Here is a 230,686-nt window from a genome sequence, read left to right as displayed (position 1 = left end):
GGCCCTGAGAAGCTTTTCGCTCATCCCGGTGGTGTCCTGTCCCGTGGTGTCCGCGCCGAAGAGGACGCCTGTGAGACGGAGCCGGGCTTTTTCTGAATCTTGATTCATTGGGAAGAATGCGGCTGAGGATGACACGGGCCTGCGGTTCACACAGTAAAACCGCTTCAGTAAATCCGGGAAGTTAAAATGTCAGGGGGGCGTGCGGGGAGACTCCTGTTCAAACCCTCCCGGCCTTGCGGGGGAGCCTGACGAGAAACACGGTTTCCTCCTCCCCTGAACCGACCGAGATGGTACCGCCGTGGGCGGTGGCAACCTCACGGGCGATGTAGAGCCCGAGCCCGATGCTGCCGACGGGTCTGGAGAGGTTTTCATCCCCGCTGCGGCGCATGGGGTCGAAGATGATGGTGAAGGAGTCCCGTGGGATGGGATTTCCCTGGTTGCGGACATGGAAGACGACTTCGTCAGCGCTGCCGTCGATGTACAGCCCGATCGGGGTGTCCGGGGAGCCGTGCTGCACGGCGTTGCCCAGCAGGTTCGAGATGAGCTGCCTCAGACGGGATGGGTCCCACTCGCCCTCGCAGGAGCCTTTGGTTTCAAAGTCGAAAACACGCGTGGGATGGATGGTCCTGAGTTCCTCGATGACCTCCCGGCCGAGTTGCCCGAGGTCCATCGGCTGGCGTTGGAGGGTCATCTTCGCGCCGAGTCTTGTACTGGTGAAATCGAGCAGATCCTTGGTCATCCGCTCCATCGCCTTCACGGAGACAGTGATCTGGGATGCCATCTGCAGGGCCATGCCGTTGAGGTCTCCGTGCTCCTCCAGCATTCCGGCCAACATGGACACCGCGCTCAGCGGCGATCTCAGATCGTGACCAAGGATGCCGAGGAACACATCCCGCGAATGATTGATGCGACCGGTGTAACTGAGAACGGATTCGGCCAGAAGCTGGTCGATCGCTTCGTTGAACCTCGTCATGTCTTCGAGTTTTTCCCCGACGTCCACGGCGGGCTCCAAGCTCCACAGATGGAGGACGCTCGCACGCAGAGCGCGGAATTCAGAAACCAGCGCCCGCAGGTCGAAGCCGGACTCCACCCGGCTCAACGCATGGCGGGTGGAGGAGAGGTCCACCGAAGCGCTGCCAGCGGAAGCATCTCCGTCACCCAGGGATTTTTTCCGCCGCTGGAGTTCGGACTGCGGCGTCTGGATGTCCGCCGCCACGGCGCGGAGCATTTCATCCGCATGGTCTCTCAGGATTTCGATCTCCGGCACGTCACCCGGCCAGATTTCACGGGCGAAATCCTCCCATTCCTGAAGAATGCGCTCCATGTTCCGGGGTATGAATTCAAACAGTCGCATTATCTGGGATTAGCACAATTTATCCGGAAATGCGACGGAAAATCGATGGGGCGAGAAGGGAAGTTAAGCGTTGTCCCGGGATAAATTGGCGGTATTTTTTGCGAATGGAAACGCTCCGCCGGTTGAGACATCATTCCACGAAAAATCCCGCAGCCGGACGAGCCAGCGGCGGGATTTGAAGAATCGCATCAACCGGGGATCTCAGTATTTCTGAGCGCGGCTGTGTTGGAAGTAACCCTCGGCACCGAGTTCAGGCGGGAACTCGGAGAGTCCGTCGCTTGGGTTCATTTCGATACGGTTGTCTTCACCGCAACGCTCATAAGGTGGCTTGAAGGTACCACGATAGGTTGGGCAGGTGAAGGTGAAGAGTTCGTAGAAACCATAACCGAGACGGCGGAGCGCGCGGCTTGTTCCATCAACCGTTCCGTAGGTGGCACCGGCCTTGCGACCGTATTGCTCGTCCTTGCGCACCATTTGTTCCGGGATTTCCATGAATCCGTAAACAATGTTGCTGAAGGCACGGCCAAGCTTGCGAGTGGACGTGTAGGTGGAACCAGGAGGTGCTTGGATGTCGGCGACAACGACGCCGCTGAGGAGGGCGAAGGTGCTAGCGATGACGAGGAGTTTTTTCATGCTGCGAGGAGGGTATGTAATCAGGATCGGGGTTGGCAACGGTTTTTTCAGGAATCGTCGCTATTTTATAGTTCGAAACTGAGCACCCGGATGATGCCCGGCGTGGCTCTCAGGGTTTCAAGGAGTTCCGCCGATGGCTCGGTGTCCACTTCGATGACGGTGACAGCCTTCTTGTTCGGAAGGTCGCGGCTGAGGGCCATGTTCGCGATGTTGACCGACGCGCCGCCGAGCGAGGTGCCGATCGTGCCGACGATGCCGGGGCGGTCGTCGTTTTCCACGAAGAGGAATTTTCCGGTGGGGTTCACTTCCACGTAGTGTCCGGCGATGTGGACGATACGGGCGGATTTTCCGAAGAAGGTGCCGGCGACGGTGCAGACCTCTTCACCCTTGATGGCGGAAACCTCGATGAGTTCGGTGCAGTTGGTGGCGAGGGCGGCGGTGGACTCGCTGACGCGGAGACCATGGGCTTTCGCGATGGCCGGGGCGTTCACGAGGTTCACCTGTGCCTCGTGGTGGGCGGCGGCGAGGTAGCCGGTGAGCACCTTGCGGGTGATGAGTTCGGTATCCAGTTCGGAAACGGGGCCGAGGTAGGAGACGCGGATGGCGTCGCACTGCGCGGGAGCGATCTTCGAGAGAAGCTTGCCGAGGGAGTCGGCGAGGTCGAGGTAGGGGCCGACGCTTTCGAGGGTGCGGCTGTCGAGGTTCGGCATGTTCACCGCGTTCACGATGGCGCCGGTGGTGAGGAAGTTCTTCACCTGGTGGGCGACTTCGATGCCGACGTTTTCCTGGGCTTCCGCGGTGGAGGCTCCGAGGTGTGGGGTGAAGACGGCTTTTTTCGCGCCGAAGAGAGGGAAGTCGGCGGGTGGCGGCTCGACCTCGTAAACATCCAGCGCGATGCCGCCGAGGTGGCCGGCGTCGAGGGACTCCTTGACGGCAACCTCATCGACGAGGCCGCCGCGGGCGCAGTTCACGACGAGCGCGCCCTTGTTGAGAAGCTTGATGCGGTCCGCGTTGATGATGTGCTGGGTCTCCGGGGTGAGCGGGACGTGGAGGGTGACCAGGTCCGCGCCGGCGAGGGCGATGTCCGGAGTTTCCGCGAGCTCGACCTTGAGCGACTGGGCGCGGGCGGCGGTGAGGAAGGGGTCATAGGCGACGACGGTGATGCCGAAGGCCTGCGCGCGCTTGGCGAACTCGGTGCCGATGCGGCCCATGCCGAGGATGGCGAGGCGCTTGCCGAACATTTCCACGCCTTGCAGGGTCTTGCGGTCCCAGCGGCCGGAGATCATCGAGGTGTGCGCCTGGCCGACGTTGCGGGCGAGGGCGAGCATGAGGGCGAAGGCGTGCTCGGCGGTGGAGATGGTGTTGCCGCTGGGCGTGTTCATCACGACCACACCGTGGTCGGTGGCGGCGGAGCGGTCGATGTTGTCCACGCCGACACCGGCGCGACCGATCGCTTTCAGGTTTTTCGCCGCGGCGAAGACGGCGGGAGTCACCTTCGTTTCGGAACGGACGACGAGACCATGATAGTCGCCGATGATTTTAAGAAGTTCGTCCGGTTTGAGACCGGTGTTTACGTCCACAGAAATTTCGGGAGAGGAACGGAGTGCTTCCACACCTTTTTCCGAAATGGGGTCAGAAACCAACACGCGATAGGTTGACATAGGAGGGGGGAGTTACCTCAGCGTTTGCAAGCTGGCAAGGGTTTGCGTCTTAAAAAACGGATGAGCGTCATTTTTTCGCAAAATGACGCTCACGCTGGCGGCCGCGATCTCTGCGGCCGTTCATGCTCAGGTGTTTTACTTGATCTCCATGCCGCTGGTCGGCCAGATCCAGCGCTGGACCTTGCCGCCCTTGATCAGGGCCTTGGCCTTGATGACCTTGTTGCCGAAAATGGTCTCAGCCTGGTAGGAGGCGGTGCCTGTCTGGAACTTGTCGCCGTCCACGGTTTCCTCGGCTTCCTCCTTCCATTCCTGGACCTGCTCGAAAGTGAACTCCTTGATCTGACCGGCCTTGATGCTTTCCTGCATCGCGATGACGACGGGGCCTGCTTCGGCGGAGCCGGCGGGAGCCATGTCGCCACCCGGGGCGGCGCTGGGTTCCGGAAGGGGTAGGGGAGCCGGTTCGGCGGCGGGAGCGGGTTCTGGTTCGGCTGCCGGAGCGGGTTCCGGCGCAGCCTCGGGAGCCGGGGCCGGTTCCTCCTTGGTCACCGCGGGTTCCGCCTCGGGAGCGGGGGGGGGCGGTTGTGGCGCGGTGGTTGGCGGGTTCGCCGCGAGTTGTTGGAAAAGGTCGGTCTCAAGTGCGGGAATCTGTCCGGTATAAGGACCCTCGCCTGGGCTGACGACGACATTGCCGCCTTCGATGCGGACCAGCTTCACACGGTTTCCGGCCTGCATGAGCATCTTCATGCCGGAGGCGGAGTCGATCACGCTCACGTCGCTCTTGATCAACACGGTTTGTGGCAGTTGCTCGGGTTTCAGGCTGGCGAGATCGATCTGCGGTGCGTCCGAAATCTGCAGGACCACCTTCTTGTCGCGGGCTTGCTCCGCCGCGCTGGGTTCATGGCCAGTGAGTTGGAGTCGCAGATTGGGCTCCACCATGTAGCCGAGGTAACCGGCAGCAGCCAAGCCGAAGATGTTGAAGAGCAATTTCATGTGTCGGGGAATACGTAACGACGGGCCGTTTCCTTGAAAAGAAATTTCAGAACCGCATTTATTCCGCCGACAGACCTTCCAGATGGGCGAGAGCCTTCTGGTAGCTGGCGTTCGCGAGGTAGTGCCGCATCCGGGCATCGACCTCCGTCCGGTGGGCCAGCGTCCAAGCGGAAATTTCCTCGGAGACGTGTTTCCACGCGTCCAGATGCCCCGCCGCATCCCGGTCCCGCCAGGCATGGTCGGCGATGATGGCGACGCGGCGGCGGAGGAGGGCGGTGAGTTCGGAGATCATGTCGGCGGGAATGAATCACATTTTCCGCCGCAGCGGGGTATTTTTCAATGGGTCCATTTTTCTCGATCTCATGACCATTCCATGACAATCGCTGTATGAATTCCGGCTTCACTCCTCCTCATGCAGCTCAAAACCATTTCCGCTTTCCGGGCAGGGCTTCTCACCACCGGGTTCTGCCTGATTGTTTCCTCCACCATCGGTTATGCCGGGGAGGCTCCCCTCCGCGACCTCCTGCGTGACGGGCTCTTCGCCGAGGAGGTGTCGCGCGATCCGGATGCCGCGGCGAAGCAATATGAGGAACTCCTCGCCCGCTATTCCGAGGAAGGTAATTTCGCCGCCTCGGCGCTTTTCCGTCTCGCCGAGGTGCGGCGGAAACAGGACCGCAAGGATGATGCGATCAAGCTCTACCAGCGCCTGCTTCTGGAATTCCCCACGGCGGCGAACGAGACGAAGCTCGCGCGGGAAAACCTTCTGGCCCTCGGTGCCAAGCCGGCCGAGGCGAAAGCGGATGTGAAGCCCCGGACGGTGGACCTCGAAGCGCAGGAAATGACCCGGCTGCAGACGCTGGCGAAAACATCGCCGGACTCCCTCGTGGACCCGCTGAATTTCCGGAGCGCATGTGGTTCTGGATGGACCAGGGTGATGAGGCTGATGCTGGATGCCGGATGCGATCCCTTCACTGGCGATGTGTTGCAGGACGCCGCACGGTCGGGGAATCTGGAAGTCGTCCGGATGCTGCTGGCGGAAAACAAGCCGGTTCCCGGTTCCGTCGCCAGGGCGGCGTTTGAAAGCGCGATTGATTCGAGCCGTCTTGCGGTGCTCAAATACCTGCTGGAAAAAGGCCTGAGGCCGGAAGCCCTGCAAGGCCCTGGCGGTGAGATCCCGCCGCTGTTGTATGCGTTGAGAACTGGGAACCTGAAGGCCGCCGAAGTGCTTGTGGAGGGAGGAGAGGAACTGGACGCTGTTTCCGAATTCCGCATCCCGAACAGGGAGGGGGTGGTGCGAGGCCGCGCCCTGCATTTCGCGATCCTGAGCCAAAAATACGAGTCGGCGGCGTGGTTGTTGAAAAAGGGAGCGAAGCCCGAGGTTCCCGGGACGGGAGAGACATTGACTCCCTTGCTCTGCGCCCTCGACGGTTCCGAGGAAGATTGCCTGCCTCTGATCGAAGCGCTCCTGGCCGCGGGTGCCGATGCGAACGCGGAAGAGCGGGAGAAGGGGAAATCCGCGCTGGCCATTGCGATCTCGTCTAAATTCAAACCAGAGGAAAAAACGGATTTGTTGCTTAAGCATGGGGCGAAGCCTGCCGGGCTCGAGAAACAGCTTCAGGGTGCGGTCACGAGGGTCATAAAGGAGGGAAAAAGGAACATGTTCGGCATCGTTGGCAAACTGATCGCCGCAGGAGCGTCGGCGAGAGAGTTGAACCTGCTCCCGATATCGGCCTATCTGACGGATCTTTCGCTGGCGAAGCTTCTGCTCGACCATGGTGCCGACCCCCAGGGTGGGGATGAGGTGGAAGGTTTCGATCCTCCATTGGCGGTTGCCTGCGAGAAGGTGAGGCCCGATCTGTTGAAGTTGTTGCTGGATGCCGGCGTGGATCCCCGTGGGAAAATCCACAAGGGCCAGGGCCTTATCCAACTTGTGTCACAAAACGAACTCCAGGACCGCGCGGTGGAATGTCTGACCCTGCTTGCCGATGCGGGCGTGTTACCGGAAGCGAGATGGGCGAACGAGGGTTATCAACAAGCCAAAGCCGGGGTCATGCCCGTGCTGATCGAACGTTTTGCCATTCCGGATCTGGCGGCACGGGGCGGGGTCGGTTTCGTCCTGCAGACGGCGGGAAATTTGGACATCCAGCGCATCTCGGACGGGTCATCCGTTGGGAAACCGCCGCAGTTGGAAAGGTGGCTGCTGGCCCAGGGGCCGAGGCTCGCATTCGTCAAGACGGACGAGTCCATCCTTTCTGCGAAGTATCGGTGGCAGCTCTGGCGGAGGGGGGATGGAGGGAAATTCCTTGCGAGGGAGCTGGATTTCTCCGGCGGCGAATCATTTCCGGACCTGCTGGCCGGTGATGTGGTCCTGTGCCGCCTGCGTCTGGAAGGTGCGGGAGCGTATGAGTATGTCAGGGGGCTCCCGCCTGATATGGAACTTGCCCTGCGGAAGCGGATCTCCTTCCCCATCACCATCGAGCATCAGGGCAAAAACCGCGGGATGACCATGCGTGGGGATCGCGTGATATTCGATCCGACAAAGGACGAACTGCCCTTGGCAAGCGCGCAGGACGTCGTGGCGATGTTATGGCAGACCGCCGATTATCCGGAGGTGAAGCCCGGGATGATGAACCAGACGGCGATTGTGGTGGAGAATCCGAGCCATATCGTGATCCATCGGAAGGATTGGCCGGAAGTCCGCTTGCAATACGGCTCCCGAGAGGCGGATGGGTTTCAACTGGAAGCCGGAGATCATTTGAAGGTGGAATTTTCCGAAGACTTTCTCCAAGGCATGGAACGTTTCCGGGAAGATGTGGTGACGCTCCGGCTGGAAGGCCACCCGCTGACGCGGAGGTATGGCGTCGGTGATCGCAGGGCACCGGGAATCCTGGCACCGACATTGATCCAGGCGCTGGTGGACATGCAGGTGCCGCGTGATCTCCGGTGGAGGGAGTGGGCCGGGCGGGACAAGCTTGATGCGCTGGATCTCGCCGGGGTTCCCCGTGTTTTCCGGGATTTCACCTTGTTGCCCCACCCGGACCTGTCCCGTATCTCGATCCGGCGTTTGCAGGAGGGAGGCACGGAAAAGGTGATTGATGTGGATCTGACGAAAGCGATCTCCTCCATGACGGACGGGATGACCGCCGGGGAGGCCCGCAAGCTGGACGTGGATCTCCAGGCAGGGGACATCGTGGACATCCGCTTGAAGGAGGAGAAGCTTGGGGAGCCATGGAAGGGCTTTGACGAGCGGGAGATCCGGTTCTTCAACCTGGTGCTTTCCGGGCAGGTGCAGGTGGTGGACGGGCAGGGGGGCGTGAGCTTTTCCGCGATCGATATCCGGCCCTTGAACTATGTGGCGACCGATCTCGGCCTGTTGCCCGTTCCGTCGGAAAAGGGGCAGCCCAGTCCGCGGGCCTGGTGGTTTTTGAACGGGGGGACGAGTGAGGCCGTCACCCGGGGCGGGATCAGGGATGATTCGAATCCCCAGATGGTATTCCTGCGCGGCGGGGACGAGCTTCGCTTGATGGATGCCCCCAGTCATCCTTCCGTGCCACCTGTCAGAAGGATTGTCCCGCCGACATCGAAGTGAATCCGGTATCTTGCCCCATGCCGTCCGCCATTTCATCATGACCCGCCGTCCCTCATCCCTGCGCTGGCTCACGCTGGCCGTACTCCTGCCCCTGCTCCTTCTCGGAGGACTGGCATGGCTCGGCACGCGCTCGCAGGTGCGGGCGGCGTGGTCGTCCGCGAGGGAGGAGGCGGAGTCCGCGGCGGAACTCAGGGCGGGTTACCTCGCCGGCGTGCTTTTTGAAAACATCCAATCCGTTGGGCTTTTCCCAAATCCTCCCGTTCCAACCGTTTTCTCCGGACGCGATGCGGTGCTTGACGGGACGGAGACGGACGCGCTGGGGAAGCTGCGTGACGACCCGGCGGCCGGGCATTCCGCCAGCGGTCTGCCGCGGCGGGTGCTCGCGGGATTCCGTTTGTATGAGCTGACCCGGGCGAAGGAGGATGCTGAAGCGCTCGCTGCCTTGGCGGTCCGTGAGGAACCTTCCGTGCTGACAGCGGTGGTGCTTTCCAAGATCCCGTATTTGGACGGCAAGTGGTCGGAGGAATGGGCGGCAGGCGAAGTGGCGCGCGGTGTTTCCCGCAGGCATCCGGAAATCGCCGGGACCGGGATATGGCTGGAGGACCGGGGCGGAATGTGGTGGATGGCGGAGGCGGGGGCGCTGCTGCGGTATCTCGATCCGGAGTCCGTCGCTCGGATGCTCCGGTCATCACGTGTGCCCCATCCGCCGTGGGCGGAGTTTCGCTTGTCGGATAACGGACGCATGATCGCAGGGACTGTTGGCGGAGAAGTAATCGCGAGCATGCCGGTGGATTTTTCCGGCAGTCCTCGGGATAAGGTGTTTGTTTCCCGATCCTCCGCTCCGGTCATCCGGAGCCTGCGCCTGGAGGTGGTGGTCACCCGTCCCGACCTCATCGAAGCCTCCGCACGCCAGCAGGCAAGGTGGACGCTGGCCCTGCTCGCCTCCGCCGTGGTGGTTTCGGGCGGGGCCTTATTCCTGATCCACCGCGCGGTCGAACGCGAACGGCGGTTGAACGCGATGAAGAGCGATTTCGTCGCCAGCGTGTCCCATGAGCTCCGCGCTCCGGTGGCCTCCATCCGGCTGATGGCGGACGCGTTGGTGGCCGGGAAAATCGAACCCGCCACCGCGGGCGAATTCCACGGCCTGATTTCCCGCGAGGGAGCCAGGCTTTCGAACCTGATCGAGAACGTGCTCGACTTCGCCCGCATCGAACAAGGCCGCAAGCGCTGGCATTTCGAGACCATCGATCCCGCTGCGTTGCTCGCGGAAACCGTCAATTTGATGGGTCGGTTGGCCGCCGAGAAATCCATCGAACTGGTCCCGGCCGAACCGCCTCCGCCTTTTGAGGTTCGCGCCGATCCCGCCGCCATCCAGCAGGCGCTGGTGAACCTGCTCGACAACGCCATCAAGTTTTCCCCACCCGGCGGTCGGATCGAAATCATCCTCAAAGCCGGCGACACGCAACCCACCTGGAGCATCGAAGTCGCCGACCAAGGCCCGGGCATTCCCGCATCCGAGCACCAGAGGATTTTCGAGAAATTCCACCGCCTCGGCAACGAACTCCGCCGTGAGACCCAAGGCACCGGCATCGGCCTAAGCCTGGTGAAAGCAATCGCCGAAGCACATGGCGGGCAGGTGATGGTGGAAAGCGTCGGGCAGGGGAGCACCTTCGTCCTCACTTTTCCGCGTTCGCCTCCAGTTCCTGATCTTTAACCAGGCATCCGACACATGAACCGTTTTTCAATGGATTCCCGAAACCGGAACAGCGCGGTGCGTTCCTCGGTGCTGCCGGAGTTCAAGCTTCAGCTTGCTCTCTCTCAGGCCCCTACTGTTCCTTTCGGAGACTGGTGAAAGAGCAAGCTGAAGCTTGAACTCCGGGCGACATTTCCGCGGATGACGATTTCACGCATTTTAACATCGAAATTAAGAATCCACACCTCCCGCGCCTTGGTTTTTCCCTGAAAACCGAACACTGGAAACCAGCAAACTTTCCTCCGGCAGTTCTCGACTCCCGGGCCCGTCTTTCACTATCAAACATCAACGTTCTCCCATGCGCCTCCTCATCATCGAAGACGAAGTCCCCATGCGCACCGCGCTTGTGGAGACACTCGCTGCCGAGGGATACCGTGTGCGGGCCGCGGCGGACGGCGTCACCGGATTGGAAATGGCCTGTACCGAGGCCTACGATCTTGTTCTGCTAGACGTGATGATGCCCGGTCTCGACGGCTTCGCCGTCTGTCGTTCCCTCCGCCAGCGCGGTCGTGACATGCCCGTGCTGATGTTGACTGCGAAGGGGCAGATTGATGACCGGGTGGAAGGCTTGGACAGCGGTGCGGACGACTATTTGCTGAAACCTTTCAGTCTGAAGGAACTGCTCGCCCGCATCCGCGCCTTGCTCCGCCGCCAGGAACGCGGGCAGGGCGTGCCGGAGGTGTTGGAGATCGGCGCCGCCACCATCGACTTCCTCCGGGGGCACATCCTGCGTGCCGGGCGGGAGCATCCATTGTCCGAAAAGGAATCCGGCATGCTCCGCCTCCTTGCCTCTCATGCAGGTGAGGCCGTGAGCCGCGAGAAATTTTTAGATGTCGTCTGGGGCTACCATGCCTACCCGAGCACCCGGACCATCGATAATTTCGTCACCACCCTGCGGCAGAAACTGGAACCTGATCCGGCGGATCCCCGGCATCTTGTCACGGTGCGGGGGGTGGGTTACCGGCTGGACGTTGGGTGTATGGAATCGGATTCCCCCTCACGCATACCGGTTGAAAACCGGCGGGCGTAGGAAACCAATGAGCGCTTGACCGGAGTTTTTCGCGAAGTCCACGGCAAGCGAACTGGGGGCGGAAATCGCGGCGACGACGGGGATGCGGGCGGCAAGCGACTTCTGCATGATTTCGAATGACAGCCTGCCGGAGACGAGCAGGAAGGAGGTTTCGGGATCAATGTCATTCAACAGGGCGTGGCCGATGACCTTGTCCACGGCATTGTGGCGGCCGATGTCCTCGCGGCAGACGAGGAGATCGCCGCCTGCCGAAAAAAGTGCCGCAGCGTGCAGGCCGCCGGTGGTTTGGAAGGTATCTTGGGCGGCGCGGAGTTTCGCGGGGGCGCTGAGGATGACGTTGTCAGGGATTATCAATTTTCCGCCGATGGGTGGGAATTCGCAGAGGATGGCGTCGAGCGTCGCCTTGCCACAGAGGCCGCAGGAGGAGCCGGTGAAGAAGTGGCGGGTGAGCTTCGCGAGATCCACGCCGACGCCATCGTGCAGGAACAACAGGATGCGGTTTTCGTCCGGTCGCGGCTCGGTTTTGCGCAGGGTGCCCTTGTTCGGAATAATGCCTTCGGAGATGAGGAATCCGAGGGCGAGTTCTCCGTCGTGGCCAGGCGTGCGCATGACGACTGCCACGGGGTGGCCGTCCAGCCGGATTTCCAACGGCTCTTCCACAGCGACCTCATCGGCGACCTCCCTGCAGCCTTCGGGATGGTGGTGGGTCAGGAAGATGGTCCGCGAGCTTGGCATGGAGGAAGAGTGCCATGCCCCGGCGCGTCGGCAACCTTCCAATGGGCCGGTCAGGGAGATCGCGGAGAGATCCGTGGAGTCAGGTGGAGACGGCTTGTTTTCTGATCCGTGAACCGGTGGTCATCCCGCTTGGCCCCGGAATCCATCGGTCGTAGAGGTCCCATGAGACCCATAGACGACCGGCCGCAGGCGACCCTCCCGCCACCGGCAACCTCACTTCTTCGCTTTACCCGGAAGGGATTCGCGGATACTTCCCTCGCGCGATGCACGGATTTTCCTACAAAAACGGTTCACTTTTCTGCGAAGACGTCGATCTCTCCACGCTGGCCGCCGAGCACGGCACACCGCTCTACGTCTACTCGGCGGGCACGATCATCGACCACTACACCCGGCTGGACGCCGCGCTGGACGGCGTGGACCATGAGGTGGCCTACGCGGTGAAGGCGAATTCCAATCTCTCTGTGCTGCGCCTGCTCGCCACGAAGGGCGCGGGCTTCGACATCGTTTCCGGCGGCGAGCTTTTCCGCGTGATCAAGGCGGGCGGAGACCCGGCCCACTGCACCTTCGCAGGAGTCGGCAAGACCCGCGACGAGATCGTTTATGCGCTGGAGCAGGGGATCTACTCGTTCAACGTCGAGAGCGAGGAGGAACTGCGCTATCTGGACAAGGTGGCCGGCGAACTGGGCATGATCGCACCCGCCGCCGTGCGCGTGAACCCGAACGTGGACGCGAAGACCCACAAATACATTTCCACCGGCAAGTCCGAGAACAAGTTCGGCGTGGATTTCACCGCCATCGAGGAGCTTTACGAGCGTGCTTCGAAGGAGCTGCCAAACATCAGGCTGCGCGGCCTGCAGATGCACATCGGCTCGCAGCTTACCTCCATTTCCCCTTTCATCGAGGCGGTGGAAAAGGTGACACCGCTGGTGCTCACCCTCAAGGAGAAGCACGGCATCGAGTTCTGGTCCATCGGCGGCGGCATCGGCATCATCTACAAGGAGTCGCTGGAATCCGGCGCGGTCGATTGGTGGGAAAGCCAGCCTCTGGAAGAGCGTCCGCTGACCATCTCGCGCTACGGTGAGGAACTGGTCCCACGCCTCAAGGGCCTCGGGCTGAAAATCCTGCTGGAGCCCGGTCGCCTGATCGTGGGGAACTCCGGCGTGCTGCTGACCAAGTGCCTTTTCGAAAAGCGCGGCTCGGCGAAGACCTTCAAGATCGTGGACGCCGGCATGAACGACCTCATCCGCCCGGCGCTTTATGAAGGCCACCACGAAATCGTGCCGCTGTCGGAGCCCCCGACAGGCGAGCGCTTCAAGGTGGACGTCGTGGGGCCCATCTGCGAGAGCGGCGACTTCTTCTGCCAGGACCGCCTGCTGCCGGATTTCCAACCCGGCGACTACATCGCGCTGATGTCCGCCGGTGCCTACGGTTTCGCGATGGCGTCGAACTACAATTCACGCCCGCTGCCTGCGGAAATCCTCGTGGAGGGTGGGACGGCGACGGTCATCCGCAAGCGTCAGACGCTGGATGACGTCATCGCCGGGGAACTGTGAGCCCTTCCCAGCCACAGCGGGTCTTCGTGCAGCTCCACCTCCTGGTGGCGCTGCTCGCCACCACGGCGGTGCTCGGGCATCTGATCTCGCTTCCGGCGCTCCAACTCGTCGTATGGCGCACGTTCCTGGCATCGCTGGGAGCGGCGTTCTGTGTCGTGGTTTTCGCACGGAAACGCCTGCGTCTTCCCATGCGGCAGGCGGCGACGCTGTTGGGGATCGGCGGGATTGTCGGCGTGCACTGGCTGTGCTTTTTCGGCTCCATCAAGGTCTCGAACATCTCCATCTGCCTTGCCGGGCTGGCCACGGTTTCGTTCTTCACCGCCTTTACCGAGCCATTGTTGGAAAAGCGTCCGGTGCGGACGCTGGAGGTCGCGCTGGGGATGCTGGTTTTCCTCGGTATCGTTGTCATCGCGGGGTATGAAAACGGCCACTGGGCGGGACTGGGGCTGGCATTGCTGAGCGCGCTGCTGGCGTCTGTTTTCCCCGTGCTGAACCGCCGGCTGGTGAACCAGGGAAATCATGATCCCGCGTTGATGGTGGCATGGGAGATGGCGGGAGCCTGTCTGACCTGCCTGCTCGGACTTCTCGTTTTCGAAGGGCGGACGGGTCTTGAAAACCTGATGAAATGGCAGCGTCTCGACTGGCTCTGGCTGTTGTTCCTCGCCTGGGTCTGCACCGTCTTCGCCCACGGATTCCACATCCACCTGCTGCGCAAGTTCAGTGCCTACACGGTGAATCTCGCGCTGAATCTGGAACCCGTCTACGGAATCGCGGCGGCGGCGGTGTTGTTCGGTGAGCACAGGCAACTGCACGTCGGTTTCTTTATCGGCACGGCCACCATCCTGCTGGCGAACCTGCTGCATCCGCTGGTTTTACGGAGGGTCGGGAGGTCCTCGCGGGCGACCTGAATGCCATGTCGGATGAAATTCTAACGAATTGCCCGCGTTTCTGTCGAAGGTTTGCTAGTCCCGGGGGGCAAAAATTCGCTCCACCCGTATCCATGGAGGAATTTTCATTTGCCGGAACCCCCTCTTTGTTTTTTCAAAAGTCGCAGAATTCCTTGTATGAACGCGCCGAGAGGGGTCTGCGGTGTCACGCCTGGCGCGATACCCCATGGGTCGGGTGGTGGGATGTTGTTGGAAGCCGGGTTTTCCTTATGGTTTTCCATAGCGGCGGGTTTATCACCCATATTCCTCGTTCACAGTAAAATCCACCGGACGCGGAAAAAGAAACGCGGGAAACATGCCGGAAATCAACCCATCGCAAATACGATATCCGGGTGATGAAAATGACGAATTTTCTTCGAATAAATACCGGAGGGCGGACGTCATCTGGAAATGAGAAAATTCCTACTCTCGATGGTCGGGGTGTTTGCGATGTCATCGCTCACCGGAATGGCGGCGGAACCTACCAAGGAACTCCTGCCGAAAGACGCGGTGCGTTTGATTTCCATGAAATCGAACGTCCAGGACAACACCATCCAGATCTCCTTCATCGTCGAGGGCAGCGAGCGCAGTGGCGACGGGTTCGAGGTGAAGCACGTACGCCGGGTGGCGGCGATCCTGCCTGTCCGGGACGGGGCCTCGCAGGCAAGGAAGATGGTTTTCTACAACCTTTTCTGGAACGAGTCGCTCGGCTGGTTCATGTGGGAAAGTCGCCAGGAACGCACCGGGGAGGCGGTCTACATCTGGAGCGAACTCAAGGGTGAGATCGTGAACCGCTGAGGAGTGCGGGCGGGAGGATTTTTCTCAGACCGCTAAGAATTCGATCGGTCTGAGAAAACGCCGGGATCCGGAGGTTCTGCCGAATGTCCGGAAAACATCCGTTGTTTTTCGGATGCCTGCTTTTGGAATATTCCCTTGACCCGGATCTCACACCAGCGTGACTTCTTTTCTTGTGAGACAATTTCTGGCAATGTTGTTGCTGGTCTGCTTCGGAGCGATGCTTCCGACGGCGGCGTCTCCCATCCGTGTCTGTTTGCTGGAGACAGGAGTTCCCGAAGAGGCCCCTTCCAATAAAAAGGCCGGGAAATCGGAATGCTGCGACGAGTGCGAGACGCACCAGCATGAGGAATGCTGCGCGGAGCTGAAGAGCGTGCCGGATTCGACCCTGCCGGACTGGCATGTCGAGATGCCGGACATGGCGGTGGTGGATCTGCCACCGCTTGTTTCCGCAGGACCGGCTGTCTGGTTCGTGGCGGGCGCGGTTTTCCATCCTTCGGCCCCCATCCGTGGGCCGGATCCGCAGGGATGCCGTCGCGCCCTGCTGGCGGTTTGGAGGATTTGAGGTGGTGCAGCCGCACCACTGGTGGCTGCCTGTTCCCGGTGGTCATTTGTGGCATGTCTTTTTCCAAAGGCATGCCTTTTTCCTCTGATTTCCGCATGATAAACAATGAATTCCACTTTAGAATCGCTGGCGCGTCCGAATGACCCGCGCGCACCCTCCCGACGGTCCCCGGCATGGCTGCTGCCCCTGGCCATCGCCTTCGGCTTCCTTCTCATTTTCCTCGCCCTGTTCCGGGACCGGTTGCTGCCGGCCAGGGATGTGGATGTGGCGATTGTCCTCACCACACCGGGGGGGGCCGAGGCACCCGCCGCCGTGCGGACGCAAGCCGCCCCATCCGCGTCCGGACCGATGCTTTTCCAAGCGAGCGGCTGGATCGAGCCCGATCCGCTCCCGACCAAGGCCACCGCCCTTATCGACGGGGTGGTGGATTCGGTGAACGTGCTGGAGGGGCAGACCGTGAAGAAAGGTGATTTGCTTGCGACCCTGGTCGCGGACGACGCGCGGCTCGCGCTCAGGGCTGCGGAGCAGAACCACCGGATGGCGGTTTCCTCCCATGCCAGCCATTTGGGGATCATCCTCACCGTCCGGAAAAAACTGGCTTCCGCGCGGGCCGCGATCGAGGCGGCCCGGACTTTGGAGGACGAGGCCGCCGACCAGTTCGGGAGGGTGGAACGGCTGCCGGAAGGGGCGGTGAGCCGGAGTGATGTGGTTTCCGCCAGACTCCGGCTCGCCCGTGAGCAGGCGCAGAGGTCGATGGTGGAGACGGGGGCGGACGAAATTGCCGCCGACATCGCCCGCCTGGAGATGGAGACGCAGGTCAAGGATGACGGGATCGCCGCGGCGGCCATCGAGGTGGAAAAGGCTCGTCTGGCGCTGGACCGGACCCGCATTGCCGCACCCATTTCCGGACGGGTGCTGCGGCTGGCCGTCGCTCCGGGTGACAAACGCATGCTGTCGATGGACGAGGCGGACAGCTCGACCGTCGCCATCTTATACGACCCCGGGAAGCTCCAGGTGAGGGTGGATGTGCCATTGGCCGACGCCGCCGGGCTTCAGGTGGGCCAGCCCGCGAAGATCCACTGCAGCCTGCTTCCCGAACGCGTGTTCCGTGGAGAAGTGACCGTCATCACGGGGCAGGCGGACCTGCAGCGGAACACCCTGCAGGCGAAGGTCAGGATCCTCGACCCCGTGGATATCCTCAGGCCGGAAATGCTTTGCCGGGCCGAGTTTCTCGCACCGCCTGTGGTGGCGGCTTCTTCTTCTTCTTCCGCTCCTGTCGCCGGTGGCACGCTGTCGATGTGGGTTCCTGAAAAATCCATCAGCGGCGGCAAGGTCTGGATCTGCGACCCCCGCACCAAACGGGTGGAGGGCCGGACCGCTGCCACCACGTCCGACACACGGGAAGGTTACCGCCGGGTTTCGGAAGGAATCAAACCCGGAGAGTGGGTCGTGATGGCCGCGCAGGGCCTGCGCGACGGCCAGAGAGTGAACCCCAACCTGATCCAACCATGAGTGAAACAATGATCCAATGCCGTGGAGTCTCCAAGAGCTACCGCAAGGGCAGCACCGTGGTGACTCCTCTCGAAGCCCTTGATCTGGACGTGCCGAAGGGCGAGTTCCTCGCCCTGATGGGGCCTTCCGGTTCGGGAAAAACAACCCTGCTGAACCTGCTTTCCGGCATTGATTCGCCGACGGCGGGATCGCTGGTGATCGCCGGAAGCGAACTGGCGAAACTCTCGCAGCGCGACCTGACCCGGTGGCGGGCCGGGCACGTGGGCTACATTTTCCAATTGTATCACCTGGTTCCGGTGTTGACCGCGTTTGAAAATGTCGAACTGCCGCTGCTGCTCGGCACGCTCTCGAAAAAAGAGCGCCGGGAGCGGGTGGAAACCGCGCTCACGCTCGTCGGCCTCGAGGACCGCATGCACCACACGCCGGGCGAACTGTCCGGCGGGCAGGAGCAACGCGTGGCCATCGCGCGCGCCCTGGTCGCGGATCCGCCGCTGCTGGTCGCGGACGAACCCACCGGCGACCTGGACCGCGATTCCGCGACGAAAATCCTCGATCTGCTGCGCGCGCTCACCCGCGACCTTGGCAAGACCATCGTCATGGTCACCCACGACCCGCGAGCCGCCGCCGCCGCGGACCGCACGCTCCACCTTGAGAAAGGCCAACTCCTCGAACAGTCATGAGAGCGTTCCTGAATCTGTTGCGCCTGTCGTGGATCCAACTGACCCGCCACCGGGTGCGTTCTGTGCTCACCGTCCTCGGGGTGGCGTCCGGCATGTTTTTGTTCACGGCCGTGGAAACCCTCCAGCGATCGCTTGCAAAGGCCACGGAGGCGACGGCGGCGGATACCACTCTGGTGGTCTACCGCCAGAACCGCTACTGCCCCTCGACCAGCCGCCTGCCGGAACATTACGCGGATGAGATCCGCCGCATCCCGGGGGTGCGGGAGGTGGTGCCGGTGCAGATCGTCGTCAACAATTGCGGCGCATCCCTCGACGTCATCACCTTCCGTGGTGTGCCGGACGGCCTGCTGAAAAAATTCGCTCCGGAAATCAAAATCGTCGGCGGCAGCGAGGAGGCATGGAGTGACCGGGATGACGGCGCCCTGTTGGGCGAGGTTTTCGCCGCCCGGAGGGGATTGAAACCCGGTGATCGTTTCGATGCCGCGGGGGTGGCCGTCACGGTGTCCGGCATCATCCGCTCTCCCTTCGCCCAGGACAACAACGTGGCGTATGTGAAACTGCCGTTTCTCCAGCAGGCGTCGAAGACGGGGCTCGGAGTGGTCACGCAGTTCAATGTCCGCGTGGATTCCTCGAAGGACCTGAAACCCGTTTCAAAAGCCATCGACGAGCGGTTCCATTCCGACCAGGCGCCAACCGACACGCGGCCAGAGAAGGCTTTCTTCGCGGAAACGGCCGCCGAGTTGATCGAGCTGATCGGTTTCACCCGCTGGCTCGGCTTCGGTGCCGTCGTGGCCGTGGGTGCCCTTGTCGCCAATTCCCTGCTCCTCATCGTGCGGGGACGGGTGAAGGAAAACGCGGTGCTCCGCACATTGGGTTATCCGGGCAGGGCCATCGGCACCCTGGTTTTGGGGGAGGGCGGGATGCTGGGACTCATCGGCGGATTCGCCGGCGTCGGTCTGGCCTCGGGATTCCTCAAGTGGCAGAGCTTCACGCTCGGGAATGAAGGGCAGACGCTGGCCATCCAGCCGGACGCCTTTGTCGTCGTCGCCGGCATCTCCGCCGCACTGGCATTGGGGATCTTCGCATCCCTCTGGCCCGCGTGGCAGGCCATGAGCCAGCCCATTGTCAAAAACCTACGCAACTGACCGGAATGCTACCATTCACCTATGCCATCCGGAATCTTTTCCGATCAAAGACGCGCCTCGCGCAAACCATCGGCGGAAGCGCGCTGGTCGTCCTGCTCGTCATGACCGCCGTCGCGGTGAACACGGGCATGAAGCGGGTGCTCTCCGCTTCCGGCTCGCCGCACAATGTCATCCTCATCGGGGCCGGTTCCGAGGAAAGCATCCAGCGCAGCGAGGTGGCGGACAGGACCGCCGGCATCGCGGAGGCCGGGGTGCCCGGCATTTCCCAACATCTGGGAGTGCGCGCGGTTTCCAGCGAAATCCATTACATGAACTACCTGACTTTGGATGATGGCCGCCGGGGCCAGGCCTTGTTCCGTGGTGTGACCCACCAGGCGCTGCGCGTCCACCCGGAGGTGCGGGTGATCGAGGGAAATTTCCCCGCCGCAGGGGAGATCATGGTGGGAGAGCTCGCCTGGCGGAAACTCGGGATGCCGGAGGAGGCCCTGAAAACCGGCACCGGGGTGGAGCTCGACGGCCAGAAGATGAGGGTCTCGGGCATATTCGCCGCACCGGGCACCGTGCTGGAATCCGAAGTGTGGGCCACCCTCGGGGATCTGCGGGTGCTTGCCAAACGCGATACCGTCTCCTGCATCGCCATCCGTTTGGACAACCCGGCGGATTTCGAGGAAGCGGAGCTTTTCACCAAGCAGCGGCTGGATCTGGAACTCAGCGCTCTCAAGGAAAGCGACTACTATGCCCGGTTGACGGCATTTTTCAAACCGTTGCGGGCCATGACATGGATCACCGCCGGCCTGATCGCGGCGGGGGCGTTGTTCGGGGGAATCAACACGCTTTACGCCGCCTTCGCCTCGCGGGTGCGGGAGATGGCGACCCTCCAGGCCATCGGGTTCGGGAAAGGGTCCCTGCTCCTGAGCCTGATCCAGGAGAGCACGCTGGCATGTCTGATCGGCACGCTGGTGGCTTCCGTCATCGCCCTGCTGCTGCTGGATGGCCTGACGATTCCTTTTTCCATCGGTGCCTTCACTTTGGAAATCAGTCCAGCGGTCGCACTGACGGGCATTGCCACCGGAGTCCTCCTCGGTTTGGTCGGCACGCTTCCTCCGGCCATCCGCTGCCTGAAACCAGCGCTTCCCACCGCTCTCCGTTCTTCCTGAAAATCACACGAACCAAACCGTAACCAACACCATGAAACCGCTCCATCTCATCCTCGCCGCATCCTGCCTGCTCGTCTCCTGCGGGGAGAAGGAAACCACCACCCCGGCCACGACAGCCTCCGCCAGCGCCCCAAGCTCCGAACTTCAAGCGGTTTTCGCCGCCAGTCCGAAAGGGGAGGCGAAGCTGATCCACATCGCCCGCACCACCGCGAAACCGGGCGACGAGGTCACGTTGTCAGGCCGTGTCATCGGCACGGAATCCCCTTTCGTCGGCGGGCGGGCCGCATTCACCTTGGGTGACCCAACCATCCTGAAGGCTTGCAACGAGAATCCCGATGACAAGTGTGAAACACCTTGGGACAGCTGTTGCAACACGAAGGAGGAAAAACTCGTGGCGCTCGCGACGGTCCAGGTGGTCGGTGCGGATGGCCGCGTCCTGAAGCAGGAGATCGAAGGGGTGAACGGCTTGAAAAAGCTCGGAACCGTCACGGTGACCGGCAAGGTCGCCGAAGGATCCTCTCCGGATTCGCTCGTCGTGAACGCCACCGCGATCCAGGTCCAATAATGAACGGCCCACCCGCACGGGGCCGGTGCGACCGCCATTCCTTGACCTTGGGCCGGATCGGGGGACACTCCGCCCGCAATGATCGCGTGGACGGAAGAAATACTGAGGAAGGCGGCCGCCTGGCAGGCGTTCAAGGAAGGAAAATCCCTGCTCGACAGCGGGATGGTGGTGGACGTGAAGGCCGGCGGCAACGGCTGGCAGGGGACGGTCCGCATGGGCAAGCGGCTGATGAAGGTCAGCGTCATCGTGAAATCCCCGACCTATCTCGACACGACATGCCCGTGCTCGGACAACCAGCGCTCCGGTTCCTTCTGTGCGCACGCCGTCGCCACCGGTCTGGCGACCCTGAAGCCTGCCGCTCCGGTCAAGCCGGTTCAAACGAGTGTTCAAAAGTCAGCGGCCTCGCCACCCGCAGCCTCCGTGCCTTGGCAGATCCTGCTACCTCTCAACTGGCGGGAAGCCCTGGCTCGTGGAAAATTCGCCGCCACCCTCGCCACCGCGGCAGGCGAGGAAATTTCTCCGGCGGACGACCGGCTGAACGCATGGTTAGGCAAGGAAGGCGTCGCTCAGAAACCGATCCTCAGCCTGAACCTGGACGGCCCGCGTGTGCCGGCTTTCCTCGAATCCATCGCAGAGCATCCCCGCCTGGCGGCAGGGAAGGACAGGCTTGTCATCCAGATTCGTTCCGGTGAACGGCTCCAACTCATCTCCGCCGACCATCGGGGGGATCAGATCCATCTCGTGCCGGACCCGGCGGCGGGCACTTGGACCGAGATCGGAGGCTCCTTCTGGCAGATCACGGAAAGCTCCGTGACGAGAGTGGGCGAGGGAAGCCTGCCGTCGGATCTCGCCACAGCCTTCTCCGATCTGGCTCGCGGAAAATCAGTGGAAATCCCCATTCAACGGTTTTTCAACCACCTCGACTCATGGCAGGAGTGGCTTCATTTTCCGGAAGGATCTTGGTTGAACCAGCTCCATTTCATTCCCGCTAACGCTCATTTCAATCTTTTGTTGGAGGGGTCGCTCCAGCATTTGGAGGCTCAGTTATCCGTAGGTTATGGCAATGCGGAACCGGTGCCGCCGGGTTTGGGAAAAGTGAATGGGCTGCCCAGACTCATCGCCGATCAGTGCGAAGTCCGCGATCTGGTGAAGGAAGAGCAAGCGGCCAGCCGCATGATGAAAGCCGGATTCGCGGTGGAGAATTTTTCAAGCGGTCGTTGGGTGATGAAGGGGGAGCCTGCGATTCTCGACTTTCTCACCAAGACACTTCCCCGCCTGCGGAGCGAGTGGACGGTCACGGAAGGGGAGCGTTTCAATCACGTGCAGAAGCAGGTGGCCATCGTTTCACCGAAGATCGAGATCCTGGGCTCAGGTGAGGATTGGCTGAGTTTTGATTTGTCGTTTCAAACAACTGATGGCGTTTCGATTCCCGCTGGGGAGGTGCGCCGTTTGCTGCGTGCGGGCGCGGGAACAAAGCAGGCGGGCGAACGTCGTCTGATCGTTTCAGACGATATTGCGAATGTAATCGACCCTCTGTTTTCTGACATGGATTTGCGGCAGGAAAACGGTCGTTTCATCGCGTCGGCGCGCTCCGGTGAGCTGATTCGTGAAATCCGTAATAAAATCAACAAGGCTCAGAATGATAATAATGGAGGGGACAATTTTTCATTCGATTTTCCTGCGACATTGCGGGCTGAATTACGGGCGTATCAAACGCATGGAGCCGGTTGGATGCACGATCGCGTCCGGCGCTTCGGTGGCGCGCTCCTCGCGGATGACATGGGGTTGGGAAAGACGGTTCAAACAATCGCTTTAATTGAGCGATTGTTTCAGGATGGAACGAATGATTCAGGTGTTGTAATGGTGGTCGCGACGGCCTCGCTGCTTGGCAACTGGCGTGCGGAATTTGGGAAGTTTGCTCCGGCGAGGAAGGTGAGAATCCTGCATGGGGCGGGTCGGGATGCGGAGCGTGAGCGGGTTCAATCCGGCGATGTGATCCTTACCAGCTACGGTACGCTGCCGAGGGATCTGGCTTATCATTTGAAACGGGAGTATCGTGCCGTGGTGGTGGATGAAGCCAGCTTGATGAGAAATCCGGACACGGATCACGCCAAGGCGATCTCAAAACTCAGCGCCACCAGCAGGGTCGCTTTGACAGGGACGCCGATCGAAAACGGCGTCAAAGACCTGTGGTCCATCTTCCGCTTCGTACAGCCGGGTTGGCTGGGGAGCCGCGAGGATTTCAAGGATCGTTACGAGCAGCCGCTTCTTGTTGGTGAATCTTCTGGTGCGGTCATCGAGCGGCTCCGGCTGAAGATTTCACCCTTCCTGCTACGTCGGACGAAGGAGGAGGTCGCTCCCGAACTGCCTTCGAAGCTCTTCATTGACGAGTTCTGCGATCTGAGCCCGGACCAACAGGGGGTTTACAAAGAGTTGCTGGTCGAGGGGCGCAAGCGTGTCGATGCCGTCGCGGATTCGGGCAACAAGGGGGCCGCTCGGATGCAGATGCTCACCGCGTTGCTCCGCCTGCGGCAGACGTGCTGCGATCTGGCGCTGCTCAAAAACGATCGATTCAACCAGTTGCTGGTTCCCCGGCGTTCGGCCAAGCTCAGCCGTTTGCTGGAACTGATCGAAGAAGCTGTTAACGGCAACCACCGGATGCTCGTCTTCAGCCAATTCCAGACCCAACTGCAGGAGATAGAAAAATGCGTTTCCGAGCGAGGTTGGGACTGCCTGCGGCTCGACGGCCGGACCCGGAACCGCCAGCAACTGGTCGACCGGTTCCAGCAGCCGGATGGCCCGCCTGTCTTCCTCATCAGTCTCAAGGCCGGCGGGTATGGCTTGAATCTTACGGCGGCGGATACGGTCGTTCACTTCGACCCATGGTGGAATCCGGCTGCGGAAGCCCAGGCGACCGATCGTGCCCACCGGATCGGGCAGACCCGCCCGGTGACGGTTTACCGCTTGCTCACCCGGGGTACGGTCGAGGAGAAGGTTGTCCGCCTCCAGGCGAAGAAACGCGAGCTTGCCTCGGCCATCGATGAAAATGGCACGGGCGACGCCGCAGGATGGAGTATGGACGAACTGGAATCGATGCTCGGGTGACGGGCACCTCCGGAATATTCATTCACTCCGTTCCTTCGGGAGAGTTCGTCAGGCTGCCACGCGACCGTCGTTGCTTTCGCCGCACAAAAAATCGGGCGATCGTGAGCCACTTGGACAGCAGGCCATTCGACTTGCCGCAATGAGGGCACTTTGTAACGCCTTGGACGATACCGCGTCCGCAGCGGAGGCATGGCCTGAAATAAGAAGACATTGAACTAAGGGGAGAGATGCGGGCATCCCATATCATGCCGATTTTGATCGGTCAATGACGGGTGGGCGGGAAAGGACGGTATTGCCACATTGTCACATGACCCTTTGCGTGCCGCTCCGCCGATCTCTGGAAAGCACGCTGCGGCCGGATCCCATTCAGGCAGAAAGCCTCCCATCCTGTGATGGAAGGCTTCCTGTGTTTTGAGGATCCCGACAGCGGTTTTCAGCGGCGGGGGCGGCGGAGAAGGAGGAGGCATCCGATTCCTCCCAGCAGGGCCGATGCTGGTTCTGGAATCGGCATGTAGTTGTAGGTTACCGTGACCTCTCCGGACACGTTCGCCACGGTGATCGCCTGTTGGAGACCTCCCAAGCCCGTCACGTTGACGCTTTGCAGCGCGTTCGCCCTCAGAACGAAGGTTCCCGTGCCTTCGAACGCGGACTGTGCGAAGGAGGCGATCGTTCCCGAGTCGCTGACCGAAGCGTCCGCGGGGTTGAAGCGGACGTAGTCGCTTTGTCCGGTGGCGTCGAAGGTGTCGGTATCGTCACCTGAGGTGCCGAACACCTCGCGGGCCGGCATCACGCTGGATGCCGTGAGCGATCCGTTCGATCCGATGGCCGTCAGGTCGTCGCGGAGCAACCCGACATCGCCGGAAACGACCGAGAGGCCGCCGATCACGTTGTGCTCGAGCGTGATGGTTCCCGCGGTGGTGGAGTCGTTGTCGACTTCGAACTGTCCCCCCGTCTTGTTCAGGGTGACGCTCACGGACACGCTGATGAGGCTTCCGAGAGAAGTGTCGAACTTGTTGTAGGTCAGATCCTGGCTGTCGTCCGGCAGGAAGGCGAAGCTTTTTGTCTGGATCAGGGTGGCCGCGGGGGCGGCGCTGATCAATGCGGCTGTCAATATCAGGGGATAGGCGATGTTTTTCACGTTTGTTTCAGGGGTGTTTACTCTAGTTGCATGGGGGGGCTCTCACCAGGGCACGTGACGTGTTTCCAACGAGGTTGGCATTATGGTTTTCGAGGATTCGAAAACCGCAATGAAAACGTTTTTTTACTAACAGTTTGACAGCATGTGAGGTTGTCCAAATGACATTTAAGTCCTGTGCATCATGCACTGTTGTCGTGCGATTTGCTCTAACAAATGACCCTCCCCGCGCCGGGCCTGCTCAGGATGCGATCCTATGGAGTGATACGACTGGATGAATGGCCTGATCGCCTTCCAAATATGGCGGTAATGTTGTTAAAGTGGCTGATTCATGGCTTCGTGTCGGTATGACAGGATGTTCCGGCTGAAGTGTGTGGTCGGCGATGGTCCGATGAAAAAATCGCCTGTTGGAGGAGCGGTGGCAGACTTCGTCCTTGTTTTTGCCGAAGATGTGATCTTGCCGGGAATCTGGTTTTCGAAGTGATGTGTTCATCATGAATACATATGATTTCTTGTTAGATTGGAAGATATGGGTGTGGTGTCATGCACTTTATGTGCGCCGCGGTATTCTGATGGGATGGTGGGATCCGGTGATATGATCATGCGGTGATCTCCAAATGAAATGAATTGTCATATGACTATTTTCTGTTGCCTGATACGGTCGTCGGGTTGGCACGGGATTGAACGCCGCGCTCCTCATCGGGTGCGCGGCCTTGGAAAGGCGTCTGAAATTTTTTTCAAAATGTCCCCAAAACCTTGCGTCGTATTGCCGGAAGGTGCTCCATGGGCAGCGCCATCAGGGTGAATCAAAGGGGGCATGCCAACAGGTAGCGAGTTGGACGCGATGAATTCGATCAGAATGGCACACTCAAGACGGTGTCGTTATCGGAAGGAAGAACAGTTCTCACAATGAAGCTCTGAGGGTCTGATTCAAACGCCGTTCTCCGAATCGAGGCGGATCGCGTACCACCGTTTTTGAATCATCAGGCGGTGGGTTTGATGAAGGAAGTACGAGGACTGGGACTCGAACCCAGGACCAATTGATTAAAAGCCAACTGCTCTACCAACTGAGCTATCCTCGCCTTCATTCCCCTGTGCGGGGGCGCGCTTTGTATGGACGGAGCCCCCCGTTGGCAAGCTGTTTTTTACGAGAATCTTGAATTTCTCCGTTACCCGGACGAAATGGTGGACGCGCCGAAATCGAGGGAGTGGACCGCATGAAAACGGCGGGAGGGACATGGCGCGGATCCCTTGACGCCAGGGAGGCTGCTTTGGTAGCTATTCAGGATGATCCTTCGTCTCCTGGTTTCCCTATCGCTGTGTTTCGGAAGTCTGGGGACTTCCGCGGCACGCGAGTGGGCGTCCAATGATGGCAGGAAACTGGAAGCGGAATTTGTTTCGTCGGATGGCCGCGTGGTGACCCTGAAGCGTAAGGATGGTTCCACCTTCACGGTTCCCTTGGATCGCCTGTCGGTGCTGGATCAGAGCTGGGTGTCGCTCCAGCCGTCTTCCGGTGCGGTGGCTCCGGCGGCTCCTTCTTCGCCAGCGGCGAAGCCTGTCGAGGGGCCTTTCGGGAAACTTCTGACCGGAAGCTGGGCGCTGGATGAAAGGGACGGCTTGAAATACGCCCTGTATGGGGCGAAGGATCTTGATGCGGCGAAAAAATACCCGCTTGTGCTGGCCCTGCACGGCAAGAGCAAGAATGAGGAGAACGGCAGGCAGGTGGCCGGGTGGATGAACAGTTTCACGAAGACGGGGAATTATTCGTCAAATCCCTGCATCCTCGTCGCACCGTTGTCCGCGCAACCGGAGGCGGGCGAGGGAAGGGGCTGGAATGACGGGCAGGTGGAGCAGGTGATCAAGCTCGTGAAAGCGCTGGTGAAGGATCTGCCGATCGATCCCAAGCGGATTTATATCATCGGGCATTCGATGGGTGGCTACGGCACCTGTCACGTCATGGGCAGCGAGCCCCGCCTGTTCGCCGCCGCCATCCCGGTGGCCGGAGTTTCAACGGGCGACGCCGGGGAGCTTTCCCGCAAGCCGATGTGGATGTTTCATGCGGTGGATGACGATCTGGTGCCGGTGGCGGGGGCGCGGGAATTCGCGGAACTTTTGAAGTCGAACAAGCAGTTCAAATACACGGAATCCGCCACGGGTGGACATGGCGTGGTGGGGAGGGTTTTCGATGATCCGGAAACCCACAAATGGCTCTTCGAGCAGCATTTGAAATGAAGTATCCTTCATTCCTTGAGGGAAATATCAGACCGTTTGCCAAAAGTAATTACCGATACGACGAAGGGCGGGTGCGTTCTTGAAAATGTCCGGAGTTCGGGCTTCAGCGTGCTTTTCCTGGCGTCCGGGCGAGGTGAAAGAGCAAGCTGGCGCTGTCAGCTGAAGCTTGAACTCCGGGCGGCGTTTGGAAGGAGGGTCAACGCACACGTTCCGGAGATTATTTTATCAAACGGTCTGATGGGCTTGCTGTGCGACGCTATCCACGACTCCACCATGGCGTGCGCGGAAAAGCCCGGAACAAGCGGCTGACTGCGATTGTTCCGGGCTTTCAGGGCATGTCACTACGCAATCACATCCGCTGGCGGCGCGCGAGGAATCCCAACGTTCCTCCGAGGCACAGAATCACTGCGGAAGGTTCCGGGATCGATGTGGGGAGAATGTTCGTAGAACGAACGCCTTCGCCCTGGTCGAGCCGCATGCCGTAGATCTGTGCGTGCTGGACCGGATTGATGCTTACCCAGAGAGAAGTGATTTCCTCGTCCTCCTCGCTGAGATCCCACTGAAAGCCGAAGGTTCTCACGCCGATGTCGAAACCTTCGAATCCCGGCGATTGGACAAACCCGAAATAAGACTCGAATGAAGCCGCCACATTGCTGACGGTGCCGGAGGAGGTGGTGTAACTCAACGTGGGCATCTTGTCCTGGTGGAACGTCCAGGCGATCGCATCTCCGATCTGGATCTGGAAGGCCACGGTCGCCAGATCCAACGTCGGAGTCGCATCAAATACCCTGACGACTCCGCCGCTGATGTCACCCAGGGATTGGCCGCCGAAATAGATGGAGGCGTTGGAGGGATACGCCCCTCCGCCCGGGCCGTTGGAGACTTTTTCCAGCACGGCTGAAGAGTTTCCGCTGTTGGGATTCATCGGAGCCGGCCACGGAGCGTAACCGGGAAAAGAGCCGTAGCCGGAATGATCGTTGCTGCCCACTCCGTCCCACAGTGCGGTCGTGCCGGTGGAGCCCAGGTTCAAGGAGACAAAAGGATTTCCGGTGATGGCTCGATCCTCGGAGTCATATCCCACAACCGTGGTCGCCGAGCGGGCCACGTCGATCGGAAGGAGTCCGGCGATCATGCCGGCGAAAATGATGGTTTTCATAAACTCGTGTTGGGAGACGATATCAGGCCTTGTGGCTGCGACGGCGGATTCCGAGGCCGGCCAGTCCCGCCAGTGCGACGAGGAGGGTCGAGGCGGGTTCGGGCACCTGTGTCAGGGTGAGTGTGGGGTTGGTCCTTTGGGCGTTGTTTCCTCCCTCGATTCCGATCCTGAAGACATTCGGTGAGACAAGAAGCAGGCCCATGCCCTTGTTCTCCACCCGCCCGCTGATCCAATCGTTCACCATGCTGGTGATGTCCGCCGTTCCGAAATTGCCGACGTCATTTCCCGAGAACGTGAACGTGGCGGCCGACTGCACCGGAACCGTTGTTGTGCCGAACTGGCTTTCATACCATGCGGTCGCCTTGTCGGGAACTCCGTAGATTTCCCAGTAGTTCGGGGCCGCGCCGCCGATGGAGTGGGCCGCACCACCCGGGAGGGTGTCATAATCACCGAAGTCTCCATCATCCGTTCCGTCCGTGTCGTGGAAGGAGGAGGTCAGGTTGTAGATCTCGAAGCTCGCGGCGGTGGCGGTGTTGCCGCCGGACCCGGCCGCACCCATGATCTCCATCGTCAGGATGGCTTGGTCCACCTCTTCGGTCTGGCCGCTCACATCGAAGTAAAGGTAGCCGAAGCTCCAGCCATAGCCTTGGTAGCTTTTACGGACAATCATATCCCCGCCGAAACCACCCACCACGCGGCTGCCTCCGAGTCCGGGAATGCTCGTGACGAGGTAGTCTCCCGTCCCCACGTTTTCATCCTTGGCGGTGATGACCACGGCGGCATGGGAAACGCATGGCTGTATCATCATGGATGTGGCCGCCGCGAAACATGTGGTGAGGAATCGGCGCCGGAAGGGCGTGCCATGGAGAGGAGTGTTTGGTTTCATCGGATATTGATATGGAAATGGTTGAATTTGATATGAATGAGGGAATGCACTTATGTCATGGTGATCCTATGTATTCCGGATGAGCGGTCGCTAGCGGCGTGTTGCGTAATCCTGCCGCAAGTTTGCCATCATTCATATGTTATCATGAAATGAACTGCCACATCCGCCTGGATGCGAAGCACGGCGGGAACGCAGGAAGCTGTTTCCTGCGGAAACCATCCGATAGGGCTGCCACCCGGGGTTATGGCAGCCCCCGACAATGGGGGGATTCCGGTTGACGATCAGTCCTTCTGGTCAACCTGGAAGCCGTAGAGCTGGGAGTGCATGACCTGGCTCCACTCGATCTTGAAGCTGGTGATGGCTCCGTTGGCTCCGCTCAGGTTCCAGACGAACTTGTGCTCGTTCACGATCACGGTCTCATCGACATCATATTCACCATTGCTGTAGGTCCCGTTCTCGAACGAGTCCACCTGTGCTCCGCTGGCCAGCGTGGCGGTATGGGGGCCGGTGGTTGCGGTGTAGTAGGTGAGGACCGGCGCTGTGGACGGTGTGAAGTCCTTGCTGTTCGCTTCTCCCAGTTGCGCCTGGAAGACGACCTGGGCGAGATTCGCAACCGGATCCACCTCATCGACCTTCAGTACGCCGCCGGTATCATCCGAGAGGAGCAGTCCACCGAAGTAGATCGTGTCGTCCGATGGATACGGACCGCCGCCCAGCAGGCCTCCGCCGGAACCGGTGACCCTCGCGAGCTCGATGTCCGTGGTGGTGCCGGAAGCGCTGTTCGGAGCGAGGGTCACGCCCCAGCTCGAGCTGCCCGGCCAGCCCGGGAGGCCGCTGTGGACGGTCTCGGAAACATCGCTCCAGACGCTTGTGGCGTCGGCTCCGGTAATGGTTTCGAATGGGTTTCCATAGACACCTTCGCTGACATAGGTTCCTGCGGCTGCGGTAGCGATGGCGGCTGCGGAAACAAGCCCGAGGGCCAATACATGTTTATTATGTTTCATTGTTGTTTTTATTGGGTTGGATTCCGGATGAGACATTCATCGGGAATGATGGATGATGTATCATCCGGGCTTGTTTCCGCTAACGATGGATTGTTGCAAATTGTCGTTCAATTGCATTTTTGTTAGATTTGATTTTGATATGATGGTGGAAAGGCGGTGGATCCATGCGGGCCGGCAGATGGAGCGGAAGGGGCTGCGCCGCTTTGGAGTAAGCGGGACACCGGAGCGAGCCGCCAGCGACAAATCAAACATCAACGATGAACCATCCCAAGAGGTGTGTCGCTGGCGCGTGATGTTGGAGCGTGATGCAGGCGCTTGCCTCCGTGCTTCAAAGGCTCCGCTCCGGAAATAGAGTCATGGCATTTGGATAAGACGGAATCTCCGGCTTGTCAGGACGGGAACTTTCGAATCCAAACGCATCACGTACGATCCGGTATCTCCACGCGTTCGGGCTATCTTTCCGTCAATGCCGAATGATCGGCGGAGGGGAGCGAAGCCCTCCATGCGTCGGCGGCCAGGGGATCCTTCATCCTCCAGCGGTTGTAGAGTTTCCGATAGGCCTTCTGCCGCGCCGCGTCGTCCCGCACCTGGGACTGCCACTGGGCGGCACGGGCGGGGTTCTGATGTTGGAGCACCTCGCCCGCCCTCTGGAAAACCAGGTCGGTCTGGAATTCGGGGCCTTGGGCACGGAGCCAGTCGCTGGCTGCGGCCTCATCCTTGCCGACCCAGTTGCGGAAGCTGTCCGCGATCTGATCGCCCGCACGTTCCTGCCCGGCGAGGCGTTTCTGCTGCCACAGGATGGCCGCCTGCGGATCGCTGCCGGACCATTGGTTGAGCGAGTCTTTTTCCAATTCGGCACGACGCGCGTCGTCAAGTCCGAGGCCGGCGATCACGTTCATCGCCTCGACGGGATCCTTGATGGCCAGATGATCGATCATCTCTCTTTCCACTATCTTTACCAGCGCCTCATCGTTTCTGCCTTTGAGGAAACCGAGAAGCGCCTCGCGTTGCGACGGATCCGCGGCACCCTGTTCCGCCAATTGTTTGAAGGCCGCGTTTTTGCCGGATGGATCGAGAGCGGAGGCCTCCCTGAGGGCACCGGAATAGTCCTCTCTTGACTTGATGGAAAAATAAAATGCCGTCAGTTCCCCCCGGTCGATCCCCTGATCGAGCTTCTCCTGATTCTGCCGCAACCATGCGTAAGCCTCGTCGGGATTTCCGCGCATCCAGCCAACCATCGCGCCGCTGAAGCCGGCGTTCCGCTCATGCGGGTCATCAAGAGTGAGGAAATATTCAAGCGCCCCTACCCCTTCTTTTTCGCCGAATTGGTTTGCGAGAATCGCCTTCGCCATCAGGGTTTCTTTTCCCCCTTTGGTGGCGTCCAAATCGGCAAGGAGGTCCCGGATCTGACCGGCGTCCATATCTCCGGCCATGCGCCATATCCGGAACATGGAATCGAAATCCAGCGAGGACAGGGACGATGTGCCAAGCCTGCCCATCGCGTTGAAGAGATCCTGCGGGGTTTGTGGAATGCGTTGGACAGGCCGGATGCGGCGATCCGTCCTGTCACCGGCGGGGTGTTCCAATCCGGTTTTTTCCCGTTGAATACGGCCGGGGGAACCGCCGCCAGCCGCAATCTCCCGTTGCGGAGCTTCTCCGTTCTTTCCCAGACCATAGCCGAGGATTCCGGAGGTGATCGCAGTGATCGCCGCGATCATTGATAAGCCACGACCTGAAAATCTGAGTTCTTTGGAATGCATGGAACCAACTGTTCCGAATATCTTCTGTGAACAGATGAGAATCCGCTGCCGCTTGCTTGCGTTTGATTAGCGGTCTCTCGACCGACCCCGGGGGGGAATGCGGAACGACACCGGCTTGCCGGCAAAATGGCTTTCCCAACGCCATCACCAATGAGAGGGTTCAGATGGTCAAACCCATCACCCGATGTCTTCCTCGATCATTTTCTCACTGTTCCAGCTCTCCTTTGTGTTGAGCACGGCGATTCAACTCATCGCCTCCGTTTTCTTAGCCAAGGAAAAGGCAGGAGGCACGGCGGTCATGATCGGAGGAGGGGTGGTTTCGATGCTGGGGCAGGTGGGATATTGGGTGGTTCCCCTCTATCTCAGGTATGTGGGCGTCGGATCCCAACTCCGGTTTTTCTATCTCGCGTCAGCCGTGATCGCGCTTGGTTCCTTGATTTTCGCCATCGGACTGCTGCTGTATGGCCTTCACCGCCGTGGCCAGGCAAGTCGTGTCGAGGAGCTTGAGGCGATTCTTGAGTCGATCCACAAAAGCTGAATTCACGGATTTATTTCCCGCTCCATCCCCCTCCCAGAGCCTTGGCGAGAGCGGCCAAGGTGATGCGTTGCTGGGCTTCGATCTGGCTGAGGGCAAGGCGGGTCTGCAACACGGTGCGGTCCGCATCCACAATGTCGAGGTAGCTGGTCAGTCCCTTGTCAAAACGTTCCTGCGAAAGGGTGCGGGTGTCGCGGGAGCTGGCCAGCGCCGCTTCAAGAGAGGAACGGGACTTCGCCAGGCCCCTGAGATCGATGAGCGCGTCCTCCACCTCGCGCAACGCGATGAGAAGTGTCTGGCGGTAGGTGGCGAGGGCTTCGTCGTAGCGGCTGCGGGCTGCCTGATAGTTGGACTTGTTCGTCCCTCCGTCGATAAGCGGCGCGGCGACTCCGGCACCGAGCGAGAGGATGCGGTTTTCCCAGTTGAGGAAGTCCTTCGCATCCACCGCCTGGAAGCCACCGCTGGCGGTGAGGCTGAAGTTCGGATAGAACGCGGCTTCCGCCACGCCGATGCGGGCGTTCGCGGCACGGAGTTCCTGCTCGGCGGCACGCACGTCCGGGCGGCGGTTCAAAACGGAGGCGGGCAATCCTGCCCGGATGTCCGGCAGCGAGCCGCTTGGCGGGCGGGAGGAAACGGAAAAGTCCGAGGGACGGGCGCCGCAGAGTACCGCGAGGGCGTGTTCGGCAGCGCCGCGCTGGCGTTGCACGGAGCCGAGATCGCTGTTAGCGAGTTCGACTTCGGTCTTCGCACGGCTGGAAGAGAGCCCGTCGATGAGTCCGGCGTCGGCTTTCGATTTTTGGATATCCAACGCGTCCTGGCGGCTTTTCACCGTGTCATTCAGCACGCTCTCCTGTGCGTCCAAGCCGCGCAGCAGGAAATACTGGCGGGCGACTTCGGCGGCGACTCCGAGGCGTTGCGAGTCCAGCAACGCCTCACTTGCGGCGGCGGCTGCGGATGAGGCTTCGATCTGCCGCTTGTTCCGGCCCCACAGGTCCGGGTCATAGGCGAGGTCGAAGGTGCTCCGGTAGTTCTGCGATTCCAGATCGACATTCGCGCCCGGTGGCAGGTTCCCTTGCAAGGATGCTGCCGAGGCGCGGCTGATTCCGGCGGAACCTGCGAGATCCAGTGTCGGGAAAAGTCTCGCGCGGTCCAGGCCTACGAGAGCACGTGAGGTATTGACGCGTGCCCGGGCGGCGGCCAGGTCGTTGTTCGCCTCAAGCGCCCGGCTGACGAGGCGGTTCAGCTCGCGGTCGTTGAAGAGCCGCCACCAGTCGTCGGGCAGCCGGGTGGCTGGCGTGGCGCCGCCCTCCTTCCACTTCGTCCCGCCGGACAAATCGGGGAGTTGGAAATCCGGACCGACCTGGCAGGAGGCGAGGGCGAAGGTCGCGGGGAGGAGGAGATGGCAAAATTTCATGTCTCAGTCGAATTCGGTGGGAAGGGATGGGGATGCGCTGTGTTTCCAGGCAAGGTCGATGTAGTGCCTTGCCGCACGGTGCGGACAGAGCGGCGGAAGGTTGTCGATGCTGAAAAAATCCGCGCCGGTGGTCTCATGGCTGGTCGCTAGTTTTCCACCCGTGATCTGGCACAGGAAAACCAGTTTGTAAACATGCTCCGGTTGACGCGGGTGGCCTTGCTTGTCCTTGTCCCAGCAGGCGATGAGTTTCACCACCTCCACTTCGATCCCGGATTCCTCGCGGACTTCCTTCACCGCGTTTTCTCCGGGGCTGACATTGAGGTCCGCCCAACCGCCCGGCAGGGTCCACTCGCCGGTGGACGCTTCCTGGACGAGGAGAATCCTGTCCTGTTCATCAAAAACCGCGGCGCGGACATCCACCTTCGGAGTGGCGTAGCCGAATTCCTGCGGCCACTTGAAATCCGGAACCGCCGCCTGCATCGGCAGCGATGCGAGCTCGTGGATGCGTGCGTAGCGTTCGCGATCGTAAGCGTTTTCGCCGTACCGCAGCCCCGCCTCGGCGATGGACTTGAGTTCCCGGCTCAGGGCGATCCAGTCGGGAGAAGCGGGAGTGGATGGTATCATTTTCTTTCGGGTGCTTCGATGAAGACGTCGACTTGCTGGCCGACGTATAGCGGCAGATCCGCAGGGCGGGCGAGGGAGTAAATCACCTGCAGCACCCGCGTGTCCACCCGTTCGGTGCTGGAACCCGTCAGGGAGACTTTCGGAATGACGTATGGCTCGATGCGGATGAATTCCAGCGGGAAGGTGATGGTGGGATCGCCCTTGAGATAGCCGTAGGCCTTCTGTCCCGCACGGATGCGGGTGGCGTTCTGTTCGTCGATGTCGGCACGGAGCTGGAGCTTGTCCGTTTCGCCGAGGATCATGGCGGGGGATCTCGGCGATGTGGCGGCGTATTCCCCGGCCCGCACGTTGAGCTGGATGATGCTGCCGTCGCGCGGAGCACGGACGGTTAGACGGTCGATCAGCAACGCGATGCGGTCGAGCGATGTCTCGGCGGAAACGAGTTGCGCCTTGGCGGCGGTGAGCTGGGCCCGGGCTACCACGACGTCCTGTTTCCGGTTGTCCAGGTCCTCGCGGCTCACGGCCCGGGTGTCGGTGATGGTGGTCAGCCGGTTGAGCTGGGATTCGATTTTCGCGAGCTGCGCCTCGCTGACGCTGATCTGCGCGCGGGCGATCTCCTGCTGGGCCTGCGTGGAAAGCCGTTCCGCCACCAGGTCCCGGTCGTCCAGCTTGAGCAGCGGCTGGTCTTTTTTCACCGCGTCGTTCACCTTGACGAAAACTTCGGTGACCAGGCCGGGAAGGGGAACACCGATGGCCACATTCTCACTGAGAGCTTCAAGGATGCCGGTGGCGGCCACCGCATGCTCGAAGGGTTTCCTGGGTGGCGGGACCGGCGGATCTCCCGGGGCGGGCATTTCCAGCTCCGCCTGGGTTTGCGAGACCATGACAATCATGACCACGCCGAAAATGGCGGCGGCGATGGTGCCGTATCGGATGATTTTTGAGAGGAGGTTCATGAAGAAAGTTTGCGGGTTCGGTTTCCGGTTTTCAGGGAAAAGCGTGCGGAGCGTGTTCTTGTCGTCTCTGTCTCCTAGACGTGCACCGGGTGCTCGAAATGGGGTTGTCCGCCGGTATCCTGTTCTTTCACTTCGACGATCTCCCCATCATCCATGCGCGCGATGCGGTCGGCATAGGAGAAGATGCGGTTGTCATGGGTGACGATGATGACGGAGCGGTCCGCCGAGCGGGCTACCTGACGGAACAGGTCCATGACGATCTCGCCATTCTGCGCGTCCAATGCGGCGGTGGGTTCGTCACAGATGACGAGCGGCGGCTCGTGCACGAGGGCGCGGGCGATGGCGACGCGTTGTTGCTGGCCTCCCGAGAGTTTGTTCGGACGTTCCTTCCATCGATCGCCGAGGCCGACCTTTTCGAGGATGTCACGTGACCGCTTCAAGGCTTTCCCGTTGGAAAGTCCCTGGATGAGGAGCGGCACGCCGACGTTTTCCGCGACGGTGAGAGTGGGGATGAGATTGAACTGTTGGAAAATGAAGCCGATCTTTTGCGCGCGGAAACGGGTGAGCGCCGGGCCGGACATTTTTTCCAGCGAGTGGCCGAAAACCCGGATTTCTCCCGAATCCACCCGCATGGTCCCGGCGATGGCGCTGAGAAGGGTGGTCTTGCCGCAGCCGGACGGACCGACAAGCATGGTGATCTCGCCGGTCTGTGCCTGGAAATCGACCCGTTTGAGCACATGGATGCGGTTCGACCCGTCGCCGAAACTCTTTTCGACGTGGCGGACATCAATGACGATGTTGTCGGATGGTGGTGGGGAATCAGGCACGGAAGACCATTGCGGGTTCGTAGAGGCTGAGACGGATGATGCCCATGAGCGCGGCGATCATGCAGATGAGCTGGATGACGCAGAACGCCGCGACGGGAATCTGCCAGGGCATGTAGAAGGGTGGCTGGCCGTTTTTCAACGCGCCCATGGCGAAACCCGAGGTCGCCAACAGGCCGATACCGAAGCCGATGATACCGACCGTGAGCGCCTGGAGCAGCAGCATCATGCTGAGGCGGAAGTTCGACATCCCCATGGCCTTGAGGGCTCCGAGGTGTTTGAGGTTATCCAGGACAAACGAATAGAATGTCTGGCAGGCGATGGCCACCCCGACGATGAAGCCGATGACCACGGTGGTGCCGAAGGAAATGGGGATTCCCGTGTTTTTGACATACCACCAGACGGTGGCGGTATTGAAATCGTTGTCATTGTCGCCGAAGTCACGGTTCACGTAGGCCCGGAGGCTGGTCGCCTTGTGGATTTCCCGGGCCGCCTGGTCGGGATCCATTCCGTCGACGGGGGCGGCGATGACGGCGGTGAGCATTTTCCGCTGTGGCGGGGTATATTGAAGGGCCCGCTCATAGGTGGTCCAGATGTAAGGCCCGCCGGTGAAGGAGCGCATGGCTTCGCAGATCCCCACGACGCGGGCTTCGACGTCATTGATCTCAAAGCGGTCGCCGATCTTGATGCGTTTGGCCGGGTCCTTGGGATCGGAAGAAAGGCGCTCGGTGGCGAGTTCGTCGATGACGACGGTGTTGGGCAGGCGGAGGTCCGACAGATTTCCTTTGATCATCCGGGCGGGCGCACCCGCGAGAGACGCCGCGTCGATGCCGATGAGCTGCACTGTCTTGAAACTACCGTCCGTGAGACGGACGCGCTGGATGCCGGAGTAGAGCGGCATGGCCCATTTCACGGCAGACACGGAACGTACGCGCGAGACATCGGTGTCGCGCAGTGCGTTGGTTTCATTCACCTGTTCCACCCGTTCCTCCACGACGAAGATGGGAGCGCCGACGTTTTTCAGGGTCGCAGTCGTCCAGCGCATCAGGCCGCAGAAAACGGAGGCCTGCTGGACGATGAGAAAGGTGGCGAAGAACAGGCCTGCCACGAGCATGAGATATTTGGCGGTATCGCCGAAGAGCATTTTGAGAGCGAGGCCGATCATGCAGGTGGGAGGATGGTAACTGGTGGCGGCGCGGGTGCAACACGCGACACGAAAGTGCGTGAAATCATGTTGCAGTCGTTTGAAACGTGGAATTTGGGTTTCTCATCCGCCTGCCGATCATTCATGATGCTCTTCGAATCAAGCGGATTCCATTCCAACAACCATCATGCCAGCTCCACACAAAGGGTTTAAGATCATCAACCATCGCGACGTGCAATATCGTTGGATCATGCAGAACCGCCGTGGGACGAATGAGATCGTCATCGAGGCGAGCGCGCCGGTGAACGGCCAGTCGTTGATCGGAGAGCTGCCGCGCATCGTGAGCTACGACATGGTGACGGCGGCGATCGACTTCGGAAACGCGAACGGTTGGAAGCCGAACGAGTCCGGAGCGCCTTTTCGTTGCAAGTGGTTGCGTAAGGGATTCGTGGTTGCCGAAGTCTGATCATCGGTTTTTTGAAAAATGTCCAAGCGTGTGAAATCCTGCGGTAGATGGCTTTTGCCGGTGGCGGGCACCTTCTCCTGCCTCGGGCTGGGGATCGCTTCAGGGCTTTCCACCGTGGGTGGTGAGGGTGGCTGGTACCAGGCGCTTGCGAAGCCCCCGGGGACTCCTCCCGCCTGGGTCTTCGGTCCGGTATGGACGGTGCTCTACCTGATGATGGGAGTGGCCGCGGGCCGTCTGATCCATCGCCGGGCGTGGCAGTCGGTGGCGGTTTTCTGCATCCAATTCGTGCTGAATCTCGCGTGGACTCCCGTCTTTTTCGGCATGCAGGACAGCGTCATCGCGCTGGCGATCATCGCCGCGATGTGGTTGGGGCTGTTCTCGACGGTCCTGTCAGCATGGAAAATCGACAAGGTGTCCGCCTGGCTGCTGATCCCGTATCTGGCCTGGGTAAGCTATGCTGGCTACCTGAATACCGGATTTTTGTGGCTGAACGGTCGATAGGCGTGCTTGCGGACGGGTGCGCCGGTGGCTTAACTCCACCCCATGGTTGGCCTGAAAACGATCGCCCTTCTCACTATTTCCAACGTCTTCATGACGTTCGCGTGGTATGCCCACCTGCGTGATCTGAAGGACAAGCCGTGGATCATCGCGGCGTTCATCTCATGGGGAATCGCGTTTTTCGAGTATATGATCCAGGTTCCGGCGAACCGGATGGGCAACCAGGTATTCAATCTGGGGCAGTTGAAGATCCTGCAGGAGATCATCACCCTGGCGGTGTTCGTGCCGTTCGCGGTGTTTTTCATGAAGGAGAAAATCACCTGGAACTATCTGGGGGCGGGCATCTGTCTGGCAGGCGCGGCGTTTTTCATTTTCAGGAAATAGATTCATGGTGATCGCCTTTCACAAACCCTACGGCGTGCTGTGCCAGTTCACGCCGGACCAGCCGGGGCAGAAAACCCTCGCGGACTTCGGTTTTCCGCCCGGAGTCTATCCGGTCGGGCGGCTGGACATGGATTCGGAGGGACTTCTCTTGTTGAGCGACGAGGCGGGGTTCAACAACAGGTTGCTGGATCCGAAAACCGCCCACCCGAGAACCTACCTTGCCCAAGTGGAGGGCATTCCCACACCGGATGCGGTCGCACGCCTCGCCCGAGGCGGCATCGCCATCCAAGATTACAGGACAAGACCCTGCAAGGCACGCCTGCTGGATCCCGGCCCGGACGTCCCTCCACGGGATCCGCCAGTCAGATTCCGCCAATCCATTCCCACCTCCTGGCTTGAGCTGCAATTGATTGAAGGGAAGAACCGCCAGGTCCGCCGCATGACGGCAGCGGTGGGTTTCCCCACATTGAGGCTCATCCGTGTGAGAATCGGCCAGTTGGACGGCGGGCACCTGCCGGCCGGAGCATGGGAAAAACTCGGCCCTGCGGAAATAGCCGGTATTTGGAGAAAGTGAGGCCCGTCTCCACGCTGCCCCGCTCACGGGCAGCAAGCGGGGCAGCTGGACACACACTATGTTAAGGGGGACTCTCGGACCGGGTCTCAGAAACCACGGGACGGGAGTTGTAAGGGTGGCGACGCTATTCAACACAAGGATCCGCCATCTAACAACCTACGCGATCGCGTATGATTCTTCTTACTCGGACGTAACCCGGATTTTGGAATGGAACGCGAATGCTGCGGATGCCATCGCCCTCTGGAGGAGGGTGGGAACGGGATTTCATGCTGAAAGTCCCAAAGTTGAGCGGCATGGGAGGGGACCGTGCTTCTGCGACCTCTACTCGCCCTGTCGCGTCACATCCTCCTGAAATCTCGAAAGCAGTTCGCGCAACTCGTCCGCCGCTTCTGCGGAGGCGGACTTCGCGACGACCGTGAGGGCGGCTTCGTTGAGGAAATCCCGGCGACGCTTGTCGGAGGCGAAAAGGTCGGTTTCGATGAGAAGCCGTGTGCCTTGGGAAGTACGGGCCAGGGGGTAAAGTGGGAAGCTGGGCTTGCCGGAGAGCTCCGATTTCATTCCCACCGCAGTCCAGGTCCTGCCTTCATAGATCCCGACGATTGTCGGCTTGGCCGATGTTTTCCGGGCGTTGGCGATTTCGTATCGGATGTTTTTGAGAACGTTCTCACCACTTTTCGGCCCGTCAAACCTGGCAACGAACCCCAGCGCCGCGGTCATGTCCGCCCGTTGGATGGTGTCGAGCCACGCCTGCACGCACTTTTCCGCTTCCTCCTTGCTGACGGTGGAATCTCCTTGAATCTCCGTGAGCAGGGGAGTCTTGGAAAAGACTGTCCGCAGCCACTCCTTCGGCAATCGCCCGGATGCCGAGGCCACCCGCTCCTTGTATTGCTCCAAGGTTCCGGTCTTGGGGTAGGGGGCCCAGCACCAGCCGGAGTCCGTTTTTTCATAATAGGCCACCAACGGGTCCCATCGATCCGGATTGCGTACTGAGAAATTTTGGAAAAAACCCACGGCGGTCGTTTCGTCCGAGATCAGATCGAGCGGTAACGGTTGCTTGACCATCGCAGGATCATGGATGCTCCACCACATTTGGGCGGCGCGGAGGGAATTCGCCCTGGCCTGCGTCGCATCTTCCGCCGAGATCACCGTATCCAACACCGCTCCCAAGTTTTCTCCGGCGAGTGCCTTGCACAATGCCTCGTGAGCGAGTTCCGGCGTCGGTTGGGGGGGCGGGGGATGTGCTTCCCGCCATTTTGGGAAAAACAGATCAGCCGTTTCCGGTTCCGCCTCCTCGGGTTCGCGGCCGGAGTCATAGAGGAATTCCTGCGGGGGATTGACCTGCCAGAGGTCATCCGCCGTTTTTTTCAAATTCAGACGCAGCTCGAGGATGCGGGGGGCCGCCGGTTTTTCCTTTTCCGCCGCCGGATCCAGACAGGCGATCGTGATATCACCGTCCCGCACGGTTTGTTCCACCCGCACCATCACCCGTGCCACTCCCGGAGCGGTAAGCAGGTGCCACGCATTTCGCCCATCCGGTTCGTTGGTGAGCGCACGTTCGGCGGCCTTCAGTCTTGCTGCCCAATCGTCCGGCTGCTCCGCCGAGAGTCCACCCAGCAATCCCAGGGCCGTGGGGAGATCCTTTGTCACGCAAGCGGCGAGGAACCGCTCTCCGACCTCGCGGGCGTCCATTTTCCGAAGGGCGGACGCGGTCAATCCCGCCTCGATCCGCTGCCGCATTCTCTCCGCCGAAAGGGCCCGCAATTTTTCCAAGTCAACGACCTGTTCCCGCAGCATCCATGTTTCGAGCGCTTCAAGCCGTTTTCTCAAATCCCGCGCATAACCGGCTCCGGCGTTTTCAAACGACGCCGGGACAGGAGCCGCCAGCCATCCGGCACCGCGCTTCACCAGGGCCACGGGAAAAACCTGCAGGCGTCCGGGATCGAATGCTCCGGTTTTCCTCACCAATACAGCGGCATAATCCGCATCCTCCCTCACCGCGCCGACCTCCAGCGCGTCAGTTCCCATGTCCCGTGCCATCCGGTCAAGGCGTCGGGAAATCTCCCGTCGCTTTTCATCCGCTGTTCCTTGAAAGAGCGCCGTATCCCCGCCCGGTGCCAGATCCACCTTCCGCTGCCGGACCTTTTCCAGGAAATCCAAGGCCGCCGCGCCGGGATCACCTGGTGACGCGCGCGCGACCAAGCTCAGTACCAGGAGAACGAATGCGATCTTCACTTTTGGAATAGTAGTCCATCCATCCGCAGACGAAAGCCTGGAACCCGCTATTCCGAGTCCGGCCTTCAGCAGGAATTGGAATGGGGAATTCGCTTGTCACCGCCTCAGTGCGTCATCGGGCTTTCGCCAGAGGCTTCGCCGAGGGCGGCGAGGTGTTCCGGAAGGAATTTTTTGAAACGCGTCTTGTCGATGGCCTTCATGTAGGCTTCCTCCGGGGAGATCATGCCCTCGCGGAGCTTGGACCAGATGGACTCGTCCATGAACTGCATGCCCTCGCTCTTGCCGCCGGTGATGACGTCGTAGAGTTTCTGGGTGGCACCTTCACGGATGATCGCGGAGACGGCGGGCGTGGCGAACATGATTTCGTGCACCGCGGTCCGGCCGGGTTTGTCGATGCGTTTGCAAAGAAGCTGGGCGACGACGCCGCGCAGCGAGGCGGCGAGCATGGTGCGGACCTGCGACTGCTGGTTCGCGGGAAAAACGTCGATGATACGGTCAACGGTCTTGCGGGCGTTGTTGGTGTGGAGCGTTCCGAAGACCAGAAGGCCGGTTTCCGCGGCGGTGAGGGCGAGCGAAATGGTTTCCAGGTCCCGCATTTCCCCGACGAGCACGATGTCCGCGTCCTGACGCAGCGCGGCGCGCAGACCGTCGGCGAAGGATGGCGTCTGGATGGGGACCTCGCGCTGGGTGATGATGGAGTTCTTGTTGCGGTGAACGAACTCGATCGGCTCCTCCACGGTGATGATGTGGCGGTTGAAGTTGATGTTGATGTAGTCGAGCAGCGCCGCGAGCGTGGTGGATTTGCCGGAACCGGTCGGTCCCGTGACAAGCACCAGTCCGGAACGCATGTGGCCGAATTCCTTGACCACATTCGGCACTCCGAGGCTTTCGAGCGAAGCGATTTCCGTGGGGATGATCCGGAACACCGCGCCAAGGCCGTTCTGTTGCTTCAGGTAGTTGCAGCGGAAACGGGAATGGACGTCCATTTCATAGGCGAAGTCGAGATCGCCTCCCGCAAGGTATTTCTGGAACGACGCCGGATCGCAGATTTCTCCAAGCAGATCCCGGAAGCTGTCGCCTTCGAGCACCGCGTAGTCGGGAACGATGACGACCGCGCCGTGGACGCGGATTTTCGGCACCTGTCCTTCCGATAGGTGGAGGTCGGAACCTTTGTTATCGATGAGATAGCGGAAAAGAGTGTCGATCTGGGCCATTTGAAAAAATGAAAAGGAGAGAAGTGGATTTTAAGGGATTTCCGGGAGCGCGTGACGTGAGGTCAGGATTCGAAGAAGGCCTTCATCTGGGACTTGTCCTCGGAGCGGTAGAGGGCTTCCTCGCGGGTGATGATGCCCTTCACGTAGAGCTGGCGCAGAGACTCGTCCATGGTGACCATGCCGATGTTCTTACCGGTCTGCATGACGCCGGGGAGCATGAAGGTCTTGCCCTCGCGGATACAGTTGCCGACGGCGGGGGAGTTCACGAGCAGTTCGAGCGCGAGCACGCGGCCCTGGCCATCCGCACGCGGGACGAGCTGCTGGGAAAGGATGCCGCGCAGGGACTCGGAGACCATGATGCGGATCTGTTCGCGTTGGTCGGTCGGGAAAACGTCGAGCACCCGGTCCAGCGTCCGGGGAGCGTTGCCAGTGTGAAGCGTTCCGAGCACCAAGTGACCGGTTTCCGCGGCGGTGAGGGCGAGCTGGATGGTCTCGAGGTCACGCATTTCTCCGACCATGATGACATCCGGATCTTCCCGCAGCGCGCCCCGCAGCGCACGACCGAAGGACTCGGTATGCTTGTGGACCTCGCGTTGGTTGACGTGGCAGCCCTTGGAATCGAAAACGTATTCGATGGGATCTTCCAGGGTGAGGATGTGGTCCTCGCGATCGCGGTTGATGAAGTCCACCAGCGCGGCGAGGGTGGTGGATTTGCCGGAGCCGACGGCACCGGTTACAAGCACGAGACCGTTCTGGTAACGGGTGAGGGGAAGGATGTGCTCCAGCGGCAGACCGATTTCCTCGATGGTCTTGATGTGCTCGCTGATGATCCGGAAAGTCATGTCGAGGCCGAGGCGCTGCTTGACGACGGAAGCGCGGTAGCGGCCGGTGGGTGAGGAATAGGCGAAGTCGATGTCACCGTGCACCTGCAGGCGGTCCCATTCCTTCTGGCTGAGGAAGGACCGTGCGAGCCGTTCAGTTTCCTCAGCGGTGAGCGGTTGGTGGTCCGGCCAGATGGGCGAGAGCTGGCCGAAGCGTCTCCATGCGGGTGGATAGGCGGTGGCGAGGTGAAGATCCGAGCAATCATACTCGCGCCCCAACTGGAGGTATTGATCAACGTGATCTAGAACCTGGTGTACAACATCAGACATGGAATGGAATTCGAATGGTTTTTATGGTTGGCGCTGCCCCGGATAGGCCCGACCGGCCCCTGATCTTCCCAACTGACCAAGCACTTGCTTCTTCAATTGATCGGTGAGCCAGACCTTTGCGAAAGGACGGACGGCGGTCAAGGTGAGACCGAGCAATATGTGATAGAATTTGCGCGGTTTTGGCTCTTTTTTCACCCTTTTGCGGCTGGAAAATCCCTTTGTAAATACACTTGCGAGCAAGCCGGCACCCAAGGAGCCCAGCAGCCATTGGGTGGGATGGGATTTCAGGGATGCGCGGATCCGCATGGGAACATCGAGCCGCTGTCTGAGCGCGGCGGCTTCCTCTCCCAGTTGCGAACGTGCGGCGGCGGCCGTGAAGATCAGCTGTTCGAGCTCTTGGTCTTTTGAAAGTTTTCGATCCATTCGCGGTCCTTTTGGAATTCTGAGCGGGTGACAGGAAACGCCGGCGTGCCCTTGGGTTTCGCCAGCCGGACGAGAATGAAGGCCGCCAGCAGATGGAGCGCCGCCGCCGAAAGGGCCACCAGGCTCCAGGGCCAGCGGGTCAGCTCGGAAACCAGTGCGATGCCTCCGGCGAGGAAAAGCGCCCAGGTGGACAGCACGCACACGAAGGTCGCCGCCAGGTAGATGGCACTGCGGATGCCTGCCTTCGCGACATCTTTCGATTCCAGTTGGATCAGCGCCACGCGGCTGGCGATCAGCGCCATGAGGGCCTCGCGCCAGTTCGCGGGAGGCTGCGGAAATTTGCCCGTGCCGGAAGCTCCTGTGAAAGAGGCTCCACCGGTGTCAGATGACGGATTCATGAGGCTATGAGGAAACTCACCTGACACGAAAGCTGCTTTTAGCGGCGGACGATCAGGCCGATGAGGAAGCCGACGCCCAGCGCGCCGAGCACGGATTTGGTTGGATTCTGGCGGATGTAGTCCTCCGCGGTGACGTGGAGTTCCTTGGCTCTCACCCGGGTATCCTGCCATTGTTCGTTGGCGGTCTCGCGGAAGTGCTCGGCCTTGTCCGCGGCGGCATGCTTGAACGCGGAGGCCTTTTCCGTAGCGGCTGCCTTGAACTGCGTGGCGCGTTCGGCGGCGGTCTCGCGGAAATATTGTGCGGATTCAACGGCGCGCTCCTTCAATGCGGCGGCCTTGTCCTCGGCCGTGTGAACAAGCTCGCGGGCTTTCTCACCGGCGGCGTTGCGCAGGTCGTTCGCAGCTTGGGCGATGGCGGAAGCTGGGGTGAAACCGGCTTCCGGTTCGAGGTTGTCAGGTGTGGAAAATGAATTGGACATGGCGTTTGGCTTTCTTGTCTGGACGGATCCGGACGATCCGTCGCGTTGGAAAGAGTAGTGGCACTTCCCGCAGGTGGGCGCAAGGAGTGACTTTCAGAAAACTCATTCGATCGCCCTGGCCTTCGGGGCCTCCAGAAGGAGTTCCCGCTGGCCTTCGGGCGGCTCGGTGAACTTCATGCTTTCCCACTTCGTCTCCTTCAACGGGCCTGTGCCGTGGAATTGGAAAAGGCCTGAAAAGGGGCGAAGCGGCATGGTGATGAGTCCCAGCAGGACACCCCGCGCGTTCATCCTGACAATCATGTCCACGGTGCGGTCCACCATGTTCACGGATCCGTCACCGGCGAAGTTGAGTGAGTTGGTGGAGGTCTGGAAATCATTCGTGCTGATGACGCCGTTCCTGATGATATAGGTGCAGAACGCGTTTTTCGCTTTTTGGACCCCGGCACCCTCATGGTTCAGCACGCTCCCCACGAGAGGAGTCAGCGGGCCGAACATGGGGACGGAGAAGAGCTCGGTGTTTTCCAGCGCGAGCAGGCCCTGGCCATCCATCGTCTCCACCTTGCCGCCCGACAGGGAGAACTCGATGCGTCCGGTGGCGTCTCCGCCGCCTTTCATTTCAAAATCATAGGCGGACGCGATTTCCGAGATGGAGGCCTTCGTCCAGCTCAGCTCCCCCGCGAGCCTGCCTCCGCCGAGGTAGTTGATCTCGCCGTTGACCGGTCCGCCGAAGGCCGTGAGCTTGAGATTCGCGATCTCCACCTTTTCCCCGCGCAGGTTCACGCCTCCGCTCGGACTGCCGAGCGTGAGGTTTTCTCCCAGGAAGACGTAATCCGCCGGATGTTCCGAGGCGAAGGTGATGTCCAGCGCGGTGCGCCCCTGCGGCGTCACATCCACCACTCCGGAGGCCTTCATGTCGGGAGGCTGGTGGAACCGGTATTGTTCGAGGGAATCCGCCACCTTCGCGGCAAAAAGCCGGACCACGGGGGCCGCCCAGATCGCGCCGCGCACGTCCTCCACCTCGACCCATTTCGCTTCGGCATCGTAGCGGATGCGTCCGACCTTCGCCGTGCCGTGGTCCGTCCCGCCGAACGCCTTCCGGAGCGGGTATTTCGTATAGTCGAAATCAGCCGTGCCTTCGTAGAAATCCAGTTCGTGGTGGTTCATGGAGAATTTGCACCGCGCGCTGTTCGTCGGCACTCCGCGATAGCTCAGGTTTTTCGTATTTCCCGAACCTGTGTACGCCCATGCGAACCGGTTTTTCAGATCGAAGCTGCCATCCAGCGTGATATCAAGGGTGGTGTCCGGAGTGGCGCTGAAATCCTTGAGGATGTTTTCGATGGGTTGTTTGATTCCATGGGTGAGCTGTTGGTAGATCCCGAGTGGCAGCGTGCTGTGCGCCTGCAGCCTGACAAGAGGAGGCTCGATGATGACCTTGCCCTCCGCCCGCCCGTCGGGACGGGCAAGCAGGACATCGCGGAGGAACACATTCCCATCACGCCAGGAAAACGATCCTTCCACGACGTCGAACTTCGCACCACGGAAGGTGATCTCCTCACACCTCGCATGGCCGATCATCCGGATCTGGGGAGTATTGCGCTCGTCCAGCAAGAAGGTCCCTTCTGCCTCCAGTTTCTGTTTTCCGGACAACCGGATGTCCTTCGGCATCGGCAATGCCAGCCAGGCGCTCAGAAGTTCGGGAACCTCCAGGGATGAAGACACGTCGAACCGCCCCTCGCGGCTGCGGATGTTATAGTCGATGTGGCCGTCGAAAACTCCTGTTTCGTCTGTCGCGACCAGTTCGTTGATCGTGAGCAGATCGCCCGCCATGTCCGCCCGCACCGCGATGTGATGCAGGACATGACCGTTTTTCTCCATGTCGTGAACCTCCAGTGCGAGCTTGGCGTTGATGGTGGAGAAGTCATTCACGTCACCTTCCACCGTGATGTCGATCGACGGTGGCTGGTTTTCATCGAACTTCCATTTCTCCAGCTCTTCAAGGATCTTCGCCAGCAGCTTCCGGCGTTCGCCCAGGTTGGTGTCGTCCTGTTTTTTCGATCCGTCCTGCTGGTACCAGATGATGCGGGCGTTCAGCGCCACGTCGATTCCCGCGATTTTCCCGTGTGCGTCGCGGATCTCCAACCGCCGGTCACCGGGCATGAAGACGGTGCCATTCGCATCCGTGATGTTGAGTGTTTCGGTGTCCGGGTTCTGCGGATCCATCGGCAGCACCATGTCCGCATCATCGAGCTGGATCTTGTTCAACTGGAGGATGCCGCGTGCGAGCTTCGTCTTGTCGAAATCGAGAATGATCCGCTCCAGCCGCGATATTTCCCGCAGGTGTTCGGGTTCCGAATAGACACGGACCTCCGTCGCGACAATGCCCTGCAACAATGAATAGCGCAGGCTGCCGATCTTGATGAAGGCGCCTTGTTTCGAAACCTGTTGTTCGATCGCCATCCGCCAGGCCGCGGGAAGTCCCGTGTGGTTCGCCCACCAGACGACGCCGACTCCACCCAATACCATCGCCACGATCAGCAAAAACGCGAGCGTGCGCAGGTTTCGGGCGAGATGCAGGTGATACATGGAAAAGCTCCGGCGAGATTAAGACGCCCCATTTCGAAAAGCAACACGGGGCAGGAGGGTAAGCGAGTTTGCCGGCAGACGGTTCCGGCGAAGAGGGAGCGGAGCAGGAGACGCGGAGATGTCCGGTCGTTTCCCCGAACACGCCCTCCTCCGATCGTATTCCGCCTGCCGGATGGTACTATGAGCACGTCTTTTCATCTGGCTCACATGTGCCCCGCAGGCACAAAAAAAACCCCGCCTTTGCAGGCGGGGCTGATTTTACCGAACGGGGATGGCGGAGCGGACGGGGCTCGAACCCGCGACCTCCAACGTGACAGGCTGGCGCTCTAACCAACTGAGCTACCGCTCCATGTCCCGCTCGGGTGCGCGGAAGCTATTGGCCGACTCAGGACTTCGCAATCTCTTTTTTAATGTTTTCGAAGTTTTTTTCCGGAGCCGGTTTCGAACCTCACGAAAGTGCTTCAACCGCAGCTTCCAGTGACGCGAGATCCTCGACGGAATGGACCACAGCCTCCTTGTCGATTTTCGAAACAAGCCCGGCGACGACCTTGCCGGGACCCAGTTCGAGGAAGGTTTTGTGCCCCATGGCGACCAGCGCCTGGATGGATTCCGTCCAGCGGACCGATCCGGTTACCTGTTTCTCCAGCATGCGGCGGATTTCCGTCGGCTCGGTGACGACGGACGCGCCGAAATTACAAACCACCGGCAGGGCGGGGGACTGGATCGACACTCCGGCGAGTTCGGCGGCGAGCTTGTCCTGCGCGCTTTGCATCAGGCGCGAGTGGTAGGCTCCGGCGACGTTCAGCTTGATGGCGCGGCGGATGCCGAAGTCCTTTGCCTGGGCGATGGCGGCATCAATGCCCGCGACGGTGCCTGAGAGCACGATCTGTCCCGGCGCGTTCAAGTTCGCGACATCCACTCCGGCGGCCTCGGCCAGCGCGCGTACCTGGGACTCGTCTCCGCCGATGAGCGCGGCCATCGATCCTTCGGTGGCCTGGCAGGCTTCTTCCATGAATTCCCCGCGTCGTGCGACCAGCCGCAGGCCATCCTCGAATGAAAAGCTGCCCGCAGCCGCGTGCGCGGTGAATTCCCCGAGAGAAAGTCCCGCGGCCGCCACGGGTTCGAAGTTCGGAAGACGCTCCCGGATCAGGGCGAGGGCCATGAGGCCATGGAGATATAACGCAGGCTGGCAGCGCGAGGTTTTCGTCAGCTCGTCATCGGGACCGTCGAACATCACGTCCGAGATGGAAAACCCGAGGGCCTGGTCGGCCTGCACGGCCAGCTTGCGGGCGGTGGAGGAGGATTCCACCCAGTCTTTGCCCATGCCCACTTTCTGGGCGCCCTGTCCGGAGAATAAGAGAACGATTTTGCTCATGTCCGGAGAGATTTAGGAAAAATGGAATGGCAAGGAAAGGGGAATTTCCCAGCGGTCCGGAGAGGGAACGGGTGGAAGAGACGCGGCTTTTTCCACTGGCCGTCCGTCGCGGGATAGGAGACTTTTCAAGCGATGCCAATTGAGCCTGTTCCGAGTGTTGTTCGGGATTCCTTCCTGATCTTGTCAACGCCACGAACCGTGCCACAGGAAATTTTGCGGGAGATTGTCCCTCCGAAGGTGATCCTGGTGAAGTGTGTGGCGGGCTGCGGGTTGCTTCTCTTCGGACTGTTGTTGGGCTTTTTGTTCATACCCCGCCATTTGCCACAGCAGAGGTTGTTGGACAGGGGGCCGGTGGAGTTTGTCGAGGGCAGGATAGTTACCGCCGAAAAGACCGGGGCGAAGGAGAATGAAATCCCGATTTGGAAATACGGGTTCATTTACCAACCGCCGGGACATGCCGGGCAAAAGGGAACAGCCTACGCCGCAGGCGGGAGTTGGTCCGTTGGATCGGTGGTGAAAATCCTCCATTTGCCAGATGATCCACGAATTGCCGCTCCCGTGGGGGCGAGGCTGGACGAGTCGCCGGCATGGACGGTCGTCGTTTTGGTTTTTCCGCTGCTTGGTTTGTACTGTATCGTCCATACACTGTCCGACCTGAGATGGAAAAAGCGGTTGTTGAGCGAGGGATTGATTGGAAAGGCCGTGGTGGACTCTGTGGAGAAATCCCGCTTCCATTCGGAAGGGCAGGACGAGTATGTTCTTCGGATGACCCGGGTTGAAGATGGCACCCGGATTCAAAAGCGGATCAGGACCAACGCGGAGATCCATGTCGCCACTGCCAAACTGAAATCGGGTGAGCCTCTGACTCTCCTCTATTGCAGGGACAAGCCGCAGCGTTTCCTCATCGTGGAAAGCTGGGGGGCGGATGCCGGAGCCGCTTTACCGATGGAACCATTTTCCGCCGAACAGCCGATGTCGTCCGCCGCAGCGGCTGTCAGGCCGGTTGGCGGTGACGAGACAAGCTCGTTTCTGGAAATGCCTCTGCCGAGGAGGATACCGAAGGGCATTCGGTCGAAGGTGACGCGGAGCTACCAGATGCCGATTGCTTTCGGATTCATGGGTCTCTTGGTGGCACTGGCATCCGCATGGGCGTTTTTCCCATTCCACTTGGCCAGACAATGGCGTCTTGATGCGGGCCCATCCAAGGTTGTACCCGGGAGGATCCTTTCCGTAGAGGACAGCAGGACGGAGATTCTCAGTGTGAGAGTGAAAGAGCACCATTTCTCCTATCGACCGGAGGGCGGAGGCGAAAAGCAAGGGATTGCTTACACGACCGGCGGCAATTGGCAGGTGGGGACTCCCCTGCAAGTCCGCTACCTGATCGCGCATCCGGAGCTGGCGGTGCCGGAGGGTGCACGGCTGGGGGAGACTTCCACTGTTTGGGCACTCGTCTTGATTTTTCCACTGGGAATGGGAGTGTTTTTCTTCGGACTGGTTTTCCTCCGGATGAGGGATCTGGAGATTCTCCGGTTCGGAGTGCTTTCCACGGCGAGGATCACTTCGGTTGAAAAGATGTCGGTCGGTGTGCATGACCAGCACAGGATCTATCTTGTCCGTTCCGATGATGGGGCGACCATGGTGAAGCGAAGCCACGAAGAGCACGAAATCGCCTTTGCCAAATGGAAGCAGGACGCCGGAGAGCCCGTGAGAATCCTTCATCGGCCCCACAAGTTGAAGCGGTTTCTGCTGCCGGAAATCTGGAACTGATGATTAAGGGGCGGCCGCGACTTGAGAATCACGGCGCATGGGCGACACTCGGGCACTTCCATGCTCCGATCAATCTCCCTGCCACTCGCGCTCTGCGGAGCATTTGCTGTTCTGACCTCTTGTCAGACGGTCCATTTTTACCAGCAGGCGCTTGGCGGGCAGTGGGAGATCCTGCGGAAAAGCAAGCCGAACGGCAGGGTGATCGCCTCTCCGGAGACCTCGCCGGTTGTCAGGAGGCAGCTCATCGCGGTGGAGCGTATCCGGCAATTCGCCAGCGACCATCTCTCGCTCCCCGGTGATGAGAGCTATGGAAAATACGCAGACCTCGGGCGGGAGCATGTGGTGTGGGTGCTGTACGCTGCGCCGGAGTTCTCGTTGGAGGCGAAGAACTGGCACTATCCCGCCGTCGGCGAGATGGATTACCGCGGCTATTTCCGTGAGGAGGACACCGTGGCGTATGCGAAGGAACTGCGGGCGGAGGGATACGATGTCTTCATCGGCGGAGTGGACGCGTATTCCACGCTGGGCTGGTTTCATGATCCCGTGCTGAACACCTTCGTCCGCTATCCGGACATCGATCTCGCGGAAACGATTTTCCACGAGCTGACCCATCGCAGGATATTCCGCTGGGGAGACACCGTGTTCAACGAGTCCCTGGCGAACACCGTGGCGGAGGAAGGGGTGAGGCGCTGGCTGAGACATGAAGGCCGTCTGGAAGACCTGAAAAAATACGAAGGCCGCCTTGTCCGCCGTCGGGAGTTCTACAGGGAGATCGAGCGATCGAAGGCAGCATTGGAAAAACTCTACTCCTCCGGCAAACCGGCGGCGGTGATGCGCGGGGAAAAAGCGGCCATCCTGGGAAAACTCCGCGATTCCTTCCGCGAGCTGCGCCGCAAGTGGGGCGGTCATGGGCTGGAGGAATGGCTGAAGGAGGACATCAACAACGGCCATATCGTTTCGCTCAAGCTTTACGCCGAACACATGCCGGAGTTTGAAAAACTGCTGGCGGAGTGTGATGGGGATCTGGATCTGTTTTATCAGAAGGCCGGAAAACTGAAGCTGGACGCAGCGAGGTGAGGCGAAAACGCGCGGGGGCGTGGTTGGTGTCGGCCCCTCGACCGGGACGTGCCTGATGGACGCACTGTCTCCGGACGCCTTGGCGACGCGGCAGGCGTTTACGTTTTTTTTACGCGGACGCCCGGGCCTTTAACTACCCCGTGGGGCGGATCGTGGCAGGATGGTTCCAACCTGCGACCACCACCATGACCGACCTCATCTACCTCGCCGCCACCCTCGGCTTCTTCTCACTCGGGGCGTTGTATGCCCGCTTCTGCGAGACCCTCTGATACCGACACCTCCATGGAAACCATCATCATCGCCCTCATCGCATTGTTTCTCATCGGCTACCTCGTGGTGGCGATGATCCACCCGGAAAAATTCTAACACACGCCCATGCACACGAACGACTGGCTCCAATTCATACTCTTTATCGGCGTCCTCGCGCTGATCACCAAGCCCATGGGCATCTACCTGACGAAGGTGCTCGATCCCCATGGGAAAACATGGCTAGATCCTCTGGTCCGTCCGTTTGAAAAACTCACCTACCGGCTGATGGGGGTGGATGTGGCGAAGGAGCACGGCTGGCGGAGCTATACCCTCGCCATGCTCGTCTTCAGCGCGGTGGGCGTCCTTTTCACCTATGCCATTCTCCGACTGCAGCACCTCCTCCCGCTCAATCCCCAGGGACTGCCCGCCTTGAGCCCGGCGCTCGCGTTCAACACCGCCGTCAGTTTCACCACCAACACCAACTGGCAGAGCTACGGGGGAGAGGGCACGATGTCGTATTTCTCACAGATGGTCGGACTGACGATCCACAACTTCACCTCCGCCGCGGTGGGCATCTCCATCGCCGCCGCGTTCGTGCGCGGACTTTCGCGTCACTCGGTGACCACGCTGGGAAATTTCTGGGTGGATGTCACGCGGACCACCTATTATTTGTTGGTTCCCATCTGCCTTGTCTTCGCGGTGTTCCTCGTATCGCAGGGCACGATCCAGAATTTCAAGGCCTATGACACCGCCTCGCTGGTGGAGCCGGCGGGCGAGGTGACCACGCAGACCATCGCCCAAGGCCCGATGGCTTCGCAGTCGGCGATCAAGATGCTGGGCACCAACGGCGGCGGCTATACCAACGCCAACTCCGCCCAGCCGTTTGAAAATCCCACGCCGCTCGCGAATTTCCTCCAGATGCTCTCGATCTTCGCCATCGGCAGCGGACTCACCTGGTATTTGGGAAAGTCCGTGAAAAACCAGGCGCACGGCTGGTCGGTGTGGACGGCGATGATGATCCTCTTCACCACCGGAGTCCTTGCCTGCTGGTGGGCGGAGGCACACGGCAATCCGATCCACCAGGCGCTGGGAGTTTCCTCTCTCGGCGGCAATATGGAGGGTAAGGAAGTCCGCTTCGGCGTTTTCAGCTCCTCGCTCTTCGCCACCGTCACCACCGCCGCGTCCTGCGGCGCGGTGAACTCGATGCACGATTCATTCACCGCCATCGGCGGGCTGGTGCCGCTCTTTATGATCGAACTGGGGGAGGTCGTCATCGGCGGGGTCGGCGCGGGGCTCTACGGGATGTTGGTTTTCGTGGTGCTCGCCGTGTTCATCGCCGGGCTGATGGTGGGCCGCACGCCGGAATACCTTGGGAAAAAGATCCAGGCCTTCGACGTGAAGATGGCGATGCTCGCGCTGCTGGTCCTCACCGCCAGCATCCTCGGATTCACCGCCTGGGCCGCCGCCAGCGCATGGGGACAGGCGGGGCTGAACAACGCGGGACCGCACGGATTCACCGAGATCCTCTACGCCTACAGCTCCGCCACGGGCAACAACGGCAGTGCCTTCGCCGGGCTGACGGCGAATCCCGCCAACGGCGATCCGCATTACAATGTCACCCTCGCCGCCGCCATGCTGATCGGCCGGTTCCTGATGATCATCCCGATCATGGCCCTCGCCGGGTCCATGGTGAAAAAGAAGATCTCCCCGCCCGGCGCGGGCACGTTCCCCGTCTCCGGCACCACCTTCACCGTGCTGCTGCTGGGAACGGTGATCCTCGTCGGCGCGCTCAATTTCCTGCCCGCCCTCGCCCTCGGACCTGTCGTCGAACATTTCCTGATGATCAAAGGCCAGCTTTTCTAAGCGATGGAAGCCTGGCCCTGCGATCCTTCCGAGATTTTCAGACCATCATTTAATGACCTCAACCTCGATCCTCACGAACAAATGTTTCAGTGCTCCGGGCCGGATCCCGACGACGTGATCCACTCCGTCGCCAACGACGGTCTCCACCGGAACCGTCGACCAAGGTTCCCCCAGATTGCCGGTGGTGAATACTTTATAGAGGCGGTTCGGCACTGTCTTCCAACGGACCTGAAACAGGGGGCCTTGGGCATCCGTGGTCATCTGGCTGGTCCGGATTTCGAAGCGCGAAGCCGGATCGAGCGGATTCAATCCGGCGACATATTCCGCGAGATTGTTTTTTCCATCCCCGTCGCTGTCGGCGGTGGGACTCATGCCCGTCCGGTTTCCGGTATTCTGTTCTTCCCACCAGTCGGGGATGCCATCTTTGTCGCTATCCACCAGGGCTCCTCCGGTGTCGCAGGTGAAGATATTTCCTTGGGCGTCGACCTGGATGAGAAAACCGAATTTGGACGGATCACTTCCCGCATTGTATTCCTCCAGATTGTTCAGGGCGTCGGCATCCGGGTTGCCGTTCGCATCCGCAACCAGCGGGTTGAGGCCGTATTGGAGTTCCCACCGGTCGGGCATGCCGTCATGATCGGAGTCAGGACCATATCCGCCGTTGAATCCACCGGTATCGGTGAGGAAATTTACGGACGTCAGGGTACCGGGTCCCTTCCAATCATTGACGAGCGGATTCGTGCCGGCGTTGTATTCAGACAGATTGCTGCGACCGTCACCGTCCGGATCAGCGACGGAGTCGGCGACCAGCGGGTTGGTGCCGAACGTGCTTTCCCATATATCCGGAATGCCGTCGTGATCGGTGTCCGGAAGCCGGTTGGAGAAGTTTCCGACGAAAACCTGGGAAATCTGATAGGCTCCTCCGCTGACATCGCTGGAGCGCGGATGGCGTCCTGATAGATATTCTTGTAAATTGGTCAGTCCGTCGAAGTCGGGGTCGAGCCCGCCGTCCTTCACCGCGAGGTTCAGACCGTAGGATGTTTCCCACCAGTCCGGCATGCCGTCATTGTCCGTATCCCGGGCAAACCCGCCCGGATAGGCTCCGGTATTGGCGAGGAACACACCGGATCGGGCGGACAAGGTGACGGCCTTCTCGGAGACGCGCGGGTTCCATCCGGCGTTGTATTCCGCGAGATTGCCCAAGCCGTCGGAATCGGAATCCCCGGCGCTGTCATCGACCGCCGGATTCAAACCATTGGAGGTTTCCCAGGAGTCAGGCATGCCATCGCCGTCCTGGTCCCGTGCGGGCTGACGGAGTGAAAGCGCGAACAGTCCTGAAACGGCGGAGCGGTCGGCGGTGAAATCAAAGACAAGCGGACGGGTTCCCGCATTGTATTCCGCAAGGTTGTCGAGGTGATCTCCATCCGGATTTCCCGCCGCGTCGTCAAGTGCGGGATTGAGTCCGTTCGCCAGCTCCCACAGGTTCGGCATCTTGTCGCCATCGGTGTCGGGGATGTGAACGGCCGTATCGAGCAGGAACGGCGGAGATATCGCTTCCGGCGCCGCATTGACGGCGATTGTCGCGAAAAACCACACCGCGATCCCAAGGTCACAGGGACATGAACGGGTTTCCGGGGCGTGGCGCATGGTCAAGGGGAGGATGGTGAATCAAGACGGGGACCATCAGGGATTGCTGCGCCGAACCACCCGGAACCCGATAAGCGAATCTGCGGCGTTACGGTCCATTTGTTCCCGATAGTAGATCTTGAGATTGTTATTGGTCGACTGGCTCGAGGAGTTTCCGCCCCGCGTAATCCTACCACTCGAGTTTGTCAGGGAATGGTTTGAGCTGCCAAGCCATTCAACCTGATTGTAAAATTCCAAATCTGTAGGAGCGGTACGTGTCCATTCGGAGAGATTTCCAGCCAAATCATAGAGGCCGAACGCGTTTTTGGTGTCGGGGCCGAAGGGGATCTGATTGCCGTTGTAGTATCCTACCGGTGTCCTGCCATCGGCCATAGGATCTCCGCTGTTCGCATAATTGGCATATCCTCCAGAGATCGAATTTCCCCAAGGATAGGCCCAATGCTCGCCCTGGTCATCGTGATCGGGGCCGCGGGCCGCTTTTTCCCACTCCGCATCTGTCGGGAGGTCATAGCCATATTGAAGGGCGAACGCGAGGGCGCCATACCAAGTCACCGACACCGGGAAATTTGTCTTTCCTCCGACCACCTCGAAATTGTTGACGTTCCAGCGAATGTCTCTGGTGTCGCCGATCAGGATGAGTGTCGACAAACCAACTTCGGTCCACCCTCCTATGGGGATAGCTCTTACGTAGGTCGTCGTTCCTGCCCGTGTGACCTTTCCTGCTGCAAGTGCCATATTGAGGAATTCACAGTATTGGCCGTTGGTGATCTCGTATTTCGACATCCACAAAGACCACGGGATGTTGACGTGTCGGGAAGGGCCGCTGCCTTCCGCTCCTCCGTCCTGTCCCATGAGGAAACCACCTGGCGGAACTTCGTTACCCCATTCGAGTCCGGGAAATCCCTTGGTGTCGGTGGCGATCACTTTCACCCGCATCTGCTCCGAGTATTCGCCATCCCAGTCTTCTCCCGCGTTCCAAGTGATGGTTTTGCCATTGCCGGGCGTCACGGCATCGCCGATGGCTCCGGTGAATGAAAACGCGGGGACCGAATAGACCGTTCCTGCGTTGTCGGATATCTCCACCCGGACCTTGAGTTTGTCCCCATCGGCATCCGCGACGTTGTAGGTGATGTCCACGAACTTGGTGTCGGCACGCTGGACCGCGGTGACGTTGGTCACTTCCGGGATGGCGGCGAAGGCTGTTTGAACGGCCAGAATTCCTGCAAAGGGGCGGAGGAATCGGAATGTCGATTTCATGGTTGGGGTGGGGGCTGTTTGACTTGTAAAAGTGCCGCGGATTGGGATTCGAGATAGGGGGTCAACCACCGGGTCTCGCGAAGGTCGGCGGCTTCCTTGTCGGAGAGCTTGTCCTTCTTGACCGATTCCCGGGAACGGGCGAGAAGGTCGAGTTGGGCGCGGAGGTCGGCAGGCTTCGCCGCGGTCCATACCTTGTCGGTCCGGGTGGATACCCAGGCCTCCCCGACATGGATGGCCTGCAACTCTCCGCGGGTCCCCAGGGCGGCAATCATCTCAATGGTCGGGTCATCCTTAGCAAACCGTGAATCATTGGAGGAAAGGAAGCCGGAAGGTGGGCCGGAATCTGATAGGGAAGAGAGTTCAAGAGGGCTGGCATGGGGTTCGCCGACGACTTTGAATCGTAGCAACGGGGAATCCGACATCAGCTCGGGCTCGCTGTAGTCGATGTTTTTGTCGGTTCCCAGTTCCTTGATGGCGAGACACGTGGTCTTTGCCAGCACAAAGGCATCCATGATCAGGTAGGTGATTCCTTCCTGCCTGACCAGGACCGCTGTTCCTTTTCGCCCGTCAGCATCGATCGCGGCGATATGTTTCGGACGCTTTTGTTCTTCATCGGCACGCATCGCTTCCAGAATGGCGGCACCCGGGCAACCGCATGCCGGACATGATACCGCACGCCGTGAAACCTGCTTGGTGCAATCCGGGCAGGGAAAGAGCGGGGATTCGTCGCCGACGCCGGATTGTATGAAAAAAGCCAGAACGGCCAAAATCAGTGGCATTGTCGCGAATCGGCGGAATGGGGGGCGCGGCAATGGGACGTTCACGAATATGGGTTCTCCTGCCTGTTGGCTGGCTTGTTTCGATGGAACTATGGATAAAGTAGTTAGGAGTCAACTGTAACCCGTGGCGGAAATTTCCTTCGGGCAGGATTCTTTTGGCCGCGGCGTTTCGATGGTGGCTTTTCTAGAGAATTCTGGCCCGTGACGGACGGATTTTAACGCTTTTTTTACGCCTATCGCAGGTCCTTTGATTACCCGGAACCGGGAATCCGTGGAGACTGGGGGCAAGCGTATGTCCCACTCCACACCATCACTGTTCGACAAATCCATCATCGCTCCCGCGGTCGGCGGGGCGTTCCGCAAGCTCGACCCGCGGCTGATGATCAAGAACCCGGTCATGTTCGTCACGCTGGTCGGGGCGGCCCTGACGACCGTGGCGGTCTTCACTTCCCACACCGACCGCGGGTTCGTCATCCAACTCGCCGTCTGGCTCTGGTTCACCGTGTTGTTCGCGAATTTCGCGGAGGCGGTGGCGGAGGGGCGGGGGAAGGCCCAGGCGGACAGCCTGCGCAAGGCGCGCAAGGACACGATGGCCCGGCGCATCAAGGGCGACAAAGAGGAGAAGGTCGCGGCGGCGCTTTTGGAAAAAGACGATCTCGTGGTTTGTGAAACCGGAGACATCATCCCCGCCGACGGCGATGTGGTCCAAGGCATCGCCAGCGTGGATGAAGCGGCGATCACCGGTGAATCCGCACCGGTCATCCGCGAAAGCGGCGGGGACCGCAGCGCGGTGACGGGCGGCACGCGGGTCATCAGCGACCGCATCGTCATCCGGATCACTTCGGAGAAAGGCAACACCTTCCTCGACCGCATGATCTCGATGGTGGAGGGGGCGAAACGGCAGAAGACGCCGAACGAGATCGCCCTCACGATCCTGCTTTCCGCGCTGACGCTCATCTTCCTGCTCGTCGTGGTGACGTTGAAGCCTTTCGGAACCTATGCGGGGATTTCCTTCACCATCCCGGTGCTGGTGGCGTTGCTGGTGTGTCTCATTCCCACGACCATCGGAGGATTGCTGAGCGCCATCGGCATCAGCGGGATCGACCGGCTGATCCGCCGGAACGTGATGGCCACCAGCGGCAGGGCGGTGGAGGCGGCGGGGGACATCGACGTGCTGATGCTGGACAAGACCGGCACCATCACCATCGGCAACCGCATGGCCTCCGACTTCGTGCCCGCGCCCGGTGTTTCCGAGAAGGAACTCGCGGATGCCGCGCAGCTCGCCTCGCTGGCGGACGAGACACCGGAGGGCCGCAGCATCGTGGTGCTGGCGAAGGAGAAGTTTGATTTCCGCGCCCGGGAGGTCGCGCAACCGCATGTCACGTTCGTTCCGTTCACCGCCCAGACCCGCATGAGCGGCGTGGACGTCGACGACCGCCACGTGCGCAAGGGGGCGGCGGATTCGGTGAAACAATGGGTGGAGCAACAGGGCGGCACTTATCCGCCGGAGGTGGAGAAGGCGGTGGAGTCGGCCTCCCGCTCGGGACGGACGCCGCTTGTGGTGGCGGACGGGCGGAAGGTGCTCGGGATCGTGGAACTCAAGGATGTGGTGAAGGGTGGCATCAAGGAACGCTTCGCCCAGCTCCGGAAAATGGGCATCCGCACCGTGATGATCACGGGGGACAATCCGATGACCGCCGCCGCCATCGCCGCCGAGGCGGGGGTGGACGACTTCATGGCCCAGGCCACTCCGGAGGACAAATTGAAACGCATCCGCGAGGAACAGGCCGCCGGACACCTCGTGGCCATGACGGGGGATGGCACGAACGACGCGCCCGCGCTGGCCCAGGCGGATGTGGGGGTGGCCATGAACACCGGCACCCAGGCCGCCCGCGAGGCCGGCAACATGGTGGACCTCGACAGCAATCCGACCAAGCTCATCGAGATCGTGGAAATCGGCAAGCAACTCCTGATGACCCGTGGCTCCCTCACGACATTTTCCATCGCGAATGATGTGGCCAAGTACTTCGCCATCATCCCGGCGATGCTGATGGTGACCTTCCCGGCGATGTCCGCGCTGAACATCATGAAACTCGGTTCGCCCCAGAGCGCCATCCTCAGCGCGATCATCTTCAACGCGCTCGTCATTGTCGCCCTCATCCCGCTGGCGCTGAAAGGCGTACCCTACAAGCCGCTCGGAGCCATCGAGGTCCTCCGCCGGAACCTGCTGGTCTACGGACTCGGCGGACTGGTCGTCCCCTTCATCGGCATCAAGGCCATCGATCTCGTCATCACCAACCTCAACCTCGCCTGATATGAAAAATCTGTTTTCCGTCATTCGTCCCGCCGTCGTTTCCACCCTTGTTTTCGGAGTGGTGTGCTGCGGATTCTACCCACTGGCCGTCACCGGTATTTCCAAGCTGGCATTCGCGAAAAAAGCCGATGGCAGTCTCATCGTTGATGGGAATGGAAAGGTTGTCGGCTCGGAGCTGCTTGGGCAGAACTTCAGCGGCGCCGGCTATTTCCACCCGCGCCCGTCCGCCGCCGGTGCTGCTGGTTATGACGCGGCAGGCTCCAGCGGCAGCAACCTGGGACCCACCTCGCGGAAGCTCGCTGATCAGATCAAGGAGCGCGTCGCCGCCTATCGGGCCACCAACGGCCTGGATGGAAATGCCGGGGTGCCCGCGGATGCCGTGACCGCCTCGGCCAGCGGACTGGACCCCCACATCAGTCCCGCGAATGCCGCGTTGCAAACCGACCGCGTCGCCAGGGCCCGCGGGTTGCCGGTGGAAAAGGTGAGGGAATTGGTCTCCGCGAACACCGACCGCGCGACGCTCGGATTCCTCGGTGAGGATGGTGTGAACGTGGTGAAGCTGAACCTCGCGTTGAACGCGATTTCCCCGTCCGCACCGTGAAACCGAACGCATGGCGATGGATCATCACGGTGGGAGCGGCCGTATTTCTGGCTGTTGTCTGCGTCGTGGCATACCTGAAGCGGCAGGACGTCCGCGTCGTCAGCCCTGGTGAAGAGGCGGCGATCGCGGAGGCATTGCTGGGTGAAAGGCTTTCCGGGCCACGGTATTTCAACCCGGTGGCCGGCGGGGGAGTTGAAACGGCTGGTTCATGGATCAGCGTGACGGATGCCATGGCACAGGTGTCACGCATCGCGGGCGAACGGAAGCTTGATTCCGAGGCGGTGCGCAAGTTGGAACTGCTCATCGACCGGATGGCGGAATCCCATCCCTACCGGGCGGTGGGTGGCGAGAGGATCGATCTTCCGCGCCTGAATCTCTCACTCGACTCCATTGGAAAATAGGAACAGGATCGGTCGGTTTGATCTTTCTCTGATCACAGGTTTTTATTCAAACGCAGATGGCCAGGATGGGCACAAATGAATGGGATCTGATGGATCCTGAAGCGAAGCCGCCTCGGCATGCGGCTTGCGTGAAGCCGTCGCCGCATCAAACGGGTACGGTGGATTTCAAAAACGCCGTCCGGAGTTCAAGCTTCAGCCTGCTCTTTCACAAGCTCCCGTTTTCCACACGGAAGAGCACGCTGAAGCGCGAACTGCGGAAGGCTTCAAGGACTGCGATGGCTTCAGACAACGGCTTCTGCCATGGTATGCCGGGATCGCGTGATGAAGCCGTTGCAGGCGGTGTTTCGCCATATTTCCAAGCCCCGCCCCCATGAACGATCACCGTCCCGATCCGGATGCGCTGCTCGCCCAGGTGCGGCGTGAGGAAACCGAGCGGAAGAGCGGCCGCCTCTACATCCTGCTCGGCATGTGTCCGGGCGTCGGCAAGACCTACGCCATGCTCCTGTTCGCGCGGCAGCGGCAGCAGGACGGCCTGCAGGTCCTCGTGGGGGTGGTGGAAACCCATGGCCGCAGGGAGACCGCCGCGTTGTTGGACGGGTTGCCGTTCCTGCCACGGAAGAAGATTTTATACGGCGGTCATGTGCTGGAGGAGTTCGATCTGGACACCGCCATCCAGCGCAGGCCTGACCTGCTGCTGGTGGACGAACTCGCGCACACGAACGTGCCGGGCAGCCGGCATTTGAAACGCTATCAGGACGTGCTGGAACTGCTTGACGCGGGCATCGATGTCGTCACGACGCTCAACGTCCAGCACATCGAGAGCCAGGTGGACATCGTGCGGCAGGTCACCGGGGTGGCGGTGCATGAGACGGTGCCGGATTCCCTGCTGGATCGCGCGCACGAGATCCAGCTCGTGGATCTCAGCGTGGAGAAACTCATGGTGCGCATGGGCGAGGGCAAGGTTTACATGGGCGAGCGTGCCCAGGCCGCCGCCGAAGGATTTTTCCGCGAGGGAAACCTGACCGCATTGCGCGAGCTCGCGTTGCGCTTCACCGCCGAACGGGTGGACCGCGATCTTGAAGATATCCGCAGGGCGCGGCGGGTGAGCGGTCCTTGGAAGACGAACGCGCGGCTGATGGTCGGCGTGGGGCCGACCCCCTACTCGGAAAGCCTGATCCGCTGGACCCGCCGCGCGTCCGGAAGGCACGGTTGTCCATGGCTGGCGGTGTGGGTGGAGGGGACGCATCCGCTTGGCGAGACGGAGCAGGATTTCCTCACGCGTGGCCTGGGTCTCGCCCGGAAGCTCGGCGCGGAGGTGGTCCACGCGACAGGGGACGATGTGGCGGCCGCCTTGTTGGAAACCGCACGCGAGCGCAACGTCTCGCAGATCGTCGTAGGAAAGGCGGACAAGCGGTCGCTGTGGAAACCGACGCTGGCGGACCGGATCATCGCGGGCAGCGGAGACATCGACGTCTGTGTGGTGCGTCCGGTGATTGGAAGACGGTCCGTCCGTCCGGAGACACGCGGCGGGAAATATCCCCGGTCCCACGGTTTTCACGAATACGGTGTCGTTTTCACGCTGGTGATCGTCCTGACGGTCGCGTGCTGGCAGATCGAGCCGGTGGTCGGCTACACGGTTCCGGCGCTGGTGTATCTTATGGCCATCCTGCTGACGGCGTTCCGCATCAGCCGTTGGCCGATGGTCTTCATGGCGGGGTTGAGCGCGTTGGTGTGGAATTTCTTTTTCATTTCTCCGAAGTTCACCCTCGAGGTCAGGGCGCTGGACGACATGATCTTGCTGGCGATGTTCTTTGCCGTGGCGGTGAGCATGGGTCACCTGACCACCCGGCTGCGGACGCGGGAGATCGCAGAGCGGCGAAGGCAGATGGAGACGGACGCGCTGCTGCGCGTGACCCAGAGCGCGGCGCTGGCTCCGGAGATGGAAAAGGGACTGGCTGAAGCGCTGGCGGTCATCAACTCGGTGATCGGGGCGGACACGGCGCTGGTGGTCCGCAGGCTGGACCGGTCGCTGCCGGCGGCGCACGCGGCCAGCACCTGGCAGCCGGAGGATCACGAACTCGCCGTGGCGAACTGGGCCTACCAGAACAAGTCCGTGGCGGGGCGCTTCACCGAGACGCTTCCGCAGTCGCTGGCCACGTGGTTCCCATTGCAGACGGCGACCTCGGTGATGGGCGTTCTCGGTCTTCGTCTGACGGGCGGGGCGGAGTCGCTGGATTTCACCAGGCGGCAGGCGGTGGAGGCCTTCGCGCTGCAACTCGCGCTCGTCCTGGAAAAGGAACATTTCATCCACGCCGTCAGCCAGGCGGAAGTGATGGAGAAATCCGAGCGGTTGCGGCGGAACCTGCTGGACAGCGTTTCCCATGAGTTGAAAACGCCGCTCGCCGTCATCCGGGCGTCCATCGAGGGCATGGGACTGGGCGATCCCTACGTGGCGGAAATCGATACCGCGACCAAGCGGCTCCAGCGTGTGGTGGACAGCCTGCTGCAGATGACACGGTTGGAGTCCGAGGTGGTCGAGCCGCAACTGGAATGGTGTGACGTGGAGGAACTCGTGCACGGTGCGGTGCGGGCGGCGGGCGATGCATTGTCCGGGCATCCGTTGGGAATCGACATCGTGGCCGACATCCCGCTGGTCAGGACCGACCAGACATTGTTGCAACAGGCGCTGGCGAACATTCTTCACAATGCGGGAGTCTACACGCCCCGGCTGTCCCCCGTTTCGCTCACCGTCCGCCACGCGGAGCAGAAGCTCCGCCTGACCGTCAGGGATCGCGGACCCGGATTGCCGCCCGGTGAGGAGTCGCAGGTGTTCGGAAAATTCTACCGGGCCGCCGGTGCTCCGGCGGGCGGGACCGGGCTGGGCCTGTCCATCGCCCGGGGATTCGTGCAAGCGCTGGGCGGCGACATCGCCGGGTGGAATCATCCGGACGGAGGCGCGGTGTTCGAAATTCTGCTGAAAGCGGAATTTCTCGCCACGGATGACGGAGCTTGTGTCCCGGACCGGATCGCGGAAAATCCAAAGCCATGACCGCGCTGATCATTGACGACGAAATCCAGATCCGGCGCTTGCTGAGACTCGCTCTGGAATCGCGCGGCTACGTGGTGCGAGAGGCTGAAAACGGGCGGCTCGGTCTGCAGGAGGCGGCGTTCCACCGGCCGGATGTCGTGCTGCTGGATCTCGGCCTGCCGGACATGGACGGTCTGGAGGTTCTGAAAAACCTGCGCGAGTGGAGCGCGGTCCCGGTGCTGATTCTTTCGGTGCGGGACCAGGAAGATGTGAAGGTCGCGGCGTTGGAAAATGGCGCGGACGACTACGTCACCAAGCCGTTTTCGACGGCGGAACTGGTCGCCCGGCTGGCGGTCATCCAGCGGCGGCACCACGGCGGGGATTCGCCGGAGATCGTTGTCGGCCCGCTGACGATGCACCTGGACCGTCACGAGGTTTTTCTCTCGGGCGAGTCGTTGAAAATGTCGCCCACCGAATATGCCTTCCTGCGCGCGCTGGCCAAACACGCGGGCAAGATCGTCACGCAGCGGCAGCTCCTGCGCGAGGTCTGGGGCCAGCAGGGCGATGGCCAGACGCACTACCTGCGCGTCTACGCGAACCATCTGCGGAAAAAACTGGGGAGCAAGCTGGTGATCCAGAACGAGGCGGGTATCGGGTATCGGTTGCTGGAACCGGTGTAGGTGATTTCATGGGGAACGTGTGTGATAATCATCAAATCACCGTAAGAGCCGGGACCTTGTCGTCCCATTCTTTTTGCTGCAACCGGTGGCGGCGTTTTGAGCGCTTTTCATATCTCGACGTTCCTTTTCTTTGTGAATTGGAACCACGGATGGACGCGGATACACACGGATGAAGAGATCTGGTGAATGATACAGATCTCAATATACAAAGTGACTGCGCAACCGGTGTGGAGCCACGGACGGTCGGACTACGGCGGCCCCGGTTGCGATGGCGGCAAGAGCAATGAAGCGCCGATGTGGCGCATGAATGCGGAAATCAAGCCGGTTGTTGCTGGGAGATGCAGTGCAGGGTGCCGCCTTCCTCGACGAGTTCGAGGCAGTCGATGCCGACCACCTCGCGTCCGGGGAATAGTTCGCGGATCATGCCGAGGGCGCGGTCGTCGTTTTTTCCCTGGCGGAAGGTCGGGACGAGCACGCCGCCGTTCACGATAAGGAAGTTCACGTAGGAGGCGGGCAGCACGGGAAGTCTCCAGCCGGGGACCTCGCAGGCTTCCGGGAGAGGGATCTCCACCACTTCGAAGGGGCGTTCGTTCGGTCCGAGGAAGGATCGCAGGCTGCTGAGGTTGTCGGCGAGGATCTTCTGGTTCGGCGAGGCGGAGTCCCGGTCGACGCAGGCGAGGACGGTGGTGGGATCGACGAAACGCGCGAGATCGTCGATGTGGCCGTCCGTGTCGTCGCCCTCGATGCCTTGCTTGAGCCAGAGGATTTCCGAAACGCCGAGGCCGTCGCGCAGGCGCTGTTCGATCTCCTCACGGCTGAGGAGCGCGTTGCGGTTCGGGTTGAGCAGCACGGCCTCGGTGGTGAGAAGCTGGCCCGCGCCATTGATCTCGATGGCTCCGCCCTCCAGGATCATGCCGCCTAGGAAAAGGCGTTTGCCAAGGGAGGCGGCGATTTTTCCGGGAATGGCGTTGTCCGCGTCCCATGGCGGGAATTTTCCACCCCATGCGTTGAATTCCCAATCCGTCACCGCCACCTCGCCGGTGTCGCGGTGCTTGACGAAGATCGGCCCGTGGTCGCGGCACCAGACGTCGTTGTGCGGGTGGTCGAAGAGGCGCACACGCTCGGGCACTGCCTTGGCGGAGTTGCAGATGGCGGTGATGGCGGCGTGGTCCTTGCCCGGGGCATTGATGCGGACCTCCTCGAACCGGGAGATGCCGGCGGCGATCTCCGCGAACTTGGACCAGATCATCTCCCGCTTGGCCCCACCCCAGTGACGCGGGTCCTCCACGGGCCATGAGAGCCAGACCGCTTCCTGCGGTGACCATTCGGGGGGCATTGAAAATCCAGCGGCTGCGGCGTTCATGTGCGGAAGATGAGCGGGCCCGGGGACATTTTTCCAGCATTCATCTTCAAAAGGAAAAAATGAACCGCGACTTCCGTGGCTTCCTCTTTTTCCCATGCTGCCCCATTCGTGTGATTGACGGTCGTTCGGGATAAATGAGAATCGCGCCATGCTCCAGACAGGCATTCTCAATCCGCATGTGCTCGAACTGATCGCCCGCGTCCGCCACACCAACACGCTGGTCATCGCGGACTGGGCGTTTCCCTACTGGCCGGAGATCGAGACGGTGGACATCTCCCTGACGAAGGGTATCCCCACGGTGTTGGACGTGCTCGACCTGCTGACACCGGTTTTCAAGATCGGTCGCATCTGGCAGGCTGAGGAATTCCTCATCACGAACACGCCGGAGACGGTGGACCGCTTCGCGAAATCCTTTGGCGGGATCCCGCTGACCCGCGAGGCGCACGTGGAATTCAAGAAGCGCGTACCGGATGCGATCGGTCTGATCCGCACGGGAGACGCCACCCCGTATGGGAATCTGGTGATCGAGTCGGTGTGAAAAAAACAGAGCGCGGAACTTATTCCACGCGAGTTCCCGGGGGCACCCGCACGGATGAACCGGTGTTCCGCGATGGCGGATTTTTTGTGTGGACGTTGATGTCCGTCGGTTCGTGAAGAAAAGGGATACGGATCTTGTTCCAGATACTGACGCTAGGAAGAATTGACACGGAATTTACACAGGAGCGGCGCATTCCATGATTAAAATCCGACGATGACGGTTTTCAAAACATGCCTTGCCGCTCTTGTTTTTCTCTGTCCGCAGACCTTGCGGGCCGGGGTCGTTGTGAGCTTTCCCGAGCCCGACACTTCACCGGGCGTCGAGGGCCTTTTGAAGTCTCTCTCAGAAATGGCACCGCCAGGGGAGGGGTTTGGAAAGCCGAAGCCCGTTCATCTCAATGGCGTGCTGGCCTACATATCCAAACCTTGGGGGCTTCGCCCTGCGGATCGTGACAAGGACATCCAGAGTTTCGACCAGATCAAGGAAGGGATGACGTTCCGGGAGATCGTGTCCTTGCTCGGGCCCGGAGTGCAGGACAGCCTGTCGGGAGTTGGTATGATTTTTTGGGGCTGTAAGGATGGGAGAGTGCTGGTGACGGCGAGGCCCGGTGGCTCAATTGATGAGAAGACTTCCTATCAAATCCGGCTCCAAGGCAGGGACCAAAGGCACAAGGATGTGGCGGAGCTCGCCAGGACGCTCATCGCCGACATCGAAGTCTCCGGTCAGGAGGTGAAAGTGGCCTTGACGAAGGATTCCGATCAAGCGAAGGCCCGCGAGGTGGTAACCTATCAGGTGGGCGGGATGTTCCAGTGGATGGGCCCTTCCGGTTTCCTGCCACGGGTTGATTTCACGATCGAGAAAATCGAGGGGAACTCGGTGTTCTGCCATTACTACTACGGTGCCTTGCCGGAAGGGCTTCTCCATTATTCGGACAGCGGCAGCATCATTCTCACGCCGGACGGAAAGGGCGGTGTCGGCCAGCCAGCGACCGAGGCGAAGTTGAAGGAGGCCGGGGATGGCGGACGCTGACGAAAGCACGCTTGGGCAGGTGCCATTCGTCGATCCCCCTCATTTCGCCGTCTGCACGGTGTCGCCTTCCTTAAGCAGGGCGTTCGGGTTGACGATGACGGCGGTGTCGGGCGTGAGGGCGGCGGAGGTCATTTCAACGGTCGGGCCGAAGTTTCTTCCGGGTAGGACCTCGACATAATGGACCTTGCCGTCCTTCACCGTGGCGACGAGGGATTTGCCGAGGCGGAGGATGAGGGTGTTGTTCGGCAGGACGTAGGTGTCCGGGGCGGGTGGGAGTTGGAAGGCCGCGGTGCCGGTGAGGCCGGCGGGGAGGGTGAGGGCCTTGTTGTCGATGAGCAGCTCGACGCGCATGGTGCCGGAGGCGGTGTCAAAGCTGCGGCTGGAGCGGTGGAATTTCCCGCTGAAATTCTGGCCGGGAAGCTCGTTGAAGCGGACGTTCGCGGTGCTGTCGTCCTTAAGGCGTAGGGCGAGATCCGGGGTGGCGCTGATGATGAAACGCAGCGAGTTCAACCGGGAAAGACGGTAGAGCCAGCCCTCCGCGGTGGAGGAATCTCCACGCATGCGGTCTCCGCGATCGAAGTTCCGGGCGGTGATGGTGCCGTCGAAGGGGGCGGTGACGTTGGAGAATTTCTGCATTTCCTCGGCGCGTGCGAGTTCGGCACGGGCGAGGCGCAGGGCCGCGTCGGTTTCATTGGCGGAGGAGGTGCGCTGTTCGGATTCCTCGAGCGAGACGGCGCGGGATTTCAGGAGATTGGTGGTGCGGTCCGCGTTCTGGCGGGCGTTGTCGGCGCGGGCGAGGGCCTGCTCGACGGAGGCGCGGGCGGCTTCCACCTCACGGTCGATCTCGGGCGCGGAGATGATGGCGAGGACGTCGCCGGTCTTCACGCGGTCGCCGATGTCATACTTCCGCTCGCTGACGATGCCGGTGGCGCGGGTGAAGAGGGTGGCCTGCTCGATGGGTTCGGTGCGGCCGGGGATTTCATAGGCGACGGCACCGACGCTGGCGGCGGGTTGCACGGTGCGGACGGTCGGGATGTCCGCCTTGTCCTGGGCGGCGAGCGGCGAGGTGGCGGCAAGCAGGGTCAGGAGAGCGCGGGAGACGATGGGAGAATTCATGGAAATTTTCAAATGACGGGGCTGGTGGAGGTTTCCGACGCTTCCGGAGCATCGGCATCTTCCTCCTTTTTGCGGAGTTCGCGGCGGGCGGTGTAGCCACGGACGGCGGCGAAGGCGACAGGGACGAGGAAAAGCGAGGCGAAGGTGCCGAAGAGCAGTCCGCCGATGACGGCGCGGCCGAGCGGGGCGTTCTGCTCGCCGCCTTCCGCGTGGCCGAGTGCCATGGGGATGACGCCGAGGATCATGGCCAGCGCGGTCATCATGACGGGGCGGAGGCGGGTGGTGGCGGCCTCGATGGCGGCGTCGTGTGGGGTTTCCCCCTGGTCCACGCGGTCGCGGGCGAAGCTGCTGACGAGCACGCTGTTCGCGGTGGAGACGCCGACGACCATGATGATGCCCATCAGCGCGGGCACGCTGAGCGGGGTGCCGGTGATCCAGAGTCCGAAGAGAGCGCCTGAAATGGAGACGGGGAGTCCGGCGATGGCGACGAAAGGCAGCGTCCAGGACTGGAAGTTCACGACCATGACCAGCAGGACGAGAAAAGCGGCGAGGCCGAGCCCGCCGATGAGTTCGCCGTAGGCGGTCTCCATGAGCGCGGCCTGGCCGGTGAGCTCGATGATGTTCGCGGGCTTGAGCTTTTTCCGCAGGTCGGTGAGGATGTTTTCGAGATCGGCGGTGATGCTGCCGAGGTCGCGGCCCGAGGCGTTCGCGACGACGGTGAAGGTCGGCTGCAGCGAAGTGCGGCTGACGCTGGCGGGCGAGCGTTTTTCCACGACGGTGGCGAACGACCGCAGGGGAACCGCCGCGCTGCCGCCTGTGGAGGGACGGATGGGGAGATTGAGCAGTTGTTCCACCGCCTTGAGGCTGGCGGGCGGGGCGAGGACCTGGACGTCGTAGGCCGCTCCGGTGGCGGGATCCGACCAGAAGTTCGGCGCGACGGAGCCGCCGCTGCCGAGCGCGGCGAGCAGGGCGTTCGCCGCGTCCTGGGCGTTGATGCCGAAGCTGGCGGCGCGGGCCCGGTCGATGCGCAGGGCGTAGCCGGGCTGGTCGAGCACCTCGCGCAGGGTGACGTCCACCGCGCCGGGGACCTTGGCGAAACGTTCCTTCAGCTCACGGGCGAGGGCGAGGTTGCCCGGGACATCGCGTCCCATGAGGCGCACCTCGAAGGTGGTGGGCGCACCGGAGGCGAGGGTTTGGCTGGTGGCGTCCGCCGGGCGGAAAAAGAACTGCACGGTGGGGAATTTTTCCGCGAGCATGGTGCGGATTTTTTCCACGTAGCCCTCGCTGGGGCCGTGTTCATCCGCGAGCTGCACGAGGATCTCACCATCCGCGGAACTGATGGCCGTGGTCTCCACCCATGCCTGGTTCACGGAGCTGGGGGTGCCGATATTTTCCACAACGAACTGCAACTCCTCCTTGGGAATGAGGCCGCGCACCTCGCGCTGGATGTCCGCCATGACCTGGGCGGTGTCCTCGATGCGGATGCCGCTGGGCGTGCGGACAAAGAGGCGGATGAGGCCGGCGTCGGTTTTCGGGAAAAATTCGCGGCCGGAGTTCAGCGCGGAAAATCCACCGATGGCGGCGGCCACGAGCACGGGGATGATGGCGATCCACTTGTGCCGGAGCAGGAAGCCGAGGATGCGGCCCTGGGTTTCCGCGAGGCGGTCCACGCCGTGCTCGATGGCGTGGTGGATGCGGAAGAGTCCGCCGGGTTTGCGGCCCGCCCGCTTTTTCTCCGCGCGGAGTTCCGCAGGCAGGATGATGGAGGCGAGCGTGGGCACCAGTGTGCGGGCCAGCAGATAGCTGGCGATCATCGCGAACACCACCGCCAGCGCGAGCGGACGGAAGACGTAGGAGGAAGTGCCGCTCAGCAGGAAGATGGGCAGGAAGACGATGCAGATGGAAATGGTGGAAACGAACTCCGGGAAAGCCACCTCCCGCGCTCCGTCGATGATGGCGGTGCGCACGTCCTTGCCGAGGGCGATCTGGCGCTTGATGTTCTCGATCTCTACCAGCGAGTTGTCCACCAGGATGCCGATCGCAAGCGCCAGTCCGCCGAGCGTCATGAGGTTGAAGGTGGCTCCCATGAGGCTGAGTCCGAAGATGGAACACAGAAGCGCGAGCGGGATGGAGGTGAGCACGATGAGCGTGGAGCGCCATGAACCGAGGAAAAGCAGGACCACACAAGCGACGAGTCCGCCGACGAGCAGGATCTCATGCTCCACGCCCTTCACCGCCGCGCGGACGAAGATCGATTGGTCGAAGATCGGCTCGATCTTCATGCCCGGAGGCGCGGAGGCCCTGATCTCCGGGAGGCGCTCCATGATGCCGTCGATGATGTCCACGGTGGACGCGCTGCCGAGCTTGAGGATGGAGATCATGACGGCATTCTGGCCGTTCAGACGGGCGATGTTCGTGCTGACGGCCTCGCCGTCGCGGACGTTCGCCACGTCCCGCAGCAGGATCATTTTCCCCTCCACCGAGCGCAGCGGGAGATCGAGGAACGCCTGGATGGTTTCCGGGCTGGCGTTGATTTCAATCGGAAGCTCGCGGCCTCCCTCGCGCAGGCTGCCGGAGGGCAGGGTGAGGTTCTGGCGGCTTACGGCGGCGGTGATTTCCGCCGCGGAAAGCCCGTAGGCGTTCAGCGCGTCCGGGTCGAGGTCCACCATGATCTGGCGGGCCGCCCCACCGTAGGGCAGGGAGATCCGCATGCCCGGCACGCTCTGGAGCTGGGCCCGGAGGGCGAGGCGCGAGTAGTCGAAGAGCTGGCCGCTGGTCATGGTGTCCGAGGACATGACGAGCTGGACGATAGGCACGCTGGACGGGCTGGTGCGGATGACAAGCGGCGGCGTGGTGCCGGTGGGCATCCGGCGCAGGATGGTCTGGGAAACGCCGGTGACCTGCGACATCGCGGTGTTGATGTTCACGTAGGGCTGGAAACGCAGTTTCACGAGACCGATGCCGTTCGAGGTCTCCGAGCGGACTTCCTGCAGGTCGTCCACGTTGTTCAGCGTGGCGATCTCGGAGAAGGACGTGATCTTCGACGCCATTTCCGCCGCGTTCAGGCCGTTGTAGTTCCAGACGAGAGTGATTTCCGGGCTATCGACGCGGGGAAGGATGTCGGTGGACATCCGCTTCCCGGACATGATGCCGAAGAGCAGGATCAAAATGGCCAGCACCCCGATGGTGTACTTGTAACGAAGTGCGAAGAGGACGATCCACATGACAAAAAAAGAAGGCGCTGAAGCTGTATCAGGGGAACCATTTCCCGCCGGACCAACCTCTCGAAAGAGAGCGGAGAGCAGGTTTTATTCCCGATGATTTTTCCTGCAAAAAGACCCAGATGGGCAAAAAGTCAAACGCTTGTTTAATGTGAGCGTCTTGTGGGCGCGAGAAAATCGGCGATGACCATGCGATGGTCGCTGTTCCGGGTGGCGACGACACGGCTGCGGACCGGGACGAAATGGCGGGTGGCGTAGATGTGGTCGATGCGGAGGATCGGCAGGCGGCGCTGGAAGGTGTTTCCCCAGCCGGTCCCCGCCGCACCGAAGGCGTCCACCAGATCCGGCGCGAGCGTGCGGTGGACGATGTCCGAAGCGGGGGCGTTGAAATCCCCACCCAGAATGGTCGCCTTGTGGGGGAAATGAGTGGATCCGGCGAGGAACCTGCGGGTGACGGCAAGCTCGGCCAGACGGGTGGCGCGGTTCACCCGGTGCGCGGACCATGCGTATTTCCGCCAAAGTCTCAGGTCCGTGGAGGCGCTGGGGAGGTGGATGTTCACAACCTCCATTTCCTGGCCGCCGGGCGTGCGCACGGTGACCTGCAGGGCGCGGCGGTTCCGGTCGGTATTCGGAAGGTCCCGCGTGATCCTCCAGCGGGTGACGATGGCATTGCCCGCATGGAAGCGGAGATCGCCCCGGCCGCCGTAAAGCGTATCCGCGATCTGGCGGGCCAGGTGAGGTTCCACTTCCTGCAGCAGCACGATGTCGGGCTGCCAGACGGCGAGGTCCGCCGCAGGATTTCCATAGATGAAGGTCGAGCAGTTCAGCGTGACGACCCGCAGGGTGGGGCTCCCCTCATAAGGTGCGGCACGGCCGGGCAGGGGGGGCGGTTTCCCGATGTTCAGCAGCGCGTGCGCCTCATCCGCGCCGACGAGCAGGGTGACGGCCCAGACGCCCGCCATGAGGAGGGAGAAGCGGGCGCGCAGGAAATAAAACGCGCCGAGGCACAACAACATCCCGAAGCCACCCCATAGCCAGATGGGCATCACGGTGAAGGCCGCGAACCGGTCCGGTTGCAGCGCGAAGGTGTAGACCGTGAAAAGGTGGAGCACCAGGGAAAGTCCGACCACCAGCCATCCGAGGAAGCGGCAGAAGGTGGACATGCGGGGAGAGAAAATTTTTAAATCCCAAGGATCAAATTCCAAACGGAAGAGGAGAGATGCGGAGCATTTCTTGAAAATACAGCGGCTTCTTCCTCTCCGTTCGGGATTTATGATTTAAGATTCAGGATCTCAGCTCTCACATGCCCGGGATGTTCAGCCCGCCGGTGAGCTTTTTCATTTCCGCGGCGGCGGTTTCCTTACCCTTGGAGATGGCCTCCTGCACGCCTTTGAGCACGAGTTCCTCCAGGAACTCCGCGTCGCCCGGATCGATCACGGACGGGTCGATCTTGATGGAAAGCACGTCGCCGGAACAGGTGGCGATGACGTTCACCTTGCCGCCGCCGACGGAGGCGGTGACGGTCTGGATGGCGAGTTCTTCTTGTTTCGCCGCGAGCCCCGCCTGCATCTGCTGGGCCTGTTTCATCAGTTTCTGGATGTTCATGGAATGATTTAAAAGGAGTTACACGGCCCTGTGCCAGGTTTCGGTGATGGCCGCGCCGGAATGGTAAACGAAATGCAGCACTCGTCTATGTTTAGGTGCGGAGGCTTGGGAGGATGCGTGGAGGGTGAGGGGGCGCATGAGGAGGAAACCTTGTTGATCGAGACTCATCATGTGGAATTTCACGCAACCTTCCTCTGACTGCGGTATTCCCGAACGCCGAGGATGCCGACGGTGGTGATGGTGCCGAGAACCCCGTTGATTTCATCCACCATGGTTTCATGGATGCTCCGCTGGATTCTGCTGCCGAGGAAAACGTCTGATGAAAATTCGGCGATCTCCCACCAGATCGCGGCGGAACAGCCCGCGAGGAATGTGGCCGCCAGCCTGCCGGGGACGGTGGGCGTGCCCATCCAGCGGACGAGGAACGGGATGTTTTTCCAGGCGAAATAAGAAAACGCCAGGCCGCCGGAGAAGTGGTTGATCCAGTCGATCTGCGTGCGGTAGCCTTTTACGGAGGCGAATTCGTGAAAAACGAGCACCGCGACGGGCGCCCAGACCCCGGTGTCACGGATGAGCTGGAGAAGTTTTTTCATCGGCGATGGGTGGGATCGTCCGCGGTCGAGGGCAGTGCCCGGGGACGGATGCCTGATGAGGGGCGTCAGGTCCGGGATCGGTGAAGATGGATTTCGAAAAATCAGGCACGATGAAAAGAGGAACACCAAGGTCCCTTCTCAGGCCACCACTTTTCCTTCGAACTTCACCAGCGCGGCCTGGATGAGCGGGTCGTTGTAGAAGGCGTCCTCGGTGATGCTCGGTGCGGGTGCCACGGGTTCCGGGGCTTTTTCCACGACGGGTGCGGCGGGCTTCTCGTTCTGCCATGGTGGCGGCTCGGTGGCGGTCGGCATCTCGCTGACTTCCGGTGCCTCGGCGATCATCAGGTCGAAGGCGGAGAGCCCTCCGGTGATGCGCGGTTTGGTGGCGACCGGGGCGGATTCCTCCACGGCTTTCTGCTGCGGAGCGGGATTCCATTCCTTCGCGACGGGAATGGTGGAAAGGTCCGGTTCGGACGCTGTCGCGGGTGTGGGAACAGGCGTAGGTTCCGGAGCAGGTGCTGCAACGGCCGGTGGTTTCGCTGGGGCGGCCGCGACAGGTGTTGGTTCCGGCGCGGGAGTGGAAACCGCAGCGGTTGCGACGGGCTCCGGCGCTGGTTTCTCTTCGGCGGCGACCGGTGCAGGGGTGGCTGGAGGGCTGGCGGCAACAGCGGAAGCGGCTGGACCTGCGGCGCCCCTCGGTGGATCGAGGACGATCGACCCGGCGGCCGGCATGAAATCCGCGCCTTTGGTCAGGACCTTGATCACGTCGGTGATGCGGACTTCCCCCAGCGATTGGATGGCCTTGATGACGCCCAGCTCGAAGTGCAGGCGCTTGTTCGTCGCCCACTTCATGCGGCCTTCCGTTTCGGCGAAGACGTCGATGGCGGAAAGAATGCGGTCCGGCGCGTATTCGTCGGCGGAGGTGAGGAGAGCGGTCCACAGGTGGGCCGGGATGCCTTCGCCGTCGGCGGAGGGATCGAGCTTGGCGACAAGCAGGGCGCGCAGGCAGCCGATGAGTTCTCCGAGGAGTTGGGAAAGCTCGCGGCCGCTCTCGGCTTCCTTCTGGATGAGCGCGAGCGCGGCGGGGTTGTTGCGTGAGAGCAGCGTCTGGGTGAGCGAGGCGACCTTTTCCCGCGAGGTGAAGCCGAAGACGTCGAGCACGTTCGCCTCGTTGATGCTGTCCCCGCAGAAGGAAACGAGCTGGTCGAGCATCGACTGGGCGTCGCGCATGCCGCCGTCCGCGCCTTTCGCGACGGCCCACGCGGCGGTTTCATCGAGGGTGATGCCTTCCTCCCTCGCGATGTGCGACAGGTGCGCGGCAATGGTCTCCGTCGGGATGGGGCGCAGGTCGAAGCGCTGGCAGCGTGAGAGGATGGTGGGCAGGATCTTGTTCGCCTCGGTGGTGGCGAAGATGAATTTCACGTGCGGCGGCGGTTCCTCCAGCGTCTTGAGCAGCGCGTTGAACGCCGCGTTCGAGAGCATGTGGACCTCGTCGATGTAGAAGATCTTGAACTGTCCGCGCGCCGGCGCGAAGCGCACCGACTCACGCAGGTCCCGCACCTGCTCCACGCCGTTGTTCGACGCACCGTCGATTTCCAACACATCCAGCGAGCGTCCTTCCGCGATCTCGACGCAGACGTCCTCGTCCGGGTCGAAGTCCGCGTTCGGCCCGCCGGTGCAGTTCAACGCCTTCGCGAGAATCCGGGCGGTGGAGGTCTTGCCGGTGCCGCGCGGGCCGACGAAAAGATACGCGTGGGCCAGCCGTTTCTGGGCGATGGCGTTGCGTAACGTCCTCACGACATGATCCTGTCCGAGCACGTCGTTGAAGGTTTTTGGGCGGTATTTTCTGGCAAAGACCTGGTAACTCACGGCGCGGAGTGTAGGGATCAAGCCGGGTTTGTCATGACCGACTTTTCACGAATCCGAAAAATCGACGGAAAACCTTGCTGGACAGTCGGTGATGGATTCGGAAAAATGGCCGATGTCTCTCATTGCCTTCCGATTTCCAGCCGCATGAACTGGCTTGGGCCCGCACCCACCGGCAGGGCCGACCGGACCTTCACCGTCTCGGTGCCGTCGCCGTTGTCCTGCGGATACCCCGTCAGCGGCACGGCATCCTGCCAGGCACCGCCCGCCGGTGTGTCCGATGTCCGGGTCAGGTAGGTCAGTCCGGGCATCGCGGGGCGGGGCCTCGTGTAGGAGGAGGTCAGGTAGAGTTGCCCGTCGATGAACTCCACGTTCACATCCGGAAGGATCGAGGAATCAGAAACCAGCGGATCGCCGCCGAGTCCTCCTTCCAGCAGGTTCGCCAGGCCGTCCATGTCCGGGTCCGCGTTGTCACCCGCAGCGGGGCCGTTCGCTGCCGCGAGTCCTCCGAATGCAGAGATTTTCCACTGATGGTAAGGGGTGTCCAGCACCCGCACGCGGGCGATTGTGGTGGGACCGGTCGAGTAGCCGGTCCCTTGGGCCAGCAGGACGGTGGCATCCAGCGGTCCGGTCACGACGGAACGGTTGATCGGATTCACCACCACGGTGGCAACGCTCCGGCCTGCGGGGATTTCGAATCCGGCCAGTGCCGGACTCAGGTTGAAATCGGTGTCCAGCACCGCCTGGCCCGAGCCTTGGATCAGCGAAAGAGTCACCGGCAGGTCCGCAGCGGTATCGCCTGTCCGCGTGATCGAGATCGCTCCCGCGTCACCCGTGCCTTTCTGTGCGGTTCCATCGCTCGTCGCGATCTCGACCACACCGGAGTTCCTTCCCATCATGGCGATGTCGCTCGCTGAGACGGCGGAGGAATAGACGCGGAGATCGTCCAGGTAGCCATTGAAGTGATCACCCGCGGTGGATCCCGGTGTCTTGGTGCCGATGTAGAGCGGGTTGGTGGTGGTCGGCATCGCCACGGTGCTGTTCAGCACGCCGACCTGCACACCGTTGACGTAGAGACGCATGGCCGTCCGGTTGTAGGTGGCGGCGAGGTGGGCCCAGTTTTCGGTCGCTGGCAGGTCCGCTTCGATCCGGCCGACATTCTCGATGTCCCAGACCAGCTTGCCGTTTTCCGCCAGCAGGCGGTATTGGTTGTCGGTGTTGCCCTTCTGGAGGATGCGGCGGTTGCCGCTCCAGTCTTCCGCCCATACCCATGCGGTGATCGTGATCGCCGAGGTGGGGTTCAGGCTGGAATGGTTCGCCACGGTCACACTCTGGTTGACTTCGCCGGTGAAACGGATCGCTCCGCCAAGCCTGCCTGCCGCCGACCAGGCCGGAAGCGGGTCCGTCAGGGTTCCCGTCAGACTGTTTCCGGCGCTTTCGAAGGCTGTCGTCCCGGAGGCTTCATTGAATTTCCACCAGGCGGCGAGATCGCTGGAGACACCTTCTCCCGTGATCGCGAAGGTGGTCACCGGTTCGTCCGGATCATCCGAGAGAATGGAAACCAGCGCGGTCTTGATTCCCGTTCCCTGCGGTGAGAAGCGGATGCCGAACGCCGTGGAGGCCCCACCGGCAATGGTGCCGGTCCCGGGCTGGAGGGAAACCGGGAAGGAGGCCGCGTCGGGTCCGAGGACGACCACCCGTGGTGTTCCTGTCAGGGTGAGCGGTGCGTTGCCGATGTTCGCGATGGAGAAGGTGTGCGTCACGCTGGCGTTGGTTCTCACGCCGCCGAAATCCGTCACCCCCGGCAGATCGCCCGGGGTGAAATCATTGTTCGGGATCATCATGGTTCCCGAGCGGACCACCACTTCAGGTGCCGGCGGGCCGATGTCCGGAGTGACCGACCGGACATCGGAGTAGGCGGACGTGACATACACCGCGTACGCCGCCACCCGGTAGTATTGGGTGGTGAAGGGTTCCGCGTTCAGGTCGCTGTAGGCGCGCACGCCGGAACCCACCGTACCGATGCGGGTGAAGTTCACGTTGTCGGTCGAGCGTTCGATGGAGAAACCGCTCTCGTTGTCCGAGTTGTCCTGCCAGGAAAGGTCCACCCTCGTATGGGAACGGGCGACCGCGGCCAGCAGGGAAGGCGCTTCCACGTTCTCCGTCGGCAGGGATTGGATCCATGCGGCGAGCATCGCGACGCCCTGCTCGTCGACCTGGTTTTTTGCCAGCGGCGGCATCTGGTTTTCTCCCACGCGGTTGACCCGATAGTGGAGGATGGAGTCGGGCAGGTTCTGCGGCACCACGACCCTTGCGTCGGGATTGCCGAGATTGTTCACGACGGTGCCGTAGTTGATGCCCTGAAGGCTGAAGGGCGTCTGGAAGCGGGCGTCCCAAAGGGCGTGCACACCACCCGGGCGGTGGCAGTTCGAGCAGTTCGCGTCCAGGTAGGAGCGGGCCCGTGTCTCAAGGGAGGCGGTGGTGTCGCCTGCGGGAACCAGCTTCGGGAGTGCCGGGATTTCCGAATCATCCGGACCGTTGTGGAAAAGCCCGGCGTGGCTCCAGGCTCTCAGCTGGTTTTCCAAATCGCCGCCATGATAGCGGGTGTCGAGATTCAACTGCCGGCTGCTCAGTCCCAGCACACCGCCGGCCTGGGAGTTATGACAGGTGACGCAGTCCTGTCTGCTCGGGTAATACCAATTCTGGCGGCGCGTCTCGATTTCAAACTTCGCGGTGGTGGTAGGGCTACCGGTATGGGCTGTCACGGCGAGGCCGAAATGGAGCTGTGCGGGCAGCGCCAGCACCGTGCGGGAGTATTCCCTCCAGTCGGAACCGTTGGCACTGGAATAGGCGATGAAGGTGTCGCCCTCTCGCTTCATGCGCAGCCAGGTGTTCGGATAGCTCACCAACGGCTGCGGAGCCGGCGGGTAGAGCGCGGTGGCGTTGCCACCGGTCGTCGCCCGGTATTGGAATTCGTAGCCGCCGTTGTTATTGTTGCGCGCCGCGTTGCTCGGGAAAACCAGCGCCATGACGTGGCGGGCGTTCGGTGCCAGCGAATCGCGGACCATCAGCCCGGTTTTCGTATAAAGATCGGCCTGCGTGACCGACTCGACGCGCACCGAGACATCGAAGTCGCCGGTGCGGAGTTGGCTCGCGAAGTGGAACTGGTCGCTGGTTCCCCAGATGTCCGTGCCGCCCGCCTTGATGGTTATGAAACTTCCCTCCCGGGTCGTCGATCCCGCGAGCGCCGGGCTGCCGATGTCCTGGCCGGTGAAAGCACCGAGAGAGGAGGTCTGGATCGGGATGCTTTCCGTCAGTGAGGAATCCAGCAGGTCGGCATCGCTCTGGTCGGCGCGCCACTTGTAGGTCGCGCCATAGACCGAGCCGTCCGCCTTCTTCACGATGAAGCGCGTCTCCAGCCGCCTGCGCACGGCGGGATCGAGGTCGCTCACCGGCAGATCGAAATGTTTCACGAGGACGCTGCCGGTGGGGAAATCCCAGTCGCCCTGGGCAGTGAATCCCACGGTGGTGCCGTTCGGGATCGCGGCGTAACGGCTTTTCACGGCATGGTCGGACCAGAACGGAGCGTTGATCTGGTACGGCAGCAGGCGGGGGCTGGGAACCAGCGCCGCCGTGTCGCTGAAGAAGCCGGTGGCGCTGAGTGTCGAGGGCAGCGGGGTTCCGGGAGGCGCGCCACCGCGTTTGAGCTTGAAGATCCGTCCGTCCACGCTGCTGAGCTGGCACAGGTAGATTTCCCCATAGGCATCGAGCCCGAAGGAACCCAGCCCCCGGTAGTCGTTGCCCGAATTCGGTCCAGGCCCGTCCGGCAGGGTGGCCAGCAGCACTTTCTTCGCCGGGCTGGTGCTTTCGTCCAGATACCAGATCCGCCCGCTCATGTTATCCCCGAAGATGTATTTACCGATCAGTTCCGGAAATTGGGTGCCCCGGTAAACGTAGCCGCCGATCACGCAACTGCCGTCCTCTGTTCCGTGCGGGTAGTCGATGATCGGACGCTTGTTGACGCCGATGTAGGGTGCCGTGAGGTCGCGTCCCGCGCCTTCGATCCGGTTCCACTGGAAATTCAGTCCCGCCGCATCGCCCGGATCGATGACGCTGACCTCCTCACGCGTGTCCGCACCCACATCGCCGATGAAGATCCGGCCCGTGACCGGATCGATGGTCATCCGGTGCGGGCTGCGCAGGCCGATCGCGTAGATCTCCTCCAGCGAGTTCGGCTGGCCCACGAACGGATTGTCGTTCGGCACGTAATATTGGGGCCAGTTCGGACTGACCTCGTTCACAGGGCGGAGCGTCGGCGCGTGGCTGACGGAGCCGCCCCGTTTGTCGACATCGATCCGCATCACGCAGGAAAAAAGGCCGCGGTCGATGCGCTGGGTGTTGGTGAGATCGGTGTCGTCGCCATTGGTGATGTAGAGGAATCCGTTCTGCGGGTGGAAGAACACCCCGCCGCCGTTGTGCCAGACGCTGATGTCCTTCTGGTCGATGACCACCGCCTCGCTGGCCTTGGGTGTTTGGAAATTCCCGTCCAGAACGAAACGGGAAAGCCGGTTGCGGTTCGGAGTATTGGTCGGCGGACGGGTGGTGGCGCTTCCGAGCACCGGTCCCAGGTCTCCCGTTCCTCCCTGGATCCCCCCGCGCCAGACGTACCACACGTAAATCTGCCGGTTGGTTTCGAAATCCGGATGCACCGCGAGCCCCAGCAGCCCGGAATCGTCCCAGCCCTGCACGTTCGCGGACAGGTCCACGACCAGCGTCTTCGTGGTGACGGCGGGGTCGTTGTCGAACGCCCAGATCTTGCCCTCCCGTTCCCATACCAACAGCTTGTTCGTTCCCGGGATGTGGGTGAGCCCGAGCGGGTTCAGAAAAGAGAGGTTGGGAAAGGCGGGCACCGTGGACCAGTCCGAAGCCACGGCGGGTGCTTCGGGCGGCAGGATGCCGTCATAGTAGGCTCCGACGTCCGGGCGGATCAGTTCCCCTTGGGACAGGCCCGCGCCGCAGAACAACGAGAGTAGGGTGGATAACGCGGTCACGCGCCAGGACGAGCGGGCTTTTGATTGGGACATGTGGGTTTTTCAAAAAAGACGGGGCCTGTGGAACGGGACGCGTTGGCACCCGCCACTCCCATGTTCCCTTGGAGGGTTTGTCCATGGATAAAAACGTTTCAGTTGTGACGTATTCGTCACCTGATGGATCCGCAAAACTTTGTCGGACGGGGATTGATGGTGAACGGGAAATGGCTAGGGTAGGGGAAATGAACGAACCACGGGAAACGAAAAACCAACGGAAACGGGCGGTCCGCTGGTTCGGAATAAAAGATGTGATCTACCTGGGCATCATCGGGGTGGGTATCGTCGCCGGGCTGAACTCCGCGAAAGTGAAGCGCGGACTGAAGGAAATTTTCGCGCCCAAGCCGGCGGCGGCCTCGGTGGACAAGGACGACATTTTCCGCCAGGCGGAGGCGCAGATCACCGCGGAGTTGGAGAAGGAATACGAGTCCCGCATGGCGGCGCTGCGGAAGTCTCACGAGGATGCGATGAAGCAGGCGTCGGAACAGGAGGTGCCGGAGCCGAAGGCCGAACCGGAGCTCGGACCGCTCTCGGATGTCCGCAAGCTCCGTTCCGGGATTCCTTTCAAGACCGAGGTGAAGATCGGGAAGGGCGGCATCGCCTCGAAGGAGCGCATCGACGACGCCAGCTACACCGCGAGCTACCAGCTCTCCCTGCGCCTGCCGACCGCTGCGAAAACCCTCGCCGAGCTGGAAACAACCAGTCCCGGTCTATCGAAAATCCTGCCCGGCCTGCCGCCGATGGTGGAGAAGGCCCAGGTCTCGCCTTGGTTCGGCAGGCTCTACGACAACAAGGCGGCCCGTGTCCGCACCGACGCGAACACCCTCAACGAACTCCTCACGAAGCATAACATCTACGACTGCGAGACCATCCTCAACCTCACCGCCGCCAACGGCCGCAAGGTGTTCTTCATGCAGGCGGAGATGGACGTCGTTTCGGACGGTTCCGACGGCGACCGCCTGCCGGCGATGCCGGACGAGATTGTCAATTCCCCGCATTACCAGCCTTTCACCAGCTACGGTTGGCCGAAAAAGACCGCCACTCCGAATCCGATGGTCGAGGGCTGGGAACGCCGCGTCACGGCGGCCCAGAAGGAGCTCGCCGCCGCCGCCACCCCTGCCGCGCGCAAGGCGTGGCTGCGCGACCGCATCCAGTATCTCAAGCGCGGCATCGACGATCTCAAGGGGCGCAGCTTCCTGATCGCCGATTATGATCCGTTCATCGTCATCCCGATCAATCTGCTGGGTGCGAATGATTCGTTCACGCCGAAGGTGGGCGACTACGCGGTGGTGGTTTACGATAAAAAGCTCTACCCATCCATCGTCGGCGACGGCGGTCCGGTTTTCAAGGTGGGCGAGGCATCGCTCCGCATGGCCAAGGAAATCAACCCGAAGGCGAGTTCCTACAGCCGTCCGGTCTCGGACCTGAAGGTCAGCTACGTCGTTTTCCCCGGCAGCCGTGAGGCCGAGAAAACCCCGCCGGATTACGAAAAGTGGCGCAACCGCTGCCACGAATTGCTCGGCGAGATCGGCGGCCTTGGCGATGGCTACCAGCTCCACCAATGGCAGGACCTGTTGCCGAAACCCGCGCCCCCGGCCTCGGCTCCGGCCTTGGCTCCTGCCCCTCCGGACCCGGTTCCCGCGACCGCTCCGGATCCTTCCAAGCCGGCGGGGGCACCGGAAAAGCCAGCAGCGAATCCACCCGGCACAACGGCACCCGCCGCGCCAGCCAGCACTCCTCCGGTCACTCCCCCTGCTCCAGCATCCGGCGCACCCGCTCCCGCTGGAGCACCACAAGCACCCGCAGCATCAGGAGACAGCAGATAAGCGTCACGCCCAGCTCCAGCAGCGGGGTGGTGCCGTGATCACGGTTTCCACCGAGAAATTTCACCAGCCCCGGCACATTCCCCAATCCCCGGGCGGTGCCCAGCAGCGAGATCACACCCGCGCCGATGATGCCGTGCCACGGCATCCTGAAGGTGAAGATCCCGCAGATGAGGAGTCCGCCGCCGAGCTGCAGCGCGCCGTAGAGAAATCCCTGGCCGTCGGTCTTCGCCAGCGTGGCCATCGCCACCCCGCCCATCGCCAGGATCACCAAACCGCAGAGGAGAATCAGATACCGCATGCGCGGAGGGTGGGGGAATTTCCGAAAGTGGCAAGTCTGGGGTAGGGCTGTGATCCGGACAGTGGCCGGTTGCTTCGGGAGGTTGGGGAAAATGAATTGCGGATTTTCCCAATTCCTTTAGTTCGTGGTGATGATCGGGGACAATCCATGCCCGGCGGACATCGAGATATGAACACAGGCACCGCACAATCTGATTTCTCCCCGGGTGAGGCGGCGGATCGCCTCCGGTCGGCGATGGCTGCGGGAAACTTCGAGATACTCAGCCAGTCGGCGGGGGTGATCGAATTCCGACACGGAACCTACCTGACAGAGAGCGCTCCATTGCTGCCCAAACACGGCATCATACGGATCACGCCGAGTGGCACAGGATCCCGCGTTGATTACGAGGTCGGGCTGTCCGGGATTGCCAAGTATTGGACCGCGTTTATCGGAATCGCCTTCTGCTGGCTGGTTTTTCCAGCCCTCGTGGCGCACAGGGCCCACTTCCATCACCCCAAACGCCTGATGGAGAACCTGCTCCAGGCGGTTTGAGAATGTGGAGCCGGGGCTCCAAGGTGATCGGAAGCGTATCGGATGCGGCGGGCTAAAATCCGTTTTCTCGACGGATTGAGATTTTTGAGACAAAATTCCCGGCGAGAGGCATTTTCCTCCCAGAACGATGAATTCTCCCGCAAGCGAATGGAAACAGTGGTTGGCCGAGAACGGTCCGCGTCTGCTGCTGTTCGCACGTGGCTGGAGCAATTCGCGCCATGACGCGGAGGACCTCGTGCAAGAGGCCATCCTCCGCATGTGGCACCATCAGGCGGACAAGGGGGGCTCCCCGCCGGATCTGCCGCTGGTGTTCTCCACCATCCGTTTCTGCGGGCTGAACCTGCACCGCAGCGAGTCCCGCCGCCGCAAGCGCGAGGAATCCGTGATCTACCTCAGTGATTTCCAGGACGTCTGGCTGGACCCGGTGCTGGAGGAGGACGAGGAAGCGCTCATCCTGCGCGACGCCGTCCAGAACCTCAGCCCCAAGCTGCGTGAGGTGGTGGTGATGAAATTCTGGGGCGGGCTGACGTTTCTGCAGATCTCCGAGACTCTCGCGATTTCGGCGAATACGGCGGCATCCCGCTACCGCTACGCATTGGAACAACTGGCGCACGAGCTGCGCCGCATCAAGGAAGAACGACATGCAAGCGCCTGACCCTATCGAAACCATCATGGCCCGCCTGGCTCCGCCCGCCCTGAGCGCGGAGTTCAAGAGCGGACTGGATGAAACCATCGACAAGCTCGCGGCCGCCAAGCCGGAGAACGTCACCGAGATCTCCTCCGGCAAGTGGCTTGTCCGCAGTCTCATCGGCGGCGGCATCGCGGCGGGCATCGGAGCGATGTTCGCCCTTTTCCCGGCGGATCACACGACCGGGCCGTCCATGGCGAAGGCGGAAGACGCTCCTTCGGGATCGGTGCTCGTCAGTGCTTCCGAGCGTTTGGAGTCCGTGACGGACGTGGGGATGCGGAAGGACTTCGAAGGCACCGAAATGCATGCGGTGAAATTCACCGCCGTGCGGGAGAACAACGTGCGCGACGAGGAAAGCGGCATGGTGGTGAAGATTTCACAACCGCGCGAGGAGATCCTGATGATGCCGGTGGGGGAGTTTGACCTGAAACGACCGTTCCAGAGCGGAATGGTCGAGGCCGCGGCGCTTCCCGAGGACAACAACGGCCCCTTGCGCGTCGTGAATGTGGCGGAGAAAAGCGCGGAGTTCACCTTCCAGGGCGAGGGCAAGGCCACGGTCACCCGCGAGGCCGACCAATACCAGGTGAAGATCCGGGGGACCGCCGATGATGTCATTTTCGATGGCGGCCTCGCCAAGGATGCCTTGCTCGACGCGGTGCCCGAACCATGGCGCAAGCGGGTGCTGGTCCTGTGCCGCACCCTGGACTCCGCTCTGGACGGAAATCTCATGTCCCCTCGCGAACCGAAGCCCCGCCAGGCTCCTCCCGCGCCCCGGGGGCACTGAATTGCGCGATCCCGCAGATTTATCATGGGATTGCCTTGCGTTTTTGAAGACGGCTTCTCATCTTGCGCCGCATGCATCCTGACGTGGCGAAACTGGTTGAAGCCGGTCGCATTCCTAGACCGGTCGGCGAGCGCCTTTCTCAATTGGCTCCCGGAAATTTCTGTATTCACAAATCCTTCGGCGCCGGCAAGGTGACCGACTGGGATCTTCCTGCGAAAAAAGTCACCATCGACTTCGAAAAATCCACCGGTCAGACGATGGAATTGCAGTTCGCATTCCAAAAAACCGAATGGATTCCCGCGGAGGATTTCCGTGCGAAGAAGATCGAACAGCTTGAGGAACTCCGCACCCTTTCCAAGAGCGATCCCATCGCCCTCGTCGTCCACCTGCTCCAGAGCCACGGTGGCAGCATGACAGGAGACGCGCTCGAAAAGGAACTCTCCGGCGCGGTCATCCCCGAGCCCACTTTCAAGAAGTGGTGGGACGCGACGAAGAAGACCCTCCGCGAGAGCCGTCTGGCCGCCGTGCCGCAGAAGCGCACCGAGGCCATCGTGCTCCGCACCGGAGACCGCAGCCCGGCCCAATCGCTGGTGGCGGACTTCGAAGCGGCCCGCGACATCAAGGGCATGATCCGCGCGCTGGAAGCCATCGCCGCGGACATCGGAGCCTTTGAAAACGACTCGGACGCCCTCAAGCGGTTGTTGAGCGACATCGACGAAGGGGCGAAAAAAGCCGCCCGCGTCCAGCTTGGCCAGGCGTTGCAACTCGTCGCCGCCCGCGATGAAGTCATCAGCTCGTCGAAGGCCCTGGAGCTGGAATCCTCCGCCGTCCGTCTCTCGGATCTTTTGCTTTCCGCCGATCCATCCCGCCTGGCGGAGGAAGCCGGCACGCTGCCATCCAGCCGCCAGCGCGCGGTTTACGAAGCCTTCCCGAACGCCTTCGGAGACATCTGGGTCAGCAAGATCGTCAAGGTGTTCGACAGCGTCGGAGCGCGCGGCGTCACGGAAATCGCCCGCATCCTGCTGGAGCGCGACGCGATGCCGGCCCTCGTCACCCACCTCCGTTCCGCCATCGCCCGCCGCGCCCTCGGGCCGGACGCCCTCATCTGGGTCTGCCGCGAGCGGAAGGGGCCGGCCGCCGAGATCTTCAGTGCGGATGTCGGCGCCTCGGTGCTGAACCTTCTGGAGAACGACCACCTTTCCGACGGCCCGCGCAAGACCTCGCGCCTGCAATCGCTGCTCGGGGATGACAAGACGCTTCTCACCGACCTCGTCGCCATCATGGACATCAACGAGACGCGGAACTTCGCCCGCCGTCTCCTCGACTGCCCGGTCTTCGGCGAGCTTGAGAAAAAGTCCCTCATGGCCCGCATCATCAAGGCGCGTCCAGAAACGGCGGAACTCGTCAACGGCTCGAACCAGAAGCGCCCTGACGAGGTTCTGCTCGTTTCATGGGAGAGCCTTGAGAAGAAAAAGACCGAGCTGGACGACATCGTCCGCAACAAGATCCCACAGAACCGCGAGGACGTGAAAATCGCGAAATCCTACGGAGACCTCCGGGAAAACTTCGAATACAAGTCCGCCAAGGATATGGAGAAGTATCTCGGATTCCGCCGGACCGCTCTGGAGAAGGAGATCGCCAATTCCCGCGGAACCGATTTCAAGGGATCGGATGCCGGCAGGATCAACATCGGCACCATCGTCACCCTCGCGGATGCCGCTGGCGCGGAGACCGAGATCACAGTCCTCGGCGCATGGGACTCCATTCCGGAGACCAAGACCGTTTCCTACCTTTCCGAAGTCGGAAAAGCCCTCGTCGGCCGCGCGCCCGGCGAGACCGTGCAGGTGCGTGACGAGGAGACCGAGCAGATGCAGACGCTCACCGTCCGCTCCATCCGCCCGTTCAATCCCTGAATTTCAAACCCAACCCAGAATACCTACCCCAACCAACCATTATGGACTATACCACCATTGTTGAAATCCGCGGTCGCGAAGTGATCGATTCCCGTGGCAATCCCACCGTTGAAGTCGATGTGCATCTCGAAGGCGGCGCCATCGGACGCGCTGCGGTCCCATCCGGCGCATCCACCGGCGAGCACGAAGCGGTCGAACTCCGCGACGGCGACAAGTCCCGCTTCCTCGGAAAAGGCGTGCTCAAGGCTGTTGAGAACGTCAACGCCGTGCTCGCTCCCGCCCTTCTCGGCTATTGCGCCACCGAACAAGCCTCCATCGACGCCGCCATGCTCGCGCTCGACGGCACCTCCACCAAGAAGAACCTCGGTGCGAACGCCATCCTCGGCGTCTCCATGGCGGTCGCCAAGGCATCCGCCGCACAACTCGGCGTGCCTCTCTACAAATACCTCGGCGGCCCGAACGCCAAGGTGCTTCCCGTCCCGATGATGAACGTCATCAACGGCGGTGCCCACTCGGACGCTCCGATCGACTTCCAGGAATTCATGATCGTGCCTGTCGGCGCGCCTACCTTCCGCGAGTCCCTCCGCTACGGTGCGGAAGTCTTCCACTCCCTGAAGAAGGTCCTCCACGACCTCGGTCTCTCCACCGCCGTAGGTGACGAAGGTGGTTTCGCTCCGACGCTGAAGAGCGCCGAGCATGCGATGCAGGTCCTCTGCCAGGCCATCGAGGCCGCCGGTTACAAGGTCGGTGAGGACATCGCCTTCGCCCTCGACGTCGCATCGTCCGAGTTCTTCGACGCCAAGCAGAACGCCTACGTCTTCAAGAAGTCCGACAAGTCCGTGAAGTCCGCCGAGGAACTCGTCGCCTTCTACGCCGACCTTCAGAAGCGTTACCCGATCATCTCCATCGAAGACGGCTGCGCCGAAAACGACTGGGACGGCTGGAAGATCATCACCGACCAGCTCGGCAAGACCACCCAGCTCGTCGGCGACGATCTCTTCGTCACGAACGTGGACTTCCTCAGCAAGGGCATCAAGCAGGGCGTCGCGAACTCGATCCTCGTCAAGGTGAACCAGATCGGTTCCCTCACCGAGACCTTCGACGCCGTCGAACTGGCCCAGGAAAACAGCTACACCGCCGTTCTCAGCCACCGCTCCGGTGAGACCGAGGACAGCACCATCGCCGATCTCGCCGTCGCGACGAACTGCGGACAGATCAAGACCGGCTCCATGAGCCGCTCGGACCGTATCGCGAAGTACAACCAACTCCTCCGCATCGAGGAAGAGTTGGGCGACGACGCCGTCTTCGGCATCCGGAAGCTCAAGGTGCTCAACAAGTGAGATAAGGAGGGTTGATTCCTGATCAACCCGGGTGGACCTCGGTCCGCCCTCTGGCTTTCACCCATTCAAAAACGGCGGACTTCGAAAGAGGTCCGCCGTTTTTTTGTTAGAGGAGCGGTGGTGCCGATGCTCCTTCGGGCTGGATTTTTTTTGATCAATCCGAGGTCACGCGAAGCGGTGGGGAGGAGCGCGATATTGCAAGATATGCGCAGTCTACGACGGGCGGCAGGTAGCAGGATGTGTGGCGATGGATGATGATGGCTCCGCAATTCGAAGCAAAACCACCATGAAACAACACATCATCACCGCGGGTGTCCTTGGATTACTCAGTTCGTTTGTTTTCGCCGGTTCCGTCGCCAGCGACACCACATCGGCGGTGCCGGCCGCTTCCGGTGACGGCTTTGCCCGGGCCCGCCGCCCGATCAGCAATCCCACCCTGTTCGATCTGGCCCTGCCGGCCACCAACGTCCATCCGTTGTTTCTTTATCACTCGCTTCCCAAGAATATCAACACGACCCTCGGCAAGCTGCCTCTGGGAGGCGATGTGGAGTTGTATGCGCTGCAGTTCGAGATCGCGTTGAACGACCGATTGTCGGTCGTCGCGACCAAGGACGGCTATGTGGATGTCAATCCCGACAGCACCGCGAGCGGTGAAACCGGTTTCGCCAACCTCGGAGGCGGGCTGAAATATGCCTTCATCCTCGATCCCGTTTCGCAAACCGCGCTGAGCGGAACCGTCACCCTGGAACTTCCCACCGGCAACAGCGATGTTTTCCAAGGCGAGGGTGACGGCCTCATCAATCTTTCCCTGTCCGGACTGAAACTCATCGACGACTGGCAGTTTTCTGTCGGCACGGGTGTCCAGATCCCGTTCTCCGACGAGCAGTCCTCCGAGCTGTGGACGAGTGCCCACGCCAGTTATGAAATCAGCCGATACTTCATTCCGCTGGTGGAGCTGAACTGGTTCCATGTGCTGGATTCCGGAAACGGCGCCGGCAATTACCCGACCCACGTCGGTGGCTCGGTGCCCGCCGTGATCGAGTTCGAGGGCGGTGACCTGTTCAACCTCGGGGCCGCCAATTCCGATGCGAGCCGTGATTTCGTCTCCACCGCCGTCGGTTTCCGCTCACGCCTCACGGAGTCGGTTGACGCGGGCGTGGCGTATGAAATTCCGCTCACGGACGACGAGGACAGCCTGATGAAAAGCCGTTGGACGGTGGACCTCGTCTGGTCGTTCTGAACCTTTTGTAGCTGCTGTTGATGTTGGGGAAAACCCGGTGCGGACCGCCGCACCGGGCTTTTTGTTTCCTGATTCACAAGGATGAAACCGAGTAAGGAGTAATTTAGCAGCGGGGTTCCATCAAAGCCGGGATTCTTCGCACGTAGTCCAGCCCTTCAGGGCGTCTTCCGCGCGCACTGAAGACGCCCTGAAGGGCTGGACTACGAACGGAAGAACCTCTGCTTCCCGCTTGTTTACCGGAGCGGATATCAGTTTTCCTTCAGGCTCACCCGGAAGAACCGCTGTGGATCGACCGTCGGCACGCTGAACTGTTGCAGCCCTCCCGCCACCGGAGTGCCTTGGTTGTCTGGGACGTCCCATGGCGTCCACTGGCCGAGGTTGTCGGAGGTCTCTATCCGGAACGAACGGTTCGTGGGAAGGTCGAAGCCGAGTGTGAGGTTTCCGGAAACACGGGCGAGCTGTGGCTGGAAGCGGCTCCCGCCATCAAGCGGGTCCGTCGCGGCGAGGAACTCCTGGTAATTCGTCACTCCGTCTCCATCGGGATCCTGGTCGGGTGCTCCGCCGGGCAAGTCATCCGGTTCGAATCGGGCGACGCGCCAGGCGGCGTAATCCCGCCGGGTGGTGAGCTCCCCATTGATCCACGTGTTGAGGAGGTTGATGTTCGCCTGATCCAGGATGTTGCTGCCGATCGGAGGCATGCGGGTGAATCCATTGGTCACCGCGACACGGCTGAGCACGATGGAGTGTGTCGTGTCGCCGGGGACGACGAGCTTGTTGAGCGGATCGCTGCCGCTGTTGTTCGCCGTGCCGTTGACCAGGCCCGTCTGGGCGAGTGTCAGATGCGCGCTTCCATCCCATGACGAAGGTGCGGTGCCGCCGGACTGGTGGCAGTAGGAGCAGTTCACCGCAAGGTAGGAACGCACGCGGGCCTCCACCGACGCGCTCGTCTCATCCGGCCGGATGTGGCGGGGGAGCAGGTTTGGCAATCCGGGCGAGGAAGTCAGGTAATCCTGCTGCGACAGGGTCGTGAGCTGGTTCCCCGTGAATCCGAGCAGGCTGTTTTCCAGATTGAGCTGGCGGGTGTTGAAGGAAAGCGCGTGTCCGGCCTGCGGCGTGTGGCACACCATGCACTCCGCCCGGCTGGGGATGCGCCATGTCTGCGGGGCGGGATTTCCACCCTCGGTGATCGCGAGGGTGAAGTTTTCTCCCTCGTCCGGTGCGAGCGTGGCCTCGTTGCCCGCTTCGTTCCACCGGTAACTGACGCCGTAGGCACCCGTGGGGTTTTTCACGATGAGTCGTGTTTCGATGCGCTTCCTGCTGGAAGGCACGCCCCGCTGCATCTCCATGTCGAAGTGCTTCACCCAGATGGTTCCGTCCGGCAGCGTCCATCGGCCTTCCACGGAGCTGGTGAATTTGGATGTTCCGTCGGGTACGATGAACCAGCGGCTTTTGACGGCGTGGTCGCTCCAGAAAGGGAGGTTCACGGCATACGGGGTGAGTCCCGGGGCGGGAGTGAGATCGGTCACACTGGTGAAAAGTCCGGTGGCGGTGAGGGTGGCGGGATAGCTGCCTACGGGCGTGCTCGTGCTCAGGCGGCGGATCAATCCGTCCAGGTCCGCCATCAGGATGTCCTGATTGGAGGGATCCACTCCGAAAGCGGAGATGCCGCCTTCTCCCAAGAGACGTTCGATTCCTGTTCCATCCTGGTTCATCGACCAGATGTTCCCCGAACCGTAGTCGCCAAAGATATATTTCCCCGTAAGCGCGCTGATGCGGGTCCCGCGATAGACCCTGCCTCCGGTGACGGAATATCCACCGAAGTTGCCTCCGCGGGGATAGTCATAAACAGGAGGGTTGTGATAGGCGGTGAGGAAATTCGAGGGCATTGTCGGATTGTTGGTCCGGGGGCCGGCGATGTTCCCCTCGCGGAACACCCACCCGTAGTTTCCGCCCCTCACGATCTTGTTCACCTCCTCGCGCTGTCCCTGTCCGACATCCGCACACCAGAGAACGTTGGTCACCGGGTCGAATGACATGCGCCAGGGGTTTCGCAAGCCCGTCGCCCAGAACTCACGGCGGACGGCGGTGGTGCTGACAGGTGAACCGATATAGGTGCCGTCCCACGTTCCTCCCAGGCTGGTGTGGACGAAAGGGTTGGTTTTCGGGATGGCGAAACGGGCCACGCCGCCCTCAAGCGGGATGGAGGCGTGCGGGGTGGGCTCGACGCTGTTCGCCATGTCGCGATCCACATCGATGCGCAGGATGCCGGAGAAGAGATCCTTGTCGATGCGCTGGCTGTTGAAGGTCGGGTTGTCATCACCCGCGCCCTCGTCCCCGACGGAAATGTAGAGGTAGCCGTCCGAAGGTCCGAAGTGAAGGTCGCCGCCATTATGGTTGTCCCGGTCGTCGAGTTGCTCGATGAGGATTTTCTCGGATGTGGTGTCCGCCAGATTCGGATTGGCTGTCTGGGTCGTGAAGCGGGATACGCGTTGGTAGCGGGCACCGCTTTTCGTCACGGAATAGAAAATGTAGAAGTAGCGGTTGGTCGCATAGTCCGGGTGGAAGGCCAGACCCAGCAATCCGCACTCGGACCCGGTGTCGATCGCCTCGCCGCGGCCGCTGAGGAGATTTGTCAGGTTCAGGAAGGTGGTGGCGGCGGGCGAGCCCGCCGCCACGTTCGGGATCACCCGGAGAAGTCCTCCTTTTTCACAGACGAACAGCCGCTGGGTCTCCCCGGGGGGAGTGGCCATGCACACGGGCGAGTTGAATCCGAGCGAGCCGAAAGCGTTGGGCGCGGCATAGGCGGTAGGTGGTGGGGTGGAAGGAACGTTGAGATTCGGATTGGGAATCTTCAGTCCGTTGTTGAAGTTGATGGTCACGGTGCCGGTGGAGGACTGGCCACCGGTGTTCGCGATCTGATAGGTGAACGAGTCCGTGGTGGGAGTGCCGGTGGTGTGGGTGTAAAGCACCTGCTTGTCCGGGGTGATCACCGCGGTGCCGGAAGCGGGTGCCTGGAGAATGGTGAAGGCCGGCATGGAGATTTCCCCGGTGTCGTTCTTCAGGACGGGGATGCGTGCTTTGCCGCCGTGGGGAATGGTGGAGGAGTCGGCCGCGGCGACCGGAGTGGGAAACGCATCGGGGCCGGCGGCACCGCTCGCGTTGATCTGTGTCTGGTTCAGTGCGTAGTCATAGAGCCGGAATTCGTTGTAGGAGATATTGGAATTCTGGTCGTTTGTGTATTGCGAACGCCCGAGCCAGTTGTTCACGTCCTGGATCTGGCTGAGAGGGAAGGTGGTATCGACGAAGCCCATCTGGGTGCCATTGCGGTACCAGGTGAAGCGGCCGCCCGTGGCCGGATTGGCGTTCGCCTGGAAGGTCGCCACGTAGTGATATTGGGTGTTGAGGGATGTCGAGACGGTGTTCTCAAAGCCGATCTCACCCGCGCCGTCGTTCCGGGCGACGATTTTCTTGTCGTTGAGAGTGTCACCGCGATGGGCCGCCAGCATGAGATTGTCGCGCGAGGAGGAGCCGCCGGGATTGCCGTAGGTGTTGGGGATTTCCCCGTTTCCTCCGCCGTTGATGTCCATGCGTCCGAAGTCGAAAAGGCGCTGCCAGTTCCGGGTCGAGTGGATCGTCGCCCAGATTTCCAAGGTGAAGTTGGTTTTCGAGGAAACGATCCCGTTCGGTAGATCGAAATACGCGGCGATGGAGGAAGTGGCGTTCTGGCCGTTCGATCCGCCGGGCAAGGTGAGCGCGCTTCCGGTGCGGGTGGCGTTGGTCCCGACAATCGTGCCCGGGGCCGATGAGATCAGGTCAGGGATGACCGTGCCGTTGGTCGCGGCTCCGGTGGAGTTGAAATTCCAGCGATGGGTGACGGTCTGGCTGTCGGCAACGACGACGGAGGCAAGCAGCCAGGAAATGGGATGGCGGTACATGGGCAGGACAGGGTTTGGGAAATGCCAAACTCCCGCCATTGTCCCGATCTGTCAAATGACAGAAAAAAACCCCCGAACGGGGGAGGAGCCTTTCATGTGGTTTCCGAAGTCCGAGGCCGCCCGTGCAAAGGCCGTTTGGTGGCGGTTTCCAACGGCTGAGCCCTTCTTCATCCCATGGGGCCACACGATTTCACAGAACGTGTCAGGTTTGGTCTTCACTCCGATGAAACGGGGGAACGAGGGGTAAACGTCGTGAGGCGTGTCGTCTCACACCATGCCACCCGCTGCGAAAACCGCATCCAGATCCGGATCTCCCGCCGCCATCTGCCTGAAATTCGCATCCTTCGCAAACACCTCCGAGAGCAACCTCCGTGCCTCGTCCAATTCTCCCAGGACACTCGCATAGCAGGCGAGGTTGTAGGAAATCATCAGTTCCTCGGGATGACGGCGGGCGGCTTCCCACAAAATTTCCCGAGCTTCATACACGGATTTTTCCCGTCGGAGCGCGTAGGCCCATGAGATCCACCAACCGGGGTTGCCCGGATCCCGCCCCGCCATCTCCTCCGCCTCGATGCGGGCGGCGTGCCATTTTTCCATCCGCAGCGAGATGCTAATCCTCAGCTCACGGACGTCCGCGAACTCACGCTGGCCGGGTGGCAGGGAATCCAGTTCCTCCCACGCGTCATCCGGCATTCCAAGTTCAAGAAAGCCGATTGCGGCATGGAGGGAACGGGAGTGGGGAAGCATCCCGGCGATCATCCGGGGACGGTATGCCGAAATCAAGGACGGGCTGCCATCAAGTGCCACTACCATGGGAGCTTGCTTCTGAATGCCGGGGCAGGTAGCAGGAGCCGTCATATGAAAACTATTTTAATCGCCGCTCTCGGACTTGCCTCAAGCATCCACTTTGTCGCCGCCGACGTTACCTCGAAACTGATCGGAACGTGGTCGGGCAAGGTCACAGCGACCAGCAACGGGCAAGCGGTGGTTCAGAACACCACCACCGTTTACAAGCGTTATGAGAAGACCGGCCTGATCGCTGTAACCACGATCAAATTTTCAGGTCAAAAGATCGTTGGCACTTCTCGCTACCACAAGAACGGGAAGGTTGAGGGAGAGATGAAGGTGAACGGCAATGTGGCGGCCTTCATCACTGGTAGATGGAGCGCGAACAATACGACGCTTTCCACCAGCGCCACAGCGGAAGGGCTTTTTGAGCCATTCAAATCCACATCCAAGATCACTCTGGTTTCCAAAAAACAGCTCAAGATAATCGGCAGCACGTCAACCGGCGAAAGGTCGGTTGGATCGCTCAAAAAGAAGTGATGGAAGACATCCTTCTGGCGGCTTTGAGGATGCCAGAATTCAACGTGCCGCACTTGCTGGTCATGATCTCAGACCCAAGCCCGCGGGGGATTTTTTCCATGCTGGTGGTGTAGGTGTCGCTTCATGCCATCTCGCCGTGAAGCATGGCGTGTTTCCATCGTCTGAAGGTCCGCAGGGTTGGCCGCGTGGGCTGCGATCCTGGCGGCCTCTATGAGAGGCAGGCCGGAGCCGGCGAGGATCTTCTCGGCTTGCTTCTAACCCCTACATTGCCGGAGTAAATGGAATCAGGCTTTTCCTGGAGCCGCTGGTCGGAATCGAACCGACGACCTATTCATTACGAATGAATTGCTCTACCCCTGAGCTACAGCGGCGTCTCGCAGGACGGAGGGGAGGAAACCAGAGCGGCTTTCATCCCGCAAGCGGGAAATTCCGGCTAGTCCTTGAAATCGGTATCGGGTTTTTCGAGGGCGAGTTCCTTGATCCAGATGTTCCGGTAGCGGACGTCGTGGCCCTCGCACTGGAGCTTGAGGCCGCCGGGGACGTCGGTGAGCCCCTTGCCGCCATCGTTTCCGCCGTCGATACCGGATTTCGGGCCGCCCCAGACCTGGTTGATGGTCTGGTTCTTGTGGACCTTCTCGCCGTTGAAAAACATGGTGAGCATGGGCTTCTCGGTCTGCTTGCCGTCCACGAAGCGGGCGGCGCGAAAGACGATGTCGTAGCTGTTCCATTTCCCGAGGCCCTTGTAGGCGTGGTAGGGGGACTCGGTCTCGTTGATGACGGCGGCCATGCCGTGCTTGGTCTTGTCGCCGTCGAGCACCTGGATTTCGAAGCGGTTCTGGAGATAGACACCGCTGTTTCCGCCTTCCTTGGTGATGAGGAACTCGATGTGCAGGCGGAAGTCACGGTATTCCTTTTTGGTGACGATGTCGGCGGTGCCGTATTTGCCTCCGGCGGCGACGGGGTCGTCCGACATGACAACGGTGCCGGAGTCCACGGGATCGTTGACGATCTTCCACTTGATGGGCAGGGAGGAGGCGAAAGCGGGGCCTTTCCAATAGGTCCACTTGGCATCGAGCATCTCGCGGGAGCCGTCGAAGACGAGCGCCGCTCCGGCGATGGGTTTCTCCCCGACTCCGACGCCCGCGTGCAGCGGAGTGGAAACGAGGGTGGCGGCGAGCAGGAGGCGGGGCAGGGTGGACATGGAGGAATGGTTACTCGGGGAGGACGGGGGATCTTTCGGAAAGAGGCGATCTATGACAGATGATGGATGAACGACGATCGACGAGTGAAGACTCTTTCACCCGTCGATCATTGATCGCATTCGTCTTTCGTAGGTCGTTTTCTTGCGAAGGGAAAGAGGCCGCGCTCTCGAGGAGGGGCGAGGGCTGTCTCCCTTCAGCGCTTCTTCTGGAAGTATTTCACGATGGCGGCGGTAAGGCCGGGGATGTCGTGTTTGGAAGCCTCGAAGGTGGGCTTCATGCCCCGCTTCCGCAGGGTATCGCTGGTGACGGGGCCGATGCTGGCGGCGGCGCAGTCTTCAGGCCAGTCGAGGCCTAGGTCGAAGAAATGGTCCACGGTGGAGCTGGAGGTGAAGGTGATGAGATCGGCCCCTTCCTCGGCGAGACGGGCGCGCGCTCCGGTGGGATCTTCGGTTTCGGCCACGGTCTTGTAGGCGATGCAGTTGTCCACGATGGCTCCGAGGGCGGTGAGGCCCTCGCCGACGACGTCGCGGGTTTCGTCCGCCTTCACCCAGAGGATGGTGAGGTTCTCGATGTCCTCCTTCTTGAAGGCGTCCACGAGGCCTTCGGCGACGAAGCGCTCGGGGATGAGGTCCACGGCGAAGCGGTATTCGCGGATTTTCTGCGCGGTGCCGTTGCCGATGGCGGCGATTTTGGGGTTGCCGAGGCTGCGGGCGTCGCCGTAGGTGGCATAAAAGGCATCGAAGAACCGCTCCACGCCGTTCGGGCTGGTGAAGACGAGCCAGTTGTATTCGTGGGCGTGGGTGACGAGTTCGGCGAATTCGAGGCGGTCCGGCGGGCCTTCGATGCGGATGGTGGGCAGCTCGATGACGTCCGCCCCCAGATCGCGCAGGGCCTTGCTGAGCTCGCCCGCCTGCTCGCGGGTGCGGGTGACGACGATGCGCTTGCCGAAGAGCGGGCGTTTTTCGAACCAGTTGATCTTTTCCCGTTCCTTCACGACGTTTCCGATGACGGCGACGGCGGGGGAGGTGAAGTTCTCACGCTCGGCGGTGTCCGCGATGTCGGCGAGGGTGCCGGTGATGGTTTTCTGCGAACCGGTGGTGGCCCAGCGGGTGAGGGCGATGGGCGTGTCCGCGGCGGCCCCGTTTTCAATGAACGAGCCGGTGATCTCCCGCAGGCGGGCGACGCCCATGAGGAAGACCTTGGTGCCGGGGGCTTTCGCAAGCTGGGCGTAGTCCACGGAGCTGAAGCCTTTCGTGGGGTCCTCGTGTCCGGTGAAAATAGTTAGCTGGGTATTGTGGTCGCGGTGGGTCACCGGGATGCCGGCGTAGGCCGGCCCGGCGATTGACGAGCTGATGCCGGGAACGATCTCGAAATTCACGCCTGCGGCCGCAAGCTCGGCGGCTTCCTCGCCACCGCGCCCGAAGATCATGGGATCGCCACCCTTCAGGCGGACGACGTTTTTCCCGGCCTTGGTTTTTTCCACGATGATGCCGTTGATCTGGTCCTGCGGGACGGCGTGGTCCTTGGCGCGCTTGCCGACGTAGATCTTCTCGCAACCGGCCTTGGTCCAGTTCAGGAGGTCCGGGCTGCTGAGGGCGTCGTAGACGAGGACATCGGCGAGTTCGATGCATTCCTTGGCGCGGAGGGTGACGAGGCCGAGGTCGCCGGGGCCCGCGCCGACGAGATAACAAGTTCCGGAAGTGCTCATGAGAGGGTGTTGAAAAGTTCGAGTGCGAGGGTGATGGGATCCGTGCCGCTGGCGGAGCCGGTGCGGGGCGTGCCGCCTTCCTCGGGGAAGACGCGGGCGCTGAGGGAGATCTCTCCGTTGGAAATGGATGAGTAAACACCGACCGGCGTGTGGCAGCCGCCGTCCAGCAACCGCAGGAATTCCCGCTCGGCGGTGATGCGGAGCCACGAGTCGCGGTGGCCGATGGATTCGGCGCGCACCTGGCTGGGAGCATCGCCCGCCCGGACTTCCAGACCGATGGCTCCCTGGCCTGCGGCGGGGAAGAACTCGCTTTCCTCCAGACGTGTCACGAAAAGTCCGGGCATGCCGTTCACGGATTCCGCTCCATTTCCAAGCGCTTCCCGTGGGATGAAATCCAGCCGCACCAGCCCCGCCTCGGCGAGCAGGATGGCGTCATACGTTCCTTCCTCCGCAAGTTTCCGCAGGCGGGTGGGGACGTTGCCGCGCAGGTCGCTGACGGTGACGTCCGGCCGCAGCCACTCGATCTGCCGCGCGCGCCGCACGCTGCTGGTGCCGACCTTGGCACCGACGGGCAACGCTGCCAGTCCGCCCGGTTCGCGCATGACGAGCACGTCCCGCACCGGGGCGCGCTCCAGCACGGCGGCGAGCGTGTAGCGTTTTTCCAAAACCGTCGGCAGGTCCTTGAGGCTGTGCACGGCGATGTCGATCTCCCCGGCGTCCAAGGCTTCCTCGATCTCCTTGATGAATACGCCCTTGTCGAAGGTGCCCTCCGCCTTGGCGACATCCGCCAGCGAGACATCCGTGCGGCGGTCGCCCGTGGTCTTGATGACCTTCCGGGTGATGGCCAGCCCGGGAAACGCCGCCGCCAGCGCCGCTTCCGTGGCGGTGGCCTGCACAAGTGCCAGCTCGCTGCCGCGCGTACCGACGATGATGGGTGTGAGGGATGCGTCAGACATGTGGAAATATCGCAGTTGCGGCCTCTCCATGGCCACGCCGGGCGGGTCGCGCAAGCCCAAGATTTGATTCGGCGGGTGGAGGGATGGCCTCTGATTGTGATGATCGATGAAATCTACCAGGATTGGAAATGGGGATCGTTTAAAGAAGTGTCCCCCTCGGCTCGCTCCGGGGCATTTTTTGACACCGCTTCCTGCATTTTCTTTGAAATTGAAAAACACAAGCAACCACGTAAGTTTCACCCCATGGCGACTCTGGTGGAGGTGAAAAAGGCGGCGGACGAACTTTCCGCAGAAGAGCAGGCGGGCTTGGTCGCACACCTGTTGGCTTCATTCTCATCCGCCCCATTGGGACCGGATGACGACGAAGTGGATCGGCGGGAGGTTGAAATGGATTCCGGCAGGGTGACAACCCTCAGTCATGATCAATTTTTATCGGCGGTGGGTCGCAGATGAGAACCCTTGCCTACCATCCGAAGGTTCCTTCGGAAGTCCGGGAGATTTTAGCGTATTACGAGGGAATCTCTGCCAAACTGGCTGATGAATTCTGGGCGGAACTGGGAGAGGCTCTGAAATACGCCCAACAGCATCCGATGAGGCATCATTTTGATCAAAGTGGACGCCGGAGAAGCAATTTAAAGATGTTTCCCTACCATTTCCTCTTCCGGGTGTTCGATGAATCCGTTCGCATCACGGCGGTAAGGCATCATCACCAGAATCCGAAATACGGTGTTCGCCGACTTTGAGTTGGGCAGTCGGTGCAAGTCCAAGATTTGTTCGCATGAACCCAGGTCGAACATAACTGGCATGATTGCCAAAATCCATGCGCTGGCGGTGACCGCGGACGAGTCCCCCAATGCCTTGGAAGAGCCCGCAGCTTCCGGGCGAACATGAAATCACTGTCACCTTCATTTTGGAAAAGTTTCGCAACCAGATCTCCGGCTTCATACGCCAGATCGTGTGACTTCAGCATGCCTGTTGAGACCGTGAGACGCTTCGGGAGGTTTTGGAGGTAGACTCCGTTGAGCAGATTCATCGGATTGGTCTTGCCGGTGAGAAGGTATTTAAGGCGTGCGATGAGTTGCTTCACTTTCTTAGGGCGCTGAAACAGAGTGGGGAGATTGGATGATCGCAATCAGGAAAAAGCAGATCAGGCCTATGGCCGAGTCAATCTTCTTGCGCGTGTCATCGCTGGTTGGCTGGAATTTCCGTCCTGAAACTTGAAAACGGAATTCAGCCCACTAGCGTTTCAAATATGCGACAAAATCCATTTGGAAAAAGCGGGATGATTGCGATGATCTGTTCCTTCATGGTTGGTGCTGTGACGGGTATGCTGATCATGCGGGCCAGCCTACCCAATGGGGAATCCGTCCGGTCTGAGGATTTGGAACCGTCGCTCACGCGCGGGTTTGCTGAAAATCTAGTGATTTCACAGATCGATATGGAAGCTGTTCCGCTCCCGGAAGCGGTGGATTACCTGCGAAGCAAGTCGAGAACAGGAGTGGAGGTTGATGGACTGCCACCGCCTTTCCGGCTTAATTTCGTCGTTGTGGATCCGAAGCGCCTTGCCAGACCCGTTGATCTTAAATTGAAGTCGGTGAGGTTGGATCGGGTTTGTGAGCGTATCGCACAAGCCGCAGGCGTGCGGGTCGCGTTCGATACTGATGCGATTGTTTTTTCCTCGGAAGCGGAATGAGCCGGAGTGAGGAATGGTGCTCCGGACTCACGTCCCCGGCAGGTTCAGCTTCGCCAGTTCCAGGTCGATGATCTGTTCGCACTGCTCGATCTGGCGCTGGCGGCGGCCGCGGGCTTCTTCCGCGAGCTGCTCGAGGGTGTCGATGTCGTAGAGATACACTTCCTCGATCTCGCCGACGGCAGGGTCGATGTCGCGGGGGACCGCGATGTCGATGAAGAAGAGCGGGCGGTATTTCCGGGCGCGGCGGGCTTTCTCCACATCGGCGCGCTGGACGATGGCGTGGGGTGCGCCGGTGGAGGAGATGACGACGTCCACCCGGGCGAGGGCACTCTGCCAATCGTCGAAGCGGAGGGCGCTGCCACCCATTTCGTTGGCGAGTTCCTGTGCCCTTTCAAATGATCGATTGGTCACGAAAATGGACTTCGCTCCCCGGGACACGAGACTCTGGGCGGTGATGCGGCTCATCTCGCCGGCACCCAGGATCATGACCTCGCTGTTCTTCAGGTGGCCGAAGATCTTCTCCGCCAGATCCACCGCCACGTTTCCAACGGACGTTGAACCCTCTTGGATGCTGGTCTCCGTGCGGACCTTCTTGCCGACGCTGAATGCCCGTTGGAAAAGCTTGTTTAGAATACCTCCGGTAGCTCCTGCTTCCAGTGCTGAGCCATAAGCTTGTTTGACTTGGCCGAATATTTCCGTTTCTCCGAGCATCATCGAATCCAGTCCGCTGACGACCCGGCAAAGATGTCTGGCGGCTTCGATTTTCTCCATCCGGTAGAAATGATCGGTCACGCTGGAGTCCACATCGACCTTTTGGGCGAGGCGGGTTTCGATTTTTCCCAAGGCGTCCTTGGCATCCTCGGCGGCGAGGTAGAACTCGGTGCGGTTGCAGGTCGAGATGACGACGCCTTCGGTGGCATCGGCGAGTGAGACCAGCTCCATCGACGCGGTGCCGAGCTTGTTCGTTCCCACGGCGAACTTCTCCCGCACTTCCACGGGGGCCGTGCGGTGGTTGAGGCCGAGGCAGAAAAGTTCCATCAGATGAACGCGAAAACCGCCAGCGACAGTACGAATAAAACCACCGCCGACAGCGAGATGCGCCGGCCCGTCAATCCTCTCACTTTTTTCAATCCCAGCAGCACCACGTATGCGGTCCATATCGCGACAGCGGCGATGAGGTGTGGCAACGCGGATGCCGTGTGTGGCATGAGGAATCCCGCCACGATGCCGACCGTCAGCAGGCCGCCACCGATCCAGAGCAACCGCTCCAGGGAAATGAGAAGTTCCCGGACGGGGGGGAGATTGCGGAAGAGCCCGCTTTTGAGATGGTGGTCCTTCAGTTGCTTGTCCAGGACGAGGAACATCACGCCGGCGACGGCCGCGAGGGCAAGGGCGCCGTAGGCGAGCACGGACATGGCCGAATGGGTTTCGTGCCAGGCGTTCACGCCGGAGATTTTTGCGGGATTCGTGGCGAGCATTCCGGGCACCAGTGCCAGCGTTTGGAAGAGGACGACCACCGGGGAGGTGAAAACGCCGAGCAGGGAGATGCGGTAGGTCGGACCCACGAGCAGGTAGAAGAGTGTGAGCGACCACGCCAGAAACGAAAGGATCTCCCCACGGTCCATCAGCGGGCAGGCGGCGCGCATGTCGCCGCGCACGGCGAGAAAGCCGATCTGGCACAGGAAGGTGGCGGCCATCCAGACGACCGTCCAGTGGCTGCGTTTTCCGTGGTGCACGGAAATCATGCCCCAGATCCCGCCCGCGGCGGCGAGCAGGGTGGCGGCGATGAGAAACCAGCGGTCCATGCCCATCCATGGAGTCACGAAGCCCGCCGCGCAAGTATCAAGATTCATTCTTTAGGGGGTGGCTGCTGCGGTTCCGGATCGCGCGGTTGTTGATTCTACAAGGTCCTGATACGCGGTGGTCCTTTCCTCCATATCCTCAAGAAGCAGGATTTTGCTCATGGCATCACTCATTGGGTCAATTGGCTGGTAATGAGATTATTACCAATGAGACCAAAATGCTCAGCCCATACCAGATGGAGACCAGCTCCTTCGGCTCGCACGGCTTTCCACGGTTGAAAAGCATACGGATCGAGGTGAGGAGTGTCAAAATGGTTCCACCTCCTCCGAGGAGGATGGTTGTCAAAGGCACCCAATCGGGCAGGTATCCACCGAATGTTCCTTTACCTGTCCGGAAGGCGATACAGGTGATCACCCCGATCCAGGCAGCGGTCGTAATTCCCACGATGGCTTTCATCGCAAGCCGGTTTGCTGGGAGGGTGGCCTTCATTGGAGGGGATCATGCTCACCTGCCGATGACATGCACGCCCTTCTTGTTCCCGGCGGCAAACTCCAGTTTGCCATCGCCATCCAGATCCACGGCGAGCACCTGGCAGCCGACGCCTGAGTCGCGGTCGATGATCTCCGATTCCCAGCGGACGCCTTTGCCGTCCTTGCGGTTGTAAAAAATGACGGCGAGGGCAGGGTCCTCCGCACCGGGATCGCCGCCGTTGTGGGCGTAGTAACGCTTGCCGGTGGTGAAATCGATACGGCCGTCGCCATCGAAGTCGCCCGATTCGAGAGCGTGCAACTGGCTGAACTGGAGTCCATTCGCATCTGTTTTCGTGGGGTCTTCGGACAGGATTTCGTGGCGGGTGAAGTTGATTTTTCCTGCCTTCTTTTCCGCTGCGAACCACGCCAGGCCGTAGCCGTGTCCGTTGATACTGGTGACGATGTCGTTGTCACCGTCTCCATCCACGTCGAAGACGAGCATCTGAGCGCCGCCGGGGCCGGCGAAGTCTTCGGGATGCCAGATCCACGTGCCGCTTTTCGCCTTCGGTTGTTCGAACCAGCCGTTTTTCGCGATGATGTCCGGTTTGCCATCGCCGCTCAAATCGCCGGTGCCGAGGCCGTGGACATAGGGGGTGTCGGTCGTTTTTTCCGAAACGGCGGTGAAAACCCAGGGCTTGGTCACGTCCGAGTAGTCCACGGTGGCGTAGCCGAATTTTCCGCCCTGCATGCAGATGAGGTCTTTTTTCCTGTCGCCGTCGAGGTCGGTCCAGAGCGGGCTCTCGGTGGCGGCCTCGGTCATGACGCGGTGCTTCGGCCACTCGCCGTCCTTTTTACCGGGATTGAGGTAGAGGGTGAGGTCCTTGCCGGGGTGGCTGGCCATGAGGATGTCGTTTTTTCCGTCGCCATCAAGATCGTCCACCCAGGTGAGGAAGGAATCCTCTTGGTAGGTTTTCACCGGTTGGGCGGCTCCGCTGCGGAATCTGACGGCTTCCTTGAAATCCGGCCCCTTGAACCAGAACGGACCGGCGACGAGGTCCTTGATCTTGTCGCCGTCGATGTCTCCCGCCGCGAGGCCCTCGGTGAGGAAGTCGCGGGTCACGACCCGTTTTTTCCACACCGCGGGCCCCGGCACCTGGGCCAGAGTCATGGTCACCACCAACACGCTTGCGGGAAAAAGGATTGCTCGGGTTTTCATCGGAACCGGAACGTTGGGAAATGCGGAGGTCTTTCGTCAACCACCGGGAACCATGCCTACTGAAAGTGGGGGGAGGGGTGAAGGGCTGCGACGAGGCTCTCCTCAGGCGGGATTTTAATCCGCACGTGCCCGCAGGAATTTCGTGCCGGTGTCGCGGGAAACGAGGTAGGTGGCCGACTTGTATCCGGTCAACGTGGGGTGGGGAGTTTCCCCGACGAGTGTGGGTGTGATGGTGGTCCACTGGATGAGATCGGCGGACCCTTCCAGGGTGATGGACAATGACGGGTCGTCCGCCCGGAGGACGAAGGTCCACTGGTATCCATCGGGCACGGAAAGAATGGCCTGCGGAGGCGGGCCGTCCGACTGGCGGGCATGGCCGCCGAAGATGTATTCCTCGCGGTTCGTGCGCCCGTCGTTGTCGGGGTCGGCGGTGGCCATGGTATCCGTGGCGTGCCAGAGGTCGTTCGCCGCGGCCCAGATGTCGTAGGGTTGGATGAAGGTGGCGGGGTCCGCTGCTGAAAATCCGGGTGAACCGAGGTCGGACGGCGCTTGGTCGGATTTCACCGCACCATATTTCTGGAGCTGGCTGTAGCCGCCGGGAATGGCGGTGCCATTGCGGAACCACGCGCGGGATCTGCCTGCTGTGTGTGCCGTATAGTCGGCCCTGGCGACCCGCGTGCCGTTCGGTTGATAGACGATGACGGAGTCGTTTCCGCCCAGCCCGACGAGATCCTCGATGCCGAAGTCTTCGCGGGTCAGAATGCGCACGGTGTCCGGCAGTCCCCAGGTGTTGCGGAAGAGAGCGGCTTCCCCGGCGTCGTCCTCATTGAGGATGATGAGGCTTTCTCCTGCCTTGAGGATGAAATTGGGGAAAACAGTCTGTCCGGCGAGGTCATGATTGTCGTCGTAAGAGAAGCCGGTGAGATCGAGGGAGGTGGTGCCGGTATTGGTGAGTTCCCACCAATCTCCATTGAGCTTGGTATTGGTGTGGGCGCTGCTCGACATGATCTCCGTGACGGCGAGGGAGACGGGCGGTGCCTTCGGATCGGCGGGGACCTGGATCTGGGCGACCGTCTGGCCGCTGGCGTTCTCCAGGCGGAGGGTTTCGCCATAGGGCGAGAGGTGGCCGGAATAGGGGCCCACCACGTAGCGGTTCTCATTCGCTTTTGGTGAGGTGGTGCGGGCGCGGAAGGAGACGACATCCGGGGACACGAAAAGAGATCCTGAGGCGGGAATGACGGTGCCGCCCTTTATTTTGAACGAGCCACCGCTGCCGCGCACCGTCCAGTCGCTGATGTCGGCGGCGGCGGCGCTCGGGTTGCTGAGCTGGATGTATTCCTGATTCTGGTTTCCGTTGGCCGGGTGGGCTTCAACGGTGCCGAAGTTGATGACCGGCGATGCGGTTTGCGCGTCCGGAATGCCCGCCTTGTTGTTGTTTCCGATGCCGAGGGTCTTGCCCGGATTGTTGCTGGAATGGGTGGTGTAGAAATGCGTGCGGCGCGGGGCGAGGAACGCGGATTTCAGGGTGGCCAGGCCTTGTTCCGGCGTGATGCCGGGACCGAGTCCGTAGGCCAGCGCGTTCGGTGGCAGGCCCCAGCGGGCGCGGTCGATGTCGGCATCCTTGCGGATGAGCGCGCCGAGTGTGTCGAAGTTCGCCTCCAGCGGAGAAGTCGCGGCGCTTTCGCTCAGGTAACGGTCCATGAGGGTGCGGATGCGCCGCAGCAGCATGGAGCGGGTGAGGGGGTTCTGGATCACCGCGTCGTAGAGGCGGTTCCACTCGCCGACGCTTCCGGTGTTGGAAAGACATGCGGACGAGCCATAGAGCGGGTGGCTCTTGTTTGCGTCGTTGGTTGCCTGGATCGTGGTGTTGTAAGGCGGGCCGAAACCGTAGAACAACTGGCCGAAGGACAGGTTCAGGTCGAAGGGGATGGGCCTCCATTCCCCGGTGCCGTCGCTGTCACGGTAGATCACCATGTTGGCCCAGACGTCGTCGCCCTCCTGCGCGAGCCGGGTGACGGCGAGGTAGTTGATGACGGCGGGGAGGTTGGTGTTGTCGTGGAGGTAAAGCAGCTTTTCGGCGGGAGTGCGGCTGGAGGCGATGCCGTTCTTGAAGTTCGTGAAATCCTGGGTGCCTTCCCATTTGCGGGATTTCTTCTCACCGCCAGCGCCGGTGGAGAGCGTGCCGACCTGTTTGTAGAGAGCACCGCGAGGGTCGAGTCCGAGCACCTTGATGAGCTCGCTGTCCGCGGAGTAGGTGTGGAACGCAAGCTGCCAGTTCGCGCCGTTCATGAGCAGGCGGACGGGGAAATGGGGCGCGCCGGCGTTGCCCGAGTCCCGGTGCATCCAGTGTTGCTGGTTCTGGCGGAGGTAGCTGGGGTCGTTGTATTCGGAATTAAGGTTCAACTCCCGCTGGGGATCGTGGTCCGGGGACCACTCGAAATCCCGGCCCGGATTGAAATCGACGCGGTGGGACCGTTTGAAGAGGTTGAGCGATGTGGTGCCCTTGGTCCGGATGAAGACGTTGTCATAAAGCTTTCCATTTCCATAAAACGCGCCACGTCCGCCGCTGGTGGAGTCGATGCCGGTCTGGTTGGTGCCGGTGGGGAACTGGTAGCCGTCCACGAATATCTGATAGACCGGCAGCACCTGGCTCGCGGTGTTGCCACCGATGACGGTGCCTTCGTAGATCGGCAGCAGCGCGTTTGAGACGCCGTTCACCGGCCAGCGCGAGACGATCGAGCCGCTGGTCAACATCGCCCGCCAGCGGACCATCTGGCCGGCGGTGGCGCCGGCGGGAATGGTGGCCCCCCAGACGAGGTCGCCCGCCGCCCCGTCGCCATGCAGTCCGTCATCGGCGAAGTTGACGAAATTTTCCGCGCCATGCATGACCCGGTGGTAAAGCCTCGGCGGGGCGTTCAGCACAGCCTCGGGAGAGGTGCGGATGGTGACGGTGATGGCTTGTCCCGCGACAGGATTCGCGGGGGTGGACTTCATCTCGCTGATGACCGCGCCGGAGTAGGTGGTGCCGTTAGCCCCCGCGTTCGGGGTGGGAGACATGTATCTCCATGCCGCGCGGCCGTCGGCGGGTTTTCCAGAGGAGTGCAGGCCGAACGAGACATTTCCCTCCTGCCTCGGATAGCTGTCGTACACGTGGACGAGCGAGCCGGAGGGATCGGACAAGGCGAGGTAGCCACCATCATCCGCGAGCTTGAAATCCGCGTGCAGGGAACCGGTGAGGGGCCTGCGGTTTTTTCCGGACGCGAAGACGATCTTGCGGGACCCGGGGGCGAGGCTGATGGCGGGAAGCACCCACGCGCGCGGCCTGGCCGGATCGTCCGTGAGCGCCCAGCCCGCGAGATTCACCGTGGCGGTGCCGGGGTTCAGCAGCTCGATCCAGTCCGGGGTGTCGTGATCCTCGTCTTCCAACCCGCCCGCGTTCTTGCAGACGAATTCCGCGATGGCCACCTGGCCCGGCGGCAGGACCGGGACGAACCGTGCCAGCCATCCCTGCGGCTGGGCGGGGGTGCCGTTCAGTCCTGCGATGCCGTGACCGGCCGCCCAGGTGAAATTGACATCTCCCTGGGGTGGGGAGGGGAAGGTGAAGCGGTAGGTTTTCGATCCGGTGGCCTGCACGGTGACGGAAGGGGCGCCGTTGACAAGCAAATCCCCGGCATCCACCCCGCCCACCGGGAATGAAAAGATCACGTCCGCCGAGGTCAGGGTGGTGACGCTCTGGCCGGGCTGCGGGATGGTGGCGGTGATGGTGGGAAACGTGACGGATTCGACGCCCGTGAGGAACACCGAGTTCACCTCCTGGGCGGTGAGGACGTGGTCGAAGAGCGCCACTTCGTCGATGGAGCCGGTGAAGGTGAAGCCCGCACCATCCATGCGGGTTCCGATGTTCAGCCCGGCGGCGTCGTTGTTCGCGATGCCGGCGGCCAGGGTGTCGATACCGGTGGTGGTGGGGACTGATGTCCCGTCGATGTGGATCTTCACCCCGGCGGCGGTGCTGGAGCCGTCATAAGTGAAGGCGATGTGGTGCCACTGGCCGTCCAGGACATTCACCGAGGCGTTCACCTGGATGGCGATGGAGGGGTGGTCGTTGACGAGCAGGACGGTGACGCTGTTCGCATCGCCGCCATTTTCCGTGGTGCCGACGTGGAGTTCCCAGCCTTTGGAATCCCCGTCTCCCACCATGTCGCCGATGATGGCGCTGTCCTGTGTCCCGCCCTTGATCCATGCGGTCGCGGAAAAGGCCTGGCCGCGGTCGAAGTTGATGCCGGTGCCCGCTCCCAGCCAGTTCCCGGCGAGATCCGCCGCGGCGATGCTGGACGGTGCCGCGACGCCCGGTGTGTATCCGGGGATGGCGTTCCATGTCGCGGGGAAGCTGTCGACCTCGTCCGCAGGGGTGGAGTCGAGTTTCCAGTGCGCGAGCAGCCCGGCTTGCAGGGGACTGGAGAGCAGGCAGCCGAGGAAAATGAGACGACAGGGAAACATGTGGGACAATGGGTTTTCCGAATGTCACTGATCTGGTGGGATCGGCAAGGGGAATCGGAACACGCATGACTTCCTAACAGATATTCCTTCGGGTTGTTAGAAGATCGTGGCACGGGGCTCCCGGGCGGGAGGAAATGGGAGAGTGGTCCCTTTTCCCGAAGCGGGAAACGTGCTTTCCGTATCACTCTTTCTTCTCGACGGGAGCGGGAGGTTCAGGGGGCTTTCCGCCTGCCGCAGGAGAGGGGGCGGCGGGCTTCGTGGTCTCCTTGGGCACTTCCTTTCCGGGAACGGGCAGCACGATGGTCGTGCCGCCCTGCGCGCGCGGGTCTCCGTCCCGGAACCTCGCCCCCGGCTGCAGGTAGTTGCGGTAGGGCATGCGCGAGTAGTCGTATTCAGGGGTCGCGCGGGGCGTGAGGAACTCCATCATCCCTTCTTCGAATTCTTTCGGGTGGTCCTTGCGGATGGAGTCCAGCAGTTCTCCTGCCTTTCCGGCGGGGACCAGATCGCTGCCGGATTTGAGGGCCTTTTGAAGGGAGACGACCGCCAGCATGTATTGTTTCGCCTTCACCTGCTTCACACCGGCCGAGTAGTCACGGGCGGCTTCCAGCTCCCTGTCGCCCATCGATGAGGACCGCGTGAGCGTCAGGCGGATGGCTTCGATGCGCATGGCCGCCTCCGAGTCCTCGCGGTGGTTCGCGTCGGAGATGGCTCTTGCGAGGAAGGCGTCCACCGTCTCACCCGGGCCTGGCTTGAACTCCGCGGGAAGTTCCAGCACGCGTGGCAGCACCAGTACCAGCAGCGCCGCCCGCAGGGCGCTGGTATCGAAGTGGGAACCGCGATCGGATGAGTCGTTGGAATACTGGAGGACCTCTATGTTCACCGGCAGACCAGCGAGTGAGTCGCGGTAGGTTTTCTCCAGCTTGACGAGTGTTTGCAATGTTTCGCGCGCGCCGGGATTCTCAGAGCTGGAGTTGCGGCTGCCCGCGAGGAGCCCCCCGAGCTTGCGGATGGCCTCCTTCATGTCATCGAGTTTTTTCACCTGATCGAGAACCATGGAGATCTCATCTTCGTCCGCTTGCTCGAGCGTGAGACGTGCGATGATCCGGGACCGTGGAATCAGCGATTCGTTCTGGGTGGCCAGGGTGTTGAGGGACCGCACGGCTTGGGCGGCGTTTCCCGACTTGCTTGCCTGGAGGTAATCCTGCCAACCGATGGCGAACTGACGTGCGGAACCGATCTCGGACACCATCTTGCGGATGGCGGGATTGTTGTAGCTCTCGGCATCCTCACTGCTCCGGGTGGCTCGGGAGAGGGAGCCGATGATCTTGTCCAGATCCTCCGGATTTTCCGCCCGTGTGACGGCTTCCGCGGCGGCGGCGATCGCTGCCTCCATTTCGCTGATGGTTTTCTTGGTCTTTTCGGCGTCTTCGTTGTTCAGCGAGATGCGGAGGGCCGTCGCACATTGGTTCACTTTTTCGCCAGCTTCATAAGTGTCGAAGTTTTCCAATGCTTGTGCGAGCTCGCGGCCGCTTTGCTGCCCGAGGGCGGACTGGAGCACGCGCAGGTATTGCTGGGCCGTCATGACCCGGTTCCTCTGCTCCATGTTCGGCCCGAGTTCCCTGATCTCTTCCTGGAGCGCGGCGGCCAGCTCCTCACCGGCCTTGGTTGCCTCCGGAGTGAGGGCATGGGAATGGACGGTCAGGCAGGCGAGGAGAATCGGGATCAGTTTTTTCGGGTGCATCAACCGTCTCGTTAGACCCCACAGCCTCCGTCCGCAACCTGCGAATTGTGAAAATCCCGTGAATCCGGGCGTGCGTGCGGAGGGAAAGCCCGCTTGAGTGGGATCATGAGATTTGTGATGAAGCAGGAATTCTGGAGTCTGGGCGACGATTTCGTGATCCGGGACGAGCACGGGACGGAACGTTACCACGTGGATGGCCGGGTGTTCAGCTTCGGGGACAAGCTCAGCCTGCGGGACACGGAGGGAAACGAACTCGCATTCATCAGCCAGCGTCTTCTTTCGTGGGGGCCGAGCTATCAGATCCACCGCCCCGGCTACGGCCCGGTGGAGGTGGCCAAGGAGCTCTTCACATTCTTCCATTGCCGTTTCGCGGTGGATGGACCGGGCGATGAGGATTATGAGGCCACCGGGGATTTCCTCGACCACGAGTATGAGATCCACGGCAGCCGGGGTCCTGCGGCGGTGGTCACCAAGCGCTGGCTGTCATGGACGGACAGCTATGGCATCGAGATCGCGGAAGGGGAGGACCCGGTGCTGCACCTGGCGACGGCGGTGGTCATCGACCTGGTGTGTCACGACGGGAAAAAGAAACATTGAGCGTCGCCACTAGGCCAGATCTCCCGCGTTTCCTTACATCCGGACGTCCGGGAAATGCTTCGCGGCGCACGATTCGCAGACGCCATGGCTGAACTGCGCCTCGCTGTTCTTCTGGATGTAGGTCTCCAACTGGTGCCACTCGCCCCTGTCGTCGCGGATGCATTTGCAGTAGGAACAGGTGGGCAGGATGCCGCGAAGTGTCTTCACCTCATGCAGCGCCTTCTGCAGGGAGCCGATGAGACTCTCCTTCTCCTTTTCAAGCTGCTTCCGCCGTTCGATCTCCTGCTGGGCGAGGCTGAGCTCCAGCTTCACCTCGGAAACTTCCTTCAGGATCGCCAGAACCGGGCGGTGCTCCAGCTCCATGCCATAGCGCTTGTTCTGCCACGCGATGTAGAGGTACAGGAACGGGAATGCGAAAAAGCTGATGGCCAGGCGGCTGACGAAGGTGCCCGACATGATGTTGAGGTAGCCCGCCGTCCCGGCGAAGGCCCCCGTGGCGAAGAGGAAGACGTCCAGCCAGAGCACCCCCAGAAGGGTCAGGAACGCCCGGATCCAAAGCTTCACCTTGAACTGCGGTTTGCCGAGGAATTCCCAGGCCATGGCGAGGAAGATCAGGTCCGCGAACGCGGCGAAGATCGAGGCGCTGTAGATCCGCAGGCTCTGCGGCGGGAAGAAATTCAGCTGCGACGGGCCTGCGAGCCGGATCTGCCAGTGCAGCACCATCGTGATGATCGGCACCATGACGGAAACTCCGATAACCGTGGAAATGGCGATCCGCGTCGCACGCGGACCATCAAAGACGTACACGACGAACACCCCCAGCAGGAGGGCGGTGTAGAAGACGGTGGAGCCCACCATCAGCGACATTCCGAGCAGCTCCACCTTCACCCCGGCGTCCGTGGTCCAGACCATGACGGCGGCGAGGCTGCCGATGAGCGCGTAGAAGTGGGCCAGACCGAGGCGGTTCCGCAACGAATGGGCGAAAAGCACTAGGAAATAAACAACGATCGCTTCGGTGACGAGGATCAAAAGTTCGTTGTTCATAGGTTGGGGAGGGGGGGATTTGTCGTTCGTTTTGGTTGCGGATGCGTCTTACTTCAGACAAACGCGGAGTGACGCAGAATCGTACATTTCGCAAGCAAAACGGGTTCCAATGACGACTTTAAAAAATCGTGCGTTTTGCATGAAAAATCAAGCGCTTGAGTTTCATGAGTCGTGCGGTGTATCACCCCGCCGCCATGAACGCCCCTGCCTGTCCGCTCTGTGAAATGACCGAAATCCTCGAACACCCGGACCACTCCGAGTGTGTCACCTGCGGCCACGAGTGGACGACGGAAGCTCCGGCGGAAGAGGCTCATGCCGAGCGGGTGGTTAAGGACGCCTACGGTAACATTCTCGCGAACGGCGATGTGGTGGCGATGATCAAGGACCTGAAATTGAAAGGCTCCTCCCAGGTGCTCAAGGTGGGCACCAAGTCGAAACCGATCCGGTTGGTGGACGGAGACCATGAGATCGACTGCCGGATGGACGGTATCTCCATCGCTCTGAAGGCGATGTATGTGAAGAAGGTCGCGGGTTGAGCGCGGATGGGAGCCCGACGGGGGCGATCCCATGCATCAGGCGATGACCCCCGCCGCGCGGAAAGAGAAAAACGGCATCCTCCCGGGAGACGGTTTCCCGATGATGACGTGGTCCAGGAACGTCACCTGCATGATCCTGGCGGCCTCCACCAGATTCAACGTCACACGTTCGTCCGCCCGGCTCGGGCTTGGATCACCCGAGGGATGGTTGTGGATCAGAACGAATCCGAACGCCCCGCGCGTGACCACCGACCGCAGAACCTCCCGGGGATGGGCGCTGGATTCGTTCACCGTACCCACCGAGATCACCGTACTGCCGGTGTGGCGCAGGCGTGTGTCCAGCGTCACACAGACCACCTGCTCCTGGGTCAGATGCCGCATCTGCGGGCCGAAATGGTCGTAAATCAGCTCCGGAGTATCCAACCGCACCGCGTGCAATTGCTCACGGGCCACGCGGATCCCCAGCTCGAAGGCCGCTGCCAGCTTGGATGCCTTCGCCAGCCCGATGCCTTTTTCCTTCGAGAGCTCGGTCACGGGCAGGCCGCCGAGCGCCCCCATCGACCCGTATTTCGTGATGAGGTCCCGCCCGATGTCGATCGCGCTGCGTCCCTTGGTCCCGGTGGAGATGAAGAGCGCCATCAGTTCCGCGTTGTCCAGCGCGGTGGGACCGAGAGCGGCGAGCTTTTCCCGCGGCTTCCGGCCGGAGGGCATGTCACAAATGCGGGAGCCGGGCGTATCGGTTTCGTTCATTTGAACACTCTGTCAACTCCGCCGGGCTTGGCAAGGAAATCATCCGCTGGAGAAGAGGTCCATTTCGTAGCGCTTGGAAGGAAACAAGGCCGGAAGGAAAAACGGCATCCCGCTCAAGCGCCTCTCACGCCACGATGCCCTCCAGCGCCACGATCAGCCTCTCCCTGAGCGGAGCGGCCAGCAACGCGAGCCGCCGTTGCTCGGTTTCATAGGCCCGACGCCCGTCCTGCGTCTCGATGCGGATCGGTTCGCGCCCCCACGCGGTGAGGTCATACGGACTCGCGCGCATGTCCAGGTCGCGTAGGTCGTTCGCCAGCTCGAAGCAGTCCAGCAGCAGTTCCGTGCCGATCCAGGGCATCGCCTTCGCCGCCCACTTGTAGAGATCCATGTTGGCGTGCACGCAGCCCGGTTGCTCGAAGGCAGCGCGGCTGTGCAGGTCCGGTTGCAGGCGGTTCATCGGGCGGGCCTCCTCGGCAAAAAAACGGAAAGCGTCGTGGTGCGAACAACAGATCGCACGGGTCTCCACCAGTGCGTCGATCTCCACCTGCGGCAGCCGCAGCGGCGTCGTCTTCCCATGCCGCACATCCCTGCCGCGATACACCATCGCCCACTCGTGCAGGCCATGGCACGCGAAGTTCGGCGCGCGATCCCGCGTGGCCACCAACAGTTCCCGGATCCACCCCAGGCGCTGCCGTTCCTTCGAAGGCATCAGCGAGGCATCCACAAAGAAAAAACCGTCTTCCAGCGAGTAGCAGCGGTCTGAAAACGGAGCCGGTAGTGTGGAGGAATCCCACTCCAGCGCGACGCCAGCACCCGGGTGCCACTTCTCCAGCAGCGCCAGCGGGTAGGGATAATATTCGAAAAGGAAATCCTCCACCGGATTCGGTTCGCGGCTGTCCCTGCGCTTTCTCGCGGGCAGCGTGTGAACCTCCGCCCGCCGCCGGTGCGCGGCCTCCCGCTCCCGCCATTCGGCGGTGGGAAGGTGCGGGAGAAAGGTGCGGGAAAGCATCGCGCGGCCAAAAGATCATAAAATGTGAAACAATGCAAAATTTCCCTTGCGAATCCGCGTCGCCGCCCCTAACTATGCCGCCCCGCGCCGCAAGGCGCATGGTTCCAAACGCGGGATGGAGCAGCCAGGTAGCTCGTCAGGCTCATAACCTGAAGGTCGTAGGTTCAAATCCTACTCCCGCAACCAATGAAAGCCGTTGAATTCGAAAGAGTTCAGCGGCTTTCGCCTTTTTGTAATTTGTGGGTGTAAGCTTATAACGTAAGCTGGCTGGGATCTGGTGGGGCGGATCCCTTGATACAACTTTCCTCATTTCTAGAATGGTGTAGAAGGTGCCAGACGCTGGGTGCTTGGCACTAGTCTTCCGATGCAATTTCCCAAAGATGTCCAAAGGGAAAATCAAGTGCACGACACCATCGAAGGAGAACAACTAGGCCTGGCTGCGACAATCCTCTTTCAGCTCGGGACAGATGTGAGTAGCTGACTCCCATCTCCTCCGTTAGGTCGCGGAGCGTGAGTCCCTTTTCGATACGAGTCTCGCGAAGAAATTTCACCATTTTAAGGACAATGGCGACGTCCGGATCTCCCGATGGATTGCCATCGAGTATGATTGATCCGGTCTTGGTAGACATTCCGGCATCTTGTCGTGGTGGTGTGGATCAGGGGAGTTATTTTCGGCTTGTTGTTTATAACGAACAAAAATAGCGTTCGGGCCACTTTCTTTCCATGAGCAGATCCCCCGGATTATCTGAGGACACAAAATACCTTTTTGGTTGTTGCGGTTTCCTTGTAGCCTTGGGCGTTGCGGGTTTTGGACTGTCCTCGTTTGTAAGAACATGCAAGGGGGCTGACACCTCAGCATTGCCGAAGACCTTCGAGGAGGCTTCGCACAATGGTTCCGAACAAAGTGCCAACGGGAAAGTGATTGGATTTGGGCTTGAGCAGTTGGAGCTGGCGACCATGCCGATGTCTGGCTCGTGGAAGGAGCAGGATCTTTTTGTCGATGATGAACAAAAATGGACGGGAAGCACCTGCATCGTGGGCCGACACGGAGCCTACCTGATCATTTTGACCAACCGGCACTGCCTTGGATTGGATGCATTGGGAAGCGCTGATGACGATGGGGTGCCGGAGATTCTTGATTATCAGCTGCACGTCCATTTTCCCGGCGAGATCACCAGACGTGTTTCCCAGTTTGCTCTTATCAAGGGGGGCATTGATCTTGCTTGGCTAGCAGTTGAGGCAAAAGGCTTGGGAAAATATTTGGAACTGGGATTTCCCACCGAGAAACTGCCCGCACTTCGGCCCGGCTTTGAAGTCGTGGCCGTGGGTTCGCCTATTGCTATCGAGTTCAGAGGTAGTCACACCTTCGGACGCATCAGTGCAATCCGTCCGATGGCCGACGAACTGGGGAGGGGGTTCACGTTCATTCAGACCGACGCCGCGATCAATCACGGAAATAGTGGTGGTCCCCTATTTTTGAAATCAAACGGACGTTATTTTTGGATAGGTGTGAACACTGCGAAGGTTGATGCGGCAGACAATCTAGGAGTTGCAATCAGCAGGGACGCCATCATCGCCCAGCCACACGTTGAATGGTTCAACGCAGACGCGGCTGGAGCAGTTCGTTGTTTTAACGAGTGGAAGTAACAGGACGAAGTTGGCTATGAAAAAAATCTGTAAGTGGCTAGCATTCATATTGCTATCGTCACTGGTTGCTACGGCCACGCCACGCACGTCGCAGGACATAGCAGTAAGTATCCTCGCTCCACTTCTCGATCCAGTGAAGATCGCCACACTCAAGGGCGAGCGCCCGATAAATGGTCGGCTTTACAGGATCCTGGGATGGTTGGAGATCGCCCGCCTCGCTGGCGGAGATCCCTTAGATGTTATCGACACCGCCCAAGCGGTGGCGGGATATGGAGGATCCAACAAGGCTTTGGCCGATCGGGTCGCCTTATGCCATTCTTGGAATAACCTGCACGAGTTCGGATGCTTCACCGTGGAAGGTGTCGTTACGCTCAAGAAGGGCGGATCACCGACGATCACCCGGGGAGAGCATGCGGGTGAAAAGGTGCATATCGATCACATCCTTCCACGCTCCCTCGTCCCGGAACTGTATGACTGCATCCATAATCTGGAGCCAATACCTTCCAGCCTGAACGCCAGCAAGGGTGCGAAGGTCGGAAGAAGCGAGGTGGAACTCGCCCGCCTGTGGCATGGGCTGGGACTGCTGTCTGCGGATGGATTGGCAGCGGTGGAGAGTGCCGGGAAGTTGTTGCGATGAGTTCCATACCCTCGAAGCGGGAGGTGGAATAGGTGAAACCACAGGCCATCCTGCGTTAAATGAAACTGAACCGCAGAAAACTGCGTTGGGTTTCGGCGGACCGTCGTTTCGAGGGCTTTCTGAAATCCATCCCAAACTCCAACCATCCACCAACATGCCCAGAAATCTGTATTCACCCCGTCTGTCCGACGACGTTGTCTGCCTGCTGTATCAGGAGGCAAAACGCCGCCGGATGCCGATGACCCGTCTCGCCGATGAACTGCTCCGCAAAGGACTGGCCGCCGGCGGGAATCCCGAAGTCAGGTCCGGATCACCCGGAAACGATTCCATCGTGATGCAGTTCCCCGAGGCCGCCTGAGGCGATCTCTCTCCACAACCAACCGCAGAAGAGCCCGGGCCGTGAGGTCCGGGCTCTTTTCGTTTCAACCCCAAACCAACCATCCAATGGCAATCAAACTCATTGCGAATTACTCCAAGCGTCTCGGACTGCCCGGTTACTCGTCGCACCAGTTCTCCGTCTCCGTGGAGACCGAACTGGTGACCACCGACGATGTGGCCGGGGAGTCCGAACGTCTTTACCACCTGCTGCAGTCTCATGTGGACGGGCAAATCACCCGGACCGGTTTCGTGCCACCTGCCGACTACGGAATGGAACAGCCGGTTCTCAACCCAACCACCCGGGGCACTCCGCGCGAAGCCGCGTGGAAATGCTCCGATAAACAACGTTCGCTGATCCTCTCGATCATCGACGAACACAAGCTGGACAAGAACCGGATCGAAGCGCTGGCCAACCAACGCTTCGGGAAGGGCGTCCGCCTGCTGAACAAGGTCGAGGCTTCCGGGCTCATAGACGAGCTGCTCGAAACCCACGGCGGGCAAAACCGCCACGATGGCGGAAATGCCCGGCGTGGCGGCACCGCCTACCGTCGCAACAGCCAACGGAAGGAGGCGGCATGATCGCCGTCCTTACCGAAGCTGCCGTCGCAGCGGATCCGGATGACGGATTCCGCCTGCCGGAACACATCAGCCCGACAGCCGCGAAGAGCTACCTGTCCTGCGGACTCCGGTTTTACTTCGAGCGGGTGGTGTGCCTCCGCAAGAAAACACCGGTGTCGCTCCACCTCGGCAAGGCGGTGCACGCCGCGCTCCAGGCCTTCCACCTGGCACGCTGGCGTGGCACCGACGATTCGCCGCAAACCGTCGCGGCGGAATTCGAACGGGTTTTCAGCTCGCTCGAAACCTCAGGGGGACCGGTCAACTTCCGCGATGAGGACCATCGCGAGAAAACCCGTCTCGACGGTCTGCGGATCATCGCCGCCTACCTCGACAGCCCGGAATCCCTCCAAGGCATGCCGCGAGCCGTCGAGGTGGTGCTCAAGGAAGAAATCCCCGGCCTGTCGGTTCCCCTCACCGGGGCGCTGGATCTGGTCGAGGACGACTTCGTGCCGGTGGATTTCAAATCCGCCTCCGCCAAGCCCGACAAGGCTGCGGCGGCGTTCGAACATGAGATCCAGCTCGTCAGCTACCAGCTGCTGCTGGAGGTGGCGACCGGCGAAACACCTCCGTCGCTCGATCTGGTATTCCTGGTGAAGACGAAGTCGGCACAGGTCATCCGGATCAAATCGCCACCGGCCGACAAGCACCGCAAGCGAAGGGTGATCGCCCTTTTGGAAACGGCGGTCATCGGCATCGCGGAGGGACGCTTCCACCCACAGATCGGCATGTCATGCGCCTGGTGTCCGTTCCGCAACGAATGTGCGGCGTGGTCACCGGTGTCGGTCATTCCGGAAAGGAGGGCGGCATGAGGACCATCATCCGCATCCTGCTGCTGGCTTTCACGCTGTCATTGACTGCCTGTGAGGAAGAACAGACCAGCCGCGAGGAGGCCCGAGTCCAACAGGAGGTCGCCCGTCGGGTGGAGGCCATCCGAACGGAGATGAAAACCGCCGAAGCACGATGGCGCACCCTTCGTATCGGCACCCTCAGTCTGTTGGCGGGGGGCTCGCTCATCCTGCTGCTTGGAGGCTACGCCGACAAACCCGGCAAAACGACATCTGCCCGTCTCCCTGCGGGTGACCATCCGGTCAGGCGGCGTGTCATCGACCACCCCTACGACGACCTCGACGATGAGTACGAAAACCATCCGCATCGCCGCTGAGGTGATCCTGGTGCTCGGCACCGCCGGTCTGCTGCTCGAACTGGTCGCAGCCCAGTCATGGGCAGTGATCCTGCTCGGGGTGGCGGCCGTCGCATGGCTCCAGGTCCGCCGTCACTGACGACGGATCTGCTGCCATCCATTCACGCCCGCCCGGTCCCTCGACCGGGCGGGCGTTTCCTTTTCCATCGAAACCAAACCACCAACCCCACATCACCATGAATCCCAACAACCAACCACTCCTCGACGCCGTTTGCCGTCGAGGGGTTCTAGTCGCGACGAGCGTGCGCTACTGGCGCGGCTGCAAGAAACTCGCCGCCGAAGACCTCGGTCTTGATCCCGCACAGGTGTCGGACCGTCTCATCCAGCTCGGTCACAAGCGACTCATCCCGCGCGAGGCCTTGTCAAAGTTCGCCCTGATCGAAAGTCGGGCCCATGCCCTGGTTGAGGCGGCGAGCTTTCCATTCCTCGGAGGCATCGCCCGCTTCGTTCCCAACCCGCGCCTCGCCGACGTTGTGGAGAAGCTCGCGCATCTCCGGGAGGAGTTCCAATCGGAGACGCTCGATTTCGTTGCGGGCTACGGACCGATGCGGGAAAACGCCCTGCTGGAATGGCGGAAGGCGGCCGAGCAGCTCGGGCCCGGAGCGGAACGGCTGATCACGACAATCGAGCAATCGTTTCCACCCGCCGGCAGCATCACCCGCCGCTTCGCCTTTGACACCCGGCTCTTTCAGGTAGCTGCCCCCGACAGCATCCGCCTGGAGGTGGTCGAAGGTGTCGAGCAGTTGGAAATCGCCGAGGAGCGCCGCCGCATCGCCGACGACGCATCACGGCGGCTCCAGTCCGACCTCGACAGCTTTATCCGTGAATCAGTCGCCACCCTGCGTGAGGAAACCGCGCGGCTCGCCGCCGACGTTCTCGCCACCATCAACGGTTCGGAAAACGGCGTCCATCAGCGCACGCTCAACCGCCTCGCATCGTTCATCGACAGCTTCCGCTCCCTCAACTTCGCCGGAGACCAGCAGTTGGAGGCAACGCTCGAACGTTTCCGCCGCGAACTGCTCACTCGCAGCGCGGAGGACTACCGCAACAGCGGCACCGCCATGGCCGATCTAAAGACCGGCCTGTCGGACCTGCAGGACGCCGCCCTACGGCTGGCCCGTGGCGACGCCCACGACATCGTCTCCCGTTTCGGCCAGCAGGGGACACGCCGGTTTGCCGCGACCGGCTGATCCATCACCCCAACACAGAAAACAACACCACATGACCCACAACGTATTCCTCGTCATCTGCGCGACCTTAATCGGCGTGCCGTTCATCGTGTCCTGTATCAAGGGCAATCCAATCATCGGCTTTACCGCCGGTCTGGTGGCGTTTTTCGCCATGGGATTCGCCGCCGGACACGGTGCCTCGATGCTTGAGGTCCACATCATCGGATTCGCCATCTGCGGACTGGGCGTCGCTTGGTCCCTGCACGGCGACTGATGAACCCATCGGCATGTCGGCATTCCGCCGGTGTGCCGATGCCATTTTCTCCCACAACGTTTAGCCCACCCGACAAGCCATATTCCTCACCTCAGCCTGATTTTTCCAACCACCACTCCCACCACCTCGAAAGCCGATACCACCACCCGACCAGCCGATCACCACCTGAAACCACCGCAACAAGGGCGGCCCATCACACGGGCCGCCCTTGGCGCATCAACCCCTCAATACAAACCAGAACAAACCAACACCATGAGCCACTTCACCACCATCAAGACCCAGATCCGCGACATCCCGTCGTTGGTCGACGCCTGTGTCGAACTCGACCTCCGCCTTGTTCCCGACTCCTACTGCCGGGGCTATGCCGGTATCAGCCGCGCCGCCCCGTATGTCATCAAGCTGAAAGGCCCGTATGATATTTCCGTGGAACCCTCCGCGGAAGACGACGGCAGCTACGGGCTCACCACCGACTGGTGGGATGGCTGGGTAGCCAAAGAGGTGGGAGCCGGTTATGGCCGGCTCCTGCAATCCTACGGTGTCCACCGCACCATCCGCGCCGCCACCCAGCGCGGACTCCGCACCACGCGCAGGATTGAAGCCGATGGCTCTATCCTGCTGACGTTGGAAGGAGGTTCGCTGTGAGCCGCCAGATCCGCGTCAGGGTATCGCCGACCGGCGATGTCCTGATCGAGGCCTACGGGTTCAAAGGCAGCGGCTGCGAGGCCGCGACCAAGGCGATCGAGGAGGCGCTCGGCACGAAGGTGTCATGCCGCCGCAAGTCGGACTACTGGAGCCAATCGGTATCCCAGCAAAACCAGCAGAAGGTTGGAGATGGAGGGGGGGAGTCGTGACCTCCCTTCTGCGTTTCCACCCCGATGGCCGGGTCGGTTGTCTCTACACGGAGGCCATCGATCTGCGGACACTCGGGAAACTTGAAGTCAGCCGGGCGACCGACATCCGCTTCAATGACGGCACCCAGCAATGGGAGGTGAGGGCGGCCGGTGACGACCGCCTTCTCCATTCCGACCCGTCGCGCGAAGCCTGCCTGCGGTGGGAGAGGGAAAACCTCTCCTGAAACCGAAGAAACCCACCCCAAGCCGTCTTGTCCCCAAATGGGGACAGGGCGGCATTTTCATTTCCACAACATCAATCAACTCCATGCAACTCATCACCTATCTACGGGCGGGACATCCCGGACTCGCCATCATCACGGCAGAAGAAGCCCGGGCGGAGGCGGAGATCGCCGCCGCCTGCGGTTCCGCCAGCCGCCACCTCAGCGCCTGGTCCTCGTCCGAGGGCCTGGTCGACACCCACGAACGACGTTCGCAGCCCTGCGCGGATCCTCTGGAAGCCCTGCAACTGATGGAACGCAAGTTAGCCCGCGAGGAACCGCGCCACGTCGTCGTGATGCGGGACCTCCAGCTCCACCTCGACCACGGTGATCCCATTCTGGTCCGCCGCCTGCGCGACCTGCTGCGGCTCGCCAAGACCAACGGCCACTGCCTCATCCTGCTCGGCTGCCGGCCGAAGCTCCCCGCCGAGGTGGAGCATGAGATCACACGCATCGATTTCCCCCTGCCGGGAGCGGACGAACTGGCGGTCGTCCTCGATGGAATCGCCAGTTCGGCCAAGTTGGAAACACCTTCGGGCGATCTCCGGGAATCCCTGCTCAACGCCGCTCTCGGTCTTACCACGGTCGAGGCGGAGAACGCCTTTGCGCTTTCCATCGTGGAGACCGGAGGACTCCGGGCGGATGTCGTTTCGCGGGAAAAAGCCCGCACGTTGAAACGCGGTGGTCTGGTCGAGGTGATTTCGTCCGCACCGTCGCTCGAAGACATCGGCGGATATGATCCGCTGAAGGAATGGCTCAACCGCCGTGCCGGAGCGTTCGGCACTGCGGCCAGGCATTATGGCCTCCCGGCACCTAAAGGGCTGCTCATCGTCGGGATTCCCGGCACCGGCAAATCCCTCACGGCGAAGGCGGTTTCCTCCACGTTCGGCCTGCCGTTGCTACGGCTCGACATGGGACGCGTCTTCGGCGGCATCATCGGCCAGTCGGAAGCCAACCTCCGCTCCGTCATCCAGACCGCAGAAGCGATCGCCCCGTGCGTCCTGTGGATCGACGAAATCGAAAAAGGCTTCGTCGGCAGCCAGTCCGGGGGCACGTCTGACGGAGGCACCTCGTCCAGGGTATTCGGCAGTTTCCTCTCTTGGATGCAAGAAAAGGAAAAGCCGGTCTTCGTGGTGGCCACAGCGAACGACGTATCGAAACTCCCGCCGGAGTTCCTCCGGAAGGGAAGATTCGACGAGCTGTTCTTCGTGGATCTCCCCAGTCCAGAAGAGCGTGCCCGAATTTGGGAAATCGTCATCTGCCGCCATAGGCGGAATCCGGCCACCTACGACATCCCCCGACTCGTGCGCGTGTGTGATCAGTTCACCGGCGCGGAAATCGAGGCGGCGTTCGTCGATGCCATGTTCGAGGCCTACGCCGAGGGCGACGAACCGAAGGACAAACACGTCGTCGAGGCCGTCACCCGCACGATCCCGTTGGCTAGGCTGATGGACAGCCAGATCACCGCATTGCGCCAATGGGCGGAAGGCAGGGCCAGAAACGCCAGTTCGAATGGAGCAGCCGCGAAAGGCAAGACAAGCAAACCACCGCGCAATGCTCGTCGCATCGCACAGTCCAACTGAACCATTTGTGTTCCACACGCCGTCCTCCACAACCGGAGGGCCATCCCGCCAGCACGACACGCCCAAGCGTCGGCGGGACCAAACACACAGGCCGCCACGGACAGAAGGACTGACCGTGGCGGCCCGATTCTTTTCATCCCACCAATCACATCATCCCATCAACCATGAACACTCCATGCCTCAAATCCACGTCCCTCCATTTTCGCGAGGACACATCCGACAAGGTCTATCAAGTTAACAACGAACCGAAGGACGACGGCTACATCGTCCGACGCGGCTGTGCATCTGCTCAAACAACCTCCCCATCCTGAAAAAATTATAACCCGAAATCATGAACGATCAGGAATATGACGATCACATTCCAGAGCATCCAGAGCTAATTCCCGGCAATCGAGCCGAGGCTCATCTCTGTGTTTCCGCTGCAGTCATCGTAGGCGTTCGCATCTGCGATACACATACTTTCCTCAAGGCTTGGTGGGCAATCGCTTGGCTCTATCCCGGGTTTCATCCCGACGATTACCGCCAATCTGAGGATGTTCCCTATTCGAAGGAATTCACAGAGGAGGCTTTCCGCCGAGCGGAAATCGGCGAAATCAAAGACGATGTGTTGTATGCAGCCGAAGCTGCCCACCACGCAGTCTGGCTCAAACCCATTGGAAGCCCGCATGCTTCATGATTGCCGACCGTATTGAGGATCAGAACGATGCCGTCAGGAGGATATGCGGGCGATCCATGAGCACTGACGGTGATTAGGTGAAGCATACTGCTCTCGCGCCTAAGGGAATGCGACCGCTCTTTCGGTACGGGCGCATTTTTTTAGGTATCGAATCCTAGTCCCCCTGAATTCCGCATTCTTAGGCGGGCACTAGGTTTTAATCGGTGCCAAGGGAGCTTTCAAGGACTTCTGCCACCACTCCGGCAATTTGGTGAGCTAGGAAAGGCGGGACTGCGTTTCCGACTTGACGATATTGAGCTGTCCTACTCCCCTCGAAGAAATAGTTGTCCGGAAATGTCTGAATTCGCGCTGCTTCGCGAACGGTCAGACTTCGTATTTGCCGCGGGTCCGGATGAATATTGGCGTGACCGTCCTGAGAAATGTGGCACGTTATTGTAGCTGCCGGACGATCACTCAGTTGCACTCGAAATCGGTCCGCGAATTTCCGAAGATCTTTTGCTTCACCTTTGACATTAGAGTGATCGGGTAAGAGGGATTCCGGGAAGTCTCTCAACTTTGGCGAGCGGTGAAACACCTTAGCAAACGCGGACGAAAACAGGTATCGATGCAGATCAGAGTCCATGTGCGAGCGTGTGGCATGATTACAAACCCCGCCGATACGAGGATCCGCCAACCATTTTCCCAGTTCCCCGGGGACACCCGTCATGTTATGCTCGGCGATGAACTCCGCTCCACCACTTGATTTTCCAATCGAGATTTCCTTCAATGCCTCTCGGATTTCCTGTTGGATAATCTTGAAATCGTTACCCTCTGCAATAGATTCCTCTGACCCGGGAGCCTTCAGCCAAGGAGCGGAGAGGATCTGCCGCACTACTTCGAGGAGATCAACGCCTGACGGCTTGGAGACAGTTGGCAGGAGAGGTGGAAGGCCATTGAAAAGTTCGGCCAGACTTGGACCTCCCGAAGGAGTCAGCGCACGCAATTCAGTTACGGCGACATCATCCCGAATACCAAGCAGGATGACCCTGTGACGTCTTTGCGGAACTCCATATTTTTCGGCCTTAATCAGGAAGTCTTCGGCTTCCAGACCTTCCCCCAGAAAGGGGGGGGAAACGCACAGTGAACAAATGCTGTACCTGTGTCCTGGGCTTTCGCGGTTAAGCGCAGCATTGGGATTCGCCAAATCGTCGTGGATCATCGGGAAAACGGGTTCACCATCAAGCTTTGCTGAAAGAAGGCCTTTTACATTTTCCATCACAAAGATCGGCGGCCAGTGATCCGCGATGATTGAGAGATACTCCTTATAGAGGAGATGGCGGTGATCCTTCTCGAATTCCAAGGCCACTCCTTCTTTTCTTCGCTGAAAATCTTCTGCGGTTTCGCCATCCTTTCTGACGACTCCAAGCATGCGTGATCGACCAGCGAGTGAATATGCTTGGCACGGGGGGCCGCCAATTAGCACCCAGTGTTTATGCCCCTTGATCCTCTCGCTAATAAGGGTTTTCACTAGGAGCCTTTTTTCGACGTCCGGTGTATTCCCGGGTTTGTCTCCCAGTTCAATTCGTTGCGCCTCGTCCTTAGCTGCCCGCGCCGCACTCCTGCACTCCTCATCCCAATCGAACATCTCCTCTTGCGTGATCTTGCCGCGCAGGTGTTCGTAGTAGGCTTCTGGAACCTTGTCCGGTTTAAACTGCCGGTAAAAGGCACGCGTGGTGAGAGTCCGGTGGGCGTTTTCTTCCATCTCGATGGAGAGACAGATGCGAAACTTCGAATCGCCACCAAAAGGATACCGAGAAAAGCCCTCGCCAAGGCCTCCCGGTCCGGAAAAAAGGTCAACCACAGGAATTTTACCATCGTTATGTCGCACAACCGCAGGTTAGCGGGACCAACCGCCCAATCCAGGATGAAATTCGGGTTCCCAAATTTAGAGGCAGGAACCGAAGAGTTCACGAGCAAACGTATCGATTATCATCTCGTGGAATCAATCCGTGCAGCACTAATGAACTGAATGTCAGTTAATTAAGTGTCAACGCCGAGAAATCGATGAAGACGATTAATGTTGCAAAGTGCATGCAGCCTGCCAATAACAATTTTCAGCAGCATGCCCGAGTCCGCGCCACCCCAGCTGAAACCAATGATCAACGGCCATGTTGAGCGACTTCACCGCTTCCTGCCGTTTAGCCCGATCATGGAACAGATTTTCGAGGAGTTCACCGATTCCAAGGATTCCATGGATCTTGAGACGGTAGCCTTGGATTACTTGCGGAGGGTTGTTATCCTTCCCCAGGCGAAGCTGATCATACTCACGGGGGACGCGGGGCACGGCAAAACGCACCTGTGCCGTCGACTGTTGGAGGATCACGTTGGGAGAGACAATCGACCTGGCATCAAATCACGAGCGAAAGATTTGATTAATTCCTCATGCGATGGGAGTAAGTCCATCCCGTCCTCTCCGGAAAAGCCCAACCGACGTCCACTGCGGATTTACAAAGACTTCTCCGAACTCTCCGTCACTTTGGCAGCTGACCAGATCGAGGCGGCATTTCGGAATGAGGTCGATGTTACGGTGATTTGCGCGAACGAAGGCAGGTTAAGAGCTATTCTCGAATCGGCTTCTGCCGGAGAGGGGTGCTCAGCGTTACTCGGCGATTTCAACCGGTCATTTGAGGACGGTTTGGCCAGCAGGGATGGAAGGATCCATATTCTCAACCTGAACTACCAGTCCGTAGCGGCGCCATCGGTCAACGAAGGGAGCCTGTTGCAACGTTCCGTCAAGGCGTGGAACGACGGGACCCGATGGAAGGCTTGCGAGCAATGCTCAAGCAAGAGCAGCTGCCCAATTTTCCGAAATCATCAGCTCCTTTCGCATACGAAGGACACACTCGGAGAGAACCGGCAACGCAAACTGGTCGATATCTTCGCCACAGCGGAACGGCTAGGAGTGGTGGTTACGATTCGTGAGATGCTCATGGCTGTCTCCTATTTGCTTACAGGCGGTCTGAAGTGTGAGGATGTCCACCGGATGACAGCGAGAAGCAAGAGCGGTTGGCAGCACCGCTACGCCTTCTACAATTTGGCCTTCGAGCCGCCCAGCAAGAGCGTCGCCCAGAAGCTTTCCAGGATCCCAGTGATCCAGCATCTTTCCAAGCTCGACCCGGGGAGGGTTTCGGAAAGGAGCGTCGACGAGCGTCTGATCAACGAGCACAACATGTTTCGGGCTGGCGAAATTGACATTGTGTTCGCGGGCCGTTTGGCGGGCAAAGATCATCTCGTTGATGCTTCGTCAGGCATCGATGACATCATCGCAAACCCGAGGAACCGGGCGGAACGCGAGGGCGAGGCAGACTTTGTCATCCGAGTGGTGCGCTCGATTAGGCGTCGGTTCTTTTTCGATGAGTGCACCGAAATCCCAGACACCATGCTTCGAATGGGATTCTCAAACGGCGGAGACTTCACCGCCATCTTGTCCGGAAACCTTTCGCCCGCTGTCCTCGCTCCACTGAAAAATCGTGCAATCGCAGGCTTGCACATGATCCAAGGAATCAAGCTCGGACCAAACGAGACGAGACTCATGCTTGTGGACCCGGCATTTGGAAATGCGACGTCCCACGCCGCGATCATCGCGCGTAGGATCCTATCGGGGGCAATCAAACTACTCCCGATGCGGGAAAAGTGGGATTACGCAAACGGCGAAACAGAGTTTGCGATGACGACAGCCGTCGATTGGCTCGACCGGCATATCGTCCTGCGCATTGAAGACAAAGAGCAGCTCCCGGCAGACCTTTCACTGGATCTCATGATGTTCGATTGCCTGATGCGCTCAGCGCGTGGCTATGTGGCCGGTCAGTTCTATGCGCACGACATCCGGAGAATCAGCAACTACCTCGGACGTCTCGCCGAGTCGGGTTCGACCAGCGACGAGGAAATCTCCTTGTTCATGGGAGGGCGGACAAGGTCGATTTCCATTGATGGAGGGGTCATTCAAGTAGGAGCCCATTGATGTCAGAAGATTCACAATCACTCAAAGGTCCGGAAATCTCCAGGCAGGTCTTCGGAGGCGTTTTAACCTACGATGGCGCTGGATACTATCCAGGGCTAGAGCTCCTGAATCTTGTCTACGGCTCCGGTGACGAGCTCTTGCCCAACACCGAAGGCGTCAAAGTCACAAAGGTGTCCCATGATTTTGCGAGAAGATTGGTTTGGGACCCGACGTTCCAAAACCATCCGGAACGTGGAAACGTATTTGTCGATGAAGGTGAGGCTGAGGATACCCTCAGGCGCTTGCTGGAGTGCCTGCAACTGGAGATCCCGAACTCCACCGCAAAACCCAGTTGGTCTCGCGCTCATTTCTTCCCATATACAAAATCGCTGATCCACTGGGACGCTAGGAGCCGCTCGAAGAACAACAGTGAGCATGTAATCATCGAGAGGAAATACCTTCGGGGCGGAGGAGCTCTTGCCTTCAAGGTCCTTCGGTTGGATCCGATCGGACCGAGGCTGGAGCGGATCCGCGCTGGATTTGGCAATTTGTATCCAGCGAAAGCCACCGCTTTGGACCGATTGGCGTCAGTTCTCGCGGAACACGGGAAGCTGGAAACGGATACAAATTCAGACCAGATCGAACTGAAGTCACAAACATTCAATGATCAGCTTGATGAAACCTTCCGCGATGGCGTCGCGCGGATACTTGGACACACCGATCTCCCCGCCGTATCGCGGATTCGGGCCATGATGAACTGGACCGGCTTCTGGTTAATCCTCGCGGAAATGCACCGTTCCGCGAAGAGCATGAAGAAGCCTGTTCCGACAATTTTGTGCGATTGCGGAGGCGCACATGCGCAGCTTCGCAGAACCTCTCAAAGGAGCCTGAAACAAATCTTGGGACTGATCGAGGACGCCGTTCACGATCATGCGAAATCGCTTTCAGCCAGCAACATTCCGAAACGTCATTTCCAGAATATCCGAGGGTTCTTTTGGGCCACCGCCGCCACGATCAAGCTTCTCAACTCGTGGAAGGGGCGGAAGCATTTCACACTCGGATTGGATATCCTCGAAGCTCTTGTGCTCGCTGGCTGCGAATCCGGCTCGGAAGTGCCCTATGACGTCTTCCTCGACGAATGGTTATATGGTCGGTGCGGCATCGTGATCGGCAGGAACGGCGCCGATGCAAGCGACCTTCTCACTACGTTGGACAGCTCCATCTTCGAAGATAATGAAAACGAACTGGCAACGCAGATGACTGCGGCCGGACTGCTCACTCAGTATTCCGATGCCACAAGAATGGTAAGCACAGGAGGACTCAAATGACGGATATCGACCAAGTCATCGGCAGAATAACCTTCGACATTGTCGAGCGTCACCTCAAATCGACGGCAGAAAACGAGCGTCCGTTCTTCCGGATCAAAAACCTGCGAACCACAGAGGCACTGGCGCTCTTGGACGTATGGAATGATATCGCGGGCAAACGGCTCAAAACGATGAAGGTCGTCGTTGCGGCGGATTCCCCTGAGGGCTTTCCCTCGGAATTCCGGGCGGATCCGGAAAAGTCCATCACCTACTACCGTGATACTAACGAACTTGGCCTTATCTACATAGAAACCAAAGTCGAGAGCGACGCACAGGGGCTGAAGAACATCTTCTCCCTGAGCGATGCGAACTTCCTAGACGGTGAGTTCGACGAGGAAGACTACGTTGTGGCGGAGCGTATGGTGGAACTCGCGTGGCAAGTTGCAGGCGGTCAGGGCGATTTTCCACTACTGCTGGGGAAACGGATCTGCGAGGTCCTCAAGTCACTCCACCCCGACCAGATTTCCATTTCCGCGCGACGCTTTATCTCATTCGCTCTCGCGGTATTGCGTGAACGCCAAGCGACTATTGGAGTGTTCTCGCCGGAGGAAACAGACCGACTAGTCGGTCGTCATCTTCCTGCGCTGAACCTGTTTCCCGACGAACATTGGCGAGGGAATTCTAACCCGAGTCCGACCAGAATGGCACGGAGGCTTGGCCAGAATGCGTTGCATGCCGAACTGGCCAGCAGCCGTAGTTCGGACCTTGATACCGATAAACTGATCGAACAAATCGAGAGAACCACGTTTCGTCCTTTTAATGATGGCGATTTCTCCGCATCCGAGAACGACTTGTGGAGGTCGAAGTGCACACGTTATTGTTGCGCACCGGACCACGAAAACCGGGTTGAGATCGAATACCATATCTTTGAACAGCTCTTTGGCAAAGATGTCAAAGGCTTACCGCTCGGTGACCGCATTCGTGGGGAGATTGACAGTCACGCACCTGAGCGAGGGCGCGAATATGATGATCTGTCCATTTCCGGCGGGCTTAGTCGGCGCTCCCAAGAAGAAGCCCAACGTTTCCTTGAAGCTGAACCCGACGAGACTCGTGAACTTCGGCCGCTTCGAGACCTGCTCTCGAAGCAAACGCTCCGAATGGTTGAGAAACTTGCCAATCCAAATCCGGAAAGATTTTCCAACCCGCTGATCAAGTTTGCAGAGATCGCCGCATCTCTTCGCACCCGCATCAGCAATAAGACCGACGATCTTAGACTCCGAATCCGACCGATCATCCAAGACGGGGGTAAGAACCCCATGCTCGGACTTTTTGCATTCCTCTATGGCGAGACACTTAGGGAAGTCGCGTGTTCATCGGAGGATGATGCCAACAGTATCACGCTGATTATCGATGAGAGGCTTCTCGACAGCACCCCGCCCCCGCCGCTGATCACGAATGATGATGTGCAAGATGAAGAATCTGGCCCAAGGGAACCCGAATGGAACGCCCTTCCGTTCGAATTCTCTCTCGAGTCGGTAACCAATAACAAGGTGCTTGAAATCGAATCCGGCTACGAATGGGAACCTGAGTCAAAAGAGCGAGTCATCCTGCTTTGGCTGGGCCTCGTTGCGAAGGATACTCCCGCAGCCGACAAGCAGCTGCGATTGCCTGACGACAGTTCGCTGGACGATTGGATCTCCAATGTGGTTGATCGCTCCATTCGCTTCGACTCGGCTGCCTCGGACACTCCTGAACCTCCAACAAGCGGCTCAGTCTTAGATCGAATTTTCCAATGTAGGACCGCATTCATGGAGAAGGCCGCCGTCGACGGGATCTCGGTAACGTTAATCGATAACTATTTTGACACTTGGAGTTCTCTTCTCATGGAAGCAAGGGAGACCCATATTCCCGACGGCAAACGCGATTCCGATCTCATTTCCCTTCAGCATCAGGATTGTGTTGATATAGAGGGTGGCGGGTCGATCCTCATGCTCCCGAGCCACCCTTTCAGGCTGCGGTGGTTCAGCCGCTACTTGGAGAAATCCGCCGAGGTTCTGACCCGATCACTCGTCGGAGATCTTCCGCTGAACCGTCAGAACAACCAAAAATATCTCCAATGGATTGCTGACCTGTCCCCACAACAGCAACCTGCGGTGCATTGCAATCGCGCGGGAGAAATCGTTTTTGCAACCGGCGCTCTCGGGATGTCCGAGGAGTTCTCGCCGCTGGAGGAAGGTCGTGTCTCTGCAGAGACTGGAGCACTGGAACCCACGTGCACAGCTGAAATCGCGGCACAGGTTCATGCATACATCGAGGCCCATCCCTACAAGAAGGATGGTCTTTCCATTCTTGTCGTCCTTCCATCGGGTGCGAAGTTACCTGGCGAACTGGTCCAACAAATCAGGAAAGGGTCCGGCGCAAATGTCGTCATTGATGTGACCGTGATGGCTCCTAGAGAGCTTTGGGATTTAGTGAGTCAAACGATCGAGCAAGTTCCAACCGACAACCGGCTTAGCAATGGCCACCGCCTCTTCCCGTCAATCGGCCTTGGCTTCATCCACTTGGATCCCTCGCGGAGTCCGGAGGAACTTTTCGAAGGTGTGGTGTGCGACATCGCGATTGTCCCGAAGTTCCTTCAAGACCAGGTCGATATTCAGCAGAATACCGAACCCCCAAACGCAATCAATGGCTGCTTCGATCCATTGCTCGACAGTCCTACACATGTGTATGGAGGCCGCAACGGAGGAGCTATTTCGGTCTCTATGCGGCCGTCACAAACAGATCCCGCCCTGAACGCGTGGTCAACCATCGTGGTGCGTCAGCATCGCGCCCGTCCAGTTGCTCCGGCTCAACCTGAGAACCAGGATTTCGTCGAAATGAAGATCAACTTCGAGCGGATGGCTCGAATTTTCGCCGAAGTGCACAAGATCTCCCATTGGGTGGTCACCTTGGAGAAATACATTTCCAGGGAGCAAATCGAAAATCTCGAGCCGCGCCCCGACATCCTGACCGTCCGGGAGAACGTTGGATCCAGCGGACTCTATACCCTCATAGTCTCCTCGCAACAAGGGCGGCAGTTCGTGATCAAGCGACTCAAAAGCAAATTGGGCAGAATCGTCGAGGGCGCCGCAGAGGGTTCAACAGACGGAAAACATCTCGAGTCTTTGGCAGCGAGAATTTACGACGAGACACGACTCATTGCACCGCGGCTCGCGCTCAAAGCGATGGGTATTTCCCGTGTGACCGAAGAGATTGTCGGCCTCACCATCGCAAGGCACATCGCCGGAGCACATTTCCCTTCGGAGCCGGCGAATGGCGTGGTGGTATGGATCTCACTGGACGACCACCCAGACTGGTTCCAAGGCTCGATCGCAATCCGAGCCGACCTGTTGCGGCTGACTCTTCGGCAGGAAGGGGCCGAGTTGTTCGTGGATGTCCTTGCGGTGGAAGGAAAACTCCGGCAAGCTTACGACCCGCACGGAGAGGATCAAGTCCTCGCGACCTTGGACCTCATTCAAGACGCGCTTTCCAAGCCAGAGGACGAAACTCAACCCTTGGACGCCGAATTCTGGCGGGAGCAGCTCGCTTCCGCGATGGAAGCCGTCGCTCCTGAAGCCCGGACGCTTTATGGAGCGACAAGCTCAACCATCGACGGGGAGCGCATAAAACTTCCAGGTGAAATGAGGGATCGGTTCCGCAGAGGGATCTTCAAAACCGGGGTGGTGCAAGGGCTCTATTCTCTGTGCAGGCACGATATCGACGGAAGCGTCGTCATCGAACCAAGAGGGGATTCTCGGCTGTCCGTCGTGCGGTCCTTCAGGAATGATGTAGTCCGCTTGGTTGAAAGAACTCCCGCCGAATTGTTCCCTGCCAGTTTGCTGCCTGAGTCCCCCGAAATTGGAGGAATAGAGACCTTAGCCAACTCTGGCGGACAGCCTCAGCCGGATGTTCCGGCACCGATGGGCGGCGGTTCTGTTAGGCAAATCGTCAAGACAACCGACGAGCAAGAGCAATCCGTTGTAGGCAAGGGGAAACTCGACGCTAAAACGCTGGAATCTCGCTACCAAAGGATGCTCGACACATTCGGAACATTTAATGTGGACGTCCGCCCACCTAGCGATGCGCCCCGCTTCGAGGAAGGCCCGGCTTCGGTGCTCTATCGCCTGAAGCCAGGCCTCGGGGTGGATCCGAGCAAATTGAATGCTAGGGCCGACGCCATGAAGTTGGCTCTGGAACTTGAGGAGTCACAAAGTATCAGGTTTAGCAATCATCTCGGCTACTGCCTGTTGGACGTGCCTAAGCGAGATGAAGATCGATACTTCATCTCCGCTGGGCAAATCTGGAAGGACTGGCGACGGCCGGAGGGAAGCCTTGAGGCTCTGCTTGGCGTCGACCGCATCGGAAATCCGATTGGCATTAACTTTTCGTCATCGGATTCGCCGCACTTGCTTATCGGTGGAACTACGGGCAGTGGCAAATCCGAGGCTCTCAATACGATTCTCTGTGGGTTGGTGGGCCACTACACTCCGGACGAACTCCGCCTCGCTCTAATCGACCCAAAGTCGACTGAGTTATTCCACTTTGAGAACGCCCCGCATTTGGACGGAGAGATTGGTTATGAAGACTCCGAAGCGATTGCGATGCTGACGGAAGCGGTCGAAAATATGCAAGCCCGCTACCGGTGTTTTAGGGATCGTCGGGTGCGCAGCATCACGGAATACAACGCGATGGTGCCGGCCGAGAAGCGGATGCCGTGGAAGCTGATTGTTCTCGACGAATACGCGGACCTGACGTCTGAAAAGCAAGCCAAAGAAGAAATCGAGGCCCATCTACGACGTCTGGCGCAAAAGGCGAGAGCTGCTGGGATCCATGTAATCATAGCAACCCAGAACCCGAAGGCGGAAGTCATCAGCACGAACCTTCGATCCAACCTTCCTGCGCAGCTCGCCTTGCGTGTCCGCAGCGGCATCGAGAGTCAAGTCATCATGGGAGAAGCCGGAGCTGAGGCGCTTACGGGTAAAGGGGATGCTTTTTTGAAAGCTGGCAGCTCTGTAATCCGCCTCCAAGTGGCGATTGCCAAAGAATGTCTGTTCCTCACCAAATGATTCCTAGGACGTATTTGGAAACTTCTCAAGAGCGCAGCCAGTCCAAGTTTGAGGACAAAAATTGACGTTGAATAAAACCTTTGCGAGCTTGTTGTAACGTGTCACCACCCCGCGCTGCCGCTTGATGCGTTGGAAGAAATTCTTCACGTGATGCCGTTTGCTATAGTAGTTGCGGTGGAGCCTTTTACTTGGTGCCATCACGCTGGGGGATGCAACTCCGGCGTCGGGATTTGAGATCGGAAGAGCCGTTACGGTTTAGTTCGATTTCCACTAACGCCGCCTTGGATCCTTCGGGCGTTTCTCTCCGGCCTGAACCTGGCTGCCGAGTTGGTAGGCTGCGGGGTGATTTTCATAGGAGCGAGGCAATTAATTCGCGTTCGCTGGAACCGGCTGCGCGCTGGCGAGCACTCCCACAAGCCAAGACTGATAGGCGTTCAACCGGGTGACAAGGCTGTCAAAATCCAATAGGTCATCGTCCTTCCCTAGCCAAACTTCCCGAGGTACGACCGCCACCGTCATGTAGGTGCCATTTCCGAATCGTCCGGGCCGCTGAAGACCCGATTCCGGAGTGGAGGAGTTCATCAATAGGCGGTGGAAGCGATCCCGGACCTCGCGGCGGTCGTCGTAAACTTCGCCAACTTTGAAGCAGAGGTTTCCCTGCTCGATCTGCATGTATGGGCAATAGCCTTCGAAGTCATACCAATTCAGAACGGCGTTCCAGAACCCGCCTGATGGATTCGGAACATAGCCCCAGTTCACGAGGCCGCGCGTCTGCTCGATTCGCTGATAAAGGCCTTTCCAGTCTTCTGCCGTCCAGGTGCCGATCTTATTGTCGATGAATCGCGCTTCGCGGCTCTCTATCTGACGCAGGCGGTCCCGGAAATCATTGTAGATGTCACTGGTCACTTCGTGAGCATTTAAAAGATCGAGGAATTCAAGACGGCTGAACACCGCGAAGCCCTGCTCAGTCACTCGCTTCAGGTTTGAGGCTGAGTCGCTCTGCGTCTTGAGATAGACACAGATCAATTCGCAGCGGTGCTCCTTGCACCAGTCCACGCCGGTTTTCCGATACCGGGCGAGTTGGTCCGAATGCTGCCCTGATCCAATCTTATCTTCGATGACAATCAGGTGGGAGTCGTTGACCTCGGCCCAGATGTCAATGTTAGACCATTGCCTTCCAGCCTTTACTCGGGTGAGTTGTGTAGGAGCGGTTCCCTGTAACCAGATCAATCGGTTCACAAACGCCACGGCGACGGCATTGAGCCCCGGATTCTCGGACAAGTTTTCCGGAGCAGCCCATTGAAGCAGCCATGCGATAAACGCGTCTTGACTGAGTTCGTTGGTAGCCAGTGAGAAGAGGTTTGGTTTCAAATCGGATAGGGTTGCGACGCGTGCGAACATAGCCGCATCTTTATAATCTACCAGCCAAGCTTCGTGTCACTGACTAGAATCGATGATGAGGTCCGCCGCCTCGTCGCGTGCCGCCGTATCGGTTAAGGCTGCCTCCGTGGACAATGAACTTCTCCTCATGCCGTGCTCTAACGAAATTTGCAACTCGCGAAGAGTTAATAACATATCCGCCACGGAGTAGAAATCAATCCGACTGCATCACGGATCGGGGCTCGGAACGGCGCATCACGCCGGGCTGACTTCTCCTTCTTGAGCGGCCTAGGAGTCAAACGTCCGAACCCCGTCATGGAGGCAAGACTCGGCAAATCCCCTCCTCAATTTCTCTACACTTAGACAGGTAGTAAGTTTGGCGGGGCAGGGGTATAAACGCGGGAAGGTTTGATTCCTGTGCCGCCGGAACTGCCTGAAAACCCACCGATTTTCCCGCAAGTGCGACTTTGGGAAAGTCTTTCCGAACCGCCGAACATCCTCACTTGAATCGAATCCCGCCAAACCACGCATCAACCCGTGGAGCTATTGCCATAAGATAAATCCCGCCCATCGACGGAAGCCAGTCCGTCCATCTCTGACTGCTAAAATGAAACGAATATCCCGGAATATCCCCCCACGAGGCTTCGCCCTCATCGTCACTTTGACCATGATGATCCTGCTGACGGTCACCGCAGTAGGATTGCTGTCGCTTTCCAGCATCTCGCTCAGGTCGACAGGGCAGGGGGATGCGATGGCCATCGCCCGTGCCAATGCGAAACTGGCGTTGATGCTGGCGATCGGTGATCTACAGAAGGCGGCCGGACCGGACAAGGCGATCACGGCATCATGCCTCCGATGGAAATGGCGGAACGCCTCTCCGCCGACTTCGCCACGCAGGGAGCCTCCATCGGGCCCCACCCCATGCGGCTGTGGAGGGAACGGATGGGTACACGGCAATACCAACGGGCGAAGGATCTGACCAACCTTCCCTCCGGCTTCCCCATCCGGGTGGCGGGCATGGTGATCTGCCGCCAGCGGCCCGGCACGGCGAAAGGGCACTGCTTCATCTCGCTGGAGGACGAGACGGGAATCGCGAACCTCTTCGTGAAGAAAGAGACGTTCCACGCCTTCCGGCTCGTGATCACCAGCGAGTCCTTCCTCTGCGCGGAAGGCAGGCTCCAGCGGTCCGAAGGGGATCAGCCGACGGTGTATGTGACCGGCATCACGCCCTTGGAAGGCATGACCGGAGACATGCTGCCACATCCCATGACTTCCATTGAAGTGGACCGGAAAAGGAGACTCGAATGATGTGTACTAACAGAGTCTCAATGGGTGACATCAGTCGCCATTTCAATGAAACGATCATCCCCCGCATGTCTCCCTTGTCATGATCTGCCGGCGGGTTTTGCGGGTGTGGCCGGGGAGCGGCACCGAGGGTTTATATATCGTTTTTCAAAGAGTTCTTCCCAGCAAAAGAACTATTGACCTGGAGCCAATCCGCGCCTCCATTACAGTTATGAGTATCCGTGAAACATTCGAAGAATGCGCGGTGGGCGAAGGAGTGAAAGCGTCTTCCGTGGCAGTATTTGGCTCACCCTATCCGATTGACCTATGGGACATTCAAAAGGTGTCCCTCAATGAGGGAGAAGAGTTTGTCTGGGTGAGAAAGAAATGAAGTCATGAGCCCTGAGTGGTATAGCATTTTGTAACTGCAATAGCGCTTTGAGTCCATTGCGTCGATTGCTATTCGTCCGGCGAATCTAAGGGCTACAAGCTGTCCGTCCATGGATTATCCATGGGCGGACAGCTGATTTATTCTTGTGCCTGATTCAGCCAATGCTCCGAAGCTGTGGCTCGCGCTCCCATCGGCGGCTTTTTCTTGCTGTTGCAATGTAGGCTCCCAAGGTTTTGCGATCCTTGATGGGCAGGACGCCGTCGTCAGCCACGACAGAAGCGGCATCGAGCAATGGTTGTGCGGACGGGGCATGGCCGATCACCTTCAGGTGACCAAACGCGAGTTGGACAAAATCGCAAAAAGCCTCCGTGATCGGATCACGAATTCATGGCTGCCAGTAACTCCTTGAGATCGATGCTGGCGAAGGCGGTATATTTGTCACTCATCGCGTATGGCAGGATAACCGTTTTGCCGTGCAGGAGTGAACCGCAGCTGTAGACGACATTGGGGACATATCCCTCGCGTTCAACTCCCACAGGCGAGATCAGAGGTTCACGGAGGCGGCCGATCACCTTTGTCGGATCCTCAAGGTCCAACAGGGCGGCTCCGATACAGTATTTCCTCATCGGACCCACGCCGTGAGTGATGACCAGCCAGCCTTCGGGGGTTTCTATCGGTGATCCGCAGTTGCCGATTTTAATCGATTCCCAAACTTCCGCAGGTCTCATCAATATTTCGGGATCACTCCAGAAATGGAGGTTGTCCGAAAACATGATCAGCAGATTCTCGTCATCTTGTCGGGAAAGCATGGCATACCGCCCTCCGACCTTGCGGGGAAACAAGGCCATGCCCTTGTTTTGTACCGCGTTGCCGTTGAGCGTGAGTACACGGAACCGCGAAAAGTCGGCCGTCTCGATCAGCTGCGGCAGGATGGCCTTGCCGTTATATGCGGTGTAGGTCGCGTAGTACATGGCTGGCCGACCTTCTTCGGTGAACCTGACGAATCGCGCGTCCTCAATACCGTTGCTCTCGTTGGCGGAAACCGGGAAGATGATGCGTTCGTTGATGCCCAGCTTCGGAGAAAATTGGAGTTCGTAATTGGAGTCGGCGAGCCAGCGGATACAGTCGAGAGTCCGGTTGTATTCGTGACTGAAAGGATGGTCCGCATGTGCCACCGCCTGGAGACTCTGGTCCAGTTCTCCGCGACTGAACTCGTCGGCCAGTCCTGACATGACAGAGTCGGCGCATTCATTTTGAAAGCCCATTTCCTGAAATTTCAAAATGAATGTCTGCTTCCGATAGGTCGGGTTCATGACCACTCCGGGCATCGCCACATATCTTGAGATCGGATCCATCGAAATGTCCCCATCCGCCCCGATCACACCCGAGCGGAACTCGATCGATGAAATGTGGCCCTCACCAGTCGCGCGCAAGCTCATGACGAAACGAAGAGCCCCTTCTGGCAGGTCCGTTTGATCCGGGTGAGGCACTATCGACGGATTGAACAGTGCCGCGGATTCGAGCGCGTATTCGCCGGAAAACGTGGCTCCCAGGAAGAGGCGGCGATTGAGCGTGAGTTCGACATCGGGCGCCAGGTAGGGCTGGATTTTGTCAAAGTGATACAGCAGGAGGGACTCAATGTCATAGTGCCTCAATTCGAACTCGTGCCGCACCGCCTGGAGTTGTTTGGCGATCGACTCCTCGTCCAGATCCAGGGTCCGGCGGAGGATCGCCTGGAGTTTTTCCGTATCGGCGGGGATGAACGGGCGGATGATGACCCTTTCGCTTTCTGGCTGGAGTGTGATGCTGTGGCGGTGGACCTTGACTGTGCTCATGGGCTTCCGTGTCTGTTGGTTAAGTTCGTGTCAGGGGCGATGATGCGACCTGGGATTCCGCGAATCTATATCCAGCTGGAAATTTCGCCAACGGATTCTGCCGCAAGGAGTCTGTTGCGGACTGCAATGGAATATTGCATTTCGCTCGCTTGTTCCGTCCGGTGGGAAGGCTGTGCAAATCTCGTCCAAAGATTGTTCCACTTGGGACCCACCAGCTTTTTGAGGCCCTAGTGGTTCCCATCCAGTTTGGCATGAAGCCAGCAAAGGGCAGCGTCGACTTCATGCAACTTTCCTTCAGTTCCAACCCCGCCGATGCGCCCGATCTCCTCAGCCTCACACCGATGGAAGGAAAACGAGTGTTGATCACAGGTGGTACTACTGGCGTGGGGCGGGCGACTGCTAGACTTCTGGCCGAGGCAGGTTGCAGGGTTTTCATTTGTGGAAGAGATCGGACGGATTTACGCGATGCGATCGCCTGTTCGGAGGAAGGACGGATCGGGGGAATCGATACGGATGTGGGTTCCACCGAGGGAATCGAGCGGCTGTTCAAGGCTGCGGACGAATGGCTGGGAGGGCTGGATTTCGCGATTCTGAATGCTGGCGTCGCCTCACACGGCGCACTGGCTTCGATGAGCCATGCGGAATGCCGCGACGTCATCTCCGTGAATCTCATTTCCTACATCGAGTGCTCGCTTGAGGCCATCCGGAGGATGACCGGCAATGGCGGGCACATCGTGATGACGGGCTCGATGAGCGCCCATGTCTTCGACGAGAACGCGGCGGTATATACGGCAGCCAAGGCGGGAATCCGGGGCTTCGCGAATTCGCTACGGAAAGAGGCCAATCCGCTGCGTATCCGCGTGAGCCTGATCGAGCCTGGAACGATCAGTTCCGCAATGGTGGATGAGACCGCTGAACAGCAAAAGGAGATGATCGCCCAGCTGAGAATGATGCCACCCGAAGATGTGGCCCGTGCGATTCATTACATGCTGAGCCAGCCCCCCACCTGTGACATCATCTCTCTCCAACTCCGGCCTCATCTCCAGCTGATATGAGCACTGTGTACGAAAATGACCGGATCATCTTCGCTCCCGGTGACGTCGACCTGCGGCTCTCGCCGCTGCGTGGTTCTCTTCTCGAGGCGACGTTCGTCCTCGGGGCGTTCAATCCCGGCCTGACCGTCCTCCCGTCAGGGAATCTTTTGATGATGGTCCGTATCGCGGAAGCTCTGGCTCACCCCATCAAGGAAAATAATGTGCGAGCCCTGCGGTGGGACGAGGATCTCGGCTACGTGACGGATGAATACCCGTTGGAAAGTGTTGATGCCTCCGATCCGAGAAAATTTCATTTTCTCGAAGGTCCTTCAAAGGTCATGGCGCTGACCTCCCTTTCCTGGCTACTGCCCGTGGAACTGTCCAGCGGGGGAGAGCGGATCGAGCGGGTTCACTATGACAAGGTCATCCAGCCTCAAGCCGGGTTTCAGGAATACGGGATTGAGGATCCGCGGATCTCGCGCGTGGACGGCACCTATTACATGACCACCTGCTCGGTCAGCGCTGAGAGGCACTCGACGGTCCTCTACACCTCAATCGACGGAATCAACTACTCGATGAGAGGAATCATCTTGGATCACCAGAACAAGGATATGGTGATCTTTGAAGGGAAATCCGCCGGTAAATTCCACGCGCTGACCCGACCGATGGGCGAGCTGTATTTCGCCTATCCCTCCAGGAGTCCCCATGCTCCAGGCCCGTCGATCAACCTCGCATCCTCTCCCGACGCCCTCCATTGGAAGCCTGCGGACAAGCCATTCATTCGCCCCAGGAAACTCTCGGCTTCTGCTGTCAAGGTGGGCGGGGGCACGCCCCCGATCTTGACCGACAGGGGATGGCTGATGGTGTATCACGGGGTGGAAGAAGGGGGGACGGTAGGAATCTACCGGACATTCTGGGCGTTGCTGGATCCAGAGGATCCCTCGGTTCTTCTGGAGGTTCATGATGACGCTCCGTTGCTCGAAAGCCGTTCGGAGCTCACTTCCGACATACCCAATCCCTACCTTACAGACGTGGTTTTCTCCACGGGCATCGTGGAACTGGAGCACGAGTATCTGATCGCCTCCGGAGAGAATGACCTGGCCTGCAGGCTGACGCGCATTCCAAAATCCACCTTCAAACCCACGAAATGACATGAGTGAATCCCTTCGATACGGACTCGTGGGCTGCGGAGGATTCGGCCGATTCTGCCTCGGTCAATATCGGTCCCTTGAAGACGTGGAACTTGTGGCCGTCACGGATGTCTCGTCCTCATTGGCAGAACAGGTGGCGAACGATTTCGATCTGGAGCAAGCCGGCAGCGCGGAGGAACTGATCGCCAGACCCGACATCGATCTCATCCACCTCGCGACACCACCGGGCACCCATTACGGATTGGCCTTTGCCGCTCTCTCCGCCGGAAAACATGTGCTGTGTGAAAAGCCGCTGACTTTGAATGTCGAAGAAGCTGCGGATTTGATCGAACTCGCCCGGAACAAGGGGCTCGTTCTCGCGGTGAACCTCATCATGCGGTATAATCCGCTCAATCAAGTGGTGCGTTCGCTGGCCGCCGGTGAAGTGTTGGGGAAGGCCATTTTCGCATCGTTGATCAATCTTGCCCAGGACGAGGTGCTGCCACCTTCGCACTGGTTCTGGGATCCGGGCCGGAGCGGGGGGATCTTCATTGAGCACGGGGTCCACTTTTTCGATCTGTTCGAATGGTGGTTCGGCCCGGGTCGTGTGGTTTCCGCCGGGCAGGTGCTGCGTCCGGGGACCGATATCGTGGATCAGGTGCATTGTGCCGCCCGATACGGTGACATGACCCTCGGAACCTTCTACCACGGCTTTCACCAGATGCTGAGACAGGATCGCCAGGACTGGGAGCTCGTTTTTGAAAAGGGCGTGATTCGGATGACTGGATGGGTGCCCACCTACTTGGAGGCGGACGTTTTCCTCACCCGAGCTGAACTTGACGAACTTATCGCATTGGTTCCTGGCTGCGAGGTCCGAATCGTCGACGAATATGAGGGCGAACTACGAAAGGTTTCCAGCCGACACCTCTCCCGGACAGTCGATGTGCATGCCATCCTCACCTGCAAGCCACCCGTGACCAAGGAAGAGCTCTATGGAAAAATGCTGCGCGAGCTTTTGTCGGATCAGATCAACGCCGTTCGGTCGCCTTCCCACCAGCGCCTCGTGACCGAATCCAATGGAATCACCTCGCTGGCCTATGCCGTGGAAGCGCAAGCCATGGCGGATCACGATTCCTCAGCCAATCCAACCGTTCCAAACCATGTACCCTGAACTGAAACGAATCGCATTCCTGGGTGGCCACACCCCTCGGCGTTGTGGCATCGCCACATTTACCAGCGACCTTCACGAAGCGGTCGCCGCGGCCTCACCATCCACGGACTGCATGGTTGCCGCTATCAATGATCATCAGCAACGCTACGTCTATCCCAAGTCCGTCCGCTTCGAACTGGAGGAACGGGATCCCGGATCTTACCGGAGGGCCGCGGATTATCTCAATTTCAACAATGTGGATGTGCTGTCGATCCAGCATGAATTCGGAATCTTCGGAGGACCGGCGGGCAGCTATCTTCTGGGTCTCCTCCGGGAAGTCAAGATGCCGGTCGTGACAACCCTGCACACGATCCTCACCACTCCGGATATACCCCAGCGCAAGGTCATGGACGAACTCATTCGGCGGAGCGACCGCCTGGTCGTGATGGCGCAGAAAGGCGCTTCCATCCTGCGTGAGGTTTATGGGGTCGACAACGGTAAAATCGATGTTATCCCGCACGGGATTCCCGATGTTCCTTTGGTCGATGCCGACGTTTACAAGGAGCAGTTCGGGGTGGGAGGCCGATTCGTGATACTGACCTTCGGCCTGCTCGGCCCGGGAAAGGGAATCGAATACGCGATCCGTGCCCTGCCCTCGATTGTGGCACGTCACCCGGAGGTCGTGTATGTCGTGCTCGGAGCAACACATCCCCATCTCGTCGCGAGGGAGGGCGAAAGCTACCGGCTCGGCCTTGAGCGCCTTGCTGAAGATTACGGTGTGAAGGAACATGTCATTTTCCACAACCGGTTTGTTTCCGCGGATGATCTCAAGGAATTCATCTCTGCGGCGGACATCTATCTCACCCCTTACCCGAACGAGGCGCAGATCACCTCCGGCACGCTCGCTCAGGCATTCGGTGCGGGACGGGCGGTGGTTTCCACGCCATACTGGCACGCTCAGGAACTCATCACCCCTGAAACCGGCGTCCTGGTGAAGGCACGGGATTCGGAATCGATCGCAGACGGGGTGCTTCAGTTGCTCGACGACCCTGAACGCATGGGCGCGATGAGGACTCGAGCCTATGAGCAGGCACGCGCCATGACGTGGCCGAACGTCGCGGCAAGCTACCTCCAATCCTTCAATCACGCCAAGGCCGACCAGAGAAGGGTGTCGCGCTCGGCATTCGCCGGCTGGACACTTGCAAGCCGTTACGATCTTCCTGAGCTGCGCATGGATCATCTTTTCCGAATGACGGATGGAACAGGGATTTTTCAACATGCCTGCTACAACGTTCCCAATTACAACGAAGGTTATTGCACCGACGACAACGCACGGGCCCTGATCCTGTGCTGCCGGAGCGATGAACACGGCGGTCGCGCTTCGCACGCCAACCTGGACGCGCTTCTCAGCACCTACCTTGCTTTTATGGCCGCGGCGATCAACCGGGACACCGGCCGCTTCCGCAATTTCATGGCTCATGACCGGAGATGGCTTGAGGAATATGGGAGCGAGGACAGCCACGGCCGCGCGGTCTGGGCGCTTGGGACCTGTGCCGCACGGTCGCGTAACGACGGTCACCGGCTGCTCTCAATCGAGTTGTATGAACGGTCTCTTGGTGTGCTGGAAGGATTCACCTCGCCCCGCGCCTGGGCGGCGGGATTGCTGGGGATCAGCGAATATCTCAGGACATTTCCCGGTCATGGTCAGTCAAATGAGATGAGATCCTTGCTCGTCTCAAAACTGGTTGAGATATGGAACCAATCCGCAGATGATGACTGGCCTTGGTTCGAACAATCCCTTTCCTACGACAATGCGAGACTGCCTGAAGCGCTCATTCTTGCCGGGCATGCGATCCCCGACCCCGAAGCTTTGGAGATAGGACTGAAGGCTTTGAAATGGCTGGCGTCGATTCAAACAACATCGTCCGGACATTTCCGTCCTGTCGGCAGCAACGGGTTTTACCAGAGGGACGGCATCCGCGCGGATTTCGACCAGCAACCGATCGAAGCCCAAGCCATGGTTTCCGCCTCCCTCGCCGCGGCTGCGGCCACTTCCCTTACATCCTGGAAAAAGGAAGCCAAGCGCGCGTTCGAGTGGTTTCTGGGACGCAACGATCTGGGACTTCCGCTGTATGATCCCCGGACCGGTGGCTGTTGTGACGGTCTGCATCCGGATCGGGTCAACTCCAACCAAGGGGCGGAATCCACGCTCGCCTTCGCCATCTCATTGGTGGACATGCATCAGGCCGAGGAGGCTTTTTCCGCATCAGTCCAATCCGCGTGAAGACGGGTCGGCCAGCGCCGCACAGCGAGAATCAAGGCATCATCGTTTTTCTCAGATAGCCTGCGGTTCGGCTGGATGATGCTTTTGCTACTTCTTCCGGCGTCCCGGCAGCCACAATCTCACCGCCCTCATCCCCCGCACCTGGACCGATGTCGATGACCCAGTCGCTAGCTGCGGCGACCTGCATGTCGTGTTCGACGGTAATGACAGTGTGGCCGGCCGTGACGAGACCTTGGAGGAGTTCCATGAGGGTCTCGACATCGGAGGGATGAAGACCGGTGGTGGGTTCGTCGAGGACGTAGAGGGTATGGCCGCGCGCGTTCCGTTGCAACTCGGTGGCGAGCTTGATGCGTTGGGCTTCTCCGCCCGAGAGTTCGGTGGCGGGCTGTCCGAGACGCAGGTAGCCGAGACCGACTTTTTGGAGGATGGCCAAAGGACGGGAGATGGTGGGTTCTCCGGAGAAGAATTCGGCGGCGGCATCGACGGTGAGGTTGAGGACTTCGGCGATGTTTTTTCCGTGGTAGAGAATTTCCAAAGTCTGGGAATTGTAGCGGGTGCCCTGGCAGACGGTGCAGGGAGCGTAGACCCCGGGGAGGAACAGCAACTCGACGAAAACCCAACCCTCGCCTTGGCAGTTTTGGCAGCGTCCCTTAGCGACATTGAAGGAGAAGCGCCCCGCGTCATAGCGGCGCTTGCGGGCGGCTGGGGTTGCGGCGAAGGCCTTGCGGATCGGATCGAAGAGGCCTGTGTAGGTGGCGAGGTTCGAGCGCGGGGTGCGGCCGATGGATTTCTGATCCACTTGGACGAGGCGCTTGATGGTTTCCATACCGGAGATGATTTCTCCTGTACAGGGTGCGGCTTCGGCGCGGTCGAGTTCCTCCCCGTTGTCTTCGGCGGGCGGAGCTTGATGGCCAAGACCGGCCGCGACCAGTTTGACGAGGGCGTGGCTGACGAGGCTGGATTTCCCGGAGCCGGAGATGCCGGTGACGGTGGTGAAGAGACCGAGGGGGAATGCTGCGTGGAGGTCTGTCAGGTTGTTGCAAGTCACGCCGCTGAGGCGCAGCCATTGGTTCGGGGCGCGGGGTGTGCGCGGCGGATGGGTGCCGGACTTTTTGAAAAGGTGACGGCTGGTTTGCGATGCCTTGATTTTTTCCAAGCCGGTGAGGGGACCGCTATAAAGAATCTCCCCGCCTTTCTCGCCCGCGCCGGGGCCGACGTCGACGATCCAGTCGGCGCGCCGGACGACGTCGGGGTCGTGCTCGACGACGAACAGGGAATTTCCGGCTTGCTTGAGCCGTTGGAGGGTGACGAGCAGGGCTTCCGTATCGGCGGGGTGGAGTCCGGCGGACGGCTCGTCCAGAACATAGACCACGCCGAAGAGATTTGAACGAACCTGGGTGGCGAGCCGGAGCCGTTGGAGTTCACCGGGTGAAAGAGTGGGCGTGCCGCGGTCAAGCGTGAGGTAGCCGAGGCCGAGCTCGAGCAGCACCTCCAGTCTTGCGGCAAGGTCCTCTGCGATGCGCTGGGTGACGATGGCTTTTTCCGGATGCCCCGTGGCGAGCTGGAGCAGAGAGGCGTGGTGGGCCTGGGTGTAGGGGGCTATTATGTTGGCGAGGCTCTTCAGCGGCAGTGCGGAAATGGCTGAGATGTCCAATCCGGCAAAGGTGACGGAGAGCGCGGCTGCATTGAGGCGCTTGCCGTGGCACTCCGGGCAATGGCTGCTGACCATGTATTTCGCCACGCGCTTTTTCATGGAGGCGCTTTCGGTTTTGGCGAAGGTCTCGAGGACGTAGCGTTTCGCTCCGGTGAAGGTACCCATGTAGTCGGGCGGCAGCTTGCGGGCGATGGCCTGACGAACCTGCTCGCGATCAAGCCGGGGATAGACCGGGACCACGGGCTGCTCGTTGGTGAACAGCAGCCAATCACGTAGCTTTTTCGGAAGCTCGCGCCATGGGACGTCCACGTCGTGACCGAGGGTGGTGACGATGTCGCGGAGATTCTGACCATGCCATGCGGGCGGCCAGGCGGCGATGGCTCGTTCGCGGATGGTCAGCGAATCATCGGGGACCAATGATTGTTCGGTGACCTCGTAAACCCGACCAAGGCCGTGGCAGCGCGGGCACGCGCCTTCCGGGGTGTTTGGGGAAAAGGATTCGGCATAGAGCAGCGGTTGTTTGGAAGGATAGTCACCGGCGCGCGAGTAGAGCATGCGGAGGAGATTGGAGAGGGTCGTCACGCTGCCGACAGAGGAACGGGTGGTCGGAGAACCCCGCTGCTGTTGGAGTGCGACGGCGGGTGGCAGGCCGTCGATGGCATCCACGTCCGGGATGCCGATTTGATGGAACAACCGTCTCGCATAGGGGGCGACGGATTCCAAATAGCGCCGCTGGGCCTCGGCATACAGTGTGCCGAAGGCGAGCGATGATTTCCCGGATCCCGAGACGCCGGTGAATACCACAAGGGCATCCCGAGGAATTTCCAGACTGACGTTTTTCAGATTGTGCTCCCGGGCGCCGCGCACGCTGACGAGTCCGCCAGCGGTGGGTGGCGAAAGGGGAGCAGGACCATCGGGAGTGCGTTGCATGACAGTTCCCTTGCATGTGGAGTGCCGAAGTTGAAGTTGTTCGGAAAGTGCGGGCTCATGCTCCAAAGACTTTGCGCACGTGCGTTCCGCAAGTGACGGGTGCGGAAAGTCGCATGCCGGGGTTCGGCGGCAGAAGAAATTCGCACACCTCAGGTTTTTAGCTTAACTGTGCCACCTATGGCCACGAAACTGGATAAAGTGCTGAAGCGCGAGGTGGATGTGAAAGGCAGGGCTCACACGCTGACCATCGATCAAAGCGGCCTCAAACTGACGGAAAAGGGCAGACGGAAGGGGATCGAGCTGACGTGGGAAGACCTGGTGGATGGAGACGCGGCGATTCCCACCGCATTAAACGCATCTCTCGGAGAAAAGTAGGCAACCACCCACCGATGAAAATCGCCACCTACAATGTGAACGGCATCAATGGCAGGCTTCCTGTTCTTCTGAGGTGGTTGGAAGAATCGCAGCCGGATGTGGTCTGTCTTCAGGAGCTTAAAGCGCCGGATGCCAAATTTCCGGTCGCAGCAATCAACGATGCCGGCTACGGAGCGATTTGGCATGGGCAGAAAAGTTGGAACGGTGTGGCGATATTGGCGAAGGGGATGGAACCCGTTGAAACCAGGCGCGGCCTGCCGGGGGACAAGTCCGACAGCCATAGCAGGTATCTGGAGGCTGCCGTGGAAGGAGTCCTCATCGCCTGCCTTTATCTTCCCAATGGAAATCCCGCTCCCGGTCCCAAGCTTGAATACAAGCTCAAGTGGTTCGACCGCCTGCTCGCTCATGCATCGGATCTGCTCGCACAGGAAATCCCGGTTGTGCTGGCGGGAGACTTCAATGTGATACCGACCGAACTCGACCTCTACCGCGTGAAGGGCTGGGAGGATGACGCATTGTTCCGTCCGGAAGTGCGGGCGGCTTACGCCAGGCTGCTGGAGCAGGGATGGACCGATTCCATCCGGCACCTGCATCCCGACGAGCGCGTTTACACATTCTGGGATTATCTGCGGAACGCCTGGGCTAGGGATGCCGGCCTGAGGCTCGATCACCTGCTTCTCAGCCCTCACGTCTCCGACCGTCTGGTGGCGGCTGAGGTGGACCGCGAGGTCAGGGGGTGGGATCACGCCAGCGATCACGCTCCCGCCTGGATCGAACTGCGGGCGGTGGGGAGAAAGAGAAAGGCAGGCACTGTGGCTGGAACGAAGAGTGCCGGCAGGAAGCCGGAGAAAGCGGCCGTTAGCAGGGGACGCTTGGAAGAATATGGTAGGAAGCGCGACTTCAACAAGACGCCGGAACCGGAGCCGGAGATTCCGCGCAAGCCGGGTAACTCCTATGTGATCCAGGAGCACCATGCGAAAGGCCATCATTTCGATATCCGTCTTGAAATTGACGGTGTGCTGGTGAGCTGGGCGGTGCCCAAGGGCATCCCCGAAGAACTTGATGTCCGCCGGCTGGCGGTGCACACGGAGGACCATCCGGTTGAGTATGGCAAATTCCAAGGGGAGATTCCGAAAGGGAGTTACGGCGCGGGCAAGATGACCATCTGGGATAGCGGCGAATGGGAACCTCTCGAAACCGGCTGGCGCAAACAATTCGCGAAGGGCACGTTGAAATTCCATCTGAAAGGGCAGCGCCTGCGGGCTCCATTCATCCTCGCCCGGATGAAGGAGGAGCCGAACTGGATGCTGATGAAGCTCAACCCTGCCACCCATCCCGCGCCGACAGCCTCGGTTGAAAACGAGACACCCGGGTTCATTCCGCCCCAACTCGCACACACGGTGGCGTCCGTCCCCCGCGGACCCGGGTGGGTGCACGAGTTGAAATTCGACGGCTATCGACTGATCATCGTGAAAAAAAACCGGAAGGTCACGATCTTCACCCGCAACGGCCATGACTGGACAGACCGTTTCGCGGGCATCGTGCGCCACGTTGCTGCTCTGGCTCCGGAGGATTTCATATTGGATGGAGAGGCCGTGGTGTTCGATGAGAAGGGACATACCAACTTCGGTGATTTGCAGGCCGCGCTCGGGAATTCGTATGGCAGGCATCCCAAGCGGAAAGCAGTGCCAGACAAACGCAAGGCGGCGGGTTCGGTCACATTCATCGCTTTTGATCTCCTTCACTTCGACGGTTTGAATCTGCGGGGCCTTCCCCTCCGGGAGCGTCAGCAACGGTTGTCCAAAATCGTTGATGACGTTCCGGGCGCCACGATCACGAGATCGCGCGTGTGGCCTGCGGAAATGGGGGCGGATCTCTTCAAACAGGCATGCGCACAGGGATTGGAGGGGGTCATCAGCAAACCCCTTGATGGGAGCTATGCTCCGGAATCCCGCGGTGAATGGACGAAATCAAAATGCCGTCCGCGCCAAGAGTTTGTCATTTGCGGCTACACCCAGCAGAAGGGTGACTCCCACAATGCGTTCGGGGCCTTGATTCTTGCCTCCGAAGAAGAGGGGGTTCTTGTGCACCGGGGCAGGGTAGGGACGGGGTTTTCCGAAAGATCGAGTGCCGAGCTTCTCAAGATTTTCAAGCCTCTTGTGACGCGCACCGCCTCCCTGAAAATCCCGGACAAAGGTATCACGTGGCTCAAGCCCCGTCTCGTCGCGGAGGTTGAGTTTGCCCAGATCACACGTGACGGACTGATCCGGCAGGGAAGCTTCATCGCCTTGCGCGAGGACAAATCACCCGAGGACGTGCACCTGGATGCCGTGCTGAAAGCGGTGGTGAGTCCGGATGCCAAACAAACCAGTGCCATGAGAAACAAGAACAGCGGGGGAAAGCCGGTGGTCCAAGGAATCGCAATCAGCCACCCCGACCGTGTGGTTTATCCTGCGGACGGAATCACGAAACTCGAAGTGGCGGAATACTATGAGCGTGTGGGCAAGCTGATGCTGCCATTCATCACCAAGCGTCCTCTCGCCCTTCTTCGCGCCCCCTCGGGGATACAAGGCGAGCTGTTCTTTCAAAAGTCATTCAACACCCATGTTCCGGCGGAGGTGTTCCCCGCCCGGATGCCGGATGGAGACGAAGTGTTTTCCATCAAGACCATCACAGGGCTTGTGTCTCTCGCGCAGTTCGGGGCAATCGAATTCCATCCTTGGGGCGCTCCTCTGCCGGGAGGGGAGAAACCGGACTTCCTCACTTGGGATCTCGATCCGGACTCCAAGGTTGCTTGGCCGGAAGTTCTCGGTGCGGCTTTGCTGTTGAGGGATTATCTCGCGGAACAAGGACTTGAGTCATTGGTCAAGACCTCGGGTGGGAAGGGCATCCACATCATACTGCCCATCAAGCGCAAGCACGGGTGGGATTTGATGAAGCCCTTCACGAAGGCGGTGGCCGCCGAAGTTGCGGCTTTCAACCCGAAGCGTTTCATCATCGCCGCCTCGAAATCGAAACGGGAAGGCAGGATCTTCATCGATTGGTTGCGGAATGGCGAGGGGGCGACCTGCGTCGCGCCGTGGTGTCTCCGCGCGCGGCCCGGTGCTCCTGTATCGATGCCTCTCGCATGGGAGGATCTCGCCACCCTGCCGCCTGGCGGTGGATTTACCATCCGCGACGAGCCCAAGCTCCCCGACCAGTGGAAGAAGCCGAAGTTCAACACCATCCCCGCCAGGTTCCTGAAGAATCTCGGCATTATTTGAAAACATGAATTCGACGGAAATGATGGACTGGTCGCGAACACCGGATGCAGCGAAGTATTCCTTCTCCAAGCGATCAAGAACGTGGGATTGATGGCAGAGGAAGTAGAGAGAGAAGTGTCGTGTTTAACGGCGCGGTGGCCCGCTAAACGATACGCCTTAAAACGGTGGCACCCGATCCTGCAAATTCCCCGTATTTTAGGAGCGCGGGCCCCTGATTGTTGAAATTTTCTCACCTGCCGAGGCCCAGAGCCTCCCGCAAGCGGGTTGCCGTGATCCTGCGAAGCCCGATGGGTTTCTCGTTACCTTGGAGGAACAGAAGTGAGGCATTCCTGGAGGTGTTTTCCAAGGCTTCAACTTTATCGAGGTTCACAATCAATGAACGGTTGATCCGGACGAAGGGGGGATCGGGCAGGATTTTGGCGAAGCGGCCCAGGGTCTGGCTGATCAGCAACGGTTTGCTTTCTGAAATCAGGAATCGTGTGAGATCGCCATCCGCTTCGAGGGCGACTATTTTCCGGATTGGCACCACAAAGGTCCGTCGGCCGTCCCGCAGCGTCAGGTGATCATCGCGATTGTAGCGTGGAGGGCGCACCGCAGCGGCCTCCACACGCTGCCTTGCCCGCAGGAGCGCGGTCGCGAGCCGGTCGGGATCCAGTGGCTTCAGGAGGTAGTCCACCGCATCCACCTCGAAGGCCTTCACCGCGTGATGGGAATGCGCCGTAACGAAGATCACCTTCGTTTCCGGACGCAGCGCTTCCAGCAGTCCGAATCCATTTCCGCCGGGCATCTCGATATCGAGAAACACCAGGTCTGGCGTGGCTTCGGCCAGAAGATCCTTCGCCGCCGCGACATTCTCAGCCTCGCCGAGAATGCGCACATCATCGTGCGCTTCGAGCAGCCGCCGCAGGCCACGCCTCGCACCAACTTCGTCATCGACAATGATCACACCGGGCATGCCACACCCTCCAAAATCAGTTCAGCTGCAACTAGCCCGCCTTGATCCACCATGCGGAATTGGTTCCGGCCGGGATAATGCAGGGCCAGCCGGCGTCTCAAATTCGCAATCCCCGTTGCCGTGGTGTTCCGCGTTTCCCAATCAGCTGCCAGAGCGCCGCTGTTCGTCACCCGGATCGACAGCAGCCCTTCCTCGTGTCGGATATCCAAGGAAAGTTCCCATGGCGGCGGGCTGGTGTTCAGCCCATGCTTCACCGCATTTTCCACCAGCGGCTGCAGCAGGAAACAAGGGACCTTGAGCATCCGCCCCGTTGATGGGGCGTTGATCGAAATCCGCAGCCGGTCGCTGAACCGCCCCGCCTCGATGTCCAGATAGCTTTTCGCCGCCATGATCTCATGATCCAGCGGCACCAACATCTCTCCTTGATGATCCAGGGAATAGCGGAGGTACTTCGCAAGCTGGAGGATCATCTTCGAAGCGATCTGGGGCCGCTCGGAGACTTCCGTGTAGATGTTGTTCAACGAATTGAAGAGGAAGTGTGGATTGAGCTGCAGCCGGAGGACCTCCAATTCGGATCTTTGCGCCGAGCTCTCCACCGCCAGCCTGCGTTCCCTCTCGCGGCGGGCGGCGAGCTCCGCCTTCAGCCAGAAATAAGCAAGGCTCCATCCTGCCAGCACCATGATGCAGAATGCCGCCCGCACTCCGTAACGACCTTCCGTCGCTGCCGAACCCCCGTTCACGAGGATGCCGCGCACCACGTCACCCACCAGTATCTGAAGCCCCGCCCCCACGGAGCTGAACACGAGAACCAACATCGCCAGTTTTGGCATCCCACCATGCCGGTGATCCACACGCCGGTAAACGAGCCGCATGCCGGATGTGATGATGAAATACAGCGGCTCCAGCACAAGTGTCAGGACCAGCGCCTGATTCACATCATTCCAGAAGGCGACCCGGGTGATGAAATTAAAAACAGCGACGGCGCTCCATCCGAGAATCTGCAGCCGCCAGAAAAGGGGGGGCTGGGAAAAAAATCGTTTCATTGCTGTTGAAGTCCTTCCCTCCATTTCTTCCAATGCCGGGATCTAAATTGTCATTTTCTGTTAGGGCAAGAGGCCAGTCGTCTGGGAAGACAACTCACGATTCCCGAGCATTATCCCCATCCACCTTTCCGCCGCAGTGCAGGGTTCTCCCGCTCAGAAGTCAACCCGCGTTCTTCCACCGGCGGACGAAATGGGGGATTGGCAGCGCGGGCCAACGGCACCAAGCCAGTTTCAACGGATTTTCCTCCAGTTCCACCGGAGGTGAGGTCTTCGGATTTGGCATGACGGGCGTTACCCTCTGCAATCCCGGCATGTTCTTTCCCAAGCTCTGCTTTCCTCTTGCCCTCACCGGTCTTGCCCTTGCCCTGCCCCAGGCCAAGGCCGCCATCACGATCACTTTCAGCTACAACGGGACGGATACTGTCGGCGTCATCAGCGGCTCCATCATCCTTCCTGCCGCACCCGCCGCGAATGATGTTGGCGGCGGCTTCCTCCGCTATGTCGGCAGGGGGGAGGCGATATTGTATGTTCATGTCGTGGGCAGTCCCTCATACGATCACTATACCGGCGGCAGCAATCCAGGTTTTGTAAACCTCCTCCAGTACCCTGAGCCACAGTTCATAGGCACGAAGTCATTCGGCTTTGACAGAGGGAGTCTCTACACCGCCTTTGATGCCGTTCCTGGGAGCACCTATGCTCCGACCGGAACTTTCGTCTGGCCAGGTTTCACCTTGGAGCAAGTCGGCGTCAGTGGCCTGGCAACTCCTCTGGTGGTTTATGTCGCTTCGAACGGAGAGGAAATCCGATTCCTTGCCAACGTCCCGGAACCGGGTGTCAGCGGGCTGCTGGCCGTTTGCGCCCTCGGCACCATCGGCATCCGCCGTCGCGGTCGCTGAGGGAACTCGTTGCGTCGCATCCTTGATGCAACGGCGGAAATCGAGAGCGTTCACTCCGGGATTCTAGTGAAGGGAAAAGGACGTCGTGCCAAACCAGTTTCAGCGGATTCTATTCCAGTTCCACCGGAGCCGAAGCTTTGGGATTTGCCGGGCCGGGTGATACCCTCTGCACTTCGGTCATGATTTTTCCGAAGCGCCGCTCTTCCTCTCTCCCTCATTGGTTTGCCAGTGTCTAGCCGAGGCGGAAGATGCGATCACAGTCACTTTCAGTTATCTGTATACAACTCCCATCGACACGAAACACATCAAGTCATCAACCATTTGAAAATAACATCCCATATGCTTCCCACCAGTCGCCCATTGTCCGCCGGTGCTATCCTTGCGATCACCGGTTTTGGTCTCCTCCTGAACATCCCCGCTTCGGCCGCGAATCTCGTGCTCGACTTCAGCGACAATGCCGGTCTCGGCTATGGCGTCGGCACCAGCACGCTTATCACAGAAGACGGAATCAAGCTCGTCTCCATCGCTGGCACCTATGAGGTCACCCTCGCCCCGAAGAGCGAGCTCAATCTCAAAGACTTCGGCGGTAACGGCTCCACCCGGACCGTCGTCTTCTCCCTCGCAAGTGGAGGAAACTTCGACTTCATCGGCTTCACCCGCACCGACGGCTACGGCGACTGGACGCTCACTACCAACCGTGGAGACTCCACAACCTTCAATTTATTTTCCCCACCCGATCTGTCTGGCCCCAAGTGGGACGATCTCTCCTCTGTAACGCTCAGCACCTCGACTCAGTATGGCGAATCGAAATTCGACAATTTTGTCTTCAACGACGTTCCTACTTCAGTGCCCGAGCCTACAACACTCGCGGTCCTCGCGTTAGCCGGCATGGCGCTGGGCGCGCGCCGCCGTCGCCGTTGATCGAGTCTCTGTAGTTGGGATCGCAGTGACCGAGGAACGGATTCTGAGATCGCCATTCCCGTATCTTCATAGCAATTTTCCCAGATGAGCGTAGGCGTTTGTGGACCCTTCACGTACGCAACGATTGTGTGCCGCTACTCGGGAACTGCTGTATCCCGAGGGCGGCGAATTAGCCTTGCTGGCCGCCCAAAAATGGTAAACCAAGCCGACTTGCTTCCTTCGTGAGATCGGCATCAAAAATATCAAGGCTGGGTGGTGCGGTGGGGAGTCGCATTCGGCGGCGAAGTCACGTTGGGATTGGATGGAGCCGGATTTGTCCCGCTGGGCGGTGTGGCGGGACTGGTTTCGACCTGTCCTCCCGGCCCGGTGGTAGGCTTGTAATCGCTGCGTGTTCCGCCATCAGTCTGTGATGTGCCCGTGCCGGGAGAAGGCTGCGTGGCATTCTTGTTAACTTCCGCGGGCAGTTTTTTTCTCTCCTCGTAGCCGAGGTTGGTATCCTCGCGTTGACAAGAGATGGTCAGGAAGGAGACGACGCATAATAAGCACAAGGATTGGGTCTTCATGCAGTTTCCCTGAGCAGTTGATGTTCCCACCCCACGGATCTAGAAAAATCAGTCAGTTACGAAGGATTGATGGGTTTTTCGATATTCGGCAGGAAGCATTTCGCAATCCTCTTTCTCGATTTGCGCAATGTTTCATGGCTGCGGAAACAGACTTTTCTCAAACGATACGGTCTTCGACGGTGGGAAAGGGGCCGATAGTTGCTTGCTTCATCGATTTTCCACGTTGCGGAGAGTTGCAATGGACTCTAACGAGAGGGCGGAATCATTCAAACGGGAGCGAAGCGAATTATCATTGTGGGTGCCGGGCCCGGAGGACTTACGGCCGGGATGACAGGAGGCGATTGACAAGATCAGGAAAAATCCGGAATCGTTTGCGATCTACCCCTTCACCAAGGATCCCCAGGTGGTCGCACGGATCCGAACGGAACTGCGTTCGGGTGCGGTATGCGTCAACGATGTGGTGGTACATGTTGCCGGGGAAGAGCTGCCGTTCGGAGGGACGGGGGCGAGCGGGATGGGACGAAACCGGGGGGTGTCAAGCTTCGGGCTTTTCACGCGTGAGCGGGTCATTGTCAAAAGGGCCTTGCGCTGGGAAATTTCGGCCCGGTTTCCTTCACTGCCACCGCTGAAAGTTCTCGAGAATTCTGAAATTCCTTCCGCGTCAAATTTGATGCCTGGAGGCCACGCCGCCATTCAGCGCGATATCGCCGGGTAGGTGGTCCAGAGCGAGAGGATGTTGATGGAATCCGCGAAGCCGTAGCAGCGGGCCTCAACCATCTGGTCACGGCGATGGGGCATGGCGGAGCAGATAGGTGAAAAAGTTGACACGCGGCAAGAGTCGCACGCATGGATCTTCGCGTCTCCACGGTAGAGCGGTCCCCGTCAGTGTAGAACGAAAATAATTACTAAGCCGATTTGACCTGGCGCGGAATCGTGTTTTCGTCCCTATATGAGTGCCTGTGAAAGTTTCGAGGAATGTGGTGTCGGTGATTACGTGTTGGTGCCTCCCGGCACTGCCAAAACATCCCCCCCTCCGCCTGGAGATTTTGAACTGATAAAGGTGCCAATCGAGGATGGTGAAGGCGATGCGTGGGTCCGCAGGAGCTGAGCCATGTGCACGGGTTACGAGCTCAATCCGAGACAACTGGGAAAGTCTCTCACCCAAGTGGATGTTCGGGATGTAGCCCGACTGCTGTCCGACGCGGAAATCCGCATCATCCGCCCCACACAAATCGCACCAGTGATCATGCCTGACGGATCACTGAGGGAGATGCGGTGGGGAATTCCCACACCGGTCAAATCTGCGGTGCTGGGAGCAGAGCCGCGGATGAAAAACGTTGTCAATTCCCGCGAAGACAAGCTGAAAGGCTGGCCGTGGGACGAAGCGTTCCAGAAGCGCCGCTGCATCATTCCTGCGGCTGCATTCTATGAATGGGTCGAGGTTGCTGCGAAAAAAGTGCCCCTGCGTTTTGTCCGTCAGCACCCGGACACAATCTGGATTGCAGGGATTTGGCAGCATCATGCAGAACACGGCGAATGCTACTCCATGATCACCACCCTGCCGAACGCCATGATGAAGCTCGTCCATGACCGTATGCCAGCGGTGCTGACCGACGAACAGATCCCTCCATACCTTGCTGGTGATCTGCAAGATTTCGGCCCTTCGGCAGCCGCCCTCACCTACACACAGGCGGAAAACTTTCTGAAAAGGAAAACCCTGGAACAGGGTGAATTGTTCGAATGACCCGTCTCCGGAGAGCACGCCGGCTCTTGCAAGGGCCAAGACCAATCATCGTTCAGTTCGTGGATTGTCGCGGAGGGAGCGTGCTTCACTCTCCAAACTTCCGCGGCACTCGGGAACTGGAAATCATGGGCGTCGACTACATCCGTTGTGCGGTAATAGAAATCGAGGTGGATTCCGTGTGATCCCGGAGAGTGGTGATGCGACGTATTGGACGGTTTAGCACATGGTAAACAGGGAATTTCAGAGTTCTAGATAATTGGGGGCAAGCCTGCCCGATTGAGCCGCGCAAGTGGGGGGAAACGTGCTGGTGAAAATATCTCCAGCCCGGCCCGTTAGAGCCATGTCGGGACCGCTCTTCAACGATTTTTTCAGGCAAGTCCGTTCAAGTTCAATTTCGTCGGGACTGGTGGTTTGCAGGTCGGGAATGAGCTCATGTGAACATTCATCAGCGAACCCATCAACGACGTCCTCGAATACTGCGCGACTTCAATCTTTTGAATTGTCAAATCCGGAAAATGCGTGAAGGAAGGTAGCACATTCCTCCCCCGATGATGAAAAGTTGGAATCTGACCGCCCCCGACGGAAGCTGCCATAATGCTTACAATCTTGCGCACTTCGTGCGTGAAAATCCGCATCTGTTTGCGCCAGAGGATGTGACCTGGAAGCGCAGGAAAGCCAAACGAGGCCAAGGGAGCACCTACTGTAATGCCACGGCGGGACTCTCCAACGTGCGTCAGGGAAAGACGAGAGCTTGGAAAGGGTGGAGTATCACGGATGGCAGAGTGCCCCTGAATAGAATAGACTGGGCCACGGTGGACTGGAGCCAGTCAACGTCTGAGATAGCGAAGAAACTTGGCCTCAGCGGCGTCGCGGTATCCATCGCACGCAGGAAACACGCACCGCATACGATCCGGTTCCACCGACTGGCCATTCCATCCGAAACGTGGAAAAAGGTGGACTGGACCATGAGAACGATCGATATTGCGAAGAGTTTGGGTTGCTCCATATCATCGGTCAGTGCCGCGAGGCGGCGTCACGCTCCCGATTGACAGATGAAATCATCATCGAGTTTGATCGGGTCCTATCCGATCCCTGGTGCTGAGTTCCGCCGCCGGACCTTGGACATACCACTCTCGACCAGCCCGTCGCGACTGCGGTGGCCGCATGCGTTCAGGAGAGCGAGTCAATTCTCTGGTCGGGCTCAAGCCCGGTTGGGGCTTGGGATCTCGGGTGAGACCTAGCACGGTTAGACACACCGTTATCTTGGCGAATACAATTTACAATGTGATTCTGAGCGCGGGAATGCCGCTCCCGAAGGCTTATCCGCTCAAGGTCGAAACAGTTGGCGACCACATTCGGGCTGTCCGACTGCGGCGCGGGCTCGAGCAGTCGGAGGTCGCAGAGATCCTCGGCGTGTCGAAAGAGACAGTGTGGAATTGGGAGAACCACCGCAACGCCCCACTCGTTCACCAGTGCAGGAGGTCATCGCATTCGTCGGCTACGATCCATATCCGGAACCTTCTTCGCTAGCCGAGGAGCTAGTCTCCTTCCGCCGGTTGAGGGGTCTCAGGGTCAGGGATGCCGCCTCCCTCGCGGATGTCGACCCGGCCACTTGGTCAAGCTGGGAGAGGAACGAGCACCAGATTACCCCGCGATATTTGGACCGGATCCGAACTCTGCTGGGTGACGTTCCAGATTCCGGAGGATGTCTTTCACCTCGGAGAGCACGGATCGCTCCACCCTGAAGTAGCCTTACGGCAGGGAGGCGTGAAGCTATCGAATTTGCTACGGATCTCGGCGAGCGGCGAGGGTTTCCGGAACGATATTCTCTCGCCTGGGCCTTAGGGCAATCCACCAAGCTTTCCGTGAAATGTTGATTTGCAGTCTGGCGATTCACGCAAACAGCTTCCGGTCCAGCGACCTGTATTGGATCGCTCCCAGAATATCGTTGGGTCGGATGTCGGGAGAGCCGCCAAGATCCGCCAGTGTGCGGCCGACCTTGAGGATGCTGTCGTGGGCGCGGGTGGAGAAATTCATCTGCTTCATGGGGTGTTCGAGGTAGGCCCGTGCTTCCGCTGTCCAGCCGGCAATACTGACGCACTTGACGGGCCCCCATGGCGGCATTTGTGAAATGTGTCGTTTTTTCGAATCGCTCGCGCTGAATGCCGCGTGCGGCCGCCACGCACTCGCGGACCGTGGCGGATCTCTCAGCGATGTTCGTGTCCGACGAAAGTTCCCGAAAGTCGACGATCGGGACATCCACATGGAGGTCGATGCGATCCAGCAGCGGCCTTCAGAGAACATCCATCAGTTAGATTTTAGAGGGTTGGTTTTCTTTTAGGGGAGAACTTGCGATCGTGGATTTCGGGACCGGCGGTTTGTTGGACAGCTGAATGGATCGCCGCGAAGCCCCAAGCCTCCGCCTGTAGACGGCCACACCAGCGATCCCAAGTCGATTGGAAATCTGTGATGTCGATTTGCTCCAATCAACTGCCGCCCAGTCGATCCGTCTGAGGGGCGGCTTGCCATCTGTCAGACTCCACCCCTTCCACGATCTTGTCCGTCCTTGGCGCACGTTGGAAAGTCCTGCTGTCGCTTTGCAGTTGGCGCTTCCAAGCCCTTTTTCGGCTTTGCGCCGCTTCCATACCACGTCCTCGGCGGCAAACAGACGCGGATTCTTGCGGACGAAATGGCAAAGATTGTGGGCTGTGTGTTGGGCTCCTTCGGGGGAAGTCAAATACCAGGTTTTCAGTCCAACGAGATCCATGGGGTCTACAAATTGACGCAGGAAATTCCGATTCTCTTCCCATTTTTCCTGTCGTCTTGCAATTTCAAAAGTCGCTGCGCTGACTGCGAGGCACCCATGTGGTGGCGTGGGCATATCGGAAGGGACAGCCGATTCTTGATGGCTCTCTCAAATAGTGTACTAATGAACAAAGGAACGAGTCCCGAGCACTGAGCCCTGACGAACTCGAACTTGAGCGTCGCGTCTGAAAAAAATCGTTGATGAGCCGTCCCCGTCAGGCTCTAACAGCTGGTTCTGGGGATAGCTCCCGCGGTCACAAAATGAGTGGATCGGAAAATCAGGAGAAAATTTCAGACAAAATTATTTTCCGATGTCGGTTTGGCAATAGATGGAACTTACGAACCCATCTCAACCTACTGAAACAATGAAAACCATATCAACCAACTCACGGCGCGCCGGAGTGCTGCTGACAGGCATTGCTTTGGGCGCGGGTATCATCACCGCCGGACTCAGCGCGTCAACGGCTGCGGAAACCAAACCGGGCGATGGCGGCGGCTTCGTTGAAAAGGCACAGGAATGGCAGGACAAGATGTCCGAATCGTTCCGCGACCTTTGGAAGGACCTTCGCGGCGATGATCGCGGCAAGCCTTCCATTTCCACGGCTTCGGTCGACCTGCGCGAGCAGGAAAACAGCCACATCATCCGGCTCAGCCTGCCCGGTCGCAAGCTGGAGAATGTGAAGGTCTCGCTTGAAGGAACCTCCCTCCAGATTCTCGCTCCGGCGGAAGGCAAGCTTGGCCGCTACTCGCAGAGCATCACCCTCGACGGCGTGGCTGCCGGAGCTAAAGCGAAAACCGAGCTGAAGGAGAGTGACGGTCTGATGGTGATCACCGTGCCCAAAGGTCCCTCCGCCGGGACGACCGATCCGTCGTCAACCGTGGGAGGCGCGACGCCCGGGGTGCTGGATGAGTGGGACCGGGACATCCTCCGGCGCATGGAAAGCATGAACCGTGAAATGGACCGGATCTTCGCCGATGCCTTCGCGGAATTCCGCTCCGTTCCCCAATATAAGAATTACTTTGACGAAGCCCGTTTCGGTTCTTCGATCGATCTGAAAGATGAAGGAGACCGCTATGTCGTCAGGGCCTATCTGCCAAAACGGGACGTCAGCACCGTGAATGCTTCCGTCGAAGAAACGACTCTCAAAATCGAAGCCAAGGCTGAATCGGAGTCGTCCGGGCGTGGCGGCACCAACCGCACCAAGGCGCACTATCTTCAGACCCTCACCCTGCCGGGGCCGGTGAAAGTGGATGAAATGAAGGTGGAGACCAAGGACGGCCTCGTGGAGGTCACCCTGCCGAAGAAGTGAGGTGCGGATCAGCTCGATCCCATTTCCGGGGTAATCCCGGTTTTCCATACGGTCCGCTAACCCGGGCGGATGTCGGACCGGCTGGGCACAACCCAATCACATCCGCCCCCCTTATATCAAAATGAATCAAGCAATCAGTAGTTGGAACCCCTTGCGGGAACTTGAGGACTTCCAGAAGCGCATTCTGGGTGCTTTCCAACCCGCGTCCTTACAGCGGGGAACTGGAAGCGGCCAGCAAGCGTCCCAAGCGATGAGCCAGTGGCTGCCCCTAGTCGACATCACCGAAGATCCGGAGGGCTACCACATCACCGCGGAGCTGCCGGAGGTCAATAAAGACGATGTGAAGATCACTCTTGAGAACAAGGTGATCACGATCACCGGCGAGCGGAGGATCGAGAAGGAACAAGGAGATAAAAAATACCATCGCATAGAGCGGTCATATGGATGCTTCTCAAGAAGCTTCGCTCTCCCGGATGACGCGGATGCCGCACAAGTGGATGCCCAGTTCCGGGACGGGCTGCTGCGGATCAAGGTGGCCAAGAGCGAGGCGGCAAAACCGAAGCAGATCGAGGTAAAGGTAAACTGAGCCCCACTGATACGGACCCCGGCGGGTTTCCCATCCCTGCCGGGGTCTCCAACTCAATCATCCCAACGGAAAAATGGTTTTTTATGGAAACGAATGAGATCCGCGACAAGGCGGTTGCCGCGACATTGGAGCAGTTTGATTTTGAAAAGGTCGAGCGTGCCGCGCAGGCGGTCGGGTGGAACGTTCAAACCCGCCCGTCAATCGACGGAGGACCTCCAGACGTGGCGGAGATGAAAACGATCGCCCGCTCCCTGCTCGAAAAGGCATGGGACGATGAGGGGGCTCCCAACTGCGAGTATTGCCATGGCGGTCTGAGAGCAAGCCGGACGGACGGATGTCTGTCGCTCCAGTTCGTGCTAGAGGAATCCTATTTCGTCGCAGCACTTGATCTGCCCGCGAGCGGAGGGAACTAGCATCCAGCGGGTATGCCAGTTTGAGGTGAAGGTCAGAGAATTACCGACTTTTTTCCGACATGAGATTCGAGATTGTAAATTCCAAATGTGGCCCCGACCGGCTGGCCATATCTCCTGAGCCCCCGGTGGGTGAGAATGAATTCAATGCCGCCGTTCGCGAAATGGCCAAAAGCGAGGTGCTCCACCCGGCCCTTACGTTCTCTCTGGATGATGGTGATATCCTCATCGACGGCATCCAACAAAGCGGTCCTGTGAACCCGCAACAGATCGCGGCGCTCAGTGCATTCATTGAGGCGGCTGTCAGCGAAATCGCCCAGCAAGACAGGCTCGACGCACAGTTGCACGATCAGTTGGTGGAACTATTCTCAAGAAGTTCGGGTCTGGCTATCAAACCGGACAGCTGAACGGAGGATTAGAGGCTTCGTCCATCTCACCCTCTGCCCACGTCACATGAAAGAAATTTGACCGCAGCTTCGGTTCTGGTTTGGACATTCAATTTTTCAAATATTCTTCGGATGTAGGTTCGGACCGTGTCGAAATTCAGATCGAGGCGTTCGGCAATTTCCTTGTAAAGCAGTCCTTGCGACAGGAGTTCCAAGCATTCCAGTTCACGGGGGGCGAGTTTGCTAAGATTTTCCACTACATCTTGAGGCCGGAACAATTTCCCGCGTGGGATACCTCTGAGTATGTAGCTGGATATCGGTAAACCTCCTTGCAGAATCTCGCACAGGGCCGAGGCAAGTCTTGTCGGGATGTCCCGCTCCAAAAGATATCCGGCGGCTTCAAAGCCGAGCATTTCAAGGCAATTCCATGGCAGGCTTTCGTCCAGTATGACGAGCGTCTTCAGGTCTGCTCGATATTTCGCCACCTTGTTCAGGAATCCTCCAGAAACTGAAGCCGGACTCAATACGTAAAGGATAAGGATATCGACATTCGGACAACACAGATTCGTTATTGCCGATCCGAGCGTCGGATGTTGGCCTATTATCTTGAATCCCGCAGGTTCCACGAGAGGTGCCAGAGTCTGCGAGTCGTAGGCGCTGCCACTGTGAACTATGACCAGATGCTGTTGCGCTGCGGCATTTTTGTTTCCATTCATATGGCGTTAACGGAAGAATATTCTGGCGTCTGAATCTTGTGTGCGGTCACGGTTGCGGTCACTGCGGACCCGGCCTCAAACTGGCCCAACAAGCAAGGTGGATGTTGTTGAGTCTTAGCCCTCCGATCACAGCTCAAAGAGCTAGCGATTGTCACGCCGGAGACATAAACTGCTATTCCTGCCAAACGGATTCCGGGATGCTGGCCTCGACCCGGATCCGCGCAGGAAAAAAGTCGACCGTGTTCCATTAACCACGACAAACCGGCTATCCGCGTCAGCTCGATCTCAATATCTTCCTGCAGGCTATAACGGGCATTTAGGTTGGCTGGCGCGACCGGCCCACTCATATCGCCGCACTTCTGCCATGATGTCTGCGGCGGGCGTTGCCGCCGGTGTTCTGTCCATGGCAAACCGCTGGCTCCCGCTGACGGTGGTGAATCGTGAAGGGTGTCTGGTTCGGCGAAATCAGAAGCTTGTCCCGCCGACTCGTTGTGGTCCTGTGCTACTTGGAAGCGAACCGCCTGAGAGTCCACCAGGACGCCCACGACGGGTCCGGAGACTAGCTATGTTCTTGAGAACGTTTCCAATAAGACTCCCCAGAGCGATTTTGTTGTGATTTCAGTAGGCTGAAGCCTTACCTGCATACTGTTTGAGGATGGTGACGAACAGTTCGGCGTGGGCGCTGTGTCGCGCCTCACATATGCCCACTTTCGCCACCACTGGATCAAACTTGGGATGGAAAGGTCTCCCCACAAGTGAACGTGGGAGAAACTCGCAAACCGTGTCGGCAAGGATGGCTGCCGCATTGTAGGCCTCCACACTGGCGAACAGTGTCGGCACCCCGTCTTCCTCCAGGGCGACAAAATGAGGAACGCACCCCAGAGGTTTCAAACTCCGCCGTATCGAAAGTACATAGTCCGGGAAATTTTTCCGGCCCAAACCTACGAGCGGGAGACCGCAAAGGAGCTTCGGAGAAATCCGTTTCCTGCGCGCCAGCGGATGATCGGCCCGCATGATCAGGATCAGCGATATTTGGCGGAATTCGGACCATTTGAAGCCGGGGGAGGCCAGCACCGAGGGCTCGAGCGCGATGACGACATCCAACTGCCCACTCTGCGCCATCCGAATCATTTCCGGAGGAGAGACGTCAGCCAACTCCACCTTCACCCGGGGCATCGCAGCGTGGAATCGCTCCAGCGCACGCGGAAGAATCCCAGCGGTGGCCGAAGGCGCATATCCCACACGCAGCACCTCTTCACGATGCTCCGTCCGGACCTTCTCCACCGCGGCCGCCGCCCGCGCCAGCAGATCCTGCGCCTCCTCGTAAAAACGCTCGCCGGCATCCGTCAGCTTCACGGAGTTCTTCCCCCGCTCGAAAAGCGCCACGCCCAGTTCATCCTCCAGATCCCTTACCTGGCGGCTGAGGGCGGGCTGGGTGAGGTGCAGATTTGAGAAGCCCGATTGAATGAGCCATGCGCCGCCACTGCCACAAAGTAACGGAGGTGACGGAGTTCCATGCCCGTAGTTTGACTCATACTTTTAGTATGAGCGAGCCCAAAAACACGGCATTGGCCAATTTTCCCGCTGATACATAACGTTCCGGCAACTTCCCAAACCTATGGATACAAATAACACAATCTCCCTGCCCGCGGTGGTGGCGAGCTTCCTTGGAGCCGCCAACCGGTTCGATGCCGTGGCCGCCGCCGCTTGTTTCACTTCAGACGCGACTTTCCGCGACAACGGCCGTGAATTCATCGGCACCGCCGCTATCGAACGTCTGATGACAGAATCGAACGAAGTGCGGCCGCATATCACCGTGACCAGCGCGAAAGTGGATGGAACGACCGCAGGGATCGTCGGCACAGTAGTGGGGAACTTCCCTGAAAGCCCCGTTGAACTGGACTTCGAGTTTCAACTGCAAGACGGAAAAATTTCACAATTAACAGTATCATGAAGATCGAACAACCTGACTTCCCGATCGCTTCCGAGGAATTCGCAGGGCGGCTTGTGTTTGTCACCGGCGGCACGAAAGGTGCGGGTGAAGCCATGGTCCGCCGCTTCGCTGCCGGGGGGGCGACCGTCATCACGACAGCGCGGCAGGCGCCGGAGGATCCGGACTTCCCCGCCTCGGTGATCACGGGTAATCTGGCCACCGCCGAGGGCGCTGCCAAGGTGGCCGCTCAAATCACCGGGACATTCGGCGTACCCAGCATCCTGGTGCAAAATCTGGGGGGTTCCGACTCGCCCGGCGGAGGCTTCGCAGCCCTGACCGATGACATGTGGATGAAGGAACTGAACCTGAATCTCCTGGCCGCCGTCCGCCTCGACCGTGCGTTCGTCCCCGCCATGCTGCAGCGGCGATCCGGGGTGGTGATTCACATTTCATCGATCCAGAGGCTGCTGCCGCTTCATGAATCCACAACCGCGTATGCGGCGGCGAAAGCGGCCCTTACAACCTACAGCAAGGCGCTATCCAAGGAAGTGGGACCGAAAGGCGTCCGCGTTACCGCCGTGTCCCCTGGTTGGATCAATACCGAAAATACCGCGGTTTTCCTCCAGCGTCTTGCGGAGAGCGCTGGGATCACAACCCAGCAGGCACAGCAAAATGTGATGGCAGCGCTTGGTGGAATTCCCTTGGGTCGGCCAGCCTGGCCCTGGGAAGTCGCCGAACTTGTGGCTTTCCTTGCTTCGGACAGGGCAGCCTCCATCCAAGGAACGGAGTATGTCATCGACGGAGGTACTGTTCCAACCATCTGAGTTCAGCACGATCGGGGACGTCAAGATGCGACGCGCGGCACCGCGGATTCAGATTTCGTCGACGCAACGCTTCGGCTGACGTCGCCCATAGATTGGTAGATATCGATATGCCTTTTGCTGATTTCAGTATGACCTTCTTTGCTGGAGAATCTGGCGAGGCTATTTGTATGATCCCTCGATGAGGGGCCTCCTCCCACCTCTCCACTGAGATCTGAGGCATTGTAAATTGCAGTCGAATGGTGAACCGGATGTCCACCGTAGTGGCGATTCCAAGAATGTGCAGGGACAAGATTCCAAATGGGGAGAGAAGAAGCATTTGCGGGAGTCAGAAAACTTGTGAAATCTGCTAGGAAATGCCATGCATAGTCCTGCTCGTCAATATCGTTCGGGTGTTCCGCGCTATTCGGACTGCTCCGCTTGATTGACAACGAATGGAGGATGCGCTCTTTTCGCGGCGGAGGGCGGCAAGAATCCCGTTATGATCCGATGACGGGATAACCAATGGGTTTGGTAAGCGGATAGCTCTTGCCGTCCTTCACCCACTTTTCCCCATCGGATCTCAAGGCGGACATAACACTCAGCGGCGTCCCATGGCCTCTGAGGATGGAGTAGGCTTCCGGTTTGGCCTTTTTAAGCCTAGGTAAGCTCAAGTGGACGTGAAGCCACACAGACGCCTCAACCCAGCCAGACAGCTGAATATGCGCCCGAGCATATTGGGCACCTTCTTGGACGGTGAGAAACCGCATGCCATGGGAGAGATCCGCCGTTCCTTCGAGAATCACCAACCGGCGCGAAGGGTATCGGTGAATGGAACAAATTTCCATGCGTTGCGCCTACGGCTAGCATATGGGGGAAAAACCGGCGAGTGGCATAGATTTCAGCATAGGGAATCATCAAGATGTCCGATCCCACACAAGTAAAGCCAGGTCGCATAATAGGCTACCGATACCGGGGTCAGTTCGAAATCCCGGCTGGCGCACCAATCTTTCCAGAGCGATGCTTCGACGGGCACGAGGATCAGCGAGACATTTTCCAGCCCCTTCCGTCCACGGTAGTTGGCGATGATCGAATTGAGTTCGTGGAAAGGCTTCGCAACCAGGCGGTCCTCGGCGGTCATTAGTTCCAGAAAAGCCTGATAATTTTCGGGGCTCAGATATTCGGGTACACACAGGAAGTGGGAAATGCCGGGGGAGAACATGAAGCCGGAACCCTGTTGAGATCATCAAGTGATGTCCAGAAAAAGAAGTGTGTATTGCATTATGCAATGCGCTAATAGCCAACCGAGAAGAGATAATTTTTGCTCCGTTTGCTTGACAGCTACGTAGGTCTTTTTCTTAAAAAAGCCCGCGAGGGCGGCAGGGTCTTCGTCATGGGAACATGACGGGTCAACGACCGGGGGCTCGGGCATGCTGGAGACGGTCAACAAGATCCTGTGCAACCAGTTAGGAAGCTTCAACATGTTCATCACCTGTGCGATCGCCCGGGTGTCCACCGTTCTTCCGGCGAGTGGGCCCAGCACATGATGCAGATCGCATGCTTGTGCCTGCAATCTGCCTCGGTGGAATTACCTAGGTGTTTCATCTGCGGCGGTTTTTCCGGTCACAGAGACACTGTTTGTGATCTATTTTACCGGACGTTTTGACTCCGCTTCTTCCTCACATATCTCACCTACCGGGTAAGGATCGCTGAGGAATTCCTCAATGTCGTGAAAGTAGGAGTCCTCCCATCTGGAGTAGAAGCCGGTTTTCTGCTGGGGATGGTGGCCCGATTCGAATTTCCAGTAACAGTTTCCGTCTCTGAAGTATCTGACCGTAGTCATATGCAAGGGTTTTTGGTCTCAGGGGACGGGAGCGTCACCCGATGATGTTCCTTCGCAAGGAGCGTACCGCATCACGTTGCGGAGTCAGGGACTCACGGTTGGGTGCCGCCCCGCCCGGTCCATTCTAAGGATTTTCCCCCGCCGATAAGCGGAAAAGAACGGATCAAGCGGCTTCATGTTCGATTCCATCATGGTGGAATGTGCGTCATTTGTCGCGAGGGAAGGCCTATCAAGGCGTTTTGAAATCCGCCTCAACAGGGTGAATTGCAATCCGTACACAGGTGATATGCATGGATCGACGACGCGAGGCTGGATCTCCTGTCTGCCGCAGGCTGTGATCTTCATCGGCTATTCTTTCCCCTTCGCACTTCCAGCACGTCGGTTTCTGGTGGATAGGTGGGAAAAAATTCTGGATTGGACCACGTCGTGCGAAAATGCCGGCACCATGCCAAACAACTCGAAAGACACATCAAAGGAAACCGCACTCAGGCCCGCACAGGAGCAATACCGCCAGCCGGGCCTGGAGAGCGAAATGACACCGAGACCATGCTTTGAGAATCCGGAACTGAAGGGAAGTGAGCGTCTCAAGGGTAGGACGGCGTTGATCACAGGAGGAGACTCCGGCATCGGTCGTGCGGTGGCCGTCGCATTCGCCCGCGAAGGGGCGGACGTGGCCATTGTTTACCTTGAGGAGGATGAGGATGCCCGGGAGACCGCAAGACTTGTTGAGGGCAAGGGACGGCGGTGTCTTTTGATCCGTTGTGACATCACGTCCCGGAGCGCGTGTATCAAGGCCGTGGATACGACTCTCGAAGAATTCGGACAACTGGACATCCTTGTGAACAACGCGACCGAGCAACACCCGCGCGAGACGGTGGGACAGATCACGGAGGAGCAGTTGGAAAGAACCTTCCGGACGAATGTTTTTTCCATGTTCTTCCTGACCGCTGCGGCGCTGCCTCATCTCGAAAACTCGGAGAAGCCCGCCATCATCAATACGACATCCGTCACCGCATACCGGGGAAGTCCGGAGTTGCTGGACTATTCAGCGACGAAGGCTGCCATCGTCGGTTACACCCGTTCGCTCTCAGGACAGCTTGCCGACAAGAAAATCCGCGTGAACGCGGTGGCACCGGGACCGATATGGACTCCCCTGATTCCCGCCACATTCCCGGCGGATGAAGTTGCGACGTTCGGGTCGGATGTCCCTTTAAGCAGGGCCGGTGAGCCTTGGGAGTCGCCGAATGCTACGTCTTTCTCGCTAGCGACGCGGCAAGCTACATCACGGGACAGACGATCCACCCGAATGGCGGGGAGATCATCAATGGGTGAGCAACGGTTTCTTCCAGCGGTGATGGTCGACTCTACCTCTAAGAAGTGAGGAGGGGGGGAGGTGAATCACCTAAGGAGGCATTGGTATTACCACTGATTGCGGCAAGGGATGTCCGCCAAGATTGTAGGGACGTAACTGGTCATCATATTCCCAACTTTCTGGGGAACGTCCTCTGACCGAGCCTGCGTCATCCATGCCATGCAAGAAGCCTTTACCTTGGCGAAATCAACACGACTACTTACCGATAGCGAAACTGCGGCGACAGAAGCAGTGGCCTGGGGGGCGGACGAGATGTTCCAGCCGAATTCCACAGCTTTGGCGATGTTGCCGGATGGGCAATTCCATCATCTGATCTGGGGAATCCGACGCTGGTTTTTGCCCTGTGTCCATCTCATCAAATGCATCAGTCTGGGCGACAAATCCTGGAAGTCGACCGCCTCACGCGGCCGATGTGTGATTCCGATGACGACATTCGTCGAGATGAATAGGGAGGACTGGTGGGGGGGTGTCTTTGAGTTGGTGGCCAAGGAAGGAGGCCTTATGTGGGTGGCCGGGATCTGGGACGTCGTTCAGAGAAGGCCACGTCACTTTGCAATCATCACCCAGTGAACTCTCGACTGAAACCGGATCCCACACCCACCCAGTCGCGATGGATGAGGAAGGAGCGTGGGCCTATCTTAGCAAAAGGTCGATGCGGCATCGACCGGCGAGTTTCCTTTCCATCGTGACGAACTGCCCGGTGCCTTGTGCTCCCGAGTGGGGAAATGATGGGACAGAAACCGCATTCAAGACGCGTGAAATGCGATGGAATGTAAAAAATAACCCCGCCCCGACATGATGGCGGAACGGGGGTGGCCGGCGCGGCCATGGTTTCCCGGCGAAGAAAGGCGCTCATCTGCCGTCGCGGTCCGCATCGCCAGGCAAGGACCTCTCGACGCGGTGCCAGCCCGCGCGAACCGCAGGCTGAGACTGTTCCCAGCCGAGGCGTGACCCCGGATGCCGTTCCGACCAGGCGCGGGCGAGTTCGGGTTCCGTCTCATCATAGGCTCCGCCGTCGCTGTTCTCATAACCCTCGTAACCCATCCGGTAGGCAGGGCCATAGTCCTCATAGTCATACTCGGAATCGTAGTAGGGTTCGTTCCGGTAGTTTTCCTTCCAGAACGCGTCCTCGGCTGTCGGGTCGATGGCTTCACCTGCGGCATGGCCCGCGGCGGCCCCTGCGATGGCTCCCACCACGCCTCCGACAGCCATTCCGACAGCCATTCCGACAGGGCCGCCAGCGGCACCAGCTACGGCACCGAGCGCCGCTCCTCCGGCGCTACCCAAGCCAGTGCCCACGGGATGGGAACCAGGTTCGCCGTGATGGGATCTCTGTTCGCGTCTTTCTCCGAACCGTCTCTTGTCTGATCTTGTGTTTTCATAGCAACCAGCATCCAGCAAATGGCGAACCATCGGTATTCATGATCATTGGAGTCGGCTCAATCCGAAGTTCCAAAAGGGAAAGTTGTCGGTCCTATGCCGGGGTGCATCTAACAACATCACTTCTTCGCCAATGCATTACGCATGAAAGGGATGCACAATCCCATCTTGATCGCGGATGCCATGCCCGATTCGTGCGACATTGCGTCCGGGACTTGAGACGATCTCATTTTAAGCTACGGTCCGTAATTGATCTCCCATATCACCATCTGCCTCTAGCCACAATGCCCCGCCAATCGCCTCCCAAAAGCCTTGAAGAAATGTTGGACCGCTTCGAAGAGTGCGCGAGGGATGAAGAAAGGGTGTCCGTGGAAAAACTGATGGATGCCGTGGGTCGGCGATCATTCGGACCATTGATTCTATTTGCCGGGATTGTTTTATCCGCGCCCGGGGTGGGGGACATCCCGGGAGTATCCACATTGATCGGAATATATGTCCTGCTGGTCGCCGGACAGCTGATATGCGGGCGGGATAATTTCTGGCTGCCGCGATGGTTGCTGGACCGTTCGGCCAAGAGCGGGACGGTAAAAAAAGCAGCGTCCAACAAATGGACGCGGAAGCTGTCCAAGCTCGTCGACAAGATCGTCACGGAAAGACTGGCCGTTCTCGTGGGGAACCGGGGAACTCGGGCGGTGGCGGTCTCATGTTGCGTCCTTGCGTTCGCCACCCCACTGACAGAGGTAGTACCCTTCAGCGGAACCGGTGTGGGAGTTTCCATCTGTATCTTCGGAATCGCCATGGTGGCGCAGGATGGGCTGATGGTGATTCTCGGGTTCGCCGTCACCATCGCCACACTGGTTGCCGCCATCGCCGTGGCGGGATGAAGGCGCCAGAACGCCCATCCGTCATCGGGCGGGCGTGCCCTTGAGGGCTGCTTTCCTCACCTTGGCATTGCCTGCCCTTTGTGTGCTTTTGCGGCGGACACGGAGGCTTCCTGCCAGATGCCGACTTTCCAGAGCTGTCGAGCACCCGGGGTTTCGTTGGTTCCCGACGGAAGTACGTGCTCAGCGGTTTTTCAGGGTGCGCAGGATGCTCACGTGACCCGTGAGACGGGGAAGAAGGGTGCGCCGGATTTCGGCCTTGATCTCGTCCATCACTTCCCCGTCTTCCAGCGCATTTTCATATTCGTTGATCCCATGCTCCTCGCCCTGCTCCAGGGCCGTAAGTGCCGCCGATTCGCCGAGCAATTTTGCCGTGCCCTCGACAGCCTCCGCGAAGGAACCCCATACCCCTGAGGAGTCCGAAGGCTCCGCACCCATCTCGATCAGGTGCTGGCGCAGCACGGAAGCACTGTGCTCGTGCTCGCCGCGAATCTCGATCAGAGCGGCGTGATAGGGATCACTGTCGAATTTTTCGATGGCCTGGGTGTAGGTTTCCACAGCGGACATTTCTCCACGCAGAAGACTGTTACAAACGTCAGTGCATTGATTGGTGTTTGACATGCCGTCTGTTTAGCAATGCTGATGCCAGGCCCATTCAACGGCGTCTGACGGGATCATGGGAAAAGGCGGCAGTGCAAAAGGCCAGATTGCAGACGATTTTGCAATCTGAAAGGGGAGCTTCCCAGTGAGGCGTCACCTCGTATAACTCCTTTTCAGATTCAATCGGGCCGGAGGATCCACCCGTGTTTAGCGTGGTCGGTCGCGAGCCAGAATAACAGGATTCCGACAGGGCCGAGCAAACCGGCGAATAAGGCCGCTCGCCCGGCGAACTTAAGGTCATTCTCCCATTCGAAGAAATCGGTGATGCCATCCCGATGAAGCATTGCGAAGATCCATCCTCTGATCAGCAGAACACTTGTGAAATAGACCAGCAAAGGAAGTGATGTAGAACATGGGTTTGAGGGTTTTGCGAAAACAGCCCGTATTCCCGCGCAAGGTCGTCTGAGAATGGATGCCAAAGACAACACGGAAAGGCCGGGAGTTTCTCTTAAATCGCCGTCCGGAGAAAATTTGGCAAGTGATGTTAATTTGATGCTTGCCAAAAACTCTGAGGGCGGTGGTCGTCGACTGGATCAGGGATGCTTTCGCACATTTCAAGGTGAACGGCCAGGTGCCCGAGGTCCGTCCCTTGTTGAGGCCGCTTCGGTTATCGAGAATTAAGAAATAGTTTCATCGGTTCCAGGAAATGCGCCCTTGGCTATTTACAAACCGTCCCGAAAGCCAGAGTACGGAACCGGGAGCCCACCCTAGTATTGTGAGTGAATAAGGACTTGTTTGAGGCTAACCATCGAAAGTGCTGTTCGGGTGAGTCGGCGGGAGCCCTTCTTCAGCGATCTCCACAAGTAGGTCGTCGCCGTTCCCCGTCAGGCGTCCCGCATGAATCTGTTGCAGTATCGATACCGCCGCCATGAAATGATATGACAAAGATTCAGACCAAAGTTCGGATTCGCCTCCGCCACCGGATGGCATGCTCCGTGCGAAGGAAGGGAAATGTCTGAAGAACCAAACACAGTTGATGGCGGAGCCCGGCAGGCAGGTGCGGGCGTGGAAACTCGGTCCGGCAACCAGCAAGTGCTCCACTCCTTTCAGGAACTGCCGCTTTCGGTGGGGCAGGTGTCCTCCGGACCCTTCGGTGCGGTGTCCAGAAAAGATCACGTCTCATGGAGATCGAAACCCCTCACCGATCCCGCTCATTGGTGCGGCAGGCTTGATAACGTCATCGGGAATCGTGTGGGCCCCAAACCGCTTTATAATGTGATGATTTGCCTAGGAGTCGGAATCATTCTCGGAGCGCTGGTCAGGAAAGACTGACATCATCAGGGCTGAGAATCGGCGCGTACGGGCGATTGTCGCAGATGGTTATCGAACAACTTATCAGCCGGCTCGAACCTCTCTCCATTGAAGTGCCAAGGATGTTTGGTGATGTTGCGGCGAGGCACGGAGGACTGGTTCGGAGAAATCAAGGATGTGAGCACCTGCGGCATAAGGCCCGATCATCAGGGTTTGAATACCGTCAGCAGAATGGGTGGAGAATTGGGGTGGGAACGTCGGCCGGGCTTAACACAATCCAAGTTTCCGGAGAACGGTCTTCGGGATGGTCTGCGGTTTCAGGTCCGACCAATCCTTTGGAGAGGAGGGTTCCCGGAGGGTGGAACCGTCGCCAGTGACGTCCCGCAGCTCTCCCCAGTTCACAGGCATGGAAACGCTAGCATCCGGCTTCGCCGGCAAGCTCCATGGCGCGACACAGCTGGCCGCCTTGCAGTTGCGCATCCAGTCGATAAAGATCCGGCCTTTTTTCTTGGCTTTGGAAGCCGTGACAACGAACCGCTCAGTATTGTGGTCTGCGATGCCTTTCATTACGGCCCAGCTCACCAGAACACCGTCCATTTTCCAGGCGGAAGTCGAAGTGATGGGAGCGCGCGTGATGCTCCTGCACCACGAAGGTGTTTCCGCTACCCTTTGTTGCCTTCGCCTCGGGCTTCGGTGTTTTCACGAAATTCCGCTTCTGCCGATATTTCTCAAGCGGAACGGCGGCTCTTTTTCGCTGGGGCTTTTTTGCTGACATGTTTCCTGGCGGCTTTCTTAACTGCCTTTTTGGTTTGCGAGGCGGATGCGGTCCGCGAGGACGACCCTTTTTTGAAGCTGCGTTCGAGATAGTCCGCCAGATCGAGCACCTTGCCTTTGGAATCGTCGGTTTCGTCGTCATCAGGCTGTTTCACGTCGTCCACCGTTTCTCCGCCGGAGATCTTCTTCTCGATGAAATCCATCAACGCTCCGCGGTATTCGTCATGATATTCATCGGGATCCCACTTGCCGGTCATCTCGTCGATCAGCTTTGTTGCAAGTCCCATCTCCTTCGCGGTCGGTTTCAACGCGCTGTCGGAGGAAGACGGGAGTTCAAGTTTGGAGGTCTCACGGATCTCCTGAGGGAAGCGGAGGAGCATGAGGATGAGCGCGTCATCCCTCGCGAACATCGCGGAAAGATACTCACGGGTTCGGATCACGACGCGGGAGATGCCGGCCTTGCCGGTTTTCCGCAGGGCCTCCCTCAGCAGGGCATACGCCTTCCGACCGCGTTTCTCCGGTTCCAGATAGTAGGGCTTGTCAAAGAGCAGGGGGTCGATGTCTTCCAGCGAGACGAACTCGGTGATCTCGATGCTCTTGGTAAGTGACGGCTGTACCGATTCCAGGTCCTCATCGGAGAGGAGGATGAACTGCCCGTCCTCATGTTCATAGCCTTTCACCAGCCGGTCCCACGGGACTTCCTCTCCGGTATCGGCATTCACCCTCTCATATCGGATGCGGGCGTGGTTCTTGCTGTCGACCATGTGGAACTGAATGTCCGGCTTCGATTCCGCACTGGTGAGCGATACCGGGATGTTGACCAGCCCGAAGGCGATGGCACCTTTCCAAATGTTGCGCGGCATGATGGCTGGTGGGGTTGGAGTTGCGTGATGAAAACGCACGAAGTAACTGCATTTGCCGTTCCACGCGCCGGGTGGCGGTAGATCAAGGAATTGGGGAAATTCCGTATGGCGGAATGCAATCAGGCACTTGGGTAATTGGGCAAATTGCATTCCCTTCCGTCTCCTTGTTCCGATGGTTGTCTGACATCGTGGACACCATTGAACTCCTATTTCGCATTCACCCCCCATGAGGACCGGCGGCGACGCTTGAATGGAGAAACCGCCGCAGAATGACCGGACGAGGCGATAGAGAGGTCGTTGTGACCTCTCGTTGAGCTGATCAGGGAAAGGGAAATCCGGTCGTCCCAACCGCATTCTTTTCACTCGCGCACGTTGAGCTCGTCGCTGAGGATGACCGCTCCGTCGCGGGTACGTATCAGCGGTTCCTGGCTGTTTGAACGCACCCGATTGCCTGCGATGCGCGCGCTGCTTTGCGGAAAGCGGACTTGAATATGGGAAACACAGTCCAGCATGGAGTTGCCCTCGATGTCGCAGTCCGCTCCTTTGTTGATGTAGATCGCGGCATCGGTGCAGCCGATGAAGACATTTTTTCGAATCGCGCCTCCCCGGTGCTCGATGGCGGAATCTCCGTCGCGAAAGTAGGCTGCTCCTGTACCTCCGCCGCCGAACGACGCACCAATGAAGCAGTTTTCAAAGCGGTTGTTCTCGATGACCGTCTCCATAGAGTTTCCCTTCGTGAACACCGCGTAGGCCGGACCGCCATTCTTCTGGATGTTGACAAACCGGCACCCACGGATGATCCAACCCTTCACTGCCACGCCGTCCACGCCCTCCACCACACCGCGGGTGCCGCCTTCGGAGCGGGTGAAGCCAATGTCACAGTTTTCGATGACGAGATGGTCGGGATGGGCGGGGGAATCAGGATCGCTCGTCCCCTTGACCCCTGCTTCTCCGTGGTTCCTCATCGTAACGTTCCGCAGGGAGCACCCGGACGAGCCACCGTTGAATTTGAAACCGTGGTAAAACGTATCCCGCGTCGTGAAGTCCTGGAATGTCCATCCGGGCGAGTCCGTGACGTCGAAGAGGGTGTTCACCGATTCATCGTCCTGTCCTTGTCCTTCGATGACCGTTTCCGCAGCCTTTCCCAAGCCACCCCGCACTGTCACCGGCCCCGGACGTTTGACAATGGAAATCCTAGTCCGTTCGGTGAGGGTGTAAGTGCCGGGGGCAATGATGATCTCATCGCCCCGTTGAGCCTCTTGGCAGGCCTTGATCAGACCGTTGATGTCGGAGACATCGACCACTCTGGCTCCCGCAACGTGGGTGGATGCCAAGGCAGCGGCGATTGCGGCAGGAAACAGGAAGCGGATAGAACGAAAAGTCACCTGTTCATGGACGGGGAGAAGGAAGATTTTCTTGCAGCAGGGTTTCTGAACCGGATCTCCTCCAGGACCAGCAGTGTCAGAACGGATGGTTACGGTTGGCCGAACGGTTTTCAAGGTTATGATAATCCTTCAGCGTTCTCATTGTTTCATGATGCCATCCAGAAAGTCGATCGCTTGATCGACCTTCTTTCCGGGCAGGAGGAATCCATCCACATGTGAACGTCCCGGCATCCAGTGGATTTGCGGATCCATGCCAGCCCTGCGGTAAGCCGCCCGCATGCGGATCGCGTGTTCCGGTTTCACCAAATCGTCGGAGGTTCCTTGGTAAATGAAAATCGGCGGGCTCGATCGATTCACATGGTTCACCGGGGACGCTTCCCGGAACAGCTGCAGGTTTTTCACCTCCGTTGTACCAAGGAACTCCGGCACGGCGGCCATGTTCGGATCGATTGTGAGATCAAATGGCGCGCTTGCGGCGACGATCGCCTCCACGTTTTCCGGATTGTGATCCCTCAGCGCCACCTGTGCGGCAAGGTGTCCACCTGCGGAGAAGCCGTAGGTGGCGATGTGGCGAGGATCGATTCCATATTCATCCGCATGCCTCCGCATCCAGCGGATGGCCTCCCGCAGATCGTGCACAGGCGCCGAATAGTGGTCGGATGGCGCGCCGCGGTAACTGACATTCACCACCACATACCCCCGAGCCGCCAGTTTCCGGGCAATCCCATTCATCGGCCAGCGGGCTCCGCCAGCCTTCCAACTGCCGCCGTGGACCAACAGGACGGCGGGAGCCGGAGGAGAGCCCGGACGATGGAAGATGTCCGCCGTCAAAGGTGATGGCCAGGAAGGGGGAGTGTAGGTCACGTCTCTCTGTAGCCTCACGCCCTTGGGCAGGGGAGCCGCCACCGGAAGTATGCAGTTGCACAAGAACAACACCGGAATGACCGCCGTGAAGATCTTGAAAAGACCTGGAGTGATCAGGTTGTGGTCTTTAAAGAAGGGCATGGTTTCAAATCGGATGGATTGAGACGCCTGCGAACATAGCCGCATCTTTATTATCTTCCAGCCAGACTTCGTGTCACTGAATACAATCGATGATGAGGTCAGCCGCCTCGTCGTGTGCTGCAGTATCGGTTGAGGCATCCTCCGTGGACAATGGACTTCTTTCCATCCTCTGCTCTGGCTAGATTTGCAACTCGCGAAGAGTTAAGAACATACTTCCCGGGGTGGAACGAGCTCCAACGACCTAACGGATTGGGGCTCGGAACGGCGCATCACGCTGAACTGACTTCTCCATCTTGAGTGGCCTAGGAGTCAAACGTTCGCCCCCCATAGGGACCGAGCAGGGAATTCCTTTTGGCCCAAACCCGCCAGATGCTCACGGATGAGCTTCATTGACCGCCCCCCCCGGCCAAGCGTCACCTTCTCTCTCGATAAAGAGTTTGCCGGGTTGATCCAATCTGCCCTCCACGATCAATACCCCCGAAGACCGTTCGCCATTGAAAGCGACCCCGATGGTGGCTCAGGTGCCTTGATGAAGGATGAGAAGGATTGAAGGAATCCCACCAAAAGAAAGGCGGCTAGGTCAAAGATTCACTCCAGAGGATTTCCGGAGAAGTGGCTAGCACGGACGTTTCCGCCGTCCTCATGAACTGGGTTGGCTTGTCCTAGCAGACGTGGAGGGTCCTCGCGGATTTTTAATCCTGAGAAAACCCGGCGACTCATTGGCGGTCACTTTCATCCGGCATGGGGTCGAGGTCCCCTGTATGCGGTTGCCAGCATCGCGAACCGGTCATCCGTGAAATCTCATTTGACCCGGCGTGCTACCGTGTCAATCTTCGGCCCGGACGGTCCCGCTCCGTCTTGAATAATTGCGGGGGCAAGCGAATGCGCCTCAAATTTCGACGGTGTTCCATTCCGCTGCAAATGGTTCAGGCCCGGGTCCCTGATGTCCCGGCGAATGTCTACAGTTCGTCTGTTTTTGTAGAAAACTGGATAAGCGACCGTCGAAACAATGTCGGAAGCTGGCAGCATGAAATCAGAACTCCGGCGATATTCCGAGGTTCGGTGTTTGGTCGTATCACAGGCCAGCCGCCTGTTCCTGGGAGGTTATTTCCGAGTACATTCAGGCTTGCCGTAGGCCGGTGTGGATCTGAGACCCGATAAAAGTCTCATCTGCCTCCTCCTATTAGCCACTCGCGTAAGTGGATCCGGTTTTCAGTCCAACGCTCCAAGAGAGCTGTACCATGCCCATTAAGGGCCCTGAATTAGACCATTCGTTCAAAATGAACACATTACCTAAAGAAACGACAGAGGCGGAATTGACGGCACCTAGCGGAAACGCCACAGCGCAGATTTCGCCTCTATCAAGCATTCAAGCTGACATTGAAAACGTCCAAATGGAGGTCGCCAAACTGGAAGACCTTTCTGAGGTGCAACTGATCAAGAGGTTCAAGAATATCGCCGGCAGAATCGCTGACTATGAGTTTTCGCTCAGCAAATCGAGTCTCCAGGCTCAGTTGCAACGTTGGCTGGCCGGGACCTTGTTGAACAAGCGGAAGCGTCAACTCGGCCACGGAAAATTCGGACAGTGGAGGAAAAGAAAACTCATTGAAACTGGGATTATGAGCGAGCGGACCAGCCAGCGATTCATGGAACTGGCCGAAAAATATGAGGATCCGAGGCTCATGTTGGAGGAGGTCGCACGCGTTCATGACGCCGACCGTCTTCAGGAACTAAGTCCCACTGAAAAGGCCCCTAAGCCAAAGTCGGGATCGATCACAAAGACAGCGGACTTGATGGCATCTCTGACGGGGCTTCAAAGGAAGCTTCGAGTTTTTCAAACTTCCGGGGAACGATTGAAAGAAGAGGAGGCTAACCAGCTGAGGTTGATGAAGATGCAGCTCGATCGATTTTTCGTCGCCATTCTGGCAGATGAGAAAAAGGAAGATGAGGCAGCAGAAAGGAGCGACTCATGATCGTCGCCCTTCATGATCATCCTGTGACGGTGGAGCAAAATTATTTCATCAACAAGAGCTTGAGCTCTTGGGCGGTGAATATGTTCATGGGATGTTCGCACGGTTGCCGCTTTTGCTCCGTTCCGGACACCAGCACTGGCAAGCAGAAAAGCACATTGGCGCCTTTCGGAGTCGACGACCCGATCGCAGAGTGGGGACAATACGCGCTGCTCCGTCCGTGGGATGAAAGGAAGTTCATCGCGAGCGTAATGAAGGCCGAAGGCACAGATCCCGCGACATTGAATGCCGATGGAAACCGTGCCGTCATCTTCTCCAGCACGACTGATCCATATCAGGTGTTCCCCGGAAGCCAGGGCGAGCGTCGTCTTTTTAACGAGCATGCGCGCAGTCTCATCAGGAATGCTCTCACTGCCATCCGGGATCACTCGACGTTGAACGTGAGGATATTGACCCGCAGTCCGCTGGCCCGGAGTGATTTCGATCTGTTCAAATCCTTCGGTAACCGTCTGCTGCTCGGCACAAGCCTGCCCACCCTTGATCCCACCCTGAGTCGGATCTACGAGGGAAGATCGCCCGCACCGAGGCAACGTTTGAAGCTGTTGCTGGACGCCCATGCCGAGGGCATTAACACGTTCGTCGCGGTCGCTCCGGTTTTCCCGGAGTGCGGTTACGATGGGATGTTGGAGGTGTTCCAAGCAGTCAAGGCCGCCAACCCCTGCACTGTGTTCATGGAACCCATCAATCTTCGGAGGGGCAATGTGGACCGCATACGCCTCGCCGCTGAAAGGATGGGGAAACCTATTGATATGACTCCTTTTACAGGGGAGTGGTCGGACTACGCCATCAGCGCGCTCCAAGATGCCGAACGTGCTGCAGCGGATGCCGGGATTGTAGACCGCTTGCACTTGTGGCCTGACCATCGGGCTCTTGCCACCAAGGCGGTGCTGGCACGTCAGAAGGATCCCCATGCCTACATCAGCTGGCTGAACCGCTGGTGGAAGCGGGTCAGCGAATGGCCGGGCTCGAGTTACTGACGGACACTGGGAGGGAATTCCGCCACCGATGGCGGAATTCCCAATCTTTGTGGATTGGAATCCAATTTGTTGTCTTCACTCCTCCTATATAGCAGGTGAAGTCACGTGCACGGTGCAGTGAGGAAATTTTAGGGGGGGGCCGATCATGCTTCTCGACCCTTTTTGCTGACACAAATCTCACCAAATCGTGAAAAGTTGAGACGGGAAAAGTCTCTCATGGACCATTTGCCTTCTCCGTTTCGCTCGATCTTTCCGTTTTCGGCCAGGAATTCCAGCCGCCATTTGAGTTCTTGGGCGGTCACACGGTGAAACTTTCGAGCCAGTTCGCGAGGTTGCAGTGGGGCTACTGCAAGTTTGTCGAGGATGAGGGCGGAGATTGGGTCAGCTTCTCCGTCGGTGACCATTGGGAATATCCCGCCAAGTGTGCTGATGTGTAGCTCATGGATCAAACGAGCAATTTGGCACGCCCGGTCGGCCAGCAAAAGTTTGTTTTCGGGATTGGGGTTATCATGACACCGCTCGATGCTCCAGAACACGGTGGCAATCTGCCAAGGTAGCATTGGTTCCGGGTTAACTACCTCGGATGGGACGCCTGAAGGTCCCGTTCGTTGGCCTTGAGCCGCAACAGCGGCATCGAGCATTTCGATAACGGCAGGGTCAGGTAGAAACGTCACCGGTGGTCCCAGCCGGAGTGAGAAAAGCTGATCGAAGAATCTAAGGTAAGGCTGCGGCACATTCTCCGAGAAATCCGGCGCTGCGGTTTCCTCGGGATATTCGAGCAGCCAGCCGAGTGGAGGCAGACCGGCGAAGCCGACTTTACGCAGCAACTTTCTCATCGGTAACAACTGCCCCCACCCCTGTCTAGTTGTGCGGGAACTTGCCAAGGTTTCAACGGCGGTTCGTTCAGGCGATCTCCATCTGGAAGGCCCGGTGATGATGTTCTTGTAGCTATCGACACCGACGGAAAGAGCCAACAAACGAGGACTGAACGCTCTCTCTGAAGATGCTGTCGTTACCGCTTCTTCGCGGGAGCGGCCGAGGCAGACATAGATCTCTGGCGTGGAGCGAATGACCCCGGTGTCAGCCGCGAACTCCAGGTCGTTTGGCAGCAGCTCTCGTATTGGAGCATACATTCGGATGAGATTTTTCGCTCGTTTGATGTCACGAGGGCGGGGAAGGAGGTTGAAGGAGTCCTGCGCCCTTTTTGTCATCGACTGCTGGTGCCCGATGGTCCGCGAGAAGACCGATAAGAGCCATGTGGGGCATTGTTGATCCAATGTAATGACGGTGACGGGTGAGGCGATGATCTGGGGTGCTTGCGGAATCATCCTGCGGTAGCAGGCCTTGTCCCCCAGCAAGGCAGTGGCGAAGAGAAGGGCGTGTGCAAAAATCAACTGCGCGGGGACACCGGTTTCATGAGCGACATTCCGGCAGCAGGCGAACAAGTAGTCCGTTTTCGGTTTGGAACTGTTCATTGCGTTCAGTGCTCAAAGCATTTCATTGGCAGGGTGGGGGCCATTTCCTCGAAACGACGTGTTCCCATGGCGAGCCTGCCGTCGGATTGGCGATTGATCACCTCCGCCTCCACGAGGACGTCCACCAGAGGGCGGTAGAGAGAGGTCTTCTGTAGATCGAAGCTGCGGACCAAGTGGCTGAAGCTGACCAGACGCTTTTCCTCCACCTTGCGGACGATGGCGCGCATACGGTTCCTGATTTCCTCGCACCGCGCCGCCTCCAGCAGTTCATGCATCTGGTCTCCATGTCGGCGGAGCAGGTTGTGTGCGGCGTCGAACACGGTTGAGATGATCTGTTCGTCATCCATCACGGCTCCGCAGTGCATGTGGTCCCTGAGTGTCAGGAACGCCCATGCCAAGGACAGGGGAAGGCCACGGATGGAAGAGCCGACATGATTCGGTTCGGCATCGCACGTGGCGATGAAGCGGATATTCTGTTCCTGAAACCTGAAAGCGCTCTCCGGTGCGGTGAATTCCGCGACCAGCGGAATCCCATTGCGCCGTTGGATGGCCACACGGCTGGTGACGCGGGCGAAAAGGTCGGCGAAGTAGTTGGCACCTTCGTGTGCGTGAAACTGAGGGATCGTGTTTGCCAGCAGGACAGACCGCTCCAACAATGGTAGGATATCCGGCAGCAGTTTCCGGAGCTGATCGGGGTTTGCAGCGAAAATCGCTCTAAGCCCTGCCACACGGTTGTGCTCGATGCTGATGGGGAACTTGGGAGAGCTCATGGCAATCTCGGTGCCGTCGAGCATACGAAGAAGCCCCGCGAGGTCCTTCCTCCGTTTTGAAGATGTGATTAGTGGATCGAGGGAAATGTCGGCTCCCAGTGCGTGGGACAGATGACAGCCGGAAAGGAGTTTGGCTATATCCGCTGGTGCTGGCGACTCTAGCAGGATGGCCGGACGGGTGATTCCTTCAACACGGCGCTGGAATGGATCGGGACGGAGGTCGTGTTCCGCAGAGGCGATGTGACCCGTGCTGGTATCAAAGGCCAGCCCGCTTTTCAAATCCCTCAGTGCCACGCTTTCCGCATTGCCATGAGGGTTTGCTTTGGAAGGATCACCGGCGAACGACGCGTGCCTCAACTGCTGGAGATGGGCTGGATTGATTCCGGCCATCGTTTCCAAGATCTGCCGGTTGATGCGCTGGGCGGGGCTCAGCATGTGGGACTTCAACTGCGGAAGCAGTCCTTGGGACTTGGGTACGATGAGGTTCAGCTTGGGAATCTCAACGATGCCCCAAGGAAGCCGAAGGGAAGCCATCGGAGCCGCGACACCAGTGAGGACGCATGCTGCTAGGGCGAGGGTGTTGTCCGGGGCAACCCCCAGAACACTTGAATACTGTGAAAGACCTGAAAAAAATCTGGAGTCGGATGTGTCATTTTCCAGGCTATTGATGTTTTCGGCCGGTCTTCGCATGGGGCAGAGGGGATTTTCGACGAAACGGTTTCCTACGGGCATGAACTATGATGCATGCTGCGGACGTCTTGAAATGGTCCTCAAAAAATCGGAATTTTAGCTAGCCAAGGTACACGAGTTATCTGAACCAGCTGATGCATTGATCCTGCCGGGGCAGGTGAAGTTTTCAAATCGTGCCGGGCAAGCATTTTTGGTCATCTCTAAGATCAAATTATGCACCGGGTCTGCAGGGAGTGATTCAGTTTCTGTCCCTACAGATTTCGAAGCTGAAGAACCTACGTTGGTGAGTGGGTCGACACTGTCGACCCCCACCTCCAAACCGGACGTCAGTTTTTTTACCGGATTCTTGCCTGTGGAATCTGAAAACTACTTAAAGTTAGATTCTAACGTAACCACTATTCCAGTTTCAGGCAGTTTCACCTATAGGGGTGAAACTGCCATGAACTAATTAGTCCAATTAAACAGCGGTTTTAGTAAATGCTGAGGCAAGATGGCCCCGGCCTTTGTCAGTAATTACCCACTGGCGGCTGCCGTGAGGACCAGCTTCCGCTGGTGAGACCCATCCCATATTCGTCAGAATCGACATTAGCGCTCCGACTTGGTTTGTCCGGGTGGATCCCGTACATGTCCATCCGAGGATTTTTGCGATTTCACGGGTGCAGATCTTGGCGTTTTGTCTTTCCCGGAATAGAGTTTCGAAATGCGCTGCATGATCTCGCGCGGTACGCTTGGTTTCCTCTTCCTGGGACAGCCATGTGGTTATGCAGGAGGTAACTCGCCCGCCCGGAACCATCCACTCGACAGGAGTTAGCTCGAACCCCATTTCCTTTCCGTCCTCACCATCTTTCTGCTTTTTGATCTTAAAGGTGCGGATAGTTTCTTTCCTTTCAACCTCAAAGATGGTGTCAAGATTTCCGACGATGCCCGACCAGCCTCTTGGCCCTTTATTCCGGTCTTTGCCAGGATGATGGAGGAGCAGAACCGTTGCCCCCGTGACCTTGACCACATCGGCGATCGTAGCGAGTGCTTTTCCCATGTCTTCGGACGTGCATTCATTTCCGCCTGCCGTCGCTGCCGCCAGCGTGTCGATGACGATGAGTTCGACAGGGAGCTTGAATTCCCCGCTATTGAGGACAGTGTCGTCACAAATCTTTGAACAAGTCTCCGGGGAACGTAGGTCAAGGGAATCAGTGCAGAAGGCGAAAGGATCGGAAAGCTTCAATACTCCTTGCCGAAGAAGTGCTCTGACGCGATTTCTCACTCCTCCTCCGCCTTCGAGGCAGTAGTAGAGCACACCGGCCTTTTTTGTTGGGAGGCTGTTCCATGACTGCCCGGAAGCAACTGCCGCGGCAATATCCAGAGCGACAAAGGTTTTGCCGCTTCCTGGGGGGCCGAAGAGCATGGCAGCCGTTTTCACATAAAGTGTCCCTGCTATTAGCGTATCCAGAGGTTCGGGATCCCCAAGGCTTGTCAGGCAGTGCCATCTCTCGATGGCGGATGGAATTTTGACTGAGGCCGAAACAGCAGCGATACAGGTGAATTTATTTGCAGGGTCCATCGTTGAGAACAACGCTGCTGCTTGCTTCAAACGGACGTCCCGGATGTAGTCTATGAGCCCATCGTAAGCACGGCTCAAATCTCCGTGTGCGGGGGGGACTAGGCTGGCTATGAGCTCGACAGCTTGTTGCTCGAAAAATCTCGGAAATTCGGGATTTTTCGATAAAAACGAATTCAGATGCGGTTTTATGGCCTCAATCCATTGGACTGGGTTGCTGGGCAAGGGTATTTTGCTGATCGAGGCTCGTGAGAACTCTGACATTGCAGCGTAGATGAAGCCATCAACGGGGTTCGAAAAATCATTGTGTGTCGTCGTCGGAATTTTGGCATCCAGGTTCAAGAATTGGGAGGCGGCGTTGAAAAAATCTGAATCATAGACGAGGCATCGAAGAAGTAGATTTGAAAAGAGTGCTTCGGAAGACCGCAACATTTCTTTGGTGATGTCGTGTTGCGCGGTAGTCGAGAGTGCCGGGAGGTCCCGTTTCTGCCGATGTCCATCGTGACATGGCTCCTGCTTTTCGTCATCCCACCAACGGTCGATCTCCTCATCACACTCACAGGGACCAGGGTGTAGCGGTGGGTGCCAATTCGCACGACGAGCAGAAAATTCCGGATTTTCCTGGGATGTTGTCACTTTCTTCCTCCTTTCCGGGACGATTTGTTGTTGAGGAAGTTTACATCGCAAGTGTCGTCGATCCCACGTTCAATGAAGCGGTCTACCGAATCCAGATCGATCAAGCGGATGCCACGGGCACAGCCGGGACGACGCACCAATGAGCTTGCGATTAGTTTTTCCTTAACCAATTTTTCCAAGAGTCGGGAGGAAAGACCTGTGTATTGTGTGGCGCTGGCGTAGGTGGCCCAGCGCGGTTTGATAGGTTGTTTGGCCATGCGTTGGATATGGCTCTCCAACGATTGCTAGTGATGTGGGGAGATTCAACGGTGTTTGAGGTAGCCAGGAACACGGAAAATTTAGGGCCATCTCATCGATTCATGCACCGTGAAGGGCTTTCCCCCGGCCCGGACGACCTTGCGGGAGGTCATGCATGCCGGAGGAATTGAAAACGAGTCTCCATTTCGAACTATCTGCTGCGTCGTATGGTTCAAGTCGTATCGCCTTCAAAAGCTGGCTTGTTTCTTGCCGGATGTCAGACTTCGTGGGCGTTTCGACCCCGCGATCGGCAAGGTTCCTGCGTGCCTGCAAGGCGAAAGCGATATGCCGAGATAACTTGTTGTGATTGTTTTCATTAGAGGCGAACTCAATGCCTTCGGCAAGGTTGCGCAGTGTCTCGGGGGAGACTGCTGCCACAGCCGCCGCTGCCAGTGTTGCGGCTTGTTCGCGGGATACCGAGATGCATTTGATCAATATTTCCGAATCGTGCGTTTCGTATTGAAGGCACGAAATTCCCCCAACGAAGAAAGCGAAACTAGGGTGGTCTAAACGTTTGGCTCCCGTTGCAGGTCGGACAGGTGACACGTGAGTAGCGATCAATTCTGAAATGTAGTCCTCCAGGATTAGGGGGCCCGACAGCTCTCTTCGGACTTTCATACTGACATACTCACCCTCCGATGGCCTTGCCCATGAAGGCAGGCTGTCTTGATCAGATGTCTTCTCCGTAGGCCGAAATCGAATCCACTCAGTCGCGACCTCTCCGACTATTGACTCCGAAATAATTGTTGCCAATACCCTCAGATCTCTCGTCTTTTCGAGACGATCGGATATCTGGTCTGCCCTCCTAAGAAATTCACGCGCTTCGGTGTGGGTCATACTGATGGGATTTGAATTACTGCGTTTTTCAGAGTTGCGTGGTCGTGGTGAGTGTAGCTGGAATGGACATCGGAATCCTTCTGCCCGGTGAGTTTCATCCTTACCTCCGCAGGGATTCCAGCGTTTGCTAGGACGCTTGTGAATGTGTGGCGGAGGCTGTGGAAAGACCTTTTCACCCTGTCTCCTCCCGGAAGCGTCGCTTCTCTTGGGACGCCCGCCTTCTTCATTAGATTGGAAAATGCGGTGGAAACATTGCTATTCGCCATCACACGGATATTGGGAAAAAAGTCTCCTTTTCGACCCTGGAGCCAGCCGCGGAGCTGCATATGCAACGGCGTCCTAGTCTGCGTTTCCGTTTTCCCGGATGTTTGGACCAAGTCTTCGCCGTCAAGATTGATCTCGTTCAGGCGGGCGATGTCCATCATGCGCAAGCCTGAGAAATAGCCGAAAAGGATCATGCCCTTCCATTCATCTGATGCAAACTCAAGAAGATTTCGGACTTCGTCCGGTGTGAAAGGACCGACTTTTTCTTTGTTCTTTGTAGCGGTGAACTTTCTGGTGCGCCGTATGGATTTTGATCGTGCTGGATTGTGATTCATGAGACGTTCCTCAATAGCGTTATCGAGGAGTTCCCGCAGTTCGGCGACATAGTTTGATGCTGTGGAAGTTGCGATCGCGCTGTCACCTGTTTGCATCGCTGCAACTCCATCCCTAACGTGCTTGATTTCCACAGCGGTAACAGGGAGTTGCATCATGGCGGGGGCCACGGCGGCCCATTTTTTGAACGCATCTCTCGAGTTCGCAATGGTCGAGGGAGACAAATGTCTCGCCCGATGAGCGATCCAGTCGCGCCAGTATTCCGCAAGGCGTGTTTCCTTAAATTCGGGATTGGCGAGCTGTCGAAGTTCCCGGATCATTTCTTCAGCTTTATCTGCTGATAATTTTCCATCTTCAGCGAGGCGAGCTGCATTCTCAACAATTCGAGCGAAAAACTTTCCCTTTGTGTTTCCTTTAAGCGCCCTCTCGCGTTCCTTGGCTTCGGCATCCGCAGCCATCTTTTTGGCTTTGGTTTTGTTAGTGGTTTTGGTCGAGATACGGGGCTGCCGAGTTCCGTCGGCCCCCGTGATCTGATAAAACCAGAAGGGTCTGCCGGGCATTTGGAAAACGGTCGCCATGTAAGCGAAAGCGTAAGCAGTCTGTTAGCGTATGCAAGCGCACATTATCCATGATTTTCACAGGTGGCTTCGTTGTAACAGATTGAAACCTGAAGGTCGTAGGTTCAAATCCTACTCCCGCAACCAATGAAGGCCGTCCGATTCGAAAGAGTCGGACGGCCTTCACCTTTCAGGGGGAGACAGGGTCTATGCCGAAATTCGGAGTGAGGCGATTTTTCAAGGTATGGGTCAGACTGTGAATCAAGTGAGTGGTTCGTGTTTCATTCACACTGGGCAATGATACGCAGCCGGTGGTTTTCGAAATTCTTGAAGCCATATCGCCAGATGAGCTTCATCTTCCGTGGAATCAATCTGGGCGTTGACCAGAGTTTGCAAGGAGGACGCCTCGTTGTGTCACATACTGGCCACCTTCACGGGTGGCGTGGATTGAAACCACATGGGAGTTTCCATTCCATGTGATAACCAGTATCAGAGGAGGTGAGAAGGGGACCCGTCCGGTCATCCCGCGGAGAGAGCGGGAGATTTTTCTATCTCCCGCAGTCCGGCTTTTCGACGGGAGTCCGATCTCCAGGGAACTTGAGATGCAGCACATCTGCGCTACCGTCCGCCACAATCAGCCGTTAGAATTTCCGATGCCCGATCAATCTCCTCCCAAAAGTCTTGAAGAAATGCTAGATCGCTTTGAAGAGTCCGCCCGGGACGAGAGCACCGTGTCGGTGGAGAAGCTGATGGACGCCGTCGGGCGGCGGTCGTTCGGTCCCTTGATCCTGTTCGCAGGGGTTGTCCTGACGGTACCCGGCGTCGCGGACATCCCGGGAGTTTCGACATTGATCGGCATCTACGTCCTGCTGGTGGCCGGACAACTGATCTGCGGGCGGCGGCGGTTCTGGCTTCCGCGATGGTTGCTGGACCGTTCGACAAAGAGCGGAACCATTACAAAGGCGGCGTCGAACAAATGGATGCGGAAGCTGTCGAAGTTCGTCGACAAGATGGTGACCGAGAGACTTGGAGCGTTTGTGGGGAATCGTGGGACGGTGGCGGTCGCGGTGGCTTGCTGTATCCTGGCGCTGGCCACGCCGTTGACCGAATTCGTGCCGTTCAGCGGTACCGGCGTGGGGGCCGCCATCGGAATCTTCGGAATCGCTCTCGTCGCACAAGATGGACTGATGGCGATCCTGGGATTCACCGTGACCGCCGTAACCCTGGTTGCCGCCATCACCATGGCGGGTTGAACCTTTCCGTCGGGCCTTTCATCTGTTCGAGGCAAGGTCCTCGGGATTCCTCAGCTTGTCAGCACGGATGATGCTCTCATCATGTTTTCGATCAGCAGACCCGCAGCCTCATCGCATGCCTGCAGGCCGTAACAATAGGGACGCAATCCGGCGATATGGGGAACGGCGATGTCATACAGTCCTTCCGCGGGAGTTCCGTTTTCGGAAATGAGCTGATACCCGTCAGTCACAGCCAAACCTCCCAATTCCATGATCGTCCGCCCCCCTGGGATCTTATGGATTTTATCGGAGTCCGCCTCCCGGGCACCTTCGAGAGACAGCACATCCGCCACTGCAGGAGAGACAAGTCCGGCCAAGACCAAGGATCGGAACGGGAACGATTTCATGCCCACCGGAGACTGGCCGGAACAGTCGACGAACATACGATATTCGTATGTATCCTTTCCCTCACCGCAGCCCACTTTCACCCTGACCATGCCGTCATTCTTCGAGTATTCCGTTTCTGCCTTTCCCGGAACCAGTTCCAGTCTTCCGGCTTTGTGAACCGCCATGAGAATCTTCGCGCTCTTGAGAGGGAGGGCGGCCATCACGTTCATGACGAAGGGGAGTATCCGCGACTTCAGCCGCACGTGATCTTCCGCAGGAAGCAGGCGGGCGCGGAAGTTGAGGGTGTACATCAGATCGTCGAGGACTTCCTTCCAATGGGTGGGTTTCCGTCGTCTCTCTTTTTTCCGCTCTTGCTCGAACTCGGTTTTCATCAGCTCGAACGGGTCCGGGCTCAGATGCTTCTCCTTCATTATCTCAGCGAAATCCTCGAAGGAAAAGGAGGGGTTGGCGAGGCTCTCCGCCTCCGATTCCAAGCCGTCGTTCTGTAGCGCTTCGATGAGCGCTGGACGGCAGATCCTGTCGAAATAATCGGAAACCCGCAGGTGTCCTCCGTCGTCCAGGAGTTTTTGAATCCCCTCTTCGTCACAATGGCGGTACAGTTCGCGCTTCGGTTCGTCCTGTTCGAACTGGAGATGCGAAAGGAGGCCGTCCGCACTGTGCATGACGAGCTTGAAATGATCCGCCTCCGGAGATGGCGTATAAACGAGGATGCCATCTTCGTCCTCGAAGGAGCCGTGGTGGTGGGAGAGGACGTTGATGACATCGACGGCGCTCAGCGAAGCTCCCAGAAGCCCGATGGGGAAATCGTGGAAGCCGCCCTCGGCCGGAAGAAGTTTTTTGATGGGCCATGGCGACGCGAGGTTGATGGCGTCCTCATCGCGGTCCCACGCATGGCCGGTGGCGATTATCACGGTTTTGGCGCGGACGGAAAGACCGGCCTGGGTCACCACCTCGTAGCCTCCATCTTCGAGTGGCACGATGTCGCGGACCTCGGAATCGGTGTGGCACCCGACGATGATTCCCTTTTCTCCCAGCATCTCCGAGAGTTTTGAAAACTGTGCTTGGAAGTAGTCCCCGAGTGCGACCCTTGGGTAGATCTCCGTCTCCCGCACCGCTTCTCCGATGCCATACCTCGCAAGCCGGGCCTCGCTCTGCGCGCCCAGCCATGCGGCAAACGTCTCAGGAAGCTTCGGCAGCTCTTCAGAACTGATGTTGGAAAGATTCAGTTCCGATGTGTTGGCGCGGCTGTAGGGCATGCCTGGACCCGCGCTCTTCTCTTTCTCGAACACCAATATCCGATCAAAGCGCCATCGTAATATTCTCACATTCTCGTGAATATGGAACAGGGTGAACAGCGCCGAGGGGCCGCCGCCGATGATAGCCAGGGTCGAAAGGGGGTCCATCAATGTGTGTGGTTGGATTGTTGGCGCGGCCTTGCAGTCCGTGTGCCTGAACAAAAACGCCGGAAATCCCGACCCTTGATGCGAATGTCCCAGGCCCCCGGAGTGCAATTCGCGTCAGTGTCTGGTGATTTGCACGAGGTGCCTCCGCAAACTCAACTGACGCCTTCGGAAGGCCCCCCGAAACTGGCGGCAAAAAAGGCGTCCTCTTCACAGAGGACGCCCGATGGAGTGCGATGATTTGATTTTGAAATCCTGCGGGAAGCGCGGGGGGAGTTGATCCACCCCGCGACCTGTTTACGGCTGCCCGCCCAAGTCCAGGCGGAAGCGGTAGAACTTCCGGGTTCCGGATGGGGGAACCTCATACAGGAATGTTCCCACCGAGCCATTCGTGCCGACCGCCGCCCGCGTTGCCGTGGCATCCGGACTCCAGATGGTCAGGTCTGTCGAGCTTTCCAACACGCACTTCGCTTCGGTCGCCTTCCTGTCGAGCATGATGAGGAAGCGTCCGCCGTCGGTGGCGTCCTGTTGATAGGAATTGAGGCGGAATGGAGTTCCGTCGGCCACCGTGGGATTGAAGCCCCGCGCATATTCCTCGAAGTTCCTGAGCCCGTCGCCGTCGGGATCCGCATACGGGTCGGTGCGGGCATCAACCACCGGCGGCACCGTAGGTGCGAGGCGGATCAGGTTGAGAACCGGGAAATCAATCCCGGCTCCAGGACCCGCGCTGAGACCCAGCGTGACCTTGCCCGTCGCATCCGGCGTTACCGGCGGCACGGTGGTCAGCGTCGTGTTCACCGCAGCGTCCGTCACCACCACCACCGGCGCTCCCGCTCCCGTGAAGGTGAATGTCCCGGTGTAATCGTATCCGCCCACCAGCGAGCCACGTCTCGAAAAGAATGAGAAATCGTAGCTTTTCGCGGGATCCAGACCGGTGAAGGTCATTGCCGCCGTCAGCGGATTGTCATCGCGCAGGCAGAACTGGCTGTTCTGTGCGGCGGCCGCCAGATCGGGAATGGGCGAGATCGGGTCCGTGCGGAACTGGTCGAACCCGTCCGTGAGGGCCAGCGACACGCCGGAGGTGGTGTTGTAGATGTCCCGCAGCGTGTAGGGAGCGGTGCTGGACGTGCTGTTCACCGTATTCCAGCGGACCGCGCCATAGGCCGGGTTGGCGTTCGTGTTGAAATCGATCAGGTGTGTTCCGGGCGTGCTCTTCTGGAACTTGATGAAGTTGAGGCAGGGGAACCTCGAGCCGCTCGTCGCGACCGGAGCGACGGTGAGCGTGATGTTTCCCGAGGCGTCCGGTGCGATGCCCGCCACCGGGGTGAGCATCGTGTTCATGTTCGCGTTCACCACCACCGAGACGGGTGATCCACCTCCGGTGAAAGTATAGTTCCCGTTGTAATCGAAGCCGGCCACGATCGAACCGCGCCGTGCGAAGAAGGTGAAGTCATACTTCGCCGCCGGATCCAGTCCGGAAAAGGTGACCGCTCCCGTCAGCGGGTTGTCATCGCGCAAGGCGACCTGGCTGGTCTGGGCGGCGGCGGGGTAACCCGCCAAGGGCGAGCCGTTGTCATTCCGCGTCTGGTCGAAGCCGTCGCTGATCGCCACCTTGAAGGTGGACAGGTTGTTCGCCGCGTCGCGCAATACCAGCGGTGCCGCGACACCGGAACCCGTCACAGTGTTCCAGATTTGTCCGCCATAGTCCGGAGTTCCGAACGCGTTGAAATCGATTTGGTAGACCGGGTTCTCCACCACGGCGGGCGGGTAGTATCCCTTGACCCAGGATTGGTAGGAAAGCGAGTTCTGTCCACCCGGCGTGACGAAGGTCACGTTGCTGGCGTCTTCCTGGAGCCCTGAGGCGGTGATCAGCACGCGGTAGGCATAGGGAGAAGCCGCAAGCAGTCCGCTGTCCTCGAATGATGGCTTGTTGCCCGTTGTCGTACCGACCGTCTGCCAGCCTTCCGAAACATCCGTCCTACGGCGCTGGATGGTATAGCCCGCAGCACCGTTCGTATGATCCGTCCAGATCAGGCTCGCCCGGCCTGTCTGGTATGAGGTCGCGGACAGGTTGTCCGGCGATGTGGAGGACACCTGGGTGGAGAAACCCGGCGTTTGCAGTGTCAGAGCGGAATAGCTCTGAGCCCTGTTGGCGAGCGTCGCCCCCTGCGCCGGTGCCGCGTCATCCAAGGTCGAGAGCACATCCAGGCTCGCCTGCTGCAACCGGCCGTTCGCCTGTGCCAGGGCCTCGTCCTCGGTCCAGGCGGCGCGGTAGATCGCCACGTCCTGGTAGTCAGCCTGCGCCGGAGCCTCCGCCCGGCCTGGGATGGCACCCGGTCCGCCGATGACGAACGATGGAGCGGCGATGGCTCCGTTCACCGTGGCCTTCAACTGGCCGTCCACGAAGACCAGCGTCGTGTTCGTCGTCTTCCGGTGGCTCAGGGCGACGTCATGCCAGGTCCCGTCGTTGACCGTCACAGGTATCACCGTTTCCGCTCCGGTGGAGGAAACATACACCAGCGATCCGGCACGGCTCTCCAGCGTCGCTCCGGCGGCTCCGGTCGCCACGCAGGCGAGTGTGCCGACACCCGTCGACCGGGTGCGGAAGGCGAGGGTGAAGGATCGGTAGTCCTGCGCCGGAGTGTAGGCCAGCGGAGCCTTGGCACCAGTGTCCTGAAGGATGCGCAGGTAGCCGGGCGTTCCCGTCCAGTCCGGAGTGGCTGTTTTCCCGTTCACGATCGCCTCGAAAAGCGAGGGCACCACGGAGGAGGCCATTTCCAGGTGACCCTGCGAATTCGGGTGTCCCTCGTCCGCGAAGAAGCCCGCGGTCCAGTGGCCGCTGCCGTCATCGATGGATCCCAGGAAATTCACGCAGGGAGTGTCCCAAGTGTTGAGAAGCAGGTTCATTTTCCGGATCTGGGCATATTGGGCCGCATTGTAGGAGTTGTGCGGATAGCACAGCGACACCACCGGATGAAAACCCGCCAGCCTGCACCTGCGGATCAATTCCTCCACCCCGCTCTTGAAGCTGTCGAACACCGGCTGCGGGTTGCTGGAACCCACGAGCCCCTCGTTCGCCATGGAAAGGGCGATCAGCACCACGTCTCCTCCGGCGCGAGGGGTGATCACGTCGTTCTGCAATCGGTTTAGCACAGCGGTCGTGTTGTTGCCCGATACCGAGGCATTGTGGACGTTCCAGATGATCCGCGAGTCCGTTACCACCGGCGGAGGGTTTTCCAACACGGACTTCATCCGGTAGGCCCAGCCCTCGTTCTGGTTGGAGGCTCCCACCGCCGCCGCTACCGAGGAACCCAGCACGACGACCTCAGATGGATTGCCCCCATACGTCATCGGCACCACGTCCTCGAAAGTGTCACCCATCCGGAACTCGTCCACGAAACCCGTCGCGTTCGACTGGAAACGCACCCGGTCATAGACCAGCGCCGAGGTCCGTGTGACTGTGGCATCCGCCGTCGCCGGCTCCGCCCCGGTTTGAGGGTTCACATACATCCGGACCACCGCCGAATCCGCGGCGAAGTCGATACGGCAGACGACCAGCGAGAGCCGGGTGCTGTAGGCCGCCGTGTTTTGGCCGGTTCCCACCTTGGGCTCCAATCCCAGCACATACGGAGTGCCCGTGCGCTTGCCGGTGAACAGGACCTCCGTGTTGCCATCGAAAAGGGACACGCCCGCATATTCCGCGGTGGGGTCCACCTTGATGAGATAGCTCATGTAAACGGAGGTGCCCGGCGTCTCCGGCGAGTTTGCCAGAATGCCGAAGTTGCCGTTGTTTCCCGCCGTGAAGGCCAGCTTGTTGCCGCTGGCAGCGAGGTCGCCGTAGCCCGCGCCTCCCGCCTCCACCGAAAGACCCGTGCCGGCGGTCGTGTAGGCCGAAACAAAGCCCTGGGGCCCCGTGGTGCCGGCCAGCGCCGAGCCGCCCGCTTGATCGAATCCCTCGCGCGCGATGAGCGAGGCATGGGAAGCATTCGTTCCGGTCAGAAATGCGGTGGCGAGGAGGGCCAGATGACTCCATCTGGCAGGGTGGGGGGATTTTCCGGCGGGTTGGAAACCGGACGCTTGTGTCTTTGAAACGGGCATGGGTTGGAGGTACGGGTATGGGTTGTGAATATGGGTTGGGTCTTCCGCACCGTCCGGACGGCACATGTTCGGGTTAAACATGATGCGGGGCCGGGGGCGGGCGGCGGAGCGTCGGCGACCCCGCTTTTTGCGTCAACCTATTTCAGGCGGATCGGAACCGGACCCGATCCCTCCCGGAGTCCTGGCGGTCGGGGACTGTCGAACGGGAGGCCGGTGGTTGATTTCCAGGAAAGTTCGCAATTCGGGGAACACCCCGGCGGCTCGCGACATTTTCATGTGGGAGGGCGCATCCGTTTCTCCCTCCTGAATCCATTATTCCGCATGAAATCCAAGACATCGCCCTTCGCAAGTTTTCTCCAGACCACCGTTTTCGCCACCGCCCTGACCGTTTGTCTGACAGTTGACTCGCAGGCGCTCGAACTGAATTGGAACACGACGACCGGCGATTTCAACACCGCCGCCAACTGGCTTGTCGGGGCGGGGCCCGGCACCGGTGTTCCGGGCACTCTCGACAACGCCAACATCGGCAACGCAGGCACTTCCCAACATACTTCCGGCACCACCACCGTCGCCGGGGCACGCGCGGGCAACGGCGCGGCGGGCACCCTGGAAATCTCCGGTGGCACCTTCAACAGCACGGGAGCCGTCTGGGCCGGCCGCCAGAGCGGGGCCGGAGTCGGCACGCTGACTGTTTCCGGAGCCGGCACCATCTTCAATGCCAACAGCGGCAACACGCTTGTCGGCGGCGGTGCGTCCGGGTTCGGCACCCCTGCCGCTGGCTCCACCGGAGTTCTCAACATCAGCTCCGGAGCGGTTTTCAACCACAACCCCACCGGAGCCGACACCTTCCGCATCGGTGATACCCAGGCGGTCGCGGGAAATTCAGGCAGCTACAGCGGAACCCTCAACCTCAACGGTGGAACCCTGAACCTGCCCGGAGCGGCTTTCTACGTCGGGGTGAGCAATGTGGGAGGCAGGGGCACCGGCGTCGTGAACCTTTCAAGCGGCGCGATCAACGTGAACAACAACGGCGTGGGAATCGGCCGCGCGGGCGGCGTCGGGACCCTGAACATGACGGGCGGCACGCTCACCAAGGCGGGGGCGAACAATTTCGTCGTCGGCGGCCTCGCGGGTGCCACCACGCCCACCCTCGGAACGGTCTTCCAATCCGGCGGCACGGTCTCGGTGACGGGCGGGGAGTTCTTTGTGGGGAACAGCGTCACCACCTCCACCACCACGACCACCGGCGTCTACAATCTGAGCGAGACGGGAGCGGTCACGGTGAACAATTGGATCGCCGTGGGCCGCGATGGCGCGAACGGCACCCTCAACATCACGGGCGGCACCGTCACCAAGACCGGTACGGCGGCCAACGGACTGACCATCGGAACCGGCGGCCTGACCAATTCGGGCATCATCAACATCAGCGGCGGATTGCTGAACATCCAGCAGGGACCTGTTTATATCGGAGAGGGCAGTCTCGCCTCGCTGAATATCTCGCAGTCTGGAGAAGTGCGGGTGCCGACCCTCATGGTCGCCCGGAACAATACGGCCAACCTCGGTGTGGTGAATCTGAACGGAGGCACCCTGAAAACGGGCCGCCTCTTCGGCGGAGCGGGAAATTCCGAGGTCGCTTTCAACGGCACGCTGGTCCAGGCGACCTCCTCGCAGGCCCTCTTCCTTGACAATCTGGACGTCGCCGACATCAAGACGGGCGGCGCGATCATCGATTCCAACGGTTTCGACATCGGCAGCGGCATCAACCAGGTGATCTCGGGCACCGGTGTCCTGACCAAGCAGGGAGCCGGCACCCTCACCTTGCTCGGTCCGAACACCTACACCGGCCCGACCTTCGTCAATGCCGGCAAGCTTGTCACCACCACCGACTCCTACGCCGCCAACGGTCCCGTCACCGTGGCGGGTTCCGCCACCTTCGGCGTGGGCGCGGGCGTCCTGGCCGTGAGTATCACCCCCGCCAGCCTGACGCTTGAGGCCTCCTCCGGCATCGACATCAACCTCGGGGCGAACGGCAATACCGCCACCGCTGTCATCGACATCACGGGGGCCCTCACCATCAATGGCGGCGTGGGGACCATCCCCATCAACCTCGCCGGCAGCAATCTCAGCACAGGACAATTTCCCCTCATCCGCTACGCCAGCCTCGCCGGTTCCGGCGGATTCACCAGTTTCAAGGTGGGAACCCTTCCGCTGGGAGTCACCGCGACCCTGGTGAACAACACCACGGACAACACCATCGATCTCAGGGTCTCGGTGAAATCGCCTGCATGGACGGGTGCGTCAAGCGGGGCCTGGGACACGACCACAACCAACTGGGTGGATGCCGCCACCTCTCTTCCCACGATGTTCGCCAACGGCGATCCCGTGCTGTTCGGCGATTATCTACCGGACTTCTCGCCGGTCGTCACCGCGGATGTCACCATCGGCAACGGCGTCACGGTGAGACCCGGAGCGTTGGTGCAGTTCAACAACTCCTCCGCTGACTACACCCTCACCGGGGCGGGCAAGATCTCCAATCCCGCCGCCGGCACCGTCGGTCTTACCAAGCAGGGGATCGCGAAGGTCACCATCGGCACGATCAATGATTTCACCGGCACCACGCGGGTCGAAGGAGGAAGCCTGAGCGTCGGCACTCTTGCCGACGGCGGCGTCGCCAGTCCGATCGGCGCTTCCAGCGCCGCGCCCGCCAGCCTGGCCCTCGCGGGCGGCATTCTCACCTATACGGGAGGCTCCGCCACGGTCAACCGCGGCTTCTCGGTTGTGGCGGATGGGGGCGGCATCGAGGTCGCGGACGCGGCGGCCAACCTGACCTTCAGCGGCTCTCTCACCTCCACCGCCGGAGGACTCGTGAAAAAAGGTCCCGGCACGCTCATCCTCACGGGAACGGGCACGAACACCCTCGGCACGACCACTTCGGTGCGTGCCGACGGAGGCAGGCTTGTCCTGAACGGCAGCGGAACCACACCTGCCCAGGTCATCCAAACGGGCGGAGTCTGGGTGGGTTCCACCACCACGTCCGGAGGGACCCTTGACATCACGAACACCACGTTCAACGCCTCAAGCTGGCTCGCCGTCGGTCGTGGAAACGGCGATGCGGGGAACATCTCCACCGTCAACATCACCGGCTCCACCGTCAATCTGGTGAATCTGTCCACCGGCTTCGCCAACAGCCTCGCGAATCTCTCGACCCAGAACATCAACATCGCCGGTTCCACGGTGAACAACACGGGCACCTCCCTGCTGGGGGAAAGCCGCGGGGCCACCACCAACATCACGCTCACCGGCGGTTCGGTGTTCAACAGCCGGCAGATCGAGATGGGCTTGGGCGCGGGAATCCCCGCCGGAGCTTCCAATGTCACCCTCACCGTCGCTGACACCAGCGCGGTCAATGTCGGTTCGGCGTCCATCCTGTCCTACGTTTCCATCGGGCGCTTTGGGGGCACGGGAAACCTCATCGTCAAGGATACCGCGTCGTTCACCAACTTCGATGACTTTTCCCTCGGCGAGGAAGGAACGGGCACCGGGACCATCACGCTTCAGGACAACGCTGTCATCTCCGTGCGCACCCCGCTGTTGGGACGTGGTGCGGGTGCCACGGGTCTCATCAACCAGACCGGCGGCACCTTCAGCAACTTCGGGGACAACAACCTCCAGCTCGGCGTCAACGGCAACGCCACCTGGAACCTCAGCGGCGGCACCGTCAACGGCTACGGCTGGAACTCGGTGGCCCGCTACGCCTCGTCCACCGCCTCGTTCCTCAACATCAGCGGAGGCACCTACAACCAGGTCACCGGCGACCGGGGCCTGATCATCGGTGAGGAAGGCACCGCCACCCTCAACCTGAGCGCGTCCGGCATCCTGAATGTCAACGGCTCGTTCCGCGTCGGCCAGGTGGCCACGGGGGTCGGCACCTTCAACCAGTCCGGAGGTGTCCTGACCATCAAGAACAACGTGTTGCTCGGAGAGCGGGGAACCGCGACCGTCACGCTCAGCGGCGGACAGCTCAGCATGAACACCGGCACCGGGGCGTTCAACTTCGTCGTAGGAAACTATGACAACGGCAGGGCCACCCTGAACATCCGCGACACCGCCGAGGTGAAACTGACGCGCAGCGCCTCCCTCCTCCTCGGTAACAATTCGACCGCGGGCAGCAACACCGTCAACCAGACCGGTGGCACCGTCACCGCCTACAGCGATGCGGGGACCACCGTCGGGGGAACGGGCGTGCTCCGTCTCGGCAACGGCACCGCCTCCGGCACCAACACCTACAACCTGCGGGGCGGCACGCTCGCCATCGGCGGCATTACCAGCGGCACCACCGCGGGTGTGTCCACCAGCCTGCTCAACCTCGGCGGCGGCACGCTGAAGGCTGTCCGTGACAACGCCGCGTTCATCAGCAACCTCACGCTCGCCAGCATCGAGGCCGCCGGGGTGGTGATCGACACCAACTCGTTCAATGTAACCGCCACCAGCGCGCTGCAGGATGCGGGCGGAGGCGGCGGCATCACCAAGAACGGCACCGGCACGCTCACCCTCGCCGGCCAAAACACCTATCTTGGAAACACCACCATCAACGCGGGCGGCGTGACACTGGCCGACAACGCCCGGCTGCGCTTCTTCCTCGGCGCGAACGGCGTGACCAACCGTGTCACCGGAACCGGAACTGCCACGCTGGACGGCGATTTCAACATCGAGCTCGCCGCCGCCGCCATCGCCAACGGCAACAGCTGGACCTTGGTCGACAGTTCGGTGAACAAATCCCATGGAGCCTCTTTCACGGTCATTGGTTTCACCGAGTCAGGCGACGTTTGGACCAGGGTGGATGGGGTCAACACCTGGAGATATTCCGAGTCCACCGGCGTGCTGACGCTCACGGTCGGCGCGGGCAATGCCTACGATTCGTGGATTTCTTCGTATTTCCCCGGTGTCACGGATCCGGACATCATCGGCTCCGCCAAGGATCCGGATGGTGACGGCAGTTCGAATGCCCTTGAGTTCGCCCTTGGCGGTTCGCCGAACGATGGCGGCAGCGGACCCCTAGTTCATGCGATCCAGGAGGATACGGCGCTCGATGACGACAGCGACAAGGAGCAACTGCTCACCATCGCGGTGCGTTCGTCCACCCCGGCCTTCGGAACAAGCACGTCACCCGCCGCGACCACCATCGACGGGCTGACAACCTACACCATCCAGGGTTCGCCTGATCTGGTGACATTCGACAGTCCGGTCTCCCGGGTGATCCCGGCGGTCACCACCGGCCTGCTGCCCGCACCTGCGGAATATGAATACCGCACCTTCCGCCTCGACAGCTCCAACGGTCTGTCTGGAAAAGGATTCCTCCGGGTGAAGGTGAACTGATATCCGGCTTTGGATCTACAAGCCCGGGCCGGATGACCGGTCCGGGCTTTTTGCCGTCCGGGGGCGCGCCAGCCATCGCGCGAGACTGGTAGGAGATTCGGCGACGCACTGGGAAAGAGTTGACAAAGAAAAAGCTGGCGGTCCGGGCTTTTCCATTCAGCTTTGTGATCCGATAGGTTCTAAGCCATGGAAAACCCGTCCAGCCCCCCGGTGAATCCTCTGGAGATGGAAGAGTCGATGAGCCATTTCGAAGCCGCTCTCAAGGAGATCCGCGACCTGAAGGCGGCGCTTGACGAGTACGCCATTGTCGCGGTGACCGATCCCCAGGGAACTATCACCTTCGTGAACGACAAGTTCTGCGAACTTTCGCAATACTCGCGGGAGGAGCTGATCGGACAGGATCACCGCCTCATCAACTCGGGATTCCATCCGAAAGAGTTTTTCCTCGAGATGTGGAGCACGATCCAGCGGGGGGAGGTCTGGAAAGGAGAGATAAGGAACCGCGCGAAGGATGGCACCTTGTATTGGGTGGACACCACGATCGTGCCGTTTGCCGACGAACTGGGAGAGATCCGCAAATATGTCGCCATCCGCGCCGTGATCACGGAGAGGAAAAAGGCCGAGATCGCCTCAACCCGTCTGGCGGCCATCGTCGAATCGTCCGACGACGCGATCATCGGCAAGGACCTCTCGGGGACCATCACCAGTTGGAACAGGGGAGCGGAAAGAATGTTCGGCTACAGAGCGGAGGAAATGATCGGCGGGTCGATCGTTCGGTTGATCCCGGAGGACCGGCGGGACGAGGAGGAGTTCATCATCGGCAAGATCAGGAACGGGGAGCGCGTGACTCACTTTGAAACCCTGAGACAGACCAAGGACGGGCGGTTAATCGATGTCTCGGTGTCGGTGTCTCCGATCAAGGACGGCGGGGGGAGGATTGTCGGAGTTTCCAAAATCTCCCGGGACATCACACTGCTCAAGGAGCGCGAGCGGGAGATCGCCCGTCTTTCGCGCCTCTACACCGCGCTGAGCCAGGTGAACCAGGCGATTGTATGGATCCCGGACAGGGACGCGTTGTTCCGCAAGGTCTGCGAGGTGCTCGTTGAACTGGGGGAATTCCCGATGGCGTGGGTCGGGTGGCACGATGACAGCACCGGGATGCTGCTGCCCATCGCGGAACATGGCGATACGAACCAGTTTTTACAGGGCGTGAGGATTCCCACCGGGACGGCGCGGGCTCCCTCGGCGCAGGCGTTTCTGGAGGACCGTCCGTATATCTGCCAGGACATGTCCGTGGATCCGCGCATGTCCATCTGGCACGAGGAGGCGGAACGGCGGCATCTCCGGGGCGCGGCGATTTTTCCGATCCGGCTGAAGGGCAGGCCGTGCGGCATCCTGAGCGTTTACGCGGATGAACCGGATTTTTTCAGGGACAGGGAAATCGCGCTGCTCTCATCCGCGGCGGGTGACATCTCCTTCGCACTCGACAATTTCGCACGCGCCGAAGAGCGGCGGCAGAGCGAGGAGCAATACCGCACCCTCTTCGACTACTCGCCGGAAGGGCTGGTCGTCTGTGACTTCGGTGCGACCTATCGCGACGGCAACCCGAGCGTCTGCCGCATGCTCGGCTACACCCATGACGAATTCGTGGGGCTCAATGCCACGGACATTCTCGTGGACAAGGAGGTCCACCGCATCAAACCGGCGCTGGCGGCGATCAAGGTGGGATCCGCATTCCTCAACGAGTGGTGGTTCCGGCGCAAGGACGGCTCGACGTTTCCGGCCGAGGTGATGGCGACGATGATGCCGGACGGGAACCTGCTCGGCATCATCCGCGATCTCAGCGACCGCCACGAGCGGGAGTCGCTCCTCCATCTGCGGGAGCAGGCGTTGGTCGCGGTGTCCCAAGGCGTCCTGATCTGTGATGAGAACCGGCTCATCACCTACTCGAACCCGAGTTTCACCAAGATCACCGGCTACGAGGAGAGCGAGGTGCTCGGCCGGAAGTGCTCCATCCTCCAAGGGCCGGACAGTGATCCGGAGGTGATCCGGAAAATGCGTGCCGCGCTCGATGCCTGCGAGCCGTTCGAAGGGGAGATCCTGAATTACCGCAAGGACGGCACGCCATTCTGGAACGAGCTCTCGCTGGCGGTTATTCCGGCGCACGATGACGATCCTGTCCGGTTCATCGGCATCCAGCGGGACATCACCGAGAGAAAACGCATCGAGGAAACCCTGCTCCGGAGGACCGCATTTTTCGAAGCTCAGGTGGATGGCGCGCTGGACGGCATTCTCGTGGTGGATCGCCAGGGGAGGAAGATTCTCCAGAACCAGCGGATGAGCGAGCTGTGGAAGATCCCTCCGGAGATCGCCGAGAGTCCGGACGACTCGCTGCAGGTCGCGTTTGTCATCGGGCGGACGAAGGATCCGCGGCGGTTCTCGGAAAGGGTCTCCCAGCTTTATGCCAATCCGGACGAAATCGGGCGGGACGAGGTCGAACTGGAGGACGGCACCATCCTCGACCGTTTCTCATCCCCCGTGCGTGGCAGGGACGGCCACCATTACGGCAGGATCTGGACTTTCCGGGACGTGACGATGGAGCGAATCCGCGAGGACAAGCTGGCGCGCGCGCTGGCGCTCGAAAAGGAGCTCGCGGAGAAGGCGCGGGCCGGGGAATCCGCGAAAAGCGAGTTCCTCGCGGTGATGAGCCACGAGGTCCGCACGCCGCTCAACGGCATCCTCGGATTCTCGGAACTTCTCGCCCGTACCGCCGACCTCACGCCGGAATGCCAGGACTACGTGCGGATCATCACCTCCAGCGGAGAGTCGCTGTTGCGCATCCTGGACAACATCCTCGACTTCAGCCGCATCGAGGCCGGCCATCTGCCGCTGGAGACGGTCCGTTTCTCTCCCTCCGACACCCTTGCCGAGATCCACACCTTGTTCGCGCGGCAAGCCGCCCAGAAAGGGTTGGCGCTTACGGTTCTCCCCATCGGGAACATCCCGCGCCAGCTTGACGGCGATGCGAACCGCATCCGCCAGATCCTGTTGAATCTGGTGGGAAACGCCATCAAGTTCACCGGCTCCGGTTCCGTGACCCTCGGTCTGGAACGGAAGGCGGATTCGGACATCTACGAATTCACCGTGAAGGACAGCGGTCCCGGGCTGCCTGCCTCGCAGCATGAGGAAATTTTCCTCCCTTTCACCCAGGCGGATTCCAGCATTTCCCGACGCTATGGCGGCTCAGGCCTCGGCTTGGCGATTTCCCGGCGTCTCGCGACCTTGATGGGCGGCACCCTGCGGGTGAGCAGCGTGCCCGGTCATGGCGCGGAGTTCGTTCTCGCCGTCCCTCTGGTTCACGAGTCCGCGGCACTTGGGGAATCCGGAGGTGCGGCACCCGCGAAGCTGGACGAGAACTTCGCCCACCGTCATCCGCTCCGCATTCTCACGGTCGAGGATGACAAGATCAATCTCCGGCTGATCCTCACATTGCTCCAGAGGCTCGGTTACCAATCACTCAGCGCGAAAAACGGTCTCGAAGCCATGGAACTCCATGCGAAGGAGCATCCGGACTGCATCCTGATGGATCTCCAGATGCCGGAAATGGATGGCATCGAGGCAACGAAAAAGATCCGCGAAAGGGAACGGCATTTTCCGGACCATCCCCGGGCCTTCATCACGGCGCTCACCGCGAACATCGTCCCCGCCGACCGGCAGCGGTGTTTCGAATCGGGAATGAACGAGTTCATGAACAAGCCGGTGAGGATCAACGACCTCGCCAATCTGCTCGTGAAAGCCAGTGATGCGGTCTCCCACGGCGGCGTCGGGAAAAACTGATTTCAAGTGGATTGCCCGCAAGCACCGGGGGAAATTTCAAATCGTCCGAAAAGTCAGGTGAAGTGAAGGGAAAGCGGGTTTAACGTGGCGGATGACGACCACACGCCGAGACTTCATGATCACCGCCACGATGGCGGGGGCCGCCGCCGCCACTTCCCGCTCATCCGCCCAAGAGGAACCCGGGGTGGAGAAACCGGAAAAAGCCACACGGCAGGCCTCCAGGCGCTACCGGCCGGATGTCCGGTTCGGCCTCGGTGGGGTGGCCATCGGCAATGGATTCCGCGTCACGCCGGATGACGACGCCGAACAGGCGCTCGCGGCGGCTTGGGAGGCGGGTGTGCGTTACTTCGACACCTCTCCTTGGTATGGGCTTGGCCTGAGCGAGCGGCGTTTCGGACACTTCCTTGATGACCAGAAGCGGGAGGATTTCGTGCTCTCCACCAAGATCGGGCGCATTCTCGTGCCGGACCGGGATTTCAAACACGGAATGTGGAAGGGCGATCTCGGCTTCAATTACCGCTACGACTACACCGCGGAGGGCGCGCGAAGGTCGGTGGAGGACAGCCTCCAGCGGCTCGGCCTCTCCAGCATCGACATCGTCTTCATCCACGACCTCTCTTCCGACAATCAGGACATGAAGGAAAAATGGACGGAATTTTTCGACATCGCGGCCAAGGGAGCCATGCCGGAACTCAGCCGCATGCGGGATGAGGGACTGATCAAGGGCTGGGGCTTCGGCGTCAATACGGCGGAACCGATCCTCAAGGCACTGGAGGTTTCCGATCCCGATATCTTCCTCGCCGCCACCCAGTATTCCCTGATGAAGCACGAGGACGCGCTGGAGAAACTCTTTCCCGCCTGTGAGGAACACGGGGCTTCCATCGTGGTCGGAGCTCCGTTGAACGCAGGCTTCCTCGCCGGCTTGGACCGGTACGACTACAGCGGCACCATTCCGGCGGGCTTCAAGGAAAAGCGCGGGGAGATGAAACGCATCGCCGGAAAACATGACGTGGACCTGCGCACTGCGGCCTTGCAATTCACCGCCGCGCCGCCGGTCGTCGCCGCCACCATTCCCGGTGCCCGCGATGCGGCGCAGGCCCGGGAAAACGCGGAATCCATGAAGGCCGTGATCCCCGCCGCCTTCTGGGCGGAGCTGAAGGAGCAAAAACTCATCGCCGCAAACGCCCCTGTTCCCGCCTGACTCCTGCGGAATCCGGGCGGGAGAGCTGATTTTTCAAACGTTCGGGATGCGCGGCCGGAATATCGCGCTTATCATTGTCCCAAGCCGGCCGGGCGGAACCAGATGCCCGGCCCCAGCCCAACCCATTCCCATGGAAACCGAGCAATCCCACGTAAACCAAGACATCCGTTTTTCTCCTGCCCCGCCGGATCCCACCCGCATCCTGGTCGCGGATGACAGCAGGAACGCCGCGGATATTCTCGGAGTGTTCTTACGGATCGAAGGTTACGAGGTGGCGGTGGCGTATGACGGGCGGGAGGCGATCGAACTGGCCGCGACCTTTGCTCCGAAACTGGTGTTCCTCGATCTGGGAATGCCCGGGCTGGACGGTTTGGAGACTGCAAGGGAGCTCCGCAGACGCTACCCGGAGATTTTTCTCGCCGCCCTCAGCGGCATGGGAACCGAGGAGGACCGTCGCAAGACAGACGAGGCGGGATTCGATCTCCATCTGGTGAAACCGGCGAAACCCGACGACCTCAAGAGAGCCCTCCGTTTGCTTGAGACGGAGTCCGCGCGGGAGTGAACGTCAGGGGGCTTCGGATGTTCCTTTTGCCGACCGAACGGTGGCGCGATTCCTTGGAGCGCTACTTCTGATCCGGTTTCAACGTCCATCCGTGTTGCGCGCGGTCTGTCACCAACCAGAAAAACAGGACGCCCACAGGACCGAGCATTCCTGCGATGAGGGCAACCTGACCGGCGAATTCGAGATCGTGCTCCCATTCGAAGGCGTCGGTGACTCCGTCCCGGTGAAGCATGGCGAATATCCAGCCCCGGATGATGAAGACGGAAAGCATGTAAATGAGAATTACGGTGATGATGAACATGGGTGTCGGGGGGATGGGAAATGGCGGCGGGGTAACCGACATTCCGGGGGGATGCGGGGTATGTCCCCCGCTGGTGTTTGATATTTTACAAAACAGGTGGCGGCGTGTCTATGGTGTTTTTGGTGGCTGCCGGGGATTTTCCGCACGTTTGAATCCTCCTCCGGGAGCGCCTCCGCGCCCATCTGTCCCCGCTTTGGGGACTATCCAACAGGGACTTCCCGGTTGATTGTCTCGACCCGAGGATGATCGATCGCAGCATACCACTATTTCGCAAAATCCTGCTGTTGGCGTGGCTGGGCGGCTCTCTGGCTTCCGCCGCGCCGGTGACCCTCCAGGCCACTTCCGATGACGGCCGGGTGCTGGAGCAGGTGTCCGTGCGGGTGAGCGACCGGACGGCGAAGGCGTGGGTATGTGACGAGGCCTCCGGCGGTTTGAAATTCCTCCCCGCCGGGCAGGTGGCGGTTCCTGCGGACGGCGTGTTGTATGTGAAGGTCGCCTATCTGGACACGGGCTATGGGACGCTGGATGTGCGGCTCGTTCCCGGGGGAGGCGAGCCGATCAAGCCGGACCGCTTCCTCGGCTTTCATCGGACGGACTCGGGCAGGGCGGTTTCGGCATTGATGCGCTTCCGGGGTGTGCCGGTTTCGGGAAATGGCGGCATCTCGCTGAAGGTGGGGATCGAAAACTCGCGGGGCGCGAAGCTGGCGGTGGGAAATGCCGGCGTGCAGGACGTCCCGTTCGAGGACGCGAATTTCAAATATGTCATTTCGGAACCATGGGATGGTCCTTACCGGGGACCGAGGGTGCGGCCGGCGGAGAACACCACGCTCAAGGGCAAGGTGATGACCGGTTACCAAGGATGGTTCCGCACGCCGAACGACCCGTATGGCAGGGGCTGGGTCCACTGGGGGAACATCCCGGAAGGATTGTTCACCGTGGACATGTGGCCGGACGTCTCCCAATACGCCCCGTCCTTGCTGGAGAAGGCGGCGGACGTGAAGCTGAAAAGCGGAAAACAGGCGTATCTGTTTTCCTCGGCCTGGCCGGGCGTGGTGGACACCCATTTCCGCTGGATGCGCGAGAACGACATCGACGGAGCATTCCTCCAGCGCTTCGTCTCGGACGACTTCAACTCCATCCGCGGCGGACCGGAGTGGGTGCTGGCGAACGTGCGCGCCGCCGCCGCCCGCGAGGGACGCATCTGGGCGGTGGAATACGACATCAGCGGCTATCCGGATGCGAAGCTGCTGGAGACGCTCAAGAAGGATTGGAAGTGGTTCGTGGATAAATTCAAGGTGATGGAGGATCCGAACTATGCGCGCGAGGGCGGCAAACCCGTGGTCTTCATCTGGGGCATGCCATTTCCGGACAGACGGATCTCCCTCGGAACGGCGAACGCGGTGGCGGACTTTTTCAAGAATGACCCCCAGTATGGAGGCAACCACCTGATCGGAGGAATTCCGGGAAACTGGCGCGACATGGAACCATCATGGCAGGAGCATTTCAGGAAATACGACGACGTGCTCTGCTGGATGTCGCAGCGCTATCAGGAGGATCAGGCGGATTTCGGCAGGCTCGGGCTGGGCTACCATGCGCATGTCATGCCCGGATTCTCCTGGGCGAACCTCAAGCATCTGCCGGGAGGGGACACGACGCTGGCCCATACGCCGCGCCAGGGTGGGAAGCACTATTGGAACCAGTTTTCGCAGGCGGCCAAGGCGGGCGCGGACCGGATCTTCGTCGGCATGTTCGATGAATATGACGAGGCGACCGCCGTCATGCCGATGAGTGACGACGCGCCGCCCACACCCTCGCGACAAGGAGTCGGAGTCACGTACTACAACGGGGCGAACGCGCAGGAGCAGGGGAAATTCGTACGTCTGGACAAGGCGGAGCTGCCGTTGGGAGGTGCCGCCCCGCACCGGGACATCGCGGCGGATCATTTCTTCGCCCGCATGGGAGGGAGGATCGTGGTGCCCGTCTCGGGTGAATACACGTTCTCGGTGGAGGGTGCTCCGGGCGATGATGTGGAGCTGCTTTTCAATGGTAAAAAGGTCCTTGATGCGAAGGATCTGAACGGACCGGCCTCCACGGTGGAGCCGGTGTTTTTCGAATCCGGCGCGAGCGTGGACTACCGGCTCGACTACCGGCACCGCACCGGGAAAGGCACGCTCCGCCTGCTATGGGAGCGGCGCGGGCTGCCGCGCCAGCCGGTGCCGCCGGAGGTCCTGCTGGACGCCTGGGGACGGTTCATCACCAACGAGGGCAAGCCCGCCGACCATTGGATGAAGCTGACCAAGATGGGCAAGGAGATGGTCACCGGGAAACGCAGGACCGACGCTCCCATGCCCTGACCACCACCCATTTCATGAAAACCCGCACCCTGCTCATCTGCACCGCCGCCATCGCCCATGGCGAACCCGCGAAGCTGCCGTCCATGCCTCCCGTGAAGGCCCTGTCCCCCCAGGAGGCGGTGGGGAGTTTCCAGCTTCCCGAGGGCTACCGCATGGAACTCGTCCTCAGCGAACCCGAGATCAAGGAACCCGTCGTCACCGTCTTCGATGGCAACGGACGCATGTTCGTCGCGGAGATGCGCACCTACATGCAGGACATCGACGGCAACGGCCAGCGCGAGCCCGCCAGCCGCATCTCCCTCCATACCGACACGGATGGTGATGGAACCTACGACAAGCATAGTATCTTCGCGGACAAGCTCATGCTGCCGCGCATGATCCTGCCGCTCGGGAAGGGCCAGATCGTCGTGAATGAAACCGACAGCCTCGATCTCTATCTCCACACCGACACCAACAACGACGGGGTGGCCGACAAGAAGGAACTCTGGTGGCGGGGAGGACCGCGCGGCGGAAATCTCGAGCACCAGCCCAGCGGACTGGTCTGGGCCATCGACAACGCCATCTACACCACCTACAACAACTTCCGCCTGCGCTGGACGCCGGAGGGGATCCGCAAGGAGGAGACCAAGGCGAACGACGGCCAGTGGGGCCTGGGCCATGACAACACCGGCAACCTCTACTACGTGAACGCCGGTGGGGAAAAAGGGCCGCTCAGTTTCCAGGCACCTGTGGTTTACGGGATGTTCAATCCGCAGGACCAGTTCGAGAAAGGCTTCACCACTCTGTTTCCCGCGGCCGGTGTCCGGGATTTCCAAGGCGGTCCGGGGAAGGCCCGCGAACCGGAGGGCACGCTCAACGGGTTCAGCTCCGGCGCGGGTATCGACGTCTATCGCGGTGACCAGCTCCCGGCGGAAATGCTAGGGGACGTTTTCTTCGGTGAGCCGGTGGGCCGTCTCGTCCGCCGCGCGAAGGTGGCCAACGAGGGCGGATTGAAGGTTCTGAGCAATCCCTATCAGAACGCGGGATCCGAGTTCCTGCGCTCCACCGATCTTTGTTTCCGCCCGGTCAACATGACCAATGCTCCGGACGGCACGCTCTACATCACGGACATGTACCGCGGCATCATCCAGGAGGCCGCGTGGGTGAATCCCGGCAGCTATCTGCGCACCATCGTGGAACAATACAACTTCGACAAGATCACCGGCCGCGGCCGTGTCTGGCGGCTGGCGCACACCACTACGAAGAAGGTCAAACAGCCGCGCATGTATGAGGAGACCACGGCCCAGCTCGCCGTTCACCTGGCCAGCCCCAACGGATGGTGGCGGGACACCGCGCAGCGCCTCATCGTCCTGCGGCAGGACAAGTCCGTGGTACCGCTGTTGGAAAGGGTGGCCCGCATCCACACCGCACCGCTCACGAGACTCCATGCGTTGTGGACCCTGCAGGGATTGAATTCCGTCACACCCGCGCTTGTCCGGGAAAAAATGGCGGATGCGGATCCACAGGTCCGCGCGGGGGCGATCCGCGTGAGCGAGACCCTCTTCCGCCAGGGCGATGCCTCGTTCCGCAAGGACATCGAGAAACTCGCCGCCGATGCGGATCCGAACGTCGTGCTGCAGGCCTGCATGACCGCGAAGTACCTCGCATGGCCTGATCACCAGAAATTTGTCACCGACACCGTGCTGAAATCCACGGCGAAGGGAGTGAAGGAAATCGGAGCCTATCTCACGCTCTCGCCCGGCGAGTCGCTCGCGGAATATTCCGACAAGGAACGCGTCGTCCTGAAAAAGGGCGAGGAAATCTACTCCACCCTCTGCGCCTCGTGCCACGGACAAAACGGCCTCGGCACCGAGGTCGCCGGATTGAAAGGCCATACGCTCGCGCCGCCGCTGGGCGGATCCAGGACCATCACCAGCAATCCCAAGGGCGGCATCTACGTCCTGCTCAAGGGCATGCAAGGCGAGATCGAGGGGAAGAAATACGAGGGCCTCATGATCCCGATGGCGAGCAATGACGACGAATGGATCGCCTCCGTGCTCAGCTACGTCCGCAACAACTTCGGCAACCGCGGCAGCTTCATCAATCCCGCCGAGGTCGCCCAGGCCCGCAAGGACACCGCGGGCCGTAACGAGCCATGGACTTATCAGGAGCTCCAGGCCCGGCTCCCGCAGGTCATTCCGAATTCGCACCTGAAACTCACCGCCAGCGAGAACAACGACGAGACGAACCGTGCCATCGACGGCAGCGCCGAGTCCCGCTACTCCACCAACAAGTTCATGAGGCCCGGCATGTGGTTCCAGATCGAGCTGGACAAGGAAGCTCCCGTCAGCGGACTGACACTGGACACCCGCACCTCCGCGAACGACTACCCGCGCGGTTATGAAGTGAGCGTTTCGAAAGACGGCAGGGAATGGAGCCAGCCCGTCGCGAAAGCGCCGGAGGAGAAGAACCCCATCACTGAAATCACCTTCCAACCCACGCTCGCGAAATACATCAAGATCACCCAGCTCGGATCGGCGGACGGGAACTTCTGGTCCATCCACGAGCTGCAGGTGTTCGAAGATAAAAAGCAGTGACAGGGCGGATGGATCGGATGTCGGGACGAAGGAACTCCTGCCGTCCGGTCCTCTTCACTTGAAATCCGGATACTCAGAACCAGCAAGCCTTCCCCATGTTCAGAACCTTTCTCACACTCGCGATCGCCACCGCGCTTCCCGCATCCGCGGGGAAGATCGGCGTGCTCCTCATCACCGGACAGAACAACCATGACTGGGTGTCCAGCACTCCCGTCATCGAACGTCTGCTTGAGGAGACGGGGCGCTTCGACGTCACCGTGAGCACCACGCCTTCTCCCGAGTCGCCGAAGGACGCGTGGAACGACTGGAATCCCGCGTTCAAGAACTATGACGTGGTCCTGAGCGACTACAACGGCGAGATATGGCCGGATACCGTGAAAACCAACTTCACCGCCTACGTGAATGACGGCGGCCGCGTGACCCTCGTCCACGCCGCCAACAACGCGTTCGGCGGGTGGAAGGAATTTGAGACGATGACCGGTCTGCTCTGGCGGGATTCGAATTCCGGCGACCGGGTCTATCTCGACGAAAACGAAAAACCCGTCCGCCAGCCGAAAGGGGAGGGACCCGGCGCGGGGCATGGTGCCGGTCATGCCTATCAGATCACCACGCGCGACTCGCAGAATCCCATCTTCAAGGATCTGCCGAAGGTCTGGATGCACGTCGCCGACGAACTCTACCACGGCCAGCGCGGCCCGGCGGAAAACATGCGCATCCTCGCCACCGCCTTCTCGTCCAAGGAGAGTGGCGGCACGGGCGTGCACGAACCGATGATCTGGTGGATCCCCTATGGCAAGGGACGGGTCATCACACTCGTCCCCGGACACATGGGGAAAGATCAAAGCAAACCCACTCCTTAAGACTGCGCCGGATTCCGTCTTGTCCTGCAACGCTCGGTCGAGTGGATCGCCACTGACAAGGTGACGATTCCCAAACCGAAAAACTTTCCCACCCCCGACGCCATCAGCGTCATCCCCGAAGCTGGTAAATAGGCGGATCCGTCATGCCCCCGGATCGCCATCGATTTCGGGCGAGCAGGGAGGGACTACGGATCGTGATCGGGGCCGTGTGAAAAAAACCGAAATTCGGGATCCATCCCGAGCTTCGGTTGTCATGGCAAATTCGTCTCGCCCATGAGGAACCGGTCGCACTCCCTTGCCGCGCCGCGACCTTCGTTGATGGCCCAGACGACGAGGGACTGGCCACGGCGGACGTCGCCAGCGGCGAAGACTCCGGGGACGTTGGTGGTGAAGGTTCCGTGGTCCGCCTTGATGTTCGAGCGGACGTCGGTATCGAGGGCGAACTGCTGGATGACTTCGTTTTCCGGGCCGGTGAAGCCCATGGCGAGCAGGGCGATCTGGCAGGGGATGACGCGCAGGGTGCCTTCGACATCCTGGGGAATGAAACGGCCCTGGTCATCCTTCGCCCATTCGATGTTGACGATTTCGAGTCCGGCCAGGTTTCCGGCGGAGTCCTTGAGGAAACGTTTCGTCTGGACGAGGTAGTGGCGCGGATCGCGGCCTTGGACGGCAGCGGCTTCTTCCTGGCCGTAGTCCAGTTTGTAAACTTTCGGCCACTCGGGCCACGGGTTGTTCGCGGCGCGTTTTTCCGGTGGCTGCGGCATGATTTCCAATTGGATCACGCTATTACATCCATGGCGCAGGCTGGTACCCACGCAGTCGGTGCCGGTGTCTCCGCCGCCGATGACGACGACGTCCTTGCCCGTGGCGTTCAGCGCGGGGTTGGTTCCATCGAACTGGTGATCGAGCTGGTGGCGGGTGTTCGCGGTGAGGAACTCCATGGCCATGTGGACCCCGGAGGCGTCGCGGTTTTCGATGGAAAGGTCCCGTCCGGCGGTGGCTCCGCAACAGAGGACCACGGCGTCGAAATCATTCCGCAGGCGTGTGGCGGTCCATTCGCCGTCCCTGCCGACGAAGACACCGGTCTTGAAGGTGATGCCTTCCTGCGCCATGAGGTTTACGCGGCGCTGGACGACGCGTTCCTTGTCCAGCTTCATGTTCGGAATGCCATACATGAGCAGTCCGCCGATGCGGTCCTCGCGTTCGAAAACGGTGACCTCGTGGCCGGCTTGGTTGAGCTGGTCCGCGCAGGCGAGCCCGGCGGGGCCGGAGCCGATGACCGCGACTTTTTTCCCGGTACGCCTGGCCGGGATTTTCGGCACGACCCAGCCTTCCTCCCAACCGCGGTCGATGATGGCGCACTCGTTGTTCTTGATGGTGACGGGCGGCTCGATGACGCCCAGCACGCAGGAACCCTCGCACGGAGCGGGGCAGACGCGGCCGGTGAATTCCGGGAAATTGTTTGTCTTGTGAAGGCGCTGAAGGGCCTCCTTCCACCGGCCGCGGAATACGAGATCGTTCCACTCGGGGATGAGGTTGTGGACCGGACAGCCGCTGGCCATGCCGGAGACGATGTGGCCGGTGTGGCAGAACGGCGTGCCGCAGTCCATGCAGCGCGAGCCTTGGGCGCGTTGCGTCTTCTCGTCGGAATGGATCTTGAACTCGAACCAGTTCCTGATGCGTTCAAGCGGCGGGGTTTCGGAATCGGTGACCCGATCCACTTCCATGAATCCTGTTGGTTTGCCCATTTTTTTGAATCTTTGAATTTAAGAGACGCAAGACGCTAGATTTGAAGACACTAGAGGAGAGTCGGTTCCGTCGCTTCCTTCTCCTTCCATATTCTCTCCTTCTCTTTCGTCTTATGTCTTGAGGTCTTGAGTCTTCGATCAGTTCCCCCCGACACGTGCCAGGTCCTTGAGGTTTTCTTCAAACGCGGCCATCGCCGCTTCATCACCGGTGAGGCCTTGTTCCTCGACGCGTTTGAAGGCTTCCAGCATGCGTTCGTAATCGCGGGGAAGGACCTTGAAGAACTTCGGCAGCTCGGTGTCCCAGTTTTCCAAGAGGAACCCGCCGCGTGGCGATCCGGTGTATCCGACGTGTTTGGCGATGGTGTCCCTGACCAGCCCGATGTCGGCGTCGCTGCTCTCGATGAGGCGGTAGAGGTTCACCATCTCGTGGTTCAGGCGCTTTTCGAACAGACCGTCCACGTCGTAAACGTAGGCGACGCCGCCGGACATGCCGGCCGCGAAGTTCCTTCCCGTCTCGCCGAGCACGATCACCTGGCCACCCGTCATGTATTCGCAGGCGTGGTCGCCCACTCCTTCCACGACCGCTTTCGCGCCGGAGTTCCGCACGCAGAAGCGTTCGCCCGCGATACCGTTGAAATAGGCTTCCCCGGCCGTCGCGCCGTAGAGGGCGACGTTGCCGATGATGATGTTTTCCTCCGGCTTGAACCGCGCGTTTTTCGGCGGGTGGATGATGATTTTCGCGCCGGAAAGTCCCTTGCCGACGTAGTCGTTCGCATCGCCCTCCAGACGGAAGGTCATGCCGGGCGGGGTGAAGGCTCCGAGCGACTGGCCCGCGCTGCCGATGAACCGGAGGTCGATGGTGTCCTCCGGCAGTCCCTTGCCGCCGTATTTGCGGGAGATCTCGCTGCCGGTGATGGTGCCGACGACCCGGTTGATGTTGATGATGGGCAGCTCGGCCTTCACCTTCTCCCCGCGCTCGATGGCGGGTTTGCAAAGCGCGAGCAGATGGGTGTTGTCGAGAGCCGCCTTGAGTCCGTGATCCTGCGCCTCGGTGTTGTAGGCACCCACGCTGTCGGCCACATCCGGCTTGTGGAAGATGGTGGTGAGGTCCACTCCGTTCGCCTTCCAGTGGGCGGTGGCCTCGTTGGTGTCGAGGCACTCCACCTTGCCGACCATTTCATTGATGGTGCGGAAACCGAGTTCGGCCATGATCTCGCGGAGCTCCATCGCGACGAAGGTCATGAAGTTCACCACATGCTCGGGCTTGCCTTCGAAGTTTTTCCGCAGCTCGGGATCCTGTGTGGCGATGCCCACCGGGCAGGTGTTCTTCTGGCAGACGCGCATCATGAGGCAACCGACGGTGACGAGCGGTGCCGTGGCGAATCCGTATTCCTCCGCGCCGAGCAACGTGGCGATGGCCACGTCCCTGCCGGTCTTGAGCTGGCCGTCGGTCTCCAGGACCACGCGGCTGCGGAGATCGTTAAGCAACAGGATCTGGTTGGTCTCCGCGAGGCCGAGTTCCCATGGAGCTCCGGCATTGAAGATGGAGGAGGAGGGGGACGCGCCCGTGCCGCCGTCGTGCCCGGCGATGAGGATGACGTCCGCATGCGCCTTCGCGACCCCGGCGGCGATAGTGCCGACGCCGACCTCCGCCACCAGCTTGACGTTGATGCGGGCCCGCGGGTTCGAGTTTTTCAAGTCGTGGATCAGCTCGGATAGATCCTCGATGGAGTAGATGTCGTGGTGCGGCGGCGGGGAAACAAGGCCGACGCCGGGAGTGGAGTGGCGCACCTTCGCGATCCATGGATAGACCTTGGAGCCGGGAAGCTCGCCGCCCTCGCCGGGCTTCGCGCCTTGGGAGATCTTGATCTGGATTTCATCCGCGTTGACGAGGTATTCCCCGGTGACACCGAAGCGGCCGGACGCGACCTGTTTGATGGCGGAGCGCTTGCTGTCGCCGTTCTCCATGGTGACGAAGCGGGACGGATCCTCGCCGCCCTCCCCGGTGTTCGACTTGCCGCCGATGCGGTTCATGGCGATGGCGAGCGTCTCGTGGGCTTCCTGCGAGATGGAACCGTAGGACATGGCCCCCGTCTTGAAACGTTTGGTGATGTTCTCAACGGACTCCACCTCGTCCAGCGGCACCGGCCTGCGGTTGCTGCGGAACTTCATCAGGCCGCGCAGGGTGGAGATGTTCTCGCTCTGGTCGTTGACCTTCTTCGCATACTGCTTGAAGACCTCGTAGCTGCCGGTGCGGGTGGATTTCTGCAGGAGGTGGATGGTCTCGGGGTTGAACAAATGATACTCGCCATCGCTGCGCCACTGGTAGACACCGCCGGTGTCGAGCGCGATGTCCTCCGCCTCGATGTGCCGGTCCGGAAACGCGTCCCGGTGGCGGATGAGCGCCTCTTCCGCGAGCTTGTGGATGTCCGTGCCCTCGCAGCGGCTGGAAGTGCCGCAGAAGAACTTGTTCACCAGATCAGTGCCGAGACCGATGGTCTCGAAGATCTGGGCGCCACGGTAGGAGGCGACGGTGGAGATCCCCATCTTCGCCATGGTTTTCACCACACCCTTGATGGAACCCTTGAGGAAATTGTAGACCGCCTTGTCGAAGTCGATGGCGAGCATGTCATCCGCGATCATCTTGTGGATGGAATCGAACGCCATGTAGGGATTGATGGCGTCCGCTCCGTAGCCGATGAGGGTGGAGAAGTGGTGTACCTCGCGGGCCTCGCCGGTCTCCAGGATGATGCTGACGAGCGTGCGCGTTCCCTGGCCGACGAGGTAATGATGGATGCCACCCATCAGGAGCAGCGTGGGGATGGCGGCGTTTGCCCCGCTGAGGTTCCGGTCGGAGAGGATGAGCAGGTTGTAACCGGCGGCGATGGCCTCGTCCGCCTGGGCGCAGATGTTGTCGAAGGCGGCTTCCAGTCCCTTTCCGCCTTGGTCGGCGGGGAAAAGCGCGTCGATGGTGGTCGCCTTGAAGCCTGTCAGGTCCACCTCGCGCAGGCGGGCTAGCGATTCGTTGTCGATGAGCGGATTGTCCAGCCGGATCATGCGGCAGCTTTCCGGACCGGGGGCGAGCAGGTTGCCTTCCGAGCCGAGGAAGGTCTCGGTGGAGGTGACGAGCTCCTCGCGGATGCAGTCCAGCGCGGGGTTGGTGACCTGGGCGAAGATCTGTTTGAAATACTGGTAGAGATGCTTCGGTTTGGTCGAGAGCACGGCGAGCGGCGTGTCATTTCCCATGGAGGAAATGGGTTGCACCCCGGTGGACGCCGTGGGACCGAGCAACATGCGGAGATCCTCATAGGTGTAGCCGAAGGCGATCTGGCGCTCCAGCACGCGGTCCTCCTCCACCGCCTTCGGTGCCCGGGCGGGCGGCAGGTCCTTGAGGGTGATGCGGTTTTCCGTGAGCCATTTCGTGTAAGGCTTAGCGCCATAGACGCGCTTCTTCACTTCCTCGTCCGGGACGATGCGGCCCTCGTCCATGTCCACGAGGAACATCCTGCCGGGGCGCAGGCGGCCTTTTTCCACGATGGAATTTGGATCAAGATCCGGCACCACGCCGACTTCGGAAGCCATGATGACAAGGTCGTCGTCGGTGACATAGTAGCGGCTCGGGCGCAGGCCGTTGCGGTCCAGCACGGCACCGATCATCCGGCCGTCGGAGAAGGTGATGGAGGCGGGGCCGTCCCATGGCTCCATGAGGCAGGCGTGGAATTCGTAGAAGGCGCGCTTCTCCGCATCCATCATGGTGTGGCGCTCCCATGGCTCCGGGATCATCATCATCATGGCATGGACGAGGTCGTAGCCGCCGAAATGCATGAACTCGAGGGCGTTGTCGAACCGCGCGGAGTCCGAGCCGTCCTCATTGATGACGGGGAACATGTTCTCGATGTTCGTGCCGTAAAGGTCCGACTGGCAGAGAGCCTGGCGGGCTTTCATGAAATTCGCATTTCCCATGACGGTGTTGATCTCGCCGTTGTGGGCGATGAAGCGGTTCGGGTGGGCGCGCGACCAGCTCGGGAAGGTGTTCGTCGAGAAACGCGTGTGCATCAGCGCGAGCGCGGACTCGAAATCCGGATCCAGGAAATCCGGAAAATACTCGGAAAGCTGGCAGGGCGTCAGCATGCCCTTGTAGATCATGGTACGGGCGGACAGTCCGGTGACATAGTGGTAGTCCGCGCCGGGGAAGGTGTTGCTCTTGTTTCCGTGCACATCCTTGAAGCTGTTCGGCACCTCGTTGTTGCGGATCCAGTTGGCCACCTGCTTGCGGATGACGTAGAGCCGGGTCTCGAACGCCCGAGCGTCCGTGATGTCGTCGCTCTTTCCGATGAACACCTGCTTGATCACCGGCTCGTAACGGCCCGAGGTTTTTCCAAGGATGGAGCTCTTCACCGGCACCGTGCGCCAGCCGAGGAACTTCTGCCCCTGCTCGCGGATGACATGCTCGAACACCTGCATCGCCACCTCGCGCACGGACGGGTCGGGAGGGAAGAAGACGAGGCCCGAACCGTAGTCGCCCTCGGGCGGGAGATCCACGCCCTTGGCCGCCATCTCGCGCCGCAGGAACTTGTCCGGCATCTGGATGAGCATGCCCGCGCCATCGCCCGTCGCCGGGTCCGATCCGCTGGCTCCGCGGTGGTCCATGTGCTCGTTCATCGTGAGCGTCTTCAAGATGATGTCGTGCGAACGCTTCCCCTTGAGATGGGCGATGAATCCGACGCCGCACGCGTCTTTTTCACGCGACGGATGCCAAAGGCCCTGCGGTTCGGGCCAGCCAAGTGGGGATTTGTTCGTTGAGGACATGGAGTGGTTGGAAAATGACGGGAGGCGGTGGTTGCATCCGCGCGGGGCGGGAAAGAGATGTTCCGCCGACGAATGGGAGGGACGTGAAAACCCATCCATCCGGCGACATCTGAGAAACTGATTATCGTATGACAACCTGTCAAGCTGCGTGGAAGGGGAGGATGGAGGCACAAACGGGTTAGAGGCGGGCCTGAAATCAGTGATTCGATCTGACTAGCCATCCGGCTGGATGCGGAGTGTGGGGAGCGGGGTCGGGCGGCGAAACCGGATGAATGTTGACGAAGGTCTTGAGTGGAATTCGCGCTTTCCGCCCGCTGCCGGATGGGCTACTGGGACGGCTTCAGATCCCATGAAACGCTCTCTCCGCATCACCATCCTCTTCCTGCTGGCCTTCGCATTGTCCGGTTGCATCTTCGGCGGCGGTTCGTCTTCAAACAGGCGTACCCTCGGTCATGTGTACCAGGATTCCGACGGGTTCCACATCATGACCTTGGTGGAATCGGGGGCCACCGTGAGCGGGACGGCGCGCACGATCGGGAAGAACGACGCGGACCGGCCGCTGCTGGTCTCCATCGGCGAGTTCGACCGGATGTGGAGCAGGTTGGATGAACAGGCCTTGGCCAGTTACAAGTCGGGGAAGGACGCGGGTCGGTTCAACGCGGCGGACAACTACGTCATCAGCAAGGGCCACATGCGGAAAGGCGGCACGGCGACCTATGTGGTCCCCCACTCGGAGGCTTCACCTGAACTGAGACAATGGGTCGGCGAGTTCCGTACCAAGGCCAGGACCGAAAGCGCCGCGGCCTGGTAAGCGAAGACGACCGTGGTGGACGCCGGCGGTTCACTTCGCCCCCAAATTCAAACATACCTTATTCTCCGCATACCCGGAGTACGGAGGCTGAAGAGGGCTGTCGGTGAAGTGGAGCAAGGCGCAGAATCCGAACGCTCCGGCGTGCATCGCCATCGTGAAGGCCACCAGATGCGCGGGGGCGTGGACATCGCTGATATACATCAGCATGATCGCGAACAACGATGCGAGGAATACGGAGATACAGGTTCCTAGAACCACATCCCACGGATCGAATCCGGTCGCACCCACATCCAGCCCCGGAAAGGCGGTGAGCAAGATTCCAGCAATGATTCCGCCGAGCAGCAACAACGCCATCACCAGATTCCGGTTTGCGGATCGGTAGATCTCCGCAGCGGGACCGTAGGGTGGCAGGGTGTCATTGGAAGTTCGCATGATGGATTGGCTTCGGTTCTTTCATTCGGGCGGATCGTCGGAGCTGACGGAAGTGCGCCATCCGCGAGGCGTGCTATCCCTGTTGATTTCCTTGCAATGCAGGTGCCAGATATTTTGGTTGGATGTTTGTGACTGATAATCAAAGGTTTATTTGTTTGTGAAAGAATTCCGCAGCCGTGCGTCGTGCGGGATTTCAGTGCGAACTGCCACCAAAAGACATTTGCGGGATCATCGCCGCGAGGGCGAAATCCGTACCCTGTGGATCAGTGGAGGCCGGTTGATGGCCAGGGTTCCAGCTTCAGACAACAGCGGACGTATGAGCTGCGGGTGATGCCGCATGAGGGCATGATCACTTCTTTTTCTTCACCAACATCTCACTGATGAAAAGCACGGAGAAGGCGATGGCCGCGGAAATGGCGGCGAGCTTCCAGACGGTGTCGTCCTGTCCGAGCTGCACGTGCTGGTAGATGGAGACGGAGAGTGTGGTGGTGGCTCCGGGAATGTTTCCGGCCACCATGATGGTGGCTCCGAATTCGCCGAGCGCGCGGGCGAAGGCGAGCAACATGCCGGCGAGGATGCCGCGTCTGGCGAGCGGCAGGGTGATGAAGAAAAACACCCGCCACTCCGGCGCGCCGAGGGTGCGGGCCATTTGTTCCAACTCGGGGCTGACCTCCTCGATGGCTGCGCGTGCGTTTTTCACCAGCAGTGGGATCGCCATCACGGACAGCGCGATGACCACGGCCTTCCAGGTGAAAACGATGTCTGTCTGGAATGTCTGGTCCAGCCAGCTTCCGACGGGTCCCCGCCTGCCGAAGAGGCGTAGCAGGACGAGTCCGGTGACCACGGGGGGAAGCACCAGCGGCAGGGCGACGAATGTCTCGACGAGGCTTTTCCCCGGCCACTGCTTCCTCGCCAGAAGCCATGCGAGGGCCACACCCGGCGGCAGGATCAGCAGGGTGCCGAGCAACGCCATCGCCACGGAAAAGAGGACGATCTGGATTTCTTCGGCGGTCATGGCAGGATGGGGCGGTTTCGAGCGGAGAGAAGGGGGGCCTTGAGGAGGGTGGACGCCCTCGTCCACCAAGTCGATGTGCTGCGGAACAAAGTGTGAGGCTTTTTTCCTGTTCTCCACCGGCCGGGTGGACGATGGCGTCCACCCTCCAAAGCGCGCTCCTGTGTAGGTTGGCGCCGGTGGCAAAAAGCATAGGCCTCCGCAACAGCCGGGGTCAATCAATCACCGTGAAACCGAACCTGACGAAGGTGTCGTCCGCGGTCTTGTCCGCGAGGTAGACGAGGAATTTCCGCGCGGCGTCCGGTTGGCGCGAGTCTTTCACGACAGCGGCGGGGTAGGTGATCTTCGGTCCTTCCGTGGCGGGGATGGCGAGCGCGATACGGACCTTTTTGGAAATGGCGGCGTCCGTCTTGTAAACGATGCCCGCCTCCGCGTTTCCGGATTCCACCACGGCCATGGCCGCGCGGACGTTTTCGGCAGGGGCGACCTTCGGTTCCAGCTTCTTCCACAGGCCGGCTTTCTCCAGCCATTCCTTCGCATAGACTCCCGCCGGGACGGCCTTGGGATCACCGAGCGAGAGGCGTCTGATGTCGCCCTTGAGCAGGTCTTCCGGCGCGGAGATTTTCACGCCCGGCTCCGGAGTGATGATAACGAGACTGTTTCCCAGCAGGTCCTTGCGGGTGTCCTTCATGACGAGTCCGGCTGCGTCGAGCGCGTTCATTTTCGCTTCGTCCGCCGAGAAGAAGATGTCGGCGGGTGCCCCTGCCTGGATCTGCTGCGCGAGGGTGTTGGACGCGGCGAAGTTGAAGCGCACCTTGTCGCCGGTGGCCTTTTCATAGCCTGCCGCGATTTCCTTCAGCGAGTCGGTGAGGCTGGCCGCGGCGAAGACGGTGATCTCCGCCGCCGTCAGTTGGCAGGCGAGAAAAAGTGATAGGAGGATGGATAACGGTTTCATGTGTTTTTCAGAAGGTGAGGGTGAGTTGTGTGTAGAACCAATCCGCGTCCTCGGCGGCGGTTCCCACGGAGTCTTCTATGTAGTCTCCCGTGAAGAAGTGGCCGTAGCCGAGCTGGACGTTCGACCATTTGGTGACGGCATAGTTCGCATAGATGTCGATTTCCGAACCGACGTAGGAGCCGTAGCCGGAGTTGATGCCATAGCCGTTGGCGTTGCGGCCGCCGCCGGATTCCGGGTAGAAGAGATCGCCCGTGTCCGCGAGGATGAAGGTGAGGTAGTCGACGGAAAAGGTGAGGCCTTTCACCGGCTTCATGGAGAAGGCCAGCTTGGGGATGTGCATGTTCCGCGCGCCGGCGAGATCCATCAGGCCATACGGGCGGTGCTGGGTGCCGAAAAGGTTTTCCAGCGTTTCCACCCTGCCATCCGTCGAATCGCCATCGCCGGAACCATATTCATAGCCGATGCCGAGGCGGGGCGTGCTCCAGATGTTGTCCCATGTGTGGCCGCCATCAAGGAAGAGCGCGTGCGACCGCTGGTCGAGACGGGCATCCTGGGCGGAGTTATAGACACTGCCGAACTGGAAGGCGGCTTCCAAACTATAATCCCAGCCGCCGAACGCGTCGGCGTTCGATTTCCACAACGTGCCGAGGGTGTAGATGTCGCGCTGCGTGGAGGGGGATCCGGGGTTGCCGGTGCCGATGGCGTTCGGAGCCTGTTTCCCATAGTTTCTGGCAAGGAAATAGACCTGTGTGTCCTGCCATGGCATGAGCTTTTTTGATCCCGCGTAGATGCCGGAAAAATAATCATAGTCATTGCTGGTGTTGAAATTACCGTCGTCGGGCAGCACCACGCGGCTGGTGAAGGCGTCCACCCAGCCGAACGGGTTTTCAAGGCGCAGCTTCACCGCGTCGAAAGAGCGCCCGTAGTTGCTCCAGTCTCCTTTGCCGACGAACCGCTGGTCGCCATAGGAAAGCTCCTGCCGGCCGATCTGTGCGGTGAGGGGAAATTCCTTCGCGTTTCCGAGCGTGAGATAGGCCTGATGGAGGTCGAAGACATCGTCCGCCTTCTCGTCCTCGTGGCCTGACGCGTCACGGCCTTCGACGAATCCACCGATCCATTCCGATTTGTAACCCACGTGGATCTTCTCCCGGAAATAGAATGCCTCGCGGCTTTCGGCGATGCCGGGGACGAAGTCGGTGGAAGCGTTCACCCCGGCGTCGTCCTTGTTTTCAAAGCGGCCGCGCAGTTCCGCTCCGATGTCCCATGGCTGGCTCCCGGGGTATTGCTGACGGAGCCATCCATTGAACAATGTGACCTCCTTCTCCGCCGCGTGGCTGGAGTTGGAAATGGTGAGAATGGCAACGCTCAGTGGTGCGAGTAGTTTTCGATTCATGGCGGGTGTTTGTTTGGGGAAAAGGTTTCAGACAGAGGCCAGCTCTCCGGTGAGGCGGGCGTCGTAGCCCGGCAGCTCGTCGATCATCTGACGGTAGCGGCGGCTCCGCAGCACGCGGATGAGCGCCTGCACGCGCGGGTCGTTTTCAAGGGAAGCGTGGAAACAGAAGTCCAGCGCCTCGTTCTGGATCGGCAGGAAGTTCAACCGTGCCTCCACCGCCGGGAGCTTCACGCAGATGCCCGCGTCCGCCCATCCGGCGCGGACCGCTCCGGCCACGCCGTGGTGGCCTTCGACCTCCCGCCCCTGCGGCTTTTTTCCTTCCAGCAGATGGTCGAGGCATTCTCGTGCGGCTGACCCCGGTTCGCGGGCTGCCCATCGCGTGGCTTGTTTGGAAAGGGATTTCACCGAACTCACGCGGCTGTCGGACGGCAGCGCGATGCCGGATTCCCAGGCAGCCACACGCAGCAGGCGTGAATTCGCACCCAGCGTGTCTCGTGCGGATGCGGCGTTCCGGTCCGGCGACTTCCCGGTGGACCGATGCACCGCGGCCATATGGATGCCACGCTGCTTCGCCAGCTCCAGCGCGGCACCGCCACCGCGTGGAAAGACCAACATGCGGAAACCGGATTCGCGGGCGTACTCATGCGCGAGCAACCCGGCGGCGGGATCGCAGGTGGCGACGGTCAGCGTCATTTCGGCGGAGGCGGATTGCGAATCATGGGATACCCCGTTTTTCCAAATACCATCGGGCGGCAGGGGATTGAGCGATGTCGCCTCCACCGGATAAAAAAGCCGCCTGCCGGAAACCTCCGCCTCCCAATACCGGCACGGCTCCTGCCACGGTTGCCATGCCCATGTCGGCCCGCCCGGTGCTGGCTTGGCATTTCTTCCGAAAAGCTCCTCCACCGTGCAGCCCAGCACTCCTGCCAGCGAGAGCGCCGTGGAAACGGAAGGCGTGAGCCGGTCTCCCTCGATCGCGCTGACGGCCGCCCGGGAGATGCCCGAGCGTTTGGCCAGCTCCGCCTGCGACCAGTCGCGGGCGACGCGCATCGCCTGCACGGAATTGGAACGGCTTTGACGGGATGCTAGGATCATGGATGGTGGTGATATGATCGTGGCATTCCTGGCGCTGGCTCCGCGATTGAGGTCGGTGTTTTTCATGAGCGTGGTCTACGGGTTCCTCCGGCCTGCGCGGCCATCCACTGTCCGAGGATGGACCGTCGCCCCAGCCAGGGGCAAGCCTATTGCCGCCCTCCGGGATGCGGGGAATTCATCCCCGCAAGCGGTCACGGTCATGGGCGGATTTTTTTCGTAGGTGGTTTTTGGGAAATGCGATACACCCCGCGCATGGATGAACTGACACGCGATCACGGACCACAGCCGCTCGACGGCCTGATGGTGCGCTGGAATTTGACCAATCATGAATTGGTGGAGGTTTCCGAAGAACAACTGAACCACAAGCAGGTGCAGAAAGCCCGCAAGGGCCGCCAGCTCACGCTGCACCTCATGCAGAAGCTCACCCGCGCCCTGAACGAGACGGTGATGATGAAACTGCCGAAGGAAGACCGCGAGAAATTCGTGCCCTACCTTCACAAGCATCTTCACAGCTACTTTTTACAATTCAGTCTTCATTGTTTTCGGAAGGATCGGGACGCATGGATGACCTCAAGTTCCGCGCTTGCCGACCGCATCAGGGCGGCTCGGAAAAGCCTCGGCCTTACCCAGAAGGAGATGGCAAAGCGCCTCGGAGTCACGGAGGGAACATTCTTTACTTGGGAGGCTGGCGGCCATGAGCCCTCGGGCACTATGATCAGGAAGCTGTCGGAATTTCTCCGAATCGAAATCGGACAGCCAAGGAATGCTTGAACTCGAACCGATACCAGCCAACAAACCCCTTAAGATGATGAGCGAAGAAGAGAGAGATTTCGGGCCGCAGCCCCTGATAGCGGTAATGGAGAAGTGGGGCCTCGAGAGCCACGATCTGGTCGAGGCGTCGGAAGAGCAGCTCACCTACAAGCAGGTGCAGCGTGCCCGATCCGGCCGCAAGCTCACGCTCAAGATGATGATGAAGGTCGCCCGCACCCTGAACCTCGCGATCTGGAACAAGCTGGACAAGGAGAAGCGTGAGAAGTTCGTGGAGTACCTTCACAAGGATCTCTTCTCCTATTCCAAAGGATTCGATGCGGACAAGCCGGACCCGAACCAAGACATGCTTTCCGCATAGGTACGCGATTGGACCGCATGCCGGCGCGGGTGCGAAAGCTTCTGAGAAATTTTTCGTAATCTCAAGGCCCCGGGGCATGCCCGATGTGGACACATCTATCAGCTTTCAGGTTTCCTGGCCCTGCCTTTGGTCCTGAAAGACGGAGCAGCTGTTCGCCGGGCTCAAGCTCCGTGTGTCGTTGGCTGTGTTTTCTGCAGAGCGGCAGCCTGAGCTACTCGGGCTTCAGCTGGTTGTCTTTTTGGTGTTCCGCTATCGCCCTGTGGATGGCGGCGAGCCTTTCCTCGCGTTCGCGTTCAGACATACCTGCCTGATGGACACGAACTCTGTACCCTCGAGAGGTTGTTTCGTAAGATGCCAGCGTGGCTCCGAGCGAGGCGAAGTATCCACCTATGGAGTCGGATTCCATGAAGGTGACCTTTTCGATTGAGATGCCGCGTGCCTTGGCCGCCTGCTGAATTTCGGCGAAGTGCGGGCTGCTGTCCGAAATCACGACCACTGAGTCGATACCGCAATTGAGGGCCTTTTCGATGTTCCGGACCTCTTGGTCGAGAGGACTGCTGTCGGCAATTTCGAAGGCTATGGTAATTGACTGTCCCTCGACGAGGACTATCGAAGGGGGATACCTACGGCCACCTTGCTGACCATCCAAGTGTGAGACCCGGAAAAGATTTTACAAAAATCGCCCTTGATAAGGCAAAATCTGATAATATTGCCCGAAATGGAGGCGTGATGCGTGATGATATCACAGGTGAGATCATGACTCCTCATCCACGCACGACCAAAGGAAGCACTGTTCCGCCATCTGCGGTTCAGGGAGATCATGTGATCCCGAAAAAACCGAAAGATCCGACGGTGAAACCAGGTTCTAATAGTTTCAAAAACTTAAAACTCCGCCGCGCTGAGCACAATAAGAAAAAAAGCAACAAATCACCATGAAAGAGGAAAATAATTGCGAAGAATGGCCATTTGAGGATGGTCCCAGTGCTCCAGTCTTCACCACCGGACACGTAATAATAGAATTGAGGCCTATTGTTCATGCCGTAAGAGCAGCAGATGGGGACTGGCAGTTTCTTAGTTCCGAAGGCGCAGACGAATCCTCCTTAAAGATCGTAGCTCTGAAAACCTTGCTAAGTCGCCATCCTTATGTTAAGGATATCAGTGATTTGCATCTGGGGTGGGAGGCGTGGCGTCCGGACAATCAGTCACCTTGGAGTCGCAGGAAAATTGTGGGGCGTCAATGAGTGTGCCGGCAAGCCAAGCCAATGCCGCTGTCCGAGATTCAACTTATAAAAGCGAATTCGATATGTGCGAAACCTAGAGAAAGTGGTGGACATCATTAACACGGACTGTCGCAATGTGGAACGATCAATGTGACCAATTTTCCGGTCTCCTGCTCGACTGCTCCCACCACATTCTGCCGGATTTGTCCGCCGTAATGAGGCTGGGTGGGTACCCCCGCTTCAGCCCTTTCGCCCTTTGTCGCGGATACCCTTCAAAACCCGCCTCATCACCGAAGACACCGTAAGCGAAGACACCGTAAGCGCTCCACGGAGCACCGGTTCCCTACGAATCCGTAAAGGTCATAGACTGTCCGTCTATGACCCTTCCCAATTCTGACAAGCCGGACGGCATGATCCGTTCGGACCGCCGTGGCCGACTCCTCATCCGTGCCGAGCTGCGGACCGCCATCCTCCTGGCCTTCGATGCCAGTTCGCTCTCTGCCATGGCCTTTTGTCGGCAGCACGGATTGTGCTATTCCACCTTCGCCACCTGGATCCAGAAGCGGCGCAAGGGGGACGCCCCGCCTGCATCAACAGCCCACACCCCGGCTTCCGCCAGCCAGTCGTTCGTCGAAGTCCGTCTTGAGGAAGCCGCCACCACCGACCGACCGCTCCTTCCGCTCACATTCAACCTGCCTTCCGGTGCCAGCGTTGAAATGTAAGCGCTACATGGAGCCTCGGTTGACAAGGCGGGTTCAACCGGCGGCCAGTAACGTGACGGTGGTTTGCCCGGCAGGTTTCCAATTCACCGGCAGCAGTGCGTCGAGTCCGGCGGTCGTGGTGTCTGGCAGACGCTCCAGGACATCCCGCAGGTAGGCATACGGTTCGTGGCCGTTCCGCCTCGCGCTCTCGAGGAGCGTGTAGATCACAGCGCTGCGGTCCCCCGTGTCTTCTCCTCCCACGAAGAGCCAGTTCTTCTTCCCCACCGCGGTGGAGCGCTTACCGTCGAGCCCCGCAGGCAGGGTGTTTTTTACCATGATCGCGGCGATGGCGCAGTGGGAGCGCGAGGAGATCTCCTCGCGAGTTGCTGCTTCGGTGCCTGTCCGTGCCAAGATGGGGAGGTCCACCGGCGGAAAGCCCGTCTACGGTTATCACTGGGTCGACAGCAAGATGGTGCCGCAGCCGGAGGAGGCTGCCGTCCGCAAATTGATGGTGTCCCTCTTCCTTGAGCACCGCCGCAAGCTGACCGTCGCTCGCATTCTCAACGAGAGGGGCTACCGGACGCGTGCCGGCAACCTGTGGTCGTATTCAACGGTAGGCAAGCTGCTCCAGGATCCGACGGTGAAGGGTAATCGCTTGGCCAATTTCACCCGGAACCTAGGTGACGGCAAGTGGGAGTTCAAGCCGAAGGAGGAATGGGTCAATGTCCCTGTCGAGCCAATCGTCAGCGAGGAGGATTGGAACGAGTGCAACCGCATTCTCAACGAGGGGAGGGAAGGGCATGGCCGATACATGCAAAAGGGCCGCAATCCGAAATACTTGTTTTCCGGGCTCGCGTTCTGCGGGGCGTGCGGGAATGACGTGAAGATGTATCCCCAGACCGGAACTCCGAAGTACCGTTGCTACAAGTGCAGCAACAAGATCCCGAAGGACGACCTGGAGGCGCTCTTCATCGAGCAGATGTCCGACTTCCTGCTCGATGACCGCCGCCTTGCGGAATACATGCTCAAGGCTTCGGAGGCGGCTGGCGAGAAGCGGAGCCTGTTGCAGTCGCTGGCCAAGGACGGGGAGAAAGTCAGCAAGCGCTTGGAATCCCTGGTGGATCTCTATCAGGGAGGGGCGTTGGGATTTGACGAGTTCAAGCGGCAGTCGGTTCCTTTGGAGGCGCGGAAGATCGAGATCGCCAGGGAGACGGAGCATCTCAAAGAGATGCTGATGGTATTGGACGCGGAACAGGTTTCTTCTCAATCCCTAGCGAAGGATGGCGCGAAATTGGTGAGCCAATGGTTCAAGATGTCCCATCTTAAGCAGCGGGAGTTGGTGGAGAATCTCGTATCGCGAGTTACCATAAATCGATCAGAGATAGATTTCGATCTGAGGTATCTCCCGGGTATGGGTAAAAAGCATCCGCATTCTCATCTCTTCAACTACGCGAAGAACCACGACCCCGCCTGGCCGGATCCGAATGAGGAACTGATGCCGGAGCGCTGAGTGTTTGGCGAGAAGGTGCCGATCCTCCGGGTGGCGGATGCGTCATTTCAATTCTGGAGCGGCCTTCCGCCGGCGGCGTTGCTTTTGGATTAGCAAAACCTTTTCCATCCATGCTCATCCGCGTCAGCCTGTGATTAAGGAATCCACAAGTCTGGGAATTTCGGCATTAGCCTATCTTTGAGCGCGCCACCGGTCTTTGAAAATCGGCGGCGCGCCGAAAGTGGAATAACATTTGTGGCGGAGATTACGATGTTAACGGGGGAGGCATCACGTGTCCGATTCCTCGGATGAATGTCTTACCACCTGGTGAGGCACGCCTCGCAACGACCGCGTCGGATATTGATGTATCGGAAGAGATTGTCGGATTTTTCCGTGAGCTTTTGGATAAGAGTTTTATAACTTTCAAGCGCCGCATTCCCAGGAATTGAAAGGTGAATTCCCGTGCCTCAGCGTCTTTTCCGAAACATCAGAAGCCCGAGGCCAAGGCCGCCCAGCGCGAGCGCGGACGGTTCAGGCACTGACGATCCATTCAGGCTGAAAATCAAGGGGCCGTCATCGTAATACCGATATGAGTCGAAATTCGGAGTGCTGGCAAAACGAACGTCCGGCTCGCCGCTGTATGACCAGCCCCAGACTTTGTTGTTGCTTGCCACTGACAGCCAGTAGGTGCCTGCTTCCAGGCTGATTGTTGTCGTGGGCGTGAGCGTGCTCTCATATACCGGGTTGTCCAGTTGGCTACCGGTATACAAGTTGCTGACAGGCATATTGGAAAATTGATTGCTCCCGACCAGGGAGCCGACCGTTCCGTTGTTATCACTCAGGATGGAGACATTGAAGCGGTATTGTTCAGGGTTTGTCGAAGCAAACACTCCCTCCACTTTTATTGAATCAATGTTGGAATCGCCGGTGAGGGTGAATCTGGTTGCTATGAACTGGGGTCCAAGCGTAGAGCTGACCCATGACGATTTGGTCGCGCCGAAGGTTCCGCTTTCGAAAAGGACCGCACCGTGGCTGAGGGAGGCGGCGGCCAGCGAGGCGACAAGGACAAGTGATTTTTGAAACATTGTTTTATCTGGTGAATTACAAATGAAAACCATGGTGACCGTTTCAGTTAGATAAAAGAACAAACCATACCCCCTAAACAGGTCCCCCCCGTCTGATGGCGATAAGCCGGCGATTGATCTCCGATCCCCGGCTGGGAAGTCTCGGAGCGCGGCGGGCCGCTTCACCTTGGCTGGGACGGAGACTCCGGCCTGCGCCCGATACAACGGTGAACCTGGGTCTCCCAACAGTGCCTCCGGACAGGAAGAAATCGCTGCCAGCGAGGAGACCTGTATAAGCAGGATTGCAGTCCGCCCTTCACTCCCCCAGCCAAAGGGCCATCAGTCCCGCCCTGCTTTGGACGCCGAACTGCTCGTAGATGGACTTGATATATTTATGCGTCGTGTTTGCCGACTGGCCCATCGCCGCGGCGATTTCTTTCTCGGACATGCCAGTAAGAAGTTTCGAGACGATACGCCGGGCGGTCGGGCTGAGCGGTGCTTCGGCGATGGTCAACCCTTTGCTGAGAAGCAGCTGGCGGTGGAATCCGTGGATGCCGCGCAGGAGTGTGGTGGCTGTGGCAATCTCCTCTTGCGAAAAATACGGCTCGCGGTTGCGGTCGAGAAGGAAGATGGATTCCGCATCGTCATTGAGAGGGAATGTCACCCACACGCGGTCGACGATGCCGAGCTCGGTGTAGTGCAGGCGGTAGTGATCGCTGCGGCTGAATTCGTCGAAGGGGATCCATCCGTCGCGCAGCTGGTGGACGCGGAAAGTGCCCGCACCGGCGATGTTCGCATGGGTGGCAAGGCCGATCTGGAAGTCGGGGTCGATTTTGTTATGCCGCTGGAACCACCAGGCGATGAGGTCATCGTAGGACTTCGGATCGGGGACGAGGCTGTAGATGGCACGCGCGCGCCAGCCGAGAAGTTTGTCTCTCCGTGCATG

Annotated in this window: 187 protein-coding genes, 4 tRNA genes and 3 pseudogenes (2 of these 194 only partly in view); 99 read left to right on the top strand and 95 right to left on the bottom strand. The window is 59.8% G+C overall.

The features are described 5' to 3' along the window. The 6 genes from JIN84_RS22345 to JIN84_RS22320 form a co-directional block, all read right to left on the bottom strand. Positions 1 to 108, bottom strand: partial view of an ATP-binding protein gene (locus tag JIN84_RS22345; protein ID WP_200353323.1) — the 5' portion only. Its footprint begins 2,736 nt before the window's first position; only the first 108 of its 2,844 coding nucleotides appear in the window; its start codon is at positions 106 to 108; its stop codon lies off the left edge, out of view. A 109-nt stretch (positions 109 to 217) separates the two neighbouring features. Beyond that, positions 218 to 1,324 carry a sensor histidine kinase gene (locus JIN84_RS22340; RefSeq protein WP_200353322.1) on the bottom strand — a complete coding sequence of 369 codons (1,107 nt, stop codon included), beginning with the start codon at positions 1,322 to 1,324 and terminating at the stop codon, positions 218 to 220. A 231-nt stretch (positions 1,325 to 1,555) separates the two neighbouring features. Next, a complete protein-coding gene (locus JIN84_RS22335; RefSeq protein WP_200353321.1) occupies positions 1,556 to 1,987 on the bottom strand; it encodes an exosortase system-associated protein, TIGR04073 family in 432 nt (143 codons plus the stop codon). Positions 1,988 to 2,052: 65 nt separating this feature from the next. Next, on the bottom strand, positions 2,053 to 3,648 hold the full coding sequence (gene serA, locus JIN84_RS22330) for a phosphoglycerate dehydrogenase (protein ID WP_200353320.1): 1,596 nt from the start codon (positions 3,646 to 3,648) through the stop codon (positions 2,053 to 2,055). A 135-nt stretch (positions 3,649 to 3,783) separates the two neighbouring features. Then, a complete protein-coding gene (locus tag JIN84_RS22325; protein WP_200353319.1) occupies positions 3,784 to 4,638 on the bottom strand; it encodes a hypothetical protein in 855 nt (284 codons plus the stop codon). 58 nt (positions 4,639 to 4,696) lie between these two features. Continuing rightward, positions 4,697 to 4,930: a hypothetical protein gene (locus JIN84_RS22320; protein ID WP_200353318.1), complete on the bottom strand. Its 234-nt coding sequence runs from the start codon at positions 4,928 to 4,930 to the stop codon at positions 4,697 to 4,699. A gap of 120 nt (positions 4,931 to 5,050) precedes the next feature. On the opposite strand from JIN84_RS22320, the gene JIN84_RS22315 reads away from it, so the two are divergent. The 3 genes from JIN84_RS22315 to JIN84_RS22305 all read left to right on the top strand — a co-directional run bounded on the left by JIN84_RS22315 (position 5,051) and on the right by JIN84_RS22305 (position 11,010). After that, complete coding sequence (locus JIN84_RS22315) at positions 5,051 to 8,227, top strand: tetratricopeptide repeat protein (protein WP_200353317.1); 3,177 nt, start codon at positions 5,051 to 5,053, stop codon at positions 8,225 to 8,227. Between the two features lie 37 nt (positions 8,228 to 8,264). After that, positions 8,265 to 9,941 (top strand): sensor histidine kinase, encoded by a 1,677-nt coding sequence (locus JIN84_RS22310; protein WP_200353316.1) that lies wholly within the window; start codon positions 8,265 to 8,267, stop codon positions 9,939 to 9,941. A gap of 337 nt (positions 9,942 to 10,278) precedes the next feature. After that, the gene (locus JIN84_RS22305) at positions 10,279 to 11,010 is read left to right on the top strand and encodes a response regulator transcription factor (protein WP_200353315.1); all 732 of its coding nucleotides are present in this window, start codon (positions 10,279 to 10,281) and stop codon (positions 11,008 to 11,010) included. Here the strand turns inward: JIN84_RS22305 and fdhD are convergent. Beyond that, positions 10,978 to 11,745 carry a formate dehydrogenase accessory sulfurtransferase FdhD gene (gene fdhD / locus JIN84_RS22300; protein ID WP_200353314.1) on the bottom strand — a complete coding sequence of 256 codons (768 nt, stop codon included), beginning with the start codon at positions 11,743 to 11,745 and terminating at the stop codon, positions 10,978 to 10,980. The genes JIN84_RS22305 and fdhD overlap by 33 nt on opposite strands. A 263-nt stretch (positions 11,746 to 12,008) precedes the next feature. On the opposite strand from fdhD, the gene lysA reads away from it, so the two are divergent. The 10 genes from lysA to JIN84_RS22250 all read left to right on the top strand — a co-directional run bounded on the left by lysA (position 12,009) and on the right by JIN84_RS22250 (position 23,748). Next, positions 12,009 to 13,298: a diaminopimelate decarboxylase gene (lysA, locus tag JIN84_RS22295; RefSeq protein ID WP_200353313.1), complete on the top strand. Its 1,290-nt coding sequence runs from the start codon at positions 12,009 to 12,011 to the stop codon at positions 13,296 to 13,298. A gap of 26 nt (positions 13,299 to 13,324) precedes the next feature. Further along, entirely contained in the window at positions 13,325 to 14,206 is an 882-nt protein-coding gene (locus JIN84_RS23460) for a DMT family transporter (protein ID WP_200353312.1), read from the top strand. Positions 14,207 to 14,635: 429 nt separating this feature from the next. After that, positions 14,636 to 15,022 (top strand): hypothetical protein, encoded by a 387-nt coding sequence (locus JIN84_RS22285; protein ID WP_200353311.1) that lies wholly within the window; start codon positions 14,636 to 14,638, stop codon positions 15,020 to 15,022. A gap of 190 nt (positions 15,023 to 15,212) precedes the next feature. Then, entirely contained in the window at positions 15,213 to 15,584 is a 372-nt protein-coding gene (locus JIN84_RS22280; protein ID WP_200353310.1) for a hypothetical protein, read from the top strand. 105 nt (positions 15,585 to 15,689) lie between these two features. Then, positions 15,690 to 17,096, top strand: coding sequence for an efflux RND transporter periplasmic adaptor subunit (locus tag JIN84_RS22275; RefSeq protein ID WP_200353309.1), 1,407 nt, complete (start codon positions 15,690 to 15,692; stop codon positions 17,094 to 17,096). Beyond that, positions 17,093 to 17,776, top strand: a complete 684-nt coding sequence (locus tag JIN84_RS22270; RefSeq protein ID WP_200353308.1) for an ABC transporter ATP-binding protein — start codon at positions 17,093 to 17,095, stop codon at positions 17,774 to 17,776. The genes JIN84_RS22275 and JIN84_RS22270 overlap by 4 nt, the downstream gene beginning before the upstream one ends. After that, entirely contained in the window at positions 17,773 to 18,921 is a 1,149-nt protein-coding gene (locus JIN84_RS22265; RefSeq protein ID WP_200353307.1) for an ABC transporter permease, read from the top strand. Before JIN84_RS22270 ends, JIN84_RS22265 begins: the two co-directional genes overlap by 4 nt. A gap of 5 nt (positions 18,922 to 18,926) precedes the next feature. Beyond that, entirely contained in the window at positions 18,927 to 20,078 is a 1,152-nt protein-coding gene (locus JIN84_RS22260; protein ID WP_200353306.1) for an ABC transporter permease, read from the top strand. A 31-nt stretch (positions 20,079 to 20,109) separates the two neighbouring features. Then, on the top strand, positions 20,110 to 20,643 hold the full coding sequence (locus tag JIN84_RS22255; RefSeq protein ID WP_200353305.1) for a hypothetical protein: 534 nt from the start codon (positions 20,110 to 20,112) through the stop codon (positions 20,641 to 20,643). Positions 20,644 to 20,721: 78 nt separating this feature from the next. Beyond that, positions 20,722 to 23,748, top strand: a complete 3,027-nt coding sequence (locus JIN84_RS22250) for a DEAD/DEAH box helicase (RefSeq protein WP_200353304.1) — start codon at positions 20,722 to 20,724, stop codon at positions 23,746 to 23,748. A gap of 433 nt (positions 23,749 to 24,181) precedes the next feature. Here JIN84_RS22250 and JIN84_RS22245 read toward each other — a convergent pair whose 3' ends face one another. Next, positions 24,182 to 24,886, bottom strand: coding sequence for a choice-of-anchor E domain-containing protein (locus JIN84_RS22245; protein WP_200353303.1), 705 nt, complete (start codon positions 24,884 to 24,886; stop codon positions 24,182 to 24,184). A gap of 1,006 nt (positions 24,887 to 25,892) precedes the next feature. Further along, a tRNA-Lys gene (locus JIN84_RS22240) sits at positions 25,893 to 25,965 on the bottom strand. Between the two features lie 205 nt (positions 25,966 to 26,170). Here JIN84_RS22240 and JIN84_RS22235 point away from each other — a divergent pair. After that, positions 26,171 to 27,115 carry a carboxylesterase family protein gene (locus JIN84_RS22235; RefSeq protein WP_200353302.1) on the top strand — a complete coding sequence of 315 codons (945 nt, stop codon included), beginning with the start codon at positions 26,171 to 26,173 and terminating at the stop codon, positions 27,113 to 27,115. A gap of 349 nt (positions 27,116 to 27,464) precedes the next feature. Here JIN84_RS22235 and JIN84_RS22230 read toward each other — a convergent pair whose 3' ends face one another. From JIN84_RS22230 to JIN84_RS22215, 4 genes are all read right to left on the bottom strand, one after another. Next, positions 27,465 to 28,271 carry a hypothetical protein gene (locus tag JIN84_RS22230; RefSeq protein ID WP_200353301.1) on the bottom strand — a complete coding sequence of 269 codons (807 nt, stop codon included), beginning with the start codon at positions 28,269 to 28,271 and terminating at the stop codon, positions 27,465 to 27,467. 22 nt (positions 28,272 to 28,293) lie between these two features. Beyond that, positions 28,294 to 29,079: a PEP-CTERM sorting domain-containing protein gene (locus tag JIN84_RS22225; protein WP_200353300.1), complete on the bottom strand. Its 786-nt coding sequence runs from the start codon at positions 29,077 to 29,079 to the stop codon at positions 28,294 to 28,296. Positions 29,080 to 29,438: 359 nt separating this feature from the next. Then, positions 29,439 to 30,161, bottom strand: coding sequence for a hypothetical protein (locus JIN84_RS22220; RefSeq protein WP_200353299.1), 723 nt, complete (start codon positions 30,159 to 30,161; stop codon positions 29,439 to 29,441). 452 nt (positions 30,162 to 30,613) lie between these two features. After that, positions 30,614 to 31,921, bottom strand: coding sequence for a hypothetical protein (locus JIN84_RS22215; protein ID WP_200353298.1), 1,308 nt, complete (start codon positions 31,919 to 31,921; stop codon positions 30,614 to 30,616). A gap of 184 nt (positions 31,922 to 32,105) precedes the next feature. Here JIN84_RS22215 and JIN84_RS22210 point away from each other — a divergent pair, with 184 nt between their 5' ends. Then, positions 32,106 to 32,459 (top strand): hypothetical protein, encoded by a 354-nt coding sequence (locus JIN84_RS22210; protein ID WP_200353297.1) that lies wholly within the window; start codon positions 32,106 to 32,108, stop codon positions 32,457 to 32,459. A gap of 10 nt (positions 32,460 to 32,469) precedes the next feature. Here JIN84_RS22210 and JIN84_RS22205 read toward each other — a convergent pair whose 3' ends face one another. The 5 genes from JIN84_RS22205 to JIN84_RS22185 form a co-directional block, all read right to left on the bottom strand. Further along, the gene (locus tag JIN84_RS22205) at positions 32,470 to 33,870 is read right to left on the bottom strand and encodes an efflux transporter outer membrane subunit (protein ID WP_200353296.1); all 1,401 of its coding nucleotides are present in this window, start codon (positions 33,868 to 33,870) and stop codon (positions 32,470 to 32,472) included. Between the two features lie 3 nt (positions 33,871 to 33,873). Continuing rightward, positions 33,874 to 34,494, bottom strand: coding sequence for an NUDIX hydrolase (locus tag JIN84_RS22200; RefSeq protein WP_200353295.1), 621 nt, complete (start codon positions 34,492 to 34,494; stop codon positions 33,874 to 33,876). Beyond that, positions 34,491 to 35,450: an efflux RND transporter periplasmic adaptor subunit gene (locus JIN84_RS22195; protein WP_200353294.1), complete on the bottom strand. Its 960-nt coding sequence runs from the start codon at positions 35,448 to 35,450 to the stop codon at positions 34,491 to 34,493. Before JIN84_RS22195 ends, JIN84_RS22200 begins: the two co-directional genes overlap by 4 nt. Positions 35,451 to 35,524: 74 nt before the next feature. Continuing rightward, positions 35,525 to 36,277 carry an ABC transporter ATP-binding protein gene (locus JIN84_RS22190; RefSeq protein WP_200353293.1) on the bottom strand — a complete coding sequence of 251 codons (753 nt, stop codon included), beginning with the start codon at positions 36,275 to 36,277 and terminating at the stop codon, positions 35,525 to 35,527. Then, positions 36,270 to 37,439: an ABC transporter permease gene (locus JIN84_RS22185; RefSeq protein ID WP_200353292.1), complete on the bottom strand. Its 1,170-nt coding sequence runs from the start codon at positions 37,437 to 37,439 to the stop codon at positions 36,270 to 36,272. Before JIN84_RS22185 ends, JIN84_RS22190 begins: the two co-directional genes overlap by 8 nt. Before the next feature lie 166 nt (positions 37,440 to 37,605). Here JIN84_RS22185 and JIN84_RS22180 point away from each other — a divergent pair, with 166 nt between their 5' ends. From JIN84_RS22180 to JIN84_RS22165, 4 genes are read left to right on the top strand one after another with little or no spacing between them, the layout of a single operon-like run. Next, positions 37,606 to 37,884, top strand: a complete 279-nt coding sequence (locus tag JIN84_RS22180) for a hypothetical protein (RefSeq protein WP_200353291.1) — start codon at positions 37,606 to 37,608, stop codon at positions 37,882 to 37,884. An 18-nt stretch (positions 37,885 to 37,902) separates the two neighbouring features. Continuing rightward, on the top strand, positions 37,903 to 38,385 hold the full coding sequence (locus JIN84_RS22175; RefSeq protein ID WP_200353290.1) for a TspO/MBR family protein: 483 nt from the start codon (positions 37,903 to 37,905) through the stop codon (positions 38,383 to 38,385). A 42-nt stretch (positions 38,386 to 38,427) separates the two neighbouring features. Then, entirely contained in the window at positions 38,428 to 38,766 is a 339-nt protein-coding gene (locus tag JIN84_RS22170; RefSeq protein WP_200353289.1) for a DMT family protein, read from the top strand. A 4-nt stretch (positions 38,767 to 38,770) separates the two neighbouring features. After that, positions 38,771 to 39,340 carry a pseudouridine synthase gene (locus JIN84_RS22165; protein ID WP_200353288.1) on the top strand — a complete coding sequence of 190 codons (570 nt, stop codon included), beginning with the start codon at positions 38,771 to 38,773 and terminating at the stop codon, positions 39,338 to 39,340. A gap of 321 nt (positions 39,341 to 39,661) precedes the next feature. On the opposite strand, the gene JIN84_RS22160 is transcribed toward JIN84_RS22165, so the two are convergent. The 9 genes from JIN84_RS22160 to fabD all read right to left on the bottom strand — a co-directional run bounded on the left by JIN84_RS22160 (position 39,662) and on the right by fabD (position 49,195). Further along, on the bottom strand, positions 39,662 to 41,572 hold the full coding sequence (locus JIN84_RS22160) for a hypothetical protein (RefSeq protein WP_200353287.1): 1,911 nt from the start codon (positions 41,570 to 41,572) through the stop codon (positions 39,662 to 39,664). 104 nt (positions 41,573 to 41,676) lie between these two features. Beyond that, a complete protein-coding gene (locus tag JIN84_RS22155) occupies positions 41,677 to 42,786 on the bottom strand; it encodes a type IV pilus twitching motility protein PilT (protein ID WP_200353286.1) in 1,110 nt (369 codons plus the stop codon). Between the two features lie 62 nt (positions 42,787 to 42,848). Next, complete coding sequence (locus JIN84_RS22150; protein WP_200353285.1) at positions 42,849 to 43,937, bottom strand: type IV pilus twitching motility protein PilT; 1,089 nt, start codon at positions 43,935 to 43,937, stop codon at positions 42,849 to 42,851. Between the two features lie 21 nt (positions 43,938 to 43,958). Then, positions 43,959 to 44,360, bottom strand: coding sequence for a hypothetical protein (locus JIN84_RS22145; RefSeq protein ID WP_200353284.1), 402 nt, complete (start codon positions 44,358 to 44,360; stop codon positions 43,959 to 43,961). Beyond that, positions 44,318 to 44,758, bottom strand: a complete 441-nt coding sequence (locus JIN84_RS22140; protein ID WP_200353283.1) for a phage holin family protein — start codon at positions 44,756 to 44,758, stop codon at positions 44,318 to 44,320. The genes JIN84_RS22145 and JIN84_RS22140 overlap by 43 nt, the downstream gene beginning before the upstream one ends. A gap of 38 nt (positions 44,759 to 44,796) precedes the next feature. Further along, positions 44,797 to 45,237, bottom strand: coding sequence for an ElaB/YgaM/YqjD family protein (locus tag JIN84_RS22135; protein WP_200353282.1), 441 nt, complete (start codon positions 45,235 to 45,237; stop codon positions 44,797 to 44,799). A gap of 102 nt (positions 45,238 to 45,339) precedes the next feature. Further along, positions 45,340 to 47,820, bottom strand: a complete 2,481-nt coding sequence (locus JIN84_RS22130; RefSeq protein ID WP_200353281.1) for an AsmA-like C-terminal region-containing protein — start codon at positions 47,818 to 47,820, stop codon at positions 45,340 to 45,342. A 272-nt stretch (positions 47,821 to 48,092) separates the two neighbouring features. After that, a tRNA-Asp gene (locus JIN84_RS22125) sits at positions 48,093 to 48,169 on the bottom strand. Between the two features lie 99 nt (positions 48,170 to 48,268). After that, entirely contained in the window at positions 48,269 to 49,195 is a 927-nt protein-coding gene (fabD, locus tag JIN84_RS22120; RefSeq protein WP_200353280.1) for an ACP S-malonyltransferase, read from the bottom strand. A 180-nt stretch (positions 49,196 to 49,375) separates the two neighbouring features. On the opposite strand from fabD, the gene JIN84_RS22115 reads away from it, so the two are divergent. The 4 genes from JIN84_RS22115 to kdpA all read left to right on the top strand — a co-directional run bounded on the left by JIN84_RS22115 (position 49,376) and on the right by kdpA (position 54,151). Further along, positions 49,376 to 50,962, top strand: coding sequence for a DUF3592 domain-containing protein (locus JIN84_RS22115; protein ID WP_200353279.1), 1,587 nt, complete (start codon positions 49,376 to 49,378; stop codon positions 50,960 to 50,962). Between the two features lie 60 nt (positions 50,963 to 51,022). Further along, on the top strand, positions 51,023 to 52,039 hold the full coding sequence (locus JIN84_RS22110) for an aminopeptidase (protein WP_200353278.1): 1,017 nt from the start codon (positions 51,023 to 51,025) through the stop codon (positions 52,037 to 52,039). 243 nt (positions 52,040 to 52,282) lie between these two features. Continuing rightward, positions 52,283 to 52,405 carry a K(+)-transporting ATPase subunit F gene (gene kdpF / locus JIN84_RS22105; RefSeq protein WP_200353277.1) on the top strand — a complete coding sequence of 41 codons (123 nt, stop codon included), beginning with the start codon at positions 52,283 to 52,285 and terminating at the stop codon, positions 52,403 to 52,405. 9 nt (positions 52,406 to 52,414) lie between these two features. Further along, the gene (gene kdpA, locus JIN84_RS22100; protein WP_200353276.1) at positions 52,415 to 54,151 is read left to right on the top strand and encodes a potassium-transporting ATPase subunit KdpA; all 1,737 of its coding nucleotides are present in this window, start codon (positions 52,415 to 52,417) and stop codon (positions 54,149 to 54,151) included. A 45-nt stretch (positions 54,152 to 54,196) separates the two neighbouring features. Here kdpA and JIN84_RS22095 read toward each other — a convergent pair whose 3' ends face one another. From JIN84_RS22095 to JIN84_RS22085, 3 genes are read right to left on the bottom strand one after another with little or no spacing between them, the layout of a single operon-like run. Next, on the bottom strand, positions 54,197 to 55,798 hold the full coding sequence (locus tag JIN84_RS22095; protein WP_200353275.1) for a binary toxin-like calcium binding domain-containing protein: 1,602 nt from the start codon (positions 55,796 to 55,798) through the stop codon (positions 54,197 to 54,199). Between the two features lie 36 nt (positions 55,799 to 55,834). Beyond that, on the bottom strand, positions 55,835 to 57,055 hold the full coding sequence (locus JIN84_RS22090; RefSeq protein WP_200353274.1) for a formylglycine-generating enzyme family protein: 1,221 nt from the start codon (positions 57,053 to 57,055) through the stop codon (positions 55,835 to 55,837). Next, positions 57,052 to 57,834: a hypothetical protein gene (locus tag JIN84_RS22085; protein WP_200353273.1), complete on the bottom strand. Its 783-nt coding sequence runs from the start codon at positions 57,832 to 57,834 to the stop codon at positions 57,052 to 57,054. Before JIN84_RS22085 ends, JIN84_RS22090 begins: the two co-directional genes overlap by 4 nt. Positions 57,835 to 58,126: 292 nt before the next feature. Between JIN84_RS22085 and kdpB the strand changes: the two genes are divergently transcribed. The 5 genes from kdpB to JIN84_RS22060 all read left to right on the top strand — a co-directional run bounded on the left by kdpB (position 58,127) and on the right by JIN84_RS22060 (position 64,858). Then, positions 58,127 to 60,148 (top strand): potassium-transporting ATPase subunit KdpB, encoded by a 2,022-nt coding sequence (kdpB, locus tag JIN84_RS22080; protein ID WP_200353272.1) that lies wholly within the window; start codon positions 58,127 to 58,129, stop codon positions 60,146 to 60,148. A gap of 1 nt (position 60,149) precedes the next feature. Further along, positions 60,150 to 60,749: a K(+)-transporting ATPase subunit C gene (gene kdpC / locus JIN84_RS22075; RefSeq protein ID WP_200353271.1), complete on the top strand. Its 600-nt coding sequence runs from the start codon at positions 60,150 to 60,152 to the stop codon at positions 60,747 to 60,749. Beyond that, the gene (locus tag JIN84_RS23325; protein ID WP_200353270.1) at positions 60,746 to 61,150 is read left to right on the top strand and encodes a potassium-transporting ATPase subunit C; all 405 of its coding nucleotides are present in this window, start codon (positions 60,746 to 60,748) and stop codon (positions 61,148 to 61,150) included. Before kdpC ends, JIN84_RS23325 begins: the two co-directional genes overlap by 4 nt. 370 nt (positions 61,151 to 61,520) lie before the next feature. Next, positions 61,521 to 64,199, top strand: coding sequence for a sensor histidine kinase (locus JIN84_RS22065; protein WP_200353269.1), 2,679 nt, complete (start codon positions 61,521 to 61,523; stop codon positions 64,197 to 64,199). Beyond that, positions 64,196 to 64,858 (top strand): response regulator, encoded by a 663-nt coding sequence (locus JIN84_RS22060; RefSeq protein WP_200353268.1) that lies wholly within the window; start codon positions 64,196 to 64,198, stop codon positions 64,856 to 64,858. Before JIN84_RS22065 ends, JIN84_RS22060 begins: the two co-directional genes overlap by 4 nt. 316 nt (positions 64,859 to 65,174) lie before the next feature. On the opposite strand, the gene JIN84_RS22055 is transcribed toward JIN84_RS22060, so the two are convergent. Next, positions 65,175 to 66,221 carry an agmatine deiminase family protein gene (locus tag JIN84_RS22055; protein ID WP_200353267.1) on the bottom strand — a complete coding sequence of 349 codons (1,047 nt, stop codon included), beginning with the start codon at positions 66,219 to 66,221 and terminating at the stop codon, positions 65,175 to 65,177. 148 nt (positions 66,222 to 66,369) lie between these two features. Here JIN84_RS22055 and JIN84_RS22050 point away from each other — a divergent pair, with 148 nt between their 5' ends. Together JIN84_RS22050 and JIN84_RS22045 are read left to right on the top strand one after the other, a co-directional pair. Continuing rightward, positions 66,370 to 66,759 carry an RbsD/FucU domain-containing protein gene (locus JIN84_RS22050; protein WP_200353266.1) on the top strand — a complete coding sequence of 130 codons (390 nt, stop codon included), beginning with the start codon at positions 66,370 to 66,372 and terminating at the stop codon, positions 66,757 to 66,759. A 348-nt stretch (positions 66,760 to 67,107) separates the two neighbouring features. Next, complete coding sequence (locus tag JIN84_RS22045; RefSeq protein ID WP_200353265.1) at positions 67,108 to 67,788, top strand: hypothetical protein; 681 nt, start codon at positions 67,108 to 67,110, stop codon at positions 67,786 to 67,788. Between the two features lie 39 nt (positions 67,789 to 67,827). Here the strand turns inward: JIN84_RS22045 and JIN84_RS22040 are convergent, their stop codons facing one another. The 7 genes from JIN84_RS22040 to JIN84_RS22010 all read right to left on the bottom strand — a co-directional run bounded on the left by JIN84_RS22040 (position 67,828) and on the right by JIN84_RS22010 (position 81,273). Further along, positions 67,828 to 68,904 (bottom strand): efflux RND transporter periplasmic adaptor subunit, encoded by a 1,077-nt coding sequence (locus tag JIN84_RS22040; protein WP_200353264.1) that lies wholly within the window; start codon positions 68,902 to 68,904, stop codon positions 67,828 to 67,830. A gap of 8 nt (positions 68,905 to 68,912) precedes the next feature. Further along, complete coding sequence (locus tag JIN84_RS22035; protein ID WP_200353263.1) at positions 68,913 to 72,128, bottom strand: efflux RND transporter permease subunit; 3,216 nt, start codon at positions 72,126 to 72,128, stop codon at positions 68,913 to 68,915. 143 nt (positions 72,129 to 72,271) lie between these two features. Further along, positions 72,272 to 73,288: an endonuclease/exonuclease/phosphatase family protein gene (locus JIN84_RS22030; protein WP_200353262.1), complete on the bottom strand. Its 1,017-nt coding sequence runs from the start codon at positions 73,286 to 73,288 to the stop codon at positions 72,272 to 72,274. Positions 73,289 to 73,424: 136 nt separating this feature from the next. Next, on the bottom strand, positions 73,425 to 73,730 hold the full coding sequence (locus JIN84_RS22025) for a YbaB/EbfC family nucleoid-associated protein (RefSeq protein ID WP_200353261.1): 306 nt from the start codon (positions 73,728 to 73,730) through the stop codon (positions 73,425 to 73,427). Between the two features lie 179 nt (positions 73,731 to 73,909). Continuing rightward, positions 73,910 to 74,323 carry a DUF2238 domain-containing protein gene (locus JIN84_RS22020; RefSeq protein WP_200353260.1) on the bottom strand — a complete coding sequence of 138 codons (414 nt, stop codon included), beginning with the start codon at positions 74,321 to 74,323 and terminating at the stop codon, positions 73,910 to 73,912. Positions 74,324 to 74,461: 138 nt separating this feature from the next. Then, positions 74,462 to 76,213 carry a DNA polymerase III subunit gamma/tau gene (gene dnaX / locus JIN84_RS22015; RefSeq protein ID WP_234043647.1) on the bottom strand — a complete coding sequence of 584 codons (1,752 nt, stop codon included), beginning with the start codon at positions 76,211 to 76,213 and terminating at the stop codon, positions 74,462 to 74,464. A gap of 98 nt (positions 76,214 to 76,311) precedes the next feature. Beyond that, positions 76,312 to 81,273 (bottom strand): PQQ-dependent sugar dehydrogenase, encoded by a 4,962-nt coding sequence (locus JIN84_RS22010; RefSeq protein WP_200353259.1) that lies wholly within the window; start codon positions 81,271 to 81,273, stop codon positions 76,312 to 76,314. A 188-nt stretch (positions 81,274 to 81,461) separates the two neighbouring features. Here JIN84_RS22010 and JIN84_RS23320 point away from each other — a divergent pair, with 188 nt between their 5' ends. Further along, the gene (locus JIN84_RS23320) at positions 81,462 to 83,102 is read left to right on the top strand and encodes a glycoside hydrolase family 75 protein (protein ID WP_200353258.1); all 1,641 of its coding nucleotides are present in this window, start codon (positions 81,462 to 81,464) and stop codon (positions 83,100 to 83,102) included. On the opposite strand, the gene JIN84_RS22000 is transcribed toward JIN84_RS23320, so the two are convergent. After that, complete coding sequence (locus tag JIN84_RS22000) at positions 83,020 to 83,400, bottom strand: hypothetical protein (protein ID WP_200353257.1); 381 nt, start codon at positions 83,398 to 83,400, stop codon at positions 83,020 to 83,022. The genes JIN84_RS23320 and JIN84_RS22000 overlap by 83 nt on opposite strands. A 168-nt stretch (positions 83,401 to 83,568) precedes the next feature. Between JIN84_RS22000 and JIN84_RS21995 the strand changes: the two genes are divergently transcribed. The 6 genes from JIN84_RS21995 to JIN84_RS21970 all read left to right on the top strand — a co-directional run bounded on the left by JIN84_RS21995 (position 83,569) and on the right by JIN84_RS21970 (position 89,896). Then, positions 83,569 to 83,931, top strand: coding sequence for a hypothetical protein (locus tag JIN84_RS21995; protein WP_200353256.1), 363 nt, complete (start codon positions 83,569 to 83,571; stop codon positions 83,929 to 83,931). A 127-nt stretch (positions 83,932 to 84,058) separates the two neighbouring features. After that, positions 84,059 to 84,586 carry an RNA polymerase sigma factor gene (locus JIN84_RS21990; protein ID WP_200353255.1) on the top strand — a complete coding sequence of 176 codons (528 nt, stop codon included), beginning with the start codon at positions 84,059 to 84,061 and terminating at the stop codon, positions 84,584 to 84,586. A 16-nt stretch (positions 84,587 to 84,602) separates the two neighbouring features. After that, entirely contained in the window at positions 84,603 to 85,403 is an 801-nt protein-coding gene (locus tag JIN84_RS21985) for a hypothetical protein (protein WP_200353254.1), read from the top strand. Positions 85,404 to 85,474: 71 nt separating this feature from the next. Then, positions 85,475 to 87,316, top strand: coding sequence for a GreA/GreB family elongation factor (locus tag JIN84_RS21980; RefSeq protein WP_200353253.1), 1,842 nt, complete (start codon positions 85,475 to 85,477; stop codon positions 87,314 to 87,316). A 41-nt stretch (positions 87,317 to 87,357) separates the two neighbouring features. Beyond that, positions 87,358 to 88,656 (top strand): phosphopyruvate hydratase, encoded by a 1,299-nt coding sequence (eno, locus tag JIN84_RS21975; RefSeq protein ID WP_200353252.1) that lies wholly within the window; start codon positions 87,358 to 87,360, stop codon positions 88,654 to 88,656. A 286-nt stretch (positions 88,657 to 88,942) separates the two neighbouring features. Further along, complete coding sequence (locus JIN84_RS21970; protein WP_200353251.1) at positions 88,943 to 89,896, top strand: hypothetical protein; 954 nt, start codon at positions 88,943 to 88,945, stop codon at positions 89,894 to 89,896. A gap of 248 nt (positions 89,897 to 90,144) precedes the next feature. On the opposite strand, the gene JIN84_RS21965 is transcribed toward JIN84_RS21970, so the two are convergent. After that, entirely contained in the window at positions 90,145 to 93,831 is a 3,687-nt protein-coding gene (locus JIN84_RS21965; RefSeq protein ID WP_200353250.1) for a PQQ-dependent sugar dehydrogenase, read from the bottom strand. Between the two features lie 267 nt (positions 93,832 to 94,098). Next, the gene (locus tag JIN84_RS21960) at positions 94,099 to 94,578 is read right to left on the bottom strand and encodes a tetratricopeptide repeat protein (protein WP_200353249.1); all 480 of its coding nucleotides are present in this window, start codon (positions 94,576 to 94,578) and stop codon (positions 94,099 to 94,101) included. Between the two features lie 72 nt (positions 94,579 to 94,650). On the opposite strand from JIN84_RS21960, the gene JIN84_RS21955 reads away from it, so the two are divergent. After that, complete coding sequence (locus tag JIN84_RS21955) at positions 94,651 to 95,157, top strand: hypothetical protein (protein ID WP_200353248.1); 507 nt, start codon at positions 94,651 to 94,653, stop codon at positions 95,155 to 95,157. A gap of 296 nt (positions 95,158 to 95,453) precedes the next feature. On the opposite strand, the gene JIN84_RS21950 is transcribed toward JIN84_RS21955, so the two are convergent. From JIN84_RS21950 to hemC, 4 genes are all read right to left on the bottom strand, one after another. Continuing rightward, positions 95,454 to 95,528: transfer RNA gene (locus JIN84_RS21950), tRNA-Thr, on the bottom strand. 62 nt (positions 95,529 to 95,590) lie between these two features. Next, the gene (locus JIN84_RS21945; RefSeq protein ID WP_200353247.1) at positions 95,591 to 96,358 is read right to left on the bottom strand and encodes a 3-keto-disaccharide hydrolase; all 768 of its coding nucleotides are present in this window, start codon (positions 96,356 to 96,358) and stop codon (positions 95,591 to 95,593) included. 194 nt (positions 96,359 to 96,552) lie between these two features. Then, positions 96,553 to 98,067 carry a uroporphyrinogen-III C-methyltransferase gene (cobA, locus tag JIN84_RS21940; RefSeq protein WP_200353246.1) on the bottom strand — a complete coding sequence of 505 codons (1,515 nt, stop codon included), beginning with the start codon at positions 98,065 to 98,067 and terminating at the stop codon, positions 96,553 to 96,555. Further along, positions 98,064 to 99,023, bottom strand: a complete 960-nt coding sequence (gene hemC / locus JIN84_RS21935) for a hydroxymethylbilane synthase (protein WP_200353245.1) — start codon at positions 99,021 to 99,023, stop codon at positions 98,064 to 98,066. The genes cobA and hemC overlap by 4 nt, the downstream gene beginning before the upstream one ends. 99 nt (positions 99,024 to 99,122) lie before the next feature. Between hemC and JIN84_RS21930 the strand changes: the two genes are divergently transcribed. The 3 genes from JIN84_RS21930 to JIN84_RS21920 all read left to right on the top strand — a co-directional run bounded on the left by JIN84_RS21930 (position 99,123) and on the right by JIN84_RS21920 (position 100,716). Beyond that, complete coding sequence (locus JIN84_RS21930; RefSeq protein ID WP_200353244.1) at positions 99,123 to 99,476, top strand: hypothetical protein; 354 nt, start codon at positions 99,123 to 99,125, stop codon at positions 99,474 to 99,476. After that, the gene (locus JIN84_RS21925; RefSeq protein ID WP_200353243.1) at positions 99,473 to 99,766 is read left to right on the top strand and encodes a type II toxin-antitoxin system RelE/ParE family toxin; all 294 of its coding nucleotides are present in this window, start codon (positions 99,473 to 99,475) and stop codon (positions 99,764 to 99,766) included. The genes JIN84_RS21930 and JIN84_RS21925 overlap by 4 nt, the downstream gene beginning before the upstream one ends. A gap of 449 nt (positions 99,767 to 100,215) precedes the next feature. Beyond that, positions 100,216 to 100,716 (top strand): hypothetical protein, encoded by a 501-nt coding sequence (locus JIN84_RS21920; protein ID WP_200353242.1) that lies wholly within the window; start codon positions 100,216 to 100,218, stop codon positions 100,714 to 100,716. A 27-nt stretch (positions 100,717 to 100,743) separates the two neighbouring features. On the opposite strand, the gene hemA is transcribed toward JIN84_RS21920, so the two are convergent. From hemA to JIN84_RS21890, 6 genes are all read right to left on the bottom strand, one after another. Continuing rightward, the gene (gene hemA / locus JIN84_RS21915; RefSeq protein WP_200353241.1) at positions 100,744 to 101,754 is read right to left on the bottom strand and encodes a glutamyl-tRNA reductase; all 1,011 of its coding nucleotides are present in this window, start codon (positions 101,752 to 101,754) and stop codon (positions 100,744 to 100,746) included. Beyond that, positions 101,754 to 102,569, bottom strand: coding sequence for a cytochrome c biogenesis protein CcsA (gene ccsA, locus JIN84_RS21910; protein ID WP_200353240.1), 816 nt, complete (start codon positions 102,567 to 102,569; stop codon positions 101,754 to 101,756). Before ccsA ends, hemA begins: the two co-directional genes overlap by 1 nt. Before the next feature lie 127 nt (positions 102,570 to 102,696). Beyond that, a complete protein-coding gene (locus tag JIN84_RS21905; protein ID WP_200353239.1) occupies positions 102,697 to 103,008 on the bottom strand; it encodes a hypothetical protein in 312 nt (103 codons plus the stop codon). A gap of 15 nt (positions 103,009 to 103,023) precedes the next feature. Further along, complete coding sequence (locus JIN84_RS21900) at positions 103,024 to 104,205, bottom strand: FG-GAP repeat domain-containing protein (protein WP_200353238.1); 1,182 nt, start codon at positions 104,203 to 104,205, stop codon at positions 103,024 to 103,026. Positions 104,206 to 104,319: 114 nt separating this feature from the next. After that, positions 104,320 to 108,702 (bottom strand): lamin tail domain-containing protein, encoded by a 4,383-nt coding sequence (locus tag JIN84_RS21895; RefSeq protein ID WP_200353237.1) that lies wholly within the window; start codon positions 108,700 to 108,702, stop codon positions 104,320 to 104,322. Positions 108,703 to 108,883: 181 nt separating this feature from the next. Next, positions 108,884 to 110,443: a hypothetical protein gene (locus JIN84_RS21890; RefSeq protein WP_200353236.1), complete on the bottom strand. Its 1,560-nt coding sequence runs from the start codon at positions 110,441 to 110,443 to the stop codon at positions 108,884 to 108,886. 105 nt (positions 110,444 to 110,548) lie between these two features. Here JIN84_RS21890 and JIN84_RS21885 point away from each other — a divergent pair, with 105 nt between their 5' ends. Then, the gene (locus JIN84_RS21885; protein WP_200353235.1) at positions 110,549 to 111,040 is read left to right on the top strand and encodes an LURP-one-related/scramblase family protein; all 492 of its coding nucleotides are present in this window, start codon (positions 110,549 to 110,551) and stop codon (positions 111,038 to 111,040) included. 33 nt (positions 111,041 to 111,073) lie between these two features. On the opposite strand, the gene JIN84_RS21880 is transcribed toward JIN84_RS21885, so the two are convergent. Continuing rightward, complete coding sequence (locus JIN84_RS21880) at positions 111,074 to 112,084, bottom strand: VUT family protein (RefSeq protein WP_200353234.1); 1,011 nt, start codon at positions 112,082 to 112,084, stop codon at positions 111,074 to 111,076. 194 nt (positions 112,085 to 112,278) lie between these two features. Between JIN84_RS21880 and JIN84_RS21875 the strand changes: the two genes are divergently transcribed. Beyond that, a complete protein-coding gene (locus JIN84_RS21875) occupies positions 112,279 to 112,620 on the top strand; it encodes a zinc ribbon domain-containing protein YjdM (RefSeq protein ID WP_200353433.1) in 342 nt (113 codons plus the stop codon). A 36-nt stretch (positions 112,621 to 112,656) separates the two neighbouring features. On the opposite strand, the gene radC is transcribed toward JIN84_RS21875, so the two are convergent. Both radC and JIN84_RS21865 read right to left on the bottom strand, forming a co-directional pair. Beyond that, complete coding sequence (radC, locus tag JIN84_RS21870; RefSeq protein WP_200353233.1) at positions 112,657 to 113,370, bottom strand: RadC family protein; 714 nt, start codon at positions 113,368 to 113,370, stop codon at positions 112,657 to 112,659. A gap of 124 nt (positions 113,371 to 113,494) precedes the next feature. Further along, entirely contained in the window at positions 113,495 to 114,379 is an 885-nt protein-coding gene (locus JIN84_RS21865; RefSeq protein WP_200353232.1) for a hypothetical protein, read from the bottom strand. Between the two features lie 109 nt (positions 114,380 to 114,488). Here JIN84_RS21865 and JIN84_RS21860 point away from each other — a divergent pair. Continuing rightward, positions 114,489 to 114,565 (top strand) — tRNA-Met (locus tag JIN84_RS21860). 167 nt (positions 114,566 to 114,732) lie between these two features. Here the strand turns inward: JIN84_RS21860 and JIN84_RS23615 are convergent. Further along, entirely contained in the window at positions 114,733 to 114,933 is a 201-nt protein-coding gene (locus tag JIN84_RS23615) for a helix-turn-helix domain-containing protein (RefSeq protein WP_425602314.1), read from the bottom strand. Between the two features lie 84 nt (positions 114,934 to 115,017). Between JIN84_RS23615 and JIN84_RS23630 the strand changes: the two genes are divergently transcribed. The 15 genes from JIN84_RS23630 to JIN84_RS21785 all read left to right on the top strand — a co-directional run bounded on the left by JIN84_RS23630 (position 115,018) and on the right by JIN84_RS21785 (position 123,673). Then, a complete protein-coding gene (locus JIN84_RS23630; RefSeq protein WP_486347941.1) occupies positions 115,018 to 115,068 on the top strand; it encodes an SEC-C metal-binding domain-containing protein in 51 nt (16 codons plus the stop codon). A 34-nt stretch (positions 115,069 to 115,102) separates the two neighbouring features. Continuing rightward, positions 115,103 to 116,026: a trypsin-like peptidase domain-containing protein gene (locus tag JIN84_RS23155; RefSeq protein WP_200353230.1), complete on the top strand. Its 924-nt coding sequence runs from the start codon at positions 115,103 to 115,105 to the stop codon at positions 116,024 to 116,026. A 16-nt stretch (positions 116,027 to 116,042) separates the two neighbouring features. After that, positions 116,043 to 116,663 carry a hypothetical protein gene (locus JIN84_RS21845; protein WP_200353229.1) on the top strand — a complete coding sequence of 207 codons (621 nt, stop codon included), beginning with the start codon at positions 116,043 to 116,045 and terminating at the stop codon, positions 116,661 to 116,663. Between the two features lie 154 nt (positions 116,664 to 116,817). Then, complete coding sequence (locus JIN84_RS21840; RefSeq protein WP_200353228.1) at positions 116,818 to 117,021, top strand: hypothetical protein; 204 nt, start codon at positions 116,818 to 116,820, stop codon at positions 117,019 to 117,021. An 86-nt stretch (positions 117,022 to 117,107) separates the two neighbouring features. Then, positions 117,108 to 117,620 carry a hypothetical protein gene (locus JIN84_RS21835; RefSeq protein ID WP_200353227.1) on the top strand — a complete coding sequence of 171 codons (513 nt, stop codon included), beginning with the start codon at positions 117,108 to 117,110 and terminating at the stop codon, positions 117,618 to 117,620. After that, positions 117,617 to 118,468, top strand: a complete 852-nt coding sequence (locus tag JIN84_RS21830) for a RecB family exonuclease (RefSeq protein ID WP_200353226.1) — start codon at positions 117,617 to 117,619, stop codon at positions 118,466 to 118,468. Before JIN84_RS21835 ends, JIN84_RS21830 begins: the two co-directional genes overlap by 4 nt. Beyond that, complete coding sequence (locus JIN84_RS21825; protein WP_200353225.1) at positions 118,465 to 118,821, top strand: hypothetical protein; 357 nt, start codon at positions 118,465 to 118,467, stop codon at positions 118,819 to 118,821. The genes JIN84_RS21830 and JIN84_RS21825 overlap by 4 nt, the downstream gene beginning before the upstream one ends. Next, positions 118,790 to 118,939, top strand: coding sequence for a hypothetical protein (locus tag JIN84_RS21820; RefSeq protein ID WP_200353224.1), 150 nt, complete (start codon positions 118,790 to 118,792; stop codon positions 118,937 to 118,939). The genes JIN84_RS21825 and JIN84_RS21820 overlap by 32 nt, the downstream gene beginning before the upstream one ends. Positions 118,940 to 119,036: 97 nt before the next feature. Next, positions 119,037 to 120,050 carry a DUF3150 domain-containing protein gene (locus JIN84_RS21815; RefSeq protein WP_200353223.1) on the top strand — a complete coding sequence of 338 codons (1,014 nt, stop codon included), beginning with the start codon at positions 119,037 to 119,039 and terminating at the stop codon, positions 120,048 to 120,050. Positions 120,051 to 120,081: 31 nt separating this feature from the next. Then, a complete protein-coding gene (locus JIN84_RS21810; protein WP_200353222.1) occupies positions 120,082 to 120,303 on the top strand; it encodes a hypothetical protein in 222 nt (73 codons plus the stop codon). A gap of 252 nt (positions 120,304 to 120,555) precedes the next feature. Further along, positions 120,556 to 120,945: a DUF1257 domain-containing protein gene (locus JIN84_RS21805; RefSeq protein ID WP_200353221.1), complete on the top strand. Its 390-nt coding sequence runs from the start codon at positions 120,556 to 120,558 to the stop codon at positions 120,943 to 120,945. After that, the gene (locus tag JIN84_RS21800) at positions 120,942 to 121,154 is read left to right on the top strand and encodes a DUF2997 domain-containing protein (RefSeq protein WP_200353220.1); all 213 of its coding nucleotides are present in this window, start codon (positions 120,942 to 120,944) and stop codon (positions 121,152 to 121,154) included. Before JIN84_RS21805 ends, JIN84_RS21800 begins: the two co-directional genes overlap by 4 nt. Further along, complete coding sequence (locus JIN84_RS21795; protein WP_200353219.1) at positions 121,151 to 121,378, top strand: hypothetical protein; 228 nt, start codon at positions 121,151 to 121,153, stop codon at positions 121,376 to 121,378. Before JIN84_RS21800 ends, JIN84_RS21795 begins: the two co-directional genes overlap by 4 nt. An 83-nt stretch (positions 121,379 to 121,461) precedes the next feature. After that, the gene (locus tag JIN84_RS21790) at positions 121,462 to 122,997 is read left to right on the top strand and encodes an AAA family ATPase (RefSeq protein WP_200353218.1); all 1,536 of its coding nucleotides are present in this window, start codon (positions 121,462 to 121,464) and stop codon (positions 122,995 to 122,997) included. A 331-nt stretch (positions 122,998 to 123,328) separates the two neighbouring features. Further along, entirely contained in the window at positions 123,329 to 123,673 is a 345-nt protein-coding gene (locus JIN84_RS21785; protein ID WP_200353217.1) for a hypothetical protein, read from the top strand. A 196-nt stretch (positions 123,674 to 123,869) separates the two neighbouring features. Here JIN84_RS21785 and JIN84_RS21780 read toward each other — a convergent pair whose 3' ends face one another. Further along, complete coding sequence (locus tag JIN84_RS21780; protein ID WP_200353216.1) at positions 123,870 to 125,513, bottom strand: DNA cytosine methyltransferase; 1,644 nt, start codon at positions 125,511 to 125,513, stop codon at positions 123,870 to 123,872. 261 nt (positions 125,514 to 125,774) lie between these two features. On the opposite strand from JIN84_RS21780, the gene JIN84_RS21775 reads away from it, so the two are divergent. Genes JIN84_RS21775 through JIN84_RS21765 form a run of 3 tightly spaced genes read left to right on the top strand, consistent with a single transcriptional unit; the run spans position 125,775 to position 134,064 of the window. Then, positions 125,775 to 127,673: a Rab family GTPase gene (locus JIN84_RS21775; RefSeq protein ID WP_200353215.1), complete on the top strand. Its 1,899-nt coding sequence runs from the start codon at positions 125,775 to 125,777 to the stop codon at positions 127,671 to 127,673. Continuing rightward, positions 127,673 to 128,980, top strand: a complete 1,308-nt coding sequence (locus JIN84_RS21770) for a hypothetical protein (protein WP_200353214.1) — start codon at positions 127,673 to 127,675, stop codon at positions 128,978 to 128,980. The genes JIN84_RS21775 and JIN84_RS21770 overlap by 1 nt, the downstream gene beginning before the upstream one ends. Beyond that, entirely contained in the window at positions 128,977 to 134,064 is a 5,088-nt protein-coding gene (locus JIN84_RS21765; protein WP_200353213.1) for an FtsK/SpoIIIE domain-containing protein, read from the top strand. The genes JIN84_RS21770 and JIN84_RS21765 overlap by 4 nt, the downstream gene beginning before the upstream one ends. 366 nt (positions 134,065 to 134,430) lie before the next feature. Here JIN84_RS21765 and JIN84_RS21760 read toward each other — a convergent pair whose 3' ends face one another. Next, positions 134,431 to 135,435, bottom strand: coding sequence for a PD-(D/E)XK nuclease family protein (locus JIN84_RS21760; protein ID WP_200353212.1), 1,005 nt, complete (start codon positions 135,433 to 135,435; stop codon positions 134,431 to 134,433). A gap of 855 nt (positions 135,436 to 136,290) precedes the next feature. On the opposite strand from JIN84_RS21760, the gene JIN84_RS21755 reads away from it, so the two are divergent. Further along, on the top strand, positions 136,291 to 136,752 hold the full coding sequence (locus JIN84_RS21755; RefSeq protein WP_200353211.1) for an OB-fold nucleic acid binding domain-containing protein: 462 nt from the start codon (positions 136,291 to 136,293) through the stop codon (positions 136,750 to 136,752). Between the two features lie 744 nt (positions 136,753 to 137,496). Here JIN84_RS21755 and JIN84_RS21750 read toward each other — a convergent pair. Next, positions 137,497 to 138,954 (bottom strand): glycoside hydrolase family 130 protein, encoded by a 1,458-nt coding sequence (locus tag JIN84_RS21750; protein ID WP_200353210.1) that lies wholly within the window; start codon positions 138,952 to 138,954, stop codon positions 137,497 to 137,499. A 149-nt stretch (positions 138,955 to 139,103) separates the two neighbouring features. Here JIN84_RS21750 and JIN84_RS21745 point away from each other — a divergent pair, with 149 nt between their 5' ends. From JIN84_RS21745 to JIN84_RS21730, 4 genes are read left to right on the top strand one after another with little or no spacing between them, the layout of a single operon-like run. Further along, positions 139,104 to 140,009, top strand: coding sequence for an SDR family oxidoreductase (locus JIN84_RS21745; protein ID WP_200353209.1), 906 nt, complete (start codon positions 139,104 to 139,106; stop codon positions 140,007 to 140,009). Then, complete coding sequence (locus JIN84_RS21740; RefSeq protein WP_200353208.1) at positions 140,006 to 141,139, top strand: glycoside hydrolase family 130 protein; 1,134 nt, start codon at positions 140,006 to 140,008, stop codon at positions 141,137 to 141,139. The genes JIN84_RS21745 and JIN84_RS21740 overlap by 4 nt, the downstream gene beginning before the upstream one ends. Before the next feature lies 1 nt (position 141,140). Further along, entirely contained in the window at positions 141,141 to 142,289 is a 1,149-nt protein-coding gene (locus tag JIN84_RS21735; RefSeq protein WP_200353207.1) for a Gfo/Idh/MocA family protein, read from the top strand. Next, complete coding sequence (locus JIN84_RS21730; protein ID WP_200353206.1) at positions 142,279 to 144,552, top strand: glycosyltransferase family 4 protein; 2,274 nt, start codon at positions 142,279 to 142,281, stop codon at positions 144,550 to 144,552. Before JIN84_RS21735 ends, JIN84_RS21730 begins: the two co-directional genes overlap by 11 nt. Positions 144,553 to 144,583: 31 nt before the next feature. Here JIN84_RS21730 and uvrA read toward each other — a convergent pair whose 3' ends face one another. After that, on the bottom strand, positions 144,584 to 147,136 hold the full coding sequence (gene uvrA / locus JIN84_RS21725) for an excinuclease ABC subunit UvrA (RefSeq protein WP_200353205.1): 2,553 nt from the start codon (positions 147,134 to 147,136) through the stop codon (positions 144,584 to 144,586). Positions 147,137 to 147,313: 177 nt separating this feature from the next. On the opposite strand from uvrA, the gene JIN84_RS21720 reads away from it, so the two are divergent. Both JIN84_RS21720 and ligD (JIN84_RS21715) read left to right on the top strand, forming a co-directional pair. Further along, a complete protein-coding gene (locus JIN84_RS21720; protein WP_200353204.1) occupies positions 147,314 to 147,511 on the top strand; it encodes a hypothetical protein in 198 nt (65 codons plus the stop codon). A 14-nt stretch (positions 147,512 to 147,525) separates the two neighbouring features. Continuing rightward, a complete protein-coding gene (gene ligD, locus JIN84_RS21715; protein ID WP_200353203.1) occupies positions 147,526 to 150,774 on the top strand; it encodes a DNA ligase D in 3,249 nt (1,082 codons plus the stop codon). A gap of 229 nt (positions 150,775 to 151,003) precedes the next feature. Here ligD (JIN84_RS21715) and JIN84_RS21710 read toward each other — a convergent pair whose 3' ends face one another. After that, complete coding sequence (locus tag JIN84_RS21710) at positions 151,004 to 151,729, bottom strand: LytR/AlgR family response regulator transcription factor (RefSeq protein ID WP_200353202.1); 726 nt, start codon at positions 151,727 to 151,729, stop codon at positions 151,004 to 151,006. Further along, positions 151,717 to 152,772: a sensor histidine kinase gene (locus tag JIN84_RS21705; RefSeq protein ID WP_200353201.1), complete on the bottom strand. Its 1,056-nt coding sequence runs from the start codon at positions 152,770 to 152,772 to the stop codon at positions 151,717 to 151,719. Before JIN84_RS21705 ends, JIN84_RS21710 begins: the two co-directional genes overlap by 13 nt. A gap of 281 nt (positions 152,773 to 153,053) precedes the next feature. On the opposite strand from JIN84_RS21705, the gene JIN84_RS21700 reads away from it, so the two are divergent. Both JIN84_RS21700 and JIN84_RS21695 read left to right on the top strand, forming a co-directional pair. After that, on the top strand, positions 153,054 to 153,668 hold the full coding sequence (locus JIN84_RS21700) for a hypothetical protein (protein ID WP_200353200.1): 615 nt from the start codon (positions 153,054 to 153,056) through the stop codon (positions 153,666 to 153,668). Between the two features lie 339 nt (positions 153,669 to 154,007). Beyond that, entirely contained in the window at positions 154,008 to 154,589 is a 582-nt protein-coding gene (locus JIN84_RS21695) for a PEP-CTERM sorting domain-containing protein (protein ID WP_200353199.1), read from the top strand. Positions 154,590 to 154,831: 242 nt separating this feature from the next. On the opposite strand, the gene JIN84_RS21690 is transcribed toward JIN84_RS21695, so the two are convergent. Beyond that, positions 154,832 to 155,152 (bottom strand): hypothetical protein, encoded by a 321-nt coding sequence (locus JIN84_RS21690; protein ID WP_200353198.1) that lies wholly within the window; start codon positions 155,150 to 155,152, stop codon positions 154,832 to 154,834. A gap of 340 nt (positions 155,153 to 155,492) precedes the next feature. Between JIN84_RS21690 and JIN84_RS23610 the strand changes: the two genes are divergently transcribed. From JIN84_RS23610 to JIN84_RS23605, 3 genes are all read left to right on the top strand, one after another. After that, entirely contained in the window at positions 155,493 to 155,867 is a 375-nt protein-coding gene (locus JIN84_RS23610) for an aldehyde dehydrogenase family protein (protein WP_425563417.1), read from the top strand. Positions 155,868 to 156,263: 396 nt separating this feature from the next. Continuing rightward, positions 156,264 to 156,896, top strand: coding sequence for an SOS response-associated peptidase (locus JIN84_RS21680; RefSeq protein WP_200353196.1), 633 nt, complete (start codon positions 156,264 to 156,266; stop codon positions 156,894 to 156,896). 1,164 nt (positions 156,897 to 158,060) lie between these two features. Further along, entirely contained in the window at positions 158,061 to 158,426 is a 366-nt protein-coding gene (locus JIN84_RS23605; RefSeq protein ID WP_425602311.1) for a helix-turn-helix domain-containing protein, read from the top strand. A 363-nt stretch (positions 158,427 to 158,789) separates the two neighbouring features. On the opposite strand, the gene JIN84_RS23315 is transcribed toward JIN84_RS23605, so the two are convergent. From JIN84_RS23315 to JIN84_RS21655, 3 genes and pseudogenes are all read right to left on the bottom strand, one after another. After that, positions 158,790 to 159,020 carry a magnesium chelatase subunit ChlI family protein gene (locus JIN84_RS23315; RefSeq protein WP_200353193.1) on the bottom strand — a complete coding sequence of 77 codons (231 nt, stop codon included), beginning with the start codon at positions 159,018 to 159,020 and terminating at the stop codon, positions 158,790 to 158,792. Then, positions 158,992 to 159,159: pseudogene (locus tag JIN84_RS23595) on the bottom strand (YifB family Mg chelatase-like AAA ATPase); the annotation flags it as partial. The gene JIN84_RS23315 and the pseudogene JIN84_RS23595, both read right to left, overlap by 29 nt. 48 nt (positions 159,160 to 159,207) lie before the next feature. Continuing rightward, the gene (locus JIN84_RS21655) at positions 159,208 to 159,777 is read right to left on the bottom strand and encodes a hypothetical protein (protein ID WP_200353192.1); all 570 of its coding nucleotides are present in this window, start codon (positions 159,775 to 159,777) and stop codon (positions 159,208 to 159,210) included. 289 nt (positions 159,778 to 160,066) lie between these two features. Here JIN84_RS21655 and JIN84_RS21650 point away from each other — a divergent pair, with 289 nt between their 5' ends. From JIN84_RS21650 to JIN84_RS21635, 4 genes are all read left to right on the top strand, one after another. Then, on the top strand, positions 160,067 to 161,011 hold the full coding sequence (locus JIN84_RS21650) for an Hsp20 family protein (protein ID WP_200353191.1): 945 nt from the start codon (positions 160,067 to 160,069) through the stop codon (positions 161,009 to 161,011). 121 nt (positions 161,012 to 161,132) lie between these two features. Beyond that, positions 161,133 to 161,597: an Hsp20/alpha crystallin family protein gene (locus JIN84_RS21645; protein WP_200353190.1), complete on the top strand. Its 465-nt coding sequence runs from the start codon at positions 161,133 to 161,135 to the stop codon at positions 161,595 to 161,597. 83 nt (positions 161,598 to 161,680) lie between these two features. Then, positions 161,681 to 162,010: a hypothetical protein gene (locus JIN84_RS21640; protein WP_200353189.1), complete on the top strand. Its 330-nt coding sequence runs from the start codon at positions 161,681 to 161,683 to the stop codon at positions 162,008 to 162,010. Positions 162,011 to 162,069: 59 nt separating this feature from the next. After that, complete coding sequence (locus JIN84_RS21635) at positions 162,070 to 162,414, top strand: hypothetical protein (protein WP_200353188.1); 345 nt, start codon at positions 162,070 to 162,072, stop codon at positions 162,412 to 162,414. A 26-nt stretch (positions 162,415 to 162,440) separates the two neighbouring features. On the opposite strand, the gene JIN84_RS21630 is transcribed toward JIN84_RS21635, so the two are convergent. Both JIN84_RS21630 and JIN84_RS21625 read right to left on the bottom strand, forming a co-directional pair. Next, on the bottom strand, positions 162,441 to 163,109 hold the full coding sequence (locus JIN84_RS21630) for a response regulator transcription factor (RefSeq protein WP_200353187.1): 669 nt from the start codon (positions 163,107 to 163,109) through the stop codon (positions 162,441 to 162,443). A 618-nt stretch (positions 163,110 to 163,727) separates the two neighbouring features. Then, positions 163,728 to 164,555, bottom strand: coding sequence for a LysR family transcriptional regulator (locus tag JIN84_RS21625; protein WP_267908299.1), 828 nt, complete (start codon positions 164,553 to 164,555; stop codon positions 163,728 to 163,730). 172 nt (positions 164,556 to 164,727) lie between these two features. Here JIN84_RS21625 and JIN84_RS21615 point away from each other — a divergent pair, with 172 nt between their 5' ends. Next, entirely contained in the window at positions 164,728 to 165,063 is a 336-nt protein-coding gene (locus JIN84_RS21615; RefSeq protein WP_200353185.1) for a nuclear transport factor 2 family protein, read from the top strand. Then, a complete protein-coding gene (locus tag JIN84_RS21610; RefSeq protein WP_200353184.1) occupies positions 165,060 to 165,866 on the top strand; it encodes an SDR family oxidoreductase in 807 nt (268 codons plus the stop codon). The genes JIN84_RS21615 and JIN84_RS21610 overlap by 4 nt, the downstream gene beginning before the upstream one ends. A gap of 877 nt (positions 165,867 to 166,743) precedes the next feature. Here the strand turns inward: JIN84_RS21610 and JIN84_RS21605 are convergent. After that, positions 166,744 to 167,064 (bottom strand): hypothetical protein, encoded by a 321-nt coding sequence (locus tag JIN84_RS21605; RefSeq protein WP_200353183.1) that lies wholly within the window; start codon positions 167,062 to 167,064, stop codon positions 166,744 to 166,746. Between the two features lie 1,066 nt (positions 167,065 to 168,130). On the opposite strand from JIN84_RS21605, the pseudogene JIN84_RS21600 reads away from it, so the two are divergent. Further along, positions 168,131 to 169,017, top strand: a pseudogene (locus tag JIN84_RS21600) (SDR family oxidoreductase). Positions 169,018 to 169,216: 199 nt separating this feature from the next. Beyond that, positions 169,217 to 169,627 carry an SOS response-associated peptidase family protein gene (locus JIN84_RS21595; RefSeq protein ID WP_200353182.1) on the top strand — a complete coding sequence of 137 codons (411 nt, stop codon included), beginning with the start codon at positions 169,217 to 169,219 and terminating at the stop codon, positions 169,625 to 169,627. Between the two features lie 282 nt (positions 169,628 to 169,909). Here the strand turns inward: JIN84_RS21595 and JIN84_RS21590 are convergent, their stop codons facing one another. After that, positions 169,910 to 170,356 carry a hypothetical protein gene (locus JIN84_RS21590; protein WP_200353181.1) on the bottom strand — a complete coding sequence of 149 codons (447 nt, stop codon included), beginning with the start codon at positions 170,354 to 170,356 and terminating at the stop codon, positions 169,910 to 169,912. A gap of 122 nt (positions 170,357 to 170,478) precedes the next feature. On the opposite strand from JIN84_RS21590, the gene JIN84_RS21585 reads away from it, so the two are divergent. Next, complete coding sequence (locus JIN84_RS21585) at positions 170,479 to 171,321, top strand: exopolysaccharide biosynthesis protein (protein ID WP_325099627.1); 843 nt, start codon at positions 170,479 to 170,481, stop codon at positions 171,319 to 171,321. Between the two features lie 180 nt (positions 171,322 to 171,501). Here the strand turns inward: JIN84_RS21585 and JIN84_RS21580 are convergent, their stop codons facing one another. The 6 genes and pseudogenes from JIN84_RS21580 to JIN84_RS21560 form a co-directional block, all read right to left on the bottom strand. After that, positions 171,502 to 171,939 carry a DUF2383 domain-containing protein gene (locus tag JIN84_RS21580; protein ID WP_267908296.1) on the bottom strand — a complete coding sequence of 146 codons (438 nt, stop codon included), beginning with the start codon at positions 171,937 to 171,939 and terminating at the stop codon, positions 171,502 to 171,504. A 1,557-nt stretch (positions 171,940 to 173,496) separates the two neighbouring features. Then, positions 173,497 to 173,796 carry a non-homologous end-joining DNA ligase LigD gene (gene ligD / locus JIN84_RS23590; protein WP_425563419.1) on the bottom strand — a complete coding sequence of 100 codons (300 nt, stop codon included), beginning with the start codon at positions 173,794 to 173,796 and terminating at the stop codon, positions 173,497 to 173,499. Beyond that, positions 173,779 to 173,962: pseudogene (locus JIN84_RS23510) on the bottom strand (DNA polymerase ligase N-terminal domain-containing protein); the annotation flags it as partial. The gene ligD (JIN84_RS23590) and the pseudogene JIN84_RS23510, both read right to left, overlap by 18 nt. Continuing rightward, positions 173,958 to 174,866 carry a non-homologous end joining protein Ku gene (gene ku, locus JIN84_RS21570; RefSeq protein ID WP_200353177.1) on the bottom strand — a complete coding sequence of 303 codons (909 nt, stop codon included), beginning with the start codon at positions 174,864 to 174,866 and terminating at the stop codon, positions 173,958 to 173,960. The gene ku and the pseudogene JIN84_RS23510, both read right to left, overlap by 5 nt. Positions 174,867 to 175,225: 359 nt before the next feature. Next, a complete protein-coding gene (locus tag JIN84_RS21565) occupies positions 175,226 to 176,251 on the bottom strand; it encodes a right-handed parallel beta-helix repeat-containing protein (protein WP_234043644.1) in 1,026 nt (341 codons plus the stop codon). A 138-nt stretch (positions 176,252 to 176,389) separates the two neighbouring features. Further along, positions 176,390 to 177,256 carry an alpha/beta hydrolase gene (locus JIN84_RS21560; protein WP_200353175.1) on the bottom strand — a complete coding sequence of 289 codons (867 nt, stop codon included), beginning with the start codon at positions 177,254 to 177,256 and terminating at the stop codon, positions 176,390 to 176,392. Between the two features lie 1,280 nt (positions 177,257 to 178,536). On the opposite strand from JIN84_RS21560, the gene JIN84_RS21555 reads away from it, so the two are divergent. Continuing rightward, positions 178,537 to 179,229 (top strand): hypothetical protein, encoded by a 693-nt coding sequence (locus tag JIN84_RS21555; protein ID WP_200353174.1) that lies wholly within the window; start codon positions 178,537 to 178,539, stop codon positions 179,227 to 179,229. After that, entirely contained in the window at positions 179,226 to 180,263 is a 1,038-nt protein-coding gene (locus JIN84_RS21550; RefSeq protein ID WP_200353173.1) for a radical SAM family protein, read from the top strand. The genes JIN84_RS21555 and JIN84_RS21550 overlap by 4 nt, the downstream gene beginning before the upstream one ends. A gap of 143 nt (positions 180,264 to 180,406) precedes the next feature. On the opposite strand, the gene JIN84_RS21545 is transcribed toward JIN84_RS21550, so the two are convergent. The 6 genes from JIN84_RS21545 to JIN84_RS21520 all read right to left on the bottom strand — a co-directional run bounded on the left by JIN84_RS21545 (position 180,407) and on the right by JIN84_RS21520 (position 187,698). After that, entirely contained in the window at positions 180,407 to 181,738 is a 1,332-nt protein-coding gene (locus JIN84_RS21545) for a hypothetical protein (RefSeq protein WP_200353172.1), read from the bottom strand. 5 nt (positions 181,739 to 181,743) lie between these two features. After that, positions 181,744 to 183,042, bottom strand: coding sequence for a hypothetical protein (locus tag JIN84_RS21540; protein WP_200353171.1), 1,299 nt, complete (start codon positions 183,040 to 183,042; stop codon positions 181,744 to 181,746). Between the two features lie 613 nt (positions 183,043 to 183,655). Next, the gene (locus tag JIN84_RS21535; protein WP_200353170.1) at positions 183,656 to 185,185 is read right to left on the bottom strand and encodes an AAA family ATPase; all 1,530 of its coding nucleotides are present in this window, start codon (positions 185,183 to 185,185) and stop codon (positions 183,656 to 183,658) included. 200 nt (positions 185,186 to 185,385) lie between these two features. Beyond that, positions 185,386 to 185,646, bottom strand: a complete 261-nt coding sequence (locus JIN84_RS21530) for a hypothetical protein (protein ID WP_200353169.1) — start codon at positions 185,644 to 185,646, stop codon at positions 185,386 to 185,388. A 100-nt stretch (positions 185,647 to 185,746) separates the two neighbouring features. Then, positions 185,747 to 186,523, bottom strand: a complete 777-nt coding sequence (locus tag JIN84_RS21525) for a hypothetical protein (protein WP_200353168.1) — start codon at positions 186,521 to 186,523, stop codon at positions 185,747 to 185,749. Continuing rightward, on the bottom strand, positions 186,520 to 187,698 hold the full coding sequence (locus JIN84_RS21520) for a tyrosine-type recombinase/integrase (RefSeq protein WP_200353167.1): 1,179 nt from the start codon (positions 187,696 to 187,698) through the stop codon (positions 186,520 to 186,522). The genes JIN84_RS21525 and JIN84_RS21520 overlap by 4 nt, the downstream gene beginning before the upstream one ends. Positions 187,699 to 188,366: 668 nt before the next feature. On the opposite strand from JIN84_RS21520, the gene JIN84_RS21515 reads away from it, so the two are divergent. Then, on the top strand, positions 188,367 to 188,930 hold the full coding sequence (locus JIN84_RS21515) for an exopolysaccharide biosynthesis protein (RefSeq protein WP_200353166.1): 564 nt from the start codon (positions 188,367 to 188,369) through the stop codon (positions 188,928 to 188,930). Between the two features lie 50 nt (positions 188,931 to 188,980). Here the strand turns inward: JIN84_RS21515 and JIN84_RS21510 are convergent, their stop codons facing one another. Both JIN84_RS21510 and JIN84_RS21505 read right to left on the bottom strand, forming a co-directional pair. Beyond that, positions 188,981 to 190,720 carry an FAD/NAD(P)-binding protein gene (locus JIN84_RS21510; RefSeq protein ID WP_200353165.1) on the bottom strand — a complete coding sequence of 580 codons (1,740 nt, stop codon included), beginning with the start codon at positions 190,718 to 190,720 and terminating at the stop codon, positions 188,981 to 188,983. Positions 190,721 to 191,014: 294 nt separating this feature from the next. Further along, positions 191,015 to 194,815: a GDSL-type esterase/lipase family protein gene (locus tag JIN84_RS21505; protein ID WP_200353164.1), complete on the bottom strand. Its 3,801-nt coding sequence runs from the start codon at positions 194,813 to 194,815 to the stop codon at positions 191,015 to 191,017. A 321-nt stretch (positions 194,816 to 195,136) separates the two neighbouring features. On the opposite strand from JIN84_RS21505, the gene JIN84_RS21500 reads away from it, so the two are divergent. The 4 genes from JIN84_RS21500 (at position 195,137) to JIN84_RS21485 (ending at position 205,791) form a co-directional block, all read left to right on the top strand. Further along, complete coding sequence (locus JIN84_RS21500) at positions 195,137 to 200,191, top strand: beta strand repeat-containing protein (protein WP_200353163.1); 5,055 nt, start codon at positions 195,137 to 195,139, stop codon at positions 200,189 to 200,191. A gap of 186 nt (positions 200,192 to 200,377) precedes the next feature. Beyond that, the gene (locus tag JIN84_RS21495) at positions 200,378 to 204,028 is read left to right on the top strand and encodes a PAS domain S-box protein (RefSeq protein WP_200353162.1); all 3,651 of its coding nucleotides are present in this window, start codon (positions 200,378 to 200,380) and stop codon (positions 204,026 to 204,028) included. A 115-nt stretch (positions 204,029 to 204,143) separates the two neighbouring features. Further along, positions 204,144 to 205,229, top strand: coding sequence for an aldo/keto reductase (locus JIN84_RS21490; protein WP_234043643.1), 1,086 nt, complete (start codon positions 204,144 to 204,146; stop codon positions 205,227 to 205,229). 130 nt (positions 205,230 to 205,359) lie between these two features. After that, entirely contained in the window at positions 205,360 to 205,791 is a 432-nt protein-coding gene (locus JIN84_RS21485) for a response regulator (RefSeq protein ID WP_200353160.1), read from the top strand. A gap of 61 nt (positions 205,792 to 205,852) precedes the next feature. Here JIN84_RS21485 and JIN84_RS21480 read toward each other — a convergent pair whose 3' ends face one another. After that, complete coding sequence (locus JIN84_RS21480; protein WP_200353159.1) at positions 205,853 to 206,092, bottom strand: hypothetical protein; 240 nt, start codon at positions 206,090 to 206,092, stop codon at positions 205,853 to 205,855. A gap of 242 nt (positions 206,093 to 206,334) precedes the next feature. Between JIN84_RS21480 and JIN84_RS21475 the strand changes: the two genes are divergently transcribed. From JIN84_RS21475 to JIN84_RS21465, 3 genes are all read left to right on the top strand, one after another. Then, the gene (locus tag JIN84_RS21475) at positions 206,335 to 208,446 is read left to right on the top strand and encodes a PA14 domain-containing protein (RefSeq protein ID WP_200353158.1); all 2,112 of its coding nucleotides are present in this window, start codon (positions 206,335 to 206,337) and stop codon (positions 208,444 to 208,446) included. A gap of 14 nt (positions 208,447 to 208,460) precedes the next feature. Beyond that, positions 208,461 to 211,022, top strand: a complete 2,562-nt coding sequence (locus tag JIN84_RS21470) for a DUF7133 domain-containing protein (RefSeq protein WP_200353157.1) — start codon at positions 208,461 to 208,463, stop codon at positions 211,020 to 211,022. 95 nt (positions 211,023 to 211,117) lie between these two features. Continuing rightward, a complete protein-coding gene (locus JIN84_RS21465; protein ID WP_200353156.1) occupies positions 211,118 to 211,882 on the top strand; it encodes a ThuA domain-containing protein in 765 nt (254 codons plus the stop codon). A 251-nt stretch (positions 211,883 to 212,133) separates the two neighbouring features. Here the strand turns inward: JIN84_RS21465 and JIN84_RS21460 are convergent, their stop codons facing one another. Continuing rightward, complete coding sequence (locus JIN84_RS21460) at positions 212,134 to 213,630, bottom strand: glutamate synthase subunit beta (RefSeq protein ID WP_200353155.1); 1,497 nt, start codon at positions 213,628 to 213,630, stop codon at positions 212,134 to 212,136. A 138-nt stretch (positions 213,631 to 213,768) separates the two neighbouring features. Next, positions 213,769 to 218,439, bottom strand: coding sequence for a glutamate synthase large subunit (gltB, locus tag JIN84_RS21455; protein ID WP_200353154.1), 4,671 nt, complete (start codon positions 218,437 to 218,439; stop codon positions 213,769 to 213,771). Positions 218,440 to 218,788: 349 nt separating this feature from the next. Here gltB and JIN84_RS21450 point away from each other — a divergent pair, with 349 nt between their 5' ends. After that, positions 218,789 to 219,250 carry a hypothetical protein gene (locus JIN84_RS21450; RefSeq protein ID WP_200353153.1) on the top strand — a complete coding sequence of 154 codons (462 nt, stop codon included), beginning with the start codon at positions 218,789 to 218,791 and terminating at the stop codon, positions 219,248 to 219,250. A 30-nt stretch (positions 219,251 to 219,280) separates the two neighbouring features. Here the strand turns inward: JIN84_RS21450 and JIN84_RS21445 are convergent, their stop codons facing one another. From JIN84_RS21445 to JIN84_RS21425, 5 genes are all read right to left on the bottom strand, one after another. Further along, positions 219,281 to 219,682, bottom strand: a complete 402-nt coding sequence (locus JIN84_RS21445; protein ID WP_200353152.1) for a hypothetical protein — start codon at positions 219,680 to 219,682, stop codon at positions 219,281 to 219,283. 349 nt (positions 219,683 to 220,031) lie between these two features. Continuing rightward, positions 220,032 to 220,697: a molybdate ABC transporter permease subunit gene (modB, locus tag JIN84_RS21440; protein WP_200353151.1), complete on the bottom strand. Its 666-nt coding sequence runs from the start codon at positions 220,695 to 220,697 to the stop codon at positions 220,032 to 220,034. Positions 220,698 to 220,908: 211 nt separating this feature from the next. After that, a complete protein-coding gene (gene modA / locus JIN84_RS21435; RefSeq protein WP_200353150.1) occupies positions 220,909 to 221,649 on the bottom strand; it encodes a molybdate ABC transporter substrate-binding protein in 741 nt (246 codons plus the stop codon). Positions 221,650 to 221,656: 7 nt separating this feature from the next. After that, on the bottom strand, positions 221,657 to 223,042 hold the full coding sequence (locus JIN84_RS21430; protein ID WP_200353149.1) for an alginate export family protein: 1,386 nt from the start codon (positions 223,040 to 223,042) through the stop codon (positions 221,657 to 221,659). A 27-nt stretch (positions 223,043 to 223,069) separates the two neighbouring features. Further along, positions 223,070 to 224,137: a substrate-binding domain-containing protein gene (locus tag JIN84_RS21425; protein ID WP_200353148.1), complete on the bottom strand. Its 1,068-nt coding sequence runs from the start codon at positions 224,135 to 224,137 to the stop codon at positions 223,070 to 223,072. 234 nt (positions 224,138 to 224,371) lie between these two features. Between JIN84_RS21425 and JIN84_RS21420 the strand changes: the two genes are divergently transcribed. Next, positions 224,372 to 224,908 carry a helix-turn-helix domain-containing protein gene (locus tag JIN84_RS21420; RefSeq protein ID WP_200353147.1) on the top strand — a complete coding sequence of 179 codons (537 nt, stop codon included), beginning with the start codon at positions 224,372 to 224,374 and terminating at the stop codon, positions 224,906 to 224,908. A 34-nt stretch (positions 224,909 to 224,942) separates the two neighbouring features. After that, positions 224,943 to 225,266: a hypothetical protein gene (locus JIN84_RS21415; protein ID WP_200353146.1), complete on the top strand. Its 324-nt coding sequence runs from the start codon at positions 224,943 to 224,945 to the stop codon at positions 225,264 to 225,266. Between the two features lie 211 nt (positions 225,267 to 225,477). Here the strand turns inward: JIN84_RS21415 and JIN84_RS21410 are convergent, their stop codons facing one another. Continuing rightward, the gene (locus tag JIN84_RS21410) at positions 225,478 to 225,915 is read right to left on the bottom strand and encodes a hypothetical protein (protein WP_200353145.1); all 438 of its coding nucleotides are present in this window, start codon (positions 225,913 to 225,915) and stop codon (positions 225,478 to 225,480) included. Between the two features lie 2 nt (positions 225,916 to 225,917). On the opposite strand from JIN84_RS21410, the gene JIN84_RS21405 reads away from it, so the two are divergent. Together JIN84_RS21405 and tnpA are read left to right on the top strand one after the other, a co-directional pair. Next, positions 225,918 to 226,202: a hypothetical protein gene (locus JIN84_RS21405; protein ID WP_200353144.1), complete on the top strand. Its 285-nt coding sequence runs from the start codon at positions 225,918 to 225,920 to the stop codon at positions 226,200 to 226,202. Positions 226,203 to 226,863: 661 nt separating this feature from the next. Next, positions 226,864 to 227,208, top strand: coding sequence for an IS66 family insertion sequence element accessory protein TnpA (tnpA, locus tag JIN84_RS21400; RefSeq protein ID WP_200353143.1), 345 nt, complete (start codon positions 226,864 to 226,866; stop codon positions 227,206 to 227,208). Positions 227,209 to 227,241: 33 nt separating this feature from the next. Here the strand turns inward: tnpA and JIN84_RS21395 are convergent, their stop codons facing one another. Continuing rightward, on the bottom strand, positions 227,242 to 227,523 hold the full coding sequence (locus JIN84_RS21395) for a transposase domain-containing protein (RefSeq protein WP_200353142.1): 282 nt from the start codon (positions 227,521 to 227,523) through the stop codon (positions 227,242 to 227,244). Between JIN84_RS21395 and JIN84_RS21390 the strand changes: the two genes are divergently transcribed. Beyond that, positions 227,522 to 228,697: a recombinase family protein gene (locus JIN84_RS21390; protein WP_200353141.1), complete on the top strand. Its 1,176-nt coding sequence runs from the start codon at positions 227,522 to 227,524 to the stop codon at positions 228,695 to 228,697. The two genes, JIN84_RS21395 and JIN84_RS21390, sit on opposite strands and share 2 nt — an antisense overlap. 446 nt (positions 228,698 to 229,143) lie before the next feature. Here JIN84_RS21390 and JIN84_RS21385 read toward each other — a convergent pair whose 3' ends face one another. Then, positions 229,144 to 229,761, bottom strand: a complete 618-nt coding sequence (locus tag JIN84_RS21385; RefSeq protein WP_200353140.1) for a PEP-CTERM sorting domain-containing protein — start codon at positions 229,759 to 229,761, stop codon at positions 229,144 to 229,146. A gap of 295 nt (positions 229,762 to 230,056) precedes the next feature. Continuing rightward, positions 230,057 to 230,686, bottom strand: partial view of a helix-turn-helix transcriptional regulator gene (locus JIN84_RS21380; protein WP_200353139.1) — the 3' portion only. 66 nt of this gene lie beyond the right edge of the window; 630 of the gene's 696 nt are visible here — the last part of the coding sequence; the start codon falls outside the window, past its right edge — the gene reads right to left on this strand; it ends in the stop codon at positions 230,057 to 230,059.

Origin of the sequence: Luteolibacter yonseiensis, from assembly GCF_016595465.1 — a bacterium.
Taxonomy (GTDB): Bacteria; Verrucomicrobiota; Verrucomicrobiia; order Verrucomicrobiales; family Akkermansiaceae; genus Luteolibacter; species Luteolibacter yonseiensis.
The sequence above is the reverse complement of the archived record's forward strand: the minus strand, read 5'-3'. Positions and strand labels throughout refer to the sequence as shown.

Coding starts and splice junctions, on each gene's coding strand:
- uvrA (WP_200353205.1), bottom strand. CDS start 147,136: ATGCAACGCACTCCCGATGGTCCTGCTCCCCTTTCGCCACCCACCGCT.
- JIN84_RS22010 (WP_200353259.1), bottom strand. CDS start 81,273: ATGTCCCAATCAAAAGCCCGCTCGTCCTGGCGCGTGACCGCGTTATCC.
- JIN84_RS22280 (WP_200353310.1), top strand. CDS start 15,213: ATGTTGTTGCTGGTCTGCTTCGGAGCGATGCTTCCGACGGCGGCGTCT.
- JIN84_RS22085 (WP_200353273.1), bottom strand. CDS start 57,834: ATGCCACTGATTTTGGCCGTTCTGGCTTTTTTCATACAATCCGGCGTC.
- JIN84_RS21835 (WP_200353227.1), top strand. CDS start 117,108: ATGGCAATCAAACTCATTGCGAATTACTCCAAGCGTCTCGGACTGCCC.
- JIN84_RS21645 (WP_200353190.1), top strand. CDS start 161,133: ATGAATCAAGCAATCAGTAGTTGGAACCCCTTGCGGGAACTTGAGGAC.
- JIN84_RS23315 (WP_200353193.1), bottom strand. CDS start 159,020: ATGCCGCCATGGGGGCCCGTCAAGTGCGTCAGTATTGCCGGCTGGACA.
- tnpA (WP_200353143.1), top strand. CDS start 226,864: ATGACCCTTCCCAATTCTGACAAGCCGGACGGCATGATCCGTTCGGAC.
- JIN84_RS21500 (WP_200353163.1), top strand. CDS start 195,137: ATGAAATCCAAGACATCGCCCTTCGCAAGTTTTCTCCAGACCACCGTT.
- JIN84_RS21465 (WP_200353156.1), top strand. CDS start 211,118: ATGTTCAGAACCTTTCTCACACTCGCGATCGCCACCGCGCTTCCCGCA.
- JIN84_RS22270 (WP_200353308.1), top strand. CDS start 17,093: ATGAGTGAAACAATGATCCAATGCCGTGGAGTCTCCAAGAGCTACCGC.
- JIN84_RS21485 (WP_200353160.1), top strand. CDS start 205,360: ATGGAAACCGAGCAATCCCACGTAAACCAAGACATCCGTTTTTCTCCT.
- JIN84_RS22150 (WP_200353285.1), bottom strand. CDS start 43,937: ATGTCTGATGTTGTACACCAGGTTCTAGATCACGTTGATCAATACCTC.
- JIN84_RS22180 (WP_200353291.1), top strand. CDS start 37,606: ATGCCAGCTCCACACAAAGGGTTTAAGATCATCAACCATCGCGACGTG.
- JIN84_RS21585 (WP_325099627.1), top strand. CDS start 170,479: ATGATCATTGGAGTCGGCTCAATCCGAAGTTCCAAAAGGGAAAGTTGT.
- JIN84_RS21815 (WP_200353223.1), top strand. CDS start 119,037: ATGAATCCCAACAACCAACCACTCCTCGACGCCGTTTGCCGTCGAGGG.
- JIN84_RS22165 (WP_200353288.1), top strand. CDS start 38,771: ATGGTGATCGCCTTTCACAAACCCTACGGCGTGCTGTGCCAGTTCACG.
- JIN84_RS21480 (WP_200353159.1), bottom strand. CDS start 206,092: ATGTTCATCATCACCGTAATTCTCATTTACATGCTTTCCGTCTTCATC.
- JIN84_RS22110 (WP_200353278.1), top strand. CDS start 51,023: ATGCTCCGATCAATCTCCCTGCCACTCGCGCTCTGCGGAGCATTTGCT.
- JIN84_RS22170 (WP_200353289.1), top strand. CDS start 38,428: ATGGTTGGCCTGAAAACGATCGCCCTTCTCACTATTTCCAACGTCTTC.
- hemC (WP_200353245.1), bottom strand. CDS start 99,023: ATGTCTGACGCATCCCTCACACCCATCATCGTCGGTACGCGCGGCAGC.
- JIN84_RS22275 (WP_200353309.1), top strand. CDS start 15,690: ATGAATTCCACTTTAGAATCGCTGGCGCGTCCGAATGACCCGCGCGCA.
- eno (WP_200353252.1), top strand. CDS start 87,358: ATGGACTATACCACCATTGTTGAAATCCGCGGTCGCGAAGTGATCGAT.
- JIN84_RS22055 (WP_200353267.1), bottom strand. CDS start 66,221: ATGAACGCCGCAGCCGCTGGATTTTCAATGCCCCCCGAATGGTCACCG.
- JIN84_RS21960 (WP_200353249.1), bottom strand. CDS start 94,578: ATGCTTCCCCACTCCCGTTCCCTCCATGCCGCAATCGGCTTTCTTGAA.
- JIN84_RS23155 (WP_200353230.1), top strand. CDS start 115,103: ATGAGCAGATCCCCCGGATTATCTGAGGACACAAAATACCTTTTTGGT.
- radC (WP_200353233.1), bottom strand. CDS start 113,370: ATGAACGAAACCGATACGCCCGGCTCCCGCATTTGTGACATGCCCTCC.
- JIN84_RS22025 (WP_200353261.1), bottom strand. CDS start 73,730: ATGAACATCCAGAAACTGATGAAACAGGCCCAGCAGATGCAGGCGGGG.
- JIN84_RS21415 (WP_200353146.1), top strand. CDS start 224,943: ATGATGAGCGAAGAAGAGAGAGATTTCGGGCCGCAGCCCCTGATAGCG.
- JIN84_RS21420 (WP_200353147.1), top strand. CDS start 224,372: ATGCGATACACCCCGCGCATGGATGAACTGACACGCGATCACGGACCA.
- JIN84_RS21825 (WP_200353225.1), top strand. CDS start 118,465: ATGAGGACCATCATCCGCATCCTGCTGCTGGCTTTCACGCTGTCATTG.
- JIN84_RS23615 (WP_425602314.1), bottom strand. CDS start 114,933: ATGGTGAAATTTCTTCGCGAGACTCGTATCGAAAAGGGACTCACGCTC.
- JIN84_RS21735 (WP_200353207.1), top strand. CDS start 141,141: ATGAGTGAATCCCTTCGATACGGACTCGTGGGCTGCGGAGGATTCGGC.
- JIN84_RS22285 (WP_200353311.1), top strand. CDS start 14,636: ATGAGAAAATTCCTACTCTCGATGGTCGGGGTGTTTGCGATGTCATCG.
- kdpA (WP_200353276.1), top strand. CDS start 52,415: ATGCACACGAACGACTGGCTCCAATTCATACTCTTTATCGGCGTCCTC.
- cobA (WP_200353246.1), bottom strand. CDS start 98,067: ATGAGCACTTCCGGAACTTGTTATCTCGTCGGCGCGGGCCCCGGCGAC.
- JIN84_RS21690 (WP_200353198.1), bottom strand. CDS start 155,152: ATGAAGACCCAATCCTTGTGCTTATTATGCGTCGTCTCCTTCCTGACC.
- JIN84_RS21900 (WP_200353238.1), bottom strand. CDS start 104,205: ATGAAAACCCGAGCAATCCTTTTTCCCGCAAGCGTGTTGGTGGTGACC.
- JIN84_RS21875 (WP_200353433.1), top strand. CDS start 112,279: ATGAACGCCCCTGCCTGTCCGCTCTGTGAAATGACCGAAATCCTCGAA.
- JIN84_RS22045 (WP_200353265.1), top strand. CDS start 67,108: ATGGCACCGCCAGGGGAGGGGTTTGGAAAGCCGAAGCCCGTTCATCTC.
- JIN84_RS21785 (WP_200353217.1), top strand. CDS start 123,329: ATGAACGATCAGGAATATGACGATCACATTCCAGAGCATCCAGAGCTA.
- JIN84_RS21610 (WP_200353184.1), top strand. CDS start 165,060: ATGAAGATCGAACAACCTGACTTCCCGATCGCTTCCGAGGAATTCGCA.
- JIN84_RS22050 (WP_200353266.1), top strand. CDS start 66,370: ATGCTCCAGACAGGCATTCTCAATCCGCATGTGCTCGAACTGATCGCC.
- hemA (WP_200353241.1), bottom strand. CDS start 101,754: ATGGAACTTTTCTGCCTCGGCCTCAACCACCGCACGGCCCCCGTGGAA.
- JIN84_RS21770 (WP_200353214.1), top strand. CDS start 127,673: ATGTCAGAAGATTCACAATCACTCAAAGGTCCGGAAATCTCCAGGCAG.
- JIN84_RS22090 (WP_200353274.1), bottom strand. CDS start 57,055: ATGAAATCGACATTCCGATTCCTCCGCCCCTTTGCAGGAATTCTGGCC.
- JIN84_RS21545 (WP_200353172.1), bottom strand. CDS start 181,738: ATGAACAGTTCCAAACCGAAAACGGACTACTTGTTCGCCTGCTGCCGG.
- JIN84_RS21615 (WP_200353185.1), top strand. CDS start 164,728: ATGGATACAAATAACACAATCTCCCTGCCCGCGGTGGTGGCGAGCTTC.
- JIN84_RS21425 (WP_200353148.1), bottom strand. CDS start 224,137: ATGATCCTAGCATCCCGTCAAAGCCGTTCCAATTCCGTGCAGGCGATG.
- JIN84_RS21905 (WP_200353239.1), bottom strand. CDS start 103,008: ATGAAGGCCACCCTCCCAGCAAACCGGCTTGCGATGAAAGCCATCGTG.
- JIN84_RS21460 (WP_200353155.1), bottom strand. CDS start 213,630: ATGGGCAAACCAACAGGATTCATGGAAGTGGATCGGGTCACCGATTCC.
- JIN84_RS21885 (WP_200353235.1), top strand. CDS start 110,549: ATGAGATTTGTGATGAAGCAGGAATTCTGGAGTCTGGGCGACGATTTC.
- JIN84_RS21895 (WP_200353237.1), bottom strand. CDS start 108,702: ATGTTTCCCTGTCGTCTCATTTTCCTCGGCTGCCTGCTCTCCAGTCCC.
- JIN84_RS21710 (WP_200353202.1), bottom strand. CDS start 151,729: ATGCCCGGTGTGATCATTGTCGATGACGAAGTTGGTGCGAGGCGTGGC.
- JIN84_RS22175 (WP_200353290.1), top strand. CDS start 37,903: ATGTCCAAGCGTGTGAAATCCTGCGGTAGATGGCTTTTGCCGGTGGCG.
- JIN84_RS21555 (WP_200353174.1), top strand. CDS start 178,537: ATGAACACATTACCTAAAGAAACGACAGAGGCGGAATTGACGGCACCT.
- JIN84_RS21520 (WP_200353167.1), bottom strand. CDS start 187,698: ATGGCGACCGTTTTCCAAATGCCCGGCAGACCCTTCTGGTTTTATCAG.
- JIN84_RS21510 (WP_200353165.1), bottom strand. CDS start 190,720: ATGGACCCCCTTTCGACCCTGGCTATCATCGGCGGCGGCCCCTCGGCG.
- JIN84_RS21535 (WP_200353170.1), bottom strand. CDS start 185,185: ATGTTGCGGTCTTCCGAAGCACTCTTTTCAAATCTACTTCTTCGATGC.
- JIN84_RS22095 (WP_200353275.1), bottom strand. CDS start 55,798: ATGCGCCACGCCCCGGAAACCCGTTCATGTCCCTGTGACCTTGGGATC.
- JIN84_RS21740 (WP_200353208.1), top strand. CDS start 140,006: ATGAGCACTGTGTACGAAAATGACCGGATCATCTTCGCTCCCGGTGAC.
- JIN84_RS22255 (WP_200353305.1), top strand. CDS start 20,110: ATGAAACCGCTCCATCTCATCCTCGCCGCATCCTGCCTGCTCGTCTCC.
- JIN84_RS21390 (WP_200353141.1), top strand. CDS start 227,522: ATGATCGCGGCGATGGCGCAGTGGGAGCGCGAGGAGATCTCCTCGCGA.
- JIN84_RS21395 (WP_200353142.1), bottom strand. CDS start 227,523: ATGGTAAAAAACACCCTGCCTGCGGGGCTCGACGGTAAGCGCTCCACC.
- JIN84_RS22305 (WP_200353315.1), top strand. CDS start 10,279: ATGCGCCTCCTCATCATCGAAGACGAAGTCCCCATGCGCACCGCGCTT.
- JIN84_RS23320 (WP_200353258.1), top strand. CDS start 81,462: ATGAACGAACCACGGGAAACGAAAAACCAACGGAAACGGGCGGTCCGC.
- JIN84_RS22225 (WP_200353300.1), bottom strand. CDS start 29,079: ATGATGATACAGCCATGCGTTTCCCATGCCGCCGTGGTCATCACCGCC.
- JIN84_RS22145 (WP_200353284.1), bottom strand. CDS start 44,360: ATGGATCGAAAACTTTCAAAAGACCAAGAGCTCGAACAGCTGATCTTC.
- JIN84_RS21805 (WP_200353221.1), top strand. CDS start 120,556: ATGAGCCACTTCACCACCATCAAGACCCAGATCCGCGACATCCCGTCG.
- JIN84_RS22205 (WP_200353296.1), bottom strand. CDS start 33,870: ATGAAATTTTGCCATCTCCTCCTCCCCGCGACCTTCGCCCTCGCCTCC.
- JIN84_RS21970 (WP_200353251.1), top strand. CDS start 88,943: ATGAAACAACACATCATCACCGCGGGTGTCCTTGGATTACTCAGTTCG.
- JIN84_RS21705 (WP_200353201.1), bottom strand. CDS start 152,772: ATGAAACGATTTTTTTCCCAGCCCCCCCTTTTCTGGCGGCTGCAGATT.
- JIN84_RS21990 (WP_200353255.1), top strand. CDS start 84,059: ATGAATTCTCCCGCAAGCGAATGGAAACAGTGGTTGGCCGAGAACGGT.
- kdpB (WP_200353272.1), top strand. CDS start 58,127: ATGTCCCACTCCACACCATCACTGTTCGACAAATCCATCATCGCTCCC.
- JIN84_RS21540 (WP_200353171.1), bottom strand. CDS start 183,042: ATGGCTTCCCTTCGGCTTCCTTGGGGCATCGTTGAGATTCCCAAGCTG.
- JIN84_RS22250 (WP_200353304.1), top strand. CDS start 20,722: ATGATCGCGTGGACGGAAGAAATACTGAGGAAGGCGGCCGCCTGGCAG.
- JIN84_RS21445 (WP_200353152.1), bottom strand. CDS start 219,682: ATGCGAACTTCCAATGACACCCTGCCACCCTACGGTCCCGCTGCGGAG.
- JIN84_RS21695 (WP_200353199.1), top strand. CDS start 154,008: ATGCTTCCCACCAGTCGCCCATTGTCCGCCGGTGCTATCCTTGCGATC.
- JIN84_RS22040 (WP_200353264.1), bottom strand. CDS start 68,904: ATGAATTCTCCCATCGTCTCCCGCGCTCTCCTGACCCTGCTTGCCGCC.
- JIN84_RS22135 (WP_200353282.1), bottom strand. CDS start 45,237: ATGTCCAATTCATTTTCCACACCTGACAACCTCGAACCGGAAGCCGGT.
- JIN84_RS21980 (WP_200353253.1), top strand. CDS start 85,475: ATGCATCCTGACGTGGCGAAACTGGTTGAAGCCGGTCGCATTCCTAGA.
- JIN84_RS22325 (WP_200353319.1), bottom strand. CDS start 4,638: ATGAAATTGCTCTTCAACATCTTCGGCTTGGCTGCTGCCGGTTACCTC.
- ligD (WP_425563419.1), bottom strand. CDS start 173,796: ATGAAAGGCATCGCAGACCACAATACTGAGCGGTTCGTTGTCACGGCT.
- JIN84_RS22215 (WP_200353298.1), bottom strand. CDS start 31,921: ATGCATTCCAAAGAACTCAGATTTTCAGGTCGTGGCTTATCAATGATC.
- JIN84_RS22140 (WP_200353283.1), bottom strand. CDS start 44,758: ATGAATCCGTCATCTGACACCGGTGGAGCCTCTTTCACAGGAGCTTCC.
- JIN84_RS22235 (WP_200353302.1), top strand. CDS start 26,171: ATGATCCTTCGTCTCCTGGTTTCCCTATCGCTGTGTTTCGGAAGTCTG.
- JIN84_RS23605 (WP_425602311.1), top strand. CDS start 158,061: ATGCGTTCAGGAGAGCGAGTCAATTCTCTGGTCGGGCTCAAGCCCGGT.
- kdpC (WP_200353271.1), top strand. CDS start 60,150: ATGAAAAATCTGTTTTCCGTCATTCGTCCCGCCGTCGTTTCCACCCTT.
- JIN84_RS22065 (WP_200353269.1), top strand. CDS start 61,521: ATGAACGATCACCGTCCCGATCCGGATGCGCTGCTCGCCCAGGTGCGG.
- JIN84_RS21505 (WP_200353164.1), bottom strand. CDS start 194,815: ATGCCCGTTTCAAAGACACAAGCGTCCGGTTTCCAACCCGCCGGAAAA.
- JIN84_RS21810 (WP_200353222.1), top strand. CDS start 120,082: ATGACCCACAACGTATTCCTCGTCATCTGCGCGACCTTAATCGGCGTG.
- JIN84_RS21845 (WP_200353229.1), top strand. CDS start 116,043: ATGAAAAAAATCTGTAAGTGGCTAGCATTCATATTGCTATCGTCACTG.
- JIN84_RS21560 (WP_200353175.1), bottom strand. CDS start 177,256: ATGCCCTTCTTTAAAGACCACAACCTGATCACTCCAGGTCTTTTCAAG.
- JIN84_RS21985 (WP_200353254.1), top strand. CDS start 84,603: ATGGCCCGCCTGGCTCCGCCCGCCCTGAGCGCGGAGTTCAAGAGCGGA.
- JIN84_RS22315 (WP_200353317.1), top strand. CDS start 5,051: ATGCAGCTCAAAACCATTTCCGCTTTCCGGGCAGGGCTTCTCACCACC.
- JIN84_RS21640 (WP_200353189.1), top strand. CDS start 161,681: ATGGAAACGAATGAGATCCGCGACAAGGCGGTTGCCGCGACATTGGAG.
- JIN84_RS21470 (WP_200353157.1), top strand. CDS start 208,461: ATGAAAACCCGCACCCTGCTCATCTGCACCGCCGCCATCGCCCATGGC.
- JIN84_RS22000 (WP_200353257.1), bottom strand. CDS start 83,400: ATGCGGTATCTGATTCTCCTCTGCGGTTTGGTGATCCTGGCGATGGGC.
- JIN84_RS22035 (WP_200353263.1), bottom strand. CDS start 72,128: ATGTGGATCGTCCTCTTCGCACTTCGTTACAAGTACACCATCGGGGTG.
- ccsA (WP_200353240.1), bottom strand. CDS start 102,569: ATGAATCTTGATACTTGCGCGGCGGGCTTCGTGACTCCATGGATGGGC.
- JIN84_RS21650 (WP_200353191.1), top strand. CDS start 160,067: ATGAAAACCATATCAACCAACTCACGGCGCGCCGGAGTGCTGCTGACA.
- JIN84_RS22185 (WP_200353292.1), bottom strand. CDS start 37,439: ATGATCGGCCTCGCTCTCAAAATGCTCTTCGGCGATACCGCCAAATAT.
- JIN84_RS21550 (WP_200353173.1), top strand. CDS start 179,226: ATGATCGTCGCCCTTCATGATCATCCTGTGACGGTGGAGCAAAATTAT.
- JIN84_RS22335 (WP_200353321.1), bottom strand. CDS start 1,987: ATGAAAAAACTCCTCGTCATCGCTAGCACCTTCGCCCTCCTCAGCGGC.
- JIN84_RS21605 (WP_200353183.1), bottom strand. CDS start 167,064: ATGTTCTCCCCCGGCATTTCCCACTTCCTGTGTGTACCCGAATATCTG.
- JIN84_RS21925 (WP_200353243.1), top strand. CDS start 99,473: ATGAGAACCCTTGCCTACCATCCGAAGGTTCCTTCGGAAGTCCGGGAG.
- ku (WP_200353177.1), bottom strand. CDS start 174,866: ATGCCGCGCAACATTTGGAAAGGTGCCATCGCCTTCGGGCTGGTCAAC.
- JIN84_RS21750 (WP_200353210.1), bottom strand. CDS start 138,954: ATGAGCACAGTCAAGGTCCACCGCCACAGCATCACACTCCAGCCAGAA.
- JIN84_RS21495 (WP_200353162.1), top strand. CDS start 200,378: ATGGAAAACCCGTCCAGCCCCCCGGTGAATCCTCTGGAGATGGAAGAG.
- modA (WP_200353150.1), bottom strand. CDS start 221,649: ATGAAACCGTTATCCATCCTCCTATCACTTTTTCTCGCCTGCCAACTG.
- JIN84_RS21765 (WP_200353213.1), top strand. CDS start 128,977: ATGACGGATATCGACCAAGTCATCGGCAGAATAACCTTCGACATTGTC.
- JIN84_RS21720 (WP_200353204.1), top strand. CDS start 147,314: ATGGCCACGAAACTGGATAAAGTGCTGAAGCGCGAGGTGGATGTGAAA.
- JIN84_RS21680 (WP_200353196.1), top strand. CDS start 156,264: ATGTGCACGGGTTACGAGCTCAATCCGAGACAACTGGGAAAGTCTCTC.
- JIN84_RS21995 (WP_200353256.1), top strand. CDS start 83,569: ATGAACACAGGCACCGCACAATCTGATTTCTCCCCGGGTGAGGCGGCG.
- JIN84_RS21655 (WP_200353192.1), bottom strand. CDS start 159,777: ATGCCCACGCCACCACATGGGTGCCTCGCAGTCAGCGCAGCGACTTTT.
- JIN84_RS21775 (WP_200353215.1), top strand. CDS start 125,775: ATGCCCGAGTCCGCGCCACCCCAGCTGAAACCAATGATCAACGGCCAT.
- JIN84_RS22060 (WP_200353268.1), top strand. CDS start 64,196: ATGACCGCGCTGATCATTGACGACGAAATCCAGATCCGGCGCTTGCTG.
- JIN84_RS22220 (WP_200353299.1), bottom strand. CDS start 30,161: ATGAAACATAATAAACATGTATTGGCCCTCGGGCTTGTTTCCGCAGCC.
- JIN84_RS21595 (WP_200353182.1), top strand. CDS start 169,217: ATGCAAGAAGCCTTTACCTTGGCGAAATCAACACGACTACTTACCGAT.
- JIN84_RS22030 (WP_200353262.1), bottom strand. CDS start 73,288: ATGTCCACCTTCTGCCGCTTCCTCGGATGGCTGGTGGTCGGACTTTCC.
- JIN84_RS22195 (WP_200353294.1), bottom strand. CDS start 35,450: ATGAACCTCCTCTCAAAAATCATCCGATACGGCACCATCGCCGCCGCC.
- JIN84_RS21525 (WP_200353168.1), bottom strand. CDS start 186,523: ATGACCCACACCGAAGCGCGTGAATTTCTTAGGAGGGCAGACCAGATA.
- JIN84_RS21475 (WP_200353158.1), top strand. CDS start 206,335: ATGATCGATCGCAGCATACCACTATTTCGCAAAATCCTGCTGTTGGCG.
- JIN84_RS21880 (WP_200353234.1), bottom strand. CDS start 112,084: ATGAACAACGAACTTTTGATCCTCGTCACCGAAGCGATCGTTGTTTAT.
- JIN84_RS21755 (WP_200353211.1), top strand. CDS start 136,291: ATGCCTCCGATGGAAATGGCGGAACGCCTCTCCGCCGACTTCGCCACG.
- JIN84_RS21530 (WP_200353169.1), bottom strand. CDS start 185,646: ATGGCCAAACAACCTATCAAACCGCGCTGGGCCACCTACGCCAGCGCC.
- kdpF (WP_200353277.1), top strand. CDS start 52,283: ATGCCCGCTTCTGCGAGACCCTCTGATACCGACACCTCCATGGAAACC.
- JIN84_RS21430 (WP_200353149.1), bottom strand. CDS start 223,042: ATGAATCGAAAACTACTCGCACCACTGAGCGTTGCCATTCTCACCATT.
- JIN84_RS21830 (WP_200353226.1), top strand. CDS start 117,617: ATGATCGCCGTCCTTACCGAAGCTGCCGTCGCAGCGGATCCGGATGAC.
- JIN84_RS22155 (WP_200353286.1), bottom strand. CDS start 42,786: ATGGCCCAGATCGACACTCTTTTCCGCTATCTCATCGATAACAAAGGT.
- JIN84_RS21965 (WP_200353250.1), bottom strand. CDS start 93,831: ATGTACCGCCATCCCATTTCCTGGCTGCTTGCCTCCGTCGTCGTTGCC.
- JIN84_RS21840 (WP_200353228.1), top strand. CDS start 116,818: ATGCCCAGAAATCTGTATTCACCCCGTCTGTCCGACGACGTTGTCTGC.
- lysA (WP_200353313.1), top strand. CDS start 12,009: ATGCACGGATTTTCCTACAAAAACGGTTCACTTTTCTGCGAAGACGTC.
- modB (WP_200353151.1), bottom strand. CDS start 220,697: ATGACCGCCGAAGAAATCCAGATCGTCCTCTTTTCCGTGGCGATGGCG.
- JIN84_RS22210 (WP_200353297.1), top strand. CDS start 32,106: ATGTCTTCCTCGATCATTTTCTCACTGTTCCAGCTCTCCTTTGTGTTG.
- JIN84_RS22320 (WP_200353318.1), bottom strand. CDS start 4,930: ATGATCTCCGAACTCACCGCCCTCCTCCGCCGCCGCGTCGCCATCATC.
- JIN84_RS21580 (WP_267908296.1), bottom strand. CDS start 171,939: ATGTCAAACACCAATCAATGCACTGACGTTTGTAACAGTCTTCTGCGT.
- JIN84_RS21820 (WP_200353224.1), top strand. CDS start 118,790: ATGAGTACGAAAACCATCCGCATCGCCGCTGAGGTGATCCTGGTGCTC.
- JIN84_RS21945 (WP_200353247.1), bottom strand. CDS start 96,358: ATGTCCACCCTGCCCCGCCTCCTGCTCGCCGCCACCCTCGTTTCCACT.
- JIN84_RS21630 (WP_200353187.1), bottom strand. CDS start 163,109: ATGAATGGAAACAAAAATGCCGCAGCGCAACAGCATCTGGTCATAGTT.
- serA (WP_200353320.1), bottom strand. CDS start 3,648: ATGTCAACCTATCGCGTGTTGGTTTCTGACCCCATTTCGGAAAAAGGT.
- JIN84_RS22200 (WP_200353295.1), bottom strand. CDS start 34,494: ATGATACCATCCACTCCCGCTTCTCCCGACTGGATCGCCCTGAGCCGG.
- JIN84_RS22310 (WP_200353316.1), top strand. CDS start 8,265: ATGACCCGCCGTCCCTCATCCCTGCGCTGGCTCACGCTGGCCGTACTC.
- JIN84_RS22260 (WP_200353306.1), top strand. CDS start 18,927: ATGCTACCATTCACCTATGCCATCCGGAATCTTTTCCGATCAAAGACG.
- JIN84_RS21450 (WP_200353153.1), top strand. CDS start 218,789: ATGAAACGCTCTCTCCGCATCACCATCCTCTTCCTGCTGGCCTTCGCA.
- JIN84_RS21700 (WP_200353200.1), top strand. CDS start 153,054: ATGACGGGCGTTACCCTCTGCAATCCCGGCATGTTCTTTCCCAAGCTC.
- JIN84_RS21515 (WP_200353166.1), top strand. CDS start 188,367: ATGCTAGATCGCTTTGAAGAGTCCGCCCGGGACGAGAGCACCGTGTCG.
- JIN84_RS21730 (WP_200353206.1), top strand. CDS start 142,279: ATGTACCCTGAACTGAAACGAATCGCATTCCTGGGTGGCCACACCCCT.
- JIN84_RS21790 (WP_200353218.1), top strand. CDS start 121,462: ATGCAACTCATCACCTATCTACGGGCGGGACATCCCGGACTCGCCATC.
- JIN84_RS22020 (WP_200353260.1), bottom strand. CDS start 74,323: ATGAAAAAACTTCTCCAGCTCATCCGTGACACCGGGGTCTGGGCGCCC.
- JIN84_RS22230 (WP_200353301.1), bottom strand. CDS start 28,271: ATGAAAACCATCATTTTCGCCGGCATGATCGCCGGACTCCTTCCGATC.
- fabD (WP_200353280.1), bottom strand. CDS start 49,195: ATGAGCAAAATCGTTCTCTTATTCTCCGGACAGGGCGCCCAGAAAGTG.
- JIN84_RS21930 (WP_200353244.1), top strand. CDS start 99,123: ATGATCGATGAAATCTACCAGGATTGGAAATGGGGATCGTTTAAAGAA.
- JIN84_RS21385 (WP_200353140.1), bottom strand. CDS start 229,761: ATGTTTCAAAAATCACTTGTCCTTGTCGCCTCGCTGGCCGCCGCCTCC.
- gltB (WP_200353154.1), bottom strand. CDS start 218,439: ATGTCCTCAACGAACAAATCCCCACTTGGCTGGCCCGAACCGCAGGGC.
- fdhD (WP_200353314.1), bottom strand. CDS start 11,745: ATGCCAAGCTCGCGGACCATCTTCCTGACCCACCACCATCCCGAAGGC.
- JIN84_RS21890 (WP_200353236.1), bottom strand. CDS start 110,443: ATGCACCCGAAAAAACTGATCCCGATTCTCCTCGCCTGCCTGACCGTC.
- JIN84_RS22265 (WP_200353307.1), top strand. CDS start 17,773: ATGAGAGCGTTCCTGAATCTGTTGCGCCTGTCGTGGATCCAACTGACC.
- JIN84_RS21865 (WP_200353232.1), bottom strand. CDS start 114,379: ATGCTTTCCCGCACCTTTCTCCCGCACCTTCCCACCGCCGAATGGCGG.
- JIN84_RS22130 (WP_200353281.1), bottom strand. CDS start 47,820: ATGTATCACCTGCATCTCGCCCGAAACCTGCGCACGCTCGCGTTTTTG.
- JIN84_RS21490 (WP_234043643.1), top strand. CDS start 204,144: ATGATCACCGCCACGATGGCGGGGGCCGCCGCCGCCACTTCCCGCTCA.
- JIN84_RS21635 (WP_200353188.1), top strand. CDS start 162,070: ATGAGATTCGAGATTGTAAATTCCAAATGTGGCCCCGACCGGCTGGCC.
- ligD (WP_200353203.1), top strand. CDS start 147,526: ATGAAAATCGCCACCTACAATGTGAACGGCATCAATGGCAGGCTTCCT.
- JIN84_RS22340 (WP_200353322.1), bottom strand. CDS start 1,324: ATGGAGCGCATTCTTCAGGAATGGGAGGATTTCGCCCGTGAAATCTGG.